The sequence below is a fragment of the Peribacillus sedimenti genome (assembly GCF_046237635.1).
GTDB classification, from domain to species: domain Bacteria; phylum Bacillota; class Bacilli; order Bacillales; family DSM-1321; genus Peribacillus; species Peribacillus sedimenti.
Window position 1 is genome coordinate 2,470,344 of the sequence record NZ_CP143547.1, and the last position, 230,686, is coordinate 2,701,029.

Sequence of the window (230,686 nt, forward strand, 5' to 3'; positions counted from 1 at the left end):
ATCTTCCGAATAGTGTTCTTTTACATAGTTATCCAGTTTGATTGCATCTTCCTTCGTTGCTTTTCCGTCAAATTCAACCGCAATCGTATTTCTAACCTTGCTTGGAATAAAAGTCAGCATAAGAATAACTCCTTTAGATATATGATCGTTATATAATCACTTCCCTTTATAATCTCGTTTAAAACTGCGATGTAAAAACAGTATTTCTTACCCATTTCACCTCCCCAACAGGCATATGTTACACATACCGCAGAAAAGAAAAAACAGAACCGTAAGCCGCTCGGCTATCAATTACAGGAAACCGTCAATCCGAAATACAAGCTTTTCCAAGTAAAACCGGGCCTGCGAATCAATTACTCTTGGCAGAACTTCTTTATTTCATCCTGTTTCTAAAGTACTAAAAAGAAAAAGAGCAGGAATATAGGCTTTTAGCTTTTGACCATCCTAATAAACAGGAGATTAAAGAAAAATAGAACAACACCAGACAGGATTTCAAAACGAAGAAAACGAAACCGCTGAATCAAATTCAGCGGTCAACAGGAATATTATAGAATCTTATTTTTGTTTTTGTTTCTTTACTGAAAAAATAATGGCTGCTGCCCATCCAGCAAGAATGACCAAATAGATTGCATATCCAATCGTTGGATCTACAGACCATGTGCTTAACAGGGTTCTGGTATTGGTGAGAATGATAAAGCCGCCAACCAGAACTCCAAGCAAATAGGACGGTAAGACCCTGATCAACCATGCAGCAATCGGGGCAGCAATGATACCTCCTGCCATTAATGCTATAACCCAATACCAGTTAACATCTTCCCAGCCAATTGAAATAAGAAATCCTAAGGTCGCAGAAATCGCAATTGCAAATTCGCTGGTATCGACCGTGCCTACTACTTTTCTGGCGGAAATCCCTTTTTGGGACAATAATACAGGTGTGGCGATCGGTCCCCATCCGCCACCGCCAGTTGCATCGGCAAAGCCTGCAATTAATCCAAGCGAAACGGAACGTTTTTTGGAAAGGGAGATGGCTCTGTTTTCACTGGCAGATGGTGAGTTATTCAAAAACCTGAAAAGGACATATACTCCTAACAACAGAAGAAAGATCGAGATATACGGTTTAACAAGTTCTCCTGGCAGATTACTGAGGAAACAGGCACCGGCAAAAGCACCAATCGAACCAGGGACAATCAATTTTAATACAGCATCACGGTCTACATTCCCAAATTTTATATGAGATATTCCAGATGCTGCGGTAGTTACGACCTCTGCAAGATGAACAGAAGCAGACGCCATAGCTGGAGCAAAACCGAACGTAAGTAACAGTGTTGTGGATGTAACTCCATAAGCCATTCCTAAGGAACCATCTATCAATTGTGCCAAAAATCCGATAAAAGTAAATACGATTAGCCTTTTCATCCTATCCTCCTGAGGAGGCCCTGTTCTATGATTCCTGGAAAGAAAAATGTTGTAGTCGTTTTATTTCTTAGAAGCCTTCATTAAATGTATTGTTGGACGACTAAATAATCCAGCACCTGTTTCACGCAATCATCCAGTGAATGGAGGGATGTTTCGATGACAATTTCAGGATCCGAGGGTTCTTCATAAGGGGAATCGATACCTGTAAACCCAGATATTTCTCCACTCCTGGCTTTTTGGTATAGTCCCTTCGGATCCCTTTTCTCACATTCATCCAAAGGACATTTTACGTAAATTTCGATGAACTCATTTTGCTCCACTAGTTCTCTTACCTGATTGCGATCATTCTGGAAAGGCGAAATAAATGCAGTTAGTACGACCTGTCCACTATCTACAAATAATTTCGCGACCTCGCCTATCCGTCTGATGTTTTCAGTGCGGTCCATTTCAGAAAAACCCAGATCTTTGTTCAGGCCAAACCGCATATTGTCCCCGTCTAATACGTAGTTGTTTATTTTTCGGTCGAATAATGCTTTAGCCACTGCGTTTGAAAGGGTCGACTTCCCGGAACCGGACAAACCGGTAAACCAGAGAATAAAGCTTTCATGCCCGTTTTGTTCTCTTCTATCCTTTTTTGTGACGATGGAATTATGCCAGGTAATGTTGTGTGAAACCTCCATCTTGTGCCTCCTTAAGAAATTTTCTTATTCCCTTATTTTTAATGGTGAATAATCCATAAATGGCCTGGAAGCTTGATATGCCTATCCGGGCTTGACTCCTGTATGCCGGGCCTCAAACTTCCAATTACCATTCCGTTATAATGTGTCAGGAAATGAAGCAGTCCTCGTATCCGTCGTACAAACGATTACTTCCTCAGTCCTTTCATCAATACATCGACGACTTCTTTTCGGCTGAACGTTCCAGGCGGATGTATTCCCGACCTTAATAGCTGGCGTACTTTTGTCCCTGAAAGAGTAACATGGTGCTCAGTACCGTGCGGGCAGGTTTTTGTGGACGCCATGCCTTCACATTTGTTACAGAAAAAGCTATGTTCGAAGAAGAGCGGGATAATACCTAGTTCTTCTTTTGTAAACTGGCTGAATATTTTCTGTGCGTCATAAGTACCATAATAGTTTCCTACCCCGGCATGATCTCGCCCAACAATGAAATGGGTACAGCCAAAATTTTTTCGGACTATCGCGTGAAAAATGGCTTCACGTGGTCCGGCATATCGCATGGCTGCAGGAAAAACGGCAAGAAAAACGCGGTCGGCTGGATAATAATTTTTTAAAAGCACCTCATAGCTTTCCATTCTAACATCTGCAGGTATGTCATCTGATTTTGTTTCACCGACCAGTGGATTTAAGAACAAACCATCGACAATTTCAAGCGCCGATTTCTGAATATATTCATGGGCCCGGTGGACCGGATTTCTTGTTTGGAAGCCAACGATCGTATTCCAGCCATATTGCTTGAATTTTTTACGTGTGTCGGCGGGATCAAGATGATATTCATCGAATGCTCCTTTTTCCGTTCTTCTCACGAGCTTAATGTCTCCTGCGGCATAGAAATTTGGGCGTTCGAATAATCTTTTTACACCCGGGTGCTCAAGGTCCGTGGTTCTATAAACTTTTTCAGCTTCCTTAATCTTATCTGGTTTATAGACTTCTGCTACATGTAATACCCCATAAACGACCCCATCTTTTGAAAGTTTAGCCCATTCTCCAACAGTAATGGTCTTCGCTTTTTCTTCATCTATAGGCAATGTGATGGGAATGCTCCATACCGTTCCGTCCGTCAGCCGCACATTGTCTAAAACACTTTCATATTCGTTTTGATTTAAAAATCCTGTTAAGGGACTATATGCACCCACTGCGATTAATTCCAGGTCGCTTAATGAAATACTGTCTAACTCAATCTCTTCTTTAATCGATTTATACTCAAAATGTGGTGCGAATAAGTTAACCAAAGTCCCCCCATGTGCAGTGCTTTCACTCAAATTCAATTCCTCCTTGTTCAGGTTTGTCGGCTGTGAGCTAAAGTACAGCATTTTTTGCTGAAGTACTATTTATAAGTACGAAAAGGACGAATTGGGGGTGACTATAGATACCGACATAAATTCTCATTATGCCCCCAAAAAAAAGTAACAACTGGCAAGGCATTCTAAAACTGTGAAATGTGGAAAGTGAATGAACAGAATTTATGTTGTAACGGTACGATATTTTTGGGTTAAAAAGTATCTTGGGATCCGATATATGCAGCTGTGGTTTCTTCTATTTTTTATATTTTTTTTATATTTTTCTATGTTAGTAGTATTATTTCCTTACTTTTCGCATTCCCATCTTTTCATCCGCATCGCCTTTACACAAATAATACTGCCTGGATGTTATTAATATCATAGTCACCCTATCACTAGCACCTAATTAACCTATTTCCATTTAAAATTACGGGTTTGAACAGGCATTCTTTTTTACCATGCATTAATCCAAAAGATGCTCCGCACTGTATCCAAAACTTCCAATTTGATGAGAATCATTATGAAAATCGGAACCACCAGTCATAATTAGATTATTTTCCTGGGCTATTCTTTTGAAGGTTTTAATTTCTTCGATCCCATGCCTTCTATGCCAAACTTCAATCCCGTCAAAGGGTAGTTTTAGCAACTCGGAAATAAGTGCTTCATTGAGCACCACAGGATGAGCCAGAATAGCTTTCCCACCTGCATCATGAATAAACTTAAGTCCATCTCCAGGTGAAACTATCATTTTATTTACTGCACATGGTTTGCCATCTGCCAAGTACAAATCAAATACTTTCTGATATTCATCCACATATCCATGTGCAACAATTGCACGGGCAATATGCGGTCTGGACAGCACTTCTCCCTTACTAAATTTCATCACATCCTCAATAGTAATGTGCATTCCGATTTCTTGGAACTTTTCAATAATCTTTATAGCCCTGGTTTCTCTTTCATTTCTTAAAGCCTTCAATAACTGGTTCAATTGTTCAGATGATTTTACGCCATAACCCAAAATGTCGACCGTAATTCCTTCGTATGTGGTGCTTAATTCTATACCTGGAATTATGTGGATTCCCAGCTTTTCTCCTTGTTTAATTGCAGGCAGAACGCCATTTAATGTATCGTGATCTGTTATGGCGATTGTTTTCAATCCCATTTGAAATGCTCTGTTTACAACTTCTTCTGGCGGGTATTCGCCGTCCGAAGCTGTTGTGTGTAAATGTAAATCAAATGAGCCGGATTTTATTATTTTCCTTAAATCCATTTAATTTGCTCCTCCATCCTGTTTATCAGTCTTAAATTCCTTATCGAAGATCGATTCATGACTTACCACTTCTATATAAATAAAGCCAAGCATTATAGATTGCGACCCAAAAAAAAGCTACGGCATAAAGTGATATACATAGATGGGGCAAAAGGTGAAATTCCCAAAGAGTCATTTGCTTCAAGAATTCTTCAAAATTCGTAACCTAGTATATCAATTTCCTTTTTGAAAAAGTTTTCGATTAATTTTTGCTGTTCGTTATTATACATATTTCGATAGTTTCGTTTATTTTTTTCTCTATAATTTCCTTTAGCATTTGGCAGCCAGCCATCATATGCCAATCCAAGATGTTCGCAAACTGCTGTTAAATCCTGGTCTAAATTTTCGTATTTCCCCAAAAAATCAACAGCTAACTTGTCATCAATGGTATAAATAGGATAATTGTAACATCCTTTGAATTTTTTCTTTTCTAAAAATTGTTCAAAATCTATGGTTTTATTTGATTTGGCCATCCGAAAATAGTAATATGAAATGACTTTATCCCAAGGACTTCGGTCGAAGCTGAATTTATAATAGGAGTTCCATACGTCCTGCCCCAGGATTTCTCTTATACTTTTCGCTTTATTATGGTTGGAAAATACGATATTCCCATCTTCGTTTCTTTTATTTTTAGCAGTGCCGTCGAAAGGTACTATATAATTTTGCGGTTTAATACCAAGGCCTGCCCTGATTTTTTCATCTTCAGGAGCGATAGGTGTGATGATATCATTTGGACCGCAATACCGGGATAATGATATTTCGATACTAGTTCCTGCTGTTTTTTTTGTCTTTAGAAAGATAAATTTGTGCTTATGAGATACGATCATTTTGTTCTCTCCCTCGCTTTCTCAAGGGCTTATTGTATCTAGAGCGGATGTAACTTCATTTTTATATTTCTTGTAAAGGTCGTTATCTGGAAAAATTTCATCTATTTTATCGCCTTTTCTTTCAATGAAATTTAATAAAGATTGTAATTCCTCTTTGTTTAGTCTGTTACTCCATAAGCTGTTACGATTGCTGTCTATCTTTTCAATTAGCTTTACAGGTACATATTCTTTAACGTTTAAAAATTCGAAACAGGAACTTATTACTTGTGCAGGATTTTTAGTTAATTCTTCTTCCTTCACAATGTGAAATCTATCAGGATCAATCAACTGTAAAAATTGAGAAACCGCTTTATTGTTTTCATACCAGTATTCAGCCAAATATTTCGCATCTCCACCTGGGAAAAAACGTGAACCTTTCATATATTCTGCCGGCTGTTTATCATGGTGAAAAATCCAGCAGCGTGCACTGTGATCTTCCTTTTCCGGCCAATAATGTGAATTGTCATTAAAAAGCAATTTGACACTTGCAACTACCTTAGGCAAATCCCTATATATCCAAATGAAACGCGAATTGGGGAATAATGCATTTACCAAAGGAAGTTTATTGCATAGGTGTGGGTTTTTATTTAAAAACAAACCATTCGGATTTTTTTTCTTCCTTTTACAGACTTTCTGCATTTTTTTATTAAATGCCTCTGTCAATGCTTCCAGTTGGTCTGGCTGGATATCCTTTTCGGTTAAACTTGGACATGCTGTATCCTGGGTTTTTGGTGAAGACATGGGTACATTGCCTGCCCGGGACCAAATTTCCTTCAGCTCAAATGGACAATGGATGATATCGGGGTGGTCACCGAGCAGCTTAGATATCAAAGTCGTACCGCTTCTCATGCAGCCAACAACAAAAATCGGCGTTTCCAGAGTATTTTTATTCTCTATCACTAAACATTCCTCCATTATTTCACGTAATTGTGTAAGGAACAATTGCATAAGGGTTACTTACTGGTAATTTAATAAACCGGCCATCTCTTTGATCACAATCAAAAAAATGAATACCCCCATCAAGTGAAATATTTGGGTACCTTTGATTCATTCTTTGTAAGTGTCTCATCTTACATTGGCCGACAGCTAAAATATTTTGATCAAAATAGATTCCGCGAGTGAATCCATTAAATTGCGCCAAAACAGACTTATGTTTGGTGATGATATCAAACTGTGAGACATTTAGATTTAAAGAATCACAAAAAACTAGTTTACCGTTGTGCAAGGTAATGCTGTGTGGAGCTGTCAGATTATCAATTATGATGCCTTTTGGTATGAATCCATCACGCCTAAACTCAACGATTGCCCCGTCCCAAAGGGTTGGATCTTTGCCTTTCCAACCGCCAGAAGAAGAAAACATGGATATTAAAATGCTATCATCTGTTATGAACAGATCATTTATATGATGCAGATCACGCTCCGAGGATGATAATACAATTTCGAATTCTGGCTCTAATGTCCGGCTATGCAAAGCCAGTATTTTGTTTTGCGTAGAAATTACAATATAAACATAGTCCCCCGATAGCTTTATATCATGCAAACCTCCGAACTCGTTGTCCGGTATATACCTTATCGATTTCAGCTGCAAATTAACATCAAGTACATAAAGTTGATTGGGCTGTTTTAGCGCCAAATAACCATCATTATATTTGGTAAGGCCTGCAAAAATTCCATTGTACCTCTTTTCAAGGCTATTATTGCCGGCGTTATATAAATACAGCCCTCCGTTGCCCCGTCCAACGGTTATAAGCAGGTCCTCGCAATAAGAAGTTTTGTGTCCACTAACGCTATATGTGGTTACCTGATTCAGGGAAGAATATTCAAAGTCTATTTTTTGTAATGATTGCATAGTCGTATGATCAATGAATATTTTCTCCACATCAAGAGATGCTCCTTTCTTTTGGGACCTTCATAATGTCGAACCAAATTCTTCGCGATGCTTTCTTAATCGCTCATTGAACATTTCAAATCTGGATTTTATAAAATTTCCCATATTTTTCTTTCTTATTTTCAAATACCCTTCTTCTGTTACAGCGTTTCTATAATGAATGATTACTGGATCGTAATCGGGCTCTCTAACTGGACAATTCATTTGATTTGTTAGCTCTTTAAAAGGTACAGGATTTTTGACAAAAGCAAGTGTTAAAGAGGCCTGTTCGCAAAAGTAATGAGATTCCCCCATCAGGTAAGGTTTGTTTGCCAGGTCATTTGTATATTTTTCCCATATTGAAAAAAATTCTTCAATTATAGGTTGAGGAAATATTAACACACCGGCATTACAATACCAGATAGTTCGTTGTTTCTTGACTGAGGTAATATAGTTCTGACCGGGGATTTTGAGTTCGTAATGATCAAACAAGCTGACAAAGGTTTCATAAGATACGCTGCAGCCGTTTGCCATTTTTGCCTGTAAATGGTTTCCATCGATAAAGGAAGCTGGATCTTGTACGATGACTGTATCACAATCTAAAAGCATGACTGTGTCGTAGGATTTTATTTCCTTTAATCTTAAAAATTCTAATTTGTTCGATGGAGGGTGTAAGGGACTGAATCTTGGGACAATGCGTATAATTGCGCCCCACTTCTTCAACTCTTGTACATATACAGGGTTTACCTCATCTACAAAACAAACGATTATATTAGCTCCGGATATGCTGCCTCCAAACCAACGAATCGATTGAACTAATCTTAAGGTACGATCGAAAAATTTTTGGTTATTTTCTGTAACACAACCGATTACTAATCGTCCAAAACCTGTATCTGGTTTTGGATGATTATCTACCGGAAAGCTCAATGATAATATTTCCTGTTCATGGCATCTTACGTATCTATCCTTAAGATCCTCATCGAAAATAGAAAGATCGGCTTTCCTAATCAATCCAAAATGGTTCCCTTTTACTTTTGCCAATACAAAATCATGTTCAATACATGTTCTTAAAAGGGTGCCCTTTGTTTGTTTGTTGCAGTGAATTCCCATTGTTACAAAGCTTCCGTCAGTGTAATCACTTACATTTGGAGTTGTAAATAACGGGGTATTCAGAACGATAAATCCTCCAGGACGCAAAGCCCGTTTAACGCCTTCCCATACACTTTCCATTTCATACACCGGGATATGCTGTATAACATCGTCCATCACAATGACGTCGTACGTGTCTTCTTCAGCCAAATCTTTTGCTTCTGACAGTTTCAGTTCGACTCGAGCATCTGTATATTTTGCTGAAGCAACTGAAAAGGCATATTCGCTAAAATCAATACCAGAATAGCTAGCGATTTTTCTATTAATCAAATATGGAATTAATTCTCCGGTACCAAATCCAATTTCCAGGATGTCCTTTTGGTCGAGAACCGTTATAAATTCTTCAATGAAAGAGATAAATTCAGAGGTGTGCCGGTTACCCTCTTTTTTTTTGTATGGGTCTTCGGCTAACCAATAATCTTTTGTATACTTTTCAATGAACTCAGCCATTCTTGCACTCCTTTTGCTTTTAATCAATAATCATCCAGGCTATACAGTTTTAATGCGTTTGGTGCATATAATTTCAAATGATCTTTGAGTTGATTGACCATTTGGAAATCATAATGGCGGTTCTTGTTCTGATTCGTCAGGTCGATTATTGCGTTATATTGTTTTTTTGTAATCATCTCAAGAATTGCTGGTGAGTCTAATAACTGTTCATATTTGATTAAGCAAATTCTATCGCCCAGTGATAAATAGCGCTCACAAAATAAATCAAAGATCCGCACCTGTTTGATCAATAAGGGTTCCTCGGATTTGGAAATCGATTTAATTTCGGGCCAAAAAAGTTCAGCACCAGGCAACCTTCCTTTGCTAATAGGGAAGTTTACTTTTTGCCATGATAAAATGGTTGGGATAGGATGCCTGACGACCGCAATAATGGAGAAAAAATCATCTTCTGCTAACGCTGGCAATATACTGCTGTATTGAGCATTTTGTTTCATTCCCAGTAAAAAATCGTGATCCTTGGCTTCAAGGATAAATTTATTCGAATGTTTATTCTTAACTGCCTTGCCATCGTCTGTATATTGAATGTAATTGGTTACAGCATTCCCGCTTTCTGAACGGCGATCTTCAATAGGCTTTTTGTTGATAATGTTTTCTCGTGTTTTAATAAAGTCTTTTTTTAATCGCTTCACAAGTTTGGAAATATTTTCTGTTTTTTTGAAAATCTGTCCTTGCCATGGAGGTTCGCTTAAACAAATTGTATTTTCCAAACTATCAATGAGAGCCGTTGTTAAAGTAGTGCCACTCCTTGGTATTCCCGTCACAATCAAGTTATTGGTCTTGATTTCATTACAGCCGTTAACCTTATTCATTAGCATGGCCGGTGAAGAGAAAGGTTGTTCTGTTAACTCTTGTCGAAGGCGAGTGTTGAATTTTTGCACCATTTCCAATGATTTAGGATCATGGCTCATTTCGGATAAAAACCCATTGGAGTCGAATAGTTTGTGATAGTGAATGATATAGGGGTAAGAATGTCTGCGGGTATATTGATTAGTGGGAAGTAGATGGAAGTTTAATTCCGTAGGCAACTCTTCAAATGGTATTTGTTTTGAAAAATAGGCAAGCGTCAGAGCCACTTGTTCACAGAAAAAGAACTTGCCGCGAAGAAGGGATTTATTTATATACAAATCAAACACATAATCTTTCCAGACTGGTAAAAAGCTTTTCAGTATATTCTTAGGAAAAATCAGTACACCGGCATTACAGTACCAGATTGTAGGAACACCAGTAATGGTTGTTACAAATTCTTGATTCGGTAATTCCAAGTTATAATGCTCAAAAAGTCCTTTGAAGGTTTCGTGGGAAATATTCCCTTTTCCTGCCATAGTAGCTTGAAATTTATCTCCTTTGATATATTTAAACGGGTCTTCCACCAAGACAGTATCGCAGTCCATGAGTATTATAGTGTCATAAAATTCGGACTCCGCAAGTTCCAGGAACCTGAACTTGTTAGAAGGTGGATGTATGTCGCTAAAACGCTGGACCACTCGCACGAAGGCTCCCCATCTTTGAAGTTCCTTAACAAACCATGGGTCTGCTTCATCAACTACACACACAAAGATATTTGATCCTGCCATTTCCCCGCCGAACCAACGGATAGATTTAACTAAATTTAATGCTTGACGCTGATATTTAGGATTATTTTCCGCTACACATCCAATAAGAAGTCTGCCAGCTTCCGTTGTTTTCCCTTGATTCATTAATGTTTTTTTTATTGTTTCATTTGTGTCATTCAATCCATTTTTTAGCGCAAAATAATTATCCTCCCATTTATTGAGAGAAAATTCGAGATCATCACATATTTTTACGATAGATGCAGGTGTTTGCTTGTTGCAATACATTCCCATTGTTTCATTGGTTATCTCGTTTTGATCGACTACATTTGGATTTTCGTAAAGCGGTGTACCTAGAATTATGAATCCGGAAGGGCTTAAAAGGCGTTTGATTTTCTTCCACAGTGCATCCATTTCAAATGTTGGAATATGTTCTATAACATGATTCATTAATATGATGTCAAAGACATCACCTTCGTCTAATTCAACTGCCTCTTTTGTTTCTAATTTTATTTTAGGGCCGCTGTATCTACTCGCAATTTCAAAAGCCGCACTGCTAAAATCAATCCCGTGGTAGAAGTTCACTCTATTTTCTATAAAAAGAGAAATTAATTCACCTCTGCCAAATCCAATTTCTAAAACATTCTTACCTTCAAAGCTTCCGACTACCGACTCCATGAATTTGAATATCCCGGTGAAGCGCTGTTGAATCCTGTGTTCCTTAAACTCGAGGAATCCCGATAACCCGTACGGAGATTGTGACAAGGAATCCATTCCGCCCAGGAAATAATTGATATCGTATTTATCTTTCAGATGACCCACGCATTCACTCCCCTTTCATTGCAGCTGTTTATAAAAATTATCCTCACAACTTAACCTACAAGCATCCTATGCGATATGATTCAGTTTGAACCGGGTTAGTAGACTATTTGTTCTGGAGCTTAAAACATAACTTGTCCCCAAAAATAAATAGCGAAACTGGAATGCGCGATTTTTATAAGCTCAAATTTTTGATAAATGGCTTTAAATCATGCTTTAAATCTTCCCGCTGCAAGGCGAATTCTATTATTGTTTTCAAGTATCCTATTTTTTCACCGATATCATAGTTTTTCCCGGAATAAAGCTGAGCCCAGACATCCTCATGATGAAGTAAGGCTGAAAGTGCATCAGTTAGTTGAATTTCATTTCCTATCCCTGGTTTTTGAACTTCTAATAAATCAAATATTTTTGGAGTCAGAATATACCTTCCAAATATAGCTAGATTCGAAGGCGCATCTTCCTTATTTGGTTTCTCCACCAAGTTTTTAATCTTATACATGTCGCCTTGTTTATTCTCTATATCAACAATTCCATAACGGTGTACATCCGCAGTATCCACCCTCGTTACACCGATTATTGAACTCCGATACTTAGAATATGAACCCATCATTTCCTGTAAACAAGATTTATTGCTTTCAACAAGAATATCACCTAACAAAACAGCAAAAGGTTCATTTCCGATGAATTTTCTTGCACACCAAATTGCATGTCCTAAGCCCTTAGGTTCACTCTGGCGAATATAATGGATGTGGGCCATCTGTGAAATATTCATTATTTGGTTCAATTCATCTTGTTTTCCTTTATTTTTTAGGGTCTGCTCCAATAAAAATGAGGAATCAAAATGATCTTCAATCGCTTTTTTATCCTTTCCGGTAACTATAATAATATCCTCAATACCGGCATCTGTTGCCTCCTCTATGATGTATTGTATTGTCGGTTTATCAATGATCGGCAGCATTTCTTTAGGCAACGCCTTTGTTGCGGGTAAAAGCCTCGTACCTAATCCTGCTGCCGGAATAACAGCTTTTTTTACCTTCAAACTTTTTCCGCCTTTCTGTTCAAATAGTAAGGAGTTTTTACATCTTTTAGAGTCGAAGGAATGTTAAAATTGTCTATTCAAAGGGGTAATCCGTTTTAGTGCTTTTAGTCCATTGCTCATATAAACTAGAATCAATCTTTTTCACTTTGCGTAAAAACGCAGATAGTAAACCCAGCTTTTTTAAACCCTTAAATATTGCATTTGGTTTCTTACGAATCTTAGTTCGTGAGTTTACATGATCAATTACCTTAAGCTCCTCATCCTCAGTTAGCATAATATGGCGAAGCTGTGCATCTACCCGAGTGAATCCTAAGCGCTCTAGTTCATTTAGTACAAATATAATTTGTTTGGTAATATGTTTTGTGATACAGCCTTTTGATTTTAGATAATCTTCTAGATTGGGCCCATTAAAATATTCCATAATGATATAATCTTTTCCAAATTCAAACACTCTGGGACCAATACGAGAATCCTGCAATATGCTTAAAGATTTAGCCTCTTTCAAAGCATCCTCATCCCTGGCGAACTTTTTTGCGCATTTGTCTTCAGACAATTGAAATACTGCTCCCTGAAGACCTTTTCCAATTAGTTCATATGGAGACGGATTATCAACCACTTCTACCTGTTTTCCTTTTGTTCCCGAAATTATTATTGATTCCAGTTCTTTCATTGTTAACCGCCCTATACATATTTTTAAATGCATTTACCTCTTGGAAAATAAATAATCCCTTTCGAAGGCATACTAAAATTACCATAGTCAAGCAAAACGATCTCACCAGATTTAGATAACGCCATATTTCCCCTTTTTAAATCTTTGGCTTCAATTCCCCCATTCTGTAAATTTTCTATCATTTTATTAATCTTCGTGTCGAAAGGTTCACCTTCCGGTACACAATTCATCATTTTTTTCATGATGATCCAGCCTTCCCCTTTTTCAATGATCGGGCAGAAATAATGACGTATTGGGGGAGGACAATATTTGAATAACAGATGTTCGTATAGATTATTTTCAATGCCTAATACGGAAATGGCAATCTTTATAACAAATTGATCATTCAGCTCATATACTATGCGATTGCAGCCTTTTCCAATAATTTTATAATTTAACTTCATGCACTTCTTAGCCATTTTTATTCTCTGTTTTTTTTGGAATTGAGCGATGTTTTCTATGCTTGATATCCAATGTGTAATAGCAGCTAATTCTGAATCTGACAGGATTGAACTTTTATTCAACTTATGGAAACACTCCCTTCTTATCAAATATCAAACATCCTAAAGGTATTTTATTGTTGGAATGCTGGTTTTGTTCTAGAACAATTATCTAATTCTGTGTGATGTGAGATATTAAAATATACATGCCGCTCCCTTTATATTGTTAAATTGCCATATGGAGCCATTAGGAGTCATATGGCTATTCAACCAGGGATTTCATGTCATGGAATATAGATTCAAATGCTACTCTTTTTGATGAGTTTGCCATGTCATAGACTGCTCTAATTCTATTTTTTTTGTCGACCAGATACATAGTTGTACTATGGGCAATGAACCCATCTTCGTTTTTGGTATAGTTCATTTGAAACATGTCGGCCGCTGTTTTCGTTTCTTGTAATGAGCCTCTTAACCATATCCATCCAGACGGATCTGCCTTAAACGCGGCCGCATAATTTCTGATCGTTTCTGCATCATCTACTTCAGGATCTATGCTAATTGAAATAAGTTGAATTTCTGACCCGAATAAGTCGTGTTTCTTTATTTCCTCTTGTACAGTTTTCAGATCATTCATTGTAGATGGACATACATCCGGGCAGTTCGTATAGAAGAAAGTTACTAATCTTATTTTTCCTTCTTTAAATCTATAGCTTTGTTGATCATGAACATTTGACATCTCAAAAGGGGCGATTGTTTTTAATACTGGCAGAGTATCTTTTTCCGGTAAAACCTGTATTAATAACAAACTGAACAATATCAGGAAAGCAAAAAAAATGAATGTACTTCTCACATGCTTCCTCTCCTCTCATGAAAGACCAGGAACGTATTTGGAAACCAGTGTAATTCCGCTGATTAATATAATCGAAACAAATAAAATCCGCATTACTTTTTGTGGTATTTTCGTGGATAACTTGCTGCCGATGATGGCTCCAGGTACGGATCCGCAGAGAAGGTTACCCGTTAAGGGAAAATCTATATGGCCCATGCCAGCCATCAGCAGGCCGGAGACAAAAACAAGTAAAAAGGCATGAGTTATGTCTGTTCCTACCAATTCAGAGGACCTTATGTTATAGAAATACAGGATTAATAAGGCAAAGAGGCTTCCTGAACCAATGGAGGTTACTCCAACAATGGCGCCGATCAGTATGCCAGCTGCAATCGTAAAAACTCGTTTTTCCGATAAAGGCTTCAATTTAAATGGATTCGTAGGATTAGGTACAAGGATAAACTGAAAAAGCGAAATCAGTGAAACAATAGTCAGTACAAACCCCAATACCAATACAATAACGTCTTCATCATATCGTTTGGACAGCAAGGAATAAAAAACTATATTAGCTGTTATCGCAGCTGGCAGGCTGCCGAATGCAAGATATTTTACAAGCTGGAAATTTACAGTCCTTTGCCTTATATGCTGAATCGAGCTGAATAGTTTTGTTACCGTGTTATAAGCAAAATCCGTGCCAATAGCGATGGCCGGGTTAATTCCCCATAAAACTAATATTGGAGTAAGCAGCGATGCTCCTCCTACCCCTGTCATCCCGACCAAACAGCCTACTCCAAAACCCATTACCATGATTTCTATGTCCATTCACACACCTCGCCGAAGCGTGACTTAAGCCCTCCAGTAAAGAAGGCACTGTATAATATATGCGTTGAATGGATGGAGGGGATTACAAATTTTTAGCTTTTACCTCCCAGACATTTACTGGTTTCCGTTGGTTGAACTGTACTCTGAATCGGCTGAATCAGCCTTGATCTGTTTAAGCATTTAATCATTTAGCGGCTCTGCAGAATTTCGGTATTGTCCATCCATTAGGTTCTTTTTGAAACGAAAAAAATTGTACTCTTAGTGAAACTTGTCCCTTTCACCCTTTTTTTTCTGACATAAGATGTACTATCTTACATTGAAAGGGGTGCAAATTTTGGGCCATAAAAGAAAACGAAATTGCCAGTTACATGATTACAGGGAGTGTTGCGTGCATCGTGAGGTTGGCAGTTGTTTCTGTATTAGCAGCAGATTCAATCCTTTAGATTGCTATTGCCATAGCCATTTGAGGTGTTTAGGTCAATCCCATTGTTTTACTTGCTGCAGCAGTTTCAATCGTTTTGGCCATTTTCACGATTTTAGTCTTTAATGGAAGCAGGAAATCAATGTATATCATCCGCTGTCCCAGATATTTGTTCTCGTACATGCTGCCGGCATAACCTCGAAAAAAAACAGGAAGATTTTATGAATATAGGAGGTATTGAAATATGTGTCATACCTTTAGGCTGACAATTTCTCTACCTGCTTTAACAGATGTGAACAACAAAGTATGGTTCAAAAGAATTATAAAAATAGAAGCCCGTTTTCTGGTGGTTTTGGATCCGGGCCTGCTTGAATCAGAGTCACTTACGTAACATCCACTACCCCTCAGCATTCCTGTAATTGTAGCAATTTTTTGAGTAGTTCTTTTCAACAAAAAAGCTAACTTTAATAATCGGCAATCCATTCATTGTTGTTCTTCCTGTCAACCTGGTTCATTTTGTATCATTGGAGCCGAAAAGCCAATAAACAGGCTATCCCCGCTAAAAATAACTCCATGAACCTACGAAAGACTTCCAAATTCGTAATAAAGATGAAGAATAGCATTTTGAGCAAGATGTAAACGAATCGAGCGCCAATATGAATAAAGTGAAAACACGGTAGTTTTACCGAGCAAAGGACGATCAAAGCGGCGGAAATAAATTCGTTATCATTAGTAATGGAGGGAAAACTATGACACATTTCCATGAGACGCACTGTGACAGGTGCCATAAACCTTTTCATCATGATCATCATCACCAATGCCATGAAGGCTTTGGATTCGATAAACACGGTCATCGAGATGACCACTTCGGAAATCACTTCGGCCATCACTCTATCTGCGGGGACCATTTTCAGCTCCGATTAGGGGGACTGCAAACAGGACTTGCCTTTCGCCTTCGCCAATTGATTGGCCATGAGGTGAAAATGAAAACCGAATGCGGCAGTGAATGTGAAGAATTCCATGCGGTCATCTGTTATGTCGGATCTGACTATGTGGAAGTCCAATTATTGAAAGATATTGAAACTGAAGTCAATAATGAGGAACAAAGCGATATCGAACAATTGAATGAGGAACAAAGCGACATCGAACAATCGAATGAGGAACAAAGCGACATCGAACAATTGGATGAGGAACAAAGCGACATAGAACAATCGAATGAGGAACAAAGCGACATCGAACAATCGAATGAGGAACAAAGCGACATCGAACAATTAAACAAACAAAATAACAATCAGAAAAAGAAAAGAAAACGCACTAATAAATTTCGTATCATTCCAACTGAATATGTAAATATGGTAGAAGTTAAAGAAAATAAGAAAAATAAGAAAAATAAGAAATGTAAGAAATATAAGAAGGGTAAGAAAAAATGCTCTTCATAATATAGAAGCAAAAGCTTAGAGCGACCTGTATCCGCTTTGAGCTTTTTTTCGGCCATTTCTAAAAAAACTCCTATATAAAAGAAAACGACTGTCAAAAGCTTACAGTCGTTCAAATATAACATTTACTGATCCTTTGTCGTAATGAACACAATGTCAGTAAGTGGAATGTTTTGCAAACTTTCATTGATTTCAACTAACAAAGAATCCTCCATTACCTTTTGCAGCCTGGCAGCAATTTCTTGCTCCGCTGTAAAAATCGATATTTTCTTATCAATAAGGAAAGCCTGGAGATAAATCCTAAGAGTTAATCCGAAAAATATGTGGATCAGATGCGGGGATTGTGACACAACTTGACCAAAATTAAGTGCAATTGCCCTTCTCAAACAAGGCTCTATGTCTGTTAAATGAGGCTTTTCTTCCGGTACTGCAAATCGATTTTGCAAGTTTATTGAACAGACTTGTAAATGCGGGATGAGAATTTGTTTTCCTTTTCTTCGCAAAATGGAGAAATTTCGTCCTGATAAATGAACCCTTCCTTGCACATTGCGATTTTGAGTTTCTCCGAAATCCAATCCAACGCTGACATTCTGTCCTATTAGACCATTGAAGGATTCTCTCCTGGCTTCTTCCCTTCTAAGTTCATTTCTACGTTCTTCAGACAGGCCCAGGTCAAGTAGCAATTCATTTGCGGCATTTATCCGTGCCTCCAGTTCTTCTGTTTCGTCAGGTGGAAGACAGCTTGTCGCAGAGGGATATTTAAGAGTTTCCAGCTTGTCCGGGCAGCAATCCTCAGGTATACAAAATTCGTCCGCCGCATAGGCCGGAACGCTTTCAGTACAGCAAAATTCACGAGTTGGCTTTTTGTTTTTCAATTTAACACCTCCTTTTGATTATTAGGATTGTCCGTCCATCATAGTAATCACCGTGGGCATGGAATATCACGCTCCCCCTTATCAATAAAGAGTTCGTTTGATTTGGTGGCAGAACCTTACAATGTATACATTATTTTATGTGACAGGCAATTCATTATTTGTACAAGTGCCGTCAATCAATGAAAAAAGGCGCAGTTAAACCAATAAGCCTTCATTTTACACTACAATTTTCAAGAAATAGATTGGCACCCCTCAAATTAATAGTCAAATACTAGTGCCACTGCACTTACTTGAGAATATGATGACAACATAACTTCTATAAAGGAGGAGTGTTGTTTTATGAACAAAAACGAAATTACGGATATCAGGGAAAATGAAGATGATCTTTACAGGCAATTAAGTGAACTGATTGGCAGTTCCGTATTGGTAGTGACTGAATCCGCTCAGCTGAATTTGCTGGGCCAAACATTCCGTCCTATTTTTTGCGGACCGATAGTAGAAGTAGAACCCGGCCATCTAACAATTTATCCGGCAAATATTAAGATGATTAACGCTCCATTTTTTAGATTTCCTACTCCCCTTTCAATTCCTTTTGAAAAGATTGCACAATTTACTCCTGATTTTGACTGTGAGGCAAGAATACCGCTGATATAATTTTTTTCGAGGAGGTTTTGTAATGAGCAGCAAGAGAAAGCAGCCCATGGTTGATACAAATAAAATACATGATATGGCATTAGTGGAACACTTTACGGATGGAATCGGACAAAAAGCATTCATTTTGATGCCATCATTTCCTTTTTTGTTCATTGGCAGAATTGTCGGTCTTATGGATGACCATGTGGAGTTGGAAGTGGAAACGACGCATTTTTCGCAATTGGAAAATCGCAACTGGTTTATCCATATTCATAATATAGAAATATTTTATATTGAGCGTCCTGGAGAACCGCAAATTCCGGAATTAAGGGACTTGACATAATAGTGCCGGGGGGAAAGGAATGTTAAGGAGATTTCATGTTGTTGCTATTCCAGTTCGGATTGTTGTTAACAATTTCGGAGACCACAATCCGGATGGACGAATGTATGTTTTGAAAGAAAATGAACAGAAGGTCAAGGATCTCATTAGGAAAAATCCTTTTACACCTGTTGAGCTTGTTCAGCCCCTGACCATTCGGGCAAACGAAGGGGATATCGTGGAAATCCTTTTTGAAAATCAGCTGCCATTTGCAGCTGGCATGCATTTTCAGGAAGCGGATTATGATGTTAAAATTTCAGATGGAGCTAATGTCGGTCTTAATCCGAGCTCTCTTGCAGAATGCGGTGAACAGCTTCTTTACCAGATCAGTGCCACAAGGGAAGGAATTTTCTTTTTTACGGACCTGGGGAATGTCTCAAGTACCGAAGAAGGTTCCAGCATTCAGGGTTTATTTGGAGCCCTGCTGGTAGAAAGGCGTGGCTCATTCTGGACAGACCCTGTTACCGGAGGACCTTTGAATAGCGGTTTGTATGCAGATATACACCACCCTTTTCTTCCATCGTTCAGGGAATTCGCATGGTTTTTCCATGATGAAATGGAAGTAGACGATTTAACTGGCAATAGGCCGCTCAATGCACAAACGAACCAGGAGGCAGAATCCTTCCACGGAGTAAACTATAGATATGAACCGCTGAGTAACCGAAAGAGGCTGCTTGAAGAAGGCGTTGTATGCCCTGAGTGCGACGGGGAAGAAGTCCATCATGATTCCTGGGTTTTTGGAGACCCTCCCACACCCATTCTTCGAGGTTACAGAAATGATCCTGCCGTCATCCGGCTTATCCATGGTGCATCTAAAGAGACACATGTTTTCCATTACCATGCCCATCAATGGCTTGAGGATCCGAACAATGTCTCTTCTGAAATAATCGACGCACAGTCAATCAGCCCGCAGTCCCATTATAATGTGATTCCGTTGTATGGGTTCGGAAGCCTTTCCGGAACCATCGGTGATGTAATTATCCACTGCCACCTGTACCCGCATTTTGAAGCGGGGATGTGGGGAATCAACCGGATATTCGATACCCTTCAGGATGGCAGCCAGTGCTATCCTAATGGAGTTCCTATTGCAGCGCTTCAGCCGTTGCCGGATCGGCCTGCACCTCCACGGCCTACAAAGGAACGGCCCGGGTTCCCTAATTTTATCCCTGGAAAGGTTGGCTGCAAAGCCCCTAGACCGCCGCTGAGCATTGTTGGCGGCAGGGATATGACAGAACTTGAAAGAAATGCGGCAGTGCCAAACGCAAGGCCCGGCGCTGTTTTTACGGATCCCTGCCTCGGTAACCCTGTTGTTGTTGAGTTTGACGCCTCCGTTATCGAAATGCCGCTCATATATAATAAACAGGGCTGGAATGATCCCAAAGGAAGGCTCTATGTGCTTGATAAAGATTTAGATGATGTATTGTCAGGAAGGAAAGAACCAGAACCGCTCGTCCTTCATGTCCCTGCAGGTTCCTGTATCAGAATGAATTTCACGAACAGGTGTCCGCATGTACTTGATGGGGATGCCTATCAGCTCGTTACAAGAACATATGAACAAGGGTTCCATATTCACTTTGTGAAATTTGATGTCCTTGTCACGGATGGAGCAAATGTCGGCTGGAACTATGACAGCAGCGTGCTTCCTGGTGAAACAATCAGGTATGAATGGTATGCAGACACGGAGCTAAAGGCATTCTTCCTGCACGACCATCTATTTGCTGTGTCGCACCAGCAGCACGGGATTTTTGGAACCACGGTCATTCAGCCCCGTTTTTCAAAATTTTTGGACTCAAAAACTGGGCAAGAAACAGACAGGGGTTCCCAGATTACAGTTCAAAATCCGCTCATACCTGATTACCGTGACTTTGCTTTATTCGTCCATGACTTTGCTTTCCTATTCGATAAGGATGGCTGTCCACTTCAGCCAGCGGATTTTCCAGGTTCACAGGATGACCCGGGGCTGTTCGCTGTCAATTATAAAAATGAACCGTTACAATTCCGATTGGGGGCAGACTGTGATCCGGCATATTCCTTCAGTTCATATGTTAATGGAGATCCCATAACCCCTATTTTGCGGGCTTACGAGGGAGATCCGATCCGCATCCGCCTTCTTCAGGGGGCGCAGGAGGAATCCCACAGTTTTAACCTGCACGGACTGAAATGGCAGATTGAACGGGGAGATAATGATTCAGCCCTTACAGCGACGCAGCATATCGGCATATCGGAATCCTTCACTCTTGAAATGTATGTTCCTCTCTCTGGAGATTATCTCTGGGCCTTTGAAGATGAAGAGGATGTCTGGAATGGAACCTGGGGCCTGATCAGGGCATTTGACCAGAAGGTTGAAGACCTTATCCCGCTTTCTGACAGGCCGGAACCGCCGCCAAGAACCAGTCCCCTTCCTGTTCCGACTGGTAAACCACCTGCATTGGCGAACCCGCAAGACTCATTGCCGCCTGAAGCAGACCCGAATGCTCCTGTACGCAGGTATAGTGTCGTTGCGTTCCAAACACCCATTATATACAACTCATATGGTGACCATGACCCGTATGGCATTGTATTTGCACTTCAGGAAGATGTGGATGACATACTTTGTGGCAGAAAGAATCCCGAGCCGCTTGTCCTAAGGGGGAATGCAGGAGACCTGGTAGAGGTAACATTGACAAGCCAGCTGAAATTTGAACTTTTTCCGTTCCAGGATGGCATCCATCCCTACCCTCCGGTCAAACAGCAGGCGTTTTATCCCCCCTCGCTTCGAATATCCCTGCATCCGACACTGCTTGATTATGATGTGAAGACCTCCAGCGGAGATACAGTAGGATTCAATCCAGATCAAACTGTGGGTCCTGGAGAGAGCATTACCTATAGATGGTATGTCGATGGTGCATTCGGTGCTTGTTCTATGTGGGATGTCGCAGATTTACGTAACCATAGGTCGTTCGGTGCGTTTGGCGCATTTATTATGGAACCAAGATTTATGTCATATCTGGATCCAACTACTCTGCAGCCTGTAAAAGCGGGGGCAAATGTAATTCTGAGCCACCCGCTTTTTGGGAAATCCAGAGAATTTGTCCTCATCATGCATGACGGTGTCCGCCTGGTAGACAAAAATGGGCAGCTGATTGTCGATCCGATTGCCGGTATTATTCCTGAACCTGACGCCGCGGACCGTAAAGATCTCGAAGTGGACACATATGATTATGGTTCAAGGGGCTTCAATTACCGTACAGAGAGATTGATAAACCGGTTCAGGGAACATCCGGTCCTGGCTGATCTTTTCAGCTCAAAGAAGTTCGGTGACCCGGCAACTCCAGTATTCGAGGCGTACCCGGGGGAAGCAGTGACCATTCGTTTGGCTATGCCATCTGAACGCCGCAGGACCCACACCTTCCACCTTCACGGACATTATTGGAAATTCGATCCGAGGGATATCGATTCAAGGGTCCAATCCTTTGTCGGGCACCTGATTGCCGGAGATGATGAAGACCTGCTCCTTATTGGTGGAGCGGGTGGCATATTTAATTTTCCAGGTGACTATATGTATCGAGCTGGAAATATACGCTGGGATATTGAACAAGGTATGTGGGGTATCCTGCGTGTCCATAGCACCTTACAGCCTCACTTGCCTAAACTAAATGACTGATAACAATTTACAGTAAAAAGACAGCGCCTATCGGCAGCTGTCTTTTTCATTTGCGCTTACTCCAAATCCTGGAGGCTAATTGGAACCATCGGATGTTGCGTATAGACGTGATCCTGTCGATTGGCACAACATGCTTTTTATTGAAGAAAGATAACGTCAACTTCCCTTGGTTCGAGCTTTGTATTTTACCCAAAATTTCACTTTGGCCAATCTTGGCCTCAACCCATGCTCCCTTCCAGGAATCTAAATTTGTAAGGAGCGTTTCTTCAAAGAATTGCTGAATCAAAATATCCCTTTTTGCAACTGTCTCGCCAAAATTAGTGAGCAGCTTCTTCCTTAAATCATTGTCGTATAAAAAATGCTGATGCGTATTGGAATAAGTAGGCATACCCGTAGGTATATTTGCTGAGACTATGGCTGAATATGGAATCCAGATCCTATCCTTTAAATTTGTAAGCATGACAAAATCACGACCGATCGCACTAACCTTCCCAAGTGTTCGGATTGATTCTTCGCCATTTTTCGAGAAAACCTCTACCTGTTGATTCCGTTTGGACTTGAAGAATTTTCTCAGAACCAATGGTTTTTTTCTGTCAGGCTGTGCATTGGTTATACTTCTGGTGTTAGCCTGTTCCATATACTCCATAAAAAGGCGCAGTTCCTCAGTGGACATAGCACTGTGTGGCGAAGTCAGCCCTCTGCCTTCCTTTATATTCATCTCGTTTATGATGTCTTCCTTCTTCTCCTCCTGTTTCCGTCTCTCCCATAAAAGCTTGGTGTATTCATCCAGCCGTATTTGCTTTGTCATTCATCGTCCTCCTGTCAGATAATAGGGAATGTAAATCACTGCTAAAGGAATGCTCAATTTATTTGATCCTTGCGTTATTTTATGAAACTTGTTTTCATGTGTTTTACTCTCTCTAAAAGATTTCGTTAAATAGGCGGTATTGTTCGATTTTTTAGTTTCCAATGCTCCCATCTTATCGGCAGTTGCATATCATGATTGCACAGGTAAAAGAACCAAAAGGCGGGATTTAGCGTGTTGATATTTTACATTCTCTTGTTTTTGACCAATGTGATTGGCATTGTCATAGTTTATAGTCATTTATTCCAAAGAAGAAAACTGATCGGTTTTCAACTGGGAATGACTATTTCAATGGTTTCCGGAGGTTTTTTTGCCTTAGTTGCTGGAGTCATTTTAATTTATGTTTTTCCGTTTTACTTTGTATATGTTACGATTGGGGCAGCTTTTGTGGGTATGATAACTGGGAGTTTGTTTGGAGGGCTTTTCGATTATCAAACCCTTTTATCTGGTTATACGAATGGATTAATGGTAGGCATCATGTCTCCGATGATTGGGGCAATAGCTAAAAACAGCGGGTTATTCCTGCTTCTCGTAGAGGCATTATTTTTGGCTACTTTAATGCTTGTCCTTAGTTCTGCTAAAAGAACTTGAGGTGGAACTGTCGATGAATTTATTTTTGTACGTTATGTTTGCAGTTAATTTGATCATCCCTTTTTCCGTGTTTAACAACTTTGCTAAAAAGCGGCGTTTGTTCACAGATCGTTATGGGGCTACTATTACATCTGCATCTGCATATGTATTTAGTCTGTCCACAGGTACACTCTTATTTTTTGTGTTTTCTCCATCGCTTGTGAACGGTATTCTATTATCGACAGCTGTAGGAGTATTTTTGGGTGTTAGCTACGGGCTGCTAATAAAATTTCACTCTTTACTATTAGGTGTATTCTATGGAATGTTAGGAGCCTGGATGGGAACTATGCTGGCAGCAGTAATTGCGGATCCTGCCCTCTGCGGTCTGCCCTCTTCCTTCACCTCCATGCTCCTGATGAATAAAATAATTATAACGGGTTTTCTATCGGCCATTTCCGTACTCACCGCATTGCTCCTGCGCTTCAGTTTCAGGGTTTAACCGGGAAAAGTCGCATTCATAAAAAGAAAAAAGCCATCCTTAAAAGAATGGCATAGTTCCTTAGTGGCAGATTCTTATCATAATAAATTCAATAAATATGGTGCTCCATTAAAAATCATCTGGATTTGAACCAATCCGACGATTTTCATTCAGGGAATTTATTTTGTCCATTTCCAGAGGTGTCAATTCAAAATCAAAGATGTCAGCATTCTCTGTTATTCGCTGCTCATGGATGGATTTTGGTATAGTTACAACCTCATTCTGCAAATCCCAGCGCAGCACAATTTGGGCAACTGTTTTATGATGGTCCTCAGCAATCTCCCTAAGAACCGGATGATCAAACAGATGTCCCCGCATTAATGGAGACCAAGCTTCCAGCTGAATGCTTTTCGTCTTGCAAAAAGCATGCAACTCATTTTGATTCAATAAAGGATGATATTCCACTTGATTCACCATAGGGATTATTTCAGCCTCTTCCAGCAGTTTTTCCAGGTGGTGAATATGGAAGTTGCTTACGCCAATAGCTCGAACCCGGCCTTCCTTATAAAGTTTCTCAAGGGCTTTCCATGTATCAATATACTTCCCGCTAACTGGCCAGTGGATGAGATACAAATCCACATAATCCACTCCAAGTTTCTTGATGCTCTGTTCATAGGAAGCCAATGTAGAATCAAATCCTTGCTCTGTATTCCACACCTTCGTAGTGAGAAAAAGCTGGTCCCTGGGAGCACCTGCCTCTTTTATGGCCTGTCCCACGCCCTCTTCATTTTTATAAAATGAAGCTGTATCAATGCTTCGGTAGCCAAGGTTGATTGCTGTTTTTACGGCATGGACAACCTCCTGTCCTTCATTCACTTTATATACGCCCAGTCCAAACCAGGGCATTTGTACCCCGTTATGAAGTGTTGTACAGTCTTCCAAGCTTCTGGCCATCTTGTATCCTCCCCAATATTTTATATTCGTATAAAAAGGTATGTAACGAAAAATTTCATTTTACCGCTGCTGCCGTCTTAGCACCGAGCATAACTGCCCAAGCTTTGTCATCTTCGGTGAAATAAAACTGAGTCGGTTTAATAACCTGCCTAATGCATTTGCTCCCTATAGCGGGTAACTTGCCTTCTCAGTAAAGGACTTCGTGACAGATGCAATTCTAAATATCGTTTCAGTAGTTACAGGTTCTTTTGTGTCTATATCCCGAACAAATCCGACTTAGAGCATCAGCAGCCGGGGGATTTTCTTCTCTTTCATGATCCTTTGGATGAAATCCTTTAAAGCATGGATATCGCTTTGTTCCAAAAGAGATTTCACCTCTTGTCCATTTCAAACCAGGGCAAAATTCCCGGGCATAAGGCGGCCCGGATCAGCAATTATCTGCCTTGTTCAGCTGCTTCCACCAGCTTAAATAAAAAGAGATAGATCATTTTATATGCATCTCCAATGGACATGTCTTCATTAAAGCCTGCTACGAAGTTCAATGAGAAATTCAATTCCCACAGCCCTTCATCATTATTGAACATCAAGCTATACCGTGCTTCCTCTGGCATATTTTTTTGGATATAAGCCCTTATTTCCGATTCAAGTTTTTTTTGCAGCCTTAGGCCTAGTAACACATCATATGTGCCAAATATGTCATCTATCTCCAGTGATACTGCATCTACACCCAACATTTCGAACCAATCGGATTCTACATATATAAATTCGTTCATATTTTTTTTAAAATGTGACACTGGTTGGTTTAAAAATAAATACTCTTCAGTTGAAATCGTATTCTCACTTTCTTTATCACTGCGTTCAATATACGCATTTTCAAACCTGTCATTAGAAGTTGTTTCAATAATATTTACTTTTAAATCCGTAATTAGGCCGTGCTTTTCCGCAAATTCTGATTCTTCTTTGTAAAGCGGTAGTGGAGTGTTGTTATCATTTGTTACTTTAGATTGTAGCAATTGACGAAATGTATCTTTTAGCATGTTTCCTCCGATATGTAGTTATTTTTAAATGGTAAATACACAGTTATTATAACTTTTTTGGCATACTTTTGTATATTAAGGAAGCTGTGACCAGAAATTAAGCAGGAGCGATACCTGCAGGCCTAATGCAACTATTAATCCTGTTACAGGTCCTCCGTCTTCATAGGCTTCTGGCATCATCGTCGAGCCTATCATTGCAATAATTCCACCTCCTGCGAAGGAGGCAATCCCAGCCATGACAGCATCGGATGCATCACTTAAGAAGAAATAGCCTGCCCATGAACTGATCGCTGAAATGATCATAACGGTAAACCATAGAAAAAACACCTTTAATTTTGAGTATCCGCTATTAATCAATCCTGATGTACTTGACAATCCCTCTGGAATATTACTGATAAATATAGCGGTTACTAGAAGGAAGCTGACATTTTTTTCTACTGTCAGGCTGGATCCTATCATGATGGATTCCGGAATTGCATCCATAACGGTCCCGATAAAAATGGCGAGCCCGGCCTTGCTACCGTCTCTGGTAGCATCGGATCGTTTTCTTTTATGGGCTCCTTTACGGGACACCATATAATCAAACGCCGTGAAAATTCCCGCACCTGCTAGAAAACCAATTGATACTGGAACCATCCCTCCTTCTTGAACGGGTTCCTCAAGTAATTCGTATGCTACTGCACCTATTAGAACCCCAGTACCAAATGCCATGATAAAACCGATTATGGTTCGGTTTATAGGAAAGAAAATGGCGGTTAAGGCACCGAGCAAAACCGCAGTGCCGGAAATGCCTCCCCACATTGCTGCAGTCCACATATTCATTTCCTCCTTCCACCATAATTTCTCCAAATTCTCAAAAACTGCATCCAAAACTGTAATTTATTCCAAATGTGAATTTGGCAATATATTGACCTGATTTAACTTCAGTCCCAAGACACTATGTGAGTCCTGATTTATTTAATAAATAAGGACTCATTTTTAACCTTCCAGTACAAACAAAAGAGTTCGGTTTTAATATTGTTTCCTGCAGAAGAGTAATCCATTTGTAAAACATATTTCTAATTATTATTGACTTCATTATTTGTGAATGGAATAAATCGAAAAAAAGGCCGAATCAATATGAATCAGCCTTACAATCATTTAATTACCAGAACCAGGGAATGAAAGCGAGAGCGGCAATAGCTCCAACTGCAATGCCTGCAGCTATACCCCAGCCCCAACCCCAGCCATCATATCCATATCCATATCCATACCCGTACCCGTATCCACCGTAGTTACGTCTTCCGCCGAATGGACGAAGGAATACTCTTCCACGGTGTACCCGGTCTATAATTCCCCTATGAACTTGGCCATTACGTGTTCTGATTTCAACTGCCCTGCCTACGCTGCGGCTGCATAAATCGTGATAATGAGAGGTCGACATATATATTCACACCTCCTGACCTGTCAAGCTGTAGTTCTATAAAATAAGATATGTCCAACTTGTCATTCATGCATGGACAAATACACAAGGCTGTAGTGGAAAAAGTACAACCTTTTTTATGCCATGTGTCAATGGACGGGAATGGTACATACAATAGTCCATATTATATTAGTTGGGGGAGAAAATATTAATGAAGGTATCGTATCAGGATGCACTGGCATTTTATCGGATAGATGGAGCACATCCGGGAGGATTTCCGCTTACTAAAAAAATACTTAGTATGGAAAACATTAACCGGCGTTCAGTAGTGCTGGAAGCTGGCTGTGGAACAGGACAAACTGCAGCGTACCTGGCAAAAAAATATGGCTGCAGGGTTTATGCTGTGGACCAACATCCTCAAATGATAAATGCAGCAAAAAACCGCTTTGTAAAAGAAAAAGTTCCTGTAAAGATAATGAAGGCAAGTATAGAGGACCTACCTTTTGCAGATGGCCAGTTTGACTTTATAATAGCTGAATCCTCCACTGCATTTACCAAAATCTCTTCAGCATTACAGCAATATTATCGTGTATTGAATCAAAAAGGCACATTGTTAAACATAGATATTGCAGCAGAAATACCTTTAACCAAGGAGGAAAAAAATAAGCTATTAAAATTCTATGGATTCACTGATATATGGACGGAGAAAGAATGGCTGAAAAATATTGCAGCAGCAGGCTTCCGGAATATAAGTGTTGAAAAGAAATTGACAGTCTTTCAGGGACTGGAAGAGTATGCGATTGAAGAAAATAATGTTCAGACCCATAATTTCGATGTGAAAACTGATCCTGCGTATGAAGATGTTATGAATCAACATTATGAATACTTAGCAGCGTTTGGAGAAAGGTTAGGCTACCGTGTGTTCAAGGCTAGGAAATGAATGAGATGCTCTATAAAACAGGGCTGACGGAAAGTTCGCATCACGAGCTTTCCGTAATAGATATACCAAATTTGCTTACAAATAATGATTCATTGTTTGGAAGTCTTAGAATTTATTATTCGGAAAAGTACTTAAGAAGTTAAAAGATTTTTTGTGAATGATTTCAGTCGCACATTTTTTAATAATTAGGCTTATTTCTATCGCCATTTTTTAATTGGTACATATTATGCTGATATAAAATTATAGGAAGTGTATGGAAATGTATGACAGACAACAGACTGGACGGCCCCGTTGTATATTTCCCGGCTATAAATGGTGCGGACCGGGCTGCAGCGGTCCGGGGGCTCCTGTAAACGATGTGGACGATTGCTGTCGGAAACATGACCTCTGCCTTAGTAAGGGAACTTCTCGCTGCCGCTGTGACCGTGAATTTTTAGCCTGTTTACGGCCCAAAATCAATAGAAATACGCAAAAGGGTAGAAATGCTGGGTTGATGTATAATGTAATTCAGCTTACAACTAGATTATCCTGTGGCAGATTCTATTAGTTATACTTCTCTAATTACATTCGGCTGCATTTGGTATGAGTAATTATTATTGGAGGTGTTTGAATGCCAATATTTCCAAATCAACCACAGCGCAGGCCAATGGGCCACGGGAAAACGCGGCCTCAACGATCGCGTCCCCAGCCATTCCGGAACCGAAAGACTCCCGAAAAAAAATCAACCTCTGCCGCTGATATGGTGGCAAGGATTCCGGAACATATCAACAAATTTGCCGCGCACGCCGGAAGAATAAGAGAAGGTGTTAACATGCTGCGACAGGTAAAAGCAATCATCTCGATCTTTAAATCATAAAAGTTTGCACACCTTTCCATCTGAAAGAGAGGGTTTTCGATGGCCCTCTCTTCTTTTATGAACTGAATGTAAGGAATCACAGGAGCCTATATTTACAGCATCATTACAAGTTGTTTGTCTAATTATTATAGGATGTGTTATTGAAGTGTTTTTGAATCGATAGAAATTATTCTATAAATGAAACAATTAGAAAACCAGCTGGATATGAGCCGGTTCGCAAAAATAGGTTCTTTATGCAACATCCATTTTTCTTTCTTTTGCCATACGCTGCTTTTTTGATTTCTTAAAGTGAAGCAATTCATATACTACTGGTATTACTACCAGTGTGAGCATTGTTGCTATGGCAAGCCCTCCAATAACGACCACTGCAAGGCTTTGTGAAACCAGGGCACCCGTTTCTGCTTTTTTGAACAATAATGGAAGCATGGCACAAATTGTAGCCACAGCTGTCATGATGATAGGCCTCATCCGTGTGGCTGCTGCCTCCACGATTGCATCGCGCAGTATCATCGTTTCTTCCTTTTGTTTTACTCGATCCAATAAAACGATTGCGTTCGTTACAACAATTCCAATAAGCATCAAAGCACCTAACAAAGCTGTTATGTCAACGGGTATGCGGCTGATCACAAGCCCGAGCACCGCTCCAATCGCTGCGAGCGGCAGTGAACACAGTATCGCTATTGGTGCACGGAAAGACTTAAATGTTATGATCATAATCAGGAATACCAATCCTATAGAAACGATCATGATTGTAAACAAATCGGTAAAATCCTCTGCTTGTTGTGTGCTCGCACCGCCAATAAGGACGTGCACCCCATCCATGATTTTCATGCCATTGGTTTCCTTATCGCCAAAAATTATTCGATTGATTTCTTTATTTATCTCAGATAGTTTATCAGACTCAACTATGGCCGTTACCCTTACGTAGGTGTCTCCATTCTTATGGAACTGGTTGGTCGGCTTCTCTTCCTCTTTTAATGAGGCTATTTCCGATGCTGGTACCATACCTTGCTGGGTCATCAGCGGAATGTTTTTTAAATCATCAGCAGATTTTGGCTCAACCATCGGTTCCAAAAATACTTCTGTAGTTTGATCTTCAATTGAAACTGAACCAAGCGGGGTACGGTTCAACATTGCATAAAGCTGTTGTGACACCTGCTCTGCGTTGCCCTTTTCGGGATTCATTTCAAGCGAATATATTGTCTTTTTATCATCCTGATTGGTTGAGACTTCTTCAATTCCGTCTATGCCTTGTATCTTTTGCTTGATTGCATCGGCTGTAACTTCTAATTCCGCTATTTCCTCCCCAACCACATCAATGGTTATCTGGGTTCCGGAACCTCCCGTCAGAGATGCTGCGCCAGCTGTAAGCTCTGCCCCCTCGTATTGATCTTTCTGTTTATTGATGTTATTTACAACAGTGTCGGTCTGGTCTTTTTCATCCATAAAAATCATGAAAGTTGACATTGTTGGTGAACCTACCTCACCAAATTTAGCCGCATCCTCGGAGATACCCAATCGGGTTATAACATAATTAATCCCTTTTTGTTTTTCTATAAAATTCTCCAGTTCAAGTGTCTTTTCTTTTACTGTCTCAATTGGAGTATCACTTCTGTAATTCAAAGTGGCCATTACGAAATCTGAAGTGGAATTATCCACCGCCCCTTTGGGCATTGCAAAATATGTTCCGATTGATCCAGCAAATAACAATATGGAAAGAAGCAGTACTACCCATTTATGGTTTAATGACCATGTCACAAATTTTGTAAATCTAACGGCAGGTTTATGTTCAGGAAGTTTAGAGTTTTTCAAGAAGGCCGCGCTCATTACCGGCACCACAGTAAGGGCTACCAGTAAAGAAGCTAATAATGAATATGTTATTGTCAGTGCAAACGGCATCATAAAATCCTGTAAGCCTCCGCTGACCAATCCAATTGGCAAAAAGACAGCCACAGTTGTAAGTGTAGAAGCAGTTATCGCTTTACCGACCTCTTTAGTGGCATCAATAATCATCTGGACAGAAAACGTCTCTTTCGCCATTCTTCTGAATATGTTCTCGATCACTACAATACTGTCATCCACAAGGCGGCCCACTGCGACTGCTACCCCGCCAAGAGTTAGGATATTTAAAGTAATACCTGACCGGGACAAAAGGAAAAGAGTCAAACATAATGATAAAGGTATTGATACAATAGTAATTAGAGTTGAGCGGATGTTCCGTAAGAATATCATGATAACGATTGTCGCAAATAAAGCTCCCAGCAGAACCTCCTTAATCATGGAATGTACGGATGTCTCTACCATATCTGCAGTAGCCAGAACGACCTTGGCCTGGACATTATCAAATTCCTTGCTAATTTCTTTTGAGGTATTCCTAACTTCCTTACTGATCGTAACGGCATTTGAATTGCTGTCCTTCGTAACAATAAGGAGCAAGCCATCACTGCCGTTAATTCTGGTAAGTGTGTTTTCAGGTTTATTAACCGAAACAGCGGCAATATCTCCTAATTTCACATTTTGTGAAACTGGAAGATTCTTAATCTTATCGAGGCTTTCTATGTTACCGATTACTTTAATATTGGCAGACTTTTCATCAATGATTTTTTCACCGACGGAAACTGCCGTATTTTGTCCCCGTAGCACAGTCGTTACATTTTCAAAGGAAACCCTGTGCTTGGCTAATTTTTCATTGTCCACCTTTACAGAAACAAATGAATTGGAAGCGCCATAGGTCTGGACGTTGGCTACCCCTTTAATATCCTTGTATTTCGGAATGATTTTTTGCTTTGCCAATTCTACATTATTGGGTGTTAATCCTTCGTCAAACGTTACTGCTACATCCGCGATGGGAATCATGGATGTGTTTCGTTGAACGATGGTCGGCTTACTTACATTTTTGGGAAAATCGATACTGCTTATTGCTTCCTGAACCTCTAGCTTAGCATCTTTCATGTTTGTACCTGAACTAAACATGATATCGATTTTCGTATAACCGTCACCTGTAGTTGAATATATATTGCTTTTTCCTTTGACTCCTGCAACGGCGTTCTCAATGGGTGAAGTTACGAGGTCTTCCATTGTTTTGGAATCAGTACCCTGTCCCATGACAACGACCATGACCAAAGGCTCATCAGCAGCTGGAAGGAATTCCATAGGAAGCGATCTGTAACTGATAATACCGACAATGATTGAAAGAACTGTTAAGAATGCAATGGCCGCCTTGTTTCCAAATGCCCATTTTGTGAACTGATACATATGTCAAAATACCCCTTTCATAGTAAAATATTCCCATAATCACAAGTTGAATCGTACCACGTTTGGCTAAAAAATAAAATAAACTTTTTGTTAATCTTTTCGACAAGCTTAGTAAGCTGACCACTTCCTTTCCTATTAATGTAAATACCTTTGCAGTCCAAACTCCCCAGCAACAATATATCCTAAACAGACACGGCTCGAAATAACCTGTGGCTGTAACTTTATCTAGGACTTAAGAAGTAGGTTATATATATAAATATAAAAGCTTCCTTCTAACAAGGAAGCTCTTTGGAGAATTGCTTTTATTGAAGCGATTGACCTTTGACTGGTGCAAATTCATTGGCCAGCTTCCTCATGTCGTTCTCTGGAAACTGGGGCATCTGATAGTAGTGCCGTTTGTTTTGATAAAGCGACACCTCATAGGCCATTTCTATACAGTTTGGCAAAGAATCTGCCAGCACCCTGCGCACCACAGGATTGGAAGATTCTAAAGAGGCCATGGTCTTCATGGCAGCCCCTGCTTTTAGTGACCCAAGAATACAGGAGGAAACAGTCTGATCTGAAATATCTGATTGTGATTGGATGGGTGTGACCGGTTCGGTGTCTTTAAGGCCATATATAACATCATTGCTTTCCTTCATTTTATAGCTCTGTGTTGGTTTATATGGATCTTGGCCGGACTTTAGGCAATCCAGGGTAATATTGTATTCTTCCTGCATGAATCTGTTTTGCCGGTCCATGATGTCGAGAAGTTCCTGGTCCTTCACATATTGTCTGAGCATGGTATATTGGTTCATCGTATTGACACTATTCAGTAGGACTTCCCTTACATCAAGCATTTCATGAGCACTGTGGTTCAAATGCTGCGGAACATGCCCTGTTTCCATGTTAGAATGCAATTGTTCTTGATTATCCATGTAGATCCCTCCATTCAAGTCATTACTTAAATATTATTGGAGGTATTGTTATTAATTATTCTTAATCCAGCAAACTTTTAATTTTAAAATAGCACTAAAAAAAGTACTCATATGAATGTTTTTATCTCGCCAATGGCATCCAGCTTTAGAACATTGCGTAAGACAATCCTGGTAATATCCTTCTTGCGCGGTTCAGGAAGTGTTTGAATATCTTCTATAAATTCTTCGTCATTGAACCAGTCTCCCGTTTTTGCGGAGAATGGACAATTCTCCCAGGCTTCCGTTAATGTCGGACTATAATGCTTAAATGGATTTCCTTTATTAGGTGAAAATATTTGGCTCCAGTAATCCGCTCTCGAGGCTGTATGCGAATGGGAAAATGCAAAATCCTTAATCCCTAACCAGACATCGGAGTAGCCAAAAAGAAGGTTATAGAGGGTTTTCCCTGTCATGATCCGTTTATCTGGTTCTGCAAATCGGTGAACGGTAACTCCTGTTAGTGCATATTCCTGCTTTCTTTTTTTCTTATAAGGAAAAACAACCGCTGTGAACCCAAGGAAATCCTGCAGCTTAAAATCGATGCCGTTGATGAGGTCAATATGAGAGCGTTTTTTTAATATTCTCTCTTGCAGCATCCGCTGTTCATTAATGATCAATGCCACAGTAAGCAGAGAGGAATTCCGATTCTTGAGGAAGTCCTCCCAGATAGGAATCATGAACCGGGAGATATGGAAGTAACCCAGCAGATTTGAAGGGAAATGAGGAGATCCTTTGAAATTTTCATATAAAAGAAGCTGGGGATATGCGTCAGCGAATATTGCCGCATTTGCTTCTTCCAGGAAAAGAAAGTATTTTGCACGATCTCCATAAGGAATCAGATCCTTCATGATCGAGCCCTTAAGATCGGTCATGTGATACCCGCCATTCCTGGATACCATATGAGCCAGGAACGCCCAATGAACCTCAGGGTTTCTTTTATAGAATTCCAGATAAGCTTTTGTTCTCGTGATATTATTCATATTTAATTTTAGAGTTTCCGAACGTATTCTTTTAAGGAGGTCCCTTTTATCATTCAAGGTCCAATTAGGGGCATTCGTCGGTTTATCCAGCTCCCTTTGCAGCTTTTCCTTTAGATGCAGGTATTGTGCTTTGCTTATAACCTGCTTTGTTTCCTCTTCTTCTCTTGGAGAGAACAGCTTTTGTATCATTGAAAAAATATAGATCCCAACCTTTAGCATGAAGATTCCCTATCATTATATTGGCTGTTGTGTCTTTTGGAATCTTATAATTCCTGGATGATCCCTTTTTTGTAAGCAGGAATCAGGCGCTCAGAAAATAACTAACAGCGCAACCCCGTTTTTATTTTTTCAATAAAAAGGGAGCTGCGGCTGCAGCTCCATGTTTAGACTGTATTATCCACATCCCCGTCAATTTGCCTTCCATATCTTCCACGGGGTTCTGGCGTTTCTTTGTTCGTTAAGGTACGTTTTATGTCACCCTGTTGTTTCCGGGCTTCTTTTATTCGTTCATCCTCTGGTTTCATTTTTTTTTGCACCCCCCGTCAGAGGAGACCTAGACCTTTTCAGGCTAGCTGTCGAAATGGTTATAGCTTCGCTCGTTTTGGCAAGCGTCACACAGGACAAGAATCTTGGTTTGATATGTCGCTTCTTCCTCAGTCTCGGGTTGCTGCTGACCGCACAGTTCACAAATCTTCATACAAATGGCCTCCTAACAGAGAGATAGTCATGGTTTATATGGTTCATCAATGTGATAGCCTGTATCAAGTAAAGCGTGCTGGAAATCATGCAAGGATGCAGCCAATTTGTCATAGATGAAACGTGCCTCCTTGTTCTCAAGGTCAACTTCAGCTCTTTGCACCCCCCAAACGCCATGAAGTGCTTGAAGTATTTTGTCCGCATCCTCGAGGGAAAGTTCGTCTTGGATTCTAATTTTTCCGGTTTCCAACTGTTTGCCTCCTCCTTAGTGCTGTGGTTTTTTATCCTGAGTAAATGCTTCTCCCATTCCTCGCAAGAATTCTATCATTGTTGTCATGGAGGCCCTGACTTCCGGATTCCGCATCATGCCAGCGAGTTTCATTACGCCATGTGATTCACCGTTCTTTATGCTTTCAGAAGCCCTCTCCAGACCAATGCCTACACCATCCAGCATCGTTTGCAATTGTCCTGGATTCATTGTTCCGATGAATTTGACGGTGTTGAAAGCAATTTTTATCGTATTATGCATGGATGGCTGATTAATTTGCTGAAGTGCAATCACTCCAACTTCATTGAGTTTTTCTAACAATGCCTGGATGGCATCAAGTGCTCCCAGACCATGGAAATGGGTTAAAATATCCAAAGTTTTAGTCAACGCTTCCTTATTATCGGCCAATGTGGCTAATATCTCTGTTAATGCCTGCTGCTGTTCTTCCTGTTTGTTTGGAACACGTTTATTAATGTGTGTGATAGCCTTCGCCATAATCTTCGCCTCCCATTTCTTCATACATCCTGACTATGGATACAAAATCAGGGCGCTGCCATTTTTCTTCGACGCGGACACTGATTTGCGGCACTCTGTTGCCGTAACGGTGATTATGGTCTGGAATCGGAGGTTTTCCATCCACCTCGAGAACTTCCATCTTGACATCCATTTCTTTATACGCAGGTGTATGTGTGACCGTATCATGATAACTGCTTGTCAAGTAATTCACTGCTTCATTATCTTTTGGGCTATGCATTGGCAGGTATAGTTCCTTGCCTTTTACCCGATCCGTAACAACCGCCCTGACCTCGACCGCTCCATAAGGCGATGTCAAGCGGACAAGTGAACCATCCTGTAAATTTCGTTCTCTGGCAAGCTCATGGGACACTTCCACCCAGACTTCCGGCACTTTATGGGTAATACCCTCAGAGCGATATGTCATGTTTCCTTCATGGAAATGCTCCAAAATCCGTCCATTATTCAAATGCAGGTCAAACTCGTCGCCGGCCCTGAATGGCGGCGTCCAATCAACGGCAAATAGACGGGCTTTACCATCCTCAAAGCCAAACTTATCTTCATACAATAACGGTGTATCGGTTCCATCTGAATCCACCGGCCAGCAAAGGCTGTTCCATCCTTCAAGGCGGTCATAGCTAACACCTCTGAAGATATGAGCAAGGCTTGCTGCTTCGTCCATGATTTCGCTTGCATGTTTATAATTCCAGTTCGCCCCCATCTTATTAGCAAGCATTTGGAAAATCTGCCAATCCGGCTTTGAATCCCCTAGTGGTTCAAATACTTGATAGAACCTCTGGATCCTGCGCTCAGTGTTGACAAACGTTCCGTCTTTCTCAAGGTTAGGAGCTGCAGGAAGGACGACATCTGCGAACTGGGCAGTCTTGCTGAAGAAAATATCCTGGACAACAAAGAATTCCAATTTTTCATAAGCTGCTTGAACATAGTTTGAATTTGCGTCCACCAAGGCCATTTCTTCACCAAATAGGTACATGCCTTTTAATTTTCCTTTATCAATCGCCTCAACCATGTGATGGTTGTCCATACCAGGATCCGTAGGCATGCTGACACCCCAGGCCTTTTCATACTTTTCTCTTACGTCCGCATTGCCGACTGGTTCGTATCCCGGCATCCAAGAAGGCAGTGTGCCGAAATCGCAGGCACCCTGTACATTGTTGTGTCCCCTTAGCGGGTAGGCTCCAGTTCCAGTGCGGCCATAATTTCCGGTAATCAAAAGCAAGTTGGAAATCGCTGTACTTGAATCAGTTGCGCCCTTATGCTGCGTAATTCCCATTGCCCAGAGGATGCATACTCCTCCTTTTGCTTCGTGGATCATGGTAGCGGTCTTGATCATATCTTCCTTCGATATTCCAGTTGTTTCTTCCGCATACTCTAACGTAAATTTATCAAGAGTTTTTATGTACTCTTCAACATTAATCACACGTTCTTTCAGGAATTCCTTGTCATGCCAGTCCTGGTCAATGATATATTTGGTAACTGCACTCAGCCAAATGATATCGGTACTCGGTTTTGGATGGAGTATAAAATCGGCGCGTTGAGCCAACTCATGTTCACGCAAGTCCGCAACAATAAGCTTTTGTCCATACAGCTTATGGGCACGCTTTACGCGGGTCGATAAAACCGGGTGTGACTCTGCAGGGTTGGCTCCAATTACAATGATTAAATCGGCTCGCTCTATATCATGGATTGTTCCAGAATCGCCGCCTAGTCCAACAGTTCTCATCAACCCAGCAGTAGCAGGAGATTGGCAATAGCGAGAACAATTATCGACGTTATTAGTTCCTATAACAGAGCGTACAAATTTTTGGAACAAGAAGTTTTCCTCATTAGAACATTTCGATGAAGCAATAAATCCCAATGCATTCGGGCCATGCTTTTCCTTAATCCCACCTAGCTTTTCGGCAACCAAATTAAGTGCTTCCTCCCATGTAGCTTCGACAAACTCGTCATTTTTCCTAATCAACGGCTTAGTCAAGCGCTGGTCACTGTTAACGAAATCCCATCCGAATTTGCCTTTTACACATGTGGAAATTCCATTGACGGGTGCCTCTGCATATGGCTGAATTCTTAAGATATCTCGGTCCTTGGTCCACACCTCAAAGCTGCAGCCTACCCCGCAATAAGTACATACCGTTTTGGTACGTTTAATTCTTGCCTGTCTCATTGCGGCCTCTACTTCGGAAACTGCAAAGATTTCTTTGTAGCCGGGCTCTACTTCTTTCGTAAGATCGATCATCGGCTCTAATATGTTTGGAGGTATTTTTGTTAGGAAACCTGCTTCTCCCAGCATCGATTTTTCCATTAATGCATTGCATGGGCACACATTGACGCAATGGCCACAGGAGACGCAGGAAGATTCATCAATCGGTACATCATTATCCCAGATAACGCGTGGCCTATCCCTGCTCCAGTCAATCGTCAATGTTTCATTAACCTGTAGATCCTGACAAGCTTCTACACATCTTCCACATAGGATACATTGGTCAGGTTCATAGCGGTAAAAAGGATGAGAATGGTCCGGAGGATATGGCTTTGCTTCAAACTCGTATTTTTGGTGTTCAATCTCTAAATATTCTGCGGTATTATGTACAACACAGTTTCCGTTATTATTATCGCAAACCGTACAGTACAGCTCATGGTTTTGTAATATGCGGGACATAGCTTCATGCTGTGCATCCCGTACTAATTCAGATGTGGTGTCAACGGCCATTCCAGGTTTAGCTTTGGTGGCACATGACCTGACCAGATGCCCATCCGCGCTTATAAAACAAGTGTCACATGTCTGAATGGGTCCAAGATTGGGATGGTAGCAGATACTGGGAATATAGACTTCATTCGACTGGGCAACCTGCAATATAGTTTGTCCAGGCTGGGCTGTATATTCGTCGCCATTAATCCTTATTGAAAAAGATTGATCACTCATCACGTTTCCTCCTTTTTCTGCTTATATGCAAGATATTCTGCTGAAATTGCAAATTTTATTCATATACAAGAAATAGTTAGCCAATCTTGTATCATTGAACAGTCGGTTAGAGAAGCTAATCCAGTTCAGCGTATCTATTCATTTCATAAGTATTCCCAAATGCAGTTTCAATAAAAAAGTATTATGTGGCAAAAAAATTTCAGTTGCTGCAAGTATGTTATACGAATTACTGTTAAACCTAACATTAGTAATTAATTTAGTATTTTGTAGAAAGGGGCTTTTCAATGGATAAGGAACAATTGTTCAATAGGCTGGAATCAATGATTATGTCGTCATCCAAGAAACCAAAATATATGTCGTTTTCCACTGTCAAGGTGGCTGATATCCTTGGACTCACTCCCGAGGTTGTAGAGCAGGGTTTGCAGGAAATGGTCGAGCAAGGCAGGATAAAAAGGTCAAAACTTGATGAGCCGCCACACAGTTTGATTTATACTCTGCTTCAAACAAAAGGGCAAAACCAGCCTTCTTTCTAAATGACAGGCTCTTCGGGTCTTTTTTCAGATTGTTGATCAAGCAGAAAATGAGGTCTTTTTTGGTGGCGATGAACGCCAGAAAGCAGTGCAGGAGCGGAAAAATATTTCTTCATAGCCGTTATGAAACCAATAGCTAACCAAAGCTCTTGAAGAAAACTATGAAACTCAAAATTCAGTGTTATCCTTATGATTATGAGAGACTACAAGCTAAAATATCTTACGGCTGCTCTATTGAAAATATCAAATTCTCATAACGGGTAGTTATATATGCTTGAGACATTTTCTTTTTCCACAGACGAAAAAAACAGGCCTCCGGGAGCCTGTTTTTGATTGTTTCATTAAGATATTTTTTTATTTATTTCAATTCACACCCTGATTTGGGTCCCAGGAACCCTGCAATTTTCTGATAAAAACAATTTGCCCAATATGATAAGCGGCATGGTTAATCATATTGCCGATTACTGCGGCCCAACTGTCCGTTGTATTCTCCCCTGCAGCTTTGTCCAGCAAGTCATCCTCTGCACGGTTTATCGTATTGTACCAGTCATCCATAGTTGATTGGAATCTTGCTACAGTTTCGTTCCAATCTATATTCCCTTGGTTTTGGAATGTGGAATCATTATCTCCTTCCATCTTGTGATTGGGCAGTCCTTTGAAAGTGTTTAAACAGCGGTCATTCCAAAAAAGAATATGGTTAACAATTTCACGGATGGAGTTCGAACCTTTTTCCGGTATCCAATTTGCCTGTTCATTGGACAAGCCTTTTACAGCATTATCAAAAGCAACAAACCAGCCATCCGCTTTTTGGCATGATGAGATTTGGCTTAAGAGAACGGATTTTTTATTCATTTTAATCTCCTCTTTTCTTTTTATAGAATTAAAGATTATTAATGAGTAAGATTCATGATGTAAAAACACGTTCTGTACACTGTATCGGAACATCCCTCCTTTTATATAACCAGTAAAAATTGGTTTGATGGTTATAATATATACAACAATGAATCTAACTGTCAATTATTTACTTAAACGGTTATAATATTCGAGAAAGGAGAAATTATGGCACAATCAATCAGACAGGTCAAAAATTTAACCATACTCGGCGATAGCTACTGCTTGGATTTTGCAAACACTGTTGGCTGGCATGCCAGTAAACAGCCCCAAGAATGGATTAGGAATTATGATGCTCTTGTGGAATGGTCGCTATATGCTGGAATTATTACAAAGTCAAAATATCAAGAACTGTATGACTCTGCAGTATTACAGCCGCAGCAGGGACTAAAGATATATGAAGAGGCAATTGAAATGCGTGAATGTCTATATCGAATCTTTTCGGCTGAAGCCGCTAAAAAAAGCATAAACCTATCTGACTTATCCCTTTTGAATAAATGGATTAAAAGATCTGCGGCATTTGTAGTACTGAATAAAACAGATAATGGCTATTATCGTACATTCGCTGAAAGCGAGGAACTAGATCAAATGTTATGGGTCATCGCAGACTCAGCAGCAGAACTTTTGACTTCAGACATTAGATACAAAATAAAACAGTGTGAAGGCGGAACCTGCGGCTGGCTGTTTATTGATACTAGCAAAAATAAAAGCAGGCGATGGTGTTCAATGCAGGATTGCGGGAACCGGGAAAAGGCGAAGAAGTATTACAACCGAAGGAAACAACAACAATAAAAACAAACTGTCAGCAGAGCGGCAGTTTGTTTTGCTTTGCAATATCCAGACTAAATTATATCCAAGGGAACTTTATGCGTGGGTGGCGGGAATGCCCTATCCAGTTCCTCCAGATCCTCTCTTTTAAGTTTTATGGCGGCTGCCTGTGCATTCTGAAAAACATGGTTTTCCTGAACAGCCTTAGGGATTGCGATAACATTATCGGTACGTATTGTCCATGCAAGAGCTATTTGTAAAGGTTTCACCGCATATTTTTCAGCGATTTGAGTCATAACTGGATTGCTCATTAGCTTTGATCTCAATTCTCCGCCATGGCCAAGTGGGCTATACGCCATTACTGGCACCTTATGTTGCTTATGCCAGGGTAATAAATCATACTCTATTCCCCTTGAACCAATATGGTACAATACCTGATTAACCGCACAATTTTGTCCCCCATCAGTTCCCCACAATTCCTGCATGTCCTCGGTATCGAAATTGGAAACTCCCCACCTTAAAATTTTCCCTTCCTTTTTTAACTTTTCCATTCCTTCAATTGTCTCGGACAACGGAACATTACCACGCCAATGTAATAGATACAGGTCCAGGTATTCAGTACCCATCCGCCTTAAGCTATTCTCGCATGATTCCGAGATCTTTCTGATACCCGCATTATGGGGATAAACCTTAGAGACCAGGAACAAGTCCTGCCTCCGGCTGGGAATTGCGTCGCCTGTTACTTGCTCTGCACCTCCTTCTGCATACATTTCTGCTGTATCAATCAATGTCATCCCTAAATCTATGCCAAGCTGCAAAGCTCGTATCTCCTGCTCTTTTGCTTGGGGATTTTCTCCCATATACCATGTCCCTTGGCCCAGTGCAGGAACGGCTGTACCATCGGGTAATGAAACCTGAATTTGTTGAACCCTTGCTTTTATTTCTTCACGTTCATTAGAAACGCCCATTTTTATCGTCCCTTTCCTAACTGACCTGCTTAATAGTGAAGAAAGCACTACCTGGAAAGTAGTGCTTTCTAAACATTATATTAAATCAAATGTGCTCCTCCATCGACCAGTACCGATGTCCCTGTAGTAAAGCCGTTTTTCGCCAAGTAAACATAAGTTTGTGCAATGTCTTCCGGTTTAGCAATCCTTCCAACAGGGAGTTGCTGGCCAATACCCGCAAACATTTCTTCTCGCTGTTGTTCAGGCATGCCAGCATAAATAGGTGTATCTACTATTCCAGGAGACACAACATTTACTCTAATTGGTGCCAGGTCCAATGCAAGGCCGCGTACTAACCCATCAATAGCGGAATTTATCGATGCCAGAGTCGAGGCTCCTTTAGGAGGCCTAATGCCATACACCCCAGAAGTCAAAGTCACGGAGCCGGACTTCTCCAAATAAGGAAGTGCCGAAAGAACTGTTATGTATTGACCCCAGAATTTGCTGTCAAAGGCTTCTTTTACACTGGTAACAGGAAGGTCGCCAAAATGTCCCATAGCTCCTTCGCCTGCTGTGACAACCAGGTGGTCGAATTTTTCGATTGATTTGAAGAAATCCCTAGTGTTTTGTTCACTGCGGAAATCCAATTCGTATGTCTGCACTTGGTTTCCAAGTGACCTTTTTGCATCTTCTAACTTAGACGCTGTTCGGCTTGAGATGATTACTTCTGCTGATTCATCAAGAAAAGCCTTTGCTGCTGCTAGGCCAATCCCAGATGTTCCTCCTACTATAACTACACGTTTCTCTTTTAAAGACATGTAAATATCCTCCTAACCCTGTACTATACTCAGTCCTTTTTCAGAACCTTGATATCAGACTTATTCTACTAAACCCGGAATGTTAATCACACTAAATTGCTTGGCAGCTTAAGCTAACTGTTGCTGCCTTCCTCCGGAAAAGGACTTCCTGTGGATGTGAGACGGTTGACGCATTCTTGTACCGTATAACGAATCGAGTTCCAGCTCTGAATAGAATCTCCATGCTGCTCAAGCCAGCTCATGCAGAACTGCGGGTCAATCCCATTACTGGTACATTCTTTTAGAAAGCTTTCCAGATTGCCGATATTGCTGCTCTGCCATGATCCACAAGTTGCTGCCCAAATAGCCTCGACTTTATTTGTTATTGATTCAGTTGGATTATTGAATGCATTTTCCATGATCTTTCCCCCTTGATGGCATATATTTTCATTATGTCCAAACCGCCGTAGAATATATTGAAGTTGTGGGAGCTTTCAAAACATGGCTGGATTTCTGCTTTTTTCGATTTGTTACCATGTGTTTGCCTGGTACGTAAGGGAAAGATAATATTTAGATTCTAACGCGTGTCTTTCATGCGCTTGGATCTAAAATGTGTAATCAAGGGGGCTATCATGACCACATACGAAGAAACGTGCTATTCCACTGTAAAAGACGCAATAGAATCGAGGCATAGTATCAGGAAATTTTCAGATAGTCCTATTCCACAGGAAACACTGAGGGAAATATTGGACCTGGTCCGGTTAAGTCCAAGTGCCTGGAACCTTCAGCCATGGCAATTCCATGTTGTTACAGATACGGATTTAAAAATGCGTCTTCAAGAGGCGGCATATGGCCAACAGCAGGTTACATCAGCAGCTGCTGTGATTATGGTTGCCAGTGATATGGAAAATATAAGTGCGAATCTAATGGCTACAGTACATCCCGGTCTTCCTCCCGAGCGTAAAGAAGAAGAAGTGGCTAATTTATCTGGATTCTTTAATAATATGTCAGTTGAGGAACGTGGCCAATGGGGCTTGACTCAGACCAATATTGCGCTCGGTTTTCTTCTTTTGGCCATACAGGGTGCAGGATTTGCAAGTGTTCCAATGCTAGGGTTCGATCAGGAAAAGGTCAAAGAAATATTGGGTTTGCCAAACCACATCAGGTTTGCTGCCATGGTGCCAATTGGTCTGGCAGCAGCAGAGGGCTACCCTCACCATCGTTTTGATTTAGATAAAATTGCAACATTTCATTAATAAAAAAAGGGAGATGTCAAATCTCCCTTCTTGTCGACTTATACAACCTGTTCACCTGCTACACCATTAATTGAGTATGTATAAATAAGATTGGAATTCAATGATTTGGAAACCGAGCAATATGTATCTTTGGACAATCGAATGGCGCGAACCACTTTGTCTTCCGGAAGATCACCCTCCATAATATAATGAATAGTAATATCTGTGAATCTTTTTGGATGCTCTTCTGCTCTTTTGCCTTGTACCTCAATTTCAAATGCCATTGGCTGAAGTCTCATTTTTCCCAGAATCATTACAATATCAATGGCAGTACAGCCCGCCACTGCGTTTAAAAGTAGCTCTGTTGGCCTTGCTCCGCTGTTTTGTCCTCCTATCTCCTCAGCTGCATCCATTTTCAGCAAATGACCGGAGGGTGTTTCGCTAGAAAATGCAAAATCCCCATTCCATGTTATTTTAGTTTCCATACTATTCAATCCTTTCTAAATTTATTCGCTCATTTATTATAATCGTTATTTGATCATTTGTACGATAAATTGCTCTCGGTCCATCTTCTGCTTGAACAACAAACAAAAAATGAACGAGTGAGACAAGGCTTTTAGCTGTGTTCATGCAAAAAGCAGCTTTTGTTTGCTGCTTTTTTTGTTTAGTATATAGACTCATTTATTCCTGAAAAAAAGCCTGTCTTATATTTTTGCCATAAAAAATTTCATCCATTTCAAGTGTTAATTTTTCGGTTATTTCCTGCACCTCATCAGAATGCAATTTTTCTTTCGTGTAACCAAATAAATAATTATTTAAATCAAAATCCTTCAGCTTGCATTTTGTATGGAAGATATTCTCTTGATAAACGTTAACATCAATCATGTCATACTGTTCTTTGATTGTATCCGGAATATAATTCTGAATGGAACTTATATCATGGTCGATAAATAATTTATGGCCGCTAATATCTCTCGTAAAGCCTCTGACGCGATAATCCATCGTCATGATATCTGTGTCAAAGGAGTGTATTAAATAATTCAATGCTTTTAATGGAGAAATTTCCCCGCATGTTGACACATCGATATCTGCGCGGAAAGTGCTGATTCCTTCATCCGGATGGAATTCCGGATAAGTGTGTACGGTGATATGGCTTTTATCCAACTGTAAGACAACATTGTCAGGCAGAGGCCCTGGAGATTCTTCATAAGATTCTGTAGGAACTTCAACCACCGGTCCTTCGGAAACAAGGACGGTCACACTTGCACCCTGTGGTACATAATCCTGTTTTGCGACATTTAGCACATGTGCACCGATAATGTCTGCCACATGCTTTAAAATTTTCGTAAGTCGATCTGCATTATATTGTTCATCAATGTACTCTAAGTATGCCTCGCGTTCTTCTTTTGTTCTTGTATAACAGATATCATACATATTAAAGCTTAAAGATTTTGTGAGATTATTAAAGCCATGTAATTCTATCCGCTGCTCCGGTGTAAGTTTCATATTCATTCCCCTTATTCATCATGCTGTTTTTGTTTATACAAAGTGTATTTGCCAATTGTGTTGATAATCGTGCGCTAAATATTGTTATGATACCCATTTTGACAAATAAAAAAACAGGCTTCGAATTTGGAAGCCTGTTAATAATTAGTTTCTAAATCACTTCATTAGTATTACAAATTGCTCATTAACCTTTTCAGGATTCTTTCATAATCATCACGGTCGATACCGGGGGCAAATTGTTCCGGCTTTTCCTCAAAATCAGGTACGGGAGCCCCTTCAGGGACCCCATCTATTACATGGAGAGGGTCTCCAGTTTCTGGATTCTGGCCTTTCCAAATCATGCTTATATCCCTATACTCCGGTTCTCCCCAAGTATATAAAACGTTATAAAGCCCTTGATCCATAAACGGCTTTGCAGCATCAAACTTGTAATTATCCAAATCAGGCACCGGAAGCATTTTGCTGACCTCCACCCCGGTTGCTACTTCAAGGGCCTTGGCATAGGCAATGATGTGAGTTCCGCCCCGCACCAGTAAAAATCCGCACAATTGTCTTGCTGTTGGGTTATCAGTCATTTCGTATATGCGCATTTTGTGCGTACGAGCGCCTATTTCCAATAAATAATTATGAAGCAAATCCGCAATCAGAACTCCTGTATTTGTTACATATTCACCGTTCCACGGCCTTCCCATCGAATCACCTGGATATGCTGTTTGGGCTTGCAAGGTATAATAAAGCGAATAGCGGGCATCCTTTCCCTGTTGCAATGGTGCCTGGTCCGGGTCCGCGGGGTACGTAACTCCATAATTCAAAAGATTTATGGTGTTCGCTACCAGCTCTACATGGCTGAATTCTTCAGCCGTAATGCTAGCAATCAAATCATAAAACGGTTTATATTTCTTCTTGCTGCGGAAATTAAACGATTGAAACATATAATTATTCAAGGTAGACATTTCACCGAATTTCCCACCCATTAAGTCCTGTACTGCTGACGCTGCATTGGGATCGCCATGTTCTGGCCGGGGCAGCTCTACCTGAATTCTATTAATCCGTTTCATCATAATATGATCCCTCCAAACATGAGCTTCAATCCTACTTCAATGCTTATGCCAGGGATATTTGCCTTATTCCATTATTAACGAGGGGTTTGGCACTACCCAAATAATTTCCTTTGTCCTGATATAAAAGTCATTTCCACCCATATGAACCACAATATGGTCCGGCATCACAAGCTTAAGTGTACCCCTGACGGAGAATTTCGTTGTTTGTACTGCCACTTGCGCACCTACTATGCCCGATAATGTCTGATAGACGTATGGGTCATCCAATTTCCATTCAATATCCGCCACTTATTTCACTCCTTTTACCATATTCAGAAAAATTTCATTACTCATTATCTTTTTTTGAAAGCAGTTATAAAACAGAACTATCTTAATCAAGTCTATTCCACTGCTGCTTTTCCCATAACTTGGCGCATGGATGAATTGTTTAATTCTTTTTTTGCATGGGGCAAGTACCCAAGAGGTGATTGGGTGGATTGCATAACATAAAGGGAATTATAAATAAAATGGAGGTATATCCACGATGGGTACAGAAATGCAGACATTGCCTGAAATATATCCTGCAGATGATTTTTCCAGTAACGACGTACGGAGAATAGGAAGGTTTGGATTTGGAGGCTTCGGTTTTGGGCGACCGTTCGGGTTTGGCAGACCATTTGGTTTCGGATTTGGCAGGCCATTTGGGTTTGGCAGACCATTTGGATTTGGTTTCGGAAGGCCATTTGGTTTCGGATTTGGGAGACCGTTTGGATTTGGCTTCGGGTACCCGTTCTTTGGTGGATTATTAGGCGGGTTACTGCTAGGCAGCGCGTTGGCATATCCTTATTATGGCTATGGTTATCCTTATTATGGCTATCCATACTACCCTTACCCTTATTATGGCTATCCGTACTATGGCTACCCGTACTATATCTAAATGTAAATATCTTTGATGTGATGGATAAGTTGTGCTACGGCCATTTGGTAAAAACACCAGATGGCCAAAAATGTGCAGTCCATAAATTTATCCAGTCTTATTCTCATTCCTTATGTTTGAACATATAGTGTTATACGCGAAGTGTAAGATCAGTAAGTTCTGAATTTCCTTGTTTGTTGGTGGAAAATTTGTATTCAGCACTTTTGAATCCGGAAATTAGGTGATAACCATAATTGAAAAATTGGTGGCAATCATTGTAGGAAGCTTTCTGCTGGCAATAGGTATTAATGGGTTTTTGGTTCCATATCATCTGATTGATGGTGGAATTATTGGCATTGCACTGATTCTCCACTATTTTTTTGATTATCAGACGGGTATTTGCATGTTTATCCTCTCTGTCCCTTTAGGTATTTACGCGTGGCTGTACGAACGGATATATGTTTATACCAGCGTTCCTGGACTTGTCTGCTCGTCACTTATGATTGATTTCCTTTCTCCATTGCAGTCGACTTTTGATGTACCAATTTACTTCAGTGTCCTGATGGGTGGTACATTAATTGGAATTGGAATTGGGTTGATGCTTCGGAATGAGACAAGCACAGGCGGTACCGAGCTACTGGCCAAATTTATTTCAAATGCAACTTCCATTAATATCGCGATAGTAATTTTTATAATAGATGGGATTATCGTTGGTGCTGGCTCTTTTACCTTGGGAGCACAGAGTTTTTTGTTTTCGTGTTTCACTATCCTCATCGTAGGAATCATAACATCACTGATGGAATTGCCAGCCGAACAACCAACATAGAAGAGGAGGTTCAGAAGTGTTTCTTCCATTTAAAACATTGCTGTCTATATTTTTGTTATTCGTTTCCCTTCGTTATCTCCACTATCAATATAACTACCGTTCTGCCCAGAAAACGGTTAAGTTTTATCTTTTGTTCCTCATTGGATCAATACCGCTAATCTATGTATTATATGTAGATTCATTTGGCTCAAATGCTGTGGGAAAAGTCCCCCAAGCCTATCATCGTCCCTTTTTTTATATTACTTGGCTGATTACTGCGGGTATATTGACAGCTGCAATGATTTTGAAAAGGAAAAACAAAAGGCAACGGTTTTAATAAGCAGTTACAAATATCCCATTAACAGACGCTGGATTGGGAAATGTATTTTTACCTTTTAAAAAGCACCGATGAATCTTCCGTTGACTATAAATGCTGTACCCGTAATAAAAGAAGCATGCTCTGATGCTAAAAATTGTACAGTGACTACTTCCTCCGGCTGTCCAAAACGCCCCGCCGGCAGCTGGCGGGGCGTTTTGGACAGCCTGACCTTCATCCATTCCAAATTCCTTGGATAATCCTATGCGAATCCCTGGATACTTCCATTAAGCAGTGCTTATCTTTCCTGGTGGTACTATATTCATTCGAATTCAACTTGGATCAACATTCATTAGGAACAGCTATGGATATAATGATTCATTGCAAGCTTTGAATACACTGTATTCAGCACGGCCTGTGTCTGGCCTGCCTCCCACCTTCAGAAGCTATGTTGGGCCATGATGCTGTTTGACCATAAGAGGTATGGCCAGCCCAGCTTGCTGTGCCATACTCATTACATTTTTTTTGAAGGGCTGCATCCAATCCTTGTCGCTTACTTCCCGAAAGCCATTTTATTCAGGTCTCCCAACATTCTTGATAAGTACTCGAATTTTCCAAAATGAGTTATTGCTTTTCGGTAAAATAGTGCGATTTTGCATTTCTTGATGAATCTACGAAAACGGGGTTTACCCTGTCTCAAAATCATATTTATCTATAGCACCTGCTTTTTTGCTGCCGCTTACAAACAAGCACCTTTTCAAGACCCTTGGTGATCGATAACCTACACCTGAACTTGTTCTTCTCCCCAAAGCCACCCAGTTCATGAATAAGAGTTATCTTCAAACAAGTCTCTGCCTGAGTTTTTATTCTACGGTTTGTGTGTCTATTACATGCCCTTTTGTTATTTCCTGTAATTTATCAAAGGTAATTGGTAAAGCGGAGTGTGATGTGCCCGCTGCTGTAAAAACAATGTCGAATCTTTTCATAGATTGATCAAGATAGATAGGAACATCCTTATTTAAAGCAAAAGGACATACCCCTCCTACTTGATATCCTGTAATTTCCTCTACCTCATCTGGACTTGCCAATTTGGGCTTCCCGGACCCGAGAAGCTGTTTGACTTTCTTCTGGTTAATCCTGATGTCTCCGGCTGTTACAAATAAACCATATGAATCCCCCGACTTAAAAAGAATGGACTTGGCTATTTGAGCACCTTGGACTCCCAAGGCTTTTGCAGCTTCTTCCACTGTATTGGTCTTCTCAACAAACTCAATAGGCTCCAGAGTCTCATCGAATGATTTTACATATTCCGTGACTTTTCGTATAGACATAATATACCCCGTGTTTTATGAAAAATTTTATCAGTTATGGAAAAAGAGTGTAAAGTATTTTCAGACTTTTTTCAAGTATGGCTATTTAGCGCCATTCTGTTAATTGCTCTCCACTTCGGTGGATTGGTCAGATGAAATCTCTATGTAATGTTTGCCCCATTCATACATCGCGTCAAGAATCGGCATCAGGCTTTCGCCATGGTTGGTAAGCGAATATTCTACCTTCGGAGGGACTACAGGATATACTTCCCTGTGAACAATAAGGTCGTCTTCGAGCTCACGGAGCTGATTCACAAGCATTCTTTGAGTGATGCCCGGCATGAGAGCCTTTAATTCCCCAAATCGCTTTGTCCCTTCCTTTCCTAGATGCCATAAAATGAGCATTTTCCATTTTCCTCCTATCACCGAAAGTGTTAACTCTTTCTCGCAGTTAAAAGTTTTCTCTAGTATTCGATTCATTTTCGTCACCTCAGGCTAGTCTTAAAGTCAGTATACTTTTTATCACTATGTAAAAAAAAAGTGCGTACTTTTGTTCGTGATTTGTACATAGTATACTGAACCATGTTTCAATGCAAGCAATAAGAGGTAATAAAAGACCGGCTGCAAGAAACAGTGTCACAGGGACATAATAAAGGAGATGGCGCGGCGGGAAAACGGCGCTCTCCCTGATTGTGATACTAAACTAACTTTAGAGGAGTGGTTCGGAAATGGAACTTCAATTAGCGTTAGACTTAGTAAACATTCCAGAAGCAATTGAGCTAGTAAAAGAGGTCGAGGACCATATCGATATCGTCGAAATTGGTACTCCCGTTGTCATCAATGAAGGATTACGTGCTGTAAAAGAAGTGAAGGAAGCTTTCCCTAACCTTAAGGTGCTTGCTGACTTAAAAATTATGGATGCAGCAGGCTACGAAGTAATGAAAGCTTCTGAAGCTGGTGCAGACATCGTCACGATTCTTGGAGCTGCTGAAGATGAATCAATCAAAGGTGCTGTCGACGAAGCGAAAAAACAGGGCAAAAAAATCCTTGTAGATATGATTGCTGTCAAAGATCTTCAAGGGCGTGCCAAGGAACTTGACGAGTTTGGCGTAGATTATATCTGTGTTCATACCGGGTATGATTTACAGGCTGTTGGCCAGAATTCTTTTGAAGACCTTCGTACAATCAAAAGTGTTGTAAAAAATGCAAAAACAGCCATTGCTGGTGGAATTAAGCTTGAAACACTATCTGAAGTAATCAAAGCTGAACCTGACTTGGTCATCGTCGGTGGAGGAATTACGGGCCAGGATGATAAAAAAGCTGCAGCAGCCAAAATGCAAGAAATGATTAAACAAGGTTAATAACCTATGCATACGACTGAATACTTTGAACAAATATTAGAGGAGCTGAGTCGTGCTGTCCCTTTCATCCTTCATGAAGAGGCTGAAAGGATGGTCAATGGCATTTTGGAAGCGAAGAAGGTATTCGTTGCAGGTGCTGGAAGGTCAGGTCTAATGGCCAAGTCATTTGCGATGAGGATGATGCATATGGGAATTGATTCATATGTCATTGGTGAAACGGTAACTCCAAACCTGGAATCGGGCGACATGCTCATTATCGCTTCGGGTTCAGGGGAAACCAAAAGCCTAACTCCCATGGTCGCAAAAGCTAAAGAACTCGGGGGATTGGTTTCACTAGTTACGATAAATCCGGAGTCTAGCATAGGCAAAATGGCAGATTTTTCAGTGAAACTGCCGGGTTCGCCTAAAGACCAATCCGAAGGCAATTATCACACGATACAGCCAATGGCTTCCCTTTTCGAACAGACTCTCTTGTTGTTCTTCGATTCTGTAATTCTTCGTTTCATGGAGAAAAAAGGGATGGATAATAACACCATGTTTGGAAGACATGCCAATCTTGAGTAGATATGCTATAGCCGCAAATGGTCATTTGCGGCTTTTTGGTAATTGAAATGCCAAAAAGTAATTTTACATAAACTTTGATTTATAATGACTCAAGCTTAGTAAAGGAAAAATGTACCGGTAACTATGATAATGGATATAGAAAAAAGACGACATACCCTGGCCTATCGGGTAATCATTTGTCCAGCTGTCTTCCTTTATATTTTCAATTAGGTATTTAATTCCTTTTTCAATTATTGGAGAGGTTTCATCAGAAATGGAAATCAGTGCATCCAATGCCCACGCAGTTTGTGTCAAGGTGCTTTTGTTTAACGGAATGTATTTCTCGTTTATATCGCTATAACAGGACTCCCCCCAACCTCCATCCTCTTTTTGGATATTTTTCAACCATCTTGCAGCTTTAACAATGGATGGATGGTCGCTTGCCAACCCTGCTGCATGTAAACCTGTCAATGCAGCCCATGTACCGTAGATATAGCAAATTCCCCATCTGCCGTACCACGATCCATCCTTTCTCTGTTCACCAAGAAGCTGCCTGACTGCTCTTTTGATTTTTTTGTCAGGCAGTTTTAGATTTGCGTATTTTCCAAGGAACTCCAATGTGCGTCCTGTCAGGTCGGGCGTCGAAGGATCAGTAAGAATATATTGCGGCCCTTCAATGGGAAGCAAATGTAGAATGCTCTTGTCTATGTTTCGTTCAAATGCTGGAAATCCTCCATCATCATTTTGCATAGAAATAGTGTAATTTAACCCTCTGGACCAGACCTCGTGAAGCTGGGGAACGTACGGTATATAACGGTGGATAGCACGTAAAGCTGCCGTGGTATCATCAACGTCGGGATTTATAGTATTTGTATCAGAGAATCCCCACCCTCCCGGCGTTGTGTGCGGGTTGTGGTAAATCCAATCCCCAAACTTATAATGCTGACGGGACAGCAGATATGAATTAGCTTTGTGGACTGTCTCATCTTCCAGGGGTATCCCTGCTTCCTGGAGAGTGTAGCTTATTAATCCGGTATTCCAGACATTGGCGGTGGTATATTGAATATGCTTTTTTTCTTTAATTTTTGTTTCCATTGCCATAATTCCTTCAACTGCTTTTGCAATCACTGGGTCCTTTTTTGAATAGCCTAATGATAACAATGCAAAAATCATATAAAAAGTAGAACTAAAGTAGCTGTACAAGGTCCCGTCTGCCTCAATCCTTCCCAGCATATATCTTTTTATCGCTTCGATAGCGAATGAATGTAAGTAAGAAGGCAAGCCAATTAGATTCTTAACATTTTGTAGGATTTTTGGGACTAATTTCTGCAATCTATCCGATCTTAATTCTTCCCAATCCTCTTCAATTCTTTGGCTTTTAGCCTTTAAGTCTTGGAGACTGGGTGTGTGTTGGTTTTTTACCATATATTTTTTATTTGCAAGCAACAATAATGGAATGAGATTCGACCTGCCGAATACAGACAAATCATATATGCTGACTAAGGAAGATGGCGGAAGAAGCACCACCTCGATAGGGATTGGGAAAAACGGTGGCCATTGGTACTGGCCAGTCAAAGCTAGCATAAATTTGGTATACATACTGGCTTTACTTAAGCCGCCCTTTGAAAGAATAAACCGGCGGGCTCGTTCCATGTGGGGGTCTTTTTTTGAGCGATATCCCGAAAAAAGCAGTGCATAATAGGACTCTATCGTTAAAGACAAATTTCCATCCTTTTCATCAGCAAAGAGCTTCCAAGCTCCGTTTTCTTCCTGTCTGCTCTCTAGTCTGTCAACTAAAGACCGGATTAAATCATCTCGCTCAATTTGCAGTATTTTCACGAGGATAATCGTATATGCATCTGTAATGACTCCCGTTTCAAACGGATAATCCCAGGAGCCATCAGGCTGCTGGTCCTTCTTGAGGATGTTTATCAAGCGAGCGATCTCTTCTTGTACAGCCTGCATCGGGCATTCACTTCCCTTAGAAATAATTACTTATTACATTCTATGGAAGCAGAATAGGGAATAATGACCATCTCTTTTTTAGAATTCAGAAAAGGCAGCCAAATTAGCTGCCTTTTCATATCCCTAAACCTGCTGAAAAAGGATTTGAATGTCAATAATCCATCCTTAATGCCTTCTGTGCGAGCAACACATCATTTTCTAACAAACGCGGCAGGTCATAAGCGGGATAAAGGCCTCTTTTATAGGTGTAATAAAAAGCCTGCCCATGCAGCTGTATCGCAGTTTGCAGATGTCTTGAAAGAACTGTCCTTACTTGTGGTGTAGCTGCCTCTGTCACAGCAGTCGCGTAATTCCGCACTGTCATTTTAGCGAGTCCGAGAAGATCGCTTGCATAAAAGCTATTATCAGCCCTAGCTTCCACTTCCCTGTACATTGGTGCTGCCGGGTAGAACTGAACAAGCTCCTGGATGTTTTTTTCTAATGCCTGGATTGCCATCGCATGAAGTGACCGAAGTTCCGGGTCAGTGATTTTGTGAATATGTTTTTTCAGCTTTATTAATCCTGTCGATTGAAAGGCTACCAGTTCATGAATTTCCAGTGTTTCGTGCCATGCTAACCTGTGCTCCCTCTGATCCATATAAACCAATGTATGGTACCTCCTGAAAGTTGAAATTCTTTATACTATATTCAGTCTTTGCCGGTTGGGTGCTGTCTAAGTTATATTAATCTCGGTAAAAGGCTGGTGTTGCTTCTAAGCGCGCATTGTAAGCACATAAAGAAGGAGCCAGAATATGATACTGGCTCCTCTGTTACAAAGTTTAAATCCCATACTGCCTGCATTTATCATACAATGTGGTCTTACTTACTTCTAATAATTTGGCAGCTTTTTGTTTGTTGCCTCCTGCTAAGTTCAATGCCTTTTTGATTGCCCGTTTCTCAGCAATTTCTGCATTTTCCTTTAATGAAAGGGAAGGACCGTCATCCAGGAAATCTTGTTCCGACAATTGGTTAGAAGCTGGACCGCCGTCCAATTCCTGGTCCCGCAGGTATAGCGGTAAATGCTTTGCCTCGATAATTCTTCCATCCAGTACGTTTATCGCACGCTCCAAAACGTTTTCCAGTTCTCTAATATTTCCGGGCCAGCTATAGTTTTTCAGTTTTTGGATTACATGACCGGACAGCAATATTCCTTCTCGATGAAACTTTTTTTCGAGCTTCCTTATAAGGCTGGACGCAATGAGTACAATATCTTCTCCCCTTTCCCTTAATGGCGGGATGTCCAGCTTGATTACATTTAATCGGTAATACAAATCCTGGCGGAACCTGCCTTCAGATACCATTTTTTCAAGGTCCCGGTTGGTAGCTGCAATAATTCTGACGTCGACTGAAATAGTCTTTTGTCCTCCTACCTTCTGTATTTCCTTTTCCTGGAGCACACGCAAGAGTTTGCTCTGCATGGATAACGGCATATCTCCTATTTCATCCAAAAAAATGGTGCCATAATGTGCAGTTTCAAATTTGCCTTTTTTGCCGCCTCGTTTAGCTCCTGTAAAGGCTCCTTCCTCATATCCGAATAATTCAGACTCAAGCAAATGCTCGGGAATGGATGCACAATTGATCGGAACGAATGGAAAAATGGAACGCGAGCTTTTACCATGAATGGAGTGTGCAAAAAGCTCCTTCCCTGTTCCGGACTCCCCGTTTATCAATACTGCCGATTGGCTTCCGGATACCCTTTCAGCCAATTTTTTCAAAGCTGTAAACTCCGGACTGATTCCGATTAAATCATCAAATTTATATTTGCTTCTCAGTTCTTTTTCATATTTTGTTTTATAATATTTCAGCTCGTCAAGCAAGGATTGGATCTTGCTGGAATATGCCCACCACTCCTGGGGATTGCCAAACATAACAGTGCCCACCGCACCGACCAGATCACCACCTACAAACAATGGATGCCGGTTTGCAATCATTTCACTGCCATTGATAGATTGGACTGCAGCTAGTTCAGGCTGGCCAGTTTTTGCCACGATATGCATCCTGGAATTTTCAATTACGTCCTGGACCGGTTTATTGATAGCGTTTTCAATTGTAGTGCCAATAAAATCACAATATGCATCATTGATGTATTTGATAATGCCATCTTGATCGACAACAACAATACGCTCTGCTGCCAGATTGATAATTTCACCCAGCCATTCAAATGGAAGCTGACAAAATCCAGGATTCATATTCCTTCTCTCCTATAAATCTATTTTGCTATTAATTATAACAAATATGGGTGGAAGGTTTGCAATCATAAATAAAAGAATGAAAGCTGCTATTGAGCTGTATAGCCTCCGTCAAGAACCACTGCCTGCCCGGTGATCCCCCTAGCTTTGTCACTTGCTAGAAATACAGCATAATCTGCAATCTCCGAAACCGCAAGTAGCCTTTTTTGAGGGACAAGCGGGAATATTACTTCTTCCATTACTGAATCCAAAGAAACATCTCTGGTCTTTGCAAGATCCTTCAACTGATTCTGCACAAGGGGAGTATCGACATAACCAGGACAAATTGCATTTACAGTTATTCCATGAGCGGCCCCTTCAAGGGCTGCTACCTTTGTAAGCCCGATGACACCGTGTTTTGCACTGTTATATGCTGCTTTTCCGGCAAATCCTATCAGTCCATTAATGGAAGCCATATTGATAATCCGACCGAACCCCTGTCGCTTCATGAACGGGAACACATGCTTTATACCGATAAAAGGAGCTGTCAGCATAATCTTGATCATCTTTTCGAATCGTTCGGTAGGGAAATCCTCTATTGGTGAAACATATTGCAATCCAGCATTATTCACCAGGATATCAATACTTCCATAAGTCTTTACGACCTTCTCAATCGCATCGGTAAATGCCGATTCATTTGAAACATCGCAAGGAGCTGACATAGCTTCGAACCCCTCTTGTTTAAGCTGATATACTGCCTCTTCACCTTTTTCAATATCCCGGTCAGAGATTACTACTTTAGCTCCTTCCGCGGCGAAGCTTTTCGCGATTTCAAGTCCGATCCCGCTTGCCGCCCCTGTAATAAATGCTATCTTTCCTTCCAGCAAACTGCCCATATAAATGCCCCCTATATTTTCATCTTGAAGAATTAATAGATACCAAAGGCTGAATAAATGGCAATAATAAAGAATACAGCCAATGTTTTAATAACTGTTACAGCAAAAATATCCTTATACGACTGTTTGTGGGTTAGTCCGGTTACAGCAAGAAGCGTAATGACAGCTCCGTTATGCGGCAGTGTATCCATACCGCCTGATGCCATAGAGATGACCCGGTGCATTACTTCTGGAGGTATATGGGCTGCAGCAATTGCTTTGTTGTAAGTCTCTGCCATGGCGGAAAGTGCAATTCCCATCCCGCCTGATGCTGAACCTGTAATACCTGCTAAGGTTGTTGTAGTTACAGCTCCATTGACCAGCGGGTTTGTAAAAGTGTTTGCTATGCCATCCCGAATTAGAGCAAATCCTGGAAGAGCGGCAATTACACCGCCAAACCCATATTCAGCAGCCGTATTCATTGTGGCGAGCAAGGACCCCCCTATGCTTGCATTAATACCTTCTTTAAATTTAGATGTAACTCGTTTCCAGTCATATAAGATAGTGGCAACAATACCGACAATAAGTGCCATTTCTACCGCCCATATAGCTGAAACAGCTGCTATATCCACAACCCCAAACGCGTTTAACCCAATTGCGTTAAAGTCAAAACCATTTGGATACCACTTTGGAATATAGGTAACAAATAATTTATTCATGACACCTACCAGGATAAGCGGTACAAATGCAAGTACCTGCCTTGCCGGAAAAGTGCTGGAATTAAAATCAGGAACCGTTTCCTCTGCATCCATCTTTCTGGCAGTAGTATCAATAGAAGCTGCAGTTTCACCGTTGTCAAAGCCATAGTAGCCTTCGCCAGCTTTTTCTGCTTTTTTTCGGCGTGATTCTAAATATAGTAAACCAACAGCCAAGACGAATAATCCGCCTAGCAAGCCTAAAATTGGAGCTGCATAAATATCTGTTTTAAAGAATGTGGTCGGAATTACATTTTGTATTTGCGGAGTACCAGGGAAAGCATCCATTGTAAAGGTGAAAGCACCAAGTGCAATCGTACCGGGAATCAATCGTTTTGGGATGTTGGCTTCACGGAATAAATGGGCTGCAAATGGATAAATCGCGAATACCGCAACGAATAAGCTTACTCCGCTGTAAGTCAAGATAGCTCCAAGCAAAACTATTGCGAGAATAGCCCTCTTGGCGCCAATGAATTTTACGATTGTTTTAGCAATAGACTCTGCAAGCCCTGACATTTCTACAACCTTGCCAAATATTGCTCCCAATAAAAAGACTGCGAAATATGATTTGATAAAGCCGACCATCTTTTCCATGAATATATTAGAAAAGAAAGGCAATACGTAGGAAGGCTCGGTCAATAGAACAGCCAGCAGGGCACAGATTGGTGCAAATAAAATGACTGAAAAGCCGCGATATGCTACAAACATCAATAGCCCTAAAGACAGTAAAATAATAATTAAATCCATATACATCCTCCTTCATTTGGTATGGCGTTAAGAAAGCGTTTACAAAATTTCACCTCCGAAAAAAATATTCAATTAATATATAGGCAAGTTTCATGCCAAATTGAATTTAAATAAAAATATTTAATAGAACTATCTTTGAATTGTGAATTTACTGTGACAAAGAGAGTTGTATATTTTTGTATAGTAGATGTGAATCTTTTGTAATTCCGCCATTTCGGAAAATATCTGGTAAATTTTCCGGATATCCGGAATTTTTCCGAATTATCGGAATAAAAAAAGACAGCACTTGCTGTCTTGAGCATATAAATAATCATTAGTTCTAAGATTTAATTTAGTCCTAGGTTTTTTCGAAGGCAACGCGACAGGTTTTTGGAGTCGGTTTCCTAGACAAAAGAGGACTCCGCCTAAACCAATTAATGTGATTCTTCAAACATCAAGCCCCCCTGCATTTTTGAGGACTCGGATGCCGGTTTCGTCAGATTTTTAAAGTTTTTGAATTTGATTTATTTCCCCCACTTTTTAATTAATTCGTCAATTTCCTGTTTATGGCTAATACCCTCCTTTGATGGCGTCTCCAATATAAATGGTTTATCCTGAAGAATTTCTGAATGGAGTAACCGTTCAAATTGATCCTCTGTAATATGGCCTCCTTTAAAGATGTTGGCATGGCGATCTTTACCCTGGCCAGAAGGATATTTTGAATTATTAAAATGAATGGCATATAAATGGCTAAAATAACCTAATTTCATACCCTGTTCTTCCAGTGCAGCCCAGTTTTCACCATCCCACAGACCGCTTGCAAAGGCATGGCAAGTATCAAGGCAGAATCCTATTTTCTCTGGAAATTGGCAAAGGTTTCGTACTTGAACCAGTTCTTCGAGAGTTGTGCCAATATGCCCAGGAACACCTGCATTGTTTTCGAGCAAGATTTTGCACGCACCGTCCCAGCGTGCCAGTACAGCATTTAACATCTCAATCATTAGGCGGTAACTGGCCAATGGATCGGTGGTGCTGACCTGGCTGCCAAAGTGGACCACTATCCCTGCTGAGCCGCAACTTTCGGCAATTTCTAAATCATTACTTAATGAGGCAATGACAGCCTCCTTTTTATCGTCGGCCGGTGTAATATTCGTAGGGTATGGCGTATGTGCAACTGTTATAATTTTATGCTGGAGGCAGAACTCCCTGCATGCTCTTGCATCGTCGAGATCATATTCCTTAACCGAAAGACTCCTGGGGTTTTTTGGGAAGTATTGAAAAGCCGAAGCTTTAATGGAAAACGCATGCCTTGCTGCTCCTAAATATCCGTTTTTGATACTGACATGACACCCAAATTTCATATCTATCATCCGTTCCGTAGTTCATGGTTCACGTAAATCGAGGACAAGCTTTACCGTTGGCAGCCGTTGCAAAAAAACACTTTGCGCGATGATAATTTTTTCAATATGATGTTAGAACCACATCTCTCACACGGTTCACCCTCTCTATCATATACCTTGCATAAGTCATCGTACTTGCCAGTCTTACTATCACCCTTAAATAACGGATTTTCCATATAGCCTCCTATATTAGCTGAATCGGATAAAATAAACCTAATGGAATGATACAACTGGCTGACTTCAGTATCAGAAAGACTGTTTATGCTTCTTGCAGGAAGGATTCTAGCATGATAGCTTATTTCGTCCGCATAACAATTTCCAATCCCAGCTATGAAATGTTGATCAACAAGCGAAGTTTTGATTATCCCTCTCTTCCGTTTTACCAGCCCCCTAAAGACTTCCTCGGTAAAGCTGTTGTCCAATGGCTCAGGCCCAAGGTCTGAAAGCTTTGATTGGAGGCTTAAAGAATCATGAATATCTAAATAACCCAGTCTTAAACCGATGAAGTACAGCGATTGATGGCCAAAATCAAGTTGTACCTGTACAGTCCGGTCCGGCTTGTCCTGGTCCGTGCCAAAATATATCCACCCTCCCAACATTAAGTGCAAAAGCAGGGCATTGCCATTTTGTAAATGAAAAATTAAATGCTTTGCCCTCCTGCTTATATCGGTGATCATTTGTTGCTCGACCATTCCCTTGAAGCTAATGGGAGGAACATTTATTGATTTTTCACGATTTATCTGTACACCAGTAATAGTCCTGCTCACAATCAAATCTGTAAGCAGGTTTTTGTAATTCTCCATCTCAGGAAGCTCTGGCATAGCTATCCCTCCCGCAGAAGATTTTAATGATTAGCATATCCAAACATGAACGGATTACTACCCTTCGCCTATTGACAGGCCCGCTTTAAGTAAGCGGCACTATACGTTAAAAATTCAGCAAAAGCACGAACTCCCTTTAGGGATAAAAGGATGCTGAAATCAGTGGATATTGCCGCGGTAAGATTGTTAATAAACTCGGGTCAACAGATATCAAAAAACAGTGCTGTATTTCACTCAGCACTGTTTTAGTTTTTTTATTTAATTGGCTGCTCCGGGACAAACAATTTTTCTTCTCCTTCTTCAAACTCCAAATCCTCAATGGAAACAGCCCTGGTATGCTTTGTATGACTCCACTCTCTTTGATTTTTTTTGAAGAAACCAAGGATCGTTACAGGAATCCACGAAATCCCAAATACATATGAAATGACAAACCAATGCAGTTTCCTTCCCCTTTGTTCAAGAATCATGGCAATGACCGGTAAAGAAACATAACACAAAATAAACAACATATAGATCCATGCGTCCAATAAAAGGGAACGGTTAATCATATCTCCTAGAAACCCATTCACATCGTAAACTCCGGTATAGGATAATAAGGAGAAAATTAACAAAATTCCTGCCAAGATTGACCTCGAAGGCATAACCAAATAAATTGCGGAATCGATGAACATCCCTTTTCGCTGTTTTATCCCCTCTTTTAACAAAGGGAGGGCGTACCTTGTCATGCAGTCAAAATGTCCCTGCATCCACCGGATTCGCTGGCGGAAAGATTGCATGAAGCCCAATGGCTTCTCATCATATAATTTCGCGTCATGAGCCCAGGCAACCCGCTTTCCTGTCTTCAAAATATAACGCTGGGTAAATTCCAGGTCTTCGGTAAGGGATGTTGCTCCCCAGCCTATTTCTTTTAATACTTTGGTGGTGACGGTCACACCCGTTCCGCCTAATTGCGCCGTTAAACCCAAATGTTCACGTACCAGCTGGTAAATTCTATTGGTCGACCAATAGGCAAAGGAGTAAGATTTAGTCACCCAGGTATCATCAGGATTCTTGGAATCCAAATATCCCTGTACCACTTCGTGTCCTTCCATTAGCTTGGTATTGACGATTCTTAAAAAATCCTTGCTAACTAAATTGTCCGCATCAAACATCACTACTGCATCGTAAACGGTTCCTTCTTCCTCAAGCTCCCACAGCCTCTCAAACATCCATTCCAGGGCAAATCCCTTGCCCTTCCTGGTAACATCGTTTCTTTCCCTTGCAATCGTATCGGCCTTACGTACTGCATCGGCGGTCGAGTCACTGCAATTATCGCAAATGACATATACCTCAAAAAGATCCTTAGGATAATCAAGATCCTTGAGATTTTTACAAATTTGTCCGATTACTTCCTCTTCATTATGAGCCGCCACTAAAATGGCAAATTTGTTTGCGGGATCTTTCACAATCGTCCTTTGGAATTTCCTCAATCCGGAATAGCTAATAATAGTCTGATATCCTACGAAAAAAAGTGCTACACCCTGTACAGCCAGAAGAAATATATATATTCCCACCTCAAATGCGTCCTTCCATCCCTGTGTCAATATCCCTAAGGCAAACGTTACAATAACAGACAGAAAAAGCAATAAACGGAACATCAGACCCACCCTCAAATATTAGTATAGAAATTAGTTCTAATATTTCCGAAAAAACAATGGTGAATACCTGAATAATTCCTCTACTGTATAAAAACGGATGTATACTCGATCACTTTTGCAGGGTTTGGAGCCGAAGTATATAGGAATACTGATTAGAGCATAAGATATCAGTCTTTATCTACCTTTTATTCAAAAAATTGTTGAGGTGCTTGTCATGAAAAAGAAAATTCCTTCAATAGCCGTTTTAACCCTCTTGTCGATATTCGTTAAAACGGTCTGGGTTAAATATATGATTATGGATCATATCTCCATCGGGGGGGTGTTAACAGAGAGTTCATTTATAATATTGTTATGTTTTTTCATAGCCCTGATGTCCTTTAAGTTCTCTTTTATGTCCTTTCTTTTGTTAAATTTCATATATTCACTGCTCTCAATAATCGCTATCATGTATTTCGACTATTATAACGCTATCATTACATATACAGCTTTGGCAGAAATGGACCAGGTGGGAACAATTAAGGACAGTATCTCTGCGTTATTTAAAGGAACTTATTTATGGTTTTTTTCTGATTTGATACTTCTGGCATTTTGGAAGAAATACCAGGGATTTTTCTTGAAGTTTGAATTCCGATTAAGTCGCGAGCGATCATTATGGATATTAAGTTTACCTTTATTATTTGTGGTGTCCGGCATAGCACGTTCTTCCAATACAATAAGTGAAATCAACAAATATGACCATTTAGGCTTTGCGGGTTATCAGCTAATACATGCAGCGAGTTCGGCCAGCCGCATGCTCCAGGATGGAGCAGTGATCAATGCCCAAGAGATACATAGAAAACAAGGTGCTTTACTGAATAAAGACAGGAAACTAAAAGGCATAGCTAATGATAAGAATATCATTATAGTACAATTGGAATCAGTACAAAATTTCTTAATAAAAGGAAAGGTGAGAAATGAAGAAATAACTCCAAATCTTAATCGCTTTTTACAGGAAGCTATGTATTTCCCAAGGATTTTCACTCAGGTTGGCAAAGGAAATACCTCTGATGCAGAATTTATTGTGAACACATCCATTTATCCACTGGGGGATATAGCAATGTCCACGGCTGCAAAAGCTGATTATATCCCGAGTCTTCCAAGAGTCCTGAAGAAAGCCGGATACCATAGTGCCACGTTTCATACCAACAACGTATCTTTTTGGAATCGAAAAGAACTATATTCTTCTGTTGGCTTTGAAGAGTATTTTGATAAAGCTTATTTTGGCAAACAAGACCCTATATCCTATGGACCATCTGATGAAGTACTCTACAGAAAAACCGTGGATAAATTATCGCAGTATCGGAATTCTGGACAAAAATTTTATGCTCATGTTATAGCAATGTCCAGCCACTTTCCATACCATCTTCCAGATTCAAAAAAGATACACACTATTGACCTGCCTGAGCGTTACAGAGATTCATTTGTTGGTAACTACATTCAGGCTGTTAGTTATGCAGATTACGCATTTGGATTGTTTCTGGACCATTTAAAAGAAGCCGGACTATATGATAACACTTTAATTGTTGTGTATGGAGATCACCAAGGAGTTCAAATGAAAGACCAGCGAGATCAAGATCTTGTTCAGGAGGTGCTGGGTAAGGATTATCATTCTGTTTTGGATCATCTTAATGTTCCTCTGATGATGAAAGTCCCGGGCGTAACTGGAGGAGAACAGGTGGATATGGTTGGGGGGCTGATTGATATATATCCAACAATCGCAAATTTAATGAACTTAAAAACCGAAAAGGAAGTAATATTCGGCACGGACTTAATCAATTCTCATGACAATTTAGTTGGAATACGTTTTTATGCGCCCACCGGGACATTTATAAACAAGTCCTATAGTTTCACACCAGGAACGAAAAAGAATGAGGGGATTATGACATTTATAAACGGAAGAAAGACGAGGCAGGCAAACCAACATTCTTTAAAAGAGTTGGATTATCTCCTAAAGAAGCTCGAAATGTCGGACAATTACGTAAGGTCGCTTAACTAGCTAGCGCTCTGGCATGCATGGGCTTTTGTGTTAAGAACATAGAAATACCGCCGGATGATCATTCTGTACCGGCGGTAAGTGCTGTTTAGGCTTTTAGGTCATTTCCTTCTGAAGCTATATGATACAATAAATGTCCAAGGTGCTGAATAGGACTGTACTCGTCGCCCTCTTCTGTTTCTGACTCATCCTGGAAGTATACATCCTGCATAAATAGAGCCATAAATTCATAGAAATCCTTTAATTCAAAGGAATAACACGCTGTTGCGTCTTCATTATCGCCTTCATATTGCAGGACTAAATAAGATATAACTCCATCCTCGTCCTCTGCATCAAGAAAGATAAAAAAGCCAATATTAGTATCCAATTCGAATAAGCGCCTTGTCCCTCCGCTCGCAGCTTTGTTAAATTCCTCTTCGTTTAGTTTCTGGACCTGCATCGTATCGACATTGTCTTCCTGGTGAAAACTTACAATAAAAGAATTCATGTGTTTACCTCCTGGTCATTGACTGGAATGTTTTCTCCTTTTTACTATTCCCTATTCATCCATTAGGAAATCAGCCCAAATCCAATTCGAGAAGTACCGGACAATGGTCACTGCCCATAATGTCACAGTGAATTTGGGCGTCGGCAATTGACTGTGCAAGTTTTTCTGATGCAATAAAATAATCGATACGCCATCCAATGTTCCGTTCCCGGACCTTTGCCATGTAAGACCACCATGTATATACTCCCTCTTGGGTTGGATATAAATAACGGTAAGTGTCGATAAATCCCGACTCTAGCAATGTCGACATCTTTTGACGTTCCTCAGGAGTAAACCCAGAATTTTTCATATTCGATTTTGGATTCTTTAGGTCTATTTCATTATGAGCAACATTCAGGTCACCACAATAAATAACCGGCTTTTCAGCATCAAGTTCGACGAGATGTTCTCTAATTTCTTCTTCCCAGCTTAATCGGTATTCAAGCCTGGATAAATCTCTTTTAGAGTTAGGGGTATACACGTTAACCAGATAAAATTTCTCGTATTCAAGGGTGATGATCCTTCCTTCTGCTTCATCATTTTCCCTGCCAACCCCATAGCTGACAGACAAGGGCTCTTCTTTTGAAAAAACTGCAGTTCCGGAATACCCTTTTCGTTGTGCATAATTCCAGTATTGATGATATCCTTCTAAATCTAAATCAATCTGGCCAGCCTGTAATTTGGATTCCTGAATGCAGAAAATATCAGCGTCCACTTCCTTGAAGTAGTCTAAAAATCCTTTTCCCACACAAGCTCTAAGGCCATTTACATTCCAAGAAACCAACCTCATGTAGTTTGTATTCTCCTTGCTTCCTTTTTATATTCGACACTTAAACTCTATTAATATACCATTAAGGCAGCATTCTTGCACATGAAAGGGTCAGACAAGGAAGAAAAATTCAATGTTCTAAAAAATCTTGAATCAAAGAAAGACGAAAAACAGGTAAAATACTTTGTGCCCGCATGCTTTAAATATTTTTGGTTACTTTTGCACAGCTGTTTTAGTTTTAGGCTGGTGAATGGCCTGTGAGACAAGTGCCTCCACTGCCTCCATCAGACTTTCGTTAATGGTGGGATGAGGGTAGATGGGGAATTTCAGATCTTCCTCCCTTCCCGCCATCTCCATTGCTAATATCCCAGTGCTTATAAGTTCTATCGCATTCCGTCCATAAAGGTGGATGCCAAGAATGAGATCGGTATGTTTGTCAGAAATAACTTTAAAAATGCCATCTTTTTGTCCTGTCAATGAAGCATAGCCATTTGAACCTATATTTAGGCCGCCTGTTTTGATTTCATATCCTGCCGATTTGGCTTTATCCTCTGTTAATCCAGCGTATGCTATGGGCGGGATAGAGTGGATTACAATAGGCAACAATGCACCACTATACTCCGCGGCTATTCCGCAAATGGACTCGGCGGCAACTTTTCCTTGCCTTATAGCTTTGGCAGCAAGTTGAGGCGTACCTGTAACATCTCCTACTGCCCATACATTTTCTAAAGATGTCTTGCACTGGCTGTTAACCTTTATATATCCATCCCCATCGAGTGTAATTCCCAATCTGTCGACACCAATATTTGTTAAATTGGGCTCGCTGACTGACTGACAAAATATATATGAAGCTTCCAGTGTAATCCTGTTGTCATTCTTTGAATGGAACAGAGCAGATATGACTTGCCCTTTTTTTATAACATCATGCAAATTCATATTTTTATAGATTTTTATATTCTGTTTCTTTAACTGGCGGAATAGTTCTTTGTTAATGGAAATATCCAATCCTGGAAACTCTTCTTTATCGATGACAAGATGGACCTCGGACCCAAGCGCCTTAAAGCTGAATGCGGCCTCAATCGAAATATAGTCTGAACCATGAATAATAAGAGAATCCGGAATGTCTTCCAGTTCATATAGCGCAGCTGCATCCAAAACAAGACTCCTATCTACATGTACCTTGGGTTTTAGAGAACCTCCGGTCGCTATAATGGCAGAGTTAAAGGTATATACCGCACAATCATCTCCATCTTCTACTCCAATCCGGCCATTTGCAAGAAATGAAGCCGTCCCTTTGAGTATTTCAATTTTGTTTTGTCTGCACAGGGCTTTTATCCCTTTGTGGAGATTATCAATCACGGTATATTTATATAAATTTGCCTTTTTATAATCAAAGCCAATATCGCCAAGTTCAAATCCAAATACAGAGGCTTGTTTATAGTCTTGAAGCTTGGCAGAGATATATGAAACAATCTTTGATGGGATACAACCCCTGTTCAAACATATTCCCCCAAGTTCTTCCTTCTCAATAATGGTGACTTCTTTACCGAGCTGGGCTGCACGAATGGCAGCGGTATATCCTCCGGGGCCCCCCCCTATTATAATTAAATCCCTTTCAAGGGCTATTTCTCCGACCACCATTAAACCAGCTCCAATAACAATAAAGTAGGATTCTCAATGAGGGACTTAAAACGGTTGGTAAAGGCCACGGCTGTACCTCCATCTGCGACACGATGATCAAATGACATCGAAATATTCATTAAAGATCGAATGGCAATTTCCCCTTTATACACAGCGGGCTTTTCCTTAGTTGCATGAAAAGCCATCAAGCCAGTTTCAGGATAATTAATAATTGGAGTTGCCCCCGTACTGCCTAAAGGACCTACATTACTGATTGTAAAAGTGCTGCCCGTTATATCTTTGGTTCCTAAATTATTTTCCTGCGCCTTTTTGGTAAGCTTTCTAACTTCATTATGGATTTCCCCTATAGTTTTCGACTCTGCATTGCGTAACACTGGTACAATTAAACCCTCCTGAGTATCTGTTGCCAAGCCGATATGGATATTCCTATACAAATGGACGGTTTCATTTGTCTCATCTAGTCGGGCGTTAAAGATCGGGTAATCATGGAGAGCGATTGTTAAAGCTTTTACGAAAAATGCAGGAACAGAAATTTCTCTCTCCAAGTGTTTGAAATTATTTTTTATAGACAATAGGTTGGTCATATCGATTTCTTCGAAGTGGGTTACATGGGGAATAGTGAACATTGACTGTACCATTTTTTTAGCAATTTGCTTGCGGCGGCCATTAAAGGGAATGGTATTTATTTGATGTAAAGGTCCTACTTGTTGTACCACTGTTGGGGATTCATTATGAGTTGCATTTTGAATCTGCTCGACTGTAATAGGCAAAGATTTCTGTTGCTCTATATAACGGTATACATCTTCATCCAATATCCGTCCCGCAGGTCCGGTACCTTTTACAAGTTCAATGTTAATTCCATTTTCTCTAGCTATTTTTCTCGTGTACGGTGCAGCAAGAATACGGAAGGTTTCAGAGGAGGTTTGTTCCAAATTCTCTTTTTGGAGTCCATTTTTGAAATCTGAATTATTAGTGGTAACAACATCACTGTTTTCAATGACTAAAAGTGTGGTTCCGACTGTGACGGTGGAGCCACAATCTATTAATATATCCCTCACTACTCCTTTTCCAGGTGAAGGAAGTTCGGCCGTCATTTTGTCTGTCCGAATTTCTACCAGCGGTTGATCAACCAGGACCTGATCCCCTTTTTTTACAAAATAATTCAGAATTTCCGCCTCTGTCATTCCTTCCCCGATATCATGGAGTTTCACTTCCAACACTTTTTCACCAGCTTTCCAGCCCATAATCAGCTATGGACAAAAGTTAAAAATGCAGAACTTTCTCAATTGCTTTTTTAATTCGGTTTACACTAGGCAAGTAATGATCTTCAAGTGCATACATGGGAACAGGAACGTCAAACCCGGTTACTCTTTCGATTGGTGCCTTTAAATAAAGAAAAGAAGTATCGTTAATAATAGATAATACGTCATTGCCGACTCCTCCTGTTGCATGTGCTTCCTGTACAATGACGGCCCTGCCTGTCTTTTGCACAGATTCTGAAATAGCATCTTTATCTAGCGGATATAATGTACGGAGATCAATGACCTCGCAGCTGATTCCTGCTGTACTAATTTCGTCGGCAGCCTTCATGGATAAAGGTAGCATGGCACCCCAGGCAAATAAGCTGATATCGGTCCCCTCCCTGGAAACTTTAGCCTTGCCTATTTCAATAATGTACTTTTGAACAGGGACGGCGGCACGCCCGGAACGGTACAGGCGAAGCGGTTCTAAGAATAGTACAGGGTCGGGATCTTCAATGCTTGCAATTAACAAGCCTTTTGCATCGAATGGATTGGAAGGGCAGACAACTTTTATCCCCGGCATATGAGTGAATAGGGCTTCCACACTGTCGGAGTGTATTTCGGGGGCTCTTATTCCGGCACCATATGGCGCCCGTATTACCAATGGGACAGAAAACTTTCCCATCGTGCGCATCCTTATGCGCGTGGCGTGCGTTATAATTTGTTCGAATGCGGGATAAATAAATCCCAGGAACTGTATTTCCGCAATAGGAAGCATTCCATTTATTGCCATCCCTATTGAAACTCCGACAATTCCAGCTTCGCTTAAAGGTGTGTCTATGACACGGTCTTCTCCAAACTCCTCCAGCAATCCCTCAGTGGCCCTGAAAACACCTCCGTTAACTCCAATATCCTCTCCAAGAATAATTATGTTATGTTTCTCCCTAAGCATGGTTCTCAGTCCGTCTGTGACCGCTTGGACCATCGTCAATTTGACTTTTTCCACTCCAGTTTCCAATGTCACTCAGCGTCACCTCTCAAATACTGAAAATATGAATCCTTTTGTTCCTTGATCGTCCAGGTTGGCGTTTCAAAAACATGGTCGAATAAGTCATTCACATCTGGTGAAGGAAATGCCTCCATTTCATTGACAGCCTTTTCTATGGTGTGTGATGCTTGCTCCACCACATTATCTTTCCAGGCTTCATCCCATATTCCTTCCCGTACCATATACCTTTTAAGTCTAAGTAAAGGGTCGTTCCTTTCTCTCTTTTCTATACTGTCTTTCTGATTTCGATATTTCTTGGGATCATCTGCAGTCGTGTGGGCTCCATATCTCCAGGTCACAGCTTCGATCAGAGTAGGTCCTTTTCCGTTTCTCGCACGTTCCAGGGCTTTTTTTGTATGAAAATAAACCGCAAAAATATCATTCCCATCAATTCTTAGTCCGGGGATTTCATAGGAAATTGCTTTTTGAGCGATTGTTGTTGAATTCATTTGTTTGTGAACAGGCAAAGAAATGGCAAATTGATTATTTTGATTAAAGAAGACAACCGGGGCTTTAAAAACACTCGCGAAATTTAGTCCCTCATGAAAATCTCCTTCTGAGGTTGCGCCGTCTCCAAAATATACGATAACGGCATTACTAGTGCCTTTCTTTTTTTCTGCCATGGCTGCTCCAGTGGCATGGGGAAGCTGTGTAGCAATTGGCACAGCTGGTGGAAAAATACGTTTGCCGGAAGGGGAGGCACAACCCTCTGCCCTCCCTTGCCAATAAAGAAAAACATGTGGCAATGAATGTCCGAATGTAATGGACGCAGCGTGATCACGATAAGTGGGGAACATCCAGTCATGTTCATTAAGGGCCATGGCACTGCCGACTTGAGCAGCTTCCTGTCCTTCGAATGGAGCATAAGTACCTAGCCGTCCTTGACGCTGCAGGCTGATTGCTTTTCTGTCAAATGTCCGGACAAGAATTAATTGGGTATACAGATTTTTTACGAAATCTTCAGAAATGTTGTCTTTATATTCTTCATCTGTTACTCTGCCTTCTTCATCCATAATGCGAATCATTGGAAAATGGGTTTCCATGCTAAACCCCCTCTTAGAGTCTACATATTTATATTCCATTTTGGCTTTTTAAAATGGCTGAAGGACCTGCTCCTTTTTCTTTCATACTCTATGTTTCTGTCACAATATAAATCCGCTGCTAATGCGGTACTTATACTTTGAATGATTTTATATTTCCATAAGTGAATCATATATTGATTTGGTTTGAGCCAATACCTTTTCCTGATTGGTGCCGTAAAGTTCATCGGCGACCTGGATCATCCCTCCTGAATTGACAATATAATCGGGTGCATACAAGATGCCCTTATTGTTTAAAACATCTGCATGCACTGCCTCTTTTAGCTCGTTGTTGGCAGATCCTGTAACAGCCTTTATTTTGAGGGAATGAATGGAATCATCATTTATCACCCCTCCCACAGCAAAAGGCACGAACTCATCCGCCTCAACAGACCCGAAAAACCCCGGGCTTTTTTCTTTTAGAGAATTCAATAGTATTACAGATTTCCCGCCTCGGAAAATCCAAATTGGCTGCTGGACATTTATAAGTCATCCCCTTTGATAGGCGGAGAACGCCTTCCATGGCATGTTCGACGGATGGATATGGGAGCGCGGCATCCGGCCAGGAGCTGTTATGTACTGCATAAAGGCTTCAAGCCTGTAGCCGGATCCATTACATAGTACAACATGCTCATGCTCATGAATCATAGTGAAAATGTCATTGTATCCACTTCTCTTAAATAAGTAAACGCTTACATTTATATCTTGCGTTTTATCGGCTATCTTCCAGCCTTCTAGCAATCTCTTTTTTAGGCAGAATAATTTGTACAACCGTCCCTGTACCAATCATGCCTTTCTCATTCCTTGCCTCTACTTCTGAGTAAACGATATTTTTATCCAGCCTGGAGATTATAGCGATAAATTGGATTTTGTTGTTTTCTGCTGCAGGAGCCAAATGCCTTATATTTACCGAAGCTCCCATTCCTTCTTCATCTTCATCTAAATAGGGCAATATTAATTTCCTTGAGGTGTATTCCATGTGGTAAACCATTGTGGCGGTAGAATAAGCAGGATGTATCAAGTTACCTTCAAATTGTGCAAACATATGAGGAGTAACAAGACATTCAAAAAAAGCCTTTTGTCCTTCTTTTATGCCTTCCTTCAAGCTCTAACCTCCTACAATAAATCGAACTCATTATAACGTTATTATAACGTTATTGTATTATTTCGTCATATAAACGTCAAGTGATTGAGATTTATTGATTTGGCAACTTTTAAGCAAATACTTCAATAATGCGCATAAAAAAGAGAAGGGTGTCCCTTCTCCTTTTATGCGTTCAGCAATGCCCTGTCGTTCGTCATTTGCTCTCCGCGAATCCTCTGAAATTCCTTCATCAATTTTTCGATGGTTAAGTTCTCTTTTTCTTCATCGTTTACTTCAAGAATAATTTGGCCTTTGTCCATCATTATAAGACGGTTTCCAAGGTCTAAGGCTTGCTGCATATTGTGCGTGACCATAAGAGTTGTTAAATGGGTTCGTTCGACAATTTCCCTGGTTAGCTTTGTAATAAGTTCAGCCCTCGAAGGATCCAGTGCAGCTGTATGTTCATCGAGCAATAAAATATCAGGTTCCGTAAAGGTTGCCATTAATAGTGACAATGCCTGCCTTTCCCCTCCGGATAAAAGCCCGACTTTTGCATTTAGACGGTTTTCGAGGCCAAGGTTCAGGGATGCTAATGAATCTTTAAACAGTTGTCGCCGACTTTTGGTAACTCCGAGGCCCAGAGATCTCTTCTTGTTTCGGCTGTACGCCATTGCTAAATTTTCCTCAATCGTCATATTGGGTGCAGTTCCCGCCATAGGATCCTGAAATACTCTCCCTATATATTTAGAACGTTTATACTCAGGCATACCGGTTATGTCTTTGCCGGAAATGCCGACCGAACCTGTATCAGGGGATATCACTCCAGAAATGACGTTCATCACAGTAGATTTTCCTGCGCCATTGCTCCCTATGATTGTTATGAAATCACCTTTGCTCAATGTGAGGTTAATGTTTTTTAATGCAATTTTTTCATCAAGGGTCCCTTCATTGAATATTTTGTTAATCTGTTTCAGATGCAGCAATGGTTGGGTCCCCCTTCCCAGTTCCGGAATGGCCCGCTGATAATTGGGCATACCGTTTAGCCTTGCGTTTTTTGCTCTTTTGTTTATCTACAAGTTTTGGCAGGATCAGTGAGAAGATTACGATTACTGCAGTTATGAATTTTAAGTCTCCTGTATCCAAAAATTCGACCCTTAGTGCGAGTGTGACAACAATTCTATAAATGATTGCCCCTCCAATTACCGCAAGGGTAGTTCTTGCTATCGTTTTTGTGCCAAATATGGCTTCCCCAATGATGACCGAGGCCAGTCCTATGATAATCATTCCAATTCCCATTCCGACATCGGAAAACTTTGCATATTGTGCAATCAAGGCACCAGCCAAAGCTACCAATGCGTTGGATATGCCGAGCCCTAGAACGATTAATGAATCCGTGTTTGCAGAAAAGCTTCGTATCATACGCTGATTGTCTCCAGTCGCCCTTAGCGCGAGGCCGATTTCCGTTTTTAAGAAACGATCCGTGAGCCATTTGATAAAAAATGTGACAATGAGCATAAAGATCAGTATCCCCCAGGTAGGAGGAAGGCTGTCGGCTAAACCCACCATGCCTAAAATAGAATTCAGCGGTCTATCCAAACCGATTTCTTTTGCATATTCGCCTACATGTGTAAAGATAGTTTCTGTATTTAATAGAGGTATATTAGGTACTCCGATTGCAGTTTCGGAGGTTATACCCATTATTCTCAGATTTATGGAATATAGTGCAATCATCATTAGTATTCCAGATAGTAAAGAATTTATCTTTCCCTTTGTATGTAAAAGCCCAGTTGTGCACCCGGCCAGGAATCCGGCTATTATAGCTGCCCCTGTTGCCAGAACAGGATTATACCCCAAAACAATCATTGACGCTGAAACTGCAGCTCCAGTGACAAAGCTTCCGTCTACTGTCAAATCAGGGAAGTCAAGAATCCTGAAAGAAAGATAAACACCCAAAGCCATGATGGCATAAATGACCCCCGCCTCTGTTGCCGAAAAGATTGCTGAAAACATTTCCGTCTCTCCTAACAGTTATTCGATATATTCAGCCATGCTGTCCCATTCCGGCTTTAATTCTATTCCCATCTCGCTTGCTGCTTTTTTATTTATTCCCAATTTGCTTTCCTTTGGAGGCTGAACCGGAAGTTCAGAAGGCTTTTTCTCACCTTCGAGGATTTGGGCAGCCATATTACCAGCGGTAAAGCCAATATCATAATAACTTACTCCGTAACCTGCAAAAGCACCGGCTTTAACCGAATCATGCTCACCTGCAAACAGCGGGATATCCTTTTCGTTTGCAACGGAGATTACGGATGAAAGGGCAGATACTACTGTGTTGTCGGTCATGACGTAAAATGCATCAATTTTGCCTACCAATGATTCAGCAGCTTGTTTAACCTCTGCAGAAGTGGACACCGATGCGGTTACCGCTTTCATACCTAATTTTTCGAGTTCTTTTTTTGCTGTTTCAATTTGCACGACAGAGTTTTGTTCTCCGGAATTATAAATGAAGCCTACATTTTTACCGCCCAATTGTTCTTTGATAAACTTTATTGTATTAGGGATGCCTTCAGGATGGGTATCAATAGTTCCTGTGATATTTTCGCCTGGTTCATCCAAGCTTTTTACAAGCCCCGCTCCAACAGCATCTGTTACAGAAGTGAATACAATCGGAATGTCCTTTGTGGCACTTAGTGCTGCCTGGGCACTCGGCGTTGAATTGGCAAATATTAAATCAACCTTATCATTTGCAAATCCTTGAGCTATAGTAGTATTGGTATTAGGGTCTCCTTGGGCATTTTTTACCGAAAATTCTACCTTTACTCCTTTTTCTTCTAGTGCAGCCTGAAACCCTTTGTAGGCTTCATTAAGGGAAGGATGTTCCACAATTTGGGTGACCCCAATTGTGTATGTTTTACTTCCCTCTTTTTCACTGCCGCTTCCATCGGAGGAATCACTACCGGCGTCCTCAGATTTTGCACAGCCTGAAATAATGATCCCTGTTGCAAGAAGCATGCTGAATAATATTCTTTTCTTCATTTTCATATCAAAATCCCCCTGTCATTTATTTTTTGCACTCCCGAATTTCTTGCTCCCCTTCCAGCTTGTATGTATTTTTTATGAAGAAATAATCAAATTACACAAAGAATGTTGTAGAAATAAGCATTTTATTTGTGTAACGCAATAGTATCATTCAGTATAATTATAGGTCAATAATTTTCCGAATATTAAAATAAGTCTTTTAACTGTAATGATTTAATCGTTCAATTGCAAGTTTCATTTCTGTTTTCATGCTTTGTATTAATTCACTGACAGTCGGAATCTCTTTAATTAGCCCGGAAATTTGACCGCTGTTCCAAAAGCCTTTGTCTTCATCGCCATGTACTGCTCCGATAATATGGTGTGATTCATCAGTCAATTGATCGTATTCGGCAGGAGTGAGCCCTTTTGCTTCTGTTTGCAATATATGAGCTGTATACGGATTTTTCAGTACTCTTCGTATACGCTGAACAGTTCTGCCTACGATTATTGTATCGCCGTCGCCTGCATCTATTATTCTTTGTTTATATTTTTCTGAGTAAGGAGCTTCTTTCGTTGCTATAAAACGGGTTCCCATCTGAACTCCTTCCGCCCCCAGGGCCAGCATGGCTGCAAGGCCTCTCCCGTCTGCTATTCCGCCTGCCGCAATAACAGGTACTTGAACAGTATCTACCAACTGTGGAATTAAGGTCAATGTAGTAGTTTCCAGGGGAGAATTGATGCCAGCCGCTTCATATCCTTCACCAATGATGATATCAACGCTAGCTGCCTCTGCTTTTAATGCATGTTTTACAGATCCTACCACCGCCATGACCTTTATTCCTTTTGCATGCAGCAATGGCACATACGGCGCGGGATTGCCAGCAGAAAATGTTACCGCAGAAATATCGTGTTTTATGGCTAATTCAACAAGCTCTTTTGTGTACGGTGAGACCGTAATTGCTATATTCAAAGCAAATGGTTTTGATGTAAGCTCCTTTGTTTTAATAATCTTTTCTTCAATTTCAGCAGGAGACATAGTACCAGCACCAATGGTCCCAAGTGCACCTGCATTTGAAACAGCGGCTGTTAACTGGGGATGGCTTATATTGCCCATGCCACCCTGGATAACAGGGAGTTGCAGATTTAACATTTGACATATTCTATTCATCTAGTAATCTCCCCTTATTATGATATAATTTTTGTGTTAACGCTTTCAAAAACAGGAGGTGGTTATATGCTTTATCCATTTGGCGGAAGGGTCCCAGCCGTCCATTCTTCTGTATTCATTGCCCCGGGGGCAAGAATAATAGGCGACGTTTCTATAGGTAAGGATTCCAGCGTATGGTTTAATGTAGTTTTGCGAGGTGATGAAGGACCAATTACTATTGGTGAGAAATGTAATATACAGGACAACTGCACTCTTCATTTATATGAAGAATTTCCATTGGTCCTCGAGAACGAAGTATCCGTCGGGCATAATGTAATCCTGCATGGATGTACGATAAGAAAAGGAGCTTTGATTGGGATGGGTTCAACTATAATGGATGGTGCTGAAATAGGAGACCGAGCATTAATCGGTGCAAATACATTTATACCACCAGGGAAAAAGATCCCTCCCCGCACGCTTGTGCTCGGATCTCCTGGAAAGGTCATACGGGAATTACAAGAAAAAGATTTTGAACTTATCCAGCTGACAATTGATTCATATTATGAGAAAGGTCATAAGTTCAAATTCGAATTATCACGCCCCTCTGAATAATTTTCCTGCATTTACATACATCATCCTTCCAGAGTTGTATTGATATGGACAGGTTTTCTATATAGAATCTTTCGGGCTCTCCCTCTGGGGATGAAGTGAGAGCGCCGTGCTCTTCTTTCAATATGATGATGCTGCATCTTATGGTTTATTCGTCCGCTAATAATGGGTGGTCAAACACGTCATATTCTTTGTTTTTATTCGTCAGCTCATTCCCTTCCTGGAATACTTCCTCAAAGAACCGGCTTGCGGGTTCGGCCAGCTGTTTATAAAAATCGCTGAATAAGGAAGCTGCATGCGCGCCAAGCCATTTTTCCGGCAACAGTTCCTCCGGAAGACCAGGATCTATAAATAAGAATTTTCTGTATTCATGGACCAGCTTAGTTCGCTCTACAAAACATTCCGCATCGGAAATTTCACCCTTTGATATTCTATTTTTTATAATTACGTATTTTTGGCTGTAATCAGCTATGAATTGGCCGTATCGGTCATTTAATCCATAAATGTCCCAACATTCAGTTACCAGCGTATGATTTTGATGCGGACCTTCATATTCAGTAAGAAAAAAATGTATGTACGGTTTTATTTCGTATTTTTCCACCAATGAATGTACTTCCTTTTTTAGATCATTAGGTGATATCCAACAGCTGTTTGAAATAGTGCCGAAACCACTCCAGACTAATTCTTTCCTTAATTCGTCACGTATGTTCCGTTTATCCTCAGGAATGGAGTATATTAGCATTCTCCATTTCCCATCCCATTGATCGGGATTCAGCTTGAATATTCTTTTGGCAGCCTCATCCATCCTGTCTATGCCGCGCTGTGTCAAAAAATAATGGCTCTTGTTTCCTTCTTTCCTTGCCATTAACCAACCTTGTTTACTCATTCGCGAAATCGCTGCACGAACAGATTGTTCGTTATGGCCGAATTCTTTCAGAAGTCTGATTAAACTGCCTATCCATATTTCGCTGCCATAATGACGAATGTAATCTCCATACAGTGTGAATATCATGGATCTGGTGTTCATGTTACCATTCATACAGCTCACTATCCTTTTATTTTTATCTCTAACATCCTTTCTACATATATTCCCATGAATAGATAAACAGCGTCAATATTTTCAAAATCACATCATTTGAAACTACAATCAACAAACATCGGTGCCAGAAATGAATCTTAACACAACGGACAACACCGCTTCCCATTTTTTGTATAGGTGCTGCAGCTGATTCTTATACCTTATTGCTTATCCAATATTCGGACGTTAACGGGTTAATAATTATTATAGAAAATGATTCTTATGAAAAAGGCGAGAATTTCCCCAATGAGGGTAAATATCCCGCTCAGATTTTTTATTTAGCAACAGAGAACATGTAAGTTCAAAAGCTTCAATTGATCCGACCCATTTAAGTGCTATACCAACGTTCAGAATCTACATGCCGAATTTTGCAGGTAAGTGTTAACATTCATTCGCCATATTCTTCGCCAAAAAAGAATGTCACAAGATTTCCGGCGAACTTCATGGCATCCTTGCCGGCAGCTTTTGATTCCTCTGTTTTAGATGCCTCTTTAAATGCCTGTTTACTTTCATAATACATTTCACACATAAGGTAATATTCACTTTCCCCCATTGGAGAACCGGATATTTTTGTGATCTTTACATCCTGCAATCCAGGAATTTTCTTTGTCAATGGCATGTGTGTACCAAAGTAATATTCATCGAAACTTTCTGTATTCTCCGGTCTTTTATATAAAGCTACCATCTTAAACATCGTATTCCCTCCTTTTTCAATTTAAGAGTAAGTATATGACTTTTTATTTTTGGCATAACACAATTTGACAAGAGTAAAGGTCAGTAAGGTTTTGATAGAGGCCAATCCAATCTTTACCTTAGTCGGGTTTTACAATAGTATAGATATAGGTTTCATAGCCTCAAATGGATTCTTGCAAGACTTACAATAGAAAATGCTTCGGCAAGAAGTAGGACCGAATATATTTTCTACTGTTGTATAATTGGAATCGCAATATGGGCAGTCGATCGACCAAATTCCATCCTTCTCAAAATATAGTGGAGGTGGTGCAATCCCGAATTCTTTTAGCCTTTCCCTCCCTTCTGGCGTTATCCTATCAGAAGTCCACGGCGGGTCGTATATGAATTTTACATGTACCCGTTGAACGGCCTCCAAAGTTAAAAGGGTGTTTTCAATATTACTTTTAATAATGTCAAGGGCAGGACAACCAGAGAACGTGGGCAGTGCTGTTATCTCTGCCTTCCCATTATAAAAATGTACGCTATGAATCATTCCTAAATCCAGAATGCTTACAGAAGCAATTTCCGGGTCTTTAATGTTCTGTAGCATCCTCCAAATATCGGTTTCTACTAATTTATTCTGATCCATTTCCGACAGCCTCCCCTGGAAGCATGAACTGACCTAGCATGTTTCATTACCATACTGCCTTCTGGTCCATATTATATACTTCGCTTAGTGTTGCAAGAGCCTCTGCCAAGTCAGCAGTGTGTTCCCCTATTCGCCCATTCCCTGATTCCATGCCAATAGGTCCGGGTATCCGAAGCCCTAAAGACTCAAAAATGCTTCCCATCTTCGATAAAAATCTCTCTTGTAATAGAACTTCATTCTCGATTAATCTATGTGAAACCATTTCCCTTTCAAATGACCCGAGAGTGAGCAAACCGCCAAGCTCTTTCCAAACCCTTTGGATGGACGCAATCATCCTTTGTCTTGGTTCACCATCCGCAGTTGTCAGCTGTTTAAACCAGGTACTCCAATGCATAAGGTGGTAAAATTGTTCTGTATTGATTTTTACTGCCGCCTGTGCCAATGGTTCATATGAGGAATTTTTGAGGGATTCCAACTTAGTCTTTTTATAAAGGTCATAGAAATAATGCCTTACAACAGTAAAAGCCCAGTCATACCTTGGTTCTTCCAGGTAAGTGCCAGTCCCGTTCGCCAGTTCTAGTATAGTCGCATTTCTTCTTTGTGGACCTGTACGCGCATGGGCTAAAAAATCCGCATTCCCCTCTCCCAGCTCTTCAAGTAGCTGATAGTAGATGGCAGCATGGCCCATGGTATCTTGGTTAATCGAAGAAAATGCTACATCTTCCTCTATATGCGGTGCAAGGCCCAGCCATTCGGAGCCCCTATATGAATGGATAAAATCATCATCTGCCAGCTGATACAACAGTTCCGTTAGTGCCTGGTGATAGGAAGGATCTTGTGTTGCAAGGTGCGCAGTCTTTATAGTCATTCACTGTCACCCCATGAGAGAATTTCATTCTCATCCAAAATATTCTGCTCATACTGACGCCATTTTTTCTTTAGATAACCATATCCTTTTGTTGTACGGTAATCTTTGTTGTCCATTCGTGCAAGAGCTGCTTTTTCTCCCTCGCTCATTTTCCGGATATCCTTGCGCCTGACTACCCATAGATCCACTGTCGGGTCTCTCCTCATAAAGTTTTCCTGGGCCATAATTAATGCCAGTTCATGGTTGGGAGCGAGCAGACTGTATTGGTACTGCATGGGAGATGTATAGGTCCTTTTGCTGAACACTTCAAAAACCTCGAAGAAATCTGGATACTTTCCGTTTGTGTCATCCACTTGTTTATCCCCCTAAATTGCATTCTGGCTTTTCATATTTAGAGCATTTAACACCCAGCTATTATTCTCATAAGCCAATTTTCTTAAGCGCAGCCTGGAATGAGATTTCGGGCCATTATTTTTAATTATGGCTTTGAATTGATTCCAATCAGGCTGTTTATATATCCAGAGCCCTCGCTCCTTATCAAACCGCATGGTCTCATCGGGTAAGCGTAATCCTATGGACAAAACTCTTGGAATATACTTCGTAAAGAAATCCTGTCGCAGCTGTTCGTTTGTTTTTGTGCGTATTTTATATTTAATGGTGATGTCTTGTTTGGAAGAACCTGTTGTATCGGCGCCCGCAGGTCCGAAAAACATGATCAGCGAATCCCACCATCGATTTAAGGAATCCTGGAGCATTGCTTTTTGCTGGGGAGTTCCTTCAGCCAGGGCAAGAATAATGGATTCGCCGTGCTGTGCATGGAAAACCTCTTCCGCACATATCCTTTGAAGTGCCCTGGCATATGGACCGTACGATGCTCCAAGCATGTTCGTTTGCGTGATGATTGCGGCACCGTCGACAAGCCATCCGATTATACCCGCATCAGCCCATGTCGGGGCTTCCATATGAAAAACATTATGAAACTTCAATTTTCCAGTAAACAAATCTTCCATTAAATCCTCTCTCGTCCTTCCTAAAGGTGCCATTAAATCTTCGGTCACCCTTAGGAGCAGCTGTCCATGCCCCATTTCGTCCTGCACCTTGGCCATAATGCCTAGTTTCCGTCTCAGTGAAGGAGCTTTTGGAACCCATTCTTTCTCTGGCAGCGCACCCATGATTTCGCTGATTCCATGCATGGAGATTAATTTGATTAAGGTAAGCCTATATTCGTCCGGCATCCAGTCATCAGCTTCAATTTTCTCTCCTGCTACAATCCTTTTCATAAATCGGTCATGTTTTTCCTGTTCAGGAAGGGATGCAAAAGAAAGGCTGTCAGTCATATATTGTCTCCTTTCTATAACGTTTTTCTTACGCAAATGAAAAATATATTATATAATATTCCGGCTTGAGTATACCGCTACATTAGGCTCTCAGTTTTTCTTTTATCCACTACCCTGACTGTCTTTCCCTGGGACCTGGGAAGGGTTTTAGGAGCGAGGATATTAACTTCGATGGAGATTAGGCAGGCACTCTTAAGCTTTTCCTTCAATTTGCTGGATATTTGTTTTATTTCATGGTGTTCAAGATTGCGGGAGGTTTTTTGATAGACACTGTCATTGATTTCAACATTAAGGGTTATTTCCTGCGTGGGTCCTTGATTCGTGATATCAAGCTGATAATGGGGAGTCAATTCTTGGAGTTTTAGTAAGCAAAGTTCTATTTCAGAGGGATAAACATTTACACCGCGGATAATAAGCATATCATCCATTCGTCCCTTTATCCTGGACATTCTGGCAGTCGTGCGGCCGCAAGAACATTTATTTCTTGTTATAGAAGCAATATCACCTGTTCTATAGCGGATTATTGGAAACGCTTCCTTTTTTATGCTGGTAAATACTAATTCACCTTCTTCTCCTTCAGGCAATGGTTTCTTCGTAACCGGGTTTATTACCTCAATAATAAAGTGGTCTTCCGCAACATGAAGCCCGTCCTGAGCCTCATGGCACTCGACTGCCACACCAGGGCCAATCACTTCACTTAAGCCGTAAATATCACATGCTTTAATTTGAAACAGTTCTTCTAACTTTTGTCTCATCTCCTCTGACCATGGCTCAGCTCCGAAGATTCCGAATCTAAGGCTGGTTTGTTGTGGAGACTTTCCCATTTCAATCATCTTTTCAGCAATATTCAGTGCGTATGACGGAGTCGCGCAAAGTATGTCTGGTTTTAAGTCTTCTATTAAGGTTATTTGCCGTTCTGTATTGCCGGCTGAAGCTGGTATCACGGTCATTCCAAGCTTTTCGGCACCATGGTGCAGACCCAATCCCCCTGTAAATAATCCATAGCCATAGGCATTATGGATTAGACCTGAATCCAATCCTGTAGCGGTTAGGATAGCCCTGGCTATTATGTCTGCCCAATAGTTGATATCATTTTTGGTATATCCTATGATAGTGGGTTTGCCAGTAGTCCCCGAAGAGGCATGGATCCGTGATAATCGATGCTTTTCAACTGCCATAAAACCGAAGGGATAATGGCCCCTTAAATCTGTTTTTGTTGTGAAAGGCAATATTTGAAGGTCAGCGATATTACGAAGTTTACTTGAGTCAACCTGAAGCTCAGCAAACCTTTCTCTATAAAAAGGACTTACCATTAATACTTTATTTACAGTATTTTTTAAATGCTGCAGCTGATAGCTATCGATTACTCCTCTTTCAGCCTTTTCAATCTCTGGGTTTCGCATGTCACCGCCTCCAATCATTGAAAAACAGAGTGAGTTGGTAAAAGTATATAACGGTTTTTATGCGTTAAAGAAATATTCGTTATATTGTGTAAAGATATATTACAACCCTTTATTCGTTATGTCAATAAATTCACAAAATTTAAAAATGTTTTCAGAACTAAAAAACCAGTAAGCTAAGAAGCTTTTCTGGCAGTTAATTCATTGTTTTATCTAATTTTGCCTTTGGTGTTCAAGGTACGGAACAAGCTGTCTGTAAATGTTTATCACATCTTCAATTTTCATTCTTACAAGCCCGCTTGAAGATGGAGCTACGAAGTCAATCGTTCCTGGTATTACTGGTTCATCCTGTTTCCCCCAAGAAATTTCTTTTTTACCGCTGAATTGCTGATAAACACCCTTTCCGACATAGCATATAACTTTTGGTTTAAAAGCCTCTATTTTCTTTTTTAGTTCTAGCTTGCCTCGAGCGTATTCTGACTTCGTAATTTCTTCCGCGGTTTTAGTCGGCCTTGGGACAATGTTCGTAAACCCATAGCCCACTTCCAATAAATCCTGGTCTTCCTCGGGCTTATACCGCCTTGGAGTTATCCCAGCTTCATGTAGGATGCGCCAGAATCTATTGTTTGGATTCGCATAATGATGGCCTGTTTCCCCTGAACGGATACTAGGATTAAAGCCAACGAACAATAAAATCAAATCTTTTTTCAAATGGTCATTAATTGGCTGCATAGCATGCTCCTTACTAAACGTAAATTAAGCATATTATAAAACACCTGAAAATAAACGGGCAATTGATTCCTTCGTTCTAACCATCATTCCTCGCTTATGGTAATAGACTGGCCTGATGCGTTCGCTCTCTTCCAGGTCCTGTTCATAATGCGAAATGAGATCCTGAATCGAATGGGTGCCAAATAAGAACACATTTACTTCAAAATTCAAATGGAAACTCCGGAGATCCATATTAGCAGTTCCAATTGAGGCCAATTCGCCGTCCACTATAATAATTTTTTGATGTAGAAAACCTTTTTTATATGAATAAATTTTAACCCCCGACCTCAGAAGCTCCGAAAAATAGGACTGGCTGGCATAATGTGTAAGAAAGCTGTCATTTATTTCAGGTACCAGCACCCTTACTTCGATTCCTTTGCCCGCCGCAATCCTTAGTGCAGCTTTTATTGCTTCGTTTGGCACAAAATATGGAGTAGCAATCCAGATTGATTTTGTTGCACAGGAGATCAGTGAATAATAAAAATCACTCATGATGCCTTGTTGAGTATCAGGACCGCTCGCGACGATTTGTACCGCGCCGTCACCTATCTCCTGGTTCGGCTCGTAGTCAGTCCTTTTCTTAAGCAGGTTTTCCCCGCTCACATAATCCCAATCCAAAAGAAATACGGTATGGAGAGTGTAAACAGCCTCTCCCTTTAGCATCATATGGGTATCACGCCAATACCCTATTCTTTCATCTTCACCGAGATACTCAACTCCCACATTAAGTCCGCCTACAAAACCAATTTCCCCATCAATAATAATGATTTTTCGATGATTGCGGAAATTGAATTTTTGATTGAAAAATCCATATTTAAGCGGAAGGAAACAATGCACCTTAACCCCAGCCTCCTGCATCGCAGCAATATCCCTCTTTGAAAGTCTCATGCTGCCCGCAGCATCGTATATAAATAGAACTTCGACTCCTTCCCGGGCCTTATTCATTAATATATCAATGATTTCTTTTCCCAGCCGGTCTGAGCGAAAGATATAATATTCTATATGGATAAACTCTCTTGCTTTTTTTAATCTGCGAATAATCTCAGAAAAGGTTTCCTCTCCATTCTTTAATACAGTAGTTTGAGAGTGAACACTTATTGGTGTGAATGAAGCTTTACTTGCAAACTTTGCAAAGCATTGCTGATTGTCGTTAAGGAAGGATAGGTCGGGCTGGTGACTGTTCCTCATATGTCTTTCCCATTCCTCCCTGCCTTTTCTGCGCTTGGTTTTAAATAAATAGCCTTTTAAATACAACTGCCCGGAATATAAATAAAATAAATATCCTATGATTGGAATGAAAACCAGGACATACATCCATAACAGTGTATTATGTGAAGCACGGTTTTCCAGCATTAAGGAGTAAATCGTCCCTAATATTAACACCACATAGATTGCAGCGCAAACAAGCCTGAACCCATGGTTATAATTGCTAAATCTCGCAATATATCCCGTAATGGACAAAATAAATAAAAATAAAATCTCTAATCGCTGTTTTTTCATGATCGTAATCCAACCTTATAAATAAAGTAACTAGTTAGATATGCTATACCCTTAAGCAGGCACTATAAAAACCAATGGGGCTTTTTTCTTACTTAATGAAGAATATACTCCTCCCCCGTGAAGAATTTCATTTTTTGCTGGCAACTTCTGCCAGGTTAACGGTATACGATACATTGTTTTGTGTTCCGGTCAGTCATACAATTGTTCGCGTTTATATTAAGATAAGTCTTCCCCTAATTTAAAGGAATAATTTCCATGATGCCTCTCTAATTGGACGGTTTGACTGCGTTAATTGATCTAACTTTAAAAATGGCTGCGTATACCTAGTTTCTGGAATGACAATAAATGGTGCAAGGGAAATGTGAAAACCAAATGTAAACTAAAAAAGAAGCAGCGCTCTGTCTGCTTCTGTAAAGGATTATAGTTCATGGAGTGATGCAAATTCATCGACAAGGCCACTGAAAATTTCCAGTGCATTTTTTATTGGTTCAGGTTTAGTCAAATCAACGCCAGTTTTCTTTAGTAAGTCCAAAGGATACTCGGAGCTTCCGCTTTTTAAGAAAGTAAGGTATTTCTCAAGTGTATCTTTATTGCCAGATAAAATCCGGTCCGCAATGTCAATGGCTGATGCATATCCGGTTGCGTACTTGTAAACATAGAAAGGCCGATAAAAATGCGGAATCCTGGACCAGCCAAATTTCACTTCTTCATCAAGTACAAGGGTATTTCCATTATATTCTTTGTAGATCTTTTCATAGGTGGTGTTGAGGACTTCTGCGTTAAGAGGTTCCCCTTTTTCTGCTTTCTCATGCACTGTTTTTTCGAATTCCGCAAACATGACCTGTGTAAAGAACGTTCCCTTAAATCCGTCAATAAAATGATTTAATAAGTATTTCTTCATTTGTTCGTCTTCCGTTGTTTTTAACAAATAGCGTATAAGCAGGATTTCGTTTACAGTGGACGCCACTTCCGCTACAAAAATAGAGTAGCCGGCACTGATCTGTGGCTGGTATTTAGAACTAAAGAAAGAGTGCATGCCGTGTCCGCATTCATGTGCAAGTGTAAACAGACTATCAAGGTCATCCCGGTGGTTGAGCAGGATAAAAGGGTGGACTCCGTATAATCCAAGATTGTATGCTCCTGAACGTTTGCCAGGTGTCTCCCTCACATCGATATACCGCTTTTCCTTAAATTGTGCCAGTTCGGATGTATACTCTCCCCCAAGCGGCGCCAAAGCTTTAAGCATGATTTCAAAAGCTTCATCATATGAAATTTCCTTTTTTGCTCCCTTAACAAGAGGAACACTTAAATCATATTGCCTTAGTTCATCAAGGCCAAGCAGATTTTTTCTCAATTCGGAATATTTGTGCATGGGCGCTATATTGACTTTTGTCGCTTCAATTAAATTAGTGTAAACTTCAACTGGTACCTTATCTGAAAATAATGCTTTTTCAATTGCCGATGGGTAATTCCTCATTTTTGAAAGAAGAACATTATTCTTTACAGCAGATGATAGTGTTGTGGCAATTGTATTTTTTAAATGGAGATATGGTTCATAAAAGGCTTTGTATGCTTCACGCCGGACCTCTCGATCCTCTTCTTCAATCAATTTTGCATACATTCCGCGGGTAAGCTCCACCTTCTCTCCTTTCTCATTAGTCACCATTCCAAATTTAATGTCCGCGTTGTTTATCATTCCGAATGCTTTCTGAGGAACAGACAGAGCTTCCCCCATTTGCGAAAGGATTGCTTCCTGGTCCTTATTCAACACATGGTCTTTGAATCGATAAGAATCAAATAAATCCTCTTCAAAGTACTTTAGCCCTTCAACATCTTTTATGTATTGTCTCAATGTTTCTTCCTCAAGGCTTAATAAAAAGGGCATAAAAAAGGATGTAGCAGCGCCCATCTTTTGACCAAGCTGTGACGCTCTGTCCAACAATCCCTGGGATGCGTTCACCCTTGTATCGAGATCCACATGAAGCATCGCATAGACATATACTTTGCTATATGTATAGCTAAGCTCTTCGCTTTTGTTTAAATAGCTGAATAGAGATTCTCCATCTTTTATATTTCCATCATATTTTTTTAATTCACCGATGAACGTTTCGATTTTCCGACAATCTTCATCCCAGCTCTTTTGATCTGGATAAATGTCTTCAAGCCTCCATTTTTCGCTTACCGGGACATCATCCCTATTTTGAAACGTCTTTGTTTGCATACGGTCTTCGCTCCTTATTTTGTTTCTATACATTATTTCCTTTTTTTTGCATATAACAATTCCAAGATCTGTAAGTGTAGGTCATGCTGTATTGCTTACTATACCATAGTAACTATTCAAGGTACGATCAATTAGACCTTGTGTCTCAAATTTTTATAAAAGTTTGGTGAAAAAAGTTTTAATGATGTACAGGCCGGGTATATGTAAAATGCAAGACAAACATTCTCGTATCCAAAGGAGATGATTCCGATATGTGGAAGCAAGACAGCCCATGGAATGAAGAGAATGATGAAGCGAAACACAGTCCCGGCAATCAAGGTTAGAAGAAATAGAAAAATATTTATCAAAAACGTGAGGCATTCTCGGTCTGCAAAAGACTATATGCGATGTATATTCATCTTTAACCTATCTGAAAAAAAGACAGTTTAGGAAGCGGGTCTTAGTCGCGGTCAAGATAAAGAACATACCTCATGAACAATATGCAATTCCCGGCTAAAAGGAGATGGAAATTATGAGTAAGCTTCTTAACCCCTGGAATAAAGAGAATGACGCCGCAGTTATTAGCCCAGGGGATCAGGATCACCCTGACACGTCAAAGAATTTGTTGATTACAAATGTTTTTGAAATCGTACAAAATAAGTCTGAAACTCCTGAATTTGATATTAATGGCACTGCTTTGAATAGTTTATGATCACGCCCCCTTTCGAAGGAATGTTTTCCTTTAAAAGGGGTTTTATTTATGTCCCTCGCCTTCCCCACTTTTTCAATTATTTTTAACTGGAATAACAAATTCGTTACGAGGAAAAAATAATTGAAATTAACATGGCACAGGAGTGGATCCTATGGAAAATATGGAATGTGATTCTTCACCATTACAGGATCAGCTGACCGCAACAATGCGTGACATTAGAGATGATCTGAATGCAAGCATAGACATTGTCAATGAGGAAAATAATTGTCTGCTGTGTAAACTGGAGGATATAAAAAAGAAATGTCTCACGATGGAAGCAATAGCATCTTCATTTTATCTGGAATGCTATCTTTCCGCATATACAGATAAATATTCAGAAATTGCGAGGTGCACCCTTCACCTTAGCCAAAATAACCATGGAGCCCTTATAGTTATAGAGCGTGAGAATTCGCTGGAAGGCCTCATCCAAAAAGGGATTTCACTGGGAGCGCAGCTGACAGCTCCCCTCCTCGAATCCATATTCTATCCAGGAAACCCTCTTCATGATGGAGCTGTTCTTGTTCATGGCAATACTATTATATCTGCAGCCAATGTACTGCCCTTAACAGCCCAAAATATCACTGGCAAAAAGCTCGGAACACGCCATAGGGCAGCTTTGGGACTCTCCGAAATCAGCGATGCACTGGTACTTGTTGTTTCTGAAGAAACTGGGCGAGTCTCCTTTGCCCTAGAAGGTGCTTTGTACCCGATAACCAATGTGACATCTCTTCAATGATCGTTACATTGTTCGCTCCAATGTGTACAATAATTCGGATTTTTTATGTCTGCAAAAATTCAGGCAGGTTTTTTCTGAAGACTTGCCTCCTGCTTATTCATCGAGAACATGCTATGAAGAACCATGCCGATAATGACCAAAACCATGCCAGTCCATGCCAATGCTGATGGATACGGAGTGGACAAAAACAGGATTTCCCCTGCTGCAGCAAATAAAACTTCGAGTGATTGAGTGGCTTCTATCGCCCCAAGCTTGTGAATATTTCCTTTAGCCAAATCTGTCGCAGCAAAGAATAGTACAGTAGCGATCACTCCGGAGAACAAAGCCACGGCTCCTGTTTGCATAACCTGATCCTTTCCAGGAAGCCCTATGGATATAATTCCGATCATTGACAGAACAAGCCATAAAGGCATGCTGGCCAGGGTCATTCCTAATACACGCTGATAGGCATCCAGACGGCCCTGGCAAATCTGCATCATTTTTCTGTTTCCAAGAGGATAAGCAAAGCTTGCGATCACCAGGGGTACAATTGAAAATACCGCTTCTTTTGTGGAAATCTTTGCTATATGGTCGAGCTGCATTACAATGATTCCCAGCAGTATAATAAGGGACATTAAAAGTCCGTCCCTTGGTATTCTTCCCCTTCTGGAAATCGGACCGCCCGCTGTTTGAACAGTTTCATAAAATAATGGAGCGAGTAGCGAACCGGACACTATTGTGATCATCCAAGTTCCTGCGATTAGCCAGCCCGGACCATATGCTGCAGCAAAACATAGCGGGCCATAAAAGAGTCCGAATCCAACTGTACTCCATAGTATCCAGCTCCCTGGTTTTCTTTTCATTTCATATATAAGCGGACGGACCTTTTTCCTGGCCATAACAATGACCAATAGAAGGGGTACCATAAAAAAATACCTAAGTGAAGCGCTCCAGATCCAGCTTCCCCCATCCAAATCCATCATCCTATTAAGTATAAATGTACAAGCGAAAAAGAGGGCCGCAAGAATTCCCAAGAAAATAGCTTTCATATAAATCACCGCTTATGTAAGGATTAAAACGAATACCGTTATTTTACCGCTTTAGAGAAAATCCGGCAATGTGGAATTTGAATATTCTGAAATTTTTTCATGGAACTCTGTTTGCATACAAAAAACCCGCTAAGAGCGGGCTTTTAAATTTTTTATGTGCTTTTGAATCAATAGGAGTTTAAAAACCTATATCTAGCATAGTCTTAAAAAAAGATTAACGGAATGAAACAGCATGTCGCAATTCCACTTCCTGTACCCATTTAAATGGGTCCTCAATCTCTCCCTTTTGGATTCCAGTAAGTGTATCATACAGCTTTTTCGATAATTCTCCAGTATTGCCTTCATTGATTATCATTTGCTCGTCCTGCCAGAAGAATTCGCCAATTGGTGATATTACGGCTGCTGTACCAGTTCCAAATGCTTCTTCCAATTTCCCCGCTTTATATGCTTCCTTGATTTCATCCATAGAGATTCTTCTCTCGGTAACGGTAACATTCCAATGCTGCAATAGCTCGATAATGGAGGATCTGGTCACACCATTTAAAATGCTCCCATTGAGCGCAGGTGTAATAACTTCCCCATCGATTTTAAAGAAGACGTTCATACTCCCGACTTCCTCTATATACTTCTTCTCCTTGCCATCAAGCCATAATACCTGTGAATATCCGTTTTGGCTGGAAACCTCCTGGGCTTTCAGACTGGATGCGTAATTGCCTCCGGTTTTTGCTGTTCCCGTTCCTCCTTGTACTGCACGGACAAATTGTTGTTCCACTGCTATTTTGACAGGTTGAATCCCTTCTTTGTAATACGAACCAACAGGAGAAAGAATGATGATGAACTGGTATCGCTTAGCAGGTGCTACCCCAAGGAATGGTTCTGTTGCAATAACAAAGGGCCGAATATAAAGAGATGTCCCTTCTGCTTTTGGCACCCATTCTCTGTCGATATTTATCAGTTCCTTTAAGGCTTGAAGGGCATGCTCTTCATCAATATGCGGTATGCATAAGCGATCGTTTGACTGGTTTAAACGGTGGAAATTCCGGTCCGGCCTGAACAATAAGACCTTTTCATCCTTTGTCCAATAAGCTTTTAAACCTTCAAATACTGACTGGCCATAGTGGAAAATCATTGAGGCCGGATCTAAAGCAATGGGTTGGTAAGGGACGATTCTTGCGCTGTGCCACCCATCACCGGCTGTATAATCCATTATGAACATATGGTCAGTAAATACTCGACCAAATACAAGCTCGCTTGACTCAGGCTTCTCTTTTTTGTGTTCGCTATGGTTGATTTCTATTTGGAAGTTTGTCATTATTCTGTCTCCTCGTCCAATGGTGGATTTTATTTATTATTTGATAACAGCCATTTTACTCCCTCATCGCGCCATAGGCAAGCCCTAATGACAAAAAATTCTGAAAAGAGTGTGTACATCATTATTTCTGATTGCTCTTGGTCAATGGAATAGTGAATTTGTTGATCCAATTCCTATATGAAAAATCCCGAGCCATAATATCAACGTGGTCTTTATACACATTCACTACCAGTCCCTGAGAGTCTTCCAGGTTCTTCCCTTTTTCATCGACAATATAATAGATTGCACCGGTATTTACCATTGTAAATATATCCCTATATATGTTTTTAGGATGTTTTAACTGATAATGGGAATGCCCGCTGAAAAGGATTGCTTGCGGGTATTTTCTGAGTATGTTCCTCAGCCTTTTGCCAACAGGATCGGGTTCACGACTTTGGCTCCCAAATACGGTGTTTCGGATCGGCTGATGCAGAAATACGAAAATGGGCTTATCGTCATCGGTATTCTCCTTAAGAGTCCTCTCTAGCCAGGAAAATTGAGCCTCAGATAAATTTGCAGAACCAGGATGACTGGTATTCAAACCTTCGCTCCCAAGAACAATGAAATGGTAACCTTTAATCCATTTATTATAAAAAATGCCCCCCATATAAGTTTTCTGTTGGAATCTCTTCATTAAATCATCTTCCGTAAGCGCTGGTTTATACCACATCTTCCTTTCAAAGAATTCATGGTTTCCAATAGCCAGAAGCCTTTCTGCTCTAGGATTCCCTGCCCAAAATAGCAAGTCCATAAACTTATCATATTGTATTTCCAGTCCTTGGTCGGTTAAATCACCAACAATGGCAATAGCCTTATAATCAGGAGCGACCGTCTGTAAATCCTCTAGGACCCTGATAAAATGGTCATCTCTTTCTGTCAGGCAAATAAGTTTTTCCTCGATCCTTCGCGGATTTCCGCATATATGCACATCGCTTAGTACTGGAATTTGAAGAATCGGCTTGGAGACATGATTATATTTCTCCGCTTTCGCAGAATGCTCCTGGATAAGGGGACAAAGGATGATGAGAACCATTATGATTAATCTTTTCACGACAAACCCTCCCTTGCTCCAGTTGAATTCGACATAAATAATCCATACTATTTGAAATAGGCTAGAATATCTTGAACATGAATCGTTACATTATTCAGCCCTTCCGATTTTATTTTTAATAACATAAATTCCTATCTTTAATTTTCAGCCCGCTACTTAGCCTTTATTTGATATAAAAAGATCCACCATCTATTTTTTCTATTCCTGGATACTGTTCGAGATCCCTAATAAGTGCAAATAATGCTTCATCTTTTTTCTTCGCTTCTATCATACAATCAAGCCGGGGCACACTGCCCTTAATACTGTCTAAAAATTGGACTAACTGCCCGCTGTCTACATAGTCGGCATGCGCTCTGAAGTCACGTTCTGAACGCGGACTGGATATATGCATTTTGGGAGGAAGTTGAGATTGGTTCCACGTCTTTATAATTCTGTCCCAATCATTCTCAAGACTCTCATGCTCATGGTGATGCACCATAAAGTGATGGTAATCGAAAACAAGGGGAATTCCCAGTTTTTCACACAGATATAACCCCTCACTTAAAGTAAAGGTGGTGTCATCATTTTCAAGCATGATCATCTTCTGTAATGTAGGAGATATAAGCCCCCAATTATGTATAAATTGCTCCAATGCCTGTTCATGATCATTATATCCTCCTCCTACGTGCAAAACACATCTATGTTCTGTATCGATCCCCATGGACTTTAGCAGCATTTCATGCATTCTTAACGTTTTGATCGATACCTGCAAGGTTTCCTTGTCGGGTGTATTTAAGAGAACAAAGTGGTCCGGATGAAAGTCAACTCTCATGTCCGGATGCTCCATTAAAAATTCTTTTATATTGTCCAGAGACTCCTTTAGAGGCCTGATGAAATTCCAGTCTTTTAGTTCAGGATGGTTTGCAAGAGGAATTAATCTTGAACTTAGCCGAAAAAAAGCTATATCATTAGCTGCATTATGCCTCAATAGTCTAAGGCAGTTATGAATATTAGACGCAGCTATGCGTTCTAATTTGCGAATGGCAGCGTCTCTATCCGCTATCTTTGAAAATTGGGCAAATGTCATCGTTTGTGAAGGTGAGGCGTTTTTTACATGCTCACTCATCGCCACATAGCCTAGACGGATGATCGTCAAAAGCAGCACCTCTTTTACAGTTTCTTATATATAAAGTATTGGCGATTGTAGAGTGATTCATTAGATCTTTTTTAAAGGCAGTTTATCTTATAGAGTATTGTGCAAACGAATAAGTTCCCATGCCTTGTCAATTACAAACATACATACATAAAAAACAGCCTGCCAAGCAGGCAAACTGTGATAATTTTTTTATGTTAGTTCTAAAAAATCCCTAAGGTGTGCAACACTTTGTTTTGCTTCTTCATAACCTTGGAGATACAGCTTTTCCAGCTTCTTCGGATTTCTTTCTACTCTTCCTACCTCTATCCTTTCACTTGGCCTGATTATAAAAACGTTCCCTCTCCTTTCCTGCTCCTCCAGATACTGAAGTGTTTCATTATATATCGCGTGCCGGTTCTGTATGCCCTTTACGAGCCCTTCATATTCACTGTACTTTCGTTTGAATAACCATAGGAAACCTTGCTCGCTTTTTGAATATCCCTGATTGCGGGTCAGGACTACGATATTCTTTTTGTTTCCGTCCAATTCTGATTTTCTTATGGGAATCGGGTCGGTGATGCCGCCATCCATTAAATGCCTGCCACCATATTCGATCACCGGAGCCATTAATGGCAAGGAGCTTGATGCACGCAGTATGGTCAGTAAATCCTGGCCATAGTTTGTCTTCTCAAAGTAAATGGTTTCCCCAGTGTGACAATCTGTGGTGCCCACCACAAATTCTTCTTCTGCGTTATTGAACGTATGAAAATCAAAAGGGGCAAGTTCGTTAGGAAGAGTATCAAAAATAAAATCCATACCGAATAATTCCCGTTTTTTCAGAAATCGTTTTAATGAAATGTATTCTGGATGCGTGACAAAATCAATATTGGTAATTCGGTTTCTTTCAATTTGACGTGAAATGTACGAGGTTCCATTACAAGCTCCTGCAGACACTCCAATGACATATGGCAGATAGATGTTTTCTTCCATTAATGAACGAAGCACACCTGCCGTATACACTCCTCTCATTCCGCCGCCTTCCAATACTAAACCTGTTCTTTCCATAGACATAACCTTCTTTGCCTTAATTTAAATAAGTTTATTATATATTAATTTTATTAATAAAAACATTATACAGACCTTTCCCGATTTGACAATGCAAACAAGAACACGAATATATCAATCCCACGTACATTGACAGGAATGAACCCTATATTTTCTGCTGGCTGAAAGTTTAGCTTTGTGTAAACAAGGAAAAGAGATGACTATACAAATGTATGTGTCTTGGGAGGTTTACAGATTTGTGGATTAATAAGCCATTTTTTCAATATGCCAGCGGAACTCTTTTAATTATTTTAATCATACTCTTGCTTGGAAAGATTGATTACTTTCTATGGCCTTTCCAAAAAATGATCGCTACACTTTTCTTTCCTATTGTTATTTCGGGTTTGCTTTATTACCTTTTAAGGCCTCTTGTAGGTTTGCTTACAAGGCATATGCCAAAAACAGTGAGCATAGGTATCGTTTATTTGGCAATTAGCGGTCTGGTGTATATTGCCGTACACTTTTCGGGCCAAATGATTGGTGATCAGCTACAAAGTATCTCTAAGGAATTTCCAAATAAGTTGGAAGAGATTACTTCAGAATCAGAAAAAGCTATCCAGCAAAACGATTTTGGAATCATAAATAACAACGAAAAGCTGAAAGAAAAGGCCCTGCGATATTTCAGCTCTCTTTCGGGTAAAATAAGCGGCAATTTGGCAAGTGTTTTCTCGACGCTTGCCAGTATAGCAACCGTGTTGGTTTTGGTACCGTTTCTTTTATTTTATTTTTTAAAGGATGATGATAAGCTTCGCCCTTTTTTATTGAAATATATACCGAGAGAGGTTGAGAGTGAAGGAAACGTTATTTTGAAAGACGTAGATAAAGCATTATCTACTTACATCATCGGCCAGGTGACAATTGCTTTTGTCGATGGTGTGCTAATGTATCTAGGATACCTTCTTATAGGACTGGATTATGCGCTCATTCTTGCCTTATTTGCAATGTTTTTAACAGTTGTCCCCTTTTTGGGGCCCTTCCTGGGAATAATACCAGCCTTATTTGTTGCCCTGCAGCAGGAGCCGTTTATGTTGATTAAAGTTTTGTTGGTTTTGCTTGCGGTGCAGCAGCTGGAGGGAAATCTTGTGACTCCTCACGTTATGGGCAAGAAGCTTAACATTCATCCTGTTACAATTATTCTGTTACTTTTAGTTGCAGGCGCGCTTTATGGATTCATAGGCATTCTGATTGCTATTCCTCTCTACTCGGTGGTTAAAACTCTTATCCGTAATTTCCGTCTATTTTATCGCCTAAGGCAGAAGGGACAAAAAACAATAAATGTGAAATAAAAAAGCAAGATTCCGGTTTCCGGAATCTTGCTTTTGCATAGTTGCTATAATTTATCCTCAAGTCCATCAAAGAGGACTCTATCATGGCGTGTATAGACATTCATGGACTGGTTCCTTACAAAGCCGATAGCAGTAATACCAAGTTCTTCAGCAGCTTGCAGGGCCAATTCTGTCGGCGCGGATTTAGAAATGACAATCTCACAGCCTATCTTAGCTACCTTAAGGAGAATCTCAGATGATATTCTGCCACTGAAAACTATAATCTTATCACGGATGGAAATGTTGTTCTTAAGGCAGTAACCGTATATTTTATCCAATGCATTATGCCTGCCAATATCCATCCTGCTCAATACGACACCGTTGACATCACAAAGTGCAGCATTATGAACGCCCCCTGTCCTCTTGAACATGGAAGCGGACGACTGAAGTTCATTCATCAATCTTATACAATCCTGTGGGGTTACATGTACATTAATGCCGTTCATCCTCTTTGCGGTAAGTGCGTCATTCTTAAAAACGAACCCCTGCCTGCTCATGCCGCAGCAAGATGTTATGTACCGCTTATTTTGCAGATTCCTGTAAAAAGGATTTAGCTTGGTTGACGTTACATGGGCAATGCCCTCTTTTTCCTGGATCCAGATTTCATCTATGTCGCTAAATTTCCGGATAATCCCTTCGGATGCTAAATATCCAATGACCATATCTTCAATATATTCAGGTGAACAGACCATTGTAACGAATTCTTCTCCGTTTAATTTCACTGTCACGGGAAATTCTGTAACTACGTTATCTACCTTCCACTCAGCCTTATTCCCTGAAATATGGAGGATTTTTCTGCTTATTTCTAAATCACGCATATTCAGTTCCTCATTTACACAATATTTTTATCAAAGATAAAAACGGAGACTCCAACGTCTTCATCTACTTTAATGTCTGAGAATAGGTGGACCAGCGAAGCTCCCACCAGTTCATTCATCCCTTCAGGCGTCGACTTTTTATAAACCTCCTGGATTAGCTTCGTCCGTGCAGAGTGGACCATTTCCTTTCCTTCAGGAGTACGTGCTATGAATTTTTCAGTCGGAGTTAGATTGCCGTATAAAGTTGAAACAGCCATATTTTCAGTAAATACGGTATGTATTCTCTCAGGGCCTTTTCCAAACAATTCTTTTCTCAGTTTCCTCAAGATATCATTGAATTCATGTATTTTTTTAGACATTTCCAAGATCCCCTAATTCCAATAGTTTAATTTCTATAATAATATTTCCCCATTCAATTTTCTAATCATAAATCAACTTTTATCAAATGAAAAGGAAAAAATCTTATTGGAATACGAGAAAATATTGTACATTTAAAAAACTAGAGTTATAATGTTTCAGTGTTGGAATCGTGGTAATGTGATTTGTCAGGGTTCTATCTACTCGTAAATGAAATCTGGATTGGTATAATAGTAAGGATTGCTATTGAACTTATCCACTATGGGCCCACTTTCTTCTCTGATGCGGAGATAGTGGTTTCATAGTGGTTTTTTTATGTTCTTTTATATGCAGAGGGTATCAGGCCGTCCTGTAGCCTTCTTTACTTTGTCCATTCTGGCGGTTCTAAGGAAAGGGAGAAAGAAAATGGTCAATGACACAATCAGTTTGATTGGGAAAGATGGCAGTTTAAATATAATGGCCACAAACACCGTTAATCTGATGATCAACAATCAGCAGTACACTGCCAAAGAAGGAATGACAATCCTTCAGATATTAAATGAAAATAATATTCAGCACCCACAAATATGCTATGTACCCGAAGTTGATCCAATTCAAACCTGTGATACCTGTATCGTAGAAGTAGATGGGAAACTGGTACGCTCCTGCTCAACCATTGCCAAGGACGGAATGTATATAGAGCTTAACTCAAGCCCTGCTAAAGCAGCTCAGCATGAAGCGATGGACCGTATTCTGGAAAACCATCTACTTTACTGCACGGTTTGTGATAATAACAATGGGAACTGTAAGCTACATAATACAGCAGAAATGATGGAAATCGCCCATCAGAAATACCCATACACACCAAAGGTAACAACAGATCAAGTGGATATGTCTCACCCATTCTACCGTTATGATCCAAATCAGTGTATTGCTTGCGGACAATGTGTAGAGGTCTGCCAAAGCCTGCAGGTAAATGAAACAATCTCTATTGATTGGGAAGCAGAACGTCCTCGGGTTATTTGGGATAACAATGTACCTATCAACGAATCATCATGTGTAGGCTGTGGACAATGTGTAACAATCTGCCCATGTAACGCATTAATGGAGAAGTCAATGCTTGGAGAAGCAGGATACATGACAGGCTTGGAAGATGAAATTCTTACTCCAATGATTGACCTTATTAAAACAGTTGAACCAGACTATACAACAATCTTTGCGGTATCCGAAGTTGAAGCGGCGATGCGCGAATCTCGTATCAAGAAAACGAAGACTGTTTGTACTTTCTGCGGTGTAGGCTGCTCATTTGAAGTATGGACAAAGGACAGAAAAATATTGAAGGTACAGCCAAGCCATGATGCACCTGTTAACGCGATCTCAACTTGCGTAAAAGGAAAATTCGGCTGGGATTTCGTAAATTCACAAGAACGTATTACAAAACCTTTAATCCGTAAAAATGGAACTTTCGTTGAATCAAGCTGGGAAGAAGCTCTTGACCTTGTGGCAAGCAAGCTTGGTTCAATTAAACAGGAATATGGAAGTGGTTCTGTAGGCTTTATCTCTTCTTCTAAAATTACGAACGAAGAAAACTATGTTATTCAGAAGCTGGCACGCCAGGTATTCGAAACAAACAACGTCGACAATTGTTCACGCTACTGCCAGTCCCCTGCAACCGATGGATTGTTCCGTACAGTAGGTATGGGCGGAGATGCAGGAACAATCAAGGATATCGCACAGGCTGGACTTGTTATCATCGTTGGTGCCAACCCGGCTGAAGGACATCCTGTACTTGCCACTCGCGTTAAGCGTGCACATAAATACCATGGACAGAAATTAATCGTAGCTGACCTTCGTAAAAACGAAATGGCTGAGCGTTCCGATATCTTTATCAGCCCTAAGCAAGGTACTGACCAGGTGTGGTTAATGGCCGTAACAAAATATATGATCGATCAGGGCTGGCACGATCAAGCGTTCATTGATGAAAACGTAAACTTCTACGATGACTATAAGGAAAGCCTTGAAAAATATACACTAGACTACGCTGAAAAAATCACCGGCATCAAGCGTGATACAATGGTTCAAATTGCTGAAATGATTCATGAAGCAGACGGAACTTGTGTACTTTGGGGAATGGGTGTAACACAAAACACAGGCGGTTCTGATACTTCAGCGGCTATTTCCAACCTGCTTCTAGCAACAGGAAACTACCGTCGTCCAGGTGCAGGTGCATACCCTCTTCGCGGCCACAACAACGTTCAAGGTGCTTGTGATATGGGTACGCTTCCAGGCTGGCTTCCAGGATATCAGCATGTTACAGATGATGTTGCGCGTACTAAATTTGAAAAAGCATATGGTGTAGAAATTGAAAACAAACCAGGCCTTGATAATATCCAGATGCTTCATTCCATTGATGAAGGCAAAATGAGAGCAATGTACCTTGTTGGTGAGGATATGGCACTTGTCGATTCTAATGCTAACCACGTGCATGATATTCTGTCCAAGCTTGATTTCTTTGTTGTCCAGGATATCTTCCTTTCAAGAACGGCTCAGTACGCAGATGTCATTCTGCCTGGTGTCCCTTCTCTTGAGAAAAATGGAACATTTACAAACACAGAACGCCGCGTTCAAAGATTATATCAGGTACTTCCTGAACTAGGAGATGCAAAACAAGACTGGTGGATTACCCAGGAGATCGCAAACCGTTTGGGTGCTGATTGGAATTATACTCATCCAAGTGACATTTATGAAGAGATGGCTAGCCTTTCCCCTATCTTCAGCCAAAACAATTACGATGTTCTTGAAGGCTGGAACAGCTTCCTTTGGGGCAGCCATTCCGGGGAAAGCACACCGCTTCTATATGTTGACGGATTTAATTTCCCGGACAAAAAAGCTCGCTTTGCTATCGCAGATTGGGTACGTCCTGTGGAATTCCCTGAAGAGTATGACCTTCATATTAATAATGGCCGTATGCTGGAACACTTCCATGAAGGAAATATGACAAACAAATCAACTGGTATTCAATCCAAGGTTCCTGAAATCTTCGTTGAGGTTTCACCTGAGCTTGCGAAAGAAAGAGGAATCCATGATGGTACACTTGTACGCCTCATTTCTCCGTACGGAGCAGTTAAGCTCAACGCCCTTGTTACGGATCGGGTAAAAGCAAATGAACTTTTCCTTCCGATGAACTCGGTTGATAAAGATTCTGCAATCAATTTCTTGACCGGACCTGCGATGGATCAGCGTACACATACACCTGCCTATAAGCAGACTAAGGTTAGAATGGAAGTATTGCAGTCAGATGGAGGCACAAGGCCACTTCCTGCAATTAACCACCGTGACAAAAAGCGCAATCCGCAAAATGGTGTTGAAGTTCAGAGGAAATGGAACCGTCCAGGTTATGTCCACCTGACACATCAATAAAAAAGGAGATAAATGAAGTGGCTCAACCTATTACTTCTATTGAAAAACAAACATTGACGCCCGAACAGCAAAAACAGCAGCAGCTCGAAGAACTGACATCGCTTCTAACAGAAAACGAAGAAGCTTTGAATAGAATTATGGGCATTGTTGGGGAGTTAAACAAGATTGGTGTGCTTGAAGCAGCCCAGTCGATGATCAATGCGAAAGAAAAAATAGCCCAGATAGCTTTAGGGCAGATAACCCGCGAACCGGTAACCAATTTGATAAATGTGTTGATGGGTGCTACTGGAGCCGTGATGCAGGCTGATGCGGACGCTACAGCTAAAGTAGTAAAAAGCAGCATTTATGGATTGAATTCAGCCAATGAATATTTGGAATCGAATAAAAAAGTTGGCGTGCGTGACTTTATGAAAGTTATGAATGATCCTGACATAAATAGAGCAGTCGGATTCGGAATTCATTTCCTAAAAGGAATGGGCAAAGCATTAAAAGACGAGCAACATTAAAACTATGTTTTAAAAATAAACAAAGTGGCTCCGCTTATGTTTAGCGGCGGAGCCTTTTTGGTAAACTACCTATAATTATTTAAATAAAATATATCTGTTTTTGTTTTCTGATGAATTTTGTCTATCTTCTGGATACTATTCTAAACTGTGCTTCCAGAATCAACGGTCAGTCACCGAATGATATTTAATTGCTAAACAGGAATCGGATTCATTTACAACTAGGAGGTACATATATGGCATTTCATAGTCCGCAGCAGGTTGCACAAAAGGCGGTCGAAGCAGGTGTTAGAAAAGCTTCTCTTTCCTTATTGGATAAGCTTCTATTAGGATTTTTAGGAGGAGCATTCATTTCCTTAGGCTATTTATTAGATATACGCGTTATTGCATCACTTCCCGCCGAATGGGGTACTCTTGCTTCGTTTATTGGAGCGGCGGTTTTCCCTCTTGGCCTTATTCTGATTATCATTGCTGGCGGAGAACTGCTTACCGGTAATATGATGGCGGTTGCAATTGCGGTAATGGCGAAAAAAGTTAAAGTTTCATCTCTAATAAATAATTGGTTCTGGATCACTATTGCAAACTTCCTTGGAGCAATATTTGTAGCCTACTTTTTCGGTCATGTGGCCGGGTTGACTGCTGCAGACCCATTCCTGCACAAGGTTATCGCAGTTGCTGAGGGCAAGCTTGAACCAAATTTCATTCAGGCTCTTGTATCTGCCATTGGCTGTAACTGGCTTGTGTGTCTTGCCGTATGGATGTCGTATACTGCTGAGGACATCGGAGGAAAAATTTTAGCAATATGGTGGCCGATTATGGGCTTTGTAGCAATCGGTTTTCAACACGTTGTGGCAAATATGTTCATCATTCCGGCTGCAATCTTCGAAGGGCATTTTAGCTGGATGGATTACCTTTCCAACTTCGTACCTGTCTTTATTGGAAATGCAATTGGCGGAGCAATCTTTGTTGGTCTAATCTACTATGTAACTTATTTAAGACAAGATAAGAAAGCTGTAAAATAATGAAACAAAAAGGAACCCTGCCGGGTTCTTTTTTTGTTTACACGAAGTTCTTATATAAAGTTCGGACGTCGTTTCATTCCCGCATCTATCGTAAAGGTGTAAGGATTATTTTTTTATTTTTATCACCCCCTCCCCTTTTTTCAAATACCTGCTGATTAAGAATCAGATACAAAAAATATAACTTCTTCTGACGCATCATTTACTTTTCGTTTTAAAGATTCCTCCTAAAACTGAGAGGAATCCTGTGTTTTTTGCTTGTTTTTTTTTCGCAACAGATGATAAAGCCTCCGAAACAGTAATCACTTCTTTATCGACTGCTTGTCTTGCAGCCAGAACAAGCCCATAGTGAGACTGGAATTCTTTATTATCCACGATTTTATAGGATATTTTATGCTGCTGAGCTACCTTTATATATTTTGCCAATGCTTTATACTCCACATTAGCATTCAACAGCAGGACTGAATCATGGTATTTCTGTATATTCGCACTTATTTCAGGATAAACAAACTGACCCCTTACCTGTGCTTCAGTTAATGCCACAATGACACGCTCTCTATAAGTTCCCAGAAACGTTCTGCGTTCTTCCGCCTTGAGTTCCTTCTTGCCGGAAATCCCTTCTTGAAGGTAATCGTCTACATTTTTCCGTTTCAAATGAAAACCCCTCCTGCCCTTACTTACGATAGTTTATCCATTAGAAATCTCAAAAGTGAAAAATGCCATTTAGGCATCGGAATTTGGTACACCCCTTCCAGCATACAATGTCATGATTGTGTTAAATAAGAAAAAAGAAGGAAGGGGAAAAATGAGAAGGATACTATTGTGCTCTGTCCTGTTATTTTTTATGCTGTGCGGAATTACCCATACTTCTGCCGCTGAAAGTCAGTTAATTATTATTAATAAGTCAAACAATGAGTTGGCATATTATGACAGCGGACAGATTGCCAGGGTTTTTAAAGTGGCTACGGGCAAAAAACCGAGCTACACCCCAGAAGGGGAATTTAAAATTGTAAATAAAATCGTAAATCGCCCATATTATAAACTGGGCATACCGGGGGGAAGCCCCCGCAATCCCTTGGGCAACCGCTGGCTGGGATTGAATGCAAGAGGAACTTGGGGAACCACATATGCCGTACATGGAAATAATAATCCTTCATCGATTGGGAAATATGTAAGCAGTGGCTGTATCAGAATGTATAACAATGAGGTTCAATGGTTGTTTTCAAAAGTGAAAATAAATACACCTGTGATTATTGTTAGCACGGGTAAAACATTTCAAGCAATCGCAAAGTATTATGGCTACTCAGTTACAGGCAGCATCTCTGTCCCGCCAGTCAATTCGACTGTGTTAAAATTAGGAAGCCGCGGTGAGCAAGTAAAGGCTCTGCAGCGAAAGCTTACTTCCCTTGGCTTCAGCACAAAAACTGTTGACGGTATTTTCGGTACCGCTACTGAAACAGCCGTACGCAATTTTCAGAAGTCGAAAAATCTAAAAGCGGATGGGATTGTGGGACCTTCAACCAAAAAAGCTCTAGGACTCTGAACATAAGAAAAGGACATATAAAATAAAACAGCTGTATAGTGCTCCTTGCCATCTCGGAGCACCGTCCCCTTGCATTTAACCATCTCACTCATTACCGTGCAATATATTGTACTAAGTCTTGACTAGCTGTTTTATAATCATTTATTGAACTCTTTAAACTTTATTAAAAAATTGAAAAGTTAACGCATACAGAAAAAGGTTAATCTTTTATTAGATTAACCTTTTTCATTGACACATATGTATATTTCATGGCACCTAGTTGGCCATTTTAACGGTTTCCTTTTTAATACAAGCGCTTAATATTTCACGATGACTGACAGAGTGATCAGTAAAGTAAGTATGACGACTCCTAGCATGATTAGTACCATGAGAGGCAGATCAATCCAAGAAAGTAGCAGCGGAATTGTAATAGTTCATTTAAAAAACCTAATCGGTTAGCTAAGTAGGATACCCCAAAAAATCTCTTCCGGATATGATTTTTAGACCTTTTTTGATTGCCTTGGTGTTTCTGAGCTAAAGCTTACTGCAGAAAAACTGGAAAGGATTCCAGTAAGGAATATTGTAGAAGGGGTAAGGTAAAACAAAAGTGAAAAAACTGATAATGCCCTCATTATATCACTAATGATCATAAGGTTCTTTCGATTTTATCTATATGCAAATATTCAAGCCTTCAGGCTAGAAAGAAGTCCACCTGGATTCCTCATCCCCAGATTTGTAAGAGCCTTTCGGGACTCTTGGTAATGGTTATTTTAACAGCATTCAACAACCATAGCCATCATAGTGCAAAGGTCCCGCGTGCGGCTGTATGAGAGGTTGGGGTTAGTCATCCCCTCCTGTTCCATTATGGTTTAGTGCGGTACCCTTGTTTTTTTGCATGAAGGCAGAAAATATAATATTTTTTATGTACTGTTGTTGTGCCTATGATCATTCTGCCGAGTTTTCAAGCAATTGATCTATATCAATTACACTCAGTGTAAATGTACAAGTTTCTATATTAATATCAGCGGTGGATTCCAGAAGTTTGTCAATATCAATAGTATGCATATCCCTGCCCTCCTATGGATGTTTAATTTTGGTTATGTAAAATATAAGGTCAAAGATATTTACCCAAATTATGTTCTTAATAAACACATTACGACATTTTTTTTTGCATGTTTAGTGTTTAAGGCAAGACTTAATATTTTGTTATCGATTTGTTATGCCGAGGTAATACAACAATGATTTTTTTAATGTTTATTACATGAATGCAAAGGATTTTGCTTGGTTATGCTAAATCAGTATTTGTTTAACAGATGCTTCCGTAATTATTTTTGCCATTTTATTATGGAGGATGGAATCAATTATTACGGTTTTATTTTTTTACTAAAATTCTTACTGAGTTATTTTCTATATATTCTTTCTCGAATAGCTAACTTCTATATGGATGTTTGTTTCCGCGTCCAAAATAAAAATTCGCCTGACTTATTCTGATAGGTGGCTCCGATTTCTTTTACAGGTAAATATTGATAGGGCCTAAACAAGTTAGCAAGTGTTTAGACATTTGCAAAAAAGGAAATATAAAAGCTACCGGATACTATTTTAGAAAAAGAATTTAGTAGATTTAGAGGTGTAATGATGGAACAGGTCAGTGAGAGAACAAAATCTGCTTCAAACTACAAAGCAGGTACTTTCAACAAAGCAGTACAGGAAACAAAGCAAAAAACAGGATTAAAAAGAAAATTAAAAGCACGCCATATTACTATGATTTCATTAGGAGGGACAATTGGAACGGGACTTTTCCTGGCCAGCGGAAATGCCATCCATACAGCAGGTCCCGGTGGCGCCCTTCTTGCTTATGCGTTAGTGGGAATCATGGTATTTTTCTTAATGACAAGCCTTGCAGAAATGGCTTCATACATGCCAGTGGCAGGCTCTTTCTCGGTATACTCTAGTAAATTCGTCGATGAAGCCTTGGGGTTTGCGATGGGATGGAACTATTGGTACAGCTGGGCGGTAACAATCGCTGCCGAACTGTCGGCTATTGCGCTGGTGATGAAATATTGGTTCCCGCATACCCCCTCCCTTCTATGGAGTGCAATATGCCTGATCCTGCTATTCTTGTTAAATGTCATGTCAGTAAAAAGTTTTGGAGAATCAGAATATTGGTTTGCAATGATTAAAGTTGTGGCTGTCATTGTTTTTATAGTTACTGGAATTCTTATGATTCTGGGAATAATGGGAGGCGAGGCCTTAGGTTTTAAAAACTTTAAGATTGAGGACGCACCATTTAACGGCGGTTTCTTTACTATCTTTGGCATTTTCATGGCTGCTGGGTTTTCGTTTCAAGGAACTGAATTGCTTGGAGTGACTGCAGGAGAAAGCAAAAGCCCAGAAACACATGTACCGAAAGCAGTTAAGCAGGTATTTTGGAGAATTCTATTATTCTATATCCTTACAATAGCCGTGATCGGTCTGGTACTTCCCTATACTACACCAGAACTTGCTGCTGCTGATGATATAACCGTAAGTCCTTTCACGCTGGTGTTTGAAAAGATTGGTTTTGCACTTGCCACTTCTGTTATGAATGCAATTATCCTGACTGCCATTTTATCAGCTGGTAATTCAGGAATGTATGCTGCAGCCCGTATGCTTTGGAATATGGCAAAAGAAGGACAGGCTCCGAAATTCCTTGGGAAAATTAGTGAAAAAGGGATACCAGTTAACGCTTTGGTAGTTACCTCATTAGTTGGATGCCTTGCCTTCCTGTCATCCTTGTTTGGCGATGGTGTGGTATATACCTGGCTGCTTAATGCTGCGGGTTTATCTGGATTCATTGCCTGGCTGGGCATCGCTATAAGCCATTATCGTTTTAGGAAAGCTTATGTTGCACAAGGAAGGGACTTGAGCGAACTTCCTTATAAGGCTAAATGGTTCCCATTCGGGCCAATATTTGCTTTCGCATTATGCGCCCTTATCATTGCAGGACAAAATTATTCTGCCTTTACCGGGGAATCTATTGATTGGAATGGAATTGTGGTTTCCTATATTAGTCTGCCGCTTTTCCTTATCCTTTGGTTCGGATATAAGATGGTCAAAAAGACAAAAGTGGTCAAATTAAAAGACTGCGAATTGGACACTAGACATTAAAATAGTGCATTATAAACACCGCCTTCTAAATATAGGAGGCGGTGTTTAAGCATTATAAAACATGGCTTTTTGATTGGCAGCTTGTTGTTAGGGAATCAGGTAAAGCGGAACAAAGTCACTTGTATTCACCTTTCCCCTGCTACCCGTAAATCCTATTCATACCTGATTCCTTCTGCGCTTCCAGCAGATAATCATGAAGTTCCTGTTTTCCTTTTTATACTCAGTAAAATAGATACATTTATAATTCAGCTGATTCATTCCATTTTCCTCTAATACTTGACTCAAAAGATTGATTGGAGGGTATTTGCTCCAATTTGGATACCTGCTTCGGGATCATGTTTTATGTAAAAGTAAAACAACTTCCCAATTTCCCGCTTTTGGCTCATTAAGTTATCTAGTACCTCTTTTCAAATGCTGCCCCTTATACTCAAAATGGAAAATAGCAGCAGAAATACGATTGAACCGAACATCCCTCCTATACTGTTAAGCAGTATATCATCCACATCAAAGCCGCCGATTCGAAAGTAATATTGGATGCATTCGACAAGCGATGAAGTGATAAAAGATATGACAAATATACGAAAGATTGATTTTTTCTTAAAAAAGAGAAGCTGCAAAAAAAAGCCGAGCGGCATGAAGGCTAACACATTACCTAACAAATTATTGAATATGGTCCTGGATGAAAAGTGGTATTTTCCCTCCATAAACATGGTGATGGTCCGAAATGGGATAACATTATAATCCCTCACTGTTACCTGTTGTCTGTAAAATCCAAAAAACAACAGATACACCAACAAGAAAATATACAGAAAAAACAAAACGAACGATAATTTCAGAAAGAATTTTCTCTTTTTGTTATCTTTAATATAATGGATCATGGAGCATCCTCCAAAAATATGCGAAATGTTATTTGCATAGATAAAAGCCTGGCCACTATGGAAAAGCGCGAAAGATATACGTTTCCGGTTACAAAAAAATAGAGCATCAAAAAATATGCCCTAAATCTATCAACGAACTTATTGTTGGGGAAATTATGAACGTTGTAACAGTTATGTGGCTTGTTTTTTAGCTAATGCCTGCTGGAGCGAGCCTATATAATGTATATTCCAATCTAGTATAAATTCTTTTATAGCCAAGGCATGTTTGGGTTTTGTACCAATAATTGTGATATCCGGGCTTGCAATTATTTGAAGCTTTTTAAATAGTGATGATAAAGCATCAATACTTTCCTTCTCAAATTTTCCAGTTGCGGTCAGGTCGAATAATATAGAATCATATTCCCCTTCATAAATTATACTTTCAATATTGCTCCCGATAATTTCTACTTTTTCTTTTGTAATATCTCCAAATAAAGGGACTAAACCAATATTTTGAGTTAAAGGAATAAAGGGTCCGGATAATTCATTTAGGTGATAATTAGCCGATTCAAGTTCCATCGTTTTTTCAAAAAGCTCAAGATTCGTAGACGCCAAACGTTCTTGTAAATCTTGTAGTTTATTTGCCAACAACTGTATTTGGGTATCTTTTTCATTAAGGATAAAGTGATAATAGCCTTTTGGATCCCTTGTAATATGCACTTCAAATAAGCTTGTTGGACTTGTTTTGGTATTTAGATTCAATTCCATTATATAGTTCTCGTCCATCTTCATCAGGGCTCTCGTTAATTTTTCCACACTGAACTCATCGACAATTTGGTAAAGGCTTCTTTCCTTAAGTGGAAACATATGCATAGCGGCTCTGGAGAAACCAATAATTTTTCCATTGCGGTCAGTTTTTATGTATGGAACCGGGATATATTCAATGTCATCATACATTCATACTCGCTCCCATTCCGTACCGGTTTAGCCAGACCTTTACATCTGATAGATTGTTCAAGATGATTGGTTCTCCTGTGCAGTAGTCTTGTATATTGTATCTTTCTGTTAAACGTCCCCCCACCATTAAAATCGGGGGACTGGCAAGGGAGGCAAAGGCTTTCGTATAATCTTCCAGCATTGATAGATGATAAACAATGGTTACTGAAATTCCAACCAAATCTGGTTTCCATTTTTCTGCATTTTTCAGTGCATACTCCAGTGGAAGATTAGAACCATAATATTGTGTGTCCCATTCGTACTCTTCAAATAAACTATTTACCATTTTTAAACCGATATAATGCTGTTCGCCTTCCAGGCAAAAAAACATAGCTTTTTTTTTAGATATATTGGTTTGCGTTGAAGGAAATAATCTAGATAAAACAAAATCACAAGTGGCCGTTGCCAAATGCTCGTCCGCTACTGTTATCTCATTATTTTCCCAGAGTTCACCAACGTATCTCATTGCCGGGGTAAGTAAATCGTTATAAACGGAGAATCTAGACGAATAGCCGTGGTTATTTACAAAATTAATCGCAGTCTGATGGTCTCCGTCAAGCAGTATTTTAGAAAGGTTGAGGACGTCTTTAGTTAACAATTAAGTTTCCTCCTGTTCACACTGCCTTGTTTGGTTCAACGCCTCATTGGCTTTATGCAAATATGTAATATATTCATTCATTCTATGGTCTTGGCCGTTTCCTGATACTGCTAAAATGTCAGAAATGATTTGAAAGTTTTCAATAAGATGCTTCGATGACATACCATGTACTTGTAAAATCCCGTTTAACCAGGTTGCATAATCTATAAATATCTGAGAATTTTTTAATTCAAATGCTGTATTCAGATGCTTAAAATGATGATGGTTATCTTCCGTGCATTTTGTCTTTCCCCTCTCTCCATACTTTTCCATAAGATAAGGGTCTCTGCGATATATCTCCTCAGTAACTAAGATAATTATCTCGTCGATATGTAATGTAGTCATGTTGCCACCACCGTGTACTGTCTAACCTTTGGAACAATGGCTGCAAGTTCCTTGTCAGGATACTTTTTTTCCAGATCATGAATCTGCTTGAATTCTTCGCTTCGGACCCAATCAAGATATGTTTCTTTATTTTGAAATGTAAGCTGGACAGTAAGTTCACCAGGGCGTTTTTCATTTTGCAGCAGTAAAAAATCAATAAATCCAGGGGCACGGTCTACCCGCCTGGACCTTTGTTTATATATATTAATTACCTCGTTGGCTTTTTCATCTGGTACATCAAATGTTGAAAATACAATATACATTACTTCACCTCGAATAAATCCTTTTCACAATTTTTTCATCTTATCTTAACACAGTGAACTATTAAATGTGAGAATAAACCTTTGATGTTCTTTATATGGTTATTTGAAATTTATTTGGCGATAACCATATTGTCTTACTGCAGCAAAAAGAGAATGGCACCAGCTGCCACTCCCTTTTATTTTTTAGAAAACCTCTTCCAAATAATCAAATGATCCGTCTTTGATAGATTCTTCCTGATTATCAATTAAAGAAACCGGGGATTCTTTAATTCCAGCAGCACAGTCATTTCTTTTTATTTTTGTCATACTCATTTCCTCCTGACCTTAATGTATTATATTCTCGAATGGTTATGGCAGGTGCATATAAAACAGATTATTTTTTAAATAGTATATCTATCCTGTTTCCCTCCACAAATGACGGAGTTTGTATTCCGAGGAGGCTGTAAACAGTCGGGGCTATATCAAGGTTAGACACAGCTCCAATTTCCTTGTTTTTTTTGAACTTTTCCCCAGCTGCAATAAAAACAGGCCTCAACTTCTCCCTTGCCGGGTTTCCTCCATGGCTCCCCAATTCAACTGCCGGCATAATATCTTGATCATAATCTTTTCCGATCATATACCCCTTTTCTGCTAATAAAAGAATGTCACCTGCATGGGGATTATCAACAGAGTGTCGATTTTTAGTCACGATTACCTGAGAATATGGATGTACCTTCTCCCTGAGCAAGTATGAGAATAGGTCATCTCTTTGCTCTTTATTAGTTACGGAACCCGCAAGTAAATATTTAAAGTAGGACCAGTTACCCTCTTGCCTTAGCTCATAATTCTTAAAAATATTTTTAATCTGTTGCTCGAGGTTGGAATAATTTTTGGCGGAAACGATCCCGCCATTCTCACGTGCTTTTTTGTTGATATAGACATGTGCCGCAGAACTGCTTGCAACGGCATAAGCCTGCGATTTCTTGATATCAATTTCACCCTTGGAATCCACTTTTAAAAGACCAGCCTTCTTTAGGAGGCTGTTTGGTTCGAGCGTCGTGTGTACTGGTTCCATTCCATGATCAGATACAACAAAAAGATGGTCATTGGCATGAAGTTTTGTTACTGTCTTCCCAACTACCCGGTCAGCCACTTTATATGACCATTCGATGTATTTAAGGTATTCTTCTGATTTTTTCTTTGTAAATCCAGGCTGACGAGGGTCGGTCAATAAAAACTCATGTTCCTCATGATCGATCTGCGGTGCATAAAACATCAATAAATCAGGCTTGTACTCTTCTTTTATATAGAGCGAAACATCAGTAACCCAGTTTACGAATCTTTCGCTAATCTGTTCATACTCCTTGCGGGTTATCCAGCCTTTTTTTAAGGCAGGTGTATCATCCTGTACCGGAAAAAAGCCAAACTTGTCCTTGATCGTTTGCGAAAAATTGCCTGGACCATCTATTATTCCGGATGAGATGCCTGTTCGATATAGCTTGACATCTTTTAATGTTGGCGGCAGGGACTTGAATTTATACCAGAATCCTGCGCTTTTACCTTCCTTCACTTTAAGTGTGAAGGATGACCATTCTTTTCCATGGATGATTGAATCATTTTCATCGACAGTTTTGTCTTCTGAAATTACAAACTTATTGTAGTTTAACTGGTTGTCGTCTTTGACATCCATCGCCAGAACGTGGATGATGTGGTCTTTTGCGTTTTGTGCATGAATACGAAAATATGCTTCTTTAAGTTCACCATAATGATTTCTTACACCTTTCCACGAGAGGGCTCGTTTAAAAGTTAAAGATTCTATTGCGCTGTTTGTCCATGTTTCTCCATAATAAATGGAGTAGTCAGCCTGCTTTCCTACTTTAGGATTCGCTCCGGCAAAAGCAACTGTTGCAGTCTTCTTCCCTTGTTTTCTCGCCTCGATCCAAAGCGGGTTCACTTGTAATTTGTTTTGGAAAGCATCGTCCGTATTAATGAGCGATGTATCGGGTCTGTGCCATTGATTGCTGACAAAACCAGTTTCTGAAGGAGTTGCTCCGGTGGCAATTGCTGCGTGTGATGGAGCAGTCAGAGATGGTGTGATAGTCTTTGAGCTTTTAGCGATGACGCCTTTTTGTATTAAATCTTCAATATGTGGCAGCTTTCCTTCCTTTACATAATTTCTGGTAAGGTCATTCCTCATGCCGTCAAAGGATATGAGGACGACATTGTTGTCCTCGGTTTGTTTTGCATCAACATGACCCAGAGGCGTAAAGGCATTTGCCAGACATAGTATCACTAAGATAAAAATGCGTTTTTTGCTTTTCATGATGGTTCCTCCTGATGCAAGAAACTAAACTAACAAAATGTATCTAACCCTTTACCCTTTTAAATAAAAATTAATCCTAAATAAAAAAAGAATAAAAAAATTGCCGCCTTATTGGCGGCTAAATGCATTTATATCTTATGTTTGTATTCCGATTTTCTTTTTAATTTCCAGGAGAGCAGGAATAGCTGTATCTCTTGCTTTTTTAGCTCCCTTTTCAAGAATTTCTTCCAGAAGATGAGTTTTTTCCATCAAATATTCGAATTTCTGTCTAGGTTCTTCTATAAAGCTATTTATTGCTTCAAAAAGCTGTTGTTTTACTTCTCCCCAGCTTATGCCTTTTTCGAATTTTTTGTCCATATATTCAACCTCAGCCGGGCTCGCAAAATGGCGGTAAATGGAGAACAAAGTAGAATTGTTCGAATTCTTTGGTTCACCCGGAAGTGAGGAATCAGTTTTGATTCTATATATAAGCTTCCTCAATACCTCAGGATGGGAAAATAACGGAATCGTGTTATTATAGCTTTTACTCATTTTTCGTCCATCCAGGCCAGGGATGATCTGTGAATTATCTGTTACAAGGGCCTCCGGCAATATAAAGCTTTTCCCATATTGGTGATTAAAAGATTGGGCAATATCTCTGGCAATCTCTACATGCTGTATTTGATCCTTGCCAACCGGAACTAAATCAGATTGAAATAATAAAATATCTGATGCCATCAAAATCGGATAGGTGTACAATCCCATGCTTACTCCATAATCCGGCTCTTTTCCTTCCGACTTGTTTGTCTGTGCTGCGGCTTTGAAAGCATGAGCCCTGTTCATGAGTCCTTTAGGAGCAAAGCATGACAGGATCCAGCTTAACTCGAAAATTTCCGGAACATCAGATTGTCTATAAAAAATAGTGTGGTCTATATTCAGGCCGAGTGCAATCCAGGCGGCTGCAACTTCATAAGTCAATTCCCTCATTTCAGCGGGATCGTGGTTTTTTGTCAAGCCGTGGTAATCAGCTATAAAAAACAACGATTTGTACTTATCATTTCCCGCCAGTGCCAGTGCCGGTTTTATCGCACCGACATAATTCCCAATATGAATTTTTCCTGTAGGTTTTATACCGGTAAAAACATTTTTTTGCATCATGATTCCCCCGATCGTGAACTTTTATTGCATATAAAAAGGGCCTTCCATCCTCTAAAGGACGGAAGACCCGTGGTGCCACCTTAATTCGCCTGCGAAAACAGACGCACTTGTTCGTACGGAGAATTGCTCGATACGCTGTCTCTTGTAACGGTAAGACTCTCCGCCAGTGCCTACTCTTAGTTCAGCAAGGATGCTCAGAAGCCCATTCGAATTAAATTGCACACTGATTCCCACCAGCCATCAGCTCTCTAAAGTGCTTTTTAACCCTACTCTTCTTCATCGTCGCAAAAAATATTAAAGTTATTTTAGCGTCAGTTTATTGTCCTGTCAACAAAAATTTACTTTATAAGAAGTAAATCTCAATACTGTTAAATCCAGTTAAGTATGCTTCGCTTCCAATCTGCGCGCGAGGATCGATAATGCATAATTAACAATAAAGTACATGAGAGCAGCGATGATAAATGCTGGGTAAACATAGCTTTCTTTCTGAGCATATATGATTTGTGTATTGTGCATCAGCTCAGGAAGGGCAATGACAACAGCAAGAGAAGTATCTTTCAGCAAAGATATGAATTGGCTTACTATTGGCGGAATCATTCGGCGTAACGCTTGCGGCATGATTACGTAACGTAAGGAGTGGATATAGCTAAGGCCGGATGAGCGTGCTGCTTCAACTTGTCCTTTTTCTATAGAGTTAAGTCCGCTGCGAATGATTTCTGAGAGCATCGCCGATTCGAAAACGGTCAATGCTGCAATGGCTGCTGTCATTTCACTCATCTCAATGCCGACCTCAGGGAGGGCAAAATATGTGAAAAATATTATCAATAAGAGAGGGAGATTTCGAATCGTTTCCACAATAACTGCCAAAACCTGTGATAGCACTGGAATTTTGGCATAGCGAAGCGTTCCAACGACAGCGCCGATTATAAAACTGAGTACGATGGAAATGGCTGCGACCTGAATGGTGATCCAAAAGCCGTGTAATAAAAATTTTAGATGTTCTGGTGTGTAAACTTCAATAAATGGTGCAAGGAAATCCATATCGGCACCCCCTAGTTGCTTCTAGCCAGGCGCTTTTCCAGAAACCCTACGCCCAAGCTTAATGGAATGGTTAATATTAGATAGAACAATGCCGCGAAAATATATGTGTCAAATACTACGAAACTTCTAGAAGAAATTAAATCGGATTGATACATAATATCCAGCCCGGCTACTACTCCCAATAATGAAGAATTCTTTACAAGATTGATAAATTGGTTGCCAAGGGGCGGAATCACTATTTTGATCGCCTGGGGAAGTATAATAAGCCTCATTGCCTGTCCATAGCTAAGGCCTGATGAGCGTGCTGCTTCCATTTGGCCTTTTGGAACAGCCATAATCCCAGCCCGAATAGCTTCAGCAATAAAGGCAGCCGTATAGATGGTTAAACCAATGGTGCCTGCTACGGTACCACTGAAATCTCCGGTAACATATGTGAAAAATACAATAATTAATAAGGGAATATTTCTAATGAATTCTATATATACAGTACCCAGCCAGTTAAGCGGCTTAAAGGGAGCAATTCTCATTACAGCAATAACAGTGCCAAGCAAAAAGCTGCATACCAATGCTACTAGGCTCGCGATAATTGTTACTTTAAATCCGTCTAAATATAAATCTATGTTATCTGTCAAAATTGAAAAATCCAGCAAATTATCTCCTCCTAATCAATCAGGATGAGCTCGTGCGTAAGGTTCCTTACGACTGTGCCCATCCTGACGGCTAAAGCATTATCCTTTATTGCTGTTTGATCCATTTATTTTTGATTTCATCATACTTGCCTGAATCCTTTAAAGCCTTCAAGGCCTTATTCAGAGCATCGACCAGTTCTTTATTGCCTTTCTTAACTGCAATCCCATATGGTTCTTCCGTAAAGGTACCGCCAACAAGTTCGAAAGACGGATCTTCTTCAACCATACCATAAAGAATGGCATCATCAGTTGTAAGGGCATCCCCTTTACCTGCCTTTAATGCGGTAAATGCTTCTGCATAGTTTTCATATTCCAGGACTGATGTTTCTGGTGCTTTTTCACGGATATTGATGGCTGATGTAGACCCTTTGACCGCCAGTACCTTTGTCCCTTTTTTCAAATCTTCGAGACCTTGTACCTTGCTGCCCTTTTTAACAAGCAAGGATTGTCCCGCATCGAAATATACATCTGTAAAGTCGACTTCTTTTTTGCGTTCCTCGTTAATCGTCATGGTTGCTACAACAGCATCGACCTTTCCGTTATTTAACAGAGGAACACGAGTTTTTGAGGTTACTTCCTTATATTCAACTTTGACATCGTTCCCAAACATCTCTTTTGCCAGCTCCCTGGACAAATCAATGTCAAAGCCTTCCACTTTCCCAGTCTCAGGGTTTTTTAATCCAAATAGTCGAGTATCATGCTTTACGCCAAACACTATCTTCTTTTCGTCTTTAATTTGCCCAAGAACATCCTTGCTGCCTGACTCCTCTTTACCGCAGCCTGCCAGCATAAGCGTGGCTATTGATGAAAGAATGGCCATCTTGAATAATTTTTTTGTTTTAAACATTGCTATACCCCCTAAAGTTTAATGATTTAATATACGGCTGAGAAATAACTGAGCCCTTTTTTCACGCGGGTTCTTAAAAAATTCAGCCGGTACTGCCTCCTCAAGAATCCGTCCCTCATCAATAAAGACTATTCGGTCGGCCACTTCTCGGGCAAAACCCATTTCATGTGTAACGACGACCATTGTCATGCCTTCATTGGCCAGGTTTTTCATTACGTCGAGTACCTCGCCGATCATTTCGGGATCCAAAGCTGAGGTTGGTTCATCAAATAGCATAATTTCTGGCTTCATGGCCAATCCACGAGCTATTGCGACACGCTGCTGCTGCCCACCTGACAACTGCGAAGGGTAAGCATCAGCCTTTTCGAGGATGCCTACTTTTTCAAGATAATGTCTCGCTGTCTCCTTAGCCTTTTGCTCGGATTCGCCCAGCACCTTCATAGGAGCCAATGTGATGTTTTCCATAACTGTCATATGCGGATAGAGGTAAAAATGCTGGAATACCATTCCAATATTTCTCCTTAGTTTATTGATATCCGTTCTTTTATCGGAGACAGGAATTTCATTTACAGTCAGAGTCCCGTTGGAAATGGTCTCCAGACGGTTGATGCATCTTAACATAGTACTTTTTCCTGAACCGGATGGCCCAACGACGACTACTACTTCGCCTTGATTTATTCGGAGGTTTATGTCCTTTAACACATGAAAATCGCCATAATACTTATTTACATCTTTGAATACAATCATCCAGTGACCTCCCAATATACCGGTTATGTAATAGAATGAATCTTCAGAATTAAATTATAAATGAAGAACCGCAGGCAGTCAATTTATGACAAGTTTACTGCTTTTTTACAAAAGAGCTTACTTGCTTGATTTCTTCCCTAAATCCCATTTACTTAAACTAAAACAATTTTCATCTTTTATGCTTTAAAATTTGTGTATTAAAAAATGATTCCTACCACTTTTATATCCTTAATTTAAAGCATTTGCCTATGCTAAAATTGACGGAAAATATTATATTTTTGTGGTTAAAAAAATTGAATCTGTTATTATCCAAAAATTATGACAAGATTACGGACATTGGGTCATCACCAATCTTGCTGCATGTGTAGGCCATGACAACGATTAAGGGGCTCCTCCAGTTGTTCAATGAGGACCAAAATCTTGTGTCAATCAAAAATAGTTTATTACTGTTTTTTGGATGAGCTTAACCGAACACAAACCATTATTGATGACTTTCTTACGTTTAGCCCGGCCTAGGATGGGAAATGAGGATATAATTAAAATAAGCCGCCATATTGCTGATATACTAGAATTAATGAAGCCTTTTGCGGCCTATTCTAATGTCGCATACCGACAAACCATCATCCTGATATACAAATAGCAGGAGCTGTTAAAGATTTTAAACAGCTGATAATTTACATCTTAAAAAATGCATTTGAAGCTATGTCAAATGGAGGAAACTTGGAAATTGAAGCATTACAGATTAACGAAGCTATTAAGAATTCAATCAAGGATGAAGGAGTTGGTATGTCAGACCAGCAATTGTTGGTCTTGGTTTGAATGATATGCTTCGATATTGTTAATAAATTGGACGGAAAATATGAAATCATCGGCAAGTCAAATCTGGGAGCAGTAATTTTACTTATGTATCCTGCCAAGATTCAATCCTAGGCCATAATGTAAATTGCTCTGAGGAACGAAACCATCACCAGGGATACTCCTTCAGAGCAATTTTATGTAAGTACATTTTCTTAGAATCTTATTAAAGGCTGCCTCTTGAAAAACAGTTAAAAAATAGTCTTTTTGTCACGCAATTCTTTTATCTTTGTTTCTGAAAAGCCCATATTGATTAAAATATGATCGGTATCCTGCCCTATCTCGGAACCAATATGAGAAAGTACAGGAGAAAACGCAGAACCCTTTATGGGAGTAGCGATTTGCTTTTGCATTCCTCCTCTGCCATCCGGTATTTCAACTATCATTTCTCTAGCTTGCAATTGCGGATGCTCACAGGCTTCTGCAAATGAAAGTACTGGTTCTACACATGCTTCAAATTGGTGAAATATATGGCACCACTCCGAAAAATCCCGTGTAACAAAAATATCTTTAAGTATCGATTTGAACTGAGCGTGTTCCTCAGATCCATCAGGACTGCATGCCATGGGAAACAAGTCAGGGCGTCCTATTGCATCACAGAGTGATTTTCGGAATTTTGGTTCAAGGCTCCCAACAGAAAGGTATCTTCCATCTCTGGTTCTGTAAAAATCATAAAGATTTCCACCCGTCAGTTGCGTCCCTTCAGATAACGGCTCCATTTGGCCAATTGCAATATACCCGGCACCAAGCATGGAATTCATTGAAAAGCAGCTATCAGTCATACTTATATCGATATATTGGCCTTTCCCTGTATTATTGCGGTACACAACAGCCGACAAAATTCCAATAATGGAATGCAAGGAACCACCTGCGATATCGGCGACCTGTGTACCGAACAGTGTTGGGCCGCTCTCTTTTCTGCCGGATATACCCATAATACCTGAAATGGACAAGTAGTTATTATCATGACCAGGCGTGTCTCTATATGGTCCTGTTTGTCCGTATCCGGTTAAAGAACAATAAATGATATTTGGGTTTACTGATTTAAGATCTTCATAGCCTAAACCCAAACGGTTCATGACTCCGGGACGGAATTGTTCGAGAACAATGTCATACTCCATAATTAGTTCTTTTATGATATTTACCGCTTCCGTTTGTTTTAAATCCAATGAAATAGATTTCTTATTCCGGTTCAATTGCTGATGTGCTGCAGACTGGGTGCCCACAATTGGCGGAAATGTCCGGAGAAGATCCTTTCTGATATGAGATTCTACACGCAGCACTTCTGCACCAAGGTCTCCCAGCATCATGGTTGCATACGGTCCTGGCAGCAATGTTGAGAAGTCTAAAATTTTCAACCCCTTTAATAAGCTCATGATTGTCTCCCCTTTCCATTGTTAATGCTGTTTTGATAACTCCATTGAAATTGCGTTCTTCTTACCTAATACAAGTAATTCTGACAGTAGTTGACTAAATCCTTTTTATCCCCAAAAAACGCATTTTACTGTAGAAGTAAAATGCGTTTCGCAAGTCATAATTTATTATGTTTACTCGTTCTCGCTCACCAGGGCATCTTCAAAGGGTGCATAAAACATCTTTTTTGGGCCCAGCATATCGGTTTCGGAAAGCCTTGTTTCCCCTTTTACCTGATAATAGCCAGAAGGGAAGTAATCAAACAATCCGATTGTCCTAAAGATGTCGATGTAATATTCATGCAAGTCTTCGATTAACTCATTGTATGAATTACGGTCAATAACTTCGCCAAATTCATCAAGTTCGAAATTTTTATTGATCGCTTCCTGCAGCCTTTCATTGTTTGAAATCGCTATATATAAGTCCACATCCCCACATTCCATACATAACAGCATTTTTTCTTCTTTTACCTCATTATATGACTCCTCTACAATTGCGCGGAGCAGCTCTTGGATTATTTCTGGATTTTTTAATTTCATATTCGTCTTAAGCATATAAACTCCCCCTCACTGAAAGGACTCGCAGAATAAATGAAATGTATATTGTTTATTTTAGCGGGTATTTTGAATTCTGTCCTATTTAACGCTTTGAATCGGTCCTTCATGACAGGATTCGTTACACTCCGGGATTTAACAAAATATTCTTTTTTCTGAAACCACAAAGGACATATATACTTTTTTACGTTTCTCTTTTTTAACAAATTTTATTAAAATAAAGTCTCTTTACATCTTCTGGCAACAGCGATTGAGCTAACATGTATGTGCATCCTGGTGATCTAGAATTTAACACTTCTCAGGTGCTTCAAAGGAAAGAGAAGCTGTGAAAATGAAAGTACCTTTCATTTGAATGGAGTACGTAATGTTAGTCAATGTACCATGTGAACGAAAAAATAACGTTCTATAGAAAATAATGATACGATTAATTTATCACGATAGTTAGGAGCGAGACATGAAAACATATAAAATCTTATTTTTGGATATCGACGGTACAATTATGAAACCGGATGATACAATTGAAGATTCGACCCGTTCTGCCATAAGGGCTGTACAACAAAAAGGGCTTGATGTAGTGCTCGCTACAGGCAGACCGCTTCATGAAATTTCAGAATTGGCCAAGGAACTGAACGTTGATTCTTTTATAGGCTACAATGGTGCTTATGCTGTTTGTAAAAGGGTGGAAATTTATAATCAGCCCATGTCCAAGGCTAGTGCTGCAAACCTTATAGATACAGCTCTCAAGAACGGACATCAGTTTGTTGCTTATACGGATGAAAAAAATTATTTGTTTCCATATCAGTCTGCTGCCATGGATGAATTCATAAAAACATTCCATCTGCATAAAAACGAACTATACAGCGAAGCCATTTTGGGGAGCGTTCTTGGAATGACGCTTATTACGGAAGACCATCATGGCAACCGACTTTATAGCCTCGAGGATGGGCTTCATCTTTCCCAGGTAAATGTTGAACATATGCGTCATTGCTATGATGTTATTCGTGATACAGTCAATAAAGGTGCAGCAGTAAAGGCATTTTTACAATATCTTAATATACCAGTCGAATCTTCTATAGCATTTGGAGATGGCATGAACGACAAAGAAATGCTTCAGTTTGTGGGAGAAGGATTTGCCATGGGAAATTGCCATCCTGATTTAAGAACTTTCGCAAAGCACTTTACGACAGATGTCCATAATTCCGGTATTTTTAATGGTTTAATGTCACTGGGGTTATTGGATTGATAGGCAAAAAACTACCATGGTAAGTCTTCTCAACTGTGGGTGAACTGACAGAATAATGAAGGAATTGAAATATTGTACTTATCTGGAGGGCATTATGGAATTGCGGCAATTGCGCTATTTTATTGAAGCAGCAGAGCAGAAAAATATTACAAAGGCAGCTCAAAATTTACATATTTCCCAGCCAGCCTTAAGCAAAATGTTAAAAAGCCTGGAGGAAGAACTTGGAATGCCTTTAGTGCAGCGGTCAATCAAGTCAAGTGAAATCACAGATGCCGGGGAAATCGTGGCAGAGTATTCGAAAAAAATCCTTGGCTTGGTAGATGAAATGAAAACTACATTAAATGATATGACTGATCTTCTAAGAGGTGAAATCAATATAGGACTTCCCCCTATCATAGGAAGTTTGTTCTTCCCTAAAATTATGGCTGTATTCCATCGTGACTATCCAAATATTAAAATCAATATAACGGAATACGGTGCCGCCAGGGTAGTAAGAAGTGTTGAACAGGGTGAATTTGAATTAGGTGTTGCTGTTCTTCCATTGGAAGAAAGCGAATTTAATATTTATCCAATCGTAAAAGAAGAGTTGAGACTAGTTGTACCAGGCCAACATCAATTATCCGGGCGCAAGGAAGTGCATTTGAAGGAATTAAGCCAGGAGGAATTTATTTTCTACAGTGAAGAATTCGCATTATATGACATTATACGTGAAAAATGTATTGCTGAGGGCTTTGAACCAAAGATTCTTTTTAAAAGTTCGCAATGGGATTTCATGACTGAAATGGTAGCGGCCAATTTAGGCATCACTATTCTCCCTGAATCCATATGCAATCGATTGGAGGAAAAAAACGTAAGTATCATCAACCTTAAGCCAGTCTCTCCCTGGCATCTCGCCCTTATCACAAAAAAGAACCGGTATATTTCTTATGCCGGTCGCTCTTTCATACAATTTCTGCAAAAATCTTTTCATCATAACTAAAAGTTATTCGATGTATAAAAAGATTGTATTTTACGAATGCCTTTTTTCAGGGTAACATTACTGTCCATGAGGACTGAGGCCTTTACTCGTCCAGCAGGAATGGAGATGTTTCGCATGAAAATCGGCATAATTGTTTTACAAATTTTATTCATACATGTTTTCCTATTTCTTGGTGCGGCTGTAAAACATATTCTTCCACTGCCGATGCCTGGCTCTATGTATGGGCTTGCACTGCTATTCATCGCCATGATGACAGGTATTGTAAAGTTGGAATGGGTAGAAAAAGGCGGAAATTGGTTATTGGCTGAACTCCTGCTCTTTTTCGTCCCATCTGCGGTGGGAATTATGAATTATGATGAAATATTCAGTTGGCAAGGTGCAGAATCCATTATATTGATATGCTTAAGCACTTTTATTGTCATGGGAGTTACAGCATTTATATCTGAACGAATGCACAACAAGAGAAGAAGTGAGACACAATGAATACTTTAATACTGACAGCATTAACTGTCATTGTATATATTATTTGCAAACAAGTATTCAGGGAACGGCCTTTCCCGCTCCTCCATCCTTTGCTGTTCAGCCCTCTCGTTCTGATTGGACTCATTACTTGTTTTCATATATCCGCTGATCAGTATATCGAATCTTCCAGATGGATATCTCATATGCTGGCGCCGGCTACGGTAGCATTCGCGATTCCGATGTATAAGCATAGAAAGCTTTTGAAAAAGTATATGATCAACATTATGATCAGCATCACATTGGGAAGTGTAGTTGCCATTATCTCTTCGCTGGCACTTTCACTTTTGCTTAAACTGAAGCCAGACCTCATTATAAGTATATTGCCCCGTTCTATTACAACTCCAATTGCAATTGAAGTGTCCAAAGAAATTGGCGGGCTCCCAGCATTGACCACCGTTTTTGTTATTTGTACGGGAATCATTGGAGGCATTATCGGTCCTTCAGCAATAACATGGCTATCCATAAAATCGCCCATTGCGAAAGGTTTGGCGCTCGGAATGGGTGCCCATGGCGTAGGCACATCCAAAGCGAGAGAATATGGTGAACAGGAAGCAACATTTTCCACACTGGCAATGATTTTTGCGGCCATGATCACCATGGTATGGGGCAGTTCATTAATCCCTGTTTTAATAAAGGCAATAAACGGGTAAAAAAGGATGGCTTTGAAAAGCCATCCTTTTTAAGTGAACTTCATCAAGTGAGCACGCTGTTATATCTTGCTTATTCACTTAATTCCGCTTCTACTATATCCCAGGATGTGATGATTCCGTTTGGCTTCTCAGAGGACTCGCCGCTTTTAGTAATAAGAATCCCTTCGATTTTTTCATTTTTACTGTGATACTCTTCAAATATATCTTCTATGTCCAGTACGGTACTGTTTTGAGCCGCAAAAACAACATTATGCTTTAATGATTGATTATAGAGATCTTTAATTTCAACCTCCTTCAACGCCATATCATCATCTGAAAAATGTTCAGCAAGCCATTGTACAATCTCTGAAGATGTTAAGAGCCATGAGTATTTGTCTTCTTTATCATAAATCGGAAAACGGGAATGAGAATGGGCTTTTATTACAGCCAATACGTCGGTTAATTTATCATTTTCATAAAAATAATAGACGGGCTTTGTGGCAATGGATAATGCAGATTGCGGTTTTTCGAATTCAGCCGCGATACTCTCTATTTTTTCCACAATATCGATATGCGGTTCCGCGATATAGTAATCTAAATCTATCTTTTCATGAACTATTGCATTCCGAAGTTTGGCAAACTGCGACAAATCCGGTTCATAATACCGTATGAGAGCATGCCGCTTTCCTTTATAAACAAGATCGGAAAATTTATCGCTTTTTGCGTTTTTTACCGATTGTATTAAAACTTTATGGATTCTATTGAACGCTGCTTCAAAGCGTTCTGATTGTTTTAAGACAGTGTTATCAGCCATGATGATCTCTCCCGGAAAAAAGTGATTATTACTTGTTATCTTCTATTCCCTATTTTTGCAATTTGATAACCTTTTGATAAAATAGCAATGAATGGATATATATAGCAGGTTTTGTGTAATCACTGCTTATTAATTTCGTAGGAGTTGATATCATGGCAATGAATGAAAGAATTGGTTATATAGGTACATATACAAAAGGTGATAGCATTGGCATCTACCGTTTTATCCTTGACGTGGGAAAAGAACTGATTCGCGATGTTCAGCCCGCTGCTCAATTGGATAATCCTACATACCTGACACTTAATAAAGGGAACACCAAGTTATTTGCAGTGGTAAAGGAAGGCGATTCAGGCGGTGTGGCTTCTTTTGCCATTACAGGGGACGCTGGAGAGTTGGAGCCAATCAACACACAGGTCCTGCCTGGTGCCTCACCTTGTCACATCAGCGTTGACAGCAGCGGATTAGTAGTATCTGCAAATTATCATAAGGGAACTGTGGAAGCATACTTCTCGGATATTCATTCCGGGGAACTATCAAAGCCTGTTTCGATCATCCAGCACGAAGGTTCTGGCCCCAATCAGGAGCGTCAGGAAAAGCCGCATGCTCACTTTGCAGGATTCACCCCGGATGCAAAATATGTGGTAGCAGTTGATTTAGGCATAGATAAAATTATTACATACTCGAGAGAACATGGAAAATTGGTTGAGGTGAATTCTCTTGCTGTGACTGCAGGTTCTGGCCCTAGGCATCTTGTATTCCATCCCACTGGAAAGTATGCCTATGTTATGACAGAGTTAAGCAATGAGGTCATTGTTTTACAATACAACTCTGAAAATGGCAGCTTTTCAGAATTCCAAAAAGAACTGGCGATTCCCGCCGATTTTACTGAAAACAGCCAGGGAAGCGCCATTCATATTTCCTCAGATGGACGTTTTCTTTATGCCGGAAATCGCGGCCATGATTCAATAGCTGTCTTCCGTGTCGATCAAGAAACGGGAAAACTTGGTTTTATAGAACATACTCATACCGAAGGACATTGGCCGCGTGATTTCGTATTGGATCCAAGTGAAAAGTTTCTTATAGCAAGCAATCAGGAATCAAATAATCTGATACTTTACTCACGGGATGAAACCACTGGCAAGCTAAAACTTCTTCAGACAGGTGTAACCGTTCCCGCACCAGTTTGTATTAAATTCATTGGATAACCCATTTTAAAAGAGCTTAATGCATGTAGCTCTGTCAGACTGTAGACAAATGCGATGAATAGTCGGGCTTGCCTACAGTCTTCTTTTTATTTTGCCTGTCAATGAAGTCTGTTGATTCGCGCTCCAGGCACATCGCTTTTTTTGGGGTCTCCCCTGCCCCTGCTCCTGCAGGAGTTTTCTCGCCCTTTACTGCCATTAAAAGGTTTTCGAATGTAATGATCGTACATTGCATCGGCTATTTTAAAAATGACAAAAGGGGCTAGAAATTCTTCCATTCCTCCACCTTTGCTGTCGCCAACCGCCGGGCTTCATGTCAGTTTTTTTTGCGGGTAATTTGTATTCAGTTAGTACCCTATCTCCTCCCCCAAACAGATTTCTTGTTGACTGTAAACTAAAGTGATAAAATTTTTCTCGTCTTATACTGGGCGTAACTTTAATTGAGCATTCAATAAAAAAACTATATTTTGCTTGGCGTTTGTAAAAGATAAGAAACATTTAATTAAACGGAAAGAAGATGAATATATGTCTAGTGAATACGCAAATAAACAAGAGAAGAAATATCTTAGGGATATACCTTTTTCTGTCCTTGATCTTGCACCAGTGGTAGCTGGAAGCACCCCTGCTGATGCGCTGAGGAATACTCTCGACATTGCACAGCATGCCGAAAAATGGGGTTATAACAGGTTTTGGGTTGCAGAACATCATAATATGAAGGGAATTGCAAGTTCAGCTACCTCTGTTGTAATTGGGCACGTCGCTGGCGGAACATCTAAAATTCGAGTCGGATCAGGCGGAATTATGCTCCCTAACCACGCTCCTTTAGTAATAGCAGAACAATTCGGGACATTGGAATCTTTATATCCTGGCCGAATTGATTTAGGGTTGGGACGTGCTCCAGGATCGGATCAGCTTACTGCACATGCGCTGAGAAGGGATATTAGAAGCCATGGAGAAGATTTCCCTCAGCTTTTGCATGAATTGCGCACGTATTTTAATCCAGCCTTATCTCAAGAAAAAATGTATGTAAGAGCTGTTCCTGGAGAGGGATTGAATATTCCTGTCTGGTTGTTGGGATCCAGTACATTCAGTGCACAATTGGCAGGTATGCTTGGATTGCCGTTCGCCTTTGCGAGCCATTTTTCACCTAATAATACATTGCCGGCCCTTAATGCATACCGGAGAAGTTTCCGTCCGTCAGAAGTTCTTGATAAGCCATATGCTCTTGTTTGTTTGAATGTTATCGCAGCTGAAACAGACGAAAAAGCAGAACGTCTTGCAACGTCTTTACAGCAGCAATTCCTCAACTTAATCAGAAACAAGCCAGGTTTGTTGCAGCCGCCGGTTGACAGTATGGAGCATATTTGGACTCCTTACGAAAAAGCAGCCCTGGAGCAGCAATTAGGTTCTACCATCATTGGCAGCAAGGAAACTGTAGAGAATATGCTGCAAGCATTTCTTGATGAAACACAGGCAGATGAAATGATGGTTACCGCCCAAATATTTGACCATTTTGATCGGCTGCGTTCCTTCGAAATCGTATCGGAAATTGCTGGCAATAAACAATAATATTTTAAGGGGAAATGATTCATTTCCCTTTTTAATTCCAACTTCGCCCAAATTCCATTATTTGGCCATGTACTCTCCCTTCTTTTTTATAGGATAATAGATTTCGACAAATACTACTATTAATTTTAAAGGAGGAGACAGTCTTTGAAAAAAGCAATTGCAGCAGCAGTTCTTACTCTTACTTTACTATTTCCTGGAGCGGCGCTGGGAGCAACTACATATAAGGTGATCAGTGGGGATACAATGTGGAAGATTGCCGCAAAGAATCAGGTAAGCTATACGGCATTAGTTAAAGCCAATCCCCAAATATCCAACCCAAATATAATTCAGGTTGGCCAATTTATCAATATACCTACGAATACTACCCAGACTCAAAGCTTAACTTCACAGGTAGTCAGCCTTGTTAACAAGGAACGCGCCAAGGTTGGCCTACCTGATTTGAAGGCTGATACGCAGCTTGCTGTAGTGGCAAAAGCGAAATCAGAGGAAATGCGTGATAAGAATTACTTTGATCATAATAGTCCGACTTATGGCAGCCCTTTTGAAATGATGACTTCCTTTGGCATAAATTATAAATACGCGGGTGAGAATATCGCGGCCGGACAAGTTACAGCGCAGGAAGTAATGACTTCCTGGATGCAAAGCCCTGGCCACAAAGCTAACATCCTTAGCAAAAACTATACTTATATCGGTGTAGGCTATGCAAAAGGCGGTTCATACGGTTATTATTGGACACAGCAATTTATTAGTAAATAAGAACGATAGGCAGCGTTAATCGCTGTCTATTTTTTATGAGAAAATAACATCCCTCTTCCCAATGGTTTAATTTATTGTGATGGATATAAATGGTACACGATCCATATTTTATTTCAGAAAATTTGGTTTTTATAATAAATCACAGGGAATACAAAGAGTGTAAGACAATACTAAAAAATGAAGGGACTGGTCAAATTGGAGAATTTAACAGCGACTTCAGATTTTGTATTGGCTGACAGCACCTATGTTTACTTGACACAAGGCACATTGGTCACCAATCGATGGACTTAGTGTAAGGGCCTGATATGGCAATCGTGTTCCAGTCGATCAGCTTTGGGTTCAATGCACTTCGGAAGGGACTGGTCAAATTGGAGAATTTAACAGCGACTTCAGATTTTGTATTGGCTGACAGCACCTATGTTTTCTTGACGAAAGGCACATTGGTCACCAATCGATGGACTTAGTGTAAGGGCCTGATATGGCAATCGTGTTCCAGTCAATCAGCTTTGGGTTCAATGCACTTCGGAAGGGACTGGTCAAATTGGAGGATTTAACAGCGACTTCAGATTTTGTATTGGCTGACAGCAGATATGTATGATTGCAAAAGGTGCAACTCGCTGATAGGATAAAGCAAAGCAAATATACATTTAGAAGGGACTGAAAAACATGAGTTTTGCAGCGACTTCATATAATGTATCGAAACCATCAAAAAGAAAATTTGTCTGGATTACAAGAGGTACCCTTGTCGACAATCGTTTTATTTGGAGGACGGGACGGATACCAAAAAATTTTGAGGATATTTACTTTTAGGTTTAAATAGAAAGACGGCGGCCAGCCTGACTTTGCAGGCGGCCAACCGGTGATAAAATAACCGCAGAAAGTCCATGCCTTGTGTATGGACTTTCTTTCTGCCTAGATCTCAGTGCCCAGCTCTAAATTTGCCAATTCATAAATAGCCCGGGCATAAATGGCTGTAGCTTTTAATAAGTCTTCCACTTCTATATACTCATCCTTTTGATGAGCTGTCATTTCTTTCCCCGGAAAGCATGCTCCAAAAGCCACTCCCTTTTTCATAAATCTTGCATAGGTAGCTCCACCTGTGGAAAGAAGCTGAGCAGGTTCGTTTGTTTCTTCTTCATATACCTTTTGAAGAGTTTTTACCATCGGGTGTTGGGCCTCCACGTGATGGGGTGCAGATTGCCTTAGTGCTGAAATTGCAAAACCGTGTTCCTGGCTTTTTTTCTCAAGTTTTTTGATCGTTTCTTGAAAATCCGTGGAAACGGGACATCGAATGTTTAAATGTAAACTGCCCTCTTCCTTCTCTTTAAAAGAAAATAATCCAGGATTTACTGTCAAGGGGCCGGAAATTGAATCGCTGAAAGAGATATTAAGCAAGTTCCCATTGAAGTCTTCATGCATCAGTGCTGCATAAGCTAAAAAGGAGTTTGCGTCAGCTTCAAAATCATACTCTTTTAGGAAAAGTGCAAGTAATGTCCCTGCATTTATCCCTATTTGAGGTTCCATTCCGTGTGCTGACCTTCCTAGGACAGTTAAACTAAATGTCTCACCTGCCTGTGTGGAGTAATAGGCAATTTTCCGGTCCTCGCAAAATTCTTTAAAATCCTGCAGCAACAGTTCGGCTCCTCCTTTTATTACCGCTGTAGCGTTGTCCGGTACCATATTTAGCCGTACGCCGGCCGTAAAGCTGGACAAACCTAGTTTTGCCCGGTCTTTTTTGGCTGAAGTCGCCTTACGAGACAATTGTACATTGATTTGTCCTTTTTCCGCATTAATAATTGGAAAAACGGCATCAGGTGCAAAACCGATCACAGGCATTGGTTCGACATTTTGATAATGTTTCATGCAGCTCATTCCGCTCTCCTCGTCAGTCCCAAAGATAACCCGGACGTTCCGTTTAAGTGGGAGCCTCATTTCTTTCACAATTTTCAAGCCGTAATAAGCAGCAAGTGTCGGTCCTTTGTCATCGATAGCCCCTCTCGCGAAGAGTTTTCCGTCTCTTATCACAGGTTCAAATGGAGGGCTTGTCCACTCTCCCGCTGTTGGCATGACATCTAAGTGACACAAAACTCCAATATAGCCACTGTCAGCATTTTGGCCATATTGCGCAAAACCGGCGAATCCTTGCAGATTCTTCGTCGTAAATCCGGAATTCTTTGCAATCGTCAGCATATAATCCAGTGACCTTCCCACTTCTTTTCCCATTGGATATTGTTCGGTTTTGGAACTTTCATCCTTGACGCTTGCAATTCTTAATAATCCGAATAAGTCTTTAAGTAAATTCTCCTTCCTCGATAAAACCTCGTTATACCAATTCATTTTGACCTCCTTTATATTTATTCGTACATCATGGAGCATTTGAATATTCAGAATGTTATTATTATACTATAATACAAAAGAGTTTAGTTTTTTATTGGGGGAATTGATTTGTATAATCCTAGATTGGATGAATTATCGGAGAATTGGCTTCCTGAAAAGTCAATAGCAGATTTACAGCAGGCCCTTGCAAACGGGGAGGTTACATCTAAAGATTTGGTGCTAATGTATATGGCCCGAATAGCTCGCTATGATAAATCCATCAATTCAGTACTGGAGCTAAATCCGGATGCAGTACAGATCGCGGAAGCTTTGGATGCAGAAAGGAAACAATCTGGTACATGCGGTCCATTGTATGGGATTCCCGTTTTGCTTAAAGATAATATTGATACTTACGATAAGCTTCATACTAGTGCCGGTTCCTTAGCGCTGGCTGAAAATGTGGCAGCAGAAGATTCCTTTGTAGCGAAGCAACTTCGACAGGCTGGAGCCATTATACTCGGTAAGGCTAACATGACGGAATGGGCAAATTTCATGACTGATGGAATGCCAAGCGGGTATAGTTCCCGCGGCGGTCAGGTAAAGAATCCATATGGCCCCGGCCTTTTTGATGTAGGTGGCTCCAGCAGCGGTTCCGGCGCCTCCATTGCTTCAAACTTTGCTGCAGCCGCTATAGGAACCGAAACTTCCGGGTCGATATTAAGTCCAGCCAGCTCTAATTCAATCGTGGGAATCAAGCCGACGGTTGGATTGATAAGCAGGAGAGGTATCATCCCCATTTCACATAGCCAGGATACTGCCGGCCCTATGGCGAGGACTGTTGCAGACTCAGCCTTACTTTTATCAGTCCTTACAGATAAGGACGCTCGGGATCCCGCAACCCATGCCAATCCCAACCATGGCATGCAGTATACTCAGTTTCTTAATGAAAATGCACTAAAGGGAAAGATCATAGGTGTTGCCAAAAATCCGTATTATAACTATTTAAATGACGAGGAAAAATTGTTGATGGAACAAGCAATTTCAGTACTGAAGGAGCAAGGCGCTACAGTGATAGAATCTATAAATATACCTTCTGAGAAGGAAGAATGGGATTATAACACTCTTATTTATGAATTTAAGAATGCCTTGAATGCCTATCTCGGAAATACGCCTGCCAATGTTCCTGTTTCCAGTTTAAAGGATGTTATTGTATTTAATTTAGAAAGACCGAAGGAAATGCTATCTTATGGCCAGACTCTCCTTATCCAGAGTGAAGCAACGAGCGGCACGTTGACGGAGCCTGATTACATAAATAGCCGTGAAAAGGATATTTATCATTCTACAATAAATGGAATTGATGCTGTAATGGATGATTATCAGCTGGATGCCATTTTGTTTCCTAACAATATTGGCGCTGGAATTCCAGCAAAGGCAGGTTATCCATCCATAACAGTTCCGGGAGGATATACTTCAGAAGGCAAACCTCTGGGAGTGACTTTTACTGCAAAAGCTTATGAAGAAGGGAAACTTATTGAAATTGGGTATGCTTATGAACAGGCCACAAAGCATCGCCAAGCGCCCCTTTTAGATAGCAAGATTTTGGTTAAGGAAAAATAAAAGGCTTTGCCCCGTGTAGTTTATGCCTTTTATCACGGGGCATTTTTTCAGTTATATTAAATTATAGGAGGCTTGGGATGGAACAAAAATTAATGATCATTGCCCAAAATATTTCGCAGGAATACATAAGAAAAATCGAACAGACAGCCCCTGGATGGACTGTCCTGACGGGAAGGAAACAAGAGGCATGGCAGGACCGCTTGCATGAGGCTGAAATCATAGCCGGGTGGAAAAAAATGATGGAAGAATATATTTCCGAAGACTCCCCAGCTTTGCGCTGGATTCAGGCATGGAGCGCAGGAGTTAACAGTCTGCCTCTTAGATATTTCGAAGAAAAAGGTATTTCCATTTCTACCGCCAGTGGCGTACATGCTTTTCCGATTTCTGAAACAATTTTCGGGCTCATGCTTGCGTTAACAAGGAAAATTTATAGTTATATTAGAAATCAAGCTACAAAAACCTGGCACCATGAACATATGAACCAGGAAATCCACAACAAGACAATCGGCATTATTGGAGTTGGAGCAATCGGGAAAGAAACGGCAAAAATCGCAAAGGCATTCGGCATGAGGGTTCTCGGAACTCGCCACTCTGGGAAGCCTGAACAATTTGTAGATGAAATGTACACGAATAAAGAATTACACACTATTCTTCCGCAATGTGATTATGTCGTTATTACTCTTCCCTTGACAACTGAGACACATCATCTTTTCGGTTCCGAAGAATTTAAGCTTATGAAAACTTCTTCTTTTCTTATTAATATAGGCCGTGGAGAAATTGTAAACGAACCTGAACTGATTCAAGCACTGAATGATGGTGAAATTGCAGGAGCAGGTCTTGACGTATTTGAAACAGAGCCACTGCAAGCAGAAAGTCCTCTTTGGAATATGGATAATGTCATCATTACACCGCATACGGCCGGTTCGACTGAATTTTATGACCAAAGGGTCCTTGATCAGATTTTTCTGCCTAATTTAAAGTCATATATTTCTGGGACTGGTTTAAAAGTAAATGTAGTTGATTATCGAAAGGGATATTAGCCATTACTGCTAAATTTAAAGTTGTTAAGTACAAATAAGCGTTATCATCTAGAATCTTTAAAGGTCTGTTGCCCCTGTGTTACAGCCTTAAGATATAAACAATACATTATTAATCATTCTGCCAGCAGGCATTTTGTTAATCGGCTTAGGGGGTTGCAAACTGTAGTTCGTTTTAGCAAATGTCCTTATTTTGTGAAATCAAAAGCCACTTTACGTTTTGAAAGTGGCTTTTCATCATTTAATTTGATCTAGGTAGAAATTTTGAGAAAACAACTCCCCCTCTTTACCTATACCGTTCCTCTTTAAAAGGATTGGCAGTCATCGAATACCCCAGCTCTTCCCAAAAGCCTGCCTCATCATTTGTCATGAAGCGAATGCCTGACACCCATTTAGTCCCCTTCCACAGATAAAAGGACTCAGGTGGAATGAACCTTAGGGGATACCCGTGTTTTGGGGATATCACGCTCCAATCATGTGAGTGATCCTTCCAGCGGTATACAAATAAAGCATCATCGCACATTAATGGCTCCAAAGGAAGATTTGCCGAATAACCAAAACGGTCTCCGCCATAATAACCATAAATTTGTATGTACTTAACTTCATTTTTCAATTCAACAAATTTGAGGAATTCCTTTAAAGCAATCCCTTCAAAGCTAGTGCCAAATTTGGACCAGGTAGTAACGCAATGCATATCGATGGTTGAAATGGTTTTTGGGAGATCCATTACTTGATGGTAAGTCAAGGTTTTCTCCTCTTTTACATCCCCAAAAAGTCTGAAATTCCAAGTCTCTTCATCAAATTGTGGTACATCTCCCTGGTGAAGAATCGGCCATGTATCAGTTTCGAACTGGCCTGGAGGCAGCTTATTTATCATATGTTATCATCCTTTCGCTCAAAAACTGGAAGAGTATAAATAAATCTTAAACCTACAAAGCATAAGAATCAAATATATACCGGCAATGCTTCAGGAACTTATCTTTGTTTGCCTTTACATCAAATTACAATAATTTCCGATATAACTAAAGAAAAGCCAGGCCAATTCCTTGAACGGTGTAACGATGCTGCCTTTAGGCAAGTCCCCTGAAAAAACAAGTTAAAACCTCACACTTAGTTACATGCAATAAAACATGAGATTCATATGCATAAAAAGAGAAAGTTCAGATTCACTACAAGGTTGCAAGACGGAGTATAAATAAAAAAGAGGAGCTCTCTGCATTAATATAGGAGAGAGCTCCTTTTTTCACATCTTATTAGACAAGTTATATACCTTTGTGTATTTTTCCTCCAGGTATCTTACTAAATAATTAGCATTTAAAGCTTCGCCTGTTACCTTCTTAATGAGTTCGTTTGGTTTGTATAGTTTCCCGTGCTGGTGAATACGTTTACGAAGCCATTCACGAATCACTCTGAATTCCCCTTGTTTAATGACTGAGTCAAAATCTGCGATTTCTTTTTTCATAGTATAGTATATTTGTGCAGCATAAAGATTTCCTAATGAATATGAAGGGAAATAACCAAATCCCCCAAAAGACCAATGTATATCCTGAAGTACACCAAGGCTATCGTTTGGAGGAGTGATGCCAAGGTATTCCTTCATTTTGCTGTTCCATACTTCCGGCAGGTCCTTTACCGCAATAGACCCTTCGATCAATCCTTTTTCGATTTCGTATCTAAGCATAATGTGAAGATTATATGTCAGTTCATCTGCCTCGACTCGAATGAAGGATGGCTCAACTGTATTCACTCCACGATAAAATTGTTCAAGCGATACATCTGATAATTCTTCCGGGAAATGCTCCTTTAAATCGTGAAAAAAGTATTTCCAAAAATCCACGCTTCTCCCGACAAAATTCTCGTAAAATCTGGACTGCGATTCATGAATGCCAAAAGATGTCCCACCGCGGATTGCAGTCCCTTCATAATCCGGATCGACCCCTTGTTCATACATTCCATGTCCTGCTTCATGGATCGTACCAAAAATGGCACTCCGTAGATTATCTTTGTTGTAGCGAGTAGTGATTCTGACATCGCCTGTATTTACCTGCTGTGCAAATGGATGGACAGTTTCATCAAGCCTTCCCGCTTCCATGTCAAAACCGATTTTCGGCAATATGTAACGGTTAAAAGCCTTCTGTTTATCTATGCTGAATTCCTTATTTAAAAAATTGCTCTCAGGAACATCAGATGCCGTCTTAATTCTATTAAGTAATTGAATGCTTTTCTCCCGCAAATCCGCAAACAGAGGATCTAGGATTTCCACAGTCAATCCTGGCTCATATTCCTCAAGCAATGCATCATAAGGATGTCCTTGATATCCGTAATACTCAGCAAATTTTTGAACAGTTGAAACTATTTTTTCAAGAGTCTCCTCATAAATGGAGAATTGTCCTTTCTCCTTTGCTTCTTCCCATACAGAATTTGCGTTAGCCGTAAGAATAACGAAATTTTTGTATTCCGCCTCAGGTATACTTGTTAGTTTCCTGTTTTCTGCGGCCCTTTCCCTAACGGCTGCTTTTGTCGCAGCATCCAGATGATCTTGTGCTTCAGCGCTAGTTAGCACACTAAGCAAATGATTCATTTCTTTGGATGTGATTAATTTAAATATTTCCGTTGACAGGGTTCCTATCGCCCCGGAAAAAAGCTGTCTGCCCTTCTTCGGGGCCATTGTCTTTTGATCCCAGCTTATTAAAGACAAAATATCGTTTAAATGTGATATTCTCTCATCCAGCTCTTTAAAGCTGCTGACCGCTTCTTGCAAATTACTTTCTGCAGCAACACTCATTTCTTCCCCACCTTTAAAATGTATTTTTCTATATGTAAAGCATGTCTTTGGAAGTTTTGTAAAAATAAAATAGACTCTATGGTCTATTTTAAAGGAAGTATATATAATTTTCAATATTTAAAGATATTTCAAATAATTTATCTGGTATTTAGAATACATGCAAAGTACGATTTTTATAATACACAGAAGAAAAGGATGTTGATAAAGTTTCAAAAGAAATTTATCAGCATCCCTCATGGTCTCATATTCTGACTTTGTCTGTGAAAAGATTTTTAATCTCCTGCAATACTTTTTTATATGGAAAATCAGGGTAAACCGTTTGAAGGACCGCTCCGTCAATCATACTCCAGAACAAGTTTGAAAATAGTTCAGGATCTATATCCATTTGGATCTCTCCATGCTCCTGCCCTTCTTTCAAAATAGAAGCAACAAAATCGACAAAAAACTTTTTACGCCGTGTATTCATAATTCTATTTAAATGTTCTTTCCTTGATGAATGAAGCTTGAATTCTGTGTGCACAATATTTTTGCCTTTCGCTTCTTCGTCGGCAGGGTTAAATGAAAGGTATTCATCAAACAGGAATTCAATCTTGGCCATTGTAGAAGTAATCCTTGAAATAGACTGGCTAATATATGCATATGCTTCATTGGTATCAACAGACATTAGCTCTAGATAAATTTCATCCTTGCTTTTGAAATAGTTATAGATGGCTCCTTTACTGATGCCGGATTGGGCTACGATATCGTCCATGGTGGAGGACTCAAACCCTTTTCTGGCAAAGCAGGCACGTGCACTTGCAAGTATTTCTTTTTTCTTTTTCTCTTTATACTCGTCAGTCACAATTGGCAAATCCTTACCCCCGGTTCCGTCACAATCATTTTGTTATATAAATTAAAACATAATCCCTTTTTATATACAATCAGGAAAATGTAGACCGATATAATTGATTAGCTGAACTGAAATTATAATGCAGCACCGTCCTTTTCATTCATCCCTGAAATATGTTCGCCCGTCCCTTTTAGCCATTCAGCCATATTTTCTATATCCTCTGAAAATACCCGGTCTTCTTGAATCTGGGCTACAATCTTTCTAGCTTCATGATAAAATTGCCTTGTTTTGGGGGCCATTTTTTCTATTCCCCTGTATCGGACTGCTTCCAGAGCACATATACATTCAATCGCCAAGACCCTGCGTGCGTTCTGAATGATCATGGCTGCATGCCGTGCAGCTATAGTACCCATACTTACATGGTCCTCCTGATTTGCTGATGATGGAATGGAATCGACACTGGCTGGATGTGCAAGCGTCTTATTTTCAGAAACCAGTGACGCTGCACAATACTGCATGATCATTGCTCCTGACTGTAATCCTGGCTGGGAACTTAGAAACGGAGGCAAATCATTCAACTGTGGGTTAACCAGCCTTTCAATCCTTCGTTCTGAGATGCTTGCAAGCTCTGCTACAGCAATCTTCATGAAATCCATTGCAATCGCAATTGGCTGTCCGTGGAAGTTCCCTCCGGAGATCACTGTTTCGCCGCCATTAAATATTAAAGGGTTGTCTGTAGCGGCGTTCACTTCAATCTCCAGCTTTTCCTTAACATAATCCAATGCCTGAAAGGATGCTCCATGAACCTGGGGAATACAACGGATTGAATATGCATCCTGCACCCTTTTTTCACCCTGACTTGTAACAAGCTTACTCCCCTGCAGAATGGTCCTGATACGTTCCGCTACATCCGCCTGCTCTTGATATCCGCGTGCATCATGAATTGCTGGATGAAAGGCATCAATAATCCCCTCCAGGCCTTCTATTGTGATGGAGGAAATCCATTCCGATTGAAGTGCAAGATTGTATGCTTCCAGCCAATTCATAACACCTACTGCCGTCATTGCCTGGGTACCATTTATCAGCGCAAGGCCCTCTTTTGCCTGTAACACAACTGGCTGAATGCCTTCTTTTATAAATGCTTCCGACGTTTTACAGATTTCCCCGAGATGGAATACTTTTCCCTCACCCATCAAAGCAAGTGCCAGATGTGATAGAGGTGCCAGGTCCCCAGATGCTCCAAGTGACCCTTGTTGCGGAATGACCGGATGGATACGAAGGTTCAGTAATGAAGCCAATCCTTCGACAATCTCGGGGCGAACGCCGGAAAACCCCTTTAACAACGCATTTAGGCGCAACAATACCATGGTCCTCGAAACATGTTCCGGAAAAGCCTCGCCAACTCCACAAGCGTGCGATCGAATCAGGTTAATTTGCAGGTTATGCACATCCTGAGAATCAATCATCACATCGCTGAATTTGCCAAAACCTGTATTGATTCCGTATACTGTACGTTTATCCAAGACTATTTGTTCAACTGCTGCCCGGCTTTCAATTACCTTTTTCATACTTTCTGGCGAAATGGATACTAATTCTCCTTGAAGGCAAATATTATTTATTTGATCTAATGTCAGGGAATGGCCATTCAATTCCACCATATGTTATTCCTCCCTTTTTATGTTTTGTGATAACGGCAAAATAAAAGGAGGCGACGACGGCATAAGACACCATCATCGCCTCCTATTTGACTTATAGCTATAGGCAATGTCCATTATATATAGTTAGATATGATTAATTCCCAATCCAATGGTTTCATGTTCCAGGCCCTTTACCGGCGCTCCAATCGTCCCATAGAATGCTACGGCAATCCATTCCCCTTCTGTTACACTTTCATATGGAAGCCCTCTTACAATGGCAAATCTTAGCCCGACTGTCCGCATCATTTCTCCGATTGCTGTCTGTCCCCTTGTTACGCCTTCTATTGCTTCGAGGATGGCGTGGTACAGAGCATGCGTTTCCCTATAAAGTTGTTCATCGATTAAACCAGTCCGCTTTGCTGCTGTTTCCACGGAAGAAATAACCTTTTGCATATTCATAGAGCCAACCTTTCCCTGACAATAAGTAGTATGCTTGAGTAAGGATTGAAAGGGCTGAAATTCATCCTCTGACAAGGAGGCTAGCAGGATGGCTATTTTACCGATTTGAATTTTTTGACTCATAGGCAGCCTCGGAATAAATTATTTTCTCGCTAGCCATTTTGGCTAACTCACTAATAACTAATTTAATTGTATTCCTGTGAGTTTAAGGGTGTCAATATTTATTGGAAATTTTAGTATATTAATAAATTAATGTTCGAAAGGGTGTAAAATCGTCTGAAAATGTAGCAAACAACAAGCACAGGTCTTATACCTGTGCTTGTTTTGGTGTTATACTAAAGCGGCTGGTTCAGCAGTAATTGTACTTTGTTCCTGCAGATATTTTACAGTAGCAGCTCCCAATGTTTTTGCCGCAATGATCAATGCTCGTTCGTCAATGTCAAATTTAGGATGATGGTGAGGATATGTGACTTCCCGTCCTGCTATTTCAGCACCAGTAAAGAAAAATGTTCCCGGTACGTGCTGGAGGTAGTATGCAAAGTCTTCTCCACCCATATGCGGCTCCTCTTCCCTTACATTTGTTACCCCTGGTACATCCTTAGCAAGCCCAGCAACAAATTCAGTATCTTCCTTATGGTTTACCAGTGCAGGATATCCCCTTGTATAGGAATATTGATAATTAGACCCGTTTGCTGCTACGGTGGCTTTTATAACAGCTTCAATTTCCTTCTCGATCAGGTCTCTTGTATCTTCGCTGAATGTCCTGACAGTACCTTTTAATTCCGCTTTATCTGCAATGACATTAAATGCATTTTTAGCTTCGAATGAACCAACTGAAACAACGGCGGGAGATAATGGATTCACACGGCGGCTGACGATTTGCTGAAGGTTCACTACCAGTTGAGCTGCCGTTACAAGAGCATCCTTCGTCAAGTGCGGTTGTGCCCCATGTCCTCCCTGTCCCTCTATGGTAATCTCAAAGCAATCAGCTGCTGCCATTGTCGGGCCGACCCGATAGGCAATTTCTCCAACAGGGATTCCTGAGGAAAGATGAGTTCCATAGATCACATCCACTCCATCAAGGCATCCATCTTCAATCATCGCAACCGCTCCACCCGGAACCACTTCTTCGGCATGTTGATGGATGAACACAACAGTACCTTCCAAATCATCCTTCATGCTGTTCAATGCTTTCGCAAGCCCTAAAAGTGAAGCTGTATGTCCATCATGCCCGCAGGCGTGCATGACTCCAGGTACTTTCGATTTATATTCCACTTCATTTTCTTCCTGTATCGGCAATGCATCAAAATCAGCTCTCAACGCGACTGTCTTGCCTGTCTTGCCGCCCTTTAGCACTGCGACGACTCCCCTTCTGCCAACTCCGGTTCTCACTTCATGCCCCAGCGCTTCGTGATAGGCTGCAATAAATTTCGGTGTTTCGACTTCCTGAAAGGACAACTCAGGGTTTTCATGTAAATATCTTCTAAGGGTTACAATTTCATCAGTTAATTCTTCAAGCTTGGCAAACAACTTTTCCATCCGTTTTCTCCCCCTGTTTTGTGTTAGCTAAAACACAAAAATTTTCAAGTTTTGTTTTAATATATGTTTCGATTTACGTAATATCCTACCATTAAATACCGAAAATTCAAATAATTTTTATTACAAATTGCTGTTATGCAATTTTTATTAAAAGAATATTTCCCTTGCGCTTATTTATGAGTGGGCTGGTTTTACTCATCTTTATACTCCTATTTGTTCATATGCAAAATCATTGTACATGAAGTACCGGAAGTTCCCCAATCCCGAAAACCCAGCTTTTCATAAAACTTGACAGCAGAAATATTATAGGATCAACGCTGAATGACAATGAAGTATATCCATCCAATATAGCTTGTTCAAGGATCTGTTCATAAGAGTCTCCACCGCTCCTATTCCACGTGCAATCTTCGATACCTGCAATTCCAAGTTCTGAGTTATTGCTTTCCACAAGGCCATAGCTTTTGTTTATCTCATCGAAAAGTCATATCATTTGGCACCTATTTGTGTATTTTCCCGCTTTGCAATACTGGCTCGATCCCCTTCCTGCCCCATCTCTCGATGTATTTTTTCATATAGGACAAGTTGAGTATTTCATCTTTCCCGTGTTTGTTCTCAGAGGATTGATTCGTACATATGTTTTTTAAAAGTTCTATGTCTCGCATTTCTAGTAATCTAACACTCAGCATTGTCTTTCCCCCTTTACTTTACAATTCTACAGATATCAAAGACTATCCTTTACTAGGAAACAATTCCTGAGGCTAGGATTATTTTGCGACACGTACATAGTTTTTCCATTATAATGAATGCAACAAATGAATTGGAGGATTTTTTATGCTTGAGGCTATTGTCCATGGTATTATTTTGGCATTTGGGCTCATCCTTCCTTTAGGGGTCCAAAATGTCTTTGTCTTCAACCAGGGTGCCATCCAGCCCAGTCTTTTGCGGGCTAGTCCAGTGATTATCACTGCTGCTATATGCGATACTTTGTTAATTTCATTGGCAGTACTGGGAGTTTCGGTAATCGTATTGCAATATTCTTGGCTTGAGGCATTGTTGCTAACTTGCGGGATTCTATTCCTCATTTATATGGGGTATGTTACCTGGAGAAGTAAGCCGAATACTGATCAAGAGCAAGCCATTTCTTTTTCACCCAAAAAGCAGATTTTGTTTGCTGTATCTGTGTCACTGCTGAACCCTCATGCCATTTTGGATACAGTGGGAGTCATAGGCACAAGCTCCATCCAATATCATGGAGCGGAAAAAATAGCCTTTGGATTAGCTTGTATCCTGGTCTCCTGGCTTTGGTTCACAGGGCTCGGTGTTGCTGGCAGCATCACAGGAAAGCTGGATCCTTCAGGCAGATTCCTTAGCTTATTAAACAAATGTTCCGCACTCGTTATGTGGGCGACAGTAATATACATAGGAAGTACTTTTTTAAAATAATTGGGCATTTCATTATAATCTATTTGAAAGAAAATGGAACCCTCACTGAAAGGGTTCCCTTAAATTACTTATCGATCGTTATTCCATGTATTTGTAGTGTGGCAGAAAGGTTGTTTATATGTTTTTTGCTTTGAACGACTCCTTTATATAGGATATTCCCATTTTGCAGGTCTGCAATAATTAACTTTTTATCAGAGTCTTCCCCCTCAGAGGAGGCAAAATAAATCTGCCTTTTCCAAATATTATGTGCTGTGAAGAATGCTTCTTTTCCTCCCAATGGTATTCTTATACTTTTATGGGGTTCCAAGCCGGCTAGGTGATAGATGGACACGGTTGCTGTACCGTTTTTAATCCCCAGGATATAAAGATTATTTTTGTCATAATAGTTGCCTTCCCCAGTTTCATTCACATTCTTTATATCACTGTTTGCTATATTAAACTTAACCTCCACTTGTTCGTGAAGATTATATATAAATAGTGGCTGATTAATGTAGGCCGGTTTTTCAGGGTCAACCGTCTGTTTTCGTAAAACTATGTAATTATTTTCTTTAGAATTATCTGTCTGGCGCATGTATATATAATCAAAAGTAGGGTCGTTTTCTGAAAGTATGGTCCGATCATCTAATAACTTTTTCTTGCCTATGTCAAAACTATAAACATGTATTTCATGGTTTTCTCCGTCATGCGGATTATTATTTGAAACAACCATAAGCTGGCCATCTATATATTGAACCTCCTGTACCCAAACATAAGCATAGTTTTTTACGTTAGGTATTGGCAGATTCATAGACCTTACCTTTTCGTCCCGTTTATCTAAAACTTTAATCACAAAGGAAGAATCTAATACTTTATTATACTTGAAATCAACAAATGCTGACACCAGCATTTTATCGTCCTCGAAGAAGGCATCTTCAAATACCTGTTTCGAGCTCCTCATAAATTCAGGATACTGCCTTTGCAGATTTCTGATCGTAATACTATCTGTTTCACTGTCTTTTATTTCTTCAAAATAGGACCTTTCACTTTGATACTTTGTGCTGTTTCGATTGATTTCAAGTGGCTGTTCGCTACCCAGGGCATTAAGATATCCATCTAATGTTATCCCCTTAAATTCTTCGCCCTTTCCTTCAACAGTTTTAATAAAAAAGTCGGGCAGCTTGCTTGCAGAGTAAGCTGACTGAATGTAAAAGCTGCCGATAACCAATACGATAAAAATACTAATTAGACAAGACTTCCAATATTTTTTCAAGACTGCACTCCCCTTCATACCATAACCTTTTTATTTATTAAATGGTTTCCAACAAAGATAGACACCGTAGAAATAAGAACTCCTAACAGGACTTTGAGACCCAATAATTCGATTGGATATAAGTATAAGATATCTGTTCCGCTTATATAATCAGGTATAATCATAACAGCAGCAGCAGCGACGCAGTAGATAATTGCCAGTATGGCTCCCTTGATCCTATAGCTGCGTTCCATCAATATGGCAGTGAAAATGATAAACACCGCCATAATGCCTGCTCCGTAATATAATAAAAATTGGGTAAAGGTATTAGGGATGATAAGCCTTAGCATTTCATTGCTAAATATTAAATCTTTAAGGGAAGCAGCCCCATTTTTCATGCCATCAGGTACTATTTCAGAATAGATGGAGTTTTCAATTGGCAGCAATAGTATTTGGAGTGCTACAAGACCAAAAACAAACAGCAGAATCGTTGTAGCTTTAGCAAAATAGATGTTGATTCGGGCTGTTGGCAGCATTAACAGTCTATAAATAAAGGTATTTTTTCCAAACCAGTCGCGATACCATATTAAGAATATGTATAAAATGAGAACAACCGCACTTAACGCAATCGGAGCCATATACCACAAACTTCTCATGATGTCGGTAAAGTAGAGTTTGCCGTTCTGTACGATAAATTCGGCTTTTGTAATTTCCAGCTGCGTCATGGTTTTGCTGGCTTCATTTACATACTTTTTGCTTACTAAAATAATTGCAGCCAACTGCGATAGAATAGTAATAGCTAAAAGCGCGGCGTATACCTTTATAAACCGGTTCAGTTCAAAGTTAACGAGTTTTAAATATTTGTTCATGCCTGATACACCTCTCTCATAACATCCACTACTGATTTACCCTCTTTATAGCGCATATCTTCGGTGCTGAATTCCTTTATTACTTTGCCGTTTTCCAAAAGGACAACTTTATCAATCAAATGTTCGATATCACCTATTTCATGAGTTGTTATAATGACTCCACGGTCTTCGATCAGGTGGCTGGCAAAGACTTCTGCAATCTGTTCCCTGGTGAATATATCTATTCCTGAAAATGGCTCATCCATTAGGATATAATCCACATCCATTGCCAATCCCAGCAGTAAATTCGCTTTGGCGGTATTGCCTTTTGACAGTTCCGAAATCCTGCTTTGCTCATTTAAATGAAAGAATTCGAGTAGCTCTGCTGCCCTTTCCCCATTCCACGGTGCATAAAAATCTTTCATGAAGTCTAATGCATCCCGAATGGTCATTTGTGGCAGCATGGTAATTGCATCCGGTATATAGGTAATTTTTTCAAAGCTTTTTTTTGTTACTTTCTGGCCATCTACCAGGATTTCCCCCTTAAATGGCGTAAGGCCCATTATAGCCTTTAAAGTTGTAGTTTTTCCCACTCCGTTGAGCCCAATTAGACAAGTAATTTCACCTTTATTTGCGGTAAATGATACCCCATCCAATATTTTTTTTCGGCCATACTTTTTCATGACACCTCTAATTTCAATCATTGGTGAAGCCTCCTTCATCTTCCATGACCTTGTCGAATCTTTCCTCAACCATAGTTAGTACCTCTTCCAATGGAACATTTATTGGCTGGATTGTTTTAATAAAGGAATCCACTGCCTCTATAATCAATTCTTGCCGGATAGAGTTTAAGATTTGCTCGTCTGTCGTTATTCTGCTTGGGAAATTCCTTTCAGTGTGAATCAATGCCTGATCCTCCATTTCCTTATAGGCTCTTTGAGCAGTGTTTGGATTTATCTTCAACAATGAAGCGAGTTCACGGCGAGATGGAATCTCATGTCCAGCTTCTAACTGCCCAATTGCAATCTGCTGTTTAAAGTATTGGACAACCTGCAAATACAACGGGTCACGATTGTTGAAATTAACATTCATGATAACAGCTCCTACTGTTTTGTTTTGCTGTGTGTATTAATTAGTTCATACACCTTATATGTGTATTATGCTCTTAATACACAATAGGTGTCAAACTTTTTTTGCAAAATTTACTAAATGTTTTTTGACCTTTACCATATTTCTCATGATTGTAGTGTAACCTGAGTGATCAAAAATTAAATAAGCCCCTATTCCACAGGAATGGGGCTTAAACTGACTACTATTCCAATTTTTCGTTTATTCGTAAAGCTTCCTTTAATAGGGCAATATCCTCGGCAATTTCTTGCCTGAGCTCGTTATCACTGCAAAGCTCATATTCTTTTTGTAATTGCTGAATTTCACGGGTAAACATTAGAACTTCGAAATTTTCGATCATGATCAACCTCGGATTTTTTTTCGTTATATGTATATAAGATATATTTAGCAACAGTTTTTTTCGTTTGTAATGGTAAAAAGTTTCCACCTAAAAAATAATCAAGCAGGAGTTTTGAGATTGATTACTATGAAAGGATGTAATGTGAGATGTATTTATCTAAAGTGCTGTATTATTATTTGAATGATCATGCCATTTTATACATTGCGTTCAAGCGAGAACAGCTTCGAATGTTTGGCAAACTAAATGGAAGGGAAAATTAGGTTTAACGTTTGCTTTGTATTCTGATTATCGTTGGAAGGATTGGATGCGGCTATATGAATACCTTTAAGCGAGTATTATTTTTTCTAATTCGGCTTAGAGGGAGAATTTTCTTCCCTTTTCTTTTGCTTTACATATTATTGGCTGCATTATTTGCATATATGTTGGAGCCTCAAACCTTTGAAACGTATCTGACCTCTATTTATTGGGTGCTTACCACTCTTGCCACTATCGGTTTTGGTGATTATGCACCAGTGACGGATGCCGGGAAAATCTACACAATATTTCTTTATATTACAGGAATCGGTTTGGTGAGCGTTTTTGCCGGGAAGATGATTGGATCAATGAAAGAGATTGAACGGAGAAGAGTTGGTGGACATATGAAATATAAAGGAAAAGATCATATTATTCTGGTTGGCTGGAGTGATAAATCAAAGATTGCTGTACAGGAAATTCTTGAGAGCGATGATAAAACTGAAATCGTGCTCATTGATCATTTACCTAAAGCACCAATGGATCTCGAGCGCTTATTTTATATTCGAGGCGATGCTACAGATAAAGAAACCCTCATGCGTGCTAATTTTCCAGCATCCAAGGGGGTCATTATTTTTGCTGACGAACTCCCAGAGTCTCAGTCGTCTCCAAAGAGCAATCTGCTAATAGACGGAAAAACACTGCTGGTGGCGACAGCCATCACATCTATTGAAGAAAGTATGAATTTGTCCATCCATGTTACTGCCGAAGTACTAGATCAAAAACATATCCGTTTATTCAGGCATGTAGATGTTGATGAATTTATCCCAACAAGGGAGATGATATCTCATGCGGCAGTCAGTTCCCTTTACCATCATGGTGTAACGAAAATGTATGCAGAATTGATGAGCAGGCAGTGTAAAGAAGGAATGTATGAAATTCCGCGAAAAACTGAGTGGATCACGTATCGCGACGCATTTGAAGCTTTGTTAAGTCAAGGGGCAACTCTGATTGCAGACCATACAGATTTACAAATCAACAAAAAACTTGATGAAAAGATTCCCGAAAATGCGCAATTATTTGTCATATGCGACAAAGAAACGTTAAAAAGGTTACAGACAAACACTTAATTCAATCACATTAATCGTAGCAGCAGCCAGATCATTTATTCGTTCTGGCTATTTGTGATTCCATACTTAAAAAGTCTGGACCAGGCATTGAAGGCCATCTATGTCCTCTTTCCTTTCTTCGAATCGAATTTGAAGAGTTCCGTATGCCTTTTTCAAAATTTCAACGCTGGAACGGTTGAAGCGATCTCAACCGCAAAATATTTTCCTTTTTTTAAAAAGCTCTTCTAGAGCATTTAAGCCAAACCCTTTGCCTCGTACTGGTTTAAGATGAAAATACCATTAATGCAAAGTCATATTCTTTTTTTATGAAATGCCTTTCCAATAGCACAATAAAACCGACAATTCCAGCATTGCACTTCAAATAGAAGGGTGAAAGCCCATGTTGATTCCAGGTAGAGGAAAACAGATCAAATTCAAAACGGCCCTCTTCAGAAATTACCAATTGATTATTGTACTTGGACAAATCTTGCAGTTAAAGAAAATATAAATTCTCAAGGATGCGTGTCTTGTTTAAATAAAACTTCTTACAAGAAAAACGTTATCCCAGCCACATCTTAGCTAACCTAATGTGCTGCCTGCAGCTCTATATGTGATATTATTTGTTTCAGGCTTTTTTCTCGCATAGAATTTATTGTGAAATCCTGTGTTTCAAATGCTAAATGCTTGGTTACAGGGTTGGGAACGGTAACGCAATAAATACCCGCAGATTTTGCTGCGAGGAGCCCGTTTAACGAGTCTTTGAAAGCAATTGCCTCGTTTGGGAACAGTGTCAGATCATATAATGTTTTTAAGTATAATTCAGGGTTTGGCTTGACTGCTGTCACCTCGTTCCTGGTATTCAGGATATCGAAGAATTCCAGTATTTGCAGCTGCTCTAAATAGTCTACAACCCAACTTCTAGATGAACTGGAGGCCAGGCCAATCTTTAGGTCCAATTCTTTGGCTTGCAGCAAGTAATCCAATACTCCTTCTCTCAAAATAGGAGTCTGAAGTTTCTCTTTATATCTTTCAAGCGCTAGAACCTGGATCGTCTCGAAATCCAATGCATTTTTAGTTATCTGCTGAAAATATTTTATCAGTACCGCATTCCCGGTACCACTGCACTTTGAATACTCTTTTAAATCAACAAATACACCATGATTTTTCAGGATTACGTCCCGATATGATTCGTACCAGACAGTTTCTGTATCGATAATTAATCCATCAAATCGAAAATGATTCCCTTAATCAATTTTATTTTTCCCCTTTCATCTATACATTAAATAATTAGACGGAACAAAGATATAAAAAGTTACCTTTAGTCCCAATCAAATTTTAATGGTTTCTTCCATCATCAAAAAAGCCCGCATCCTCATGCCAGGCTGAATGTATTTATAAAGTAACCCTCTTGGTATGGGGTATATTAGCCAACAGGTTTTGTACTTAAAACATACTTAATGAATATTTTTTTGACATTATATCTAGCAGCTTTAATCCCGCGATACTGTTCCCTTTTTCGTCCAGGGCGGGACCGTAAATACCTATTCCAAATCTGCCCGGAACAGCTCCCATTACCCCTCCGGAAACTCCACTTTTTGCAGGGATTCCCACTTTTATCGCAAATTCGCCCGATGCATTATACATCCCGCATGTGACCATAAAGGTCTTGCAAATTCTTGCAATATGAAAAGGAATAAGCTGGCGGCCGTTTAAAGGATCCACACCATCCATTGCAAGCACGCATCCCATTCTTGCTAAATCAAGGCTGTTCATTTCAATGGCACATTGCTTTGTATAAAGGTTCATCAATTCTTCAACATCTTCATCTATCACACAGTGCTGTTTCATAAAATAACAGAGAGCTCTATTAAGAAATGCCGTCTCAAACTCTGATTCAGCAATGTCTTTATTATATGTAATGGAATGATTACCGGTTAAATCCTGTATAAAACAAAGGAGACGCTCTAGTCGTTCGGTTACATCTACTCCGGCAATCAGGTGCGTCACTGCAAGCGCACCTGCGTTAATCATTGGATTCAGTGGTTTATTCGGACTATGTGATTCTAATTTTACAATTGAATTAAATGGATCTCCTGTTGGCTCTTGGCCGACAAGGGAAAATACCTTCTCCTCCCCTCTATCCATCAGTGCAAGAGCGAGGCTGATTACTTTTGAGATACTTTGAAGAGTAAATTGATCTTTTATATCCCCAGCGGAGTAGCATGTACCATCTGGGTAAAATATAGCCGCAGAAAGGTCGGATGAATTGGCCTTCTCTAAAGCTGGAATATAATCGGCGACTTTCCCTGCAGGGGCTTCTCTTTTTGCTTCTTCGACTAGATTTTGCAATTCTTCATTCGTACGGCATGGCATAAAATATGCGTAAACCTCCTGGTCAATATGATTTAGATTTATTATGTGTAACCCTAAACTATATTATCAACCAGAAATGAACCGAAGCCTATAAGAGTAGAAAAGCACAAAAAACCCAATACAAGGTCGTAAACGAACCTGTATTGGGCCGATCCTTATTATTTGAATGCCATTGTGGCATGAACTGCTTTTTTCCAGCCATCGTACAGCTGTTCACTTACTTCTTTCTCTACTTCTGGACTAAAGGTTTTATCTACTGCCCACTGCTTGGCAATCTCTTCCTGGTCTTTCCAGTAACCAACTGCCAAGCCTGCAAGATATGCAGCTCCCAAGGCGGTTGTTTCATTGACTGTAGGACGCTGAACAGGTACCTGTAGCAAATCGCTTTGGAATTCCATCAAGAAATCATTCTTGACAGCCCCTCCATCGACACGCAATGTCTGAAGCTGGATTCCTGAATCTGCTTCCATTGCATCAAGTACATCTCTTGTTTGGTAAGCAAGTGATTCAAGTGTAGCACGTACGAAGTGTTCTTTAGAAGTTCCACGTGTTAACCCGAATACAGCACCACGTACGTCACTATCCCAATATGGGGTTCCTAATCCAACAAAAGCAGGAACAACATATACCCCATCAGTGCTCTCTACTTTTTTGGCATACTCTTCACTATCGCTAGCATTCTTAAACATTCTTAATCCATCGCGAAGCCATTGAATAGCGGACCCTGCAACAAAAATACTTCCTTCAAGCGCATATTCTACTTTTCCATTTAGTCCCCATGCAAGGGTTGTCAGTAGTCCGCGTTCTGAACGAACCGCTTTTTCTCCTGTATTCATTAACATGAAACAGCCGGTTCCATAAGTATTTTTAGCCATACCTTCTGTAAAGCATGCCTGTCCAAATAGTGCAGCCTGCTGGTCGCCTGCAGCTCCTGCAATCGGAATCTCATGGCCAAAGAAATGATAATCAACTGTGTGGGCATAAACTTCTGATGAAGGTTTTACTTCTGGAAGCATAGATTTTGGTACAGTGAGAATTTCAAGAAGCTCGTCATCCCATTTCAAATCATATATATTGAACATCAGGGTACGGGATGCGTTGGAATAATCGGTTACATGAGCTCGGCCGCCTGAAAGTTTCCAGATAAGCCATGTATCGATTGTTCCGAATAAAAGCTTGCCATCTTCCGCCTTTTGGCGTGCGCCTTCCACATTATCGAGGATCCACTTGACCTTTGTACCGGAGAAGTAAGCATCAATCAATAATCCAGTTTTTTCTCTGACTAAATCATTATGGCCTTTTTGCTTCAAATCATCACAAATTTCGCTGGTCTGCCTTGATTGCCATACAATGGCATTATATACCGGCACGCCGGTCTCTTTATCCCAAACAACGGTAGTTTCGCGCTGATTGGTAATACCGATACCAGAAATTTGTTCTGGTTTAACACCTGACTCAGAAAGAACGCCGGCTATTACGGCAAGGATGGAGCCCCAAATTTCATTGGCATTGTGTTCCACCCAGCCTGGCTTAGGGAAAATCTGTGTGAACTCCTTTTGGGAAGTGTGAACTATTTCTCCTTTTTGATTGAATAAGATAGCCCGAGAGCTTGTTGTTCCTTGATCCAGAGATAAAATAAACTTTTCCATTGATATCCTCCCGTGTAATCGTTATGAAATAACGCAAGGCTGATATTCTTATAGATTGAGAAAATACCGGGCGTAAGTGAGATTCATTAAAATGCAGGATGTATGTACAGCATTAACTGGTTCCTACAAAAGAAAACAGAACGCCCGGTATTCTATCCTATAGGATCATTAGCTTTGCGGTGGAACCTATCACCATCTTAGCTGGCAATTTTTTTGCTGTCTAATTCATTGGCTTGTTTTTTGCCAAATGCGTAGGCCAAGCCTAATAAAACGATGCTTGCTACCAATACGATCCAGAATGCAGACGTAGCTTCACCCTGGAATGCCGCTTTGTAAAATACAGCTCCAAGTGCTCCGCCGAGAATCGGCCCTACAACTGGTATCCACGCATAGCCCCAGTTTGAATTTCCTTTTCCTGGTATCGGAAGCAGAAAGTGTGCGATACGGGGTCCAAGGTCACGAGCAGGATTGATTGCATAACCAGTGGTCCCCCCAAAGGACATCCCAATCGCTACAATCAATAGGCCGACTGCAAAAGGATTAAGGCCTTCCGAAAAATCGTTTGCGCCGATAAATAATAATCCGAGAATAAGTACGAAAGTTCCAATCATTTCACTAAGCAAGTTAGAAAATGTATGTGGGATTGCCGGGCCTGTTGCAAATACTCCTAGTTTTGTTCCAGGATCGTCAGTTGCCTTCCAATGCGGCAAGTAATGCAAGAATACTAGGGCAGAACCTAATATGGCACCTATCATTTGGGCTATAATATAACCCGGTACATCGGCCCAATCAAAACTGCCATTGATTGCAAGTGCTATTGTTACAGCTGGATTTAAATGCGCCCCGCTTATTGACCCGACTGCAAAAACTCCCATTGTAACGGCAAGTCCCCATGCAATGGTAATAACAATCCAGCCGGGACCGTTGGAATATGTCCCTTTTAAGGAAGCACCTGCCCCGATTCCGGCACCAAACATGATCAAAATCATAGTGCCAATTACTTCTCCCCAAAATGGAGTCATACAAATTTCCCCTTCCTAATTAAAGTTAAAAGGTTTTTTGCAACGGAATAATCTTTTCGCAAAATATGGCATTATCCAAGACTTAATACCTATAATAATTCCATATTTTGTAAGTAGATATAGAAAAAGAGATTCACAGCAGAACTAACTCTCCTAAATGATCCATCATTAAAGAGCTGTCCGTTGTGAATCTCCTAATCTCCGTCACAATGATTAACTTACTTAAAGTATAATCGGTACTGAAAGCGCTGTCAATGCATAATATTTATTTGTTTTCAGTGCCTGACGAAGAAAAATGAATTAATATGACTACCTGTTCTGTATTAGGAGATTCACATTGTTCAGTTATTTTTTAGTGCTCAGGTAATGCTTCCAAAGGTCTATGCTGGAAGATGTAGCTGCGGCCGCCCCTGCCTCCAGTACATTGTCAACTTCCTGGACTTTCCTTATAAAGCCTCCGGCAAGTATTGGCACTGAAATTTTTTTTGCTACTTCAGTTATTATTTCCAGCATTGTACCTGGCAATAGTTCGATATAATCCGGTTCGGTTTTCTGGATCAAAGAATAGCTCTTTTCCAGAGCCTGAGAATCAAGCAGGAAAATCCGCTGAATGGCGAGCACTCCCTTGGCTTTGGCTTTTGTAATTACAGCCGCCCTAGTGGAAATGATTCCATACGGTTTAAATTCCTGGCATAGAAATTCTGTAGCATACTCGTCATTTTTCAATCCATTAATTAAATCGGCATGTATAAATAATTTTTTTCTATGGTTCTGTGCCATTTGAAATACATTTCTTAATTGAGAAACATGTATTTCCAGGATTACACCATACTGATAAGGCATCTCCAAAAATTTTTCGAATGCTTTCATATTCCGGATGGCCGGTAATACGGTTTGTCCATTCAAATCCATAAATTCCACCCTTTAATTTCCTTCTGTCAAAAAGCCTGCGATCCAGTCCATTGCTTCCTGCTCATCTGAGCCGCTGGTTTTTATTCTAACCATTTCACCTTGCTTGATTGACGCTGACATCAAGCTTAACACACTCTTTGCATTATACTGTTTGTTTCCAGCATATAGCTCTACTGCTGAGGAAAATTGCTTTAATCCTTTCACCAAATCTGCTGCAGGCCTTGCATGCAAGCCATTTTCTATGGAAATTGCTAATTCTTTCTCCAACATGATACAACCCCCTGATGCCGATTACTTTTGAATCTTCTGCAAGTTTCTTGCCCCTTCTGCTGATGCGAGCACTTCTTCTAACGTGCTTTCGCAGCCTGCCTCAACAATTGCGGCATATGACCCCTCAAGGAGCGGAGCATCCGCAATTTTTACATTTTCATTATTGTCGATCATTTCGATGGCCATTTCAGCATTCATTAAAGCGCTTCCTAAATCGAACAGGATGACGGTCCCTTTTGGGGAGCGGACTGATTCTATAGCAGCCTTAATTTTGAAAACTTCAGTGCCGATTTCTTCGTCTTCCATCCCCCCTGCTACTGCCAATGGCACCTGTGGCTGTATTTGTTTTAGAAGCTTTTCAAGACCGTTTACAATTTCCTTACTGTGTGATATTAAAACTATGCTGACATAATTCATGATTTCTTGACTCCTTTGAAGGCTACAGCCAATTCATTAAATAAAATTACAGAAGAAGCTGAACCAGGGTCAATATGTCCAATCGAGCGTTTGCCAAGGTAAGCTGCACGTCCTTTTTTCGCTTCAAGTTCCTTTGTTTCTTCCAGCTTTTCTTCAAGAAATTCCATAAATTCATCCCAGTTTACTTGTTCCTGGTTTTTCTGCAAATAATGAAGGGCTGGTTCCCAAATATCCAGCATTGTCTTGTCCCCTATGTTAGCTTTGCCTCTCGCAATAAGTCCTTCCAACGAAGCAGCAATTCCATCTGCCAATTCTCTAACCGATATTTCTGCTTTGCCAGTCATGGTGCTGGCCATTTTTAAAAATGCAGTCCCATATAAAGGCCCTGATGCACCGCCAACTTTAGATAACAGAGTCATCCCTGTTTCTTTAAACAATGAGTGTAAGTCATCATAGCTTTTTTGCTGAACTTTATTTATGACCTCCTTGAACCCGCGTGCCATATTTAAACCATGGTCCCCGTCCCCTATAGCCTGATCTAATTCAGTCAAATAGGATTTTTGCTCCTGCAGCTTTCTGTTAACCGATGCAAGCCATATCTTCGCTTCATTTATACCAAAACCCATGATGTGTTCCTCCCAGAATATTACTTTTTGAATCCTAGAGTGACTGCCTCGGCATCTAATAGAGTTGTCAATTGTTCATCCATGTTCAAGATAGATACAGAACAACCCGCCATTTCCAGAGAAGTCATATATTCTCCGACAAATGTTTCATGTACTTTTATATTTCTGGTCGACAGGATTTCAGATACTTTCTTGTTAAGAATGTACAGCTCCATTAAAGGGGTTCCGCCCAGCCCATTAATCATTACTGCAACCGTGCTGTTGTCAGGAAGATTTAAGTCATCAAGAACTTTTTCGACCAGTTCGGAAGCCACTTCTTCCGCAGTACGGATTTCGCTTCGTTCTATTCCCGGTTCTCCATGGATTCCCATTCCTATTTCCATTTCTTTTTCCCCAATTGAGAAGCCAGGCTTGCCTGCTGCTGGAATAGTACATGGAGTCAATGCCATTCCCATGGACCTGACATTTAGGATCACTTTGTTTGCCACAGCTTCCACTTCTTCAAGAGAAGCTCCGGTTTCAGCTAGAGCGCCTGCAATTTTATGAACCAAAACCGTTCCTGCGATTCCTCTTCTTCCGGTCGTGTATGTAGAATCTTCCACTGCGACATCATCATTTACGACAACCTTTGCTACCTTGATGCCTTCTGCTTCAGCCATTTCTGCTGCCATTTCAAAATTCATTACATCCCCTGTATAATTCTTGATTATTAATAAAACGCCCTTTCCACCATCAACAGCCTTTATGGCCTCAAAGATCTGATCAGGTGTAGGAGATGTAAAGACTTCTCCTGATACAGCGCCATCAAGCATTCCTTTGCCCACATATCCAGCATGGGATGGTTCGTGTCCGCTTCCGCCGCCGCTTACCAGCCCTACCTTGCCTGATACCGGAGCATCAGCTCTTACAAGTACAGTTGTTTCCGGCACCAGTTTATATTGGTTGGGATGAGCAGCTATGATTCCTTGAAGCATGTCTTGGACTACTTGTTCAGGATTGTTAATTAGTTTTTTCATAAAAATCCCCCTTAATTATATTCACTCTACAAAGATGCAAGTTTCATACCAAAATGAAAACGCCTACATAAAGGCGTTTTCATAGTTTTCTAAATTTTTCTTGGGAAAAAGTATCAGAGATGCTGATACTTTTTCCCAAGAAGATGTTCAATCCCATATTTTCTTAGCTTTTGGGCCGCAGTTTTATGAGTAATTCCCAACGCCTGTGCCAATTGATTATAGCTGGGGTAGTATGGCGCAGCATGACTGAAAACTTGCCTTTCGTATTGATTTAAGGTGAGTATTTCATCTTTTTTAATTAATTCAAAGGATCCTTCCCCATCCTGGGAGGAAATTATGTACTGAGGCAGGTCATTTGTCCTAAGGATGGAATCTTCAGATAAAGTCATGCTCCTCTCCATTACATTTTGCAGCTGTCGTATGTTCCCGGGCCATTCATAACCTCCCATTACTTCAAGGAAACCCGGGTGGTATCCTTTGATATTTTTTCCCAATCGCTCATTATACATTTCCCTGAAATGGTCAGCTAAGAGGGGGATATCATCTTTCCTGCTGCGTAATGGCGGCAAATGGACAGGAATTACATTCAAGCGATAATATAAATCCTCACGGAAGTGGCCTTTTTTAACCAGGTTCTGCAAATTTTGATTTGTAGCCGCAATTACCCTGACATCGAGAAATATGATCTGATTTCCTCCAACTCTTTCAATCTCCTTTTCTTGGAGAACACGTAAAAGTTTGACCTGGGCATCAAAATTCAAATCCCCTATTTCATCAAGGAAAATAGTTCCCCCCTGAGCTAATTCGAACTTGCCTTTCCTTGCTTTATATGCCCCGGTGAAAGCTCCTTTTTCGTGTCCAAACAATTCGCTTTCAATTAAACTTGGAGGCAATGCTGCACAATTTACACGTATAAAAGGAGCCAGCTTTCTGTTACTTGATTCATGGACGGCACGGGCAACCAATTCCTTCCCGGTTCCGCTTTCTCCCGTGATCAATACAGTAGAATCCGTCTTAGATACTTTGTTCGCAATGGATAAGGACTCCAGCAGGGTTTCACTGTTTCCAACAATGGCCTGGAAAGCATCATCCAGACCTACATGCTTTGAAAGTTCTTTTTCGAGATATAAGGTTCTTTCTGTCATTACATCGAGTCTATCGAGAAGGCTCTTTAACTCGAGATACGGACTTAATGAAACGACGGTCCCCTTGAAGCAATTATGGAGGACAATAGGCATCATCTTCATCGCATAAACATTTTTGTTTATTGTATTCATAGCTTTTATGAGAGGCAGCCGTGTTCGTTTAATCTTCTTCCACTCCTGCCTGCCGATCAGGCCGAAAATTGTGCCCTTTATTCCAAGTGATGCGAGGAGTTCTTCCATTTGTTCGTTCATGTAAGTAAAAGATCCGCTTTCATCCGTCAGTCCTATTAAATCTGAGACAGATTCCAGGACGAGGTTAAGCCGTTCTTGCAGTTCTTTTTCCTTCTGCAACTCAAGGCTGATTTTTTCTATGTCAGATATATCCTGAAAAATCGCAACGGCACCAACAACTTTATTTTCAAAGAATAACGGTGCCCGATTAACCAATAATGTGCGGGTATGGATCTGCTGTTTTTCAGCAAATACAGTGTTACCTGAATCCATTACCTGAAGCAGCCTAGACCCTGGGATTACGTCGTCGGCTCTATAGTTAACAAGAGCCTCCAGCGGCTTTTCGAGCAGCTGAGTTGCGGCTTCGTTCACATATGTGATGATATTGTCTCTATTCACTACAACCATGCCATTTGGCATTTTCGCAATGCCCTCATAAAGAATATCAGAATTCTCAATAAGTAAACGGTCGGTTTCAGCTTCGATTGCATTTTCTTTCTCTTTTTCGGCAAAAAAAGCCTTAATTTCAACAAGAATTGAAGGCTCGACTCCTTTTTTGAAAATCAAGTCAAATGCCTCCCCCTTGCCCACTCTGAGTGATACCAGGGAAAGAAAATTTGTAACCTGTACTTGCTTATTCTTATATTGAATATATATGGATTTCAATGTTTCGGAATCCTGTATAAGATGCTGTAATTTTGAAATAAATGAAGCGATCATTCTCACATGCAGGCCATTATTTTTATTTACAATCAACGTTATTTTTTGCATTTGCGATTCACCTCTCATAAAGGATACTAGGAAACTGAAGTCCTTTCAGCCTGATTGTGCAGGATATGTAAAAATGGTCAGTTCTTTATAATTGGCTGAGTTAAACTTGGTTATTGATTTCCGCTTCATTCCCTTTGCTTTACGCGGGCGGTAAGTGAAGCCTCCTCATTGCTAAAAGCGCCAGCGAGTTCTCCGCTTTCCCGTTTATCCCGCAGGAGTCTTCACACCTTCCGCTTCAAAGAACCTGATTATCAAAATCAACATAACCCTTAACATTACTTTTTGATTAAGAATGGTGTACCTCTGAGTTCTTTTATATTGCCAGCTCCTATACCGAACATAGCCATTTTCAGCTGAAGTTCAATAACCTCAAAGGCAGAACGAAGATCATCTGCAGATTGGACGGCCTCACGTAAAATGGAACGGCCAAATCCCGCAAGATTTGCGCCCAACCCTAATGCCTTTGCTGCTTCCAACCCATTTGAAATCCCTCCGCTGGCAATGATTATATTCTTTTCTGAGAATAGACGGGCACCGACAATGCAGTCCGCAGTGGGAATTCCCCAACCAGAAAAGATTTCAGCTGCCGCTCTTGTAATTGGATCATTCGAACGGTACATTTCCACCTGGCTCCAAGAAGTGCCGCCTGCTCCTGCTACATCAATAAAAGAGACGCCCATTTTGATAAGCACGCTTGCCAAATCCGAATGAATGCCCCATCCTACCTCTTTCACCCCAATCGGTATATCCAGGCTGCTGCATAAAACATCGATTTTATGTAAGAGGCCTTTAAAATTGGTATTCCCACCAGTCTGAATGATTTCTTGAATACTATTCAGATGCAGCACGAGGGCATCTGCTTCTGTAAGATCTATAATTCTCCTGCATTCCTCTACTCCATAGCCATAATTTAGCTGAACAGCTCCAAGATTGGCAATTATGGGAATGGATGGAGCGAGCTTTCTTACTTGAAAGGTTTTGGCAGTCTCAGTATTTTCCAATGCTGCTCTCGTAGATCCCAAAGCTAGAGCCCAGCCTTTTTCTTCGGCAATTTCGGCCAGATTACTGTTGATGCTCAACGAACGTTCAGTTCCTCCAGTCATGGAGCTAATAATAAATGGGACTTTTAGCTGTTTCCCCAGGAATGATGTGGTAAGGTTTAATTCCCTAAAATCGAGTTCAGGCAGCGCTTGGTGAACGAAGCAATAGTCTTCTAATCCTGTGGTGATTCCGTGCCCTGTAACATCCTCCTCCAGACTGATTCGTATGTGTTCTTCTTTCCGTAAGCTAATGGGCTTTTCATTCATGAGTAAGCATTCCTTCCATTAAACCTAGTGCATTAACAGGTTGTATATGTAAAAAAAGTTCGTTGGTTAGATTCAAAAGTAAAATTAACAGCTATTTGAGTTCATCATATGATTTAGGACGCTCAGTGGCGTATCCATCCCAAGATAATGGCAAATTCAACTAATTGCTCCATTAAGATAAGATTGAGTTTTTTTCTTGACATCTGCAAAGGGTCACAGTTATATACCAGGTACCCGGCTCCAATACGATCATTAAAACGATATATGATTATATAGATATACCCAGCCAGTCATACTTATCAATAACCATGGTGTCCCCGTTCAACCAGTTCTTGATTGATATGGTTATTTTTTAACAGCCTGGATATTTTAAACATGTTAATCTTCGCGGCAATGATATGAAAGACAAACGGTTCTTTATTTCTATTTATCGAAAAAAAATTCTCCGTTATCTATAATAACGGAGAATGTTTTAAAAAGCTCATACTTCTGTGTATTTTCTTAAGCATTTGTTGCCACGAATGAATCAAACTACTTTTTGAGAAGCGTTAGTTAGGCGTTAACCTGTCCCAGGACACCATTGGTAGCTGTCATTGCAATAATCACACAGCCCCACATATGTTTATAGGCGGTAACAATATCACCGCAAGTAAATCGAATGGTTTTAGGTCCAATTAACTCAACGGTTGGCAGAGTGGTTGTCATTTTAGCCTGTTGTGGCCCTTTCATTTCAATTTCAATAGTAACTGGACCATCCAGTTTGACTGGTTTTATATTTTTAGCCCTTTGCACTGCAATTTCTGCTTTTTCTTTAATAATTTTACGTGCTGCAATCGGGTGAATAAGTTCAGCTGCAAACCGATCAACGGCACGCTTTACAACTGCTGCTTCAATTTCAGGAAATGATTCCTGTACCTCTTTGACATAAGCATCATCTCCGCTGGTAAAAATGGCTGGAACGCCAAAGGAGCCCGCTACATATGTATTCATTTCAGTTTCTCCAACTACTTTGCCATTAATCCTCATCTCATTGACACATATGCCGGCGAGGGTGTGGCTTATAACGGTTACATCGGATCCTCCCTCACGGCCATGGTGGCCGACGAACATAATTCCGTCAAAGCTTTCATCCAACCCTTCAAGCTGGCACATGACCCGATTGCTTCCCGTTACTAGTCTTGCCCGTGGATCCAGTTCTTCTATTATGATATTGGACATATTCCCATGTCCGTCCGCGACTACTATTTCAGTGGCTCCACCATTAAAAGCACCATCAATCGCTGCATTTATGTCTGCTGTCATCAGTTTGCGAAATCGTTGATATTCACTATTAGTGCTAAGCTGCTGGTTTGTTGCAACACCGGAAATACCTTCCATATCGGCTGAAATAAATATTTTCATCTATTTTATCCTCCAGGTCAATCTATTAAAATTCAAAATTCTGATTCTCGGAAAGTGAATGGATAAATGCTTTTACAAGATTTTTTGTGGCTTCCAAATCTGAAATGGCCACTACTTCCAACGGCGAATGTGCATATCTAGAAGGAATGGAAAGTACTCCTGTTGGTATGCCTTTGTTTGCATAATTTACGGCTCCTCCGTCTGTGCCTATACCTGGAAATACTTCCAGCTGGTAAGGAATATCTTGCTGCTTAGCTATGCTGACCAATCTTTCCTTCATTGTTTTATGTACGATTAAACTGAAATCCATAACTTTTATACCGGTTCCTTTCCCAAGGACCAGGCTATTGTCCATTACGTCTTCCATTGTATCGCTTACTGCTGTTGTATCAATGGCCAATGCTGCATCAGCTGTCAAATGTTCCGCTGCGGTTTTGGCTCCTCTAAGCCCGACTTCTTCCTGCACTGCGAATAAAAAAATCAATTCGCCTGCAAATGACTCAGTTTGGAGTTCATCAAGCATGTTAATGAGTACAGCACAGCCTGCCCGGTCATCCAATGCTTTTGACCTCACCCGCTCCTGACCCTTTGGGCCAAATACTTGAAAGTCTGTTCCCCAAGTTACCGGTGTTCCTACTTCAACACCCATTTCCAAAGCTTCCTCTCTTGTTGAAGCCCCGATATCTATGTATAGCTGATTATGCTTCCTGACTCTGTTTGGATCATCAAACTTTGTATAATGGGCTGAAATTGTCCCTAATACTCCGGGAATATGACCTTCTGTGCCAAGAACTGTTACAGGCTGTGCCAACAGTACCCTGTCATCGTGGCCTCCCAGTTTCTCAAAACGTAAAAGTCCGTTAGATTCGATTTTCTTAACCATAAAGCCAATTTCATCCATATGAGCTGTCAGGATAACAGATGGGCCTGGCTTGTCCCCTTTTTTTCGGGCAATGACATTGCCAATTGGATCTATGGCAACTTCGTCTGCTTTTTCTGTGAGATAGTCCCTTATAAAATAACTCACCGAATGTTCGTAACCGCATGGACCCGGCAGCTGAGTCAGCTTCTCTAATATTTCTAACATTTTCTTCCTCCTGATTCGGATAGATTCCGACGATTATTATGACCAATGTCGTATTTCAGATCTCTAAATACCCGTAGTTTAATTTCTCCTTGTTTAACCAGTCATCTATGGTTATCTGCTATTCTCGCTACAGCAAATGACCCGAGCTTTCACCTGCCCTTTACATATGAGTTGCACTGGAGTCAGCATTCTTTTTCGTTTGTCATACCTGTTGAAGATCCAAAACTAAAATAATGAAAGAGAGGGGATATCGTAAAGAACATATAGTGATTATATAAAACGAATTTTCTGAAATCAACTATTGCTGATTGATATCTTTCTTTACACGTTTTCTTGAAAACAAGCTTGATACGCGGAAAACTGTTAACAGAAATATAGTTGGGATGAACCCTTTTCAAACAGGTAAGAATAATGATTAAAATAGCAGATCTGCTTGCGTAAGTAATAGTTACTGGCACGGAGAAATGCCTCCATACTACTCTGAAATGAGGAATGCATGTGAAGAGAGAAAAAGATCCACAGTTTCAAGTTGGCGAGGATGTAGATAAAATGCAGAAAGGAATGTATGGCCTTAATCCCGAAACCAGCCTTTATTCTGTGAACTATGCCACTACAGAAAATCCATATCTAAACGAACATTATAGTGAAGAATCTGATTGAAATTGATAAACCTTAATCGCTGCTGCATGAATTTCAAATACTTTGCTCTTGTGTAAGAGTGTGAATTACAAGTTTATGTTCCGAACATAGTATTACAAATTGATAAAAAATAACAGAAAGCTGGGTTCCTGGTTTACATTCAATTGGCTGGTGCTATAATAATTACCGTAGACTGAAAAAATTAAAAGTGGTTCGGGGATATTCCCACTTTCCGCTTCCAACATCTATTTGGGACATATTTATTGGAAGAGGTTGACCTTGAAACTTAAAGCTGTGGGGCAGGCCACCAGTGTTTTTACTTTTATAAACAATCAAACGAGTTTCATGAAAAGCAACATTCTTTCCAAGAAAAAGGGAAGTGCCTGGCGGGGCACTTCCCTTTTTCTTGTTTGTGTGGCTGCCTGAACTGCAAATACCTATCATCTTTTCCGTTCGTTGGGTCATCGGATTTTTTTCACGGGCCTCTAGACCGAGAAGTCAATCAAGCGCTGAACAGATTTTCACAGAAGTGATGCTGCGCCAGCAAGATTTTACAAAAATGGACTAAATGTTCCTACAAGAGTTGTAAAGAAGCTGGTGTCTATTTTTCCTAAACAGGATAGGACAATGAAAACTATGGTAATCACCAACACAAATGACGCTTTAGCAAAGTTTAGCACACTTTGGCTTAACAGGTGGGTTGAATTCATGTCCTTCTTTTTGGCAGTTGGTTTTTTTGTTTTTTCTTTAGAAGCGGACTGTTTTCGTGCGGCCTTTGAAACGATGGACTTTGTAGACTTTAAATTAAAAAGTGGTCTCATCAGTTTGACCCTCCGCTTATTCAAATTTTTTAGACGAAAAGACGAGTATTCTGACCCAACTATTCCATATTTTCAAAATGTTATTTCATGGAAGATTAGGAACTACCATAATTTTACCATGTCCATATGTAAGATGAATAAGACTTATTTCCTGTATCAAATTGGGAAAATTCTTGTCGACCATTGATAATTTCAGTCTGAAATCTTGTAAGAAAAATCGTTGTTTTTGTTACTAGCATACTTTCAAAGTACAGAAGGAGTACACTTCTCTCTTTTTAGCGAAATTTAGCCGATTTTCATGCCTTTTCTGTAAAATTAATGATTTTTTATCTATACTCTACGACAAAAAAAGTTAGGAAAAATTCCTAACTCTCCACTTAGCTTTTCAGTTGCTCTGAAAAAATTGAAAACTACATCCATTATAACTGCCAGATTATGTCATTGTTAATAAAAGTTCACACAGGCCTCCATTAATAATGACTTCTCCATATTATTGATTTTGATTATTATTCATATTTGTAATTTTATTTGTTGTTTTGTCAATGGCCTCTGCGGTTTGATCAACAGCATTCATTGCCACATTTTCAGTGGCCTGGATCGTATTTTGTGCAGCATCAAAAGCAACACCCGCACCATCCTTAATTCTGTCCGCTACGTTCTGCGCCATGCCCTGCTTATCCTGGTTTTGGTTTTGATTTTCATTTGTCATATTATCACCTCCTGCACTACATCATAGGATGTGTAAAATATCTTAAAACTATTCTATATAAAGATCAGTCAATGACTAAAAAGTCTCCGTGCCTATATTAAATTGGCAAACTGTTTCTGTACAAAAAAGTCAAAACAGTTTGCCTTTTGTTAACTGTTTGAAATATAATCCTATTATAGGTATATTTACATAGGAAAAAAGACCTTCTTATGTTTAATATTCAATTCACCCAAAGAAATTCCTTTTTAATGAAAAAACTAAGGAGATGGAATTATGGAACAAAAACCACAGCACTATGACGGGAGCGGTTTATTGAAACCGATTACACACGAAGGGGTTCAATCAAAACCAGTTTTTACAGATGATATAAGGAAACTTGTGAGCTGTAATCCATATCACATCATTCTGAAATAATTACAACTAATAATTATAATCACAAAAGCCCCTGTATTGCCGGCTATCCAGCAATACAGGGGCTGTTTTATTAATGGATCTGGCTCTCAAATAAAGAATTTCTCTTATTATAGCGCGTAATGACTTTTAAAAGCAGGTAATTTCCGAGAAATAAGGAAGCTCCAATCAATATCAGGATAACAGGACTTAAAAAAAACAAGCCGCTTACCTGACTTACAAAGATCGCTATAACAGGAAAAACCATAACCCCTCCGAATTGTTGAGCCTCCTGGAACGTCTTTACTTTTGCTGATACAAGAACATTTAACAAAATGTTAAAAATGATCAAAGCCGGAATCACCCAGAGCAATAAAATAAGCCAAATATGATTTAACAAAATGATTCGCGAAAAAGCTGAATAAGTAAGTATGTTTACGATAACTGCATTAGCAATAAATGCACCGTAAGCAAGGATTAAAGTCGGAATTAATGATGCTAAGACCTTTCCCAAAAATAGATCATTTACAGAAATAGGAGCGAATAAGAGACTTTCAAGTGTCTTTCTTTCCTTTTCACCCGCAAAACTGCTTGCGGAAATAACCATAGAATGAATAATCGATGTCATAAGGAAGAAAGGTATTAACATGAAATGCAAGAAGTAATAAACGAATTTCTCTCCCAGCGTGGGGAGCTCGTCTAGAGTGGACCTCATATCCTCAACTGGGAAATTGTCAATTGCAGATTGTATAGGTTTTTCTAAATCCTCCGCTGATTTGTTCAGAAGATCCGTATGTACTCCTATAAAGGAAATAACGGCAGGAATTAAAATACACAAAACAAATGACAAAATTACCATGGGAATCCAGAGCTTCTTTGATCGTACAATTCCCCTGATATCCTTTTCGGCTATTGCAATTATAATTTGTTTATTCATTATGGTCACCTGCTATTTTGAAATATAGTGCCTCAAGGCTCCTGTTGGTAATTTCACAAGAGTGTACCCAACTCTCCTGTAGAATCTCATTCAACAGCGTAGATATCTCAGATTTTGCGGATAGCGCAAATTCAATCTTTTGTTGGCCTTTTCTTTCGAATTTATAACCTTTGTAGGTATCGCCATCTACACGAAGTCCTGTTTCTACCAACAATCTAATCCTATCAAGATATTTTTCTTCTAATTCTTCTTTTGTGCCTGAGTCTATGATACGCCCTTTTTTAAGGAAAAGGTATGAGTCGCAAATGCTTTCTAATTGGTGCAGAACATGGGAGCATATTAAGATGGTTACCTTTTCTTCCATGTTCACTTTTTTCAAATAATAAATGACTGAATTAATTCCATCCGGATCCAGTCCATTTGTCGGCTCATCCAAAAAAAGAAGCTTAGGTTTGTGCAATAAGGCTTTTGCCAGGGAAACTCTTTTCTTCATACCGGTCGAAAATGTCCCAACTAAACGATTTTTTACCGGCAGCATATCAAATTGGTCCAGCAAGTATGTGATTCTTTTATAGTCCGCCTTTCCGTAAACCTTGGAGAAAAAGACAAGGTTTTCCCAAGCAGTCATTTCATGATATAGAGAGGCGCTTTCAGTAACGATGCCTGCTCTTTTTCTAATTTCATTGCCTTTCTCCGCCGGATTATATCCCATAACCGATATCTTTCCATCATTTGGATCAATGACGCCATTCAACAGCCTTATGATCGTTGTTTTGCCTGCCCCGTTTGGACCAAGCAGCCCTGTTATACTCCCTTCTTTAATTGTAAAAGAAACATTATGCAGGATTTCAGTTTCTTTAATTGCCTTGCTTACATCGTTCACTATAATCATCTGATTTCCTCCGCCTCAACTTACATACATATACCAATTGTTTTTAACATCCTTCACCATTAATTAATGCATATTGGGTGTTCGGAATGTCTGCCTTTTTATTCAGTAGTGTAATAGTCCTGATTACGATTATACTATTTTATTCCATCTAATATCGACGTTTATTATGATCACCATGATTAATTCCCTATCTTTACAATAGAATACACTTCCTCGTACCTTCCACTATTAATCAGAATGATGGTATTTTTCATCCATTCTTTACTCTTACTTGTTCCATATAATGTTTGACCAAATTTTTTCTTCGCTTTTGTTGTACTTAAACCGAACTTGTATTTGTCACGAAGCCTGGATTTATGGCTCTCAGAAAGAATTTTTCCAAAATTTCGTAAAACATCTTTTCATTTTTAACAAATTGCATTATCATCTAATTAGTTAATTATCTAATTAGATGATTATGAAAATTCAGGGGGCCATTCGGATGCTGCATTCTTTTCAGGAAGAAAAAATATATCAAAGATTATTTATGGCTGGATTAGTTAATGGAATTGGCGATCGTTTTAGCCAGGTAGCATTGCTGACTTTGCTGCTCCAGTTAACCGGTTCAGGCTTAACTGTCGGAATTACGCTTGCATTAAGAATGCTTCCGTTTCTTTTGTTCGGTCCCTTCAGCAGTTATCTTGCCAGAAAATATACAAGGAAATATTTGCTTATGGTTACGGATGCAGTCAGAGCTGTAGTCGCATTATCCTTCATGTTTGTCCGAAGCCCTGACGATTTTTGGGTTGTCTATATAGGCACGTTCTTGCTAGCTGCGGGTGAAGCTTTGTATGCGCCTGTAAGAAAGGCAAGCATTCCTGCCATTATACATTCACGAAATATCAAGGAGGTTAATTCCTGGGAGCAGGTACAGACAGGTTTTGTTTTAATTTTTGGCGCGTTAGCCGGAGGGTTGGTGTCGTTTCTATTTGGGACCCAAGCTGCCTTTGCTGTAAACATCCTGTCCTTCTTTATATCCGCGTTATTTATTCGTTCTATCCCTTCTCTTGATTCCCCGCAGACAAATGAGGAAGATAATAGGAAGGGCATGAATAAAGAAGCCTTTTTTCCATATGTAATTGCGTCATCATTTGTCCTGATTATGGTCGCTTTTGAAACCATTGTTCCGTTAATCAATGGAATTGAAAATGTACTGTTAAGTGTATATGCTGTGGAAACTTTTCATGCGGGAGATTTAGGGGTTGGAATTCTATACAGTGTTCTGGGTACAGGATTTATAATTAGCCCGCTTATAACAAAATGGATTACAGGAAAATTTTTGATGTTTGGATTCATATGTTTATCCATGGAAGGTGTCATCCTTTCCTTAATCAGCCAGACTCATTCATTCATGGCAGTCGTCACGCTTTTTGGTATTTTAACAATTTTTGGTGCTGTAGGAAATACACTTACGGACACAGCTGTCATGAACAATATTCCCTCTAAATGGCTGAGCAGCTATTTTGCGCTCACCGCAACGATATCGAATACTGGTATAGGTGTGTCAATGTTTCTTACTGGACTTCTGCTGGAATCTGTCAAACCAAGGGCAATGGGTTTATTTGGAGGATTACTATACTTGTCCTCTGGATGTGTCTTTTTAATCTTGCATGGAATTCTGCACTTCTTTAACAAGAATGCTGTTTTAGCGGGGCATAAATAAAAGTACGCCTATGCCAATGTGGAAACGGCGTATTCATATACTTGACCATCTTATTGGGTTTATCATTTTTCCACTCAATGGATTTGCAAGGGCTTATTTTATATTTGAATCCTTATAGTCAGGCTCCAAAGTATGGCTGATAAAGAATTTATTAAATCCTTACATAGATTTCAGATACTGTTGTTCGATGTTTTCATGTGTAATCAAGCTACGCTGCATATTAGATGGACAAGAGAAATTATATTTTTTTTATTATGATATTAACTTCATCGATCCAATTATATAGTTCCGACTCTATAGAGCTATTCTTATTGCTAATAATGTTTCGGATTTTGTTTCTTATTTCCGATTGCAAAGCAATCCATGGAGGTTTAAATCCTGAATCCTTGGCAATTTTCACAAAATGGTCGTTTACATTTCCTTTGAATAATTTTCTCGGAAGCGGTTTGCCAAATCCGGGATTGTGTTTCAGAAGGTCATCTCAGTTATAGTCATTAGATATTTTGTCCATCTAATCTACACGATTCGATTTTCATTCATTCGAATAGCTCCCTTACTTAATTCCCTCTTTCCTAAAATATACAGATATTAAAGAAATGAACTTTTTTACAAATTATGAAAATCCTCGGATTCTCGTTTTTATAAAAAGACATCTGTTTGTAATATCAAGGAATATTACTCACAGATGCCTTTTTTTATTTTATACCCCTCTTTTATTGCCCCAAATGAAGGTGTGCAGCTGAGGAAGTACTTTTACATTATTCAATTCGTGATCAACCATAGTCTTGTCAATAAGCCACTCGTATTTATTAAGCAGATTGCTAACCAGCTTTTGATTGTCAGTTGTGATTATATCATCATTTCCTACTGAAAGGAAAAAAGGTATTTCTGGATAGCGATGATGGACCATTTTTGCATATTCGTAATCCTTATCATCAAATACTACAACCTTAAGGCTTACATTATGCTGAAAATTCCTTTCCTTTAAGTTTAGGAATATTTGGTCCAGGATTCCGAAATCGGTAACCATAGTAGAGCTTGGAGGTTTAGGTGAAATAGTTAGTTCATCGATATCGATGAACCAATCCTGCCAGCGGCTTCCCTGTGTTTCCAGGCCAATCTTTATTTCCTTTTCCTTTAACAGGCTAATCAAGCTGCCAAGATTTTTCAATAATGCCGGATTTCCGCCTGATATGGTTACAAAGGAAAAACTATTGCCTCCCAGTCTCTCGAGTTGCTGCCATACCTCTTCTGATGTCATTTGGATTATATCGTCTTTTCCTGTTCCATCCCAAGTAAACGCTGAATCACACCAGGCACATGAATAATCACAGCCTGCAGTACGGATAAACATTGTCTTTTGTCCGATCACCATCCCTTCTCCCTGAATTGTAGGGCCGAATATCTCCATAACCGGAATCTTATTCAATCTCCATCCACTCCCGTTTTGCCTCTGCATAGCTTGTAGGGGTTTCGTACAGACGGACAAATTCAACTCGTGCTCCATCATATTGATTCTCTCTAGCTTTTAATGCTTCAGACATTTTTTCATAAATCCATACCACCATATTTTCTGCGGTAGTATTCATTGAAGGAAGCGTTTCATTTAAATACCTATGATCGAGGAATATTTCTATGTCCTGCTTCCAAATCTCTTTGATATCGCCGAAATCTATCATCAATCCTCTTTGATCAACAAAACCGCTGATTCCAAAGATGACTTTATATGTGTGGCCATGAAGATTTTTACATTTTCCATCATAGCAATGCAAATGATGGGCAGCATCAAATGAAAACTCCTTGCTTACCAATACCCTTTTATGATGGTATTTCAATTGTTCTGGCTTGATATCCTCATTTAGCTTTTGGAGTTTATCCACTATTCTGAATCCGTACATAATATCAAAACTCCTTCCTTGTCTGCAAATATTCTTCCAGTCCCTTTTGACGCAGCTTGCATGCTGGACATTCTCCACATCCATCTGCAATGATTCCGTTATAGCAAGTGAGCGTTTTTTCACGTACAAAATCAAACGCTCCAAGCTGGTCTGCCATCTGCCAGGTTTCCGCTTTATTAAGCCACATCAATGGAGTGTGGATCACAAATGGGTAATCCATGGACAAATTCAGGGTTACATTCAATGATTTGATAAATGAGTCCCGGCAATCAGGGTATCCGCTAAAATCTGTTTCACAAACACCTGTGATGATATGCTTTGCATTGATTTGCCGTGCGAGAACCCCGGCAAATGATAAGAACAGCAAATTTCTTCCGGGAACAAATGTGGAAGGAAGTTCCCCTTCCTCTCCGTCCCTTACCTCGATTTCATCTCTCGTTAAAGCATTCGGGGCAAGCTGATTCAACAAAGACATATCTAAAATATGATGCTTAATGCCAAGCTCTTTGGTAATATTTTTAGCGCATTCAATTTCAAGACTATGTCTTTGATTATAATCAAAAGTAACTGCTTCAATATGTTCAAACCTGTCTTTCGCCCAGAACAGACATGTAGTACTATCCTGTCCTCCACTAAACACAACTACAGCACGTTCATTTTTCATTGGTAAATTACTCCTTTACAAACGAAAAAACAGCACACTAAAGAGGTACTGTTTTCCTTAGTTTTTTTGAGAGGGTAGCTAGAACCTCTTTTACAATCCGTTATTCAGCTATTATTACAATGTATTATTCTATCATAATTTTAGACCTAATATATACTTTTTTCTTACTAAATCTGTATTGAAATCCATATCTACATTCTTGAATAACTGATTTCTGTTATTGCTCAGGACCTTTAATCTGTAATGCTGGCCGGTTATTAACCGCTGGTATTTTGAGGCGTTTCACCCTGCATGTGACAATCCCGGATTTTCAAAGTGATCCTAGCCACAGCCTTACAGTCCATTTGCCTTGATATAATTAGGTCAATAAAAATAATCCTAAACTTTTTTAAATGATGATATTTTAACCGATATTATACGTCTAATAGATAAGTAAGGTTTGGAGGTGTATGAAAATGGACAAAAAAAGGCTGATACACCAATGGTACGAAACATATCATCAGGATACATATAATTTTTTAGTTTACTATATCGGTTCCAGGGATGTTGAGGATTTGGTCCAGGAGGTGTTCATAAAGGCTTTTCAGAAACTGGAGAAATATGAAAGCCGTTCTGAACCTAAAACTTGGCTGCTTGCAATTTCAAGAAATGTCGCTATTGATTTTTTCAGGAAAAACAAAGCACATTACTTTTTGCCAGAAAGTTTTTTGTACCATATGAGTTCCAGGGATAAAAATCCTCAGGAACTCCTTTTAGAAGATGAAACAAAGAATGAATTATATCGACTGATAAATCAATTAAAACCAACGTACCGGGATATAATCATCCTTCGAGGGATCATGGAACTCACGCCGGATGAGGTCGCTTCGGTAGTAAATTGGAGTAAAACCCGGGTGAATCTCACATTTCACCGTGCGATAGGAGCGCTAAAGAAGAGTTCACTAATAAACATGGGAGGGAATCATAATGAACCGGTTAGTGAAAGAGAATCTATTAAACCAATTGAATAACTTTCCTCAGCATTCCATGTCACATGTAAAAGAAGTAGAAATTGCCAAGAACCTAGAAAACTATTTATCTACAGCAGAACGTACACCGAATGTATGGAAAAATGTTAAGAGAGTTTTTCATCCCGTGTTAAGTATTGCCCTGTTTTTATTATTCACAGGTGGACTTTCCTACTATACATTGCAAACGGCTGATATTGCTGAAAAACCGAAAACAGGGACAACTCCTGCCATATTCAATGGAAATTACTTTGGAACTAATTATAAATTTACGATCACCGGTCTAGATGATATGAAATTAAAGCAGCTGGAAAACGGCTGGATAGAGTTTTTTTATAACCAAAAACATGTTGGCGGCATTCAAGTATTAAACTCGGAACAAATGGAAAATGACATTAACAAACAGAATATTTTCAGCAATGATGTCTTAAATGGATACCAATACCCGGGGAGACGGACAGTGGATCACCAAAAAAGAATGAATGTTACTCAAATTGTAAGTTATTATTTTTTTTCCGCCAAAACAAACCTTAATTATAAAGTATACTTCTATACACCTGATTTAAATGAAAACAATGCAGACAAAATAGCCAGGAGCTTCAGGATTAAATAATATCCGGGCCTAAGAAGAATCACACTGTTGAAACGCGAGGGATAATCTTGCTTGTCTACATTCTATTGATATAGGCCATATCTGTGTCAATGGATTTCCGTTTCAGGCGCTTCTCTTTCCGTGTGGCAGGGATGAGCCAATCGGTGTCACGCGTTTGTTACGAAGATTGACAGACTTTCAACTTATGATGAACGATACCAATCGTTTAAAACCCTGAGGGAGATAAAGCATCGTAGGTGGAGGCATATCTTATTTTCGCTGCTATTAATTTAAAGAAATTGGTCCATGGGACATCAAGTGAACCAGTAACGGTCTAAAAATCAAAGCCAGAAGGCTTGAATCCCTTGCCCTTATTGTTAAAAAGACAAGCGTGAATGACAAAGAGGCTCGGTATGTCTTCAATGCGAGCCCCTTTTGTCCACAATCCGAGCCCCCCATTTTATCACTAAGAGGGCTTGCTTCCCTAATGACCGTTTTCTTACTTTTATCTTAATATGGATCCGCTTCGTGGCCCATATTCTTGGAATCCCTGGTGGCCTTGTCTGCTTGAGCTGAACTAGTGTGTTCTGCCCTGGTTTCTTCTCTAGCTTTTGCGAGCCCTTCAGCAACACGCCGGCCATAATCAGGGTCAGCCTTTGTAAAGTTATCAATCATCTGTTCCTGGATATGGACTTTACAAACTTTCAAGGCGTCTACAAGATTGCTGACCAGCTCATCTTTTTCCCAATCCTCAAAGTTTCGGTATGTCTCTCCAGCCTGTCCAAAATTATTAGTCCGCTCTATGCTTTCACGTACCAAATTTGCATTATAATGCGGTTCATGGACTTTTCCAACCTGCTCAGCTTCTTTCAGACCACCAAGAGTAGAAGGCTCATAATCTACATGCGGGTTCTGGTCCGGAGCCCTATCCACTCGGTATAGCATTTTTCCGCCCCACAGGTTTGTGGCAAACCTTTTCTTTGGCGCATTGATCGGGATCTGCTGATAATTTGTCCCTACACGATACCTTTGCGTGTCGGAGTAAGAAAACGTCCGGCCCTGGAGCAGTTTGTCATCAGAAAAGTCTAATCCATCCACAAGCACACCAGTACCAAAAGCGGCCTGTTCCACTTCTGCGTGATAATTTTCCGGATTTTTATTCAGTACCATTTTCCCGACCGGCAAGAACGGAAACTTATCTGTTGGCCAGAGCTTTGTTGGATCAAGGGGGTCAAAATTAAGTTCTGGATGCTCTTCGTCGCTCATGACCTGTACAAACAGCTCCCACTCTGGATAATCACCCCGTTCTATTGCTTCGTATAAATCCTGCGTGGCATGGTTTGTCGTTTTGGACTGTATTTGCTCTGCTTCTTTTTGAGTAAGGTTTTTAATTGGATGTTTTAAAGGCTCCCAATGATATTTTACAAGGACAGCTTCGCCTTCTTTGTTCACCCATTTATATGTATTTACTCCAGATCCTTGCATCTGCCTATAATTTGCTGGGATGCCCCAAGGTGAAAATACAAAGGTGATCATATGCGTTGCCTCGGGAGATTGTGATACAAAATCGAACATTCTTTCCGGGTCTGGCAGCATTGATACAGGATCCGGCTTAAATGCATGAATCATATCCGGAAACTTGATTGGATCCCTTATAAAAAAAATCTTAAGGTTGTTTCCGACTAGATCCCAGTTTCCATCCTCGGTGTAAAATTTAACGGCAAATCCCCTTGGGTCCCTTGCTGTTTCCGATGACTCCCTTGCACCAATTACGGTAGAGAATCTAACAAACACTGGTGTCTGCTTCCCGGCACCTTCAAATACTTTTGCACGGGTATACTTTGATACAGGTTCATCGCCTACTTTTCCATAGGTTTCAAAATAGCCATGGGCCCCGGCTCCGCGTGCATGCACAACACGTTCAGGGATTCGCTCGCGGTCAAAATGAGTGATTTTCTCTAGGAAATCATAATTCTCTAATGTAATGGGCCCTCTGTTCCCAACAGTCCTTACATTTTGATTATCAGTCACAGGATGTCCTTGCCGGTTTGTCAGCGTATCTTGATTTTCTCCGGTACCCAATCGTTCATCAGCCGGACTTCCCATTCCTTCGACATTAGTCCCGTAATTGCCTTCGTTTTCCTTGCCATGTTCCATATATGGGATCCTCCCTCTCTGTTGGATTTTTACATTGTTCCTTGCAGCCCATTAATACTGTTGTAGTACTAAGAACCTGCCTTGCTACCTCATATATTATGGAGTAAGTCCACACAAATTATTCCAACCCACTTTAAATTTTCCAATAAGATGTTTTCAAATTGGATTAATTTACTCTGCAACTATCTTTAAATTAATCAGAAAGAGGCCGTTAATTCTGCATGAAATAAGCAGCCAAGATTGGCTGCTTCATTTTGTTTCTCACGGAATTTAATTGTCGTTACCATAATCAGTTTTAATGCGGTTTTCATTTGGGTTGTCTCCCATGTCTTCATAGAAATCCAGGTTGTTTGTACTATTTGCGGTTTCTGCAGCAAATTCTTCCCCTTGTTTCCTTTCAGCTTTCGTTTTACCAACGACTTCTCTGCTATTATTGTTCATCTGATTAAACCTCCTATAAAAGTTATTCATATCTTACATAGCCTAAAATATCTTATATAAACTTCGTTTGACCTGAGTGTTTACATGAAAGTAATCAGGTAATGGCCTTTCAGCTGTTTACATGAAAGTAATCAGGTTATGGCCTTTCAGCTGTTTACATGAACTTCATCCATTATGCGATCACAATTAGTTCTATTTCTTAAGTGAGTACTTGGCAGGAGCAGAATCTTATTGAGATAGAGAGAAAGCTATTGATGCAGAAACAAAAATAATTGCCCATGTTAAAACAAAAAGAAAAAACGATCCTTTTTCGAGAATCGTTATCTTTTAATTTAGGATTTTCACTTTTATGAATTTTCGGCCGCCCGAACCTGGACCTCTATTGTTCCGGCATTCTTATCAACAATTGTTTTTATAATAACCGGATAATTTTTAGTATTTACAAACTTAAAATCTTTGCCTCCATATGACACGGTTGCATCCCTTTTCTCAGAGACATAGCCTACATGCTTGGAATGGTGATGCAATTCTATGATTCCGAGACCTGCTTTATCGATTGCATTATAAAGAGTGCTGGAGGTCTGGCAGATACCGCCGCCTATTCCATCCACAAGCTCTTTATTCACAATTTCCATCGCTTTCTGATATCCTCTTTCTTCCGTTCTTTCACCCACTATAAGATTATAATAGAACCGGTCTCCAGGCCCGAGCACAACATTATTGATGGCCTGAGATGAAAGCTGTATATTGGTAACCCGTCCAGTTACAGAAGGGTCGAATTTTGTGACATAGCTTGCCAATAATACTTTATCGATATTCCTCGTACTGGATGATGTTACATTCGGTTTCGTTATATCGAGAGGAATAGATAATGTCATTTTAAATGCACTTGGGTTGATAAGTTCACTCACAAGCGCCTTCTTATCCAACACAATGCGCGGCTTTCCAGGAACCAATTGACCATCCGGGCCTAATTTAGCCGGAACCATCGCCTGGTCATACTTTTCTTCCAGACTCTCAGCAATTGCTTCCGCGTTATCCCTATTACTGATGGAACTAGCTTTTAATCTTTGAATTTCTTTCCCGTTACTTGGATCTATTAAAATAACATCCGGATTTGATGGCGTTTTAGCTGATAGAACAATGCTACTATCAGCATGGTTTGCAACAGGTACATTTTCACTGCTAGATTGAATTGCTGAATAATTTGAACCCCATAAAACTAACCCACTTACAACAATTGCTGACGATGTCAAAAGTAGCCCTTTTCTCAATTGTCCCCACCCGCTATTTCAGAAATTTTCTCATCGCTGGAATAATATCTATCTATTTGATTACTACAATAGAAGCATCCAAGATTTATATTCGATTCCAAATAAGTATATTCGTACTATACCTTACCAGTACCTGCAATTTCTAGTAATTTTCGTATGACAAATTATTACCAATTCTGAATAGTTCTTTGGACCCTTGCTTCCCATCTAAGACATTAGAAAACGCGTTAGAGAGCATCACAAATAAGTTTTATTTTTTTGCAGACTCTAAAATTTTTGCTGAAGAAAAAATCGTTTCTCTAGATTTAGCGAAAATGAACATGTTTTGTCAGATGCAAGGATTCCTGGTGATAAACGGGGAATTAATTCAGGTAGGAGGTGATAGAATGAATACAAGCGCCGTGGCACGATTATTGGGTGTTTCTACTAGTACCATTCAGCGGTGGGTCAAGCAGCACAATATACATGTGGATCGCAATGATCATGGCCATTACTTATTCAACGAAGAAACCGTCCGACAGTTGAAGAATATTCAAAATCACACAGGCAGCCACACGGTATACCCGGAAATATCATCGGCTCTTGAACCAATATACTCTCTAAATATAGAAGAAGTCATGTTTAAACTGGAGAACTTAGAAAAAGCTCTGGATGAAAAAGCCGATTCGGTTGTTTCCTACCAGCTGCTGCAGCATCGAAAGGAAATCGAAGAAATGCAAAAACAAATAGATTCGCTAGAAGCACGGATTAACAAGCTTGAAGCTGAAAAAGATCAATCGGACCCATCGGAAAACATATTATTGTCTAATCAAAACACGCAAAGGCGGAAGAAACATAATAAATTTATGAACATGTTCTTTGGTATTTAAAGCACAGCGAGGTATAAGGGCTGTGCTGTCTTGTCATTGATCCCATACTGCCATCAGAACCTTATTGACAATGAAGATTAACCCTAAAAACAGTGCGAAACTATTGTTTGATAACACTATCAGAAAAATAATCGGCAGCCCAAAGAAAATTAATTCCAGCAAGAAATGGGGAACTGGATTTAGTTGAATCAAGGCATGAGGTGCTCCCAAAACTCCCCATACTGTGGCAAAAAAAAGCGGAATGCCAATAGCTAAAAGCCATCTTAAAAACCCTGTATTCCCGAGAGAATATCCCCAATAACCTGATATGATGAGAACCACGAGTTCGCTAATGAATCTAAGGAATATGTTTGCCATTTGAACAAAAAAAAGAACTGACATGCGTAAATCTCCCTTTCCTTACTTTGTTTTCAAAGACTTCATTCCTGACAAGAATGTGTTTACTGTAAGAGAAATGCTTTTATCTATATCCAATGGCATTCCAAACCCGCCTGCCATTTCAATAGCAGCAAAGCCATGCAGGATGCTCCGCAATCCCCTTACCATATGCAATATGTGTTCTCTCTCAAATCCGTAAATGTCTAAAACCTTAATAACAAGCTGGACAATGGCGTTCTGTGCATCATGAAGTTCCGGGTCATTCTTATCGGCAGCCCGATTTGAAGCATCATAGAGTCCGGGGTTCATACGGGCAAAATCGACGTATGCCCTGCTTACGGAATAGACCGCTTCATCCCCGGAAAGACCAATGGCTGAGCGCAGCATCGAATTGTATAGCTTTTTTAGCCCATAAATGGCAAGTTTTTGCCGCAGATCCTGCAGACCATTCACATGATTATATAACGAAGGTGTTTTTATATTTAGTTCCTTTGCAAGAGTACCCATAGAGATATGTTCCAGTCCCTCCTGATTTAGCAGGTGGGCAGCAGTTTCAAGTATGGTGTCTAACTGTAATCCTATTCTTGGTGACAACTTTTTTCCTCCTTTGTCAGGCTAATTGAAGCTTCTGTTCACTTTGTTTTATGGCAAACGAAATGTGTTGAGATGGATTTACAAGCATATTTCCGTGTCCTGTTGCCAGTAAGGATGGTGTGTATCCAAGTATTTTTTTTGCACTTTGAAGTGCCACTATTTTATTCCAGGTTGCCATGGCAGGAAATGGAAACAAGGGCCTCATTGTCCCTGAAACTGCGATTCCCCCTCTTGTCTGGAATGCATCTCCGGCAATCAAGCTTCCGTTCCTGGTATCAAATAAGGATATGGAACCCGGTGTATGTCCAGGTGTATAAATTACCTCAAGGAATCCAATTCGATCACCTTCGGCCAGTAATGTATCAGGTCTTGTTGTGATTCCTTTAGGAATTCCGCCCCTGATTGGGGTATTGGGTTCACCGGGTAATAATTCCGTTTTCCCGTCCAGTAAAAGTGCATCCCTATGTGAAAGGCTAACTTCTGCACCTGGATGACTGGCTTTTATAAAGTCCAAAGCACCGATATGGTCTTGATGTGCGTGAGTAAGCACAATATGTTTCAATGGTTTTCCTATTCGATTTACTGTTTCCAATATTTTTTTGGCGCTAAAAGGCAAAGCAGCATCCACTAATGTCAATCCATTTTCCTCTTCTACAAGATAACAGTTAACCGGGAATAAATTCGTCAAAAACGAGAGTTGGTACACAGTTCCTTTTTTTAATACACGCATCACAAACCAAGCTCCTTTCATTTGGTAACTATTGTAATTAATATATTAACTAATCATATTAGTTTTAGCAACAAGAAATGTAAATTTTTACAAAGGACCCTTTCAAGGAGAGGGACCTTCAAAACTACATTTCATGTCTTGCGCCATTTGCAGCCGAATTAATCTGGCCCGTTTATATATGCAAATCCTATAGAGAAAAATCTCATAAAAAACTGCATAAAGATTCTTCATTTAGGCGATGAAAGACAAAGGTGAGTGAAGAATCAGTTTCTAAATAATTTATATAGAATTTTCTTATATACCAGTGCTATTTGTATTAAGCCCCTGTAAACCATAAAAATTCCCCTAACCCTTTCAAATTTTTTCGATTCTGGCAGTACTATAGCCATTTTTAGTGTCTTAACATTTTTTGCGGACAAGTAGGTATGAGCCGAAGCGGATCTCCAAACAATGAATAAAATATTTCATCGGGACAAGATTGGATAGCCATTTGGAGATATAACTATTGTGAAAGGAGTATTCATTTGGAAGTAGGTCCAATTAATGCGTTAAATGGATTTCCCACTTGGTATAAAGATGAGAATGGATTACGATTGCAATTAAACGTAAACCCTAATGACCCATTTTCAGGTATTACACCAGCTGATTTACCTAATCCGGCACAGCCTGTTTCTTTTCCAGCGAATTTTCCGAGTGAGGGATTTTATCTTTTGGGTGAAGCCGAAATGGAAACCGGATCTGGCGGGAGGGCGAGGCTGGTTTTAGCATTAGAGGCTGCGTTTATTAGTGAGATACCTAGAGATAGTGATCAAATTGTATTTGGGCGCGTTCGCATCCGTGTTGACGGTTTACAGCCAAACACCAAGTATACAGTCACACACCCTTATGGTGTTGAGACTTTCATTGCTGACCCAGATAGAAGAGGTTTTGGAGAAATAAATTTTACTGAAGATATTGGAGGATTATGCGGGGCGAATTTTGAACTGGCATTGACCAGCCGTATTCACCCATTTTTACGATGGGATCCTACCGTGGCACCAGCAGCTCCGGAAGGATATCTTGGCGACCCCAATGTACTGCATCCTGTCATAGGAAGTCCGTTAGTTGATCGTTTTGGTCAACCTCAAAATATATTTAGGATCGAGGGGCCCGGTATAGGAATTGGGTCACCAGATCGTTCAACTTCACCAGGCATTAATCCAAACAACTGTATTGAAACCAGAAATTTTTCAATTTTAGGCAGAATTTCTACTGTCTCTGGTGTAGATGTTTCCAGAACAACCTATACGCAAAGCGAAAATTCTGGAGGGTTTATTGATGTATTTGCTAAGTCCGATGATACTCCACAACAAATAGAGGTGTCGGGCTCAGGTATTGTCCCAACTTTTCTAAAAGGTGAAAATGGACTTTATTTTGCTCATATTTCGTACACAGGTGAAATACCACCTAGTGTAGTAACGGTCAGAAATATAACTGATGGTCCGGAAAGTATAAAAGGAGCAGTCCCAGTTGACTTTATAACAGCTACTGCTATTTATGACAATGTCACACAATTGTTAAAAGTCGAAGCATCATCAAGTGATTCGATCAATCCAATCAATCTTAGCATAAGAGACTTTGGATTGGGAGATTTACCTATTCCTGCTGATGGTGTGCTGTTATTAAATCTTACTAACGTTCCAGCAAATGTTCATATTCAGTCAACTGCCGGCGGCCATAAAATCATCCCTGTAATTGTTACAGGAGGAATATGAACAAACTTTTTTTGAACTTCAGATTTAACACCACCTTAAATTTAAAAATCTATCTGGCAGCATTTATTTAAGCACCCATACGCCAGTGTATTGAAAAGAACCTGGAAAAATCCAGGTTCTGATCTACAAGTATTTTGGTGCTTCTGCCAGAGAATGGGCATCATCTTCTCTTTTGTGAGCGAAATCAGTACCTAACAGTGACTGTTCTTGATATGTTGTTACACTGGATAAATCATCATCCTGTGTTTTCGCTCCGCCATCTTGCTGCGATGTCGACGTTCTCTGGGTTTCGTTCTCTAGGGTCTGAGTTGTTTCAGAATCGACCAAAGATATGAGCATGTTCTTTGCCTTATTCCTTGACTCTTTATTTCTGAACAAATAAGCAGCAATCGCTACCAAAAAAGTACCCAGTATGGCATTCCGTGAGCCCATAGCTATCCTCCTTCCGCAAATGACTTTCTTGTATTTAATACCCAGTGAATTACACCCTAAACGGCTGATCTTTCCATAGATGCATAAGGAAGCAGTGCTTATCGTAAGTACTCTAACTTAATACAAATTTGCATTTTTTCCCTCCATTAGTTATGATCCCAGCAGATTAAGACACGCACTGGTCAATTCCACTATCCAATACATATCGACTATTAAAGGGCCTGTATAAAACCGTTATACTTTTTTTGTGATTCTTAACCAACATATATTCTCATCTGATGCTACTTGCTCAAATCCTTTGGTCTAAAACGCCATTATCCCCTCACTATTACTTGCAGCAAGAGATTTTAGCATGATACCCTGCTTGAGCAGGACAAAAAGCCGTCGGTTTTGTATATACTTCACTCCTGAAAATGAGTATATTTTTATTAATCTTATGACATAGGGGCGGAAGCATTTATTTAGTACCTTATCTATTTAAATAATCTCATTTTTACTTTCACTTGTTTTTCTGTAAAATGGGATTATTAGCATTGTAGGAGGATCCCGTATGTTTACCACAATCCCGCCAAAGGGTGATTTTATTCAATTTAATGATGAAAATGAACTTTTCCAAAAAACAAAGGATTGGGGCCTCGTATCTGCCTCAGCCAAAACCCCGAAGCATGAATTTGCCTTTAAGCGTGGTGCCACAGCCTATACTGTCGCAATAAAGGGGTATGAGCTTAATGGGGATCATGAAACCGCCGTGATTTCTTTTTCAAATGATGCTCTTCATTGCATTCATCCTTCATACTTAAAGGAAATGCAGAGCCCATCTTTCGGAAAGGAATCCATGATAATGGAAGCTGAACCAGCTCCGGACAATGAACTGCCTGAAGAAGGAAATGTTCCCGAAACAAAGATTTTAACTACACAGCGGAATGAAAAGGAAACAAAAAAGAAAACTGCTAAACCCAAGATTGATTTGCCTTCCGAAAAAGTTTCTTTTCAAGCAACGGTTAAAGAATTTACAACCAAATACAATCCTTTTAATGAAACCGAAGATGAAATTATGGTATTGGAACACGTAAAGATAGTAGGAGACCAGCAGGTTGATGTTGGAGAGGCCTGGTGCGGGTATAGTAATACACTAAAGAAAGCTGAGCTTGAAGTTGGTCAGGCAATTAAGTTTGATGCGAAAATAGTAGACCGCAAGCTAAACAAAGATATTAGATACAAGATTAACAATCCATCTAAGCTGACAAAAATTACAGAGTAAAAAAGGGCTAGTCAGCCCTTTTTTATTACTGTCTTTGAAGATCCCAATTATATCGGTAAACATCTTCGTCAGAATAGAGCTGGAAGCCGTGTGAATATTTTAAAATCATGGGCAGCACTATCAAATTAGCTTTTGACTTTCCAATGAAACTGAAACCCGTAGTATCCCCTCAATGTCTATTATTTAATCGTCAGCGGCTTTTTAGGCTGTGATCTGCATATATGGAACAGCCTCCTATATAGCTGTCTTCCATTCTTACCCTTCATTCTCACCATATTCATATTTCCTTATTTCCTCCAGAGCTGCGGGTTTGATTATGATCTCCACATTTTACAATAAAACATCTTATTTATATTTGTTTATCGTTTTTACCCGTACCTCAACCGCAGGCAAGGAATGTTACGCTAAGAAAACCAGGGATTAGCCTCTACCGTTCTCCCTTTTCTCCCTAGGGTAGGTTGTGCCTGGGCCATTGAATTCAGGATGGCTTCCTCTACAGATTCAGCGGCTGCGGCAAACAAATCATTCATTAAGGGATGGTCATCCCTTATCTGTTTCCTTGTTTCAAGGGCTCCGTCGGTGAAATGAGATATTTTATGGGCTGTTGAAAATGCAATGACAATATCTCCGCTTCCATTGCTAAAATGGCTTCCGGTCCTGCCAAGTCCAATCCCGCCCCGCTTGGCGACCCGTGAAAGCTGCCTGTGGCTTAAAGGTGCATCAGTGGCAAGGACAATAATAATGGATCCATCGGTTGGTTGTTTAATGTGCGGAGTTTCTTTCGGCCCTGTGCGGATATACTTGTCTGCTTGAAAATCCTCCTTTTTACCGAAATTACTTAAAACCAGACAGCCTACCGTATAGGTTTGCCTTTCCGACGAAATGGTTCGGGATGAAGATCCAATTCCTCCTTTATATCCAAAGCAAATCATACCCTTGCCTGCGCCGACTGCTCCTTCTTCTGCATTTGATGAAGAGGCATTGCGGATCGCTTCGATTGCATGTTCTGATTTAATCGGGAAAAGCCGTATTGAATTTAAGTAGCTATCATTGCACTCTCCGACCACAACGTTTATTGTTCCAGTGGATTCACCGATTTCCAGATTTTTTTCAAGCATGTATTCCAACGTCCCCTGCGTAACTGCTGGTACTGCAAAAGTGTTTGTCAGCATAATTGGAGATTCAAGCAATCCAAGTTCATTTATTTGGACCAGCCCGGCAGTTTTTCCAAAACCATTGATCACATAGCTGGCAGCAGCAACCTTATTCTTAAAAAGATTGTCACCGTGCGGGAGGATGGCTGTTATTCCAGTTGCCGCATATTCCGCTGACTGTTTATCCAGAGCATAATCAAGAGTGACATGCCCTACCATGATCCCTTCTATATCGGTGATGCAATTTTTTCTTCCTGTCTCTAAATTCCCCACAACAATCCCTTGCTCCCTAACCTTCATAAAAACCTCCTTAAAATCATCAGACGGCATTCGTACAAATAAATAGGGTGGAACCCCTACCCTTCTTAACCTGTTTAAATAGTATGAAATATAAATGTCCTGGTCCTTGGTTTATATTCTATGAAAATCCAGTGCAGCTTTAGCCTGGGCAATTACTTTCCCAGTGAGTTGTGCAGGCTGAATAATTTTTATTTTATTTGCAAAACCCAGAATAAACTCAACTGCTTCCTTTTCAGATTGAAAGGTAAGTGTCGCAGGTACCCATGTATCTTGATTTAAAACTTGATCTGCCCTAAATTGAACGAATTTGCCACTGAAACTGATCCGTCTATATGCCGCAGCCTCGATTTCTACGTCTACTTTGAAAACCGGCAGACTTTTAATGAAGTCTTTCTTGGAATTCCTCCAGTATTCTGCTAAATTGAATTGTTCGGGCCATTCGAATGACTCTTCCATTAATTCTGCAGATAAAATACGAGAAACTCTATAGTTCCGAATCTCTCCATCCCTAAGGGCAATAAGATACCATTTATTGCTTTGTGCGACCAATCCCAAGGGAGAGATAACACGCGACCGAGATGTACCATCGGTGCTTTCGTATAGAATACTTAATCGCCTGTTTTGAAAAAGGGCCATTTGCACAAACTGAAACGATTCAGCTTTTTCTTTCGATTGCCTCCACGTGCTTGAATCAATATAAACCCTTTCCCATAATTTCTGGGCTTCCTGCTGATAGGAACTGGGAAGAGCAGCCAACAATTTATTTCTGGTGTCCAGTGTTTCGTTTATATGTATACCAAGATCTTTAAGATGTTCTGCAGGCGGCGAAATAAATAGCGACTTTATTTCATCCAACTTCATTCCGCTCAACCGGCTCCTAAAATTATCTAACAGCCTCCAGCCTCCCTCTTTCCCTCTTTCCGACATGACAGGAATACCTAAGGCACTTAATGCCTCCATATCTCTGCTGATTGTCCTATCTGTGACCTCGAGACTTTCTGCAAGTTCCCGTGATGTCATCTTTCCGTTGTTCTGCAGCAAAATCATTATATTCATTAAGCGATCCGCTCTCATTCGAGTCCCCTCTTCCCATTTATTTTAAATAAGACAATGGGTGTCATATATAGAGTATAAACTACTTGTAACTGTATAAAAAGGAGTTGTATTTTATGAAAAAATTACAAGGAAAAGTTGCGGTAGTAGCCGGGGCGACCAGGGGTGCTGGACGAGGAATAGCCGCCATGCTTGGTGAAGCAGGTGCTATTGTTTACGTTACTGGCAGGAGTGTTAAGGGGCAATTGTCGTCAATGGGAAGGCCCGAAACAATTGAGGATACAGCCGAATTGGTAACTAAACGTGGCGGCATCGGTATTCCTGTAAGAGTTGACCATACCGTTGAAGAAGATGTAATTTCCTTATTCAATAGGATTGAACAAGAACAGAGTGGCAGGTTGGATATCCTGGTAAATGATATTTGGGGCGGCGATCCATTAACAGAGTGGAATGTGCCCTTTTGGAAGCATAACCTTCGAAATGGCTTGAAAATGCAAAAGCAGGCTGTTCATTCCCATATGTTAACAAGTTATTATGGTGTCCCTCTTATGGTGAAAAATAAAAAGGGTCTGGTAGTCGAAATAACAGACGGCCATAATTACGACTATAGGGGTAATTTGTATTACAGTCTTGCCAAGATATCTGCAATACATTTGGCTCAGTCAATGGCAAAGGACCTTCTGGAATATAATGTTACTTCGCTTGCAGTAACTCCCGGTTTTTTGCGGTCGGAGGCCATGCTTGAATTATTCGGTGTAACAGAGGAAAATTGGCGCGATGGAACAAAAACAGATCCACACTTCATTGCTTCAGAAACACCCTTTTTTGTAGGAAGAGCGGTTGCTGCGTTGGCGGCTGATCCACTTATATATAAAAAGACTGGCAAAGCGCTCAGTTCCTGGGAGCTTGCTAAAGAATACGATTTTTACGATATCGATGGGTCACAACCTGATTGGGGGAGCTACTATCGAGAAAATATCTTAGAGCTAAATTAAGTATGAAACAATAGAGATCTGTATTGATTTATCAGCAAGGTAACCTGAAATTGACACCATTAAAGCAGCGGATGATTGAAATTCGATTCCGCTGCTTTTCGATTGGAAAAGATGACGATTACAATCGGCTTAACGGAACACTGGTGTATTTTAACTTACTTTTCAATATGAAAAAGCATAGCAACTATCGAAACGCCTGCTGTGCTATGCTTGAATTTATGGTTTTTAATAGCCGTAAACTAAGAGAACGCCCTGGTAATGAAGTGCAGCATTGTTGCGTTCACAATCTTGATTTATTGTTACTTATTGGATAGAACGTTCGAAAACCATTTAAAGATAGGGTGTCTTTTTTTATCAACAATTCTGATTTCATCAATAATAATTTTTTCCTGATTGTCGCCAATCCATTTGTTTAAGGCTTGCTTATCTTTACAATGGGTTAGGTAAGTTTCTCCACCTTTACCTACGGCATTTACTACATATCTGCATGATGAGTTCCCCATAACTTAGCCCACCCTTATATATTGTGATGTAACAAAACACATTATATCAAGTTTGCTTAAGAAATCCACCCTTTTTATGTAAAATTTATGCTCAGGGGACTTGGTTTAAAAATTTAGTGGATTTTGCCTTATTATAGAAGGTTTACGAATGGGAAATTTCTATTCTCTAACTCATATCATATGCTTCAGCTCTGGGCACTCTACTAACCATTATGTCCTATGAGTTTTAACTACACTCCCCCTTCAAATATTCACCATTATCCTGGTTTGTTTCCTGGATTAATGAACGAAAAAACAAGACCCGCCAAACTTCCCTGTCTTTTATTTCGAAATCAATTCCCGGTTTTCCCTTACCGGCTTTACTGTTGTTGCATGCATGGTAAATAGCGGAAAGTAGATTGAAAAAACTTTTTTTAGGGAATTAGTATGACATGTTACTAGTATAAATAGAAAAGGATTGGGGAAAATTGCAATGAAAAACAGAAGAAATATAGCAGCTTTGTTTATTTTGGCCTTTACCATGTTCTTATTAGGCGGTTTGACCAGTACAAAAGGAATTGTACTGGAAGAAGTAAAAAAAGATATCGGCCTTGATTTAAATGAGTTTGGGCTGGTGGTGTTCATATTTCAGTGGGGATTTACAATTGCCGGAGTTATAACTGGATACCTTGTAGATAAAAAAGGCCTGAAGCTAATGATTATTGCAGGAACGCTTGTGATGGCTGCAGGCCTGGTTGGAACTGGCCTGGCACAAACGATTGTATTCTTTTTAGGATTTTACCTAGTCGTTGGATTTGGTCTAGGTGCCATGACTGTCGCGTCTAACGCAATCGTTCCAGCAGCCTTTCCAAAAAGGCAGGGAATGATGTTTAACCTGACCATGGGCGTCTACGGGGTTGGGATGTTTACTACCCCTTTATTATTAAGATGGATGTTTGATGCAGATATCTCCTGGAGGACTTTTTATTTAGGGATCACGGCATTACTAATAGCATTCATTATCTATATTTTCTCAATAGAAGTTCCAAAGGGAAAAGCAGAACGGGCTAGTTTTTCAGCTTTTAAAGTAATGCTCAGGAATTCACAATTCGTTTTTGTCATGTTATTCCTTGTATTTTACGTGGCCACTGAGGTTTCATTCCTTAACTTCTTTCCAAGCTATTTAAAAACACTTCAGCTAGATCATGCGACTACCGGGGAGAAGGAAAAGTTAGTCGCCAACATCCTTTCTGCTTTCTCTATATTCTTTACAGTTGGACGCTTAGCAGGCGGCTGGTTGACTGAGAAAATTGGCGAAAAGAAAATGCTTGTTTCCTTTTCACTTCTGGCTGTTATTATAGTAGCAATAAGCAAGTTCTTTGCTAATGAGTGGGCATACCTATTCGCTTTGACCGGACTATTTCTGTCGGTGCTATTTCCTACAGCAACAGCCATAGGAACAAAACTCTCTGAAACAGGCGGTTCTGCTCTAGGATTAGTTTATGTTGCTTCTGGTATCGGCGGAGCATTTGCAGGCTGGATTGTAGGTGCTGTTTCTGATAAATTCGGTCCCTCTATCGGTTTTAACTTACCTATCATCTTCCTGATCATTTTATTAATTATTGCATTCTTCATAAAAGATATCCCTGATGAAAAGGCAAGGACGGATGTAGAAAACCGCTGAAATGACATCTGACGCTGCGCCAGCAGCGGGTTGTCAGGATAAATGGTCAAACCCTCCTTTGGGTTTGATCATTTATTATTTACTTTTAAATATACCGGGTTTTTTTTGTGCCCTGCTAAATCATAAGACTTCTAGATTCCAACTTCAAAATCAAAAGGCTTTTAAAGTTACTTTAAATAAAGCCATTATTTAAACTTTACAGATTGGTATCAAATACATAGGCAACAGCCTCCCCACTCACACCATTATAATTAATCCAAAATGTGATAAGACAGATAAAATGTGCAGCGACGAAACCAATAATATTATTATGTTAACTATGATTAAACATTAAGTTATATGATACATTGTATTCTTATACTTGCTTTGACATTTACAATTGTGACCGTTCAACAAAGCCTTTTATTATCCTTTAGGCCAGACGCTGCCAACGGGAGTAACTCCAGCTTAAAAAAACACCCATAGACAGTTTGTCAGGGTGTCGTAATTTGCTATCAGCTTAGGTTTTTATCATCCTGCCTTATTTGTTCTCCAAATTCTGCTGGTTCAGAAACAAGAACATATTTTCCATCAAACACAGCTCGAGCATATTGTTCAAGATGCTTATCGGAATATTGAATTTCTTTCATCTCTTCCATTCCTGAAGATGTACCCGAATCGGAGCCCATCAATAATGCTTTAACGGAATTAAGGAATCTTTCGTTACCCAGCTCCTGGGAACCCACCAATTTTGTATTGACCTTGAGACTTCTTGCCAGTCCTTGAATATTTTCTCCATCCTTCGAGATAATACTTAGTCCTTGCCCGTCATGGCCTTTGAATTTTTCATGTTCTATGGCACTTGCCAACGCATGCTCCGTATCGTAGATTCCCAAAATATGGATTGCCATGCCATATACCTCCTGTCTAAAGAGTTTATGTAACTATTCCCTCAGCAAAAGCTCTGAAAACGTTAAATGGCATCCAGATAGGTTGAAATAATTGTATATATTCGTTCCCTAAGAGCAAGTAACTATGCCTGTCTACCTGCTTGGGCTTTTTAAGTGCATCAAATTGGAAAGCGTTCGAAACTGTTTGTGACCAACAGTGTTACTTTTGACTGGTCTGGACGAGTTCCATAGTTTTTTAAAATAGATATACCAAGGTGGGCAAAATGCTTGAATGATTCCTGCATGCCTTACTGTTCATCTGCCTTCCGGTTTTCTTTTTTAGAAGTCATACCTCCAGACAAAATAAATTTCATTGCATCTTCAGGTTTTACATCTATGATTTCTACTTCCTTCTTAGGAATGAGGAAGGTAAATCCAGCTACCTGGAATGTTTGTTGGATGTATACGGCGACGTATTCTTTTAAAGGGTCATGTAAACTCTGAACATCCTCTGTTGTTATGAATCCCATGCTTTTCATATTAGTGCCGGGAACTGTAATCAAAACAACCTTTGAGAAAGATTTCTTGTCGCCAAGGAATGAATTGATCGTATCTTTGATGACTGTGTAAATGGTTTTTACACCAGGAATTCTTTCAAGTAAGCGGTCAATCACACGGAATATAGTTCCAGTAATAAATCTTGTAGACAGCCAGCCTAAAAGGGTAATAAGGACAATAGTAGCAAGCAAACCTATCCCGGGTATGTAGTCGTCCTTCATATGAGGCTTCAGGATATTGCCCAGTATACTGTCTAAAAACATGAAACTCTTATACACAACATATACAACCAGTATGATTGGGACTATAGTGAGGATTCCGTTGATGAAATTTCGTATGATACTTTTCATAGATTTTTCTCCTAAAACAAATTTCGTAATGTAAACACATTTTCCATTTTACCCGCTCTGAAATAAAAAAGAAAATCTATATTGTTTCACACCCTCTTCCTCTAGCCATATAAGGAAATGGTTTCCTAGTAAGCAAAACAAGGAGCAATTTAGTGAATATAAAAGAAACATAAACTATGGAAAATGACATTAAATATGATTCCTATTTGATTAATTCAACTAACACACCCGTTAGTAAAAGGTCTTTGAGTACTCCTAGAATAATCAAACACTATACGATATTAAGTACTTATGTTATGATTGTGAGAACAATTAAATATTATGTTGGGAACTTAAGACTTCGCTTAGTCACCTCCCCCCATAGTGGAAGGGAGGCTGAGACGATATGTCTTTAGACCATACAAGAACAATGTTAAAAACCTTAGAGCAGTATTCCGACTGTGAGATTTCTTTAACACGTAATGATAATAGTCAACAACCGTTATTGTCTGTTTGCTATAAAAATAATTGCTTAGAAGTAACAAATATCCAGACACTTACAGTTAACACATATGACGATATCGAGTCTACTCTAACAGCTATCGATAGAACAATAAATGATAATTTTAAAAAAACCTCTAATTAATTTGGGGTTTTTTGTTTTCTGTACCCGTTTTTCCCTTAATGCTCAACTAAGGCACCCTTTAGAAATCAACAGAGTCGTTTAACAAAGCCTTGCAATTAAAGTACAGCCTGCACAAGATTACAAAATTGCGCCTGTATAAATCTATGTAAACATATTATGCTTATACAATTCTGATCTGCCATCTTATTATAAATCCCAAGCTTTTTTTAACAAGCGAATGCCTTCTGTTATCTCAGCTTCCGTTAAGCCTCCGTAGCCCAGTAAAATTTCCGGATATCCCGCCGGGGAAGCATTGTCATAATAAATTGAGACTGGATATACCTTGATACCTGCATCTGCTGCCAGCTGAATTAACGCTGATTCCGTTCTTTGGGTATTACGGAGTTGTAAAACGATATGAAGTCCCGATTTCTCCCCCATTACAGTTACATTCTCACCTAACAAATCATTGATAGAAGATAGTAAACAATTTTGCTTCTTTCTATAAAGGGTCCTCATCTTATTTAAATGAGTTTGCCAATGTCCCCCTTCTATGAATTTACAGATAGTATCCTGATGGAGCCGAGAAACCGATTGCTTATATAAGGGAAGCTCCTTTCGATATTTCATTGCTAATTCAATCGGCAATACAATATAGCTCAATCGTATCGAAGGGATTAAAGATTTGGAAAATGTGCCAAGATATATGACCCGTCCGTTTGAATCCATTCCCTGCAAGGATGGTATGGGTTTGCCTTTATATCGAAACTCTCCGTCATAATCATCCTCGATTATGTATCCTCCAGCTTCGTCTGCCCATTTCAATAACTCCGCCCTCCGTGCTAACGGCATTACAATACCAGTTGGAAATTGATGTGAAGGTGTTATAAATACAGCCCTGGCTTTGCTTACCCTCAACTCCTTAATTGAAATGCCATCTGCATCCAGGTCAATCGATGCTAGTTCGATTCCTTGGTTCCTAATGACCGATTTAGTCCTATGGAATCCGGGATTCTCAAAAGCGTATATAATATCCCTGCCTAACAATATACTAAGTAATCCTGTTAACACCTGTGTTCCGGCTCCGATTATGATTTGACCCGGATTGCATCTTACTGCCCGTGAGGCGTAGAGATAAGATGCAATCGCTTCACGTAGATTATATTCTCCCTGAGGGTCGCCCGTTTGAAGCAGCTCTCCCTTATCTTCTTGCAGCGACTGTATCGTTAATTTGCGCCAAACAGGGTATGGAAAATGGATTGTATCAACTTTTCCTGAGTTAAAATCTATTTTTATCTTTTTAATAAGCTCTTCGGGTTTACCCTCCGTAACAGGAGGTATGAATTCCGGATGAAGAATATCTTCCATTTTCGCTACATACAGTCCTTTTCTTATCCTGCTGTCCACATATCCTTCAGCAATCAGCTGCTCATATGCTGCCTGAACAGTATTAACACTGACACCAAGATTTTCTGCAAGCTTCCTTTTTGAAGGAAGCTTCTCTCCAGTCTTTAATGTGGCAGCAATGATCTCCTGTTTTATATATTCATAAATTTGTATAAATAAGGGCTTGTGTAAGCTTTGATCTAGCAAAGGCATGAATTCAAGCATATTTCCGCTCCTTTAATCTGGTACTGTTCATTTTTTAATATCTGATACTTTTAATCATATCAGATTACAGTTACATTATGTCGTAAGGAGGAGTAATAAATGGAAAATAACAAAGAACTGGTCATAAAAGAAATGAAATCTGAGAAGGACTGGCTGAAAGCCTTTCCGGTGATGAAACAGCTGAGGACTCATCTGGACGAACCAGAATATCTAACCCTTGTAAAGGGAGCGGCAGAGGAGAATGGGTATGTGATGTATGCCCTTTTTGAAGAAAACAAAGTAGCTGCCGTTATTGGATTCATGCCGATGACTACTCTATATAATGGTAAATTTATCTGGGTTTGCGACCTTGTTACCGATTATGCGATGCGTTCACTGGGATATGGACAAAAGCTGCTTGAATTTATAGAAGATTGGTCAACAAAAGAAGGATATAAAATAATTTCACTGTCGTCAGGACTACAAAGGCGTGATGCGCACCGGTTTTATGAAAACAAAGTGGATTTTGATAAAGTTAGTTACGTTTTTTTGAAGAGATTATAGTTCATCCAAAAACCGTTCCTATCAAGAAAAAAGACCTTTAGATCAAGGTCTTTTTAGCTTGCTTTATAGTTGCCTGAATAATCTTTGAAGTAAGTACAGCCTGTTCTCCAATTGGGCCCATGGTTCTTCTTCCATCGTCCATAAAACCAATGCTTTCATATAAAGCTCTTGCTGCAGAGTTTTTCATATTTACTGCAAGGACAATTTCATCAGCGGCAGGAAAATGTTTAACTACAAAGTCGTTTAACATAAGCAGCCCTGCTTTTGCATATCCTTTCCCTTGCTCTTTATAATTGATAGAAAAAGCTGTAAGCAATAGTGCATTTATATTCTCTGTATAATTTAAAACTCGTGTTCCGGTATTCAATAGAAAAAAACCGACTGGTGCATCGTCTTTGACAATGATTACAGGATGTCTGTTCCAATCATTTTCTGCCAGACGCAGCATCTTTTTCGGTAGACCCGTAAATTGTTCTTGTTCAGGCGGTAATTCAAAGCGGTTCAAACCGGATAGATATTTTGGATTAAACAGAGAAAGCTTGATATTTTGTATTCCTTTATTTATTATATTTTTCATATTTCCACTGCCTTCATCTTTTGAAATTTTCTCGCACATTAATATAATAATATAATTCGAAATACCGAAATTTTGTTCGAATTGTGCCAACATATTAAAAGAAACAAAATATTCTTATAATTATATTTTGGAGGAATAATTAACGAAATATAAGGCATTTCGTTGGCTAAGAGAATTATAAGATATGTAGGCTAAAATGCATAGTTCTATGGTATACGGTACTCTATACATAAAGTAATAACCTCTTTCCATAATGATATATACCTATTTATAAATTAAAATAGTTGCAAATTATGAGTTTGGAAACTTATAACGAGGAATAGGCTAAAAGGAGGTTTTATACATGACCAGACAAAGGGTATTATACATGGGTAATGAATATGACTTATTACATAGGTATGATTCCGGTTATTGTGAGATTAGAGAAACGCATTCTTACAGAATTGAATTAGTACATACCTCAGATTTACTTTTTCTCACCGATATGTCTGCAGGCTGACTATGTGACAGTGCAGCTGTTTATCTCCGCTCTTTTGCCTTTCCCCTGCTTTTTTATTTCAAAATACATTACATGCTCAATTAAGAGTGTATCGTTAAGAACCACTACTCCTAAAAATTATAAATATGTATTGGTCGGTGAACTGGAATATGATCTTAGGATAGGTGTGCCGGATTTTGACATCATCTTTAGGTAACCTAATTCATCTAAATAGTGATGGGACATATTGGGGAATAGCTGACTCAAGCAGAAATGGAACCGCGATCGGCATCGGTTTAAAGAAAAAACACATTTGAGGTACCAAGGCAGTACCAAAAAAAGGTACTGCTTGTTGTATTTAAGAATTAAGTTATAATTTTAAAAGCATTCTCATTGTTTTAAAAGTACAGCCATCAAAATCTTCTTCAAATTCTTAAAAATGCTGGAATCCTCTTTCCTTATAGAAGGAAAGCATGATTTCATTTTCCTTTTCCACATTTATTTATATTTCTCTGATATTTTCGATGTATTGTATACCTGCACGTAAAAGCTCTGTACCAAGTCCCTTCCCCTGGAAAGCTGGTAGCAAATATATAAATAGTAATACTATGTTGTTGGATTCGGCCATCTTGGAGCTATTCTAATTAAAGGTTAAACCACAAAAATAAATAGGAAGTTAATTTAAATTGCCTACTATATCAAACAACAAACGCCTGTTTAATAAGCTTTTTAGCTCCAAGTCTCATCCAGTTTGTCAGCGTAAAATGAAATCGCCCTTTTATAGTTCTGGATATTGGTATCGGCAGAAGTATCAGCCAGGAGAGTAAGCAAAATTTGCATCCCATCACTGTATCTTCCTAAGTTGTGAAGAGTCATGGCCAAAAAAACTTTAAGAGCTTGATTCTCTGGAAATATGGTAGTTGCCCGCTTTAATAAATCGTAGGACTTGGTGTAATCCCCTATTGTTCGATATGTACTGCCAAGACCAATATATGCGCCTGCTAATTCTGTTGCTGTTAAATCTAGAGAAATCGCTTTTTCATAGTAGGGTACTGCCTCGGTCTCTTTGCCCATTACATCGAAGCTCCAGGCACACTGATATTGAAATGTGCCATTTTCAGGGTACTTCTCCGTCAGAGCAACTAATATCTCATTAGATTCTTTATATCTTTGCTCTTTTCGAAGCATTAACGCTTCGCTTAGCTTCATATTCATAATCTTCTTCCCCTTTGCTTATAGATCCATGCCGACAAGCGGGCCTCAGATTAGTTTCATTCTATGCCAGTTCTGGATTCACCTTCTTTTTCTTGAAATTTTGCTATATAAGCATTCTAGTAAAACAAAAGAAGCACACCTTCTTGGCATGCTCCGCATATATCAACTAATTTCATAAGCCATCCATTCCGAAGGATGCCCACCCATTTTTCTATAAAAGGCCTGTGCAGGAATATTATCGCGGGCCGTTTCCCATGACATATATGCGAAACCATTCATACGTATGTATTCCAAGCATGCATTGAACAGTTTTTCCCCTACTTTTTCTCCCCTGTATTCCTCGCCGACAAATAGATCATTCATTATGGCTGCCCTTTTCAGTTGCAGAGTACTGTAAGTAAAATATAAAGTTGCAAATCCTATCAATGAACCATTTCTCTCTGCTACGAATTGCTTGCCTTCTCGTGGATGTTCGATTAAATGGACAATAAATTTCTCAAGTTCCTTTTCCTCAGGGCAGGGTCTTTGATAAAAGTCTGCAATATAGTTGATCATTAGCGGTCTTAGCTTATTGATATCTTCTTTGGTCACTGCTCTGATTGTAATTTCCATGTCTACTGCTCCTCATTTATAAAAGAATGTCTTATGAGGATGAGTATAATGCCGCTAAAGGCCAATGAAAAGTGTCAGTTCTTAAATTTTATTTGAGGTCAGAGATCAAGATGAATACATAATGAGTAGCGTTTACCCAGAAGAAGCTGCCAGTTCAATGAACGGCTATTGTAAAACCTTACATCTGCGGTGGTTCCATTTCCGCCCATTCTTCTTTTGCAGGACCGTATATCCCTGGTATTTTTAAGGCAGCCTGTAGCATCAGGCCTGTCATTTGTCCCTATAATGCGTCTGGTGCAGGTTAATATAAACATAAGGACACCAACCGGCATTTCCATACCAAATATGTATACTGTTTCAGCCAATGTTTGATGGACCACTGTGACCTTATAGCATTTACAAAGGCTTCATTCGCCTTCTGGCACTGATTTGAACTCCGCAGACTCAGGTACACGATAGTCCTCTGGCAGTGCCTCAAATGAAAGACCAACCTGGTCTGTAATATTTTAAATGGCAGCTACAACATGCCATGCGATTCTTCTTTCAGTACAGTTTTCGAAAGTTATTTCCTGTTTTATAGATTCGTCAGTTAATAGCTTAAGAACATACAATGTTGATCCAGCTTCAAAATTTCAAGAATTTAAAAATCCATCTAATGTCTTATACATATAAGATTTCCTACTCAGCTCTTTTATGGCCTATACATATCTTTGCTGAAAGAATTAATTTTCGTCACAAACGAGCCCGATTCCTCTTTTGTCCATTATTTAAGAAGATAATTAAAAGCCCAAATGGTGTTCGGAACTTAGGGCCCAGAGCCCATAATTACTTGTATTTGCAATAAAAGAAAACGGGTCAGGGAACAAAAGAAATTTACTTCAAAAAAAAGACAGAACAAAATTCTGTCTCAGTTGCAATTTCTAATAAGCTATGAAAAGATCCCCGTTTTCACTAATCCCAATCGATTGAAAACTATCTGTGAATTCCGTACCTTTTATAATTTCAAATCTAGCAAGCTTCTTTTGTCCTTCTTCGTACGCTTCCCTGTCGACTACAAGAATATATACATATACTTTCTCTCCCTCTATTTCTTGAGCGCTCTTAAGTATAAAGTCTTCGCCGTACTTTGCTATAAAAAATGCGCTTGCCTCTTCATAGCTTGAAAATAAAGGGAATGTACTCTCTTCTTCGATGGTAATCTTTTGATGTAACAATGTGGTTTTGCCTCCTTTTTCAATACTGCCATTGTACACTAAAGCAACAAAAAGCGCTTGCCTGAAAGCTCAATTTTGATTAAAAAAGAGCAGCTGCTAATAACAGTAGTGAGTAACCAGGAAAAAAACTTCATGTGGACATCGAAGGCGAAAAAACAGTACCACTGCGTATAAAAGGTCTTTATAGTGATTATGGATTTCAAAAAGATTCCAATAGCTTATAATAAAATCTTTACAGACACTATGAAGGTCATAAAGTATGTCAGAGCTCGAAAAAAGGTATTCATACAGGTTATGAAGGTAAAAACATTGCTGGAATTGAAAATGAGGTTATCATGGGGTTTATGAAGGTCACAAAGCGTTATTCCAGCTGGGTTATGAGGGTCACAAAACAGGACCAAGGCTATCTTCAAAAGAAGAACCCAAATAGCATAACAATGATGAAATCTGTATGATTGAAACTAAGACTCGGTAGCAGTGCTTGAGCTAAAAAACTTCTATATAAAGATCATTGCACGGAATCCAAGACAATAAATGAATCACACCGTAGCGAAAGATAAGTTTAGAAGCAAAACAGTCTAAAGATTTCATAACATTAAAAATAGATGTCTAGTTCACAATTATCTTCTTAACAGAAAGTACTGTTTCAGCAAATCTGGTTGATCTAGTTTCCTTTATGTATTATTTACCCAATAACTGCCGTCCTCGAAAAACTCAGACAAAACAGGTGGTAAAGAATTTAAACTCTCGATAAAGTCTTTCAAGTCACATGTATGGAAAGTATCATGAAGTTTTCGATTCTCCTCTGTGACTGAATATACGTGCACCTCGATACAACCATCCCATCTGGCATTAATATCGAATCTTCCATCTTTACTTTCCAGCTCTATGGCTGCAGTTCCACCATCTTCACGTTGATGTTTGGTCTTTATGATCCACACCAGCTCCACCTCATTTATAATGTTTTTTCAAATAAGCATTAAATTTGTTACGACATATGTTTATAGCACAAAATGTGCTTTTCTGCCGGACTAGCTCTAAACACAACCTTAGCAATCGTCGATGTTAAGGGATTGACAGGCAGATGGAAGAACTAGGGCTCCCTATCTCTTACATATCTTTTTCTAGTCCTACTATGGTTTAAATTCGGTCATTTCATACAAAAAAGCTTGAAGTAATCCTTGATGATCACTTCAAGCTTGTCGCATATTATTATTCAGGCACCATAATCTGCCCCTGCTTTCCGCTGCTTAATAATGTTTGCATAATGATCTTCGAAAGCTGGCTTGGCTGATATGGCTTTACAAGATAATCACTAGCGCCAAGTGATATACCTTTCTCTTTTTCTTCAAGTGCTGTCGATACGAAAATCGGTATATTTTTCAGGTCATCATGTTGTTTCATTTCTTTCATGATTGACCAGCCATCGATTTCCCCTGCTTCCAGCATGATATCGAGTACTATGGCGTCAGGTGGATCCTGTTTCATGGATTCGAGTGCCTTTGTTCCACTTTTATTATAGGTTACATCAAATCCGGTATCATGGAGTTCCTGGCCGATAAGCTCAGCAAGGCTTGGGTCATCTTCAATGACCATTACACAATAACTAAGTTGTTGGTGGGGCTGCCCCTGCTTTTTCTCATGATTTTTAACCGGGATTTTTGGAAAGGAAATAATAAAAGTACTGCCTTTGCCATATTCGGACTCCACTGAGACACTGCCATTATGGGCTTTCATTATTTCATCCACTATAGAAAGGCCTAGTCCAGTTCCTCCAATCGTTCTTCGGTCAGAGTTATCCACCCGATAGAATTTCTGGAATAAATTTTTAAGTGACTCCTTCGGAATTCCAAGTCCTTCGTCTTTTATCGCCACTTTGATATCATTGTCATTTTCATATAGCGTAATCGTAATATTTCCGCCGTCTGGACTATATTTTATAGCATTACTCACTAAGTTTGTTATGACTTGTTCAATCTTGGATTTATCCCCAAGGACTATGCTTTCTGACAAATGGGTCTGTACCTCAAGAGTATGCAGTTTTGTATTGATAGCCTGATTTTCCGCAATCTTACCAATGATAGGCTTAAGGTCTACGTATTTTTTTTCATATGTCTGTTTGCCTGATTCCATTCTTTGTACATCCAGAAAATCATTAATTAATGAAGTTAACCGCTTCGCTTCATTATGAATAGTTTGAAGATATTTCATCTGTCTTTCCGGCTTTAGTATTTTGTTTAGCATTAGCTCGGTAAATCCTAACACGCTCGCAAGCGGGGTTCTTAATTCATGACTCACCGTGCTGACAAACTCGGATTTCATTTGATCCACTTCATATTCCTTTGTTATATCCCGATGCACCAGTATTAAACCGGTGTAGTGGTTCTGAGTGGTGAGTGATTCACAATATACCTTGTAAACTCGATGGCTATCCGTTTTTGTATAAACAAAGGGAGGAGCTTGAGAATTCCCTGTATGAGTTTGCTCCATAAGCTCTTGCAGCTTCTGGATAAAGTCTTGCTGTTCCGTCTGCGCTGCCATCATTTGAGTCCAATCTGCCCATTGCAATCCGGACATATTATCAGTTGTATAGGAGCAGCCAAATATCTCACACAACTGCTGATTTACCTGTACAATATTTCCATCTTTATCGACCAGCTGGATCCCTTCCTGGATGGAGTTCAAGATATCCTGGTTGAGTCGGCGGTTATTCTCAGTTTCATCGTACAGTTTAATTTTTTCCAAGGAAATTGCTATTTGTCTGGAAAGTGTTTCGTACTCAATCATTTCTTTTTCGGTAAATCCGTCGCTATATCTGCTGAATACCAGAATGGCTTGAATCTCGTCAGACGCGGATTTTACAGGGATATATAAGTCATTGATATAAAGAGCTTCTTCATGGAACCCTTTTTCTGATTTTACTTGTTCCCGCTTTAAACTAAAGCTGCGTTTGTCTTTGAATAGCCGCTCATTAAGACCGTTTTTAATATTCTCCCTGAACTGCTTGATTCCGTTCTCTGATACGCCATATGCCGCATAAATATCTTCGTCGACCAGAGAAATGATTCCCTTGTCGGCGTTGATGATTTTACACATATTTACGACTATAGTGTCAAGAATCTCATTCTTATCCAGAGAGTTGGAAATTCCATTAATCAGTGCATTTCTGTGTGACAATTTTATTTCGTTTTCTCGTAAAATATCAAGTGTATGCTCTAATTCCAGGTGCTGTGCATGGAGTTCATCCTGATGCGCAATCAATTCTTCATTTTGTGCAAGCAAATCCTGTTCCTTATCCTGTAGACTGGTGATCATTTTATCGAATGCGACCGAAAGTGCCCCTAGCTCATCTTTGCGCGTGTGGTGGATATTAAGTACTGCATCCCTGCCGGCGGCAATCTCATTCGCAGCAAACGCTAGATTGCTTAGAGGCTTTCCAACATTCGTAATAATGATCCTTACACTCACATACATTAATAGTAAAAATAGTACGAGAGATATGAAAAACGTAATTTGTAAACGGGTAAGCTCCTCCCTTAGCTTTGTAGATTTCTCATCCAATTGGATGTCAAGCCCGGTTGAGAAAGCTTTTAAAGTTTGTTTGAAGTCAGATACCCTTTTGGTAGCAGAGGCGCTTGCTATTTGTTTTACCTGTTCTCTATCACCATTTTCGAAAGCTTGTATAACGACCGGCATTGTCTCTTTAAAGTAATAGTCTGTGAAAAGCGTTACTTCATTAAGAAAGTTCCTGTCCTTTTTATCCATTGCATAGTCCTGGAATTGCATGCTCGATTGTTTAATTCTGTTTTCCTGTGCTAATGCATTATCTTTAAGCCGTTCATTATCAAGTGCTATAAAGCCCCGGATGTCAAAAAAAGCCTGATTGAAGCCTTCTTCTATCGAGCGGACAATATTCCTCTTCGAAACAATTTCCTCGCGATCCTTTATATACTGTTTGCTTATGTTTTGCTGTAATAAAAACAGAATCGTTGTTCCTGTCAAAATCAGAAACAAAAAGGCCCACATTAAGAAGATTACTTGCCTGGACAGGCTTTTCTTAACGTATTCATGTACCTTCATGAGAGTATTTCCTCAATCTTTGTCAGTAAACTGAGCGGGGAAAAAGGCTTTGCCATAAAAAAATCCGCTCCTGCTGCCAATACGGAATCCTGTTCATACTGCTGGCTCTTTGCAGACAGCATCATGATCCTTAAATCTTTGGTAGCATCATTCTCCCTTATTTTCTCAATTATTTCCAGTCCGGTATATACAGGCATCATATAATCGAGAATGACAAGGTCATATTTATTTTTTTCCAAAAGCTCCAAAGCTTCCTGACCATCTGCAGCCTCATCTACCTTAAAGTCCTCATCTTCCAGTGTATCGACGATAAGCATTCTTAGAACCTCTTCATCCTCGGCCAACAATATTCTTTTCATTGCTCTTCCCCCGTAATCGAAGCATTTTTATACGCATTTTGCATAATATAGTAAGATTCTTTAAACCTTTCATGATAGCTGGCTTGCTCCCAAGGATTCCATTCATAGGTTTTTATATCCTGTGAAGGAATATCTCCTTCCACACCTGCAGGAAGGCTTCCTGAAGGTTTCCCATCATTGTAAGAAATCGCTGCAATCTTTATTCCCGGGATGGAGATACTTGCTTCCAATCCTTTTTTCCAAATGTCCCCCATCGCTTCCTTTAAACTCGGGTCTTTAATATTTAACAATTGCCATGGCATTCTCAACTCTATTGTTTTTTTATCTTTACTAAAACTTATATCGGTCAAAGAATTATAATCTTTGCTCGAAGGATTTCCGTTACCAAACTTTAATTTACCGGTTTCATACGAATGAAAAGGAATCATCTGGTTGGTCGTTGGTATTGTCATGGCCTTATTCAATGCGAGCCGGATCGGATGGAAATAACCACTATCCTTCTTTCCTGCATAAGGAACCTTTGGAATCATATCAAGCTTTTCTGCATATAGATAATAAAAACTATCATAGTAGCTGTCTATCAACAGCTTGGATTGATCCGGTCCTTTCAAGTCAGCTACAAAATCAATGCCGGAATCAATAGTAATCAACTGGTTTCGATCTAGGCGGACCTTGGATTGTCCCTGACCAGGTATGGTATCAAATAATAGAAGGGTTCTTTGTTGGTCCCAATTAATTGCTTTGCTGAAGTTCAATTTTATATGTACATATGCCTCATCAGATGTAACATACAATTGTTTCAACGGTGATTGTTTCTCCTTACCTTGGTAAAATGGCGTTATGTTATTTTTGTTCCAATCAAAATCTGATCCATCAGGATATATCGTTTCCCCGCTTTTTCCCGGTTCGAATGCGAGCATTCCAAAATGCTGTTCGTTTGTTTGGACATTTGACCAGAAAGGGCGCCTGTCAGGATTATCGAAATCCATGGTATTCCATGTCCTTTTGAACCATTCGTCCTGCCAGGTAAAGACCAACCCTCCTGCATACTTCTGATCCAATATGGATTGAAACAATTTCTGGTTTATATTTCCCTGCTCTTGTTCTGAAAGGAATCCCTGGTTGAAACCACTTGGATTATTGTGAGTCAACCCTCTTGAGCCAGGGACTCCAAACTCTGCTACCAATACCGGTAAATCATGCTTTTTTATTAAATCATTCAAATATCCTTCATAGTTATTGTTTTTTCCGTCAGCATCTTTATAACTTAGATATTTTTTTTCATAGTTCATAAAATCCGGATAGTAGGGATAGATATGATAGGAAGCAAACATACCTGCATGGAAGGTGCTCTTGGTCTTAATATTATTAGGATTTATCGACACCATGTCTTCTGTGGCAGATGGCTCTGCAGAATGCTTAAGCAGATCAGTTGTCGGCCAGTTCGTAAAGCTCATGGAGTGCTGCCATTTATATTTGTTTGTTTCATAGCTTGTTGTATAATCCATCATCTCGGCAAGCCAATTTTCAAATGGAGATGCCCTGTCTGCTTTAAAATAAGTTCCATCATAGGAAGTTACGTTTGCGTTTTTTATATTGGTCTGATGCACAGCTTCAGGGTCCCATTCAATTCCGATGATGTATCCGAGTAAATATTGAGAAACATCATTCTTATATTTTCCTGACGCATGTCCTGGGCGAGACTCAATGTCCGCATTTCCATGAATGGCATCTACTACTAGAGAGATATCATTTTTGAACTCTTTTGTCAGCTTGTTTGAAAAAGCATTTTGTTCAGAAACCAGGTCTTCTTCATTAACCCAGATTCCATGAAACAAATAGAGCGGTTTTTCAGCAGTCTCGTTATATTCTTTTAGTGCTTCATAGAATCCAGGAGGATGAAGTGTGTATACTCTGATTGCATTTGCATTCATTTCTCCAATCTGTTTAAACCATCTTAAATATTCTTCCTTCTTGATAGCTGTTTGACCTGGAAAAGCATCAGGTTTTGCAATCCCCATATTCACGCCTTTTACAAGGACAGCCTGCCACTTACCATTTTTCAATACCTGTATATAACGATTATCCGTCTTGCTGTTTACTGAAATTCCGTCCTTCTTATCGACTTCGACTCTTTCCTGGCTGCTAACCTTATACAAGCCCTTATCCAGTATTTCCTCCATTAACGGTACATATGTTGTCCAGTAAAATGAATTTCTGGCTCCAACATATTTCTTCCATTCATTAAGGACTCTGGTCTGATATATTTGCGGCACCTCTTTCTCATCCGCAAAATCACCGGCAAAATAATAGCTATTATATTGGGCGTTCATATGATGGACGATAGCGGGGAATTGTAACGGAATTCCCAATCGTTTCAGTCTTGCTGATGCAGTATCGTTAACATTTAATTTGTAATTTGCCAAAACTTCATTTTGGTTGCGCTGAGCTACAATGTCGAACCAGTATTTATATGTAGAATGTAAATCTTTATCAAAGAATTTTTTTCCGTGAGTAGTCAATAAAAATTCCAGACCTTCGGTTTTCATTTCATTCTTCCTGACAACGGAAATAATACCATTCTGATTGATAAAAACAATCCCTGCCCCAGTAAAGCTCCACTTTTTCCCATTGCTTTGCTGATAATTCTCTTTCAGCCAATTTGGTACTTCTTTATTTTCAAGATGTTCAAAATAACGTCCTGTCCAGCCTGTCCAATCAACATTCAGAATATTGGACATCTGCTCTCGTGCTGCAGTCTGAGTTGGGCTTGCAAATGTATTGAATTCTGCAATCAATGTTTTATGCTTTTTACTTTGCAAACCCTTGTTAAGCTCATCGATTTCTGTCATTGTTAATCCGCCATATAACTTTTCGTTATCGTTTTTTTTCGGTTCCAAATCGTTTTGATACACTCCATACTGATCGGAAAGGTAGATGAGATCATAATCATTTACTGACTCCGGCATACTTCTCCAAGTGTTTCCATCCGGCTGGAAACCGATGTAATCCCGTTCGGCGGAGTATGTGGTTCCATCTGGCTTTACATAGCGCTGATTATTTAAAAGCCAGGTAAGTCCCTTGTGCTCACGATAAGAGGTATCGGGTACGGTCTTATCAATAATAAGTACGTGAAGTTTCTTCTCTGGTTCAATGAACCAAAGCCAGAAAGGGGCTGTCACAAGGGCAAGGGCTAATACGATAAAAATGCTGAATGTCCATTCAGTCTTGGATAGTTTTTTCATTGAGATACACCTTTTCGCTTCATTTCTCCCCAGCTCCTGTTGCCTCTAATAATGTTCCATATTCCTTCCATCCTCCAGAAAACAGTCATGGGCCTAAACCATAGAGTTTCTGTCAAAGAATATAAAAACAATTTAACAATGTCTGATACCTTTGGATATTTCCGAAGACTCCATTCTTCCAGCAGTACAGCTGCCATCGAAAATACTGAGCCATACAGACAGGAAAGTAAAAATATCAAGATCGCAAATTCAAGATAGATTCCACCAAACAGAAGGGAAAATATTATATAGAGATAACCGCAAAACTCAATAACGGGACCAAGAAATTCTATGATCCAAAAATACGGAATGGAGATAAAACCTATAGAGCCGTATTTAGGATTGAATAGAAGCCTTTTGTGTGTTGAAAGGCTTTCATAAAGACCCTGATGCCACCTTCTCCGCTGCCTTCGCAAATATGTAGTCTCTTCGGGCACTTCAGTCCAGCAGACCGGATCCGGAACATATACGATCTTCTTTTTTGCTTTTTTTTCTTTAATCAGTCGATGAAGCCTTACCACCAGTTCCATATCTTCACCAACGGTATTTTTTACATAACCCCCTGCATCGAACACCCATTGCTTTGAAAATACCCCAAAAGCACCTGAAACTATTAAAAGCAGGTTGTGGCGGGACAGCCCAATCCTTCCCATTAAAAAGGCCCTTAAGTATTCAATAGTCTGCATGATGACAAGCGGCTTATCAGAAATGCCCACTCTGACGATGTGCCCGTCCCGAATTTCACATCCGTTTGCAATTCTTATGCTTCCTCCAGAAGCGATTACCTCTCCATCTGAATCAAGGATAGGCTTCATCACCTTGATAAAAGCATCATTTTCTAAAATAGAATCGCCATCCAGAGAACAAAAATATGGAAAATTGGAAAAGTTCAATCCTGCATTCAAAGCATCAGCTTTACCGCCGTTTTCTTTGTCGATTAAAAAAAGATTAGGCAATATAGCAGATTGATATATTCCTTTTATTTCTTCAGTTTTAAGAGTCTTTTTTATTACCTTTTCTATAGGCTTCATTTCATACTGTTCGATCATTCTTTGCAAGGTTGCATCTTTTGAACCATCATTCACTACTATAACCTCAAAGCCTGGGTACTGGATGCTGAGCAAAGACCTGACACTCTGTATGATACCTGCTTCTTCATTGTAGGCTGGCACTAAAATGGAAATGGGCTTAATATACACTTCATTAGCGTATTCTTCGTGAATTCTCTTAGTATCCAAATGATAATTTCGACGAAGATGAAAGACCGAAATCAATAAAATAACTGTATAAAATCCAATGACTAAAATCATGTAACCAACTAAAAACCAGCCTATAAACATACCGATATAAGATAAGAAATCCATAGTTTTTTATATAACCCCTTTATGAAGCCACTCCCAGGCCATGTCCCGCGCAAAGCGGTCTTCATCAGTCTTGCTAATATCCTCTAAAACTACTTTGCCATCAGGAAAAGCTGTTAGAGCCGCTCCCGCCTCGGAGCGTACCCACCAGTTGGAGTCATGCAGTAATGTAATAAGTATGGGAATGAGAGGCTTGCTCTTTAATATTCCAAAAATTCTTGCAGCAATCATCCTTTCTTCCCAGCGTTTGGAAGTAGATAGAGGAATGATGCTTTCCGGGTCCTTTATGTAACCGATATTTGCAATAGCCTTTAAAGACCTAACTCTTTCCTCATGATCAGATTCCCGGAATATATCGTTTAGAAAGCTGACATAATTTAAGTCTTTCTTTATTCCAATTACATCTAATAGAGCAAGCTTCAATTGGTCATTACTCTGATGATATCCCAGAACGCAAATGTCGAAGTTTTTTTCTGATAATCTTAAAAGAATACTTCGATAATCGCTATCCGAAAGAAATGTAAAATTATTAAGATATTCCATCAATCGCGGATCTTGAAATGAACCCATGATCCGCAAGCATAATATCTTTTCATCAGGAGTAGCAGAAGGTTTCTCAAGTATGTTGATAATGTATGAAAGCAGGCTTTTCATTTGAAAACTTTCAACGTAGGAAAGAGTATTCATCCTAATACTCCAATTTCTCTTTTTTAATCTGCTGGCATAAGGCTTGCCCAGATGCTTCTCGGCAAGGTAGGATAAACGTTCGTTCATCGCCTTTTCTTCAAGCACTTCTGAAAAGCCTGCAAGTGTCTCCTCAACTGCTTTTTGTTTCAGAATTGTATCAGCCTGGATCTCTCTTGAAAGAGTTCCCGAATAAATATATTGAAACAGTATTGAATTATATTCATCCTTTAATTCATCGATTGTACGCCGATTTTTAATTTCCAACGTCTTTCTTATTACAAGATATATCAGCATGAGCAGCAAAAGGGACAGAAGCAGCAAGGTAGCACAACCTAATAATAAGATCTCATTACCAAGCATTTATTTCACCCTTTTCAACATTCTTTCAATACGTGCCTGAAGCTCAGTAATGCTAAACGGCTTTGTGACATAATCATCAGCACCTAATTTTAATGCCCGCGCAATATCGTATTCGCTTTTTCTCCCTGTCAGCATCAAAACCTTAAAATGATGGCTGTTAGTAAGCTGTTTTACTTTTTGAAGAACTTCGAGACCGTCCATTATAGGCATAACCCCGTCCAATATTAGAAAATGATCGGTATTTCCTTGAATCCTGTCCGATTGAAGAAACGTTCTGCCTTCCTCGAATACTGCGATATCAAGCGTTGTTTTCTCTACATTGATGGAATGCAGGATTTGGTTTAGGATGGTTCTGATTACCACATCATCATCAATGACTGTAATTTTTATTTCTTTATTACTTATTGATCCTGAGCCAGTTCCTGCCAACTCAACGCGCGCGCGCCCATTATTTTTTGCTTCGTACAGTGCCATATCAGCTAAATTAAGTGCATGTTCTCGTGTAACGGTTTCATCTGTGACCGTAAATAGCCCTGCAGAAAACGTTATGGATAATCTCGGTTGATCCTCTTTGGCTATCAATGGCAAAAGTGAGAACTGTTGAATAAGTTCGTTTATACGACTTTCAATTTCCTCGCTAGTCGTATCCGGGAACACGATGGCAAATTCCTCTCCTCCATAACGGAACACAGTATCAGAGCTGCGCATATTTTCTTTAAGGAATGCAGAAAATTGATATAGTACCATATCCCCTATCTGATGACCATAGGTATCATTAATTTTTTTAAAATAGTCTATATCTATCAATGCAATAGTGAACGGCTGGTGTGTCCGTTTGAAGGAATCGAAGTATCTCGGCAGGCTAAGATCAAAGAAACGCCTGTTATACACCTGTGTTAATTCATCAATTAGAGAGGATCGTTCAAAGATCTTTTTTCTTTTAAGATGGTTGCCAACCCTTGCAACAAATTCATCTATATCTACAGGTTTGCTTATAAAATCATCAGCGCCCTTTTTAAGCGCGTTTAATCTTGTCTCCTTGTTATTTGTAACGCTCATCATAATAGTTGGTATGAAAAATTTATCATTGTGATCCTGAAGTTCACTAAGAATTTGAAACCCGCTTTTTTCCGGCAGGTTGACATCAATAATGAGGCAGTCAGGCTGCATGTCAAAATATTGTTGGATAGCTTTTTCAGGACGGGTGGCTGTTATCACCATCCACCCCTGTTCTTCCAGAACATCCTTAAGGAGAATCAACATGGAAATATCATCATCAATAATCTGGATCAGAGGTACTTGAATTCCCTTTAATTTATTACTTTTAGGGGCAGCCTCTTCAAAATGTTCATATTCATAGGTCATTCCGATAAGATCGAATAAGAAATTTCGCAAGGAAGTTTTATCCCATGCCTTTTCGCTGTTTTCGTCAATGTATCTTATAAGGTTTTCGGAAATCTGCAGCAAGCCCGCGAGCTGCAATGTTCCTGCCGTACCCTTAATAGAGTGCAGGAACCTGTATATATCTTGTTCAGGGACCAATTCATTCCCTTGCTGGTCAAACCATTTGGAAAGTTGTATTTTCATATTTCTAAATAAATGATCTTTATACTTTGTAAGGTCCATCATTTGTCCCCCTCTTAACTCTTTTTCCCATTTTTTCATAAAAAAAACTAAATGACATTTTTATTCGATGGGCTTTCTGCTGAATTTTTCTATTACTCTATCATTCTAATTGTTACCGCTGTATTATTTCGGTATAACTCCACATATTTTACCTTAAACTAATATTAGAAGTCGCTATGTAAAAACAATATTCTCATTTTTTTCTAAAAAAATTAATATAAATCCTGCAGCTATTAATGTCGGGAAACGGAGCGGTTATTGCTTTCAAATAAAACAGATACATATCGTATCTGTGTAAAAGCTGTATAAAGAATTATGTCTATGTACGCTATTTTTTTAAGAACTAATTAATGAACTATCAAATGTATATAAAGCTGGTACTTGATACGTCCCTCTTTTAATATATACTGTTATGATATTGGCGAAATTATTTAAAAAGCCGTTTTAACATTTGATTTTCCCAACTCTTCCAGGAAAGCGCGTTTTTTAATAGAATAGTAAGCTTTACCCCCTTTCCTATTGGATGGCGGAGTGTCACTTCTTTACTCCCAGCTAATTCCGCTATTTTTACTGCTACTTCCTGCGGGTCGCCGTATTGGCTTTCACTTGTCTGTATGTATCCTTCTATTCTCTTCATTTGATGGTAATATGGCGAGTCTTCTTGTAAAGACCGCTCAGTAATTTCTTTCCCTGTAGACCATATATTGGTTTGGTATGAGCCAGGTTCTACGAGAATCACTTCAATTCCAAACGGCTTCACTTCCAACCGGAGGCACTCGCTCCAACCCTCCACAGCGAATTTAGAGGATACATAAGGTGACATCCCCGGAAAGCCTATTCTTCCGCTGATACTGCTTACATTTATGATTTTCCCGTGTCGCTTTTGTCTCATAATTGGTAACACAACTTGTGTGACAGCTATCATTCCAAAAAGATTTGTTTCGAATTGTCTTCTATATTCGTCAATAGGTACTTCCTCTGCAAATCCTGCAGCAGCGAATCCGGCATTATTAACGAGTACGGTTACATTTCCTAAAGTAGAAACAAATAGTTTGAATTCCTCAACAGAGCCAGCAGAAGTTACATCCAACTGAGAAATCGTTATTTTGTCAAGGACGCCCTGTCTTTTCGCCTCACTTATCAGCTTTCCCTGCCTTGTGGTATCCCGCATCGTGGCAACAACCTGATAACCGCGTTTAGCCAATTCTAGGGACGTTAATAAACCAAAGCCGCTGGATGCTCCAGTAACAATAGCATTTTGTGAATTCATCTTTCCCCTCCTGTGATTTTTCTGACTTTTTCGCTAAATCTAATCTAACATATGAACGGCAGGGCTTGTTTATAAAAAAATTGGACATTTTTTTAGTTCAGTCGGATCGAATGTTTTAAAACTGAATAAAAAACCGGAGTTCCAAGGAACTCCGGTTTAAGAAGCGCAGTTATATGGTGATTGCCGGGCTTGAATTTTTTGAAATATATTCTAACTGGTAAGAGTCCTCATGTACAAATTGCTTCATTAAATCTACAAGCCGGTAATGATGAGTAAAGAAAATAACTTGGGTTTTGCTAGTTAGCTCCATCAGTACCTTAAGAGTTTCCGCTGCCCTTTCATCATCAAAATGAATAAGAATATCATCTACAATGAAAGGTACCGGTTCATTTTCCAGCATGTATTTCTCCAGGCTGGAAATACGCAGCGCTAAATAAAGCTGGTCTGTAGTTCCGTCACTCATGCCCTCTACTGGTACGTTTTGTCCATTTGTTTGAACTCCCATAAGCACAGGCTCATCTTTTTCATCAAATTCCACTGTTATGCCAGTGTAGGAATTTAAAGTCAGCCTTGCGAAGATTTCGCTGGCTCTATGAATGATTGGGTTCTGATTATTACTGCGAAAATGTTCGATGCCTTTTTGCAGTAACAAAGCTGCCAGCTTATGGGTTATATATTGCTCTGCCTGAAATTCAAGCTGGGAAAGGATGCTTTCCCTTTCTTGCTCTGCTTTTACCGCAGCATCACTTTGGCCATGAATCTTTTCGAAATACTCTCCCTGAGTTCTGCCATGCTCCTTACTGAAGGACATTCGTTCTTCATCCAAACTTTTAATCTTTTCTTCAATGACTCCAAGGTGACTGGATATCAAGTCATATTCAATCCCGTCACATTCTTGTGAAAGCTGTTCGAGAGCCATGCCTCCGCCCAAATTTAGTAGCTCTTCCTCAGTATCTTGTATCTTTGTAATATATTCTAATTTCATATGGTATTGGGAGATAGCCTTTTGAAGCTCACTCGACTCTGTGCATTCAGCGACTTTCATCCACTTTTCTATCTCTGCAGAAGCAATGTCATAATCCCTCTTATTTTCAGTAATATGCTGCTGTAGTTCTTTAATCTGCTTTTCTATGCCATCTTGTGTTTTTTGGTCTCCCTGCGCCTTAATTAGTTCATTATGAAGCTTATTGACTGCAAGGTGATGAGGCAAATCCAGCCATTGTGGGAAGGATCCATTTAAAAGCTGATCAGTCCTATCTCTAAAATCTTCGATGCTCGCCAATACTGAGTTATATTCTGTTTGCTTCTCCTGTATTTTGTCATTTATGCTTATACATCTTTCTTGCAGCTCTATTATATTTAAAACCACAGAAGTAGAGGCATCGACCGAAACAGGTAATTTTTGAATTGCCTTTAGCCATTTTGTGTTCCAGTCAGAAAGCTGCAGCAAAAGATTTTCTTTCTCTGAAGATTTCCGGCTAATATTATTTGATAGCTGTTTGATTTTAACCAAAGCATGCTCTCGTTTATTGATCTGACTTTGAAGCTTGCTCATAGATTTGACAGCATGGTCTAATAGATCTGTCAATGATTCTTCTTGAGATGATAAGTTCAGCTTCTCCAGCACGGAAACAAACAGTCTTTTTAAGGTACTCAGTTTATTTTCCTTATCTTGTTTGCTGACGATTACCTCGTTCAGCTGCAGGGATAATTCCTGGACCTTTGTGTATTTTTGGAGCCATTCAAGCATTTCTTCTGGAGAAAGAGGGTGTAGCTGAGCATTTTCCCAGATACCTGCCCATTCGTTCTGAAGATTGTCATATTCATCCTTTAATTCTGTAAGTTTTTCTTTTAAATACACAAGCTTTTGTTCACTTGTCTTAATATCTCCCAGACATTTATTTTTTTCTCCCACTTTTTCAGCCTGTATCCGCATCCTGTCAGATGCATGGTCCGCTTTATACATGGACCTCTCAAACGCTTGGTCGAGCGGCTGGTCGAGTGCAGATTCTTTTTTGTTTATATCTGTATCACCTTGTAACCTGGAACGGATCTGTAACCAGTGTTCGTCCCTCGCAGATCTTAATTCTTGCAGCTCTAGTTCAGTTGGAATAGACTCATGTGCCTCAAGTTCACGTATTCTCTGATTATTATCTGCTATTAATTTCTGCTCTTCAACAATCGCTCCATCGACGCGTTGAATCTCATTGTACAGCCGGATAAAATCTTTCTGATATCTCTTGACTGTTTCTACCATTGGCAGTTCTAATTTCATTAATGCTTCGAGAGAACCGTCCCATAAAGGCAGGTGCTGTACTAAATCCTTAAGGGCAAAATCAAGCTTATCAGCTTTGAGTTGTTCATAAGCTACTTCCTCTTCCAACTTGCTTTCGCGCTTTACTTTCTCAATTACTGCTTCTAGTTCACCTAAATCGGGTATTTGCTTAATTCCCTGGACTTCTTCTTCCAGATTCATCAACTCTATATTCAAATTATTTATTTCTGCGGATACATTTTTTAGGGCATGGTCCAGAATTGGTTTTTGTTTCGATAAATCAAGGACCGTCTGCTTTTGTTCCAAAGGAATTCTATAGCTATCAATATTTTCAATCGAAGAAATGTTTTCATCAATTTGTTTAGCAAGATTAAGAGCCTGTTCACAGAGGGATTTATACTCCATTTCAAGTAGAGGCTTCTTTTTTAAATTATTTTCATAGCTTTGCACTTGTTTATAAAGTGAATCGATCGTTAATACGTGTTCAAAAATATTCTCAGGTATATGAATGTCTGCCAATTGATTATTTAACTCTGATATTTTATCGCTGGCCTTGTTTATTTCCTTCTCGGCGGTACGAATTGTTTGAAGATTATCGTTATAGATTTCGAGAATATCTGAAGGAAAGTCTGAAATATGCTGAAGTTCTGTAAGCCGTATCTGAAACTCTTTTAATTTTGCAATCTTTGGCATGGTAGCTTGCATACGCAACAATTTTCTTTGCTGTTTTTGGAGTTCCTGGATTTGCTTTTGCAACTGTTCCAAATGCCGTTCGCCATCATGGTATTTTTTCTCGAGTTCTTTCCACTCTTTGATACGCAGATGGCTCTCCGAAAACTTTTTCGTGAGTTCCTTTTCTTGCTTGAGCAATTGATTTACAGTAGGATTTGATCCGCTTTTTTTATAAAGATTTTTTGCAGTTGCATCCAGATGGCCCAGTACATTGCGTATAATATTCATTCCTGAGGCTGCGGCGAACAAGCTTTCGCCTAAACTGCCACCGTTTTTTAACAGGCTGTTTCCACCCTCACGTATGCGTACATGATCAAGGGCAAACATATTAATAAACTGTCGCTCTGATAGATGGTTTAGCATCTGGCTGATCTTCTGTTCATCTATCGGCTGTCCGTCCATATTAAGTGCTGTATTCTTCAAACCTTTCCTTCTTGCAAATTCCAGCTTATTCCCAGTACTATGTGCAAGTTGCCCCTCTATTCTTAGCTGTTTATTATCATGCATAAAAGCATAAGATGAGTTTTTTGGAAACCCGTAGAGCAAATGCGAAACTGAATTCAGGATTGTGCTTTTCCCGGCTTCATTGGGACCGTAAATCATATGAAAGTTTTTATCCAGGTCAAAGGGAATATGGTAATCCGTAAAATGGCCGAAAGCCCTTAACCTAATATAATCAAACCTCATACAGGTTTCACCTCTTGTTTTGTCAAATAATGAATGATTAAATCCTCCACTTCCTGCATTCTGCTTTTGATGAGCTCAGGTTTGTCGAAAACCAGTCCTCTATCATTCTGCTTTAATTCAGGCGGGAGTGCATTTTGGATATCCTTAAATTCTTCCAATAACGCCGCTATGGTTTCTTCATCATCATTTATACTACTCAAATAATCTAAAATACTTGCAATAGGAGTACTATTCTCTTTTAATTCATTTATGTTTACTGAGTTCGTTGTCTCGATCTTCACCTTTTCTATCCAAATTTCCCCACTTCCCACTTCTAGAGAAAGTGAACGAATATCATTGATTACTTTTTCTTTATTGATAAACAGCTCCTGATGGACTGCACAAGAACCATGAATGAGGAACCTTACTGCCAGGAAACGCCCTTCAGCATGGTCATAAGTAAGCTCCAGCTGACTTCGGGCTTTATCCACAATATCATCGAGTGACTCTGCTCCGGTTACGTTAACTTCACAAATCTTCCAGCGCACAACATCAAGAGAATGGTGGCGGAAGGATTCTATTTCGCCATCCCTTACATGGACAAAAGTACATCCCTTCTCACCTGTTTCTTTTATATGCCTTCCTTGTATATTCCCTGGAAATAGAATGACTGGATTTTGCTCGGATAAAAGTTCTCGGATGTGAATATGTCCCAGCGCCCAATAATCATATCCCTTTGATTTCATATCATCCAGTGAACAAGGCGCATAATGTTCATGACCTTCTCTCCCTGTAGCGGATGTATGTAAAATCCCAATATTTAAGTATCCTTCTTTCCTTTGGGGATATTGTACAGCAAGATTATCCATAACTGAGCGCGAAGAAAAACCCTGGCCATGAATCGCCACCTTCAGCTCTTCCAAAATGATGGTTTCTGGTGTGTGTACAGAAAGCTCTTTTACGTTTTCAGGAAGCTTAAGTTCCTTGGTAATTTGACTTGATGCGTCGTGGTTGCCTCGTATTTGATAAACCATGATTCCTTCCTTTTGAAGTCTTACCATCTGATTTATAAAAAACAGGCCAGTATTATAATCCTTCCAGTCGCCATCATATAAATCCCCAGCAATTATGATAAAGGCCACTTTATTTTCAATTGCTGTATTGACGAGATTTACAAAAGCATCCCGTGTGGCAATTTCTGATTTGATCTACAGGCGCACCTTCATATTGTTCCAATCCCCTTAGAGGACTATCTAAATGAATATCCGCCGCATGGATAAAAGTAAAGTCCATTACGTCCAGCCTCCCTTAATAAATTTCAAGGTTTAATAATTTTATCTTGGCCCCATGCAGCCTAAATACGAACATTTATTCTATATTATATACAATTCTCGCTTTTCTCCAAAATTCCTTCTTTAATGACATTGTTTTAATAATATAGATATCCTATATTTCATTATTTCATCTACATATTTTACTACTTCTGCCTGCAGTTTGTTTAATGGATTCTATTTCCAACAGAATTTAAACAAGCTTCTCTTTGAGAATTAAATAGAGCCGTAATAAACTAAATTTATATATATGCAACCCAACCAGGGTCGCTATCTCCCAACAAAACAATGAGTGTAAGAAATCAAAACAAATTCGATGATTTAGCGTACAAAGAAAAAAGGAAGAACCTAGCCATGCAAGATTCTTCCTAGATATTTTTAAACTGGCTACATATCTTTACAAACTAACCATCATACCCATAGTTTGTATTATAAAAGGCTCATTTAGAATAAGGGTTGATGTATTAATTGCGGGTGTTTTAGCTTGATCGAGTTCATCTTGTTTTCAGTAAAAACACCAATCTAACACATTTGCACCTGATTTAAGTTACTGCATGATTCGTATTCAATTTTATGAACCCATATTATAAGAGAAGGAATTACATGTCCAGGACCGCTGCTTGACCCATTTTTACTAGTTCCTCAATTTGTTGATTAATGTTCTTGCTGCTCCTTCCCCCATGATAGCAAATGACTTCTCTAATATCATATTTTAAGAATTTTTTTAATGATTCTACTGCAATTTCGGTATCTGGAGTGTTTCTTCTGACAGGACCAAATAACTTCCCGTCCCTGCTAACCATGGCATCACCGGCAATCAGTGTTTTATACTCATGAAGATACAAGCTGATATGTCCTGGCGTATGTCCCGGTGTAAAAATAACTTCTATCCCTCCACAACAAGGCAGTATTTCCCCATCCGTTAATGTTTGGTTTACCTTAGCTTTTGGAGGATTCGCGTATAGAGTCTTAAGTGATTCAGGGATTGCATTCCATTTTTCTTCGGACATCCTTTTGGGATCTGTTTTAATTAAAGGGAGATCCCCTTCAATAAAAGGTTTATCCTCTTCATGCGCATACACAGTTATTGTTGATTGGGTACTCTCTTCTAAAATTCTGGGTAAACTTCCTATATGGTCTAAGTCTTGATGAGTAATTATGACAGAGGTCAATTTTTCATTCGGTACTCCCGCTCCACCTATTGCTGAAATAATTTGTCCGTACTGTCCGGGCATACCTGTATCAATTAAAATCGCATTGTCTTCATCCCACACCAAAGTTGGGTGAAATGTTGTACGATTTCCTGAATGCTCAATAATGAGATCAAGCATTTTAATACCTTTTTTACTCATCTTAATTCCTCCCTATGTAAAAACAATACACTACCAAAAATGCATAAGAGGTAGTTATCTCAACTAATTTTTAACATAAAGTTTATACGAATTCCATTCAAAATATTTAATTATAACTTAAATTATTTTATTTATCAACTATATTTATCAGGTGAATTAAAAAATTGTAAAACAGGATTGCTTTCTAAAAAGGGATGTAAGCGTTAGGCCTAGAATTATGTTATTTATTTTTGCTGCTGATTTCGCTATACCTCCTTATCATAGAAAAAAGTTTACCTTGTAATATGAATATTTTCTTATATTAAAAAATAAAAACCTGCCGTAGTGCCCCAGCAGGTTTATACGTCATCTTCTATTACTTTTTGGATCCAAGGCATCACGCAAGCCATCACCGATAAAGTTTATGGACAATACTGTTAATAGAATAGCCAGTCCTGGTGGTATCCATGCTGCAGGACTATTTCTCAAAATCCTCAAGCTTTGTGCCTCTGAAATCATATTCCCCCATGTTGGTGTTGGCTGGGGTATTCCGAAACCAATGAAACTCAATGCCGATTCCACTATGATATACGTAGCCATCATTAAAGAAGCATTTACCACGATCGGACCGATAGCATTTGGGATAAAGTGTTTGAAGATAATCCTGAAATCACTTGCCCCAATCGCCCTGGCCCCGAGGACAAACTCTTGCTCGCGTAAAGCTAAATATGTCCCCCTGATAATCCGTGTTAAATTTGGCCAGGACGTTAATGCGATAATAGCGACGAATATCCCAATCGTTACTTTTTCCATGATGGAGACGACTGTTAGTGCTATTACCAAAAATGGCAGCAATAACATCATATCTGTGGCACGCATGATAATTGCATCAACGATTCCCCCATAATAACCTGCGATTGAACCAAGCGTTACCCCGATAAAAAGGGTGAATATCATTGCACTGAAGCCAACGATTAATGAAACGCGTCCTCCATATAATAAGCGAGACAAAATGTCCCGTCCGGAACTGTCATTTCCAAGCGGGTGTTCTTCACTTGGCGGCTGTTCCACCAACAGGAGGTTGGATTTGGTCGGACTGTGGTCAGTTAATAATGGAGCAAAGGTTACAGCTAAGATGATGAGTAATAAAACGATTACTCCAGCAACAGCCAGCTTGTTCCGCATAAATCGCCCAAGAGCGATCTGAAATGGACTTTTCCCTCTTTCCTCCTGGGACAACGGCTGTATTTCCGGATTTGTTTCTATGGTTTCTTGCGGATTAAGTTGTTGCATCATTTTTCACCTCAATCATAGCGGATTCTTGGATCAACAATACTATAGAAAATGTCGGCTAATAGGTTGCCGAGCAGTACAAAGAATCCAAGCATTAAGTTGATAGCCATAATTACCGGGTAATCGCGGCTGCTGATAGAGCTGATAAACAATGTTCCCAGACCAGGGTACTGATACACACTCTCTGTTATGATCGCGCCGCTCAATAAAGTTCCTATCTCAAAACCCAGCAAGGTAATGATAGGAATCATTGCATTTCGAAGCGTATGCTTATATAATACACTGTTTTCAGTCATCCCTTTTGCTCTAGCCGTTCGAATATAATCAGCTCCAAGCACATCCAAGACCTCAGAACGCATAAAACGCATATAGGTAGCCGTTCCAGCAAGCCCCAGCGTTATGCTAGGCAAGATGAGATGGTGTAGTCGGTCTTTAAATAACTCGAACCCCTCCAAGCCCGGGGAAGTAACTGTACCTTGCGATGGAAACCATCCCAGTTTAATAGAAAAGACATAAATGGCAACAAGTCCAAAGAAAAAACTCGGTACAGCCAATCCAAAAAAGCTGAAGCCGGTGGTGGCATAATCAAGGACAGAATAAGGTTTCCGTGCTGAATATATTCCAATGGGTATTGCAACTATTAAGGTAATTAATAAAGAAGTGACCCCTAAATAGAATGTGTTTCCTATCCGGTCACCAATTAAATCAGTAACGTGTTTCCCTCTATTGATGTACGATTCTCCGAGATCACCCTGTACGGTCTTTGAAAGCCAGCGGAAATATTGAACGTACATTGGATCGTTTAACCCTAGTGCTTCCCTTTGTTTTTCATACAGTTCAGCGCTCACATTCGGGTCAAGATTCCTTCCGGAAAATGGATCGCCAGGAGCAGCTTGCATAAGGGCAAACACTATGATTGTTAGTGCAAAAAGCATGGGGATAAAAATAATCAATCTTCGAATGACATATTTAGCCATCAATTCCCCCTCCATTCATGTTTAATAAGAAAAGAGCGCAACGGCGCCATACCGAACGCTCTTTTCTTAAATAAATATTATTTTTGGTCAACCCACCATTTTTCTGGGTTATTAACAAATGTAGTTGGCAGATGCTCTACATTGTGCATTCGTTTGTTGTACGCCCACAGGTTGTTAGCAGCATAAAGGATCAGGGAAGGAAGATCTTCTCCGAACATTACCTGCCAATCGCTGTATACTTTATTGCGGTAAGCTTCATCAAATGCTTCTGGAGGCTTGACAGCATCTTTTAGTAGTTTATCTGCATCAGGATTGTTCCATCTAGGGTAGTTATAAGCAGAAGTCGAAGACCAGATGCCGCTTGGATCCGGATCTAGAGAATCAAGGCTCCACCCTGCTAAATAAAGATCCCAATCCTGTGCATTATGCTCAAGGTCTTCAAAGTGTGCTCCAACCTCTTTTGGCTGGCGAAGATTGATTTTGATGCCAACATCCTGAAGGAATTCCTGGATAATCGGGGCAGAACGCTCACGGATTTGGTTTCCTAATGGGTAGTTCATGTTCAGAACCCACTTGTTTCCATCTGGATCTTCACGGAAGCCATCTCCGTCCTTATCCTTATATCCAGCCTCATCTAGAAGGCTCTCAGCTTTCTTTTTGTCAAACTTGTATTGATTTGGTTTTTTGTCATCATAAGCTTTGAATTGTGTCGCAATAGGCGCGTTGATAACCGCACCGCGGCCATTTAATAATCCTTTGACCAAGGCGTCGCGATTAATAGCGTATGCAATTGCCTGGCGGACTCGCTTGTCAGACAGCTTTTTATTTTCTGTCCATTTTGACGGATCAAGGGATTTATCACCCTTTGCACGATGATTGTGCATCATACCTAAAATTTGATATCCAAAGTCATTTTGTTCAATTATGTTGATGTGTTGATAGCTCTTGATAGTATCATAGTCAGCAGCCTGGAAGCCGTTTGGATCAGATACAAAATCTATTTCTTGGTTTTCAAGCAATCCAAGGATAACTGCCTGGTCTACAATTTTCCAGACAACTTTGTCTAGATATGGTTCTCCATTCCAATAATCAGCATTCTTTTCAAGAACATACTGCTCGTTTTGAACCATTTCAGAGAACTTGAAAGGCCCAGTTCCGATCACCTTGCCAGCATCCCTCGATTCAGGAGCTTCCGGCATTTTATCCAGTGGGATATCTTTAAAGATATGCTCAGGAATGATATAGAAGCTAGTATCTGCCAAAGCCTTTACGTTCGGCTGGGCGAATTTAAATACGACAGTCTTGTCATCCTTGGCAACAACGCCTTGGAAGTCCTTACTCTTGCCAGTACTAAATTCCTCGTAACCGAGCAATGCCTGGACATAATTCATACGAATTCCGCCAGCCTCGATATAACCGGGGCTTGCCATCATCTTATAAGTAAACACTACATCATTTGCAGTAAACGGCTGTCCATCATGCCATTTCACATTGTCCTGAAGCGTAAAGGTAATCTCGGTCTGGTCATCGTTCAATTTCCATTCTTTTGCTAGTTTCGGAATGAACTTTAGGTCCTTATCCTGAGTCACGAGACCTTCATAAACAAAATTGATAATGTTTGACTCGTAGGCATCTCCATAGAAAATCGGGTTAAAGATACCTGCCGGAGCCGAATCCATTGCCCCAGTTACAGTACCGCCCTTCTGTGGTTCTCCACTTGCTTCTTCACTATTTCCGCCACCCTCTGATTCAGAAGAAGATTCTTCACTTCCTCCTCCGCTGCATGCTGCGAGAATTCCCAGCATTAGCACAAAGCTCAGCAATACTAACCAACTTTTCTTTAATTTCAAACCATTACACCCCTTTTTTATCTAAATGATTGTGACAAGCAGATGTTAGAGCAACCACCCCCTTTAAAGCCATTTTCACTCTCAATTTGGCTTATTATATAAATGGCATGCTACGTAGTGACCATTGCCAACGTCCAACAGCTCTGGGCGGACTGCAGCACAAAGATCATGTGCATGTGGACAGCGGGTTCTGAACGCACATCCCGATGGAGGGTTAGAAGGGCTTGGCAAATCACCTTTTAGAATAATTTTTTCGCGCCTATTTCTTACATCTGTTGAAGGCACAGCTGACAAAAGTGCCCTGGTGTATGGATGAAGCGGAGTATCATAGAGGTTTTTCTTTGGTGCAATTTCAGCAATTCGTCCTAGATACATAACAGCAACCCTGTCACTAATATGTTTAACAACACTTAAATCGTGGGCAATAAATAAGTAGGTCAGGTTAAATTCGTCTTGAAGGTCCGCCATCAGGTTCAAAACCTGGGCCTGAATGGATACATCCAGTGCTGATACCGGTTCATCACAAATCACAAACTTAGGATTCAGAGCCAATGCCCGGGCTATACTGATACGCTGCCTTTGTCCACCGGAAAACTCATGAGGATATTTGAGTCTTGCATCTGCACGAAGGCCTACTTTTTCTAATAGGCTGATAGCTTTATCCTTCCGCTCACTCTTACTCATCTTTGTTTGTACAAGCAAAGGCTCCTCTATTAATTCCTGTACGCTCATCTTTGAATTCAGGGAAGCATATGGATCCTGAAACACAACTTGCATATCACGCCTTATAGGACGGAGCTGCCTATTGCCAAAATTGGAAATATCCTGATTTTCGAATATGATTTGCCCCTCTGTCGGATTCATTAAACGCAGGAGAACACGGCCAAGTGTGGATTTGCCAGAACCAGACTCGCCAACCACTCCAAGAGTCTCTCCCCGCAGAATATTGAGGGAAACACCATCTACAGCCTTCACATGTCCAATTGTCTTTTTCAGGATGCCTCCTTTGATAGGAAAATATTTTTTTATATTTCTAGCTTCCAATATGTAATCTTGGTCTATCTTGGTTTCGGGCTTAAGTTGAATTACTGACACGGATTAATCCTCCTTATTCATACAGATAGCAACGAACTTTGTGGTCTGACTCAACCTCTAACAATGCGGGATTAGCTTGCCTGCACTTATCCATGACATGAGGACAGCGATCTGAGAACCGGCACCCTTGTGGAAAATTGTAGGCAGGCGGGACCGTTCCTTTAATGGCACCCAGTCTATCTACCTCTTTTTCCAAGCTTGGCAAGCTATCCAGAAGGCCTCTCGTATATGGATGCTTAGGATTCTCAAACAACTCTTCGACTGCCGTAGATTCAACAATTTGTCCGCCATACATCACCATTACGCGATCGGCGTATTCCGCGACTACTCCCAGGTCATGTGTGATTAGAAGTACGGACATATTAAACTTGTGCTTCATCTCATCCATTAAGTCCAAAATTTGAGCCTGGATGGTTACGTCCAGGGCGGTTGTCGGCTCATCTGCAATCAGGAGCTTGGGGTCACAAGAAATTGCCATCGCAATCATCGCCCGTTGCCTCATACCTCCTGACAGCTGATGGGGATATTCATTTATGGTTTCTTCTGCTCTAGGGAAACCGACAACTTTAAGAAGTTCTATTGCCCTTTTCCTGGCAGTAGCTTTTGAAATTTGCTTGTGTCTAACAAGTGTTTCAACTATTTGATTTCCGATTGTAAAAACCGGATTAAGGGCAGTCATTGGCTCCTGAAAAATCATACCGATCTCGTTTCCCCGCACCTTGGACATTTGCTTGTTGTTTAAATCGATGAGATCCTTTCCGCTAAAGAGAATTTTCCCGCCTTCAATTTTTCCGGGTTTCCCGATAAGTTTCATGATTGATAGTGATGTTATACTTTTTCCGCTGCCAGATTCTCCCACCAAAGCTACGGTTTCGCCAGGGTATATCGAGAAGTCCACTCCGTCGACAGCCTTTGCTACTTTTTTGTTTTCTAGTTTAAAATAAGTTTTTAACCCTTCTACATTTAATAAAGGAGTTTCAGTCATTCCATTCACCTCTTTTTCAATCTCTCTCTCGCTCGCTTATATAATAGTTTATGAGGAAATACCTACAATTACAATAATTTTCTAAATAGTTTGATTATTTTTTTAAAATAATAATTAGTAAAACGCGGTTTTACTAAGGCTTGTGAAGCTTCTATTTTTGTATCAAAAGGCAACAAAAAATTTAAATGTAAGCACTGGATTACAAGAATATTGCCATTTTTTTCGTCTTTAGTAGCAGATTTTTTGATTTCTAAATGCGAATATCAAAGCAATGGCTATCTATTAAGTGACAATCGCTATCAAGTTCTGCAACTGTAATCTAGGATGTGATGTATTAATTTCCAAGCTTCTGGATTCACAGAAGAAATATTATTTAATAATATTTTTATAAAATAGCATACACTTTATTGAACAAACGTTTTAAAGCATTAGACATTTTATGATTTTTTTGAGAGATAGAAGACTAATTGCCAAAACGCTATTGTGATATTTATTGTATAAGCCGTAAATGTTTATTGGGTATGTACATCCAAACTGTTAAGAAAGAATGCTGCCTGGCATTATTTGATATCTGTTTAGCACCGTACGACTTCTGAATAAAGCTTTTAATTGTTTTGGAATAACAATTGAATCTATTATCCACTTTTATTGGGGTATAGATAGGGTGAAAAATTGGGTGCTCCGTTACTTAAAAATCAATATAAGCTCAATCCTTAACAGAGAAACAGTCCATTTTCGTAGCATTAGGCAATTATCGTCGACGAGGGGATCCTTTTAAAGATTGGATCAAAGAAAATGGGTGTAAGATATAATCATTTATCATACAGGGCTTGTCCTTGGTATGACTGATATTTTTCGTTAGAACGATACACTTTAACCCTAGCTCACTCATTAGACGAAGGACCGTTTTATGATTCATTACATATCCTTATCACGCATTCTAATGTAATAATATGGTAACCACAAAGTCCTTGAATTTGTTTAAAAATCTGCTCGATTAACTCTTTTATTTCCTTGTATTTATCTGGTGGATCCATTGTTTTATCCAATAAAAATAAGTGATGCGTGGAAAACCAGCCATCTTTACTAGCTCTATCACCTTAAATTGGTGCCTTAACTATAATACAAAAGAATATTTAGACATAGAAAAACTGCACCTCCAATTGATAGGTTTGTAGCAATTGGGGATGCAGTTCATTAAGCATTTTTTTAGTTTGTTTGATGGAACTGGTTATACCGTTTATTAACGGATAATTTCTTTTAGTTCCCGCAAAAATTCTCTTTTTTCCTCCAAGATTTCACGTTTAAAATCAATGATTGCCCTTAGCAATCTTCTTCTGCGTTTTGACATGATCTATCCCCCCTCTCAAATCATTTAATATATAATATGAAAACTTGTCCTTTTTGGTCACAGACATTTTCCTAAACTTAAAGAATACTTATTAATTACATTTTGCTTCAGTTTCAAAAGACATCCGGACCTCTGCGTATAATTTATAGTGTAATACTCCTTAGTTACTCTAAAGTTGAAGCTGGTTAATAAGGTCTGAATGCTCTGGCAGCCATTCTTTAATATATTCCGGCAAACGTCCGTCATTATTTATACTTGTATGTCCCTTGCTCAATAGCTCAGAGTCTTGTCCTTACTTGATACAAATTGCCAATTGGTTTTATCCTGGCGCGATTTTTGCTGCTTTATTTACTTTATTTGGTTCATCCTATATCTTTCCTCTGTTGGAGACCTGAGTAATCTTCAAGCAGCTTATTAAAAAATCGGTTTATTTTTTTCTTTTCGTTCTTTCTTGGCTTCATGCTTATTTTGTGATGAACCAGAAATTTGCGCAGTATTTCCATTTGTCTTTAGATGTCGTAGCAATTGCTCTACGCGATCAATTTTTTCCTCCAGTTGGACCTGCATTTTGGCCACATTTGCCATATCGCGTTTTGTAGAAAAATTCAAGATAGAAGATATTGTTTCCATGGACTCGTTCATACGGTTGACTTTTTGTCCAAAATTATTTGCACGCCGGCTTGCCATTTTGATAAAATCCTTATTGTTTATATCATGAATTATACGATCCAATTCTTCTTCTTTTTTGGTTCCTATTTTTTTTAGGCTATCATAGAAAACAGATCTTTTCGTTTTTTCGTCCATATATACTATCCTTTCTGTAAACGTTAGGCTGTAGCTGTTATTCCGCCATCTACATCCAGTACATGTCCGACTAAATAATCTGAAGCACTTGACGCCAAAAACACAGCTGCCCCTTTTAAATCTGTATCGTTTCCGAACCGTCGTGCAGGAATATTAAGAGCAATATCGAAATTTGATTCTTCCAATACTTTCTTTGTAATCTTCGTGGGGAAAAATCCGGGTGCAATCGCATTAACCTGTATACCATGTCTCGCCAATTTTACGGCTAGGTCTTTTGTAAATGTGATGATCGCACCTTTGCTGGTGTTATATGCGATAGCCTCCATTACATCGGGTGAGGTACCACCATGGCCTGCAATGGATGCAATATTGATTATTTTGCCATACCCTTGCTTGACCATGACCTTTGCAGCTGCCTGTGAGAATAAAAATGTTCCATGAACATTAACGTCTATAACTTTTTTCCACTTCTCTTCCGGTAACTGCAAAACCGGTGAAATCCATGATATCCCGCTGTTATTCACGAGAATATCGAGCCTGCCAAAGACTTTCATCGTTTCATTAATAACATTTTCTACGTCTTCTTTTTTGCTTATATCACAGCTGCAAGCAATCGAATCGACGCCAATTTGTTTCAATTGTCCACTAACTTCCTTGCATGCATCTATATTTCTTGAACATACTACTATGTTTGCTCCCGCTTCTGCCAAAGCATGAGCAATCTGTTTGCCCAGTCCGCGGCTGCCTCCCGTGACTATCGCTGTTTTGCCGGACAGGTCAAATAAACTGTTCACATTCATGATCTGGACCCTCCAATCATTTTTCATCACTAGGAAAAGTAAAAGACAGTCGGCGTCCCTCCTTCCTATCGTGTTAATACACTATGCAGAAATAGATGAATTGGACAGGGACAATTGTATATTTCATCCTTTTTTGTTTTAAAAGATTCGTTTTACGTGATTATTCTTCCTTCAAAGTATGTTGTAGTAAAAATCCCCTATGAAGGAGAGAATTTCAAAAACGTTAATAATTAGCTCCTTTCAAAACAGCGATGAATACAAAACTAAAGATTGGGGACTTTCATTTGGTACCATCTATATACCGCACAGGCGGAAAACACGCAGACTAGGCTCCCCCTTCTGGTTGCACTAAGGAAAGCGAGTGCCTGGAGCGGATAGTAGGAAACCTAGCGGGTCTGCTTGGAATTGTTTGAGGCTTCCTGTTAATAACTTCCCAGTTGGCCCGGATCCGCCTTTTGGCTTCAGCCCCTCGACCAATTTTTATTCCTCCGTAACGAAATCAGCCTCCGATAAATGTACGAAGTTAAGGATAAATTGGCTTATAAGCTAGTTTAGAAGGGTGTATATTTGTAACAGATGAACCTGAACCGTTTTGTTTTGGAGATGAGCTTCGGCTTTACTTCATTGTGTGTAGCAAGGATTCAGCAACATCAGGAGTTATTTGTACAAAAATGGTCTCTTTTTTCTTTTTCGGCTTTAGGTCCAAATTAAGGACTACCATAAGGAAAAATTCATTACAGATTCTGAACATATCAAAATCTTCAATAGATATAATATCCTTCATAATTTTTGCCGTCCACTCGTTTCTTTTATTGGATTTGATATACACTGCATAAATTTTTATTTTTTAGCTTTATGAAAAGTCCCTGTATAATAATAAAAATACGCTATTTAAAGGCATCTAAGTGTTGACTTAGTAAAGACTTTACTTTATCCGGCTGCTCCAAATGGATAAAATGCCCGGCATTTTTTATCAAATGTATGTCAGCTTGCGGAAGGCTCTCTTTTTTTAGTTTGAATGCAAACTCTACAGGAATATAAGAATCACTTTCTCCCCAAATGATAGAAACTGGTTGTTTAAAGCTGGACAGTTTACCTTTATACTGCGTCACCTTAGCCATAGTGGCTGATCTGTATAGCTGAAGTACTACTGAACTTGATTCGGGTGTACGGAATACCTGAAAAAAGTCCCATAATGTGGCCGTATCTGCGAACGGTACGGCTGGCTGCATACCAGTACGGAAAGCATCCCAATCCGCTATTTGCTTCATCAATTGTTCACCTGCGCCAGGTGTTCTCCATATCTGGGCTAGCTTGTGCCATTTGTATTCATCTGAAATGGTAGTATCAGATATAATCAAGCTTAGCACTCTATCCAGATTCTCACATGTCCAGCTCAAACCTATCAATCCTCCCCAATCATGTACGACGAGATGCAGCTGTTCCAAACCTAGCATCTCTGTGAACTCTGAGATGAATTGCTCATACCGGTCCCAAGTGGATATCTCATCAAAACAGTCGCTGTTGCCAAACCCTGGTAAATCGGGTGCGATCGTGCGAAATCCATTTGCCGCTATAGCCGGCAGAATTTCCTTCCAAATGAGACTTGTTTCCGGAACACCATGAAGAAAAAGTACTGGCACGTCATCTGCATTGCCTGCCTCAAGATAAGCAACTGTCTTACCTTTTAAATTCAAACTTTTCTTCTCCAAGCTTTAACCCCCTAAAATATCTTTATTAAAGATTGTTCAGTCCGAAATGCACAATTTCTTTACAAAAACGAAAAAAAGAGATAGGACCGGCTCCGTGCCTGTCTTTATCTCTTATTAGTATGTTTGTTATTCTATTTTTGCCTGTGTTGGAATGAAAACAGAAAATGATGACAGCCCGATTTTATCATTTTTACAATATATTTTAATTTATGAACTCCGTATCTCTTCCATGCTAAACATTTCAATATATAAATCCCGAGCTTATCCAAAAATCATCAATAATGTATTATTCAAACTAAAATGTAAAGCAACATAATTCCTTTTCATATACTCCTATTAGCTGTACAAATTGACTGATTACAAAGTGAATGCAATAACATTACATATGGTTATCGGGCCGTTAACAGAGCCCTTGCCGGATTTGCAGGACCGTCATATTCCAGGGCATCAAAGATAAAAGAAAATACATTTGGATCATTAGCAATCAATAGGTGCCCTGTCATGTCTAGAGGGAAATAATCCTGAAGTGTTATGTTCATCAATCTCTTTTCTGGACCGGATAGAAACGCTGATGTATACGGGACTACAATTTCATCAGTCTTTGTTGTTATTACGGTATAGGAAATGGTTCCAATGGTTTCTTCCCCATCATTTAAATTTAAAAGGAATTCTGAACCAGCCTTCTGTTGGACACAAGCAGTACAAGAAGCCAATTCTGTTGCTGTCAAAGTAAGACCCAGGCCAACTGCACCTTCTGTCCCGTGATTAGATGGAGTAAGGCCGATCAAGTCATCCACTTTTTTGGCACCGCCTAGATATTTCATATAATAGCGAGGCATCATGCCTCCCTGGCTATGACCGATAATTGAAACCTTTTTAGCTCCGGTATGTTCTAACACTTTTTCAATAAATTGATTTAGTTCTTCAGCAGAGTGTTCAATTTTCCCGGTGGAAGGCCCGGCAATTGTACGGCCATAATTTAGGGAATATACACAATACCCCTCAGCCGCCAAAATAGGTGAAAGGTTTACCCAATTCCTGTCCATGGTTTCGAAAGTCCCTGGTACGAGCACGATGGGATTTGGATGTTCTGGTGATGGCCTGCATGAGCGAATATTTGCACCGGGAGGCGGTGTACCCTGTTCTGCCAAGAAATCATTTTCAGCTAATCCCAATAAATACATGGCTTTGACATCACTGAACATAAAAATAGATAAAATGACTGTAAATGACAACATGACTCGATAAATACTCAATGTTTACTACCTCTCTTTCGGGATTTGACTAAATGTCACAATTTTCTTGAAATTTATACCACTACTCCCATTATTTGAAACACTGTCCCTTCTAATTTACAAAAAATAAAAAAGGAACCCTTAAAGGATTCCTGGATTTTAGTCTCTTTCTTTTCGCTCATTCATGTATTATTAAAACTATGGACTGTCCAGCCTGGCAAACAGGAAAATCCAACCACCAAAGCGGTAAGGCTTATGAATTGTTTGAGCCTTTTGCGAGAGAAACTGACGGGCCGTTTATATTATCCTTTGCCGAGTCTTTTGTCTTCTTAGAATATTCTACATGTCTGTCCATGTCCCTTGCTTGTTTTAGAATTTCAAGTTTCACACTGCTCAAACCTCCACCTCCCAAATAATGATGAAAGAATCCTTACTATTATTCCCCTCGATTGTTGTGAAATGTACTCCTCTTGTATCAGCTTTCTTTGAGAAACTTATTCAGGAGCTTTTGTAATCTCGTTACACCACTTTTTCCCATAATTAAAAAACCTGTAAAGAAACAACATAATAACAAAAATGGTCCAAGGAGCTGTACATACATGGCCAGAATAAGAACCCTATTAATATCCGCATTCATCTTTCTTTGTCTTGCGGCAGTTTATCTAATTTGGTTAGGCGGAAATAATACCGAAAATCAGGAGAATGGGACTGCAAACCGGTTCAGCTCATCCCCGCCTCGACTATTGCAGGACGGCGCCACACAGGAGATCCTCCGCATCAATAGTCTTGAAGATGGAGCATCCATTAAAACGCATCTTCGTGCACATCCTCATATCACACTGGTTAAGCACAATGCAGTAGATGAAAGCCATTATCATGAAAATGAAGTTACCGTAAAATTTAAAGATTATCCCAGTACACAAGAACTGCAGAAAATAGAGAAGGACATTAAGGGTGAAGCCATCAAAACATTCAATTCATCGATTGTATTCCGATCGAATACCCTTAATTCGAACGATCTTCTTCAGTATTTTAACAGAAGCAACCATGTTGAATTTGCTGAACCAAATTACTTATATATTCAAAATGAGCGGAATGTGCCTAATGATTCCTTATACAGACGCAGATATCAATGGAACCTTCCTGTTATACAGGCTGAGCAAGGATGGGATATTTCGCGCGGCAGCAAGGATATCGTAATAGCAGTAGTCGATTCCGGTGTAGATTTACATCATCCAGATTTACGGGGCAGACTTACGAGCGGGTATAATGTTCTGGCAAATAACCATATTCCGGATGATGACAATGGACACGGAACGCATGTAGCCGGAATCATTGCATCAGAAACGAATAATGCCCGCGGTGTGGCAGGATTAACATGGTACAACAAAATCATGCCGGTAAAGGCAATGGGAGCCAAAGGATATGGTACAACATTTGATGTCGCTAAAGGGATAATTTGGGCCACTGACCATGGCGCTGATGTCATTAATTTAAGCCTGGGGAATTACCAGCCGTCTGCGGTAATGCATGAAGCAGTACAATATGCTTTTCGCAAAAATGTAGTCATCGTCACAGCTGCTGGCAATGATAATACCGATCAGCCAAGTTATCCTGCAGCCTATCCCGAAGTATTAAGCGTCGCAGCGGTGGATTATCAGGGAAACCGCGCACCCTTTTCAAATTTCGGTGAACATGTGGATGTTTCTGCACCTGGAGTCGAAATTCCAAGTACTTATTTTCATCAGCAGTATGCAGCATTATCAGGCACATCTATGGCCTCCCCGCATGTAGCCGCATTAGCTGGTTTAATCAAATCCAAAAATCCGGATTTGAAGAATACCGATATTATGAAAAATATTGGCAGGACTTCTTATGACCTTGGAGCAGCCGGGGTTGATCAGTATTACGGCAGCGGTTTGATAGATATCAGGAATTCCCTGCAAAATGTGAAAGAATCAAAAAACAGGAACGAAAAGAACGATGTTTTTTTTGAGCGACTAAGACGACTTTTTACCAGGTAACGATTGAGTAACACTTTGTAAATTCCATCCATAGGATTCCATACTGTCTTAACCGAGTCCTATGGATGAAAAAGTTCACAGAATACGCGCTGACTTCCAGAGTATAGTAATGCAGTCTTTAACAAGAAAGAGCTGGAATAGAGGAAACTAATTCGCACCTTCATTAAAGAAAGCAACAGTCCTTCAACAGCAAAAATACTAATCACCGTAATAAAAACCAAGTGCAGCTTTTACTAAATCCTGAATTTCTCCGGTTTCATACTGTCTCCATTCCAAAATTTCTTCTTTGGTTATCTCCATCTTCGCGTCCTTTAGGACAACCCCGTTCTCGAGCTCTATATCCAGAGTTACAATATAATCATCATTCTTCCAAATGTTCTTTATTATGTAGTTTTTAATTGCTGTACCTCTTTTTATTCTTTTGTTCTCCATTCTTGACATACTCATTTCTCGCACTCCTTTAAAATCATACCTCCTATAATACTCCCGTTAGTCATCAAGTGGAATATGATGAAATCCCTGGTACAAATGAACTATTTTTAAACAGTGTTCGTTTTTGGCATATTACTGCAGGCAAGTAACATTTAGATTGCTGGTTTTTCAATTCAAGCTCTGCATAACTATGAATACTTTGCTTTTTATGTACAAAAGCATCAATTACATGTTTTTATCTCACTTCTATTAATGAACTAAGGATGAAAACGGGAATTATTTTTACCCGCCGGTGCATATACATCCATAAAAGGAGGGATACACCATTGGCTTATATGTGGGCGGTTACGATCGGTTTTCTTTTATGCCTTGGTTTCCTTAGCGGTGGTTTTTTGTATGTGTTAAAGAGATCTCTTAAAATCGAAGACTCTAAAAGGATTGATCCTCTAAAACGCAATGATACTTAAAAATGGATTCTAGATTACCTTACAGGTAATCTTTTTTGATAAAAGGATGTCGTTTTGTATTTTTTAAAATGATACTTAGGATATTGTCGAAAATAGGAAATTAAAAAAGGCTACAATCTGTAGCCTTTAGTCTAAAGCATGCTAGAAAGGATATTCCCTAGGCATAGTCTGAACAGATATCCATTTAGTCGTGGTAAATTCATGCAAGGCCCATTCCCCGCCATAGCGACCCAAACCTGAGGCTTTCTCACCTCCGAAGGCAACAATCGGTTCATCATTCACTCCCTGGTCATTTACATGAATCATTCCTGTCACAATTTGTTTTGCAACTTCTACACCATGTTCTATTGAACCTGCATGGACTGCCCCGCTTAAACCATATTCACTGTCGTTAGCAACTTTTATGGCTTCTAATTCGTCGTCTACAACGATAATTCCCACTGCAGGGCCAAAAATCTCCTCCTGCGCAATCGGCATATCATTGGTTACGTCCACTAGGATTGTTGGAGGAAAAACATTCCCCTTTGTGTCTCCCCTCAGTGCGTACCTGGCTCCCATTTCAATACTTTTATCAACTAAATCCTGAATCCTGCCTACTTGCTTGTTATTAATCAGGGGACCGACAACAACATCTCGATCTGCAGGATCCCCATATTTGATTTGTGATGCCTTTTCGACTAATACCTTAACAAACTCCTCGTAAACGGGACGCTCCACAATAATCCTGTTCAGAGACATGCAGATCTGGCCGGCATTCAGGAACTTTCCAAAGGCTGCTGAGCCTGCAGCCTTCTCCACATCCGCATCTTTCAGCACAATCATAGCATTATTTCCGCCGAGCTCCAGCGCCACCCTTTTTAGATGCCTGCCGCAAAGTTCTCCAATATGTCGGCCCACTGGGGTAGATCCGGTAAAGGAAATAATTTGGGGAATTGGATGTTCTACAAAGGCATCCTTGATTTCCGAAGAACTGCATACGGTTATGTTTAACAACCCCCTTGGAATCCCGGCGTCTTCAAACAGCTTTCCCATGAATAATCCACCTGAAATCATCGTTTGCAGGTCGGGTTTAATTACCACACCGTTCCCTGCCGCCAATGCAGGCGCCAATGACCTCATTGTTAAATGGAAGGGGAAATTAAATGGACTGATAATTCCCACTACCCCTGCTGGGTTATGATATATTCTATTCTCTTTCCCAGGTATCACAGAAGGCATGATTTTGCCATGCATCCGAAGAGGAAACGTAGCTGCTTCTTTCATGATCCCTATGGCTCCGTCTATTTCTATCTGTGCCTTTGTGTGAGAAGCGCCATTCTCTGCAATTAATATTTCAACGAGTTCATCCCGTCTTTGCTTAACTAAATCCACCGCTCTTTCCATGACAGCCACTTTATCGTACGCATTGACTTCCTCCCACTTTTTTTGTGCATCCCGTGCTGAGCGGTAAGCTACATCAATGTCATCTGAGCTAGCAAGGCGGATTTCTGCTAGTGTCTCGTCGTTGTATGGGTTCTTATCCTCATACACTCTTTGGCCTTTACCATCACGCCATTCTCCTCCAATAAATTGTTTGTCCCATTTTTTCATAATGTTTTATCCTCCTTCGTTTGTACACTTGCACAATTTTTTGGATAACAAAAATAAATCACGTCCCAATGTGCCATATTGATCCATTAGTAGCTAATTTGAACAACTTTATGTACGGCATTCCCGCCTTGTTATTTTACACAACAGGTCATGGTTTTATTTTTTTGGAGTAAATGGTTTGGCTACCCTTTATTACCTGTTAAGCACAATAAACACATAGAGCTCTTTTGAAGACCGATTATATGTATTGGTTAAAAAAATGGAGCTGCATCAGCAACTCCTTTAATTTACTTATTTCTGCATTTTTTACATACTTGGATTATTTCACTTTGCTCTTTCTTATGTGGATACAGGAGTTTAATTCCTGTGCTTCCG

At 39.8% G+C, this 230,686-nt stretch carries 223 protein-coding genes, 2 pseudogenes, 1 riboswitch and 1 other annotated feature (1 of these 227 running past the window's edge); of the genes and pseudogenes, 54 read left to right on the top strand and 171 right to left on the bottom strand.

Going from position 1 to position 230,686, the window contains the following annotated elements; all coding sequences use genetic code 11:
- The 16 genes from V1500_RS12230 to V1500_RS12305 all read right to left on the bottom strand — a co-directional run.
- On the bottom strand, positions 1–120 hold the beginning of the coding sequence (locus V1500_RS12230; RefSeq protein ID WP_409305783.1) for an STAS/SEC14 domain-containing protein. Its footprint begins 240 nt before the window's first position; 120 of the gene's 360 nt are visible here — the first part of the coding sequence; its start codon is at positions 118–120; its stop codon lies beyond the left edge, outside the window.
- Positions 121–555: 435 nt separating this feature from the next.
- Positions 556–1,416 (bottom strand): sulfite exporter TauE/SafE family protein, encoded by an 861-nt coding sequence (locus tag V1500_RS12235; protein WP_409305784.1) that lies wholly within the window; start codon positions 1,414–1,416, stop codon positions 556–558.
- 80 nt (positions 1,417–1,496) lie between these two features.
- Positions 1,497–2,096, bottom strand: coding sequence for an adenylyl-sulfate kinase (gene cysC / locus V1500_RS12240; RefSeq protein ID WP_409305785.1), 600 nt, complete (start codon positions 2,094–2,096; stop codon positions 1,497–1,499).
- A 185-nt stretch (positions 2,097–2,281) separates the two neighbouring features.
- Positions 2,282–3,415, bottom strand: coding sequence for a sulfate adenylyltransferase (gene sat, locus V1500_RS12245; RefSeq protein WP_409305786.1), 1,134 nt, complete (start codon positions 3,413–3,415; stop codon positions 2,282–2,284).
- 481 nt (positions 3,416–3,896) lie between these two features.
- Positions 3,897–4,703, bottom strand: a complete 807-nt coding sequence (locus V1500_RS12250; protein ID WP_409305787.1) for a PHP domain-containing protein — start codon at positions 4,701–4,703, stop codon at positions 3,897–3,899.
- A 191-nt stretch (positions 4,704–4,894) separates the two neighbouring features.
- Entirely contained in the window at positions 4,895–5,569 is a 675-nt protein-coding gene (locus V1500_RS12255) for a sulfotransferase family 2 domain-containing protein (protein WP_409305788.1), read from the bottom strand.
- A 21-nt stretch (positions 5,570–5,590) separates the two neighbouring features.
- Positions 5,591–6,556: a sulfotransferase family protein gene (locus V1500_RS12260; RefSeq protein ID WP_409305789.1), complete on the bottom strand. Its 966-nt coding sequence runs from the start codon at positions 6,554–6,556 to the stop codon at positions 5,591–5,593.
- The gene (locus V1500_RS12265; protein ID WP_409305790.1) at positions 6,528–7,487 is read right to left on the bottom strand and encodes a DUF4915 domain-containing protein; all 960 of its coding nucleotides are present in this window, start codon (positions 7,485–7,487) and stop codon (positions 6,528–6,530) included. The genes V1500_RS12260 and V1500_RS12265 overlap by 29 nt, the downstream gene beginning before the upstream one ends.
- Positions 7,488–7,517: 30 nt before the next feature.
- Entirely contained in the window at positions 7,518–9,074 is a 1,557-nt protein-coding gene (locus V1500_RS12270; protein WP_409305791.1) for a methyltransferase domain-containing protein, read from the bottom strand.
- 23 nt (positions 9,075–9,097) lie between these two features.
- Complete coding sequence (locus V1500_RS12275) at positions 9,098–11,362, bottom strand: class I SAM-dependent methyltransferase (protein WP_409305792.1); 2,265 nt, start codon at positions 11,360–11,362, stop codon at positions 9,098–9,100.
- Between the two features lie 316 nt (positions 11,363–11,678).
- A complete protein-coding gene (gene galU / locus V1500_RS12280; RefSeq protein WP_409305793.1) occupies positions 11,679–12,542 on the bottom strand; it encodes a UTP--glucose-1-phosphate uridylyltransferase GalU in 864 nt (287 codons plus the stop codon).
- A 73-nt stretch (positions 12,543–12,615) separates the two neighbouring features.
- Positions 12,616–13,212, bottom strand: a complete 597-nt coding sequence (locus V1500_RS12285; protein WP_409305794.1) for a kinase — start codon at positions 13,210–13,212, stop codon at positions 12,616–12,618.
- A 23-nt stretch (positions 13,213–13,235) separates the two neighbouring features.
- The gene (locus V1500_RS12290; protein WP_409305795.1) at positions 13,236–13,775 is read right to left on the bottom strand and encodes a hypothetical protein; all 540 of its coding nucleotides are present in this window, start codon (positions 13,773–13,775) and stop codon (positions 13,236–13,238) included.
- A 178-nt stretch (positions 13,776–13,953) separates the two neighbouring features.
- Positions 13,954–14,541 (bottom strand): SCO family protein, encoded by a 588-nt coding sequence (locus tag V1500_RS12295; protein ID WP_409305796.1) that lies wholly within the window; start codon positions 14,539–14,541, stop codon positions 13,954–13,956.
- A 15-nt stretch (positions 14,542–14,556) separates the two neighbouring features.
- A complete protein-coding gene (locus V1500_RS12300) occupies positions 14,557–15,339 on the bottom strand; it encodes a sulfite exporter TauE/SafE family protein (RefSeq protein WP_409305797.1) in 783 nt (260 codons plus the stop codon).
- A gap of 472 nt (positions 15,340–15,811) precedes the next feature.
- Positions 15,812–15,943, bottom strand: a complete 132-nt coding sequence (locus tag V1500_RS12305) for a hypothetical protein (RefSeq protein WP_409305798.1) — start codon at positions 15,941–15,943, stop codon at positions 15,812–15,814.
- 61 nt (positions 15,944–16,004) lie between these two features.
- Between V1500_RS12305 and V1500_RS12310 the strand changes: the two genes are divergently transcribed.
- Both V1500_RS12310 and V1500_RS12315 read left to right on the top strand, forming a co-directional pair.
- Positions 16,005–16,151, top strand: coding sequence for a hypothetical protein (locus V1500_RS12310; protein WP_409305799.1), 147 nt, complete (start codon positions 16,005–16,007; stop codon positions 16,149–16,151).
- A gap of 358 nt (positions 16,152–16,509) precedes the next feature.
- The gene (locus V1500_RS12315; protein ID WP_409305800.1) at positions 16,510–17,199 is read left to right on the top strand and encodes a hypothetical protein; all 690 of its coding nucleotides are present in this window, start codon (positions 16,510–16,512) and stop codon (positions 17,197–17,199) included.
- A gap of 122 nt (positions 17,200–17,321) precedes the next feature.
- Here the strand turns inward: V1500_RS12315 and V1500_RS12320 are convergent, their stop codons facing one another.
- Entirely contained in the window at positions 17,322–18,071 is a 750-nt protein-coding gene (locus tag V1500_RS12320; RefSeq protein WP_409305801.1) for a hypothetical protein, read from the bottom strand.
- 339 nt (positions 18,072–18,410) lie between these two features.
- Between V1500_RS12320 and V1500_RS12325 the strand changes: the two genes are divergently transcribed.
- From V1500_RS12325 to V1500_RS12335, 3 genes are read left to right on the top strand one after another with little or no spacing between them, the layout of a single operon-like run.
- Positions 18,411–18,725: a hypothetical protein gene (locus tag V1500_RS12325; protein ID WP_409305802.1), complete on the top strand. Its 315-nt coding sequence runs from the start codon at positions 18,411–18,413 to the stop codon at positions 18,723–18,725.
- Between the two features lie 22 nt (positions 18,726–18,747).
- The gene (locus V1500_RS12330; protein ID WP_409305803.1) at positions 18,748–19,047 is read left to right on the top strand and encodes a hypothetical protein; all 300 of its coding nucleotides are present in this window, start codon (positions 18,748–18,750) and stop codon (positions 19,045–19,047) included.
- Between the two features lie 19 nt (positions 19,048–19,066).
- Complete coding sequence (locus V1500_RS12335; protein ID WP_409305804.1) at positions 19,067–22,726, top strand: copper oxidase; 3,660 nt, start codon at positions 19,067–19,069, stop codon at positions 22,724–22,726.
- 46 nt (positions 22,727–22,772) lie between these two features.
- On the opposite strand, the gene V1500_RS12340 is transcribed toward V1500_RS12335, so the two are convergent.
- Positions 22,773–23,534: a hypothetical protein gene (locus tag V1500_RS12340; protein WP_409305805.1), complete on the bottom strand. Its 762-nt coding sequence runs from the start codon at positions 23,532–23,534 to the stop codon at positions 22,773–22,775.
- Positions 23,535–23,765: 231 nt separating this feature from the next.
- Between V1500_RS12340 and V1500_RS12345 the strand changes: the two genes are divergently transcribed.
- Positions 23,766–24,182: a hypothetical protein gene (locus V1500_RS12345; RefSeq protein WP_409305806.1), complete on the top strand. Its 417-nt coding sequence runs from the start codon at positions 23,766–23,768 to the stop codon at positions 24,180–24,182.
- Between the two features lie 13 nt (positions 24,183–24,195).
- Positions 24,196–24,660, top strand: a complete 465-nt coding sequence (locus V1500_RS12350) for a hypothetical protein (RefSeq protein WP_409305807.1) — start codon at positions 24,196–24,198, stop codon at positions 24,658–24,660.
- 108 nt (positions 24,661–24,768) lie between these two features.
- On the opposite strand, the gene V1500_RS12355 is transcribed toward V1500_RS12350, so the two are convergent.
- The 5 genes from V1500_RS12355 to V1500_RS12375 all read right to left on the bottom strand — a co-directional run bounded on the left by V1500_RS12355 (position 24,769) and on the right by V1500_RS12375 (position 28,053).
- Complete coding sequence (locus V1500_RS12355; protein WP_409305808.1) at positions 24,769–25,593, bottom strand: aldo/keto reductase; 825 nt, start codon at positions 25,591–25,593, stop codon at positions 24,769–24,771.
- A 165-nt stretch (positions 25,594–25,758) separates the two neighbouring features.
- Positions 25,759–25,851 (bottom strand): hypothetical protein, encoded by a 93-nt coding sequence (locus tag V1500_RS12360; RefSeq protein WP_409305971.1) that lies wholly within the window; start codon positions 25,849–25,851, stop codon positions 25,759–25,761.
- Positions 25,852–26,027: 176 nt separating this feature from the next.
- Positions 26,028–26,630, bottom strand: coding sequence for a branched-chain amino acid aminotransferase (locus V1500_RS12365; RefSeq protein WP_409305809.1), 603 nt, complete (start codon positions 26,628–26,630; stop codon positions 26,028–26,030).
- Positions 26,631–26,705: 75 nt separating this feature from the next.
- A complete protein-coding gene (locus V1500_RS12370) occupies positions 26,706–27,446 on the bottom strand; it encodes a ZIP family metal transporter (protein ID WP_409305810.1) in 741 nt (246 codons plus the stop codon).
- Between the two features lie 328 nt (positions 27,447–27,774).
- The gene (locus V1500_RS12375; RefSeq protein WP_409305811.1) at positions 27,775–28,053 is read right to left on the bottom strand and encodes a hypothetical protein; all 279 of its coding nucleotides are present in this window, start codon (positions 28,051–28,053) and stop codon (positions 27,775–27,777) included.
- A gap of 190 nt (positions 28,054–28,243) precedes the next feature.
- Here V1500_RS12375 and V1500_RS12380 point away from each other — a divergent pair, with 190 nt between their 5' ends.
- The 3 genes from V1500_RS12380 (at position 28,244) to V1500_RS12390 (ending at position 29,828) form a co-directional block, all read left to right on the top strand.
- Positions 28,244–28,972, top strand: coding sequence for a class I SAM-dependent methyltransferase (locus tag V1500_RS12380; protein ID WP_409305812.1), 729 nt, complete (start codon positions 28,244–28,246; stop codon positions 28,970–28,972).
- Between the two features lie 259 nt (positions 28,973–29,231).
- Entirely contained in the window at positions 29,232–29,519 is a 288-nt protein-coding gene (locus tag V1500_RS12385) for a phospholipase (RefSeq protein ID WP_409305813.1), read from the top strand.
- Positions 29,520–29,582: 63 nt separating this feature from the next.
- Positions 29,583–29,828 carry a hypothetical protein gene (locus V1500_RS12390; protein ID WP_409305814.1) on the top strand — a complete coding sequence of 82 codons (246 nt, stop codon included), beginning with the start codon at positions 29,583–29,585 and terminating at the stop codon, positions 29,826–29,828.
- A gap of 231 nt (positions 29,829–30,059) precedes the next feature.
- Here the strand turns inward: V1500_RS12390 and V1500_RS12395 are convergent, their stop codons facing one another.
- The 7 genes from V1500_RS12395 to fdhF (V1500_RS12425) form a co-directional block, all read right to left on the bottom strand.
- Positions 30,060–33,083 (bottom strand): efflux RND transporter permease subunit, encoded by a 3,024-nt coding sequence (locus V1500_RS12395; RefSeq protein WP_409305815.1) that lies wholly within the window; start codon positions 33,081–33,083, stop codon positions 30,060–30,062.
- 302 nt (positions 33,084–33,385) lie between these two features.
- Positions 33,386–34,000, bottom strand: a complete 615-nt coding sequence (locus V1500_RS12400) for a spore coat protein (RefSeq protein ID WP_409305816.1) — start codon at positions 33,998–34,000, stop codon at positions 33,386–33,388.
- Between the two features lie 107 nt (positions 34,001–34,107).
- A complete protein-coding gene (locus V1500_RS12405) occupies positions 34,108–35,238 on the bottom strand; it encodes a DUF2515 family protein (RefSeq protein WP_409305817.1) in 1,131 nt (376 codons plus the stop codon).
- Positions 35,239–35,402: 164 nt separating this feature from the next.
- The gene (locus V1500_RS12410; RefSeq protein ID WP_409305818.1) at positions 35,403–35,543 is read right to left on the bottom strand and encodes a hypothetical protein; all 141 of its coding nucleotides are present in this window, start codon (positions 35,541–35,543) and stop codon (positions 35,403–35,405) included.
- A gap of 200 nt (positions 35,544–35,743) precedes the next feature.
- The gene (locus V1500_RS12415) at positions 35,744–35,965 is read right to left on the bottom strand and encodes a heavy-metal-associated domain-containing protein (protein ID WP_409305819.1); all 222 of its coding nucleotides are present in this window, start codon (positions 35,963–35,965) and stop codon (positions 35,744–35,746) included.
- Between the two features lie 15 nt (positions 35,966–35,980).
- A complete protein-coding gene (locus V1500_RS12420) occupies positions 35,981–36,478 on the bottom strand; it encodes a DUF1641 domain-containing protein (RefSeq protein WP_409305820.1) in 498 nt (165 codons plus the stop codon).
- Positions 36,453–39,440, bottom strand: a complete 2,988-nt coding sequence (gene fdhF / locus V1500_RS12425; RefSeq protein ID WP_409305821.1) for a formate dehydrogenase subunit alpha — start codon at positions 39,438–39,440, stop codon at positions 36,453–36,455. The genes V1500_RS12420 and fdhF (V1500_RS12425) overlap by 26 nt, the downstream gene beginning before the upstream one ends.
- A 284-nt stretch (positions 39,441–39,724) precedes the next feature.
- Between fdhF (V1500_RS12425) and V1500_RS12430 the strand changes: the two genes are divergently transcribed.
- Positions 39,725–39,973 (top strand): helix-turn-helix domain-containing protein, encoded by a 249-nt coding sequence (locus V1500_RS12430; RefSeq protein ID WP_409305822.1) that lies wholly within the window; start codon positions 39,725–39,727, stop codon positions 39,971–39,973.
- Between the two features lie 360 nt (positions 39,974–40,333).
- On the opposite strand, the gene V1500_RS12435 is transcribed toward V1500_RS12430, so the two are convergent.
- Positions 40,334–40,822: a DinB family protein gene (locus V1500_RS12435; protein WP_409305823.1), complete on the bottom strand. Its 489-nt coding sequence runs from the start codon at positions 40,820–40,822 to the stop codon at positions 40,334–40,336.
- A gap of 207 nt (positions 40,823–41,029) precedes the next feature.
- Between V1500_RS12435 and V1500_RS12440 the strand changes: the two genes are divergently transcribed.
- Positions 41,030–41,653, top strand: coding sequence for a CGNR zinc finger domain-containing protein (locus V1500_RS12440; RefSeq protein ID WP_409305824.1), 624 nt, complete (start codon positions 41,030–41,032; stop codon positions 41,651–41,653).
- A 50-nt stretch (positions 41,654–41,703) separates the two neighbouring features.
- Here V1500_RS12440 and V1500_RS12445 read toward each other — a convergent pair whose 3' ends face one another.
- The 3 genes from V1500_RS12445 to V1500_RS12455 form a co-directional block, all read right to left on the bottom strand.
- Positions 41,704–42,597, bottom strand: coding sequence for an aldo/keto reductase (locus V1500_RS12445; RefSeq protein ID WP_409305825.1), 894 nt, complete (start codon positions 42,595–42,597; stop codon positions 41,704–41,706).
- Positions 42,598–42,677: 80 nt separating this feature from the next.
- Positions 42,678–43,394: an SDR family oxidoreductase gene (locus V1500_RS12450; RefSeq protein WP_409305826.1), complete on the bottom strand. Its 717-nt coding sequence runs from the start codon at positions 43,392–43,394 to the stop codon at positions 42,678–42,680.
- Positions 43,395–43,507: 113 nt separating this feature from the next.
- A complete protein-coding gene (locus V1500_RS12455; RefSeq protein ID WP_409305827.1) occupies positions 43,508–43,792 on the bottom strand; it encodes a hypothetical protein in 285 nt (94 codons plus the stop codon).
- Between the two features lie 213 nt (positions 43,793–44,005).
- Between V1500_RS12455 and V1500_RS12460 the strand changes: the two genes are divergently transcribed.
- Entirely contained in the window at positions 44,006–44,629 is a 624-nt protein-coding gene (locus V1500_RS12460) for a nitroreductase family protein (protein WP_409305828.1), read from the top strand.
- A gap of 38 nt (positions 44,630–44,667) precedes the next feature.
- On the opposite strand, the gene V1500_RS12465 is transcribed toward V1500_RS12460, so the two are convergent.
- The 4 genes from V1500_RS12465 to V1500_RS12480 all read right to left on the bottom strand — a co-directional run bounded on the left by V1500_RS12465 (position 44,668) and on the right by V1500_RS12480 (position 47,463).
- A complete protein-coding gene (locus V1500_RS12465; protein ID WP_409305829.1) occupies positions 44,668–45,093 on the bottom strand; it encodes an OsmC family protein in 426 nt (141 codons plus the stop codon).
- A 196-nt stretch (positions 45,094–45,289) separates the two neighbouring features.
- Positions 45,290–46,114, bottom strand: a complete 825-nt coding sequence (gene speD / locus V1500_RS12470; protein ID WP_409305830.1) for an adenosylmethionine decarboxylase — start codon at positions 46,112–46,114, stop codon at positions 45,290–45,292.
- 170 nt (positions 46,115–46,284) lie between these two features.
- Positions 46,285–47,175: a manganese catalase family protein gene (locus V1500_RS12475; protein ID WP_409305831.1), complete on the bottom strand. Its 891-nt coding sequence runs from the start codon at positions 47,173–47,175 to the stop codon at positions 46,285–46,287.
- A 63-nt stretch (positions 47,176–47,238) separates the two neighbouring features.
- Positions 47,239–47,463, bottom strand: coding sequence for a YuzF family protein (locus V1500_RS12480; RefSeq protein WP_409305832.1), 225 nt, complete (start codon positions 47,461–47,463; stop codon positions 47,239–47,241).
- A 235-nt stretch (positions 47,464–47,698) separates the two neighbouring features.
- Between V1500_RS12480 and V1500_RS12485 the strand changes: the two genes are divergently transcribed.
- From V1500_RS12485 to V1500_RS12495, 3 genes are all read left to right on the top strand, one after another.
- On the top strand, positions 47,699–48,091 hold the full coding sequence (locus V1500_RS12485; protein ID WP_409305833.1) for a hypothetical protein: 393 nt from the start codon (positions 47,699–47,701) through the stop codon (positions 48,089–48,091).
- Between the two features lie 220 nt (positions 48,092–48,311).
- Positions 48,312–48,896: a YitT family protein gene (locus V1500_RS12490; protein WP_409305834.1), complete on the top strand. Its 585-nt coding sequence runs from the start codon at positions 48,312–48,314 to the stop codon at positions 48,894–48,896.
- A 16-nt stretch (positions 48,897–48,912) separates the two neighbouring features.
- Positions 48,913–49,212, top strand: a complete 300-nt coding sequence (locus tag V1500_RS12495) for a hypothetical protein (RefSeq protein ID WP_409305835.1) — start codon at positions 48,913–48,915, stop codon at positions 49,210–49,212.
- 58 nt (positions 49,213–49,270) lie between these two features.
- Here the strand turns inward: V1500_RS12495 and V1500_RS12500 are convergent, their stop codons facing one another.
- From V1500_RS12500 to V1500_RS12510, 3 genes are all read right to left on the bottom strand, one after another.
- Complete coding sequence (locus tag V1500_RS12500) at positions 49,271–49,438, bottom strand: hypothetical protein (RefSeq protein WP_409305836.1); 168 nt, start codon at positions 49,436–49,438, stop codon at positions 49,271–49,273.
- 616 nt (positions 49,439–50,054) lie between these two features.
- Positions 50,055–50,522, bottom strand: coding sequence for a YbaK/EbsC family protein (locus tag V1500_RS12505; protein ID WP_409305837.1), 468 nt, complete (start codon positions 50,520–50,522; stop codon positions 50,055–50,057).
- A 99-nt stretch (positions 50,523–50,621) separates the two neighbouring features.
- Positions 50,622–50,981: a winged helix-turn-helix transcriptional regulator gene (locus tag V1500_RS12510; protein ID WP_409305838.1), complete on the bottom strand. Its 360-nt coding sequence runs from the start codon at positions 50,979–50,981 to the stop codon at positions 50,622–50,624.
- Between the two features lie 248 nt (positions 50,982–51,229).
- On the opposite strand from V1500_RS12510, the gene hxlA reads away from it, so the two are divergent.
- Complete coding sequence (gene hxlA, locus V1500_RS12515) at positions 51,230–51,862, top strand: 3-hexulose-6-phosphate synthase (protein WP_409305839.1); 633 nt, start codon at positions 51,230–51,232, stop codon at positions 51,860–51,862.
- Positions 51,863–51,868: 6 nt separating this feature from the next.
- Complete coding sequence (gene hxlB / locus V1500_RS12520; protein ID WP_409305840.1) at positions 51,869–52,426, top strand: 6-phospho-3-hexuloisomerase; 558 nt, start codon at positions 51,869–51,871, stop codon at positions 52,424–52,426.
- A 63-nt stretch (positions 52,427–52,489) separates the two neighbouring features.
- Here the strand turns inward: hxlB and shc are convergent, their stop codons facing one another.
- The 8 genes from shc to V1500_RS12560 form a co-directional block, all read right to left on the bottom strand.
- Positions 52,490–54,370: a squalene--hopene cyclase gene (shc, locus tag V1500_RS12525; RefSeq protein WP_409305841.1), complete on the bottom strand. Its 1,881-nt coding sequence runs from the start codon at positions 54,368–54,370 to the stop codon at positions 52,490–52,492.
- A 151-nt stretch (positions 54,371–54,521) separates the two neighbouring features.
- The gene (locus V1500_RS12530; RefSeq protein ID WP_409305972.1) at positions 54,522–55,007 is read right to left on the bottom strand and encodes a spore coat protein; all 486 of its coding nucleotides are present in this window, start codon (positions 55,005–55,007) and stop codon (positions 54,522–54,524) included.
- Positions 55,008–55,188: 181 nt separating this feature from the next.
- Positions 55,189–56,598 (bottom strand): sigma-54 interaction domain-containing protein, encoded by a 1,410-nt coding sequence (locus V1500_RS12535; protein WP_409305842.1) that lies wholly within the window; start codon positions 56,596–56,598, stop codon positions 55,189–55,191.
- Between the two features lie 89 nt (positions 56,599–56,687).
- Positions 56,688–57,464, bottom strand: a complete 777-nt coding sequence (locus tag V1500_RS12540; RefSeq protein ID WP_409305973.1) for a 3-hydroxybutyrate dehydrogenase — start codon at positions 57,462–57,464, stop codon at positions 56,688–56,690.
- 41 nt (positions 57,465–57,505) lie between these two features.
- Complete coding sequence (locus V1500_RS12545; protein WP_409305843.1) at positions 57,506–58,954, bottom strand: GntP family permease; 1,449 nt, start codon at positions 58,952–58,954, stop codon at positions 57,506–57,508.
- Positions 58,955–59,457: 503 nt separating this feature from the next.
- Positions 59,458–60,294 carry a deoxyribonuclease IV gene (locus V1500_RS12550; RefSeq protein ID WP_409305844.1) on the bottom strand — a complete coding sequence of 279 codons (837 nt, stop codon included), beginning with the start codon at positions 60,292–60,294 and terminating at the stop codon, positions 59,458–59,460.
- A gap of 50 nt (positions 60,295–60,344) precedes the next feature.
- The gene (locus V1500_RS12555) at positions 60,345–61,154 is read right to left on the bottom strand and encodes an Fpg/Nei family DNA glycosylase (RefSeq protein WP_409305845.1); all 810 of its coding nucleotides are present in this window, start codon (positions 61,152–61,154) and stop codon (positions 60,345–60,347) included.
- A 254-nt stretch (positions 61,155–61,408) separates the two neighbouring features.
- Positions 61,409–62,791: a glycosyltransferase family 2 protein gene (locus tag V1500_RS12560; protein ID WP_409305846.1), complete on the bottom strand. Its 1,383-nt coding sequence runs from the start codon at positions 62,789–62,791 to the stop codon at positions 61,409–61,411.
- 214 nt (positions 62,792–63,005) lie between these two features.
- Here V1500_RS12560 and V1500_RS12565 point away from each other — a divergent pair, with 214 nt between their 5' ends.
- Positions 63,006–64,826 carry an LTA synthase family protein gene (locus tag V1500_RS12565; RefSeq protein WP_409305847.1) on the top strand — a complete coding sequence of 607 codons (1,821 nt, stop codon included), beginning with the start codon at positions 63,006–63,008 and terminating at the stop codon, positions 64,824–64,826.
- Positions 64,827–64,911: 85 nt separating this feature from the next.
- On the opposite strand, the gene V1500_RS12570 is transcribed toward V1500_RS12565, so the two are convergent.
- The 12 genes and pseudogenes from V1500_RS12570 to V1500_RS12625 form a co-directional block, all read right to left on the bottom strand.
- Positions 64,912–65,310 carry a cytosolic protein gene (locus V1500_RS12570; protein ID WP_409305848.1) on the bottom strand — a complete coding sequence of 133 codons (399 nt, stop codon included), beginning with the start codon at positions 65,308–65,310 and terminating at the stop codon, positions 64,912–64,914.
- Positions 65,311–65,380: 70 nt separating this feature from the next.
- Positions 65,381–66,139 (bottom strand): exodeoxyribonuclease III, encoded by a 759-nt coding sequence (locus V1500_RS12575; RefSeq protein WP_409305849.1) that lies wholly within the window; start codon positions 66,137–66,139, stop codon positions 65,381–65,383.
- Between the two features lie 192 nt (positions 66,140–66,331).
- Entirely contained in the window at positions 66,332–67,759 is a 1,428-nt protein-coding gene (locus V1500_RS12580) for a dihydrolipoyl dehydrogenase family protein (RefSeq protein ID WP_409305850.1), read from the bottom strand.
- A complete protein-coding gene (locus tag V1500_RS12585; RefSeq protein ID WP_409305851.1) occupies positions 67,759–68,976 on the bottom strand; it encodes a dihydrolipoamide acetyltransferase family protein in 1,218 nt (405 codons plus the stop codon). Before V1500_RS12585 ends, V1500_RS12580 begins: the two co-directional genes overlap by 1 nt.
- A gap of 46 nt (positions 68,977–69,022) precedes the next feature.
- On the bottom strand, positions 69,023–69,985 hold the full coding sequence (locus V1500_RS12590) for an alpha-ketoacid dehydrogenase subunit beta (RefSeq protein ID WP_409305974.1): 963 nt from the start codon (positions 69,983–69,985) through the stop codon (positions 69,023–69,025).
- Positions 69,986–70,020: 35 nt separating this feature from the next.
- Positions 70,021–71,091: a pyruvate dehydrogenase (acetyl-transferring) E1 component subunit alpha gene (pdhA, locus tag V1500_RS12595; protein ID WP_409305852.1), complete on the bottom strand. Its 1,071-nt coding sequence runs from the start codon at positions 71,089–71,091 to the stop codon at positions 70,021–70,023.
- 20 nt (positions 71,092–71,111) lie between these two features.
- A pseudogene (locus tag V1500_RS12600) lies at positions 71,112–71,775 on the bottom strand (hypothetical protein).
- 64 nt (positions 71,776–71,839) lie between these two features.
- Complete coding sequence (locus V1500_RS12605; protein WP_409305853.1) at positions 71,840–72,232, bottom strand: thioesterase family protein; 393 nt, start codon at positions 72,230–72,232, stop codon at positions 71,840–71,842.
- A 164-nt stretch (positions 72,233–72,396) separates the two neighbouring features.
- The gene (locus V1500_RS12610) at positions 72,397–73,194 is read right to left on the bottom strand and encodes an ABC transporter ATP-binding protein (RefSeq protein WP_409305854.1); all 798 of its coding nucleotides are present in this window, start codon (positions 73,192–73,194) and stop codon (positions 72,397–72,399) included.
- Entirely contained in the window at positions 73,172–74,221 is a 1,050-nt protein-coding gene (locus V1500_RS12615) for an ABC transporter permease (protein WP_409305855.1), read from the bottom strand. The genes V1500_RS12610 and V1500_RS12615 overlap by 23 nt, the downstream gene beginning before the upstream one ends.
- Before the next feature lie 18 nt (positions 74,222–74,239).
- A complete protein-coding gene (locus V1500_RS12620; RefSeq protein WP_409305975.1) occupies positions 74,240–75,247 on the bottom strand; it encodes an ABC transporter substrate binding protein in 1,008 nt (335 codons plus the stop codon).
- A gap of 202 nt (positions 75,248–75,449) precedes the next feature.
- Positions 75,450–76,397 carry an NAD(P)H-dependent flavin oxidoreductase gene (locus tag V1500_RS12625; protein ID WP_409305856.1) on the bottom strand — a complete coding sequence of 316 codons (948 nt, stop codon included), beginning with the start codon at positions 76,395–76,397 and terminating at the stop codon, positions 75,450–75,452.
- A 66-nt stretch (positions 76,398–76,463) separates the two neighbouring features.
- On the opposite strand from V1500_RS12625, the gene V1500_RS12630 reads away from it, so the two are divergent.
- Positions 76,464–76,988, top strand: coding sequence for a gamma carbonic anhydrase family protein (locus V1500_RS12630; protein ID WP_409305857.1), 525 nt, complete (start codon positions 76,464–76,466; stop codon positions 76,986–76,988).
- A gap of 145 nt (positions 76,989–77,133) precedes the next feature.
- Here the strand turns inward: V1500_RS12630 and paaX are convergent, their stop codons facing one another.
- The 10 genes from paaX to pepF all read right to left on the bottom strand — a co-directional run bounded on the left by paaX (position 77,134) and on the right by pepF (position 87,481).
- Positions 77,134–78,012: a phenylacetic acid degradation operon negative regulatory protein PaaX gene (paaX, locus tag V1500_RS12635; RefSeq protein ID WP_409305976.1), complete on the bottom strand. Its 879-nt coding sequence runs from the start codon at positions 78,010–78,012 to the stop codon at positions 77,134–77,136.
- A gap of 439 nt (positions 78,013–78,451) precedes the next feature.
- The gene (locus V1500_RS12640; RefSeq protein WP_409305858.1) at positions 78,452–78,757 is read right to left on the bottom strand and encodes an EthD family reductase; all 306 of its coding nucleotides are present in this window, start codon (positions 78,755–78,757) and stop codon (positions 78,452–78,454) included.
- Between the two features lie 129 nt (positions 78,758–78,886).
- Positions 78,887–79,384 (bottom strand): 1,2-phenylacetyl-CoA epoxidase subunit PaaD, encoded by a 498-nt coding sequence (gene paaD / locus V1500_RS12645; protein WP_409305859.1) that lies wholly within the window; start codon positions 79,382–79,384, stop codon positions 78,887–78,889.
- A 46-nt stretch (positions 79,385–79,430) separates the two neighbouring features.
- Positions 79,431–80,252, bottom strand: a complete 822-nt coding sequence (paaC, locus tag V1500_RS12650; protein WP_409305860.1) for a 1,2-phenylacetyl-CoA epoxidase subunit PaaC — start codon at positions 80,250–80,252, stop codon at positions 79,431–79,433.
- Positions 80,249–80,605: a 1,2-phenylacetyl-CoA epoxidase subunit PaaB gene (gene paaB, locus V1500_RS12655; RefSeq protein ID WP_409305861.1), complete on the bottom strand. Its 357-nt coding sequence runs from the start codon at positions 80,603–80,605 to the stop codon at positions 80,249–80,251. Before paaB ends, paaC begins: the two co-directional genes overlap by 4 nt.
- A gap of 12 nt (positions 80,606–80,617) precedes the next feature.
- Positions 80,618–81,589, bottom strand: a complete 972-nt coding sequence (paaA, locus tag V1500_RS12660) for a 1,2-phenylacetyl-CoA epoxidase subunit PaaA (protein WP_409305862.1) — start codon at positions 81,587–81,589, stop codon at positions 80,618–80,620.
- A 77-nt stretch (positions 81,590–81,666) separates the two neighbouring features.
- The gene (locus V1500_RS12665) at positions 81,667–82,992 is read right to left on the bottom strand and encodes a phenylacetate--CoA ligase family protein (RefSeq protein WP_409305863.1); all 1,326 of its coding nucleotides are present in this window, start codon (positions 82,990–82,992) and stop codon (positions 81,667–81,669) included.
- Between the two features lie 210 nt (positions 82,993–83,202).
- Positions 83,203–83,721 (bottom strand): G/U mismatch-specific DNA glycosylase, encoded by a 519-nt coding sequence (mug, locus tag V1500_RS12670; protein ID WP_409305864.1) that lies wholly within the window; start codon positions 83,719–83,721, stop codon positions 83,203–83,205.
- Positions 83,722–83,754: 33 nt separating this feature from the next.
- Complete coding sequence (gene cls, locus V1500_RS12675) at positions 83,755–85,260, bottom strand: cardiolipin synthase (RefSeq protein ID WP_409305865.1); 1,506 nt, start codon at positions 85,258–85,260, stop codon at positions 83,755–83,757.
- Positions 85,261–85,678: 418 nt separating this feature from the next.
- Positions 85,679–87,481 carry an oligoendopeptidase F gene (pepF, locus tag V1500_RS12680; protein WP_409305866.1) on the bottom strand — a complete coding sequence of 601 codons (1,803 nt, stop codon included), beginning with the start codon at positions 87,479–87,481 and terminating at the stop codon, positions 85,679–85,681.
- A gap of 511 nt (positions 87,482–87,992) precedes the next feature.
- Here pepF and V1500_RS12685 point away from each other — a divergent pair.
- Both V1500_RS12685 and cdaS read left to right on the top strand, forming a co-directional pair.
- Positions 87,993–88,172, top strand: a complete 180-nt coding sequence (locus tag V1500_RS12685) for a hypothetical protein (protein WP_409299690.1) — start codon at positions 87,993–87,995, stop codon at positions 88,170–88,172.
- 151 nt (positions 88,173–88,323) lie between these two features.
- On the top strand, positions 88,324–88,947 hold the full coding sequence (gene cdaS / locus V1500_RS12690) for a sporulation-specific diadenylate cyclase CdaS (RefSeq protein ID WP_409299691.1): 624 nt from the start codon (positions 88,324–88,326) through the stop codon (positions 88,945–88,947).
- A 59-nt stretch (positions 88,948–89,006) separates the two neighbouring features.
- Here the strand turns inward: cdaS and V1500_RS12695 are convergent, their stop codons facing one another.
- From V1500_RS12695 to V1500_RS12715, 5 genes are all read right to left on the bottom strand, one after another.
- Positions 89,007–89,975 (bottom strand): multidrug resistance efflux transporter family protein, encoded by a 969-nt coding sequence (locus V1500_RS12695; RefSeq protein ID WP_409299693.1) that lies wholly within the window; start codon positions 89,973–89,975, stop codon positions 89,007–89,009.
- A gap of 214 nt (positions 89,976–90,189) precedes the next feature.
- Positions 90,190–91,287, bottom strand: coding sequence for a branched-chain amino acid aminotransferase (locus V1500_RS12700; RefSeq protein WP_409299695.1), 1,098 nt, complete (start codon positions 91,285–91,287; stop codon positions 90,190–90,192).
- Between the two features lie 121 nt (positions 91,288–91,408).
- Positions 91,409–92,377 carry a metallophosphoesterase family protein gene (locus tag V1500_RS12705; RefSeq protein WP_409299696.1) on the bottom strand — a complete coding sequence of 323 codons (969 nt, stop codon included), beginning with the start codon at positions 92,375–92,377 and terminating at the stop codon, positions 91,409–91,411.
- Between the two features lie 163 nt (positions 92,378–92,540).
- Positions 92,541–93,512, bottom strand: a complete 972-nt coding sequence (gene uvsE, locus V1500_RS12710) for a UV DNA damage repair endonuclease UvsE (RefSeq protein WP_409299698.1) — start codon at positions 93,510–93,512, stop codon at positions 92,541–92,543.
- 189 nt (positions 93,513–93,701) lie between these two features.
- Positions 93,702–94,556 (bottom strand): patatin family protein, encoded by an 855-nt coding sequence (locus V1500_RS12715; RefSeq protein ID WP_409299700.1) that lies wholly within the window; start codon positions 94,554–94,556, stop codon positions 93,702–93,704.
- A 236-nt stretch (positions 94,557–94,792) separates the two neighbouring features.
- Between V1500_RS12715 and V1500_RS12720 the strand changes: the two genes are divergently transcribed.
- The gene (locus V1500_RS12720; RefSeq protein WP_409299701.1) at positions 94,793–95,881 is read left to right on the top strand and encodes an AI-2E family transporter; all 1,089 of its coding nucleotides are present in this window, start codon (positions 94,793–94,795) and stop codon (positions 95,879–95,881) included.
- 44 nt (positions 95,882–95,925) lie between these two features.
- Here V1500_RS12720 and fdhD read toward each other — a convergent pair whose 3' ends face one another.
- Complete coding sequence (gene fdhD, locus V1500_RS12725; RefSeq protein WP_409299703.1) at positions 95,926–96,738, bottom strand: formate dehydrogenase accessory sulfurtransferase FdhD; 813 nt, start codon at positions 96,736–96,738, stop codon at positions 95,926–95,928.
- Positions 96,739–96,752: 14 nt separating this feature from the next.
- On the bottom strand, positions 96,753–97,097 hold the full coding sequence (locus tag V1500_RS12730) for a DUF2294 domain-containing protein (protein WP_409299705.1): 345 nt from the start codon (positions 97,095–97,097) through the stop codon (positions 96,753–96,755).
- A 454-nt stretch (positions 97,098–97,551) separates the two neighbouring features.
- On the opposite strand from V1500_RS12730, the gene fdhF (V1500_RS12735) reads away from it, so the two are divergent.
- From fdhF (V1500_RS12735) to V1500_RS12745, 3 genes are all read left to right on the top strand, one after another.
- On the top strand, positions 97,552–100,494 hold the full coding sequence (fdhF, locus tag V1500_RS12735; protein ID WP_409305977.1) for a formate dehydrogenase subunit alpha: 2,943 nt from the start codon (positions 97,552–97,554) through the stop codon (positions 100,492–100,494).
- A gap of 17 nt (positions 100,495–100,511) precedes the next feature.
- Positions 100,512–101,000, top strand: a complete 489-nt coding sequence (locus tag V1500_RS12740; protein WP_409299707.1) for a DUF1641 domain-containing protein — start codon at positions 100,512–100,514, stop codon at positions 100,998–101,000.
- A gap of 233 nt (positions 101,001–101,233) precedes the next feature.
- Positions 101,234–102,019: a formate/nitrite transporter family protein gene (locus tag V1500_RS12745; protein ID WP_409299709.1), complete on the top strand. Its 786-nt coding sequence runs from the start codon at positions 101,234–101,236 to the stop codon at positions 102,017–102,019.
- A gap of 195 nt (positions 102,020–102,214) precedes the next feature.
- On the opposite strand, the gene V1500_RS12750 is transcribed toward V1500_RS12745, so the two are convergent.
- A complete protein-coding gene (locus tag V1500_RS12750; protein WP_409299710.1) occupies positions 102,215–102,670 on the bottom strand; it encodes a YueI family protein in 456 nt (151 codons plus the stop codon).
- 151 nt (positions 102,671–102,821) lie between these two features.
- On the opposite strand from V1500_RS12750, the gene V1500_RS12755 reads away from it, so the two are divergent.
- Positions 102,822–103,559 (top strand): L,D-transpeptidase family protein, encoded by a 738-nt coding sequence (locus tag V1500_RS12755; protein ID WP_409299711.1) that lies wholly within the window; start codon positions 102,822–102,824, stop codon positions 103,557–103,559.
- Between the two features lie 1,611 nt (positions 103,560–105,170).
- Positions 105,171–106,685, top strand: a complete 1,515-nt coding sequence (locus tag V1500_RS12760) for an amino acid permease (RefSeq protein WP_409299712.1) — start codon at positions 105,171–105,173, stop codon at positions 106,683–106,685.
- A 407-nt stretch (positions 106,686–107,092) separates the two neighbouring features.
- Here the strand turns inward: V1500_RS12760 and V1500_RS12765 are convergent, their stop codons facing one another.
- The 14 genes from V1500_RS12765 to V1500_RS12830 form a co-directional block, all read right to left on the bottom strand.
- Positions 107,093–107,563, bottom strand: coding sequence for a VanZ family protein (locus V1500_RS12765; protein ID WP_409299714.1), 471 nt, complete (start codon positions 107,561–107,563; stop codon positions 107,093–107,095).
- Between the two features lie 171 nt (positions 107,564–107,734).
- Complete coding sequence (locus tag V1500_RS12770) at positions 107,735–108,499, bottom strand: Stressosome protein rsbRB (protein WP_409299716.1); 765 nt, start codon at positions 108,497–108,499, stop codon at positions 107,735–107,737.
- Positions 108,492–109,136 (bottom strand): B12-binding domain-containing protein, encoded by a 645-nt coding sequence (locus tag V1500_RS12775; protein ID WP_409299718.1) that lies wholly within the window; start codon positions 109,134–109,136, stop codon positions 108,492–108,494. The genes V1500_RS12770 and V1500_RS12775 overlap by 8 nt, the downstream gene beginning before the upstream one ends.
- Complete coding sequence (locus V1500_RS12780) at positions 109,137–109,520, bottom strand: hypothetical protein (protein WP_409299720.1); 384 nt, start codon at positions 109,518–109,520, stop codon at positions 109,137–109,139.
- Positions 109,517–109,822: an antibiotic biosynthesis monooxygenase family protein gene (locus V1500_RS12785; RefSeq protein ID WP_409299721.1), complete on the bottom strand. Its 306-nt coding sequence runs from the start codon at positions 109,820–109,822 to the stop codon at positions 109,517–109,519. The genes V1500_RS12780 and V1500_RS12785 overlap by 4 nt, the downstream gene beginning before the upstream one ends.
- A gap of 183 nt (positions 109,823–110,005) precedes the next feature.
- Positions 110,006–110,128, bottom strand: a complete 123-nt coding sequence (locus tag V1500_RS12790) for a hypothetical protein (protein WP_409299723.1) — start codon at positions 110,126–110,128, stop codon at positions 110,006–110,008.
- Between the two features lie 67 nt (positions 110,129–110,195).
- Entirely contained in the window at positions 110,196–112,124 is a 1,929-nt protein-coding gene (locus V1500_RS12795) for an alkaline phosphatase family protein (RefSeq protein ID WP_409299725.1), read from the bottom strand.
- A 135-nt stretch (positions 112,125–112,259) separates the two neighbouring features.
- Positions 112,260–113,261, bottom strand: coding sequence for a tryptophan--tRNA ligase (locus V1500_RS12800; protein WP_409299727.1), 1,002 nt, complete (start codon positions 113,259–113,261; stop codon positions 112,260–112,262).
- Between the two features lie 51 nt (positions 113,262–113,312).
- Positions 113,313–113,553: a binding site (T-box leader), on the bottom strand.
- A gap of 86 nt (positions 113,554–113,639) precedes the next feature.
- Complete coding sequence (locus V1500_RS12805; protein ID WP_409299729.1) at positions 113,640–114,302, bottom strand: amino acid ABC transporter permease; 663 nt, start codon at positions 114,300–114,302, stop codon at positions 113,640–113,642.
- 11 nt (positions 114,303–114,313) lie between these two features.
- Positions 114,314–114,952, bottom strand: coding sequence for an amino acid ABC transporter permease (locus V1500_RS12810; RefSeq protein ID WP_409299731.1), 639 nt, complete (start codon positions 114,950–114,952; stop codon positions 114,314–114,316).
- Between the two features lie 85 nt (positions 114,953–115,037).
- A complete protein-coding gene (locus V1500_RS12815) occupies positions 115,038–115,838 on the bottom strand; it encodes a transporter substrate-binding domain-containing protein (protein ID WP_409299733.1) in 801 nt (266 codons plus the stop codon).
- A gap of 18 nt (positions 115,839–115,856) precedes the next feature.
- The gene (locus V1500_RS12820) at positions 115,857–116,585 is read right to left on the bottom strand and encodes an amino acid ABC transporter ATP-binding protein (RefSeq protein WP_409299734.1); all 729 of its coding nucleotides are present in this window, start codon (positions 116,583–116,585) and stop codon (positions 115,857–115,859) included.
- A gap of 1,046 nt (positions 116,586–117,631) precedes the next feature.
- On the bottom strand, positions 117,632–118,816 hold the full coding sequence (locus V1500_RS12825; protein WP_409299735.1) for a CaiB/BaiF CoA transferase family protein: 1,185 nt from the start codon (positions 118,814–118,816) through the stop codon (positions 117,632–117,634).
- 171 nt (positions 118,817–118,987) lie between these two features.
- Positions 118,988–119,407, bottom strand: coding sequence for a hypothetical protein (locus V1500_RS12830; RefSeq protein WP_409299737.1), 420 nt, complete (start codon positions 119,405–119,407; stop codon positions 118,988–118,990).
- Positions 119,408–119,861: 454 nt separating this feature from the next.
- Here V1500_RS12830 and V1500_RS12835 point away from each other — a divergent pair, with 454 nt between their 5' ends.
- From V1500_RS12835 to V1500_RS12850, 4 genes are all read left to right on the top strand, one after another.
- Positions 119,862–120,650 (top strand): HAD family hydrolase, encoded by a 789-nt coding sequence (locus tag V1500_RS12835; protein WP_409299738.1) that lies wholly within the window; start codon positions 119,862–119,864, stop codon positions 120,648–120,650.
- Positions 120,651–120,744: 94 nt separating this feature from the next.
- Entirely contained in the window at positions 120,745–121,629 is an 885-nt protein-coding gene (locus V1500_RS12840; protein WP_409299739.1) for a LysR family transcriptional regulator, read from the top strand.
- Between the two features lie 114 nt (positions 121,630–121,743).
- A complete protein-coding gene (locus V1500_RS12845) occupies positions 121,744–122,112 on the top strand; it encodes a CidA/LrgA family protein (RefSeq protein WP_409299741.1) in 369 nt (122 codons plus the stop codon).
- Entirely contained in the window at positions 122,109–122,801 is a 693-nt protein-coding gene (locus V1500_RS12850; protein ID WP_409299743.1) for an LrgB family protein, read from the top strand. Before V1500_RS12845 ends, V1500_RS12850 begins: the two co-directional genes overlap by 4 nt.
- Before the next feature lie 70 nt (positions 122,802–122,871).
- Here the strand turns inward: V1500_RS12850 and V1500_RS12855 are convergent, their stop codons facing one another.
- The gene (locus V1500_RS12855) at positions 122,872–123,594 is read right to left on the bottom strand and encodes a CBS domain-containing protein (protein ID WP_409299744.1); all 723 of its coding nucleotides are present in this window, start codon (positions 123,592–123,594) and stop codon (positions 122,872–122,874) included.
- A gap of 152 nt (positions 123,595–123,746) precedes the next feature.
- On the opposite strand from V1500_RS12855, the gene V1500_RS12860 reads away from it, so the two are divergent.
- The 4 genes from V1500_RS12860 to V1500_RS12875 all read left to right on the top strand — a co-directional run bounded on the left by V1500_RS12860 (position 123,747) and on the right by V1500_RS12875 (position 127,585).
- Complete coding sequence (locus V1500_RS12860; protein ID WP_409299746.1) at positions 123,747–124,799, top strand: lactonase family protein; 1,053 nt, start codon at positions 123,747–123,749, stop codon at positions 124,797–124,799.
- 522 nt (positions 124,800–125,321) lie between these two features.
- Positions 125,322–126,365, top strand: coding sequence for an LLM class flavin-dependent oxidoreductase (locus V1500_RS12865; protein ID WP_409299747.1), 1,044 nt, complete (start codon positions 125,322–125,324; stop codon positions 126,363–126,365).
- A 144-nt stretch (positions 126,366–126,509) separates the two neighbouring features.
- Positions 126,510–127,121: a CAP domain-containing protein gene (locus tag V1500_RS12870; RefSeq protein WP_409299749.1), complete on the top strand. Its 612-nt coding sequence runs from the start codon at positions 126,510–126,512 to the stop codon at positions 127,119–127,121.
- Positions 127,122–127,426: 305 nt separating this feature from the next.
- The gene (locus V1500_RS12875; RefSeq protein WP_409299751.1) at positions 127,427–127,585 is read left to right on the top strand and encodes a hypothetical protein; all 159 of its coding nucleotides are present in this window, start codon (positions 127,427–127,429) and stop codon (positions 127,583–127,585) included.
- A 448-nt stretch (positions 127,586–128,033) separates the two neighbouring features.
- Here V1500_RS12875 and pepV read toward each other — a convergent pair whose 3' ends face one another.
- Positions 128,034–129,458, bottom strand: coding sequence for a dipeptidase PepV (gene pepV, locus V1500_RS12880; RefSeq protein ID WP_409299752.1), 1,425 nt, complete (start codon positions 129,456–129,458; stop codon positions 128,034–128,036).
- Between the two features lie 108 nt (positions 129,459–129,566).
- Here pepV and V1500_RS12885 point away from each other — a divergent pair, with 108 nt between their 5' ends.
- Complete coding sequence (locus tag V1500_RS12885) at positions 129,567–131,054, top strand: amidase family protein (RefSeq protein ID WP_409299754.1); 1,488 nt, start codon at positions 129,567–129,569, stop codon at positions 131,052–131,054.
- Between the two features lie 77 nt (positions 131,055–131,131).
- Positions 131,132–132,094: a D-2-hydroxyacid dehydrogenase gene (locus V1500_RS12890; protein ID WP_409299756.1), complete on the top strand. Its 963-nt coding sequence runs from the start codon at positions 131,132–131,134 to the stop codon at positions 132,092–132,094.
- Between the two features lie 283 nt (positions 132,095–132,377).
- Here the strand turns inward: V1500_RS12890 and V1500_RS12895 are convergent, their stop codons facing one another.
- From V1500_RS12895 to V1500_RS12925, 7 genes are all read right to left on the bottom strand, one after another.
- Entirely contained in the window at positions 132,378–132,968 is a 591-nt protein-coding gene (locus V1500_RS12895; protein ID WP_409299758.1) for a molybdopterin-dependent oxidoreductase, read from the bottom strand.
- 366 nt (positions 132,969–133,334) lie between these two features.
- Complete coding sequence (locus V1500_RS12900; protein ID WP_409299759.1) at positions 133,335–134,876, bottom strand: carboxypeptidase M32; 1,542 nt, start codon at positions 134,874–134,876, stop codon at positions 133,335–133,337.
- A 241-nt stretch (positions 134,877–135,117) separates the two neighbouring features.
- Positions 135,118–135,717 carry a TetR/AcrR family transcriptional regulator gene (locus V1500_RS12905; protein ID WP_409305978.1) on the bottom strand — a complete coding sequence of 200 codons (600 nt, stop codon included), beginning with the start codon at positions 135,715–135,717 and terminating at the stop codon, positions 135,118–135,120.
- Positions 135,718–135,839: 122 nt separating this feature from the next.
- Positions 135,840–137,363, bottom strand: a complete 1,524-nt coding sequence (gene hutH, locus V1500_RS12910; RefSeq protein ID WP_409299761.1) for a histidine ammonia-lyase — start codon at positions 137,361–137,363, stop codon at positions 135,840–135,842.
- Between the two features lie 123 nt (positions 137,364–137,486).
- The gene (hutP, locus tag V1500_RS12915) at positions 137,487–137,924 is read right to left on the bottom strand and encodes a hut operon transcriptional regulator HutP (RefSeq protein WP_409299763.1); all 438 of its coding nucleotides are present in this window, start codon (positions 137,922–137,924) and stop codon (positions 137,487–137,489) included.
- A 207-nt stretch (positions 137,925–138,131) separates the two neighbouring features.
- A complete protein-coding gene (locus V1500_RS12920; RefSeq protein WP_409299765.1) occupies positions 138,132–139,340 on the bottom strand; it encodes a M20 family metallopeptidase in 1,209 nt (402 codons plus the stop codon).
- A gap of 497 nt (positions 139,341–139,837) precedes the next feature.
- Positions 139,838–140,026: a hypothetical protein gene (locus tag V1500_RS12925; RefSeq protein ID WP_409299766.1), complete on the bottom strand. Its 189-nt coding sequence runs from the start codon at positions 140,024–140,026 to the stop codon at positions 139,838–139,840.
- A 145-nt stretch (positions 140,027–140,171) separates the two neighbouring features.
- Between V1500_RS12925 and V1500_RS12930 the strand changes: the two genes are divergently transcribed.
- A complete protein-coding gene (locus V1500_RS12930) occupies positions 140,172–140,783 on the top strand; it encodes a LysE/ArgO family amino acid transporter (RefSeq protein ID WP_409299767.1) in 612 nt (203 codons plus the stop codon).
- A gap of 64 nt (positions 140,784–140,847) precedes the next feature.
- Here the strand turns inward: V1500_RS12930 and V1500_RS12935 are convergent, their stop codons facing one another.
- From V1500_RS12935 to V1500_RS12955, 5 genes are all read right to left on the bottom strand, one after another.
- Positions 140,848–142,032, bottom strand: a complete 1,185-nt coding sequence (locus V1500_RS12935) for a hypothetical protein (protein ID WP_409299769.1) — start codon at positions 142,030–142,032, stop codon at positions 140,848–140,850.
- 14 nt (positions 142,033–142,046) lie between these two features.
- A complete protein-coding gene (locus V1500_RS12940; RefSeq protein ID WP_409299770.1) occupies positions 142,047–142,880 on the bottom strand; it encodes a hypothetical protein in 834 nt (277 codons plus the stop codon).
- A complete protein-coding gene (locus V1500_RS12945) occupies positions 142,877–143,563 on the bottom strand; it encodes an ABC transporter ATP-binding protein (protein WP_409299772.1) in 687 nt (228 codons plus the stop codon). Before V1500_RS12945 ends, V1500_RS12940 begins: the two co-directional genes overlap by 4 nt.
- Positions 143,556–143,951 (bottom strand): GntR family transcriptional regulator, encoded by a 396-nt coding sequence (locus V1500_RS12950; protein WP_409299774.1) that lies wholly within the window; start codon positions 143,949–143,951, stop codon positions 143,556–143,558. The genes V1500_RS12945 and V1500_RS12950 overlap by 8 nt, the downstream gene beginning before the upstream one ends.
- Positions 143,952–144,171: 220 nt before the next feature.
- Positions 144,172–144,327 carry a hypothetical protein gene (locus tag V1500_RS12955; RefSeq protein ID WP_409299775.1) on the bottom strand — a complete coding sequence of 52 codons (156 nt, stop codon included), beginning with the start codon at positions 144,325–144,327 and terminating at the stop codon, positions 144,172–144,174.
- A gap of 314 nt (positions 144,328–144,641) precedes the next feature.
- Here V1500_RS12955 and V1500_RS12960 point away from each other — a divergent pair, with 314 nt between their 5' ends.
- Entirely contained in the window at positions 144,642–145,688 is a 1,047-nt protein-coding gene (locus tag V1500_RS12960) for a potassium channel family protein (RefSeq protein ID WP_409299777.1), read from the top strand.
- A 563-nt stretch (positions 145,689–146,251) separates the two neighbouring features.
- Here V1500_RS12960 and V1500_RS12965 read toward each other — a convergent pair.
- The 13 genes from V1500_RS12965 to V1500_RS13025 form a co-directional block, all read right to left on the bottom strand.
- Positions 146,252–146,884: an HAD-IA family hydrolase gene (locus V1500_RS12965; protein ID WP_409305979.1), complete on the bottom strand. Its 633-nt coding sequence runs from the start codon at positions 146,882–146,884 to the stop codon at positions 146,252–146,254.
- A gap of 226 nt (positions 146,885–147,110) precedes the next feature.
- A complete protein-coding gene (glsA, locus tag V1500_RS12970; protein WP_409299779.1) occupies positions 147,111–148,040 on the bottom strand; it encodes a glutaminase A in 930 nt (309 codons plus the stop codon).
- A gap of 158 nt (positions 148,041–148,198) precedes the next feature.
- Positions 148,199–149,689, bottom strand: coding sequence for a glycerol kinase GlpK (glpK, locus tag V1500_RS12975; RefSeq protein WP_409299781.1), 1,491 nt, complete (start codon positions 149,687–149,689; stop codon positions 148,199–148,201).
- A 197-nt stretch (positions 149,690–149,886) separates the two neighbouring features.
- Positions 149,887–150,711 carry an MIP/aquaporin family protein gene (locus V1500_RS12980; RefSeq protein WP_409299783.1) on the bottom strand — a complete coding sequence of 275 codons (825 nt, stop codon included), beginning with the start codon at positions 150,709–150,711 and terminating at the stop codon, positions 149,887–149,889.
- Between the two features lie 345 nt (positions 150,712–151,056).
- Positions 151,057–151,623 carry a glycerol-3-phosphate responsive antiterminator gene (locus V1500_RS12985; protein ID WP_409299785.1) on the bottom strand — a complete coding sequence of 189 codons (567 nt, stop codon included), beginning with the start codon at positions 151,621–151,623 and terminating at the stop codon, positions 151,057–151,059.
- Positions 151,624–151,635: 12 nt separating this feature from the next.
- Complete coding sequence (locus V1500_RS12990) at positions 151,636–151,893, bottom strand: HPr family phosphocarrier protein (protein WP_409299787.1); 258 nt, start codon at positions 151,891–151,893, stop codon at positions 151,636–151,638.
- A gap of 21 nt (positions 151,894–151,914) precedes the next feature.
- Positions 151,915–152,310 carry a dihydroxyacetone kinase phosphoryl donor subunit DhaM gene (gene dhaM, locus V1500_RS12995; RefSeq protein ID WP_409299789.1) on the bottom strand — a complete coding sequence of 132 codons (396 nt, stop codon included), beginning with the start codon at positions 152,308–152,310 and terminating at the stop codon, positions 151,915–151,917.
- Complete coding sequence (gene dhaL / locus V1500_RS13000; protein WP_409299791.1) at positions 152,307–152,936, bottom strand: dihydroxyacetone kinase subunit DhaL; 630 nt, start codon at positions 152,934–152,936, stop codon at positions 152,307–152,309. Before dhaL ends, dhaM begins: the two co-directional genes overlap by 4 nt.
- 20 nt (positions 152,937–152,956) lie before the next feature.
- Positions 152,957–153,952 carry a dihydroxyacetone kinase subunit DhaK gene (gene dhaK / locus V1500_RS13005; RefSeq protein WP_409299793.1) on the bottom strand — a complete coding sequence of 332 codons (996 nt, stop codon included), beginning with the start codon at positions 153,950–153,952 and terminating at the stop codon, positions 152,957–152,959.
- Between the two features lie 113 nt (positions 153,953–154,065).
- Positions 154,066–156,099, bottom strand: coding sequence for a sigma 54-interacting transcriptional regulator (locus V1500_RS13010; protein ID WP_409299795.1), 2,034 nt, complete (start codon positions 156,097–156,099; stop codon positions 154,066–154,068).
- Between the two features lie 275 nt (positions 156,100–156,374).
- Positions 156,375–157,406 carry a type 2 isopentenyl-diphosphate Delta-isomerase gene (gene fni / locus V1500_RS13015; RefSeq protein WP_409299796.1) on the bottom strand — a complete coding sequence of 344 codons (1,032 nt, stop codon included), beginning with the start codon at positions 157,404–157,406 and terminating at the stop codon, positions 156,375–156,377.
- 552 nt (positions 157,407–157,958) lie between these two features.
- Positions 157,959–158,807 (bottom strand): M55 family metallopeptidase, encoded by an 849-nt coding sequence (locus tag V1500_RS13020; protein WP_409299798.1) that lies wholly within the window; start codon positions 158,805–158,807, stop codon positions 157,959–157,961.
- A 25-nt stretch (positions 158,808–158,832) separates the two neighbouring features.
- Entirely contained in the window at positions 158,833–159,894 is a 1,062-nt protein-coding gene (locus V1500_RS13025; protein WP_409299800.1) for a M42 family metallopeptidase, read from the bottom strand.
- A gap of 498 nt (positions 159,895–160,392) precedes the next feature.
- On the opposite strand from V1500_RS13025, the gene V1500_RS13030 reads away from it, so the two are divergent.
- Positions 160,393–160,554 (top strand): hypothetical protein, encoded by a 162-nt coding sequence (locus tag V1500_RS13030; RefSeq protein WP_409299801.1) that lies wholly within the window; start codon positions 160,393–160,395, stop codon positions 160,552–160,554.
- Between the two features lie 530 nt (positions 160,555–161,084).
- Here the strand turns inward: V1500_RS13030 and V1500_RS13035 are convergent.
- On the bottom strand, positions 161,085–161,354 hold the full coding sequence (locus tag V1500_RS13035) for a hypothetical protein (protein ID WP_409299803.1): 270 nt from the start codon (positions 161,352–161,354) through the stop codon (positions 161,085–161,087).
- A 490-nt stretch (positions 161,355–161,844) separates the two neighbouring features.
- On the bottom strand, positions 161,845–162,063 hold the full coding sequence (locus V1500_RS13040) for a hypothetical protein (protein ID WP_409299804.1): 219 nt from the start codon (positions 162,061–162,063) through the stop codon (positions 161,845–161,847).
- Between the two features lie 273 nt (positions 162,064–162,336).
- On the opposite strand from V1500_RS13040, the gene V1500_RS13045 reads away from it, so the two are divergent.
- Positions 162,337–162,477, top strand: coding sequence for a hypothetical protein (locus V1500_RS13045; RefSeq protein WP_409299805.1), 141 nt, complete (start codon positions 162,337–162,339; stop codon positions 162,475–162,477).
- A 70-nt stretch (positions 162,478–162,547) separates the two neighbouring features.
- Here V1500_RS13045 and V1500_RS13050 read toward each other — a convergent pair whose 3' ends face one another.
- Together V1500_RS13050 and V1500_RS13055 are read right to left on the bottom strand one after the other, a co-directional pair.
- A complete protein-coding gene (locus V1500_RS13050; protein WP_409299807.1) occupies positions 162,548–163,390 on the bottom strand; it encodes an ABC transporter permease subunit in 843 nt (280 codons plus the stop codon).
- Positions 163,383–164,282 (bottom strand): ABC transporter ATP-binding protein, encoded by a 900-nt coding sequence (locus V1500_RS13055; protein WP_409299809.1) that lies wholly within the window; start codon positions 164,280–164,282, stop codon positions 163,383–163,385. Before V1500_RS13055 ends, V1500_RS13050 begins: the two co-directional genes overlap by 8 nt.
- Positions 164,283–164,763: 481 nt before the next feature.
- Between V1500_RS13055 and V1500_RS13060 the strand changes: the two genes are divergently transcribed.
- Positions 164,764–165,984, top strand: a complete 1,221-nt coding sequence (locus V1500_RS13060) for an MFS transporter (protein WP_409299811.1) — start codon at positions 164,764–164,766, stop codon at positions 165,982–165,984.
- Between the two features lie 238 nt (positions 165,985–166,222).
- Here V1500_RS13060 and V1500_RS13065 read toward each other — a convergent pair whose 3' ends face one another.
- The 4 genes from V1500_RS13065 to queC all read right to left on the bottom strand — a co-directional run bounded on the left by V1500_RS13065 (position 166,223) and on the right by queC (position 168,546).
- A complete protein-coding gene (locus V1500_RS13065) occupies positions 166,223–166,456 on the bottom strand; it encodes a DnaJ family domain-containing protein (RefSeq protein WP_409305980.1) in 234 nt (77 codons plus the stop codon).
- 228 nt (positions 166,457–166,684) lie between these two features.
- Positions 166,685–167,413 carry a 7-carboxy-7-deazaguanine synthase QueE gene (gene queE, locus V1500_RS13070; RefSeq protein WP_409299813.1) on the bottom strand — a complete coding sequence of 243 codons (729 nt, stop codon included), beginning with the start codon at positions 167,411–167,413 and terminating at the stop codon, positions 166,685–166,687.
- On the bottom strand, positions 167,406–167,882 hold the full coding sequence (gene queD / locus V1500_RS13075; protein ID WP_409299815.1) for a 6-carboxytetrahydropterin synthase QueD: 477 nt from the start codon (positions 167,880–167,882) through the stop codon (positions 167,406–167,408). Before queD ends, queE begins: the two co-directional genes overlap by 8 nt.
- A gap of 4 nt (positions 167,883–167,886) precedes the next feature.
- Entirely contained in the window at positions 167,887–168,546 is a 660-nt protein-coding gene (queC, locus tag V1500_RS13080; RefSeq protein ID WP_409299817.1) for a 7-cyano-7-deazaguanine synthase QueC, read from the bottom strand.
- Between the two features lie 51 nt (positions 168,547–168,597).
- Positions 168,598–168,640, bottom strand: a riboswitch (PreQ1 riboswitch).
- A gap of 361 nt (positions 168,641–169,001) precedes the next feature.
- Here queC and V1500_RS13085 point away from each other — a divergent pair.
- Together V1500_RS13085 and V1500_RS13090 are read left to right on the top strand one after the other, a co-directional pair.
- Entirely contained in the window at positions 169,002–169,556 is a 555-nt protein-coding gene (locus V1500_RS13085; RefSeq protein ID WP_409299819.1) for an RNA polymerase sigma factor, read from the top strand.
- Positions 169,513–170,166 carry a hypothetical protein gene (locus V1500_RS13090; protein WP_409299821.1) on the top strand — a complete coding sequence of 218 codons (654 nt, stop codon included), beginning with the start codon at positions 169,513–169,515 and terminating at the stop codon, positions 170,164–170,166. Before V1500_RS13085 ends, V1500_RS13090 begins: the two co-directional genes overlap by 44 nt.
- A gap of 489 nt (positions 170,167–170,655) precedes the next feature.
- Here the strand turns inward: V1500_RS13090 and V1500_RS13095 are convergent, their stop codons facing one another.
- The 3 genes from V1500_RS13095 to V1500_RS13105 all read right to left on the bottom strand — a co-directional run bounded on the left by V1500_RS13095 (position 170,656) and on the right by V1500_RS13105 (position 174,017).
- A complete protein-coding gene (locus V1500_RS13095) occupies positions 170,656–172,251 on the bottom strand; it encodes a catalase (RefSeq protein ID WP_409305981.1) in 1,596 nt (531 codons plus the stop codon).
- Between the two features lie 321 nt (positions 172,252–172,572).
- The gene (locus V1500_RS13100; RefSeq protein WP_409299822.1) at positions 172,573–172,743 is read right to left on the bottom strand and encodes a hypothetical protein; all 171 of its coding nucleotides are present in this window, start codon (positions 172,741–172,743) and stop codon (positions 172,573–172,575) included.
- 347 nt (positions 172,744–173,090) lie between these two features.
- Positions 173,091–174,017: a VanW family protein gene (locus V1500_RS13105; protein ID WP_409299824.1), complete on the bottom strand. Its 927-nt coding sequence runs from the start codon at positions 174,015–174,017 to the stop codon at positions 173,091–173,093.
- A gap of 386 nt (positions 174,018–174,403) precedes the next feature.
- Here V1500_RS13105 and V1500_RS13110 point away from each other — a divergent pair, with 386 nt between their 5' ends.
- Entirely contained in the window at positions 174,404–174,886 is a 483-nt protein-coding gene (locus V1500_RS13110) for a MerR family transcriptional regulator (RefSeq protein ID WP_409299826.1), read from the top strand.
- A 33-nt stretch (positions 174,887–174,919) separates the two neighbouring features.
- On the opposite strand, the gene V1500_RS13115 is transcribed toward V1500_RS13110, so the two are convergent.
- From V1500_RS13115 to V1500_RS13125, 3 genes are read right to left on the bottom strand one after another with little or no spacing between them, the layout of a single operon-like run.
- A complete protein-coding gene (locus V1500_RS13115) occupies positions 174,920–175,267 on the bottom strand; it encodes a YrdB family protein (RefSeq protein ID WP_409299827.1) in 348 nt (115 codons plus the stop codon).
- Between the two features lie 18 nt (positions 175,268–175,285).
- Positions 175,286–175,858 carry a TetR/AcrR family transcriptional regulator gene (locus tag V1500_RS13120; RefSeq protein ID WP_409299829.1) on the bottom strand — a complete coding sequence of 191 codons (573 nt, stop codon included), beginning with the start codon at positions 175,856–175,858 and terminating at the stop codon, positions 175,286–175,288.
- Positions 175,859–175,874: 16 nt separating this feature from the next.
- On the bottom strand, positions 175,875–176,588 hold the full coding sequence (locus tag V1500_RS13125) for an MBL fold metallo-hydrolase (RefSeq protein WP_409305982.1): 714 nt from the start codon (positions 176,586–176,588) through the stop codon (positions 175,875–175,877).
- A 524-nt stretch (positions 176,589–177,112) separates the two neighbouring features.
- On the opposite strand from V1500_RS13125, the gene V1500_RS13130 reads away from it, so the two are divergent.
- On the top strand, positions 177,113–178,342 hold the full coding sequence (locus tag V1500_RS13130) for a hypothetical protein (RefSeq protein WP_409299830.1): 1,230 nt from the start codon (positions 177,113–177,115) through the stop codon (positions 178,340–178,342).
- A gap of 123 nt (positions 178,343–178,465) precedes the next feature.
- Here the strand turns inward: V1500_RS13130 and V1500_RS13135 are convergent, their stop codons facing one another.
- Positions 178,466–178,774 (bottom strand): hypothetical protein, encoded by a 309-nt coding sequence (locus V1500_RS13135; RefSeq protein WP_409299832.1) that lies wholly within the window; start codon positions 178,772–178,774, stop codon positions 178,466–178,468.
- Positions 178,775–179,324: 550 nt separating this feature from the next.
- On the opposite strand from V1500_RS13135, the gene V1500_RS13140 reads away from it, so the two are divergent.
- Entirely contained in the window at positions 179,325–180,035 is a 711-nt protein-coding gene (locus V1500_RS13140) for a hypothetical protein (protein ID WP_409299833.1), read from the top strand.
- A 404-nt stretch (positions 180,036–180,439) separates the two neighbouring features.
- Here V1500_RS13140 and V1500_RS13145 read toward each other — a convergent pair whose 3' ends face one another.
- Both V1500_RS13145 and V1500_RS13150 read right to left on the bottom strand, forming a co-directional pair.
- The gene (locus tag V1500_RS13145; RefSeq protein WP_409299834.1) at positions 180,440–181,489 is read right to left on the bottom strand and encodes a P1 family peptidase; all 1,050 of its coding nucleotides are present in this window, start codon (positions 181,487–181,489) and stop codon (positions 180,440–180,442) included.
- A 111-nt stretch (positions 181,490–181,600) separates the two neighbouring features.
- Positions 181,601–182,563: a helix-turn-helix transcriptional regulator gene (locus tag V1500_RS13150; RefSeq protein WP_409299836.1), complete on the bottom strand. Its 963-nt coding sequence runs from the start codon at positions 182,561–182,563 to the stop codon at positions 181,601–181,603.
- 95 nt (positions 182,564–182,658) lie between these two features.
- Between V1500_RS13150 and V1500_RS13155 the strand changes: the two genes are divergently transcribed.
- On the top strand, positions 182,659–183,537 hold the full coding sequence (locus V1500_RS13155; RefSeq protein WP_409299837.1) for an SDR family oxidoreductase: 879 nt from the start codon (positions 182,659–182,661) through the stop codon (positions 183,535–183,537).
- A 299-nt stretch (positions 183,538–183,836) separates the two neighbouring features.
- Here V1500_RS13155 and V1500_RS13160 read toward each other — a convergent pair whose 3' ends face one another.
- Entirely contained in the window at positions 183,837–184,040 is a 204-nt protein-coding gene (locus V1500_RS13160; protein ID WP_409299839.1) for a hypothetical protein, read from the bottom strand.
- A gap of 472 nt (positions 184,041–184,512) precedes the next feature.
- Here V1500_RS13160 and V1500_RS13165 point away from each other — a divergent pair, with 472 nt between their 5' ends.
- Entirely contained in the window at positions 184,513–185,703 is a 1,191-nt protein-coding gene (locus V1500_RS13165; protein ID WP_409299841.1) for an MFS transporter, read from the top strand.
- 494 nt (positions 185,704–186,197) lie between these two features.
- On the opposite strand, the gene V1500_RS13170 is transcribed toward V1500_RS13165, so the two are convergent.
- The 3 genes from V1500_RS13170 to V1500_RS13180 all read right to left on the bottom strand — a co-directional run bounded on the left by V1500_RS13170 (position 186,198) and on the right by V1500_RS13180 (position 189,695).
- Positions 186,198–186,593, bottom strand: coding sequence for a general stress protein (locus tag V1500_RS13170; protein WP_409299843.1), 396 nt, complete (start codon positions 186,591–186,593; stop codon positions 186,198–186,200).
- A 287-nt stretch (positions 186,594–186,880) separates the two neighbouring features.
- Positions 186,881–187,480 carry a DUF502 domain-containing protein gene (locus V1500_RS13175; protein WP_409299844.1) on the bottom strand — a complete coding sequence of 200 codons (600 nt, stop codon included), beginning with the start codon at positions 187,478–187,480 and terminating at the stop codon, positions 186,881–186,883.
- Between the two features lie 811 nt (positions 187,481–188,291).
- Positions 188,292–189,695 carry a PLP-dependent aminotransferase family protein gene (locus V1500_RS13180; protein WP_409299845.1) on the bottom strand — a complete coding sequence of 468 codons (1,404 nt, stop codon included), beginning with the start codon at positions 189,693–189,695 and terminating at the stop codon, positions 188,292–188,294.
- Between the two features lie 99 nt (positions 189,696–189,794).
- Here V1500_RS13180 and V1500_RS13185 point away from each other — a divergent pair, with 99 nt between their 5' ends.
- Entirely contained in the window at positions 189,795–190,238 is a 444-nt protein-coding gene (locus V1500_RS13185) for a GNAT family N-acetyltransferase (protein ID WP_409299847.1), read from the top strand.
- Positions 190,239–190,275: 37 nt separating this feature from the next.
- Here the strand turns inward: V1500_RS13185 and V1500_RS13190 are convergent, their stop codons facing one another.
- The gene (locus V1500_RS13190) at positions 190,276–190,815 is read right to left on the bottom strand and encodes a GNAT family N-acetyltransferase (protein ID WP_409299849.1); all 540 of its coding nucleotides are present in this window, start codon (positions 190,813–190,815) and stop codon (positions 190,276–190,278) included.
- A 343-nt stretch (positions 190,816–191,158) separates the two neighbouring features.
- Here V1500_RS13190 and V1500_RS13195 point away from each other — a divergent pair, with 343 nt between their 5' ends.
- Positions 191,159–191,314 (top strand): hypothetical protein, encoded by a 156-nt coding sequence (locus V1500_RS13195; protein WP_409299851.1) that lies wholly within the window; start codon positions 191,159–191,161, stop codon positions 191,312–191,314.
- A gap of 481 nt (positions 191,315–191,795) precedes the next feature.
- Here V1500_RS13195 and V1500_RS13200 read toward each other — a convergent pair whose 3' ends face one another.
- The 27 genes and pseudogenes from V1500_RS13200 to V1500_RS13330 all read right to left on the bottom strand — a co-directional run bounded on the left by V1500_RS13200 (position 191,796) and on the right by V1500_RS13330 (position 226,195).
- Positions 191,796–191,921 (bottom strand): GNAT family N-acetyltransferase, encoded by a 126-nt coding sequence (locus V1500_RS13200; protein WP_409299853.1) that lies wholly within the window; start codon positions 191,919–191,921, stop codon positions 191,796–191,798.
- A 101-nt stretch (positions 191,922–192,022) separates the two neighbouring features.
- Complete coding sequence (locus V1500_RS13205) at positions 192,023–192,508, bottom strand: tetratricopeptide repeat protein (protein ID WP_409299855.1); 486 nt, start codon at positions 192,506–192,508, stop codon at positions 192,023–192,025.
- A 162-nt stretch (positions 192,509–192,670) separates the two neighbouring features.
- Complete coding sequence (locus tag V1500_RS13210; RefSeq protein ID WP_409299857.1) at positions 192,671–193,120, bottom strand: GNAT family N-acetyltransferase; 450 nt, start codon at positions 193,118–193,120, stop codon at positions 192,671–192,673.
- A gap of 178 nt (positions 193,121–193,298) precedes the next feature.
- Positions 193,299–193,731 (bottom strand): annotated as a pseudogene (locus tag V1500_RS13215) (DinB family protein).
- A gap of 309 nt (positions 193,732–194,040) precedes the next feature.
- A complete protein-coding gene (locus V1500_RS13220) occupies positions 194,041–194,334 on the bottom strand; it encodes a hypothetical protein (RefSeq protein ID WP_409299858.1) in 294 nt (97 codons plus the stop codon).
- 674 nt (positions 194,335–195,008) lie between these two features.
- Positions 195,009–195,275, bottom strand: coding sequence for a hypothetical protein (locus tag V1500_RS13225; RefSeq protein WP_409299860.1), 267 nt, complete (start codon positions 195,273–195,275; stop codon positions 195,009–195,011).
- A gap of 271 nt (positions 195,276–195,546) precedes the next feature.
- Positions 195,547–198,414, bottom strand: coding sequence for an ATP-binding protein (locus V1500_RS13230; RefSeq protein WP_409299861.1), 2,868 nt, complete (start codon positions 198,412–198,414; stop codon positions 195,547–195,549).
- Positions 198,411–198,773, bottom strand: coding sequence for a response regulator transcription factor (locus V1500_RS13235; protein WP_409299863.1), 363 nt, complete (start codon positions 198,771–198,773; stop codon positions 198,411–198,413). The genes V1500_RS13230 and V1500_RS13235 overlap by 4 nt, the downstream gene beginning before the upstream one ends.
- Positions 198,770–202,018, bottom strand: coding sequence for a hypothetical protein (locus V1500_RS13240; protein ID WP_409299865.1), 3,249 nt, complete (start codon positions 202,016–202,018; stop codon positions 198,770–198,772). The genes V1500_RS13235 and V1500_RS13240 overlap by 4 nt, the downstream gene beginning before the upstream one ends.
- Positions 202,015–203,421 carry a glycosyltransferase family 2 protein gene (locus tag V1500_RS13245; protein WP_409299867.1) on the bottom strand — a complete coding sequence of 469 codons (1,407 nt, stop codon included), beginning with the start codon at positions 203,419–203,421 and terminating at the stop codon, positions 202,015–202,017. The genes V1500_RS13240 and V1500_RS13245 overlap by 4 nt, the downstream gene beginning before the upstream one ends.
- 6 nt (positions 203,422–203,427) lie before the next feature.
- Positions 203,428–204,465 (bottom strand): HEAT repeat domain-containing protein, encoded by a 1,038-nt coding sequence (locus V1500_RS13250; RefSeq protein ID WP_409299869.1) that lies wholly within the window; start codon positions 204,463–204,465, stop codon positions 203,428–203,430.
- Entirely contained in the window at positions 204,466–206,094 is a 1,629-nt protein-coding gene (locus tag V1500_RS13255; RefSeq protein WP_409299871.1) for a diguanylate cyclase, read from the bottom strand. It lies immediately after the preceding gene.
- Between the two features lie 424 nt (positions 206,095–206,518).
- A complete protein-coding gene (locus tag V1500_RS13260) occupies positions 206,519–207,361 on the bottom strand; it encodes an SDR family oxidoreductase (RefSeq protein ID WP_409299873.1) in 843 nt (280 codons plus the stop codon).
- Between the two features lie 169 nt (positions 207,362–207,530).
- Positions 207,531–211,055 (bottom strand): AAA family ATPase, encoded by a 3,525-nt coding sequence (locus V1500_RS13265; RefSeq protein WP_409299874.1) that lies wholly within the window; start codon positions 211,053–211,055, stop codon positions 207,531–207,533.
- On the bottom strand, positions 211,052–212,176 hold the full coding sequence (locus V1500_RS13270) for an exonuclease SbcCD subunit D (protein WP_409299876.1): 1,125 nt from the start codon (positions 212,174–212,176) through the stop codon (positions 211,052–211,054). Before V1500_RS13270 ends, V1500_RS13265 begins: the two co-directional genes overlap by 4 nt.
- 788 nt (positions 212,177–212,964) lie before the next feature.
- Positions 212,965–213,723 carry an MBL fold metallo-hydrolase gene (locus V1500_RS13275; protein WP_409305983.1) on the bottom strand — a complete coding sequence of 253 codons (759 nt, stop codon included), beginning with the start codon at positions 213,721–213,723 and terminating at the stop codon, positions 212,965–212,967.
- A 339-nt stretch (positions 213,724–214,062) separates the two neighbouring features.
- Positions 214,063–214,989, bottom strand: a complete 927-nt coding sequence (gene opp4C, locus V1500_RS13280) for an oligopeptide ABC transporter permease (protein WP_409305984.1) — start codon at positions 214,987–214,989, stop codon at positions 214,063–214,065.
- An 11-nt stretch (positions 214,990–215,000) separates the two neighbouring features.
- Complete coding sequence (locus tag V1500_RS13285) at positions 215,001–215,966, bottom strand: ABC transporter permease (RefSeq protein WP_409299877.1); 966 nt, start codon at positions 215,964–215,966, stop codon at positions 215,001–215,003.
- A gap of 77 nt (positions 215,967–216,043) precedes the next feature.
- Entirely contained in the window at positions 216,044–217,816 is a 1,773-nt protein-coding gene (locus tag V1500_RS13290) for a peptide-binding protein (RefSeq protein WP_409299879.1), read from the bottom strand.
- An 81-nt stretch (positions 217,817–217,897) separates the two neighbouring features.
- Entirely contained in the window at positions 217,898–218,902 is a 1,005-nt protein-coding gene (locus V1500_RS13295) for an ABC transporter ATP-binding protein (protein WP_409305985.1), read from the bottom strand.
- A 22-nt stretch (positions 218,903–218,924) separates the two neighbouring features.
- Entirely contained in the window at positions 218,925–219,896 is a 972-nt protein-coding gene (locus V1500_RS13300; protein WP_409299880.1) for an ABC transporter ATP-binding protein, read from the bottom strand.
- Positions 219,897–221,661: 1,765 nt separating this feature from the next.
- Positions 221,662–222,051 carry a hypothetical protein gene (locus V1500_RS13305; protein ID WP_409299882.1) on the bottom strand — a complete coding sequence of 130 codons (390 nt, stop codon included), beginning with the start codon at positions 222,049–222,051 and terminating at the stop codon, positions 221,662–221,664.
- Positions 222,052–222,074: 23 nt separating this feature from the next.
- The gene (locus V1500_RS13310) at positions 222,075–222,851 is read right to left on the bottom strand and encodes an SDR family oxidoreductase (protein WP_409299883.1); all 777 of its coding nucleotides are present in this window, start codon (positions 222,849–222,851) and stop codon (positions 222,075–222,077) included.
- Between the two features lie 616 nt (positions 222,852–223,467).
- A complete protein-coding gene (locus V1500_RS13315; protein ID WP_409299885.1) occupies positions 223,468–223,635 on the bottom strand; it encodes a hypothetical protein in 168 nt (55 codons plus the stop codon).
- A gap of 103 nt (positions 223,636–223,738) precedes the next feature.
- Positions 223,739–224,563 carry an alpha/beta fold hydrolase gene (locus tag V1500_RS13320; protein ID WP_409299887.1) on the bottom strand — a complete coding sequence of 275 codons (825 nt, stop codon included), beginning with the start codon at positions 224,561–224,563 and terminating at the stop codon, positions 223,739–223,741.
- Positions 224,564–224,952: 389 nt separating this feature from the next.
- The gene (locus V1500_RS13325; RefSeq protein ID WP_409299889.1) at positions 224,953–225,819 is read right to left on the bottom strand and encodes an esterase/lipase family protein; all 867 of its coding nucleotides are present in this window, start codon (positions 225,817–225,819) and stop codon (positions 224,953–224,955) included.
- Between the two features lie 232 nt (positions 225,820–226,051).
- Entirely contained in the window at positions 226,052–226,195 is a 144-nt protein-coding gene (locus V1500_RS13330) for a hypothetical protein (protein ID WP_409299891.1), read from the bottom strand.
- A gap of 202 nt (positions 226,196–226,397) precedes the next feature.
- Between V1500_RS13330 and V1500_RS13335 the strand changes: the two genes are divergently transcribed.
- Positions 226,398–227,822, top strand: a complete 1,425-nt coding sequence (locus V1500_RS13335) for a S8 family peptidase (RefSeq protein ID WP_409299892.1) — start codon at positions 226,398–226,400, stop codon at positions 227,820–227,822.
- A 198-nt stretch (positions 227,823–228,020) separates the two neighbouring features.
- Here the strand turns inward: V1500_RS13335 and V1500_RS13340 are convergent, their stop codons facing one another.
- Positions 228,021–228,269: a hypothetical protein gene (locus V1500_RS13340; protein ID WP_409299894.1), complete on the bottom strand. Its 249-nt coding sequence runs from the start codon at positions 228,267–228,269 to the stop codon at positions 228,021–228,023.
- Between the two features lie 311 nt (positions 228,270–228,580).
- Between V1500_RS13340 and V1500_RS13345 the strand changes: the two genes are divergently transcribed.
- Positions 228,581–228,721, top strand: coding sequence for a hypothetical protein (locus tag V1500_RS13345; protein WP_409299896.1), 141 nt, complete (start codon positions 228,581–228,583; stop codon positions 228,719–228,721).
- Positions 228,722–228,862: 141 nt separating this feature from the next.
- Here the strand turns inward: V1500_RS13345 and V1500_RS13350 are convergent, their stop codons facing one another.
- On the bottom strand, positions 228,863–230,311 hold the full coding sequence (locus V1500_RS13350; RefSeq protein WP_409299898.1) for an aldehyde dehydrogenase family protein: 1,449 nt from the start codon (positions 230,309–230,311) through the stop codon (positions 228,863–228,865).
- Between the last annotated feature and the right edge of the window lie 375 nt (positions 230,312–230,686).

Coding starts and splice junctions, on each gene's coding strand:
- V1500_RS12285 (WP_409305794.1), bottom strand. CDS start 13,212: ATGAAAGAACTGGAATCAATAATAATTTCGGGAACAAAAGGAAAACAG.
- V1500_RS12545 (WP_409305843.1), bottom strand. CDS start 58,954: ATGGATTTAATTATTATTTTACTGTCTTTAGGGCTATTGATGTTTGTA.
- V1500_RS13240 (WP_409299865.1), bottom strand. CDS start 202,018: ATGAAAAAACTATCCAAGACTGAATGGACATTCAGCATTTTTATCGTA.
- V1500_RS12305 (WP_409305798.1), bottom strand. CDS start 15,943: ATGTACGAGAACAAATATCTGGGACAGCGGATGATATACATTGATTTC.
- glpK (WP_409299781.1), bottom strand. CDS start 149,689: ATGGAAAAGTTTATTTTATCTCTGGATCAAGGAACAACAAGCTCTCGG.
- V1500_RS12785 (WP_409299721.1), bottom strand. CDS start 109,822: ATGTATATTGTATTTTCAACATTTGATGTACCAGATGAAAAAGCCAAC.
- V1500_RS13140 (WP_409299833.1), top strand. CDS start 179,325: ATGTTTACCACAATCCCGCCAAAGGGTGATTTTATTCAATTTAATGAT.
- V1500_RS13125 (WP_409305982.1), bottom strand. CDS start 176,588: ATGCGTGTATTAAAAAAAGGAACTGTGTACCAACTCTCGTTTTTGACG.
- V1500_RS12765 (WP_409299714.1), bottom strand. CDS start 107,563: ATGATCCATTATATTAAAGATAACAAAAAGAGAAAATTCTTTCTGAAA.
- V1500_RS12395 (WP_409305815.1), bottom strand. CDS start 33,083: ATGTATCAGTTCACAAAATGGGCATTTGGAAACAAGGCGGCCATTGCA.
- V1500_RS13250 (WP_409299869.1), bottom strand. CDS start 204,465: ATGCTTGGTAATGAGATCTTATTATTAGGTTGTGCTACCTTGCTGCTT.
- V1500_RS12845 (WP_409299741.1), top strand. CDS start 121,744: ATGAAAATCGGCATAATTGTTTTACAAATTTTATTCATACATGTTTTC.
- V1500_RS12730 (WP_409299705.1), bottom strand. CDS start 97,097: ATGTCTAAAAAAATACATGAATTCAATGATATCTTGAGGAAACTGAGA.
- V1500_RS12640 (WP_409305858.1), bottom strand. CDS start 78,757: ATGTTTAAGATGGTAGCTTTATATAAAAGACCGGAGAATACAGAAAGT.
- V1500_RS12825 (WP_409299735.1), bottom strand. CDS start 118,816: ATGAGCTTATTAAAGGGGTTGAAAATTTTAGACTTCTCAACATTGCTG.
- V1500_RS12250 (WP_409305787.1), bottom strand. CDS start 4,703: ATGGATTTAAGGAAAATAATAAAATCCGGCTCATTTGATTTACATTTA.
- V1500_RS12375 (WP_409305811.1), bottom strand. CDS start 28,053: ATGTCGACCTCTCATTATCACGATTTATGCAGCCGCAGCGTAGGCAGG.
- V1500_RS12850 (WP_409299743.1), top strand. CDS start 122,109: ATGAATACTTTAATACTGACAGCATTAACTGTCATTGTATATATTATT.
- V1500_RS12380 (WP_409305812.1), top strand. CDS start 28,244: ATGAAGGTATCGTATCAGGATGCACTGGCATTTTATCGGATAGATGGA.
- V1500_RS12445 (WP_409305825.1), bottom strand. CDS start 42,597: ATGGGCGTTTCTAATGAACGTGAAGAAATAAAAGCAAGGGTTCAACAA.
- V1500_RS12330 (WP_409305803.1), top strand. CDS start 18,748: ATGAGCAGCAAGAGAAAGCAGCCCATGGTTGATACAAATAAAATACAT.
- V1500_RS12555 (WP_409305845.1), bottom strand. CDS start 61,154: ATGCCAGAGCTTCCTGAGATGGAGAATTACAAAAACCTGCTTACAGAT.
- paaD (WP_409305859.1), bottom strand. CDS start 79,384: ATGGATCAGAATAAATTAGTAGAAACCGATATTTGGAGGATGCTACAG.
- V1500_RS13210 (WP_409299857.1), bottom strand. CDS start 193,120: ATGGAAATTACAATCAGAGCAGTGACCAAAGAAGATATCAATAAGCTA.
- V1500_RS12930 (WP_409299767.1), top strand. CDS start 140,172: ATGCTTGAGGCTATTGTCCATGGTATTATTTTGGCATTTGGGCTCATC.
- V1500_RS13315 (WP_409299885.1), bottom strand. CDS start 223,635: ATGAAGGATATTATATCTATTGAAGATTTTGATATGTTCAGAATCTGT.
- V1500_RS12830 (WP_409299737.1), bottom strand. CDS start 119,407: ATGCTTAAGACGAATATGAAATTAAAAAATCCAGAAATAATCCAAGAG.
- shc (WP_409305841.1), bottom strand. CDS start 54,370: ATGCAGGCTGTACAAGAAGAGATCGCTCGCTTGATAAACATCCTCAAG.
- hxlA (WP_409305839.1), top strand. CDS start 51,230: ATGGAACTTCAATTAGCGTTAGACTTAGTAAACATTCCAGAAGCAATT.
- V1500_RS12950 (WP_409299774.1), bottom strand. CDS start 143,951: ATGAATGTTAATTTCAACAATCGTGACCCGTTGTATTTGCAGGTTGTC.
- V1500_RS13165 (WP_409299841.1), top strand. CDS start 184,513: ATGAAAAACAGAAGAAATATAGCAGCTTTGTTTATTTTGGCCTTTACC.
- V1500_RS13310 (WP_409299883.1), bottom strand. CDS start 222,851: ATGAATGTGAACAGTTTATTTGACCTGTCCGGCAAAACAGCGATAGTC.
- paaA (WP_409305862.1), bottom strand. CDS start 81,589: ATGACTGACAGCCTTTCTTTTGCATCCCTTCCTGAACAGGAAAAACAT.
- V1500_RS12350 (WP_409305807.1), top strand. CDS start 24,196: ATGAATTTATTTTTGTACGTTATGTTTGCAGTTAATTTGATCATCCCT.
- V1500_RS12300 (WP_409305797.1), bottom strand. CDS start 15,339: ATGGACATAGAAATCATGGTAATGGGTTTTGGAGTAGGCTGTTTGGTC.
- V1500_RS12990 (WP_409299787.1), bottom strand. CDS start 151,893: ATGTTGGAGAAAGAATTAGCAATTTCCATAGAAAATGGCTTGCATGCA.
- V1500_RS12820 (WP_409299734.1), bottom strand. CDS start 116,585: ATGATTGTATTCAAAGATGTAAATAAGTATTATGGCGATTTTCATGTG.
- V1500_RS13150 (WP_409299836.1), bottom strand. CDS start 182,563: ATGAGAGCGGATCGCTTAATGAATATAATGATTTTGCTGCAGAACAAC.
- mug (WP_409305864.1), bottom strand. CDS start 83,721: ATGCAGCCAATTAATGACCATTTGAAAAAAGATTTGATTTTATTGTTC.
- V1500_RS13185 (WP_409299847.1), top strand. CDS start 189,795: ATGGAAAATAACAAAGAACTGGTCATAAAAGAAATGAAATCTGAGAAG.
- V1500_RS12410 (WP_409305818.1), bottom strand. CDS start 35,543: ATGAAACCAGAGGATGAACGAATAAAAGAAGCCCGGAAACAACAGGGT.
- glsA (WP_409299779.1), bottom strand. CDS start 148,040: ATGCCATGCCGTACGAATGAAGAATTGCAAAATCTAGTCGAAGAAGCA.
- V1500_RS12325 (WP_409305802.1), top strand. CDS start 18,411: ATGAACAAAAACGAAATTACGGATATCAGGGAAAATGAAGATGATCTT.
- V1500_RS13205 (WP_409299855.1), bottom strand. CDS start 192,508: ATGAATATGAAGCTAAGCGAAGCGTTAATGCTTCGAAAAGAGCAAAGA.
- V1500_RS12575 (WP_409305849.1), bottom strand. CDS start 66,139: ATGAGGTTGGTTTCTTGGAATGTAAATGGCCTTAGAGCTTGTGTGGGA.
- V1500_RS12440 (WP_409305824.1), top strand. CDS start 41,030: ATGGCACAATCAATCAGACAGGTCAAAAATTTAACCATACTCGGCGAT.
- V1500_RS12485 (WP_409305833.1), top strand. CDS start 47,699: ATGGGTACAGAAATGCAGACATTGCCTGAAATATATCCTGCAGATGAT.
- V1500_RS12780 (WP_409299720.1), bottom strand. CDS start 109,520: ATGACTACATTACATATCGACGAGATAATTATCTTAGTTACTGAGGAG.
- hutH (WP_409299761.1), bottom strand. CDS start 137,363: ATGGTGGAATTGAATGGCCATTCCCTGACATTAGATCAAATAAATAAT.
- V1500_RS12815 (WP_409299733.1), bottom strand. CDS start 115,838: ATGTTTAAAACAAAAAAATTATTCAAGATGGCCATTCTTTCATCAATA.
- V1500_RS12620 (WP_409305975.1), bottom strand. CDS start 75,247: ATGAAGAAAAGAATATTATTCAGCATGCTTCTTGCAACAGGGATCATT.
- V1500_RS12405 (WP_409305817.1), bottom strand. CDS start 35,238: ATGCTAAAGGTTGGGATCTATATTTTTTCAATGATACAAAAGCTGTTC.
- V1500_RS12550 (WP_409305844.1), bottom strand. CDS start 60,294: ATGAAATTTGGGTGTCATGTCAGTATCAAAAACGGATATTTAGGAGCA.
- V1500_RS12980 (WP_409299783.1), bottom strand. CDS start 150,711: ATGACTCCATTTTGGGGAGAAGTAATTGGCACTATGATTTTGATCATG.
- dhaL (WP_409299791.1), bottom strand. CDS start 152,936: ATGGGTTTTGGTATAAATGAAGCGAAGATATGGCTTGCATCGGTTAAC.
- V1500_RS12790 (WP_409299723.1), bottom strand. CDS start 110,128: ATGACAAAAATAAAAAGAAATGACTGTGCTGCTGGAATTAAAGAATCC.
- V1500_RS12800 (WP_409299727.1), bottom strand. CDS start 113,261: ATGATGCAAAAAAATGTTTTTACCGGTATAAAACCTACAGGAAAAATT.
- V1500_RS12715 (WP_409299700.1), bottom strand. CDS start 94,556: ATGGAAAGAACAGGTTTAGTATTGGAAGGCGGCGGAATGAGAGGAGTG.
- hxlB (WP_409305840.1), top strand. CDS start 51,869: ATGCATACGACTGAATACTTTGAACAAATATTAGAGGAGCTGAGTCGT.
- V1500_RS13255 (WP_409299871.1), bottom strand. CDS start 206,094: ATGATGGACCTTACAAAGTATAAAGATCATTTATTTAGAAATATGAAA.
- V1500_RS12430 (WP_409305822.1), top strand. CDS start 39,725: ATGGATAAGGAACAATTGTTCAATAGGCTGGAATCAATGATTATGTCG.
- V1500_RS13090 (WP_409299821.1), top strand. CDS start 169,513: ATGAACCGGTTAGTGAAAGAGAATCTATTAAACCAATTGAATAACTTT.
- V1500_RS13340 (WP_409299894.1), bottom strand. CDS start 228,269: ATGAGTATGTCAAGAATGGAGAACAAAAGAATAAAAAGAGGTACAGCA.
- dhaK (WP_409299793.1), bottom strand. CDS start 153,952: ATGAAAAAACTAATTAACAATCCTGAACAAGTAGTCCAAGACATGCTT.
- V1500_RS12985 (WP_409299785.1), bottom strand. CDS start 151,623: ATGGATTTGAATGGACAAACCGTATTACCGGCCATCCGGAATATGAAA.
- V1500_RS12340 (WP_409305805.1), bottom strand. CDS start 23,534: ATGACAAAGCAAATACGGCTGGATGAATACACCAAGCTTTTATGGGAG.
- V1500_RS12840 (WP_409299739.1), top strand. CDS start 120,745: ATGGAATTGCGGCAATTGCGCTATTTTATTGAAGCAGCAGAGCAGAAA.
- V1500_RS12920 (WP_409299765.1), bottom strand. CDS start 139,340: ATGGAAAAGTTGTTTGCCAAGCTTGAAGAATTAACTGATGAAATTGTA.
- V1500_RS13180 (WP_409299845.1), bottom strand. CDS start 189,695: ATGCTTGAATTCATGCCTTTGCTAGATCAAAGCTTACACAAGCCCTTA.
- V1500_RS12835 (WP_409299738.1), top strand. CDS start 119,862: ATGAAAACATATAAAATCTTATTTTTGGATATCGACGGTACAATTATG.
- V1500_RS13155 (WP_409299837.1), top strand. CDS start 182,659: ATGAAAAAATTACAAGGAAAAGTTGCGGTAGTAGCCGGGGCGACCAGG.
- V1500_RS12630 (WP_409305857.1), top strand. CDS start 76,464: ATGCTTTATCCATTTGGCGGAAGGGTCCCAGCCGTCCATTCTTCTGTA.
- V1500_RS13095 (WP_409305981.1), bottom strand. CDS start 172,251: ATGGGAAGTCCGGCTGATGAACGATTGGGTACCGGAGAAAATCAAGAT.
- V1500_RS12570 (WP_409305848.1), bottom strand. CDS start 65,310: ATGAATTCTTTTATTGTAAGTTTTCACCAGGAAGACAATGTCGATACG.
- V1500_RS13350 (WP_409299898.1), bottom strand. CDS start 230,311: ATGAAAAAATGGGACAAACAATTTATTGGAGGAGAATGGCGTGATGGT.
- fdhD (WP_409299703.1), bottom strand. CDS start 96,738: ATGCGTGATTTAGAAATAAGCAGAAAAATCCTCCATATTTCAGGGAAT.
- cysC (WP_409305785.1), bottom strand. CDS start 2,096: ATGGAGGTTTCACACAACATTACCTGGCATAATTCCATCGTCACAAAA.
- V1500_RS13230 (WP_409299861.1), bottom strand. CDS start 198,414: ATGAAGGTACATGAATACGTTAAGAAAAGCCTGTCCAGGCAAGTAATC.
- hutP (WP_409299763.1), bottom strand. CDS start 137,924: ATGAGTCAAAAAATTCAAATCGGTAAAATAGCCATCCTGCTAGCCTCC.
- V1500_RS13020 (WP_409299798.1), bottom strand. CDS start 158,807: ATGAAAATATTTATTTCAGCCGATATGGAAGGTATTTCCGGTGTTGCA.
- V1500_RS13100 (WP_409299822.1), bottom strand. CDS start 172,743: ATGAACAATAATAGCAGAGAAGTCGTTGGTAAAACGAAAGCTGAAAGG.
- V1500_RS12960 (WP_409299777.1), top strand. CDS start 144,642: ATGAATACCTTTAAGCGAGTATTATTTTTTCTAATTCGGCTTAGAGGG.
- V1500_RS12255 (WP_409305788.1), bottom strand. CDS start 5,569: ATGATCGTATCTCATAAGCACAAATTTATCTTTCTAAAGACAAAAAAA.
- V1500_RS13110 (WP_409299826.1), top strand. CDS start 174,404: ATGAATACAAGCGCCGTGGCACGATTATTGGGTGTTTCTACTAGTACC.
- V1500_RS12385 (WP_409305813.1), top strand. CDS start 29,232: ATGTATGACAGACAACAGACTGGACGGCCCCGTTGTATATTTCCCGGC.
- V1500_RS12895 (WP_409299758.1), bottom strand. CDS start 132,968: ATGATAAATAAGCTGCCTCCAGGCCAGTTCGAAACTGATACATGGCCG.
- V1500_RS12400 (WP_409305816.1), bottom strand. CDS start 34,000: ATGGATAATCAAGAACAATTGCATTCTAACATGGAAACAGGGCATGTT.
- V1500_RS12865 (WP_409299747.1), top strand. CDS start 125,322: ATGTCTAGTGAATACGCAAATAAACAAGAGAAGAAATATCTTAGGGAT.
- V1500_RS12275 (WP_409305792.1), bottom strand. CDS start 11,362: ATGGAGTCGGTAGTCGGAAGCTTTGAAGGTAAGAATGTTTTAGAAATT.
- V1500_RS12900 (WP_409299759.1), bottom strand. CDS start 134,876: ATGAGTGTTGCTGCAGAAAGTAATTTGCAAGAAGCGGTCAGCAGCTTT.
- fdhF (WP_409305821.1), bottom strand. CDS start 39,440: ATGAGTGATCAATCTTTTTCAATAAGGATTAATGGCGACGAATATACA.
- paaC (WP_409305860.1), bottom strand. CDS start 80,252: ATGACTATAAAGACTGCGCACCTTGCAACACAAGATCCTTCCTATCAC.
- V1500_RS12335 (WP_409305804.1), top strand. CDS start 19,067: ATGTTAAGGAGATTTCATGTTGTTGCTATTCCAGTTCGGATTGTTGTT.
- V1500_RS12625 (WP_409305856.1), bottom strand. CDS start 76,397: ATGAATAGAATATGTCAAATGTTAAATCTGCAACTCCCTGTTATCCAG.
- V1500_RS12505 (WP_409305837.1), bottom strand. CDS start 50,522: ATGTCTATACGAAAAGTCACGGAATATGTAAAATCATTCGATGAGACT.
- V1500_RS13300 (WP_409299880.1), bottom strand. CDS start 219,896: ATGACTGAAACTCCTTTATTAAATGTAGAAGGGTTAAAAACTTATTTT.
- V1500_RS13265 (WP_409299874.1), bottom strand. CDS start 211,055: ATGAGGTTTGATTATATTAGGTTAAGGGCTTTCGGCCATTTTACGGAT.
- pdhA (WP_409305852.1), bottom strand. CDS start 71,091: ATGGAAACCCATTTTCCAATGATTCGCATTATGGATGAAGAAGGCAGA.
- V1500_RS13195 (WP_409299851.1), top strand. CDS start 191,159: ATGACCAGACAAAGGGTATTATACATGGGTAATGAATATGACTTATTA.
- speD (WP_409305830.1), bottom strand. CDS start 46,114: ATGAAACTTACACCGGAGCAGCGGATAGAATTACATGGCTTTAATAAT.
- V1500_RS12805 (WP_409299729.1), bottom strand. CDS start 114,302: ATGGATTTCCTTGCACCATTTATTGAAGTTTACACACCAGAACATCTA.
- V1500_RS12510 (WP_409305838.1), bottom strand. CDS start 50,981: ATGAATCGAATACTAGAGAAAACTTTTAACTGCGAGAAAGAGTTAACA.
- V1500_RS12615 (WP_409305855.1), bottom strand. CDS start 74,221: ATGTTTTCAGCAATCTTTTCGGCAACAGAGGCGGGGGTCATTTATGCC.
- V1500_RS13060 (WP_409299811.1), top strand. CDS start 164,764: ATGCTGCATTCTTTTCAGGAAGAAAAAATATATCAAAGATTATTTATG.
- V1500_RS13305 (WP_409299882.1), bottom strand. CDS start 222,051: ATGGACGAAAAAACGAAAAGATCTGTTTTCTATGATAGCCTAAAAAAA.
- V1500_RS12565 (WP_409305847.1), top strand. CDS start 63,006: ATGAAAAAGAAAATTCCTTCAATAGCCGTTTTAACCCTCTTGTCGATA.
- V1500_RS13045 (WP_409299805.1), top strand. CDS start 162,337: ATGGAACAAAAACCACAGCACTATGACGGGAGCGGTTTATTGAAACCG.
- pepF (WP_409305866.1), bottom strand. CDS start 87,481: ATGCAAACAAAGACGTTTCAAAATAGGGATGATGTCCCGGTAAGCGAA.
- fni (WP_409299796.1), bottom strand. CDS start 157,406: ATGAATGAAAAGCCCATTAGCTTACGGAAAGAAGAACACATACGAATC.
- V1500_RS13160 (WP_409299839.1), bottom strand. CDS start 184,040: ATGGGGAACTCATCATGCAGATATGTAGTAAATGCCGTAGGTAAAGGT.
- V1500_RS12390 (WP_409305814.1), top strand. CDS start 29,583: ATGCCAATATTTCCAAATCAACCACAGCGCAGGCCAATGGGCCACGGG.
- V1500_RS12860 (WP_409299746.1), top strand. CDS start 123,747: ATGGCAATGAATGAAAGAATTGGTTATATAGGTACATATACAAAAGGT.
- opp4C (WP_409305984.1), bottom strand. CDS start 214,989: ATGCAACAACTTAATCCGCAAGAAACCATAGAAACAAATCCGGAAATA.
- V1500_RS13190 (WP_409299849.1), bottom strand. CDS start 190,815: ATGAAAAATATAATAAATAAAGGAATACAAAATATCAAGCTTTCTCTG.
- V1500_RS12665 (WP_409305863.1), bottom strand. CDS start 82,992: ATGCGAAACCCAGAGATTGAAAAGGCTGAAAGAGGAGTAATCGATAGC.
- V1500_RS13335 (WP_409299892.1), top strand. CDS start 226,398: ATGGCCAGAATAAGAACCCTATTAATATCCGCATTCATCTTTCTTTGT.
- fdhF (WP_409305977.1), top strand. CDS start 97,552: ATGGCCACAAACACCGTTAATCTGATGATCAACAATCAGCAGTACACT.
- queD (WP_409299815.1), bottom strand. CDS start 167,882: ATGTACGGATTCAGAATAGTGGATAAACTCCAAAAGCTAAATGAGGAT.
- V1500_RS12945 (WP_409299772.1), bottom strand. CDS start 143,563: ATGATTGAAATTAGAGGTGTCATGAAAAAGTATGGCCGAAAAAAAATA.
- V1500_RS12580 (WP_409305850.1), bottom strand. CDS start 67,759: ATGGTGGTCGGAGAAATAGCCCTTGAAAGGGATTTAATTATAATAGGG.
- V1500_RS12460 (WP_409305828.1), top strand. CDS start 44,006: ATGACCACATACGAAGAAACGTGCTATTCCACTGTAAAAGACGCAATA.
- V1500_RS12260 (WP_409305789.1), bottom strand. CDS start 6,556: ATGCAATTGTTCCTTACACAATTACGTGAAATAATGGAGGAATGTTTA.
- V1500_RS12955 (WP_409299775.1), bottom strand. CDS start 144,327: ATGATCGAAAATTTCGAAGTTCTAATGTTTACCCGTGAAATTCAGCAA.
- V1500_RS13035 (WP_409299803.1), bottom strand. CDS start 161,354: ATGAGACCACTTTTTAATTTAAAGTCTACAAAGTCCATCGTTTCAAAG.
- V1500_RS13235 (WP_409299863.1), bottom strand. CDS start 198,773: ATGAAAAGAATATTGTTGGCCGAGGATGAAGAGGTTCTAAGAATGCTT.
- V1500_RS13145 (WP_409299834.1), bottom strand. CDS start 181,489: ATGAAGGTTAGGGAGCAAGGGATTGTTGTGGGGAATTTAGAGACAGGA.
- V1500_RS12760 (WP_409299712.1), top strand. CDS start 105,171: ATGATGGAACAGGTCAGTGAGAGAACAAAATCTGCTTCAAACTACAAA.
- V1500_RS12795 (WP_409299725.1), bottom strand. CDS start 112,124: ATGAAAAGCAAAAAACGCATTTTTATCTTAGTGATACTATGTCTGGCA.
- V1500_RS12355 (WP_409305808.1), bottom strand. CDS start 25,593: ATGGCCAGAAGCTTGGAAGACTGTACAACACTTCATAACGGGGTACAA.
- V1500_RS12235 (WP_409305784.1), bottom strand. CDS start 1,416: ATGAAAAGGCTAATCGTATTTACTTTTATCGGATTTTTGGCACAATTG.
- V1500_RS12755 (WP_409299711.1), top strand. CDS start 102,822: ATGAGAAGGATACTATTGTGCTCTGTCCTGTTATTTTTTATGCTGTGC.
- queC (WP_409299817.1), bottom strand. CDS start 168,546: ATGAAAAATGAACGTGCTGTAGTTGTGTTTAGTGGAGGACAGGATAGT.
- V1500_RS12365 (WP_409305809.1), bottom strand. CDS start 26,630: ATGCTAAAAGATACATTTCGTCAATTGCTACAATCTAAAGTAACAAAT.
- V1500_RS12455 (WP_409305827.1), bottom strand. CDS start 43,792: ATGGAAAATGCATTCAATAATCCAACTGAATCAATAACAAATAAAGTC.
- V1500_RS12310 (WP_409305799.1), top strand. CDS start 16,005: ATGTGTCATACCTTTAGGCTGACAATTTCTCTACCTGCTTTAACAGAT.
- V1500_RS12270 (WP_409305791.1), bottom strand. CDS start 9,074: ATGGCTGAGTTCATTGAAAAGTATACAAAAGATTATTGGTTAGCCGAA.
- V1500_RS12745 (WP_409299709.1), top strand. CDS start 101,234: ATGGCATTTCATAGTCCGCAGCAGGTTGCACAAAAGGCGGTCGAAGCA.
- V1500_RS12925 (WP_409299766.1), bottom strand. CDS start 140,026: ATGCTGAGTGTTAGATTACTAGAAATGCGAGACATAGAACTTTTAAAA.
- dhaM (WP_409299789.1), bottom strand. CDS start 152,310: ATGAATTATGTCAGCATAGTTTTAATATCACACAGTAAGGAAATTGTA.
- V1500_RS13115 (WP_409299827.1), bottom strand. CDS start 175,267: ATGTCAGTTCTTTTTTTTGTTCAAATGGCAAACATATTCCTTAGATTC.
- V1500_RS12560 (WP_409305846.1), bottom strand. CDS start 62,791: ATGTTCCGTTTATTGCTTTTTCTGTCTGTTATTGTAACGTTTGCCTTA.
- V1500_RS13200 (WP_409299853.1), bottom strand. CDS start 191,921: ATGGCCGAATCCAACAACATAGTATTACTATTTATATATTTGCTACCA.
- V1500_RS13245 (WP_409299867.1), bottom strand. CDS start 203,421: ATGGATTTCTTATCTTATATCGGTATGTTTATAGGCTGGTTTTTAGTT.
- V1500_RS13260 (WP_409299873.1), bottom strand. CDS start 207,361: ATGAATTCACAAAATGCTATTGTTACTGGAGCATCCAGCGGCTTTGGT.
- V1500_RS12420 (WP_409305820.1), bottom strand. CDS start 36,478: ATGGCGAAGGCTATCACACACATTAATAAACGTGTTCCAAACAAACAG.
- V1500_RS12315 (WP_409305800.1), top strand. CDS start 16,510: ATGACACATTTCCATGAGACGCACTGTGACAGGTGCCATAAACCTTTT.
- V1500_RS12535 (WP_409305842.1), bottom strand. CDS start 56,598: ATGAATCCTGGATTTTGTCAGCTTCCATTTGAATGGCTGGGTGAAATT.
- paaX (WP_409305976.1), bottom strand. CDS start 78,012: ATGAACACCAGATCCATGATATTCACACTGTATGGAGATTACATTCGT.
- V1500_RS12890 (WP_409299756.1), top strand. CDS start 131,132: ATGGAACAAAAATTAATGATCATTGCCCAAAATATTTCGCAGGAATAC.
- V1500_RS13170 (WP_409299843.1), bottom strand. CDS start 186,593: ATGGCAATCCATATTTTGGGAATCTACGATACGGAGCATGCGTTGGCA.
- V1500_RS12695 (WP_409299693.1), bottom strand. CDS start 89,975: ATGAAAGCTATTTTCTTGGGAATTCTTGCGGCCCTCTTTTTCGCTTGT.
- V1500_RS12875 (WP_409299751.1), top strand. CDS start 127,427: ATGGCAATCGTGTTCCAGTCGATCAGCTTTGGGTTCAATGCACTTCGG.
- V1500_RS12700 (WP_409299695.1), bottom strand. CDS start 91,287: ATGACAAACTTCCAAATAGAAATCAACCATAGCGAACACAAAAAAGAG.
- V1500_RS13050 (WP_409299807.1), bottom strand. CDS start 163,390: ATGAATAAACAAATTATAATTGCAATAGCCGAAAAGGATATCAGGGGA.
- cdaS (WP_409299691.1), top strand. CDS start 88,324: ATGGAAAATATGGAATGTGATTCTTCACCATTACAGGATCAGCTGACC.
- V1500_RS13025 (WP_409299800.1), bottom strand. CDS start 159,894: ATGTTAGAAATATTAGAGAAGCTGACTCAGCTGCCGGGTCCATGCGGT.
- V1500_RS12855 (WP_409299744.1), bottom strand. CDS start 123,594: ATGGCTGATAACACTGTCTTAAAACAATCAGAACGCTTTGAAGCAGCG.
- V1500_RS12685 (WP_409299690.1), top strand. CDS start 87,993: ATGAGTAAGCTTCTTAACCCCTGGAATAAAGAGAATGACGCCGCAGTT.
- V1500_RS12770 (WP_409299716.1), bottom strand. CDS start 108,499: ATGTATGATGACATTGAATATATCCCGGTTCCATACATAAAAACTGAC.
- V1500_RS12370 (WP_409305810.1), bottom strand. CDS start 27,446: ATGTGGACTGCAGCAATGTGGGGAGGCATTTCCGGCACTGCGGTTTTG.
- V1500_RS13175 (WP_409299844.1), bottom strand. CDS start 187,480: ATGAAAAGTATCATACGAAATTTCATCAACGGAATCCTCACTATAGTC.
- V1500_RS13135 (WP_409299832.1), bottom strand. CDS start 178,774: ATGGGCTCACGGAATGCCATACTGGGTACTTTTTTGGTAGCGATTGCT.
- V1500_RS12435 (WP_409305823.1), bottom strand. CDS start 40,822: ATGAATAAAAAATCCGTTCTCTTAAGCCAAATCTCATCATGCCAAAAA.
- V1500_RS12465 (WP_409305829.1), bottom strand. CDS start 45,093: ATGGAAACTAAAATAACATGGAATGGGGATTTTGCATTTTCTAGCGAA.
- V1500_RS12940 (WP_409299770.1), bottom strand. CDS start 142,880: ATGAACAAATATTTAAAACTCGTTAACTTTGAACTGAACCGGTTTATA.
- V1500_RS13085 (WP_409299819.1), top strand. CDS start 169,002: ATGGACAAAAAAAGGCTGATACACCAATGGTACGAAACATATCATCAG.
- V1500_RS13055 (WP_409299809.1), bottom strand. CDS start 164,282: ATGATTATAGTGAACGATGTAAGCAAGGCAATTAAAGAAACTGAAATC.
- V1500_RS12475 (WP_409305831.1), bottom strand. CDS start 47,175: ATGATGAAACGGATTAATAGAATTCAGGTAGAGCTGCCCCGGCCAGAA.
- V1500_RS12450 (WP_409305826.1), bottom strand. CDS start 43,394: ATGTCTTTAAAAGAGAAACGTGTAGTTATAGTAGGAGGAACATCTGGG.
- V1500_RS13040 (WP_409299804.1), bottom strand. CDS start 162,063: ATGACAAATGAAAATCAAAACCAAAACCAGGATAAGCAGGGCATGGCG.
- pepV (WP_409299752.1), bottom strand. CDS start 129,458: ATGAATTGGTATAACGAGGTTTTATCGAGGAAGGAGAATTTACTTAAA.
- V1500_RS13010 (WP_409299795.1), bottom strand. CDS start 156,099: ATGCAAAAAATAACGTTGATTGTAAATAAAAATAATGGCCTGCATGTG.
- V1500_RS12590 (WP_409305974.1), bottom strand. CDS start 69,985: ATGGTCCAAGCGGTCACAGACGGACTGAGAACCATGCTTAGGGAGAAA.
- cls (WP_409305865.1), bottom strand. CDS start 85,260: ATGAAAAAACAGCGATTAGAGATTTTATTTTTATTTATTTTGTCCATT.
- V1500_RS13285 (WP_409299877.1), bottom strand. CDS start 215,966: ATGGCTAAATATGTCATTCGAAGATTGATTATTTTTATCCCCATGCTT.
- V1500_RS12530 (WP_409305972.1), bottom strand. CDS start 55,007: ATGGATCAGAGGGAGCACAGGTTAGCATGGCACGAAACACTGGAAATT.